A 173,825-nucleotide genomic window follows, 5' to 3' on the forward strand; every position below is an offset into this window, starting at 1 on the left:
GAAGCCGATGCTGTAGAGATGTTCTGCCGTGCCGATCGGGCGCTTGCCAAAGGCGAGGCGGCAGGGGCGGGCGAGCGGTGCACCCGTCCGGCCTTCCGCATCGCGGGCAAGCTCTTTCCATCGGTCCGCGCCATGCGCGACGCCGGCGCTCTCGCCCTTGGCGGCGACGATGCCGTTATCGAGGGTGTGGGCGACCAGCCGAAGTGCAATGGCTGAGTGTTTGACCGCATCCTCTGCCGTCATCGGCGGGCCGAGCACATAGATGACCGAGCGATGGTCGCCGACGGCCTCTTCGTCCGCTTCGGTCCAGGCGCCCTTCATGACGCGATCCCGGCAGACCTCGAAGGACATCGGCATGCGATCATCCGGCGCGTCCTCGGAAAACGTGTAGTCGATCTCGAAGCCCGGGGCGAAGCGGTCGATCGCCGACTGGATGATCTCGCAAAGCTCGGAGAAGGGCTTTTGCCCGCCGAGCAGGCAGAGCACGTGACGTGGTTTGACTTCGGAAAAGCTCATGGCCGCTGCCCCCGGTGGTTCGGAGCGAAGCTGTCGCAGACACCACCGCAAGATGCAAGTCGCCAGGGGCGGCTTTCCTAAGCGTGTGCCGGATTTTGGCCCTGGGCCGGCCGTGCCCGCGCGACGATGACGATGCCGACGAGCGAGACGAGGAGGCCCAAGGCCATGGCCCAGGAGAGGGGTTCGCCGAACATCACGAAGGCCCAGATCATCGTCACCGGCGGGCTGAGATAAAGGATGGCGGTGACGCGGGCGGGCGAGGATTTTTTCAGCGCCAGGTAGTAGAGACTCCAGGCGCCGAAGGTAGCGACGAAGACCAGCCAGAGGATGCCGCTGATAAAGCCCGGATCGAGGACGGGCAGCACGCCGCCTTCGTGCCAGGCGAAAAGCGCGAAGATCGCTGCCGCCGAAAGGCACTGGATTGCGAGGCCCTGATGCACCGGCATGGCGCCGGCCGCGCTGCGCTTCTGCAGCAGTGTCGCCAGCGCCAGCGACAGGGTGCCGAGAACAGGCAGGCCATAGGCCCAGAGCGGCACATTGCCGACGTCGATCGACCAGCCAGACGCGATCAAGACACCGGTCAGCCCGATGAAGGAGCCGAGCCATTGGCGGGCGGTCAAGGCCTGGCCGAGCACCGGCCAGGAGAGGATGGCGACGGCGAGCGGCAGCATGTCGGTGATCAACGCCACCAGGCCGGTCGGTACGCCATGGGAAATCGCAAGCGCAAAGCCCGCGAGATAGCCGGACATGGCAAGCGCGCCGAAGAGCATCTGCGGCACGGCATCCTTCCAGCGGATCTTCGGCCCGATCGTCAGCGCGAAGGGGAGCAGCAGCAAGCCGGAGACGAGGCTGCGCCAGAAGAGGATCAGGAAGAGCGGTGCGTGGTCGATGGCAAAGCGGATGCCGACGAAACCGGCGCTCCAGGAGATCACCAGTGCTGCCTCGAGCAGGATCAGGATGAAAATCCCCCACACCCGGCTTGGCTGGCGAGCGGGCAGCGCGGCGACGTCGCTCATATCAAGGGCTCCGGCTCTAGCGGGTTGGGAGAGCCGCATCGACGGCGGCGGATTGCCGGGGTTCGGCGCGGCGGCGCCGGCCCGGCATCGGCAGGGTGAGGATGAAGAGCGAGCCGACGATCAGCCCGATGCCCGCCCAGCCCTCGGCCGGCAGGCGCTCGCCGACGATAGCGACGGCAAGCACGGCGGCAATGACAGGTTCGAGCAGCGACAGCGTCGTCGCCATGGTGGCCGACACGCGGGCGAGGCCATAGGCAAAGAGCACGTAAGCCACGAGCACCGGCACCAGCGCCATATAGAGGCCGACGGCGACATTGGTCCACGACGCCAAAAGCGGTGCGCCGGTGAAGGCGAGGACCGGCAACAGCAAGGCGCCGCCGACGCCGAAGATCGAGCCCATGGCGGCGCGCGGCGGAATGCCGGCCTGCATCAGTCGCCGCGCCACCCAGGAATAGAGCGCGTAGAGCAGGCCGGAGACGAGGCCGAGCAGGATGCCGTAGAGGACGGCCGTCGCGTCGGCGGCACCGGCGCTGCCGTGGCTTTCCGAGAATGTGAGAAGCACGGCGCCGCCAAGGCCGGCGGCAGCACCCAGCAACCAGCGCGTGGTGAGCTTCTGACCGTCGAAGATGCGCTCGATCAGCGAAGCGGCGAGCGGCGCCGAGCCGATGGAGATGACGGTGCCGATGGCGACGCCGGCGAGATGCATGGAAGAGTAGAAGGCGAGCGGATAGATCGCGACAGAGAGCGAGCCGAGGATCAGCATCGGCCATTGCGCGGCGATCTTCGCCCGGCTCTTGACGATCGAACGCAGCGCCGTCAGCGCCAGCAGCAGGCCGCCAAGGCCCATGGCGACGGCGCCGATCCCGAGCGGGCTGACCCCTGACGCAAAGGTGGCGGTGGTGCCGGTCGTGCCCCAAAGGGCGGAGGCGGTGAGCACGCAGGCAAAGCCGACGAGAGAGGCGGAATTGCGGGAGGTCATAGCTGATCCATGATCGAGATGGCGATCCGGCGCGCGGTCTTCAGCCGTGCGTCATGCCCGTCGAGCCCGGCGCGCGACATCGCACCTTCGAGCAGGAAGGAGAGATGCTCCGCCGTCTCGTCGACGGCGGCACCCGCGTCGGGTTTCATCTCGGCGAGATATTGCTTGAAGAGCGTTTCCACCTCGTCTTTCTGCGAGGCGACGATGTCGCGGGCGGGATCGCCGACGGAAAGCTCGGCTGCGGCATTGAGCAGCCCGCAGCCGCGAAAGCCCCAGGAATAGGCCATCTCGGCATGATCGACATAGCTGTCGAAGATCGCCAGTACGCGGTCTCGCGGCGTTGCCGCATGGGCCAGGCGCTCGTGGTAAAGCGCCTGCCATTCCCGGTGGCGCGCCTCGATATAGGCGTTCACCAGATCGGTCTTGGACGAGAAGTTGTTGTAGAGGCTCATCTTGGCGACGCCCGCATGCGCGGTGATCGCATCGATGCCGGTGGCACCGACCCCGTCCCGATAGAACAGTTCGGCTGCCGCCTTCAGCAGGCGCTCGCGCGCCGGTGCTTTCTCGCTCATGGCTTTCTCCAGTTCATTAGGTAGACCGATCTACTTATTTTGGTTCGATGTCAAGTGACGCGGTGCTTTTCAAAAGGGATGAGGATGCGGTGATGCGCCGGCCGATCGCCGCGTCGCTGTTTGCGGCTGTAACCGTAACGTACTTCCGCGCGTCGCACGCAACGGGTCTACTGCTCGGCATGTATTCGCACTAAATTTCGCATTGGTGGCCCGCAATGGAGTTTGCGAGGCAGCGGCGGTCGAGAAATTTCAAGACCGCCAGCCGTGGCGTATGAGGGAGATTCGGCATGCTGCGATTTGTACTCACGGGTCTGGCGCTTCTGGTCGGCGCGACCAACGTCCCGGCGCAGGATACGTTGCCGGCTGAAATGCGGGACCGCACGATCGAGCGTCGGGCGACGGAGGCGGTGATCTGGGGCATGCCGGCGGTCAATGCCGACCTGATGCTGCAGGCGATGCTTTCGACCACCAAGGCCAAGGTCAACGAGATCGTTTACTGGTCGAAGCCGGTCAACTGGAAGAACCAGACGCTGACGCCGAACCCGGATTCGATCTATTTCATGTCGTTCTGGAACGTGAAGGATGGGCCCATCGTCATCGAGATCCCGCCGGCCGAAGGCGGATCGATCGCCGGCAACATCGTCAACGCCTGGCAGATGCCGCTCGAAGATGCCGGCCCGCATGGCGCCGACGAGGGCAAGGGCGGTAAATACCTGATCCTGCCGCCGGATTACATGGGCGAGGTGCCGGAGGGCTTCATTCCGCTTCGGTCGGACACCTTCACCGGATTTGCGCTGCTGCGCTCCAATTTGAAGAGCCATGCCGACGCCGAGGTCGAAAAGTCGGTCGCCTACGGCAAGCGAATCCAGATCTACCCGATGCCCGTGACCGAGAATACGCCGGCGACGGTCTTCACCGACGCCTATGACGTGCTGTTCGACAGCACCATCCACTTCGACGCCAGCTTCTTCGACAATCTCAACCGGGTCGTCCAGACGGAACCCTGGCTCGAGCGCGACCGGGTGATGATCGACCAGCTGAGGACGCTCGGCATCGAGAAGGGCAAGCCCTACCAGCCAAGCCCGGAAACCAGGGCGCTGCTCGACAAGGCGGCGGCCGAGGCGAAGGCAGAGCTTTCCGCACGCTACGATGCCGGATTCCCTGTCATCAACGAGGGTATTCGCTGGTTTCCGGCGGCTGTGGCCGAGATGGTGAAGGCCGCCTCGGAAGCCTATTCCGATCCCGATCTCTATCCGGTCGATGCCCGTGGCGTGACCTATACGCTCGGCTTCACCGGCATCAAGCGGCTGGGCACGGCGCAGTTCTACCTGATGGCCAACAAGGACAAGGATGGCAACGCCTTCGACGGCAGCGCCGATTATCGCCTCGTCGTGCCGAAGGATGCGCCGGTCGAGCAATACTGGTCGGTGACCGCTTACGACCGCGAGACCCATGCGCTGATCCGCAACATGGACAAGGCCAGCGTCGCCTCGATCGGCGAGGGGGTGAAGAAAAATGCCGACGGCTCGGTGGACGTCTATTTCGGCGCCAAGGCGCCTGAGGGCAAGGCGGCAAATTGGGTACCAGTCGATCCCGCGCGCAAGTTCGAGCTGCTCTTCCGCCTCTATGGGCCGGAAAAGCCGCTGTTCGAGAAGACATGGAAACTGCCTGACGTCGAGAAGATGCCTTAAATCCATATCGAGCCTGCAATGCGAGGAGGAAACCGTGACCCATCGATACGTCGGGATTGCATTTTTGACAGTCTCACTCGGCTTATCTGTCAGCGCCCCTGCCGTTGCTCAGGACAGTGGCAGCACGCCGGTGACGGTCGACAATTTCGTGCGCGCCGAGAGCGATCTCTACTTCAGCGCGGTGGCGAAGAAGGATGGTTTCGGCAAGTTCGAGCACAACAGGGTGATGCTGCCGATCGACAAGCAGACCGTCATCCGCACCAACCGTGACACGCTTTATTCCGGCGCAGTGTTCGATCTGGATGCTGGCCCGGTCACCGTCACGCTTCCGGATGCGGGCGGCCGGTTCATGTCGATGCAGATCATCGACGAAGACCAGTATACACCTGAGGTGATCTACGCGCCCGGCCAGCATGTTCTCTCCAAGCAGAACATCGGGACCCGCTATGTCTTTGCCGCACTGAGGATCCTCGTCGATCCGAACAAGACGGGCGATGCCGACGAGGTCCATCGGCTGCAGGATGCCGTCAAGGTGGAGCAGCCCGGCGGCCCCGGAAAATTCGAGACGCCAAACTTCGATGCAGCGAGCCAGAAGAAGGTGCGGGATGCGCTGCTCGTGCTCGCATCGACGCTGCCCGACACCAACGGCGCCTTCGGGGCGAGGGGCGCGGTCGATCCGGTCCGCCGTCTGATCGGCGCCGCCTCCGCCTGGGGCGGTAACCCCGAGAAGGATGCGATCTATCTCAACGTCGTGCCGAAGGAGAATGACGGCAAGACGATCTATCGCTTGACGGTCAAGGACGTGCCTGTCGACGGCTTCTGGTCGATCAGCCTCTACAATGCGAAGGGGTATTTTCAGGCAAACGCGTTCGACGCCTACACGCTGAACAACATGACGGCTGAAAAAGGCGATGGCGGCGACGTCGATATCCAGTTCGGCGGTTGCGACGGCAAGGTGCCAAACTGCCTGCCGATCATGGATGGCTGGAACTACATGGTTCGCCTCTACCGGCCACGCGGCGAGGTTCTCAACGGGAGCTGGTCGTTTCCCGAGGCCGTTCCTGTGAAGTGACGGCGTTGACGCGTTCGGACTGCGCCATACCTATGCCTGGCAGCCACGGGCCAAAGGAGCCACCATGTGCGGACGCGTCTATCTGAAGACCAATCTGGAGGGCCTGCTGCGCGCCTTCGGCTTTGCGACACGCGGCGGCGTCGAGACGATCGCCAACCAGTTTCCGCGCTATAACGGTGCGCCGACGCTCACCTATCCGATCATCATCCGCGACGTGATCCGTGATCCCGATCTCTTCGGTCCGGTCTTCGTCTCGGCGCGCTGGGGGCTGATCCCGAGTTGGACGAAGGATCCGAAGGCGGGGCGGCCGCTCGTCAACGTGCGTTCCGACACGATCGCGACCAAGTTCCGCTCGTCCTATCAGCGCCGGCGCTGCCTGGTGCCGATCGACGGCTTCTTCGAGTGGAAGGACATTCACGGCACCGGCAAGGACAAGCAGCCCTACGCCATCGCCATGAAGACGGGCGAGCCCTTCTGCCTTGCCGGCATCTGGGAGAGCTGGCGCAATCCTGCGACCGACGAGGACATTCGCACCTTCGCGATCGTCACCACCGACGCCAACGCCATGATGGCCGACATCCACGACCGCATGCCCGTGATCCTGCACCCTGACGATTACGAGCGCTGGCTTTCCCCGGAGCCCGAAGCCCCCGATCTGATGAAGCCGTTTCCGCCTGAGCTGATGACCATGTGGAAGATTGGAGCCAAGGTCGGCTCGCCGAAGAACGATACGCCGGATATTCTCGATCCGGTCGATTGACGGTGACAAGACATCGCGCGGAGGATTTGCACGGGTCGATCGGAAGGTTCGATCTCGTCTGATCTGGGGCCGGGCATTGACAACGGCACGTCCATCAGGGAGTGTCTTTTGCTGTTACCACAATCGAGCATTGTCCTGGACCGCGAGGAGGAAGCTCATGTCCTACGATTGGGGAGGCGCGCGCCGTCAACGCTACAGGCACGCGCGGCTCTGGCTTTTGATCGCCCTGGCAGCCTGGTTGATCGCGCTTGCGTCAACGTCATGACGGGAACGGGTGAGAAAAGAAGGACCGAAGCTTGAGAAGCATAACGTTGCGAAAGATTGCCGTCATCGCCTGTGTTCTGATTACCGGCCTGTCTCTGGCAAGCTGCGCGCGCAACTCCTGCCGCGATTGGCCGGGAACCTGCATCATCCAGTGACGATGGTACCGTCGCCGGAAGACCAAGGCCCTGACCTGATGAAGCCGTTACCGCATGAGCTGATGGCCGTGTGGAGGATCGGCTCGCTGAAGAATGACAGTCCTGATGGTCTCGATCCGGTGGAGTGAGGGAAGCAGCTTGCCGAAATCCGAAGGCGTCGATTACATGTTGTACGTCATCGTGGCAGCGCTCGCGGCCTTTTTGATCAGGGACATCTATTGGTTCACCAGGTCGTTGCTGTTCTACAGGGACAACGGCTGGGATTTCACCGTCGATTTCGGGCCCAAGATGTATGGTGGCGACTCGACTGATCCTGATTTTGAGATGTCACCTCGGGAGAAGATGCTCCGGGGATATCCCATCGGAATAGTCTGCTGCACCAGTTTGCTGGTCGGGTTCTCGATCGCATTGTTCCAAGGCTGATCCGGCTGTTTCACCGGCAGCATCGCACTCGGTTGTAATACCTTGCGCAACCCTCTAAAGCTGCCGCATACGACCTCTCTCCCGAAGGCTCCTTGAGACAGGATCGCGCCGATGAAGCTGGTGACCGGCAACGCCAACCGTGCCCTTGCAGAAGCCATTGCCGACTACCTGAAACTTCCCCTGGCGGACTGCACGGTCAAGCGTTTCGCCGACCAGGAAATCAACGTTCAGCTTCATGAGAATGTGCGCGGCGAGGACGTCTACGTGCTCCAGTCGACGAGCACGCCTGCCGACGGCAATCTGATGGAGCTCCTGATCCTGGCCGATACGCTGCGCCGTTCGTCGGCGCGCCGGATCACCGCCGTCATTCCCTATTTCGGCTATGCCCGCCAGGACCGCCGCGCCACCGGCCGCACACCGATCTCGGCCAAGCTGGTCGCCAACATGATCGCCGGGGCCGGCGTGCACCGCGTCATGACGCTCGACCTGCACACGGATCAGATCCAGGGCTTCTTCGATATCCCGACCGATAACCTCTATTCGGCGCCGGTGATGGCCCGCGACATCAAGGAGCGCTACGACATCGGCAATCTCATGGTCGTTTCACCCGATGTGGGTGGGGTCGCGCGGGCGCGTGCCATTGCCAAGCGCATCGGCACCGATCTTGCGATCGTCGACAAGCGCCGCCCGCGCCCGGGCGTGTCGGAAGTGATGAACGTCATCGGCAATGTGTCCGGGAAAAGCTGTCTGCTGATCGACGACATCGTCGATAGCGGCGGGACGCTGATCAACGCGGCGGACGCGCTGTTGAAGGCGGGCGCCACGGAGGTTTCGGCCTATATCACCCATGGCGTCCTTTCCGAAGGCGCCTGCGAACGCATCGGCGCCAGCAGGTTCAAGGAACTTGTCGTGACCGACTCGATCCACGAAACCGAAGCGCAACGCCAGACCCGCAACATCCGGCGCATCACCATCGCGCCGCTGATCGGCGAAGCGCTTGCCCGCACGGCAAGAGACCAGAGCGTTTCAAGTCTTTTTTACTGACGGGAAGCGCGCGCGCCGCCATCGGTCCCTGCAATGCGCCGCGCCCCGGGCGGCGATGCGTCGCCCCTTACAGGTCCCGCGCGAAGATCTGGCCGGTCAAGTCCTTGCCGAAGCTGTGGTGGAATTCTTCCTCGATCAGCGCGAAGCCGGCCTTTTCGTAGATGTGGCGGGCGGCGTCGAGGCCGGCATTGGTCCAGAGGATCATGCGGTTGTAGCCCAGAAGCCGGGCGTGGCGCATGCATTCCTCGACCAGCCGGCGGCCGATGCCGAGACCACGGGCGCTGGGTTCGACATAGAGCAGGCGCAGTTTTGCCGTCGTCTCGTCGTGGCGGACGAGAAACACCGAGCCGACGATCTTGCCGTCCTTTTCGGCAATCCAGCAGCGGTCGGACTTCGGATCGTAGTCGTGCATGTACTTGACGACGATCTCGGCGACCAGCGCCTCGAACGCGGTGCTCCAGCCATATTCCTCGGCGTAGAGCGCGCCCTGGCGGTGAATGACCCAGCCCATGTCGCCGGGCTGCGGATCGCGCAGGATAAAGCCCGGCACCCGCTCTTCCTGAAGCAGGCTCTCGATCTCGCCCATGGCGCCTACCAGTTGCTTCTGTTCCGGCACGGAGAGCTTGTCCAGCATGGCGACCACTTCGCGCTGGGATGCATTCTCCAGCGGCTCGAAGGTCGCGCGCCCGGTTTCCGTCAGTTCGAGTTGCGCAACCCGGCCGTCGGCGGGCGAGCGGGTCTTTTCGATCAGTCCCTTCTTCTCGAAGCCGGTGATGACCCGGCTCAGGTAACCGGCGTCGAGGCCGAGTTCGCGGCAGAGATCGGTCGCCGTCAGCGCCGGCCGGTGCGCCAGCTCATAGAGAATGCGCACCTCCGTCAGCGAAAACGCGCTGGCGAGCAGGTGCTCGTGCAAAAGGCCGATCAGGCGGGTGTAGAAACGGTTGAAGCGCCGCACCGTCAAGGCGCGGTCTTCGGTTTGCTGCGGAGACATGGAAGATGCCTTTGTAATATTGCCTTGGTCATATAATTAGTTGCCTAAGGCAAGTAATGTCAAGCGGCCGGCAGGACCTAGGCGCGCATTTTCACCGCGCTCACGCAGCGTGAAGTGGCCTGTTGACGCCGCACCGCGGTTCGATAGGTTGAACTGACGTTACGTGAGGTGCTGCAAGGCCGAGGGCGGCTGTCACCGCCGGCGACCGGCAGCGCCAATTTCTCCAAAAGGGCGTGCCTTGATCTATCTTCTCCGCCATGGCGAGACCGTGTGGAACACGCTCGGCCGCTTCCAGGGACAGAAGGATTCACCGCTGACCAGGCGGGGCATCGAGCAGGCGGATCTCGTTGCGGCACTCCTCGCGACGGAAATTGCCGGCGCGGCGCCAGCCTTCGAAATGCATGTCAGCCCGCTTGGCCGGACCCGCGAAACGGCCGACCGGGTTGAGCGGGTCCTGCCGCTTGCCCGCCGCGAGGATCCGCGCTTGATGGAGGTTTCGGTCGGAGCCTGGGACGGCATGACGATGTTCGAGATCGACAACGAGTTTCCGGGCAAGCTCGACGGTTCCGACGCCTTCGACTGGTATTTCCGCTCGCCGGACGGGGAGAGCTTCGATGCCGCCTGCGCCCGGGCGAAAGGCTTTATCGCCGATGTCCGCCAGCCGACCGTCGCGATTTCCCACGGGCTGTTCGGGCGGTTGCTGCGCGGCGTCTATGCCGGGCTCTCGCAGCGGGAAATGCTGGAACTGCCGGTTCCGCAGGATGGGTTCTACCGCCTCGTCGACGGTGAATTCCACCTTGTTGAGGGGGCGGCTGCGGGCGTTCCCGCCTGCTGCGTGTCTCCTTAGATCGCCCTCGATCCAAGGAAAAAGACATGCAGCAGATCAGAGTGTTACAGCGACCTTTGCGCGTCTGATGAGATGCGCGGCGCTGTCGTCGCGGTCGACGGCCGGGCGTGGCATCGTTTTTGCAGGTATTCCTAATTTAAGTGGCCGATCGTGCCCGCGTGCGATAGTATTTGCCCTGTAATCTCCTTGGTCCGGGCCTCCGGATGAGGCCGCTTTTCCCAAGAGTTGGCAAACCCATGGAGCAGAGATTAGCCGCAGTGCTGGCGGCCGACATGGCCGGCTACTCCAGGCTGATGGAGGCCGACGAAGCGGGCACGCTTGCGCGCCTTCGCACCCACCGCATTGAGCTGATCGACCCGGCGATCGCCAAGAACAAGGGCCGGCTGATCAAGACCACCGGCGACGGCCTGCTGGTCGAATTCCAGAGCGTGACCGATGCGGTCAAGTGTGCCGTCGAGATTCAACAGCGCATGAAGAGGCGCAATTCCGACGTGCCGGAGGACCGGCGGATCGAGTTCCGCATCGGCATCAATCTCGGCGACATCATCTTCGAGGACGACGACATCTTCGGCGATGGTGTCAACATCGCCGCGCGCGCCGAGCAACTGGCCGAGGTCGGCGGCATCTGCGTGACGGCGGCAGTGGCAACGCAGGTGACCGACCGGCTGGAGCTGCCGATCGACGACCTCGGCGAAAAGACGCTGAAGAACATCAGCCGCCCGGTGCGTCTCTACCGCATCGGGCTCGACAGCGTCGAGCTGCCGACTTCACCGGCCGCAGGTGCGGCGGCGACGGGCGTCTGCAAGCCGACGATCGTGGTTTTGCCCTTCGACAATATGAGCGGCGATCCGGACCAGGAGTTTTTCGCCGACGGGCTGACGGAGGACATCATCACCGAGCTTTCGCGACGGCACGAGCTCTTCGTCATCTCGCGCAATTCGAGCTTCGTCTACAAGAACCATTCGGTGAACGTGCGCGAGGTGGCGGCCAGCCTCGGGGCGCAATATCTGGTGGAAGGCAGCGTGCGCAAGATCGGCGGGCGGGTGCGTGTCACCGTCCAGCTCATCGATGCCGCCAACGACGCCCATATCTGGGCCGACAAATACGACCGGCAGCTCGACGACATCTTCGCCATCCAGGACGAGGTGACGGCGGCGATCGCCGCGACCGTGCCCGGGCGGCTGGAGGCGGCGCAGCGCGACCAGCTCTCACGCACCAAGCCCGCGAACATGGCGGCCTATGAATGTGCGCTTGCGGCCAAGGTGCTGCATCACCGCAGCAGCGTTGCCGACAACGCCGAGGCGCAGGCGCTGATCGACCGGGCGGTTTCGCTCGACCCCGGCTATGCCCACGCCCATGCCTGGCGGGCCTGTATCCTCGGGCAATCCTGGGTCAACGGCTGGTGCGCCGACCGCGAGGCGACCTGGGCCGAGGTCAATGCCGAGCTCGAACGGGCGCTTTCGCTCGACGACAACGACGCCGACGTGCACCGGATCCTGGCTGCCGTCAACGTCAACAACAATGCGCTGACGACGGCGCGCTATCACCAGGAGCGGGCGCTGTTCCTCAATCCCAACTACGACCTGGTGGTGGTGCAGCAGGGCGAACTCCTGACCTGGCTCGGCCGGCCGGAGGAGGGGGCGGAGTGGATCCTGAAGGCGATGCGGCTCAACCCGCACCACCCGGAACGCTTCTGGAGCCATCTCGGCAAGGCGCATTTCTGCGCCCGCCAATATGGCGAAGCGATCGAGGCCTTCATGCATCTTTCGGCCATGGACGAAACCCAGCACGCCTTCGTCGCCGCCTGCCACGGCTGGCTGGGCGACGGGGTCGCGGCGGGTGCCCATATGGAAAAGGTCAGGGCGCTCAACCCGGCCTTCGAGATCGGGACGTTTCTCGGCACGCTGCACTATGCACAGGAGAGCGATGCGCAGCATCTGCGCGAGGGGCTGGTGAAGGCGGGGGCCGGGTGAGGACCGGTCCGCATCCTTCGGGTCCGCATTTTGAATCAAGCATGGATTCAGGGGCACGAGGACGTGGTTTCGGCCCCTGACAGCGTAATTGCGGGGTCTTCTGCACCTTCGGGAGAGGTGGCTATGGAAGCAGGTCGCGCCGAACGGCGGCTGGTGGCCATTCTCGCCCTCGACATCGTCGGTTACTCGCGACTGATGGAGGCCGACGAGGCGCGGACGCTGGCTGCCATCAAGGCGTGGCGTTCCGACATCTTCGATCCCCTGCGACTGGACTATCACGGACGCATCGTGAAGCTCATGGGCGACGGCGCGATCGTGGAGTTCGGCTCCGTCGTCGATGCCGTCGCCTGTGCTGTCGCATCGCAGAAGGAGGCCGCCGCTCGCCAGTCGGACGTGCCGCCCGAGCAGCGGATGCTCCTGCGCATGGGCATCAATCTTGGCGATGTCGTGGTCGACGGGGACGACCTGCTCGGCGATGGGGTCAATGTCGCGGCCCGGCTCGAGCAGATATGCGAGCCGGGAGGGCTGTTCCTTTCCGGCACCGCCTTCGATCACCTGCAGGGCAAGTTCGAACTGCCGCTGGAATTCATCGGCGAGCAGCACGTGAAGAACATCCAGCGTCCGGTCCGCGTCTATCGGGTTCGGTTCGACGGGGAGGTCCCGCATCGGCGCCTGCACCTCAAGCATCGTCGCGGCTGGGGAATTGCGGCTGGCTTTGTCTTGCTGGTCCTGGCCGGCCTTGCTGCCACCTGGCTGGTGCAGAGGCGCGAGGGCGCCGACGCGGCGTCCGTTGCGCGGATGGCGTTGCCGCTGCCCCAGACGCCTTCGATCGCGGTCCTGCCCTTCGAAAATCTCAGCTCCGATGCGGCGCAGAACTATTTCGCCGACGGCATGACCGACGACCTGATCACCGAACTCTCGAAGCTCTCGGGCATCTTCGTGATCGCGCGCAACTCGACCTTTGCCTACAAGGGCAAGCCCACCAAGGCGCAGCAGGTGGCCGAGGAACTGGGTGTGCACTACATTCTCGAGGGCAGCGTGCGTCGCGAGGGGAACCATGTCCGGGTCAATGCGCAACTGATCGACGCCATCGACGGGCACCATCTCTGGGCCGAACGCTATGACGGTGAAATGAGCGGCGTGTTCGGCTTGCAGGACAGGGTGATCGGACAGATCGTCTCGACGCTCTCGGTGAAGCTGACGAGTGCCGAGAAGAGCGTGGCAGCGGTGCCGGAAACCACGAACCCGCAGGCCTACGACACCTTGCTGCGCGGCTGGGAACATCTTCGCCGCGACAGCGAGGCCGAAACGGTTGCGGCCTCCACATTCTTCCAGAAAGCGATCGTGCTCGATCCGGACTATAGTCGCGCCTACGCGTCGCTGGCGGCGGCAAACTGGCGGGCAAGCATCCTGTCCTTTGACTACTCCCGCAGAGAAGCCGCGTCCAGGAACCTTACCAGAAATCTTGCCAAGGCCATGGAGAGGCCGACACCGCTTGCCTATGCGATCTCGGCGCAGGTGCTGGCACAGCAGGGGCGCTACGACGAAGCGTTCGCTGCCATCGGCCGGGCGGTGAAGCTGGCGCCCAACGATCCCGACAACCATGTCGGCATGGCGCGGATCCTCAACGCGACGGGACGCGCGGCGGAGGCGGAACAGGAGGTCCGCCAGGCGATGCGGTTCGATCCCCATCCCGCGCGGGCGACGCTGCGCATGCTGGCGGTGTCGCTCTTCTGCCAAGGGAAGTACCAGCAGGCCGCCGACACCTATGAACCCGTGATCGAAACGAAGTCTGCCCTTCTGGCGGACTATGCCACCTTGATCGCGAGCTACGGCCATCTCGGACGCACGGGCGGCATTGCGGCGCTGGTCGACCAATACAACAAGCTGGCTGCGTCCAGCCTGGGCGACCCGCTCACCGTCCAGGAAAGCGCCTATGAATGGTATGGCAGCGTTTTCAGCTACCACAGGCCCTACATTGCGCGCCTGCAGGAAGGGTTGCGCAAGGCCGGATTGCCCGAGGGTGCCGGCACGGACCTGGCGCTTGCCGACTATGTAAGGCTCATGACGCTGACGAAGGGGGAGTTGAGCGTCGACAAAACGATAAAGGTCGATGTGGCGGAGGCAAGGGCGCTGCTGGCGCGCGGCGTGACCTTCATCGATGTGCGGGCTCCGCTCACCTATGACATCGGCCATCTCCCGAGGGCCATCAACCTGTCGCTGCTGACCGCGTTATCGAAGGAAAGCCTCGCCCAGGTGGCGGGAAAGAAGGACGAGGTCGCCTTCTATTGTCAGGGCAGGAACTGCACCCATGCCGCCTATGCATCGGCCAAGGCGATCGCCTGGGGCTACACCCACGTCTACTATTTCGCCGGCGGATTTCAGGACTGGGACGACGAGGGCTATCCGCTCGTGATCGAGGTCCGGAAGTAGTTCGGGCAGGGATGGCCGCGATCCATCGCGGCCGTTACCCGGCGCCCGCAGCAGCCGCTTGGGCTGGCGGAAAAGGTGGCGGTCTCGCGCTCGAACATTGAAGGAACTGGAGCGCGCCGGCCTGATCACCCAGCAGCGCGAATCCCGCTCGATCATCTATCGCGCGGCCTACGATGCGCTTGCCGGTCTCGTCCGCTTCCTGATGGAAGACTGCTGCGGCGGAAACCCGGAAATCTGCGCGCCGGCCACTGCCGCAGCCTTGTGCTGCGCTCCCGAACCGAAGCCGTAGCCGAGATCGCCAAAGTCAACATTCCGGTCGCGATCCTCATCTGGCTGACGATCATCCCGATGCTCATGAAGACCGACTTCCGGTCGCTGTCCGAGGTGGGGCGCCGCTGGCGCGGCATCAGCGTGACCGTCGGCGTGATGATCGGTAGCGCAGCCGGCGGAACCTTTTGGGGAAGCGTGACGTTGATGGTCGTCGTAGAAAGAAAAGCAGGGGGGCATTGAAATGACCAATCAGAAAACTCCCGAAATGACTCCGACGCGTGATCCAGCAGAGGACAATGCCTTTTTCCCTTCCCCCTACTCGCTGAGCCAGTTCACGTCGCCGAAATCCAACCTCGGCGGCGCTGACTACCCAAATCCTTACAAGGGCGGGAGAAAGGTGCTGATGATCGGTGCGGATGAGCGCTACCTCTTAACCGACAACGGTACGTTCTTCTCAACTGGCAACCATCCGCTGGAGACGTTGCTGCCAATGTACCATGTCGACAAGGCCGGCTTTGCCTTCGATGTGGCGACGCTGTCGGGCAATCCCGTGAAATTCGAATACTGGGCCATGCCGACCGAGGACGATGAGGTGAAGACCTTCTTCACTAGCTACAGTGCACAGTTCAAGCAGCCTCTGAAGTTGTCGACGGTGATCGAGCAGGGCCTCGATGACTACGTCGCCATTTTCGTTCCCGGCGGGCATGGCGCCTTGATTGGCCTGCCCGAAAGCGGGGATGTGAAGGCTGCCCTGGAATGGGCGGCAGCGAAAGACAGGTTCGTCATATCGCTCTGCCACGGTCCGGCGGCCTTCCTTGCTGTCGGCAACAGCGACATCTATCGCGGATACAAAATCTGCGCGTTTCCCGATGCGATGGATGCCGAGACACCCGAGATCGGCTATATGCCTGGCCGCCTGACCTGGAAATTCGGCGAGAAGCTCAAGAATCAGCTGGGTATGGACATCATCAACGACGGTATTTCCGGTGCCGTGCATCGGGACCGCAGGCTGTTGACCGGAGACAGCCCGCTGGCGGGAAATGCTCTGGGCAAACTGGCGGCGGAAGCACTGCTCAAGGAAATCGCCGGCGAATAACCGGATGAATCTCGGCTTAACCCGCCCGATGCCGATGCCCGATGACGACACCCGCCGCGGAGAGGCGAGCAGGGACCCGGTCGGGCCCCCGGCCTCAGGCCTCGTGGCAGACCGCCTCGATATTGTGGCCGTCCGGATCGAAAACGAAGGCTGCGTAGTAGTTGGCGTGGTAGCGCGGGCGCAGGCCGGGGGCGCCGTTGTCCTTGCCGCCGGCCGCAAGGGCTGCGTGGTAGAAGGCGTCGACCTGCTCGCGGGTCGCGGCCATGAAGGCCACATGAAGATGCGCCGGCTTTTCGTCGGTTTGGTAGAGGCACAGGGACGACTTGCCGTCCGTGCTCATCTCGACGCCGTGCGCGCCATGATCGACCACGGAGACGCCGAGCGGTTCGAGCGCCTTCAGGTAGAAGTCGAGGCTTGCCGCATAGTCGCGGACACCGAATTTGACGTGGTCGAACATGAACTCTCCTATGCGTCGCTCAAGGGCAGCCGTCCCATGGCTGCATCGCGGCCCCCGTCAGGCCAATACCCCGAGGGCCTTTCGGAGGCAACCGGGGCGGCCGCGCCGCGCAGGTCGTCGTCAAGGCGCATCGCCTGCCATTGGTAGCCGTCCGGGGCTGCCTTGGTCTTATGCGGTGCACACCTCCCGCACGCAGGCCCTTAGCCAGCGATGCGCCGGATCGGCGTCGAGACGCGGGTGCCAGAGCAGCGAGATGGTGATTTCGGGCAGGGCGACAGGCAGGGGGAAGGTGACGAGGTTTTCGCGCAGGCTCCCGGTATAGCGCTCGGGAACGCTGGCGACGAGGTCGGTGGCACGCGCGAGCGCCAGCGCCTCGGAGAAGCTGCCGACGGTGGCGGCGATCTCGCGGCTGAGTTCGAGGGCCGCAAGGGCCGCATCGATCGGACCGGCGTCGTTGCCGCGGCGCGAGACGTGGATGTGGCGGGCGCTGGCGTAGCGGGTGGTCGTGACTTCGCCGCTCGCCAGCGGATGGCCCGATCGGATGACGCCGACGAAACGGTCGTGGAAAAGCGCCTGCGCCCGCAGTTCCGGACCGGTCGTCTCGCTGACCACGGCGGTTTCGAGGTCGACGGTTCCGTCGCGAAGTTGGCTGCTTTCCCGGTCGAGCTTCTGCACGAAGCGCAGACGCACGCCGGGCGCTTGGCTTGCAACGCGGGCAATCAGCGCCGCGCCGAAATTTTCGACGAAACCCTCGCGGTTCCTGAGCGTGAAGGTACGGGAAAGCGTCTTCAGATCCAGGTTTTCGGCCGGACGCAGGCAGGCCTCGGCCGCCTCGACGAGCGGGCCGATGCGGCTGCGCAGTTCCAGCGCCCTCGGCGTCGGCACAAGCCCGCGGCCGGCGCGCACCAGCAGCGGATCGCCGGTCGCCTCGCGCAGCCTTGCCAGCGCCCGGCTCATGGCCGAGGGGCTGAGCCGCAGGCGCCTTGCGGCGCGGGCGACGCTGCCTTCCGCAAGCAGCACGTCGAGGGTCACGAGCAGGTTGAGATCCGGTCTGGTCATCGCCCTTCATAACACGAGTTCATCGATGATGTGGCGTCAAACGCACGAATGAAGTGCAAATGCTGCGCCTTCCGCCATATGAAGGCGAGGTCTAATTTTTTGGAGAACCGACCTTGGAGGGTTTTCCGATGATCCCATGCCCGCTTGTGCCCGCCCCGATTTCCCCGTCTGACCGGAAGTCGTTGCCGCATGTTTTGAATCATGAAGGCGCGCTAGCTTCTTGTTTCCCCTCGATTTCCCGCGCTGCCCATGATCGGCGTGAAACCCCGCGCGCGGGAAGTGGGCGATGAGCGCGACGAAAACTGCCAGCGCTCCCGCCACCGCCTCGGTTCGCTGGGTGCTCACCAGCCTCTCGCTTTCCATGCTGCTCTCTTCGCTTGGCACCAGCAGCGCCAATGTGGCGCTTCCGGCGCTGGCGGATGCTTTCGGTGTCTCGTTCCAGGCGGTGCAATGGGTGGTGCTTGCCTATCTGCTTGCCATCACCACGCTGATCGTCAGCGTCGGGCGGCTCGGCGATATCGTCGGCCGGCGGCGGCTTCTGCTTGCCGGCATCGCGCTCTTTACCGCAGCCTCGGTGCTTTGCGGCCTGACGCCCGCTTTCCCGCTGCTCGTCGCGGTGCGGGTGGTGCAGGGCATCGGGGCTGCGATCATGATGGCGCTGACCATGGCTTTTGTCGGCGAGGCGGTGGCGAAGGAGAAGACCGGCAGCGCCATGGGGCTCATCGGCACCATGTCGGCCATCGGCACCGCGCTCGGGCCGTCGCTCGGCGGTGCATTGCTGGCCGGCCCCGGCTGGCGGGCGATCTTCCTCGTCAACGTGCCGCTGGGGCTTCTGGCGCTCGTGCTTGCCCATCGGCATCTGCCGGCCGACAAGGGGAATGAGGGCAGGGAACGCGCACGCTTCGACGTCGTGGGCACGTTGCTGCTTGCGCTTTCGCTCGGCGCCTATGCATTGGCGATGACGGTGGGACGCGGCAGTTTCGGCGCGCTCAATGTCGCGCTGCTTTCGGTCGCCGCTGTGGGTCTCGCGCTGTTCCTGCGGGTCGAGACCAAGGTAGCCTCACCGCTGATCCGGCCGGCGATGTTGCGCGATCCGGTTTTCAGCCGCGGGCTTTCGACCAATGCGCTTGTCTCGACCGTGATGATGGCAACGCTGGTGGTCGGGCCGTTTTATCTGTCGCGCGGGCTGGGGCTAGATGCGGCGATGGTCGGGCTCGTCCTGTCGGTCGGTCCGGTCATCTCGGCCTTTGGTGGCGTGGTCGCCGGCCGTATCGTCGATCGCCTGGGCGCGGGCTTCGTAGTCACGGTCGGTCTTGCAGCGATGGTTGCGGGCTGTGCGGCGCTGGTGCTGCTGCCGGGGCTTTTGGGCGTTGCGGGCTATATCGCGGCGATCGCGCTTTTGACGCCCGGCTACCAACTGTTCCAGGCGGCCAACAATACGGCGGTCATGGCGGATGTGAGCGCGGACCGGCGCGGCGTCGTTTCCGGCCTCGTCAACCTCTCGCGCAATCTCGGCCTCGTGACCGGCGCATCCGTCCTGGGCGCGGTCTTCGCTTCGGCCGTGGGGGCGAGCGAGGTTTCCGAAGCGGCGCCTGAGGCGGTCGCCCGGGGCATGCAGGTGACCTTCGCCGTGGCCGGGCTTTTGACGGTGATCGCCCTTGCAATCGCGGTTGGGGGCAGGGCGCTTGGCAAGCGCATCATGCGGAGCGGAGAGGCGTCGGCGTAGTGGACGGGACCGTCTCGGGGCGTCGGTGACCGGGCGGACCCGAGCGAAATGGCCGGCTGGCCCTCAGCGGTCGGCGTCCGGCCGGTTTCGCCACGCATTGGCGGTGAGGCCGTAGCTTTGATGCAGGATCTCCTCGCCCCTTGAACGGGAGAGCTTGCGCATGGAAAGCAGCGGGCGAAAGCCGAGCTTGAGCAGCACCTTGCCGGATGCCGGATTGTCGGCCGCGTGCCCGGAGCGAAGCGCCAACAGCCCGACCTGGCGGAAAGCAAAATCCACGACCGCCTCTGCTGCCTCGAAGGCATAGCCCTTTCCCCAGCTCGGCCTTTCCAGCCAGTAGCCGAGTTCGCCTTCCTCGCCGTCGATCTCGTCGAGATCGACCACGCCGATCATGCGGCCGGCGCGCTCGATGGCGAATCGAAAGGCCGTACCCGCCAACCATTCGCGCGGATGCTCGCCGAACCAGCCGGTCATGTCGTCGAGATCAGGCGGGAATAGCGCCATGCGCAGCATGCGCGTCACATCCCAATCGGACTGGATTTCGAAGGCGCGGGGTGCATCCGCAGGCGTGGTCGGGCGCAGGAGGAGACGATCGGTGCGCAGGCGCACGGAAGGGGAGAGCCCGGATTTCATCGCTGGCGGTCTGGTCGTCATTGGGCCTGGTACCTGCTTGGCCGAAAACGCTGGCGGCGAGCTTAACCTGGCGGTGTCCGCCCACAACGGCAAAGGCGCGCCCCGCGACCCCCGGATGCCAGTGGCGTTCACGCGGCCGGGATGGCTTCCAGCTTTGTCCGCAGCGTCTCGAAGTCCGGCACGAACCAGATGGATGTGCCCTTGTTCGTCTCGCGCACGAAATCGGTCAGCGCCTTGCTCGCCTCGAGCCTGGCGCCGATATCGCCGACGATGGCGAGACGCATGTGGTAGTTGACGAATTTCTGGAAGACGTCGCCGGCGATGCGGGTCGAAAGATCGAGAAAATCGGGCCCGAGCCGTTCCACCGGGATCGCCACGACGGTCGCCTCATGCGCCCAAGCGTCGCCGAGAAAATCATTGGCGTCGCCCGGTGCCGCAAGGAGAGGGCCACTAGCCGCGCATTTCAGCACGCGCGCGGTTCCGATTTCGAGAAGCTGTGTCATGCGTCCGGGATAGGGGATAAAGCTCTGGGTTGCAAGGACGATCATTTCCTCAGCGCCGCGCCGGGGAGATGCAGCGTCCGTGGTCCGCGTGATTCGCCTGTGCCTTGCGATGTTTGGCCTATCCTGACGACTGAAGCGATTTTCGTTATATTTGTGTAAATATAACGAAAATCGGAAAATTCAGCGGTCGCCGCAAGTTGTTTCGGCAGGTGCGTCGAGAATTTCTGGCGATTCTTGTTTCGGTTTCCTGTCGATTTGACCCAGATCAATGACCCGGTCCGTTCGGTAATTACTCTCAGCGACGATTCAGGCGTGTCATCGGCAAGTCATGGGATTGATTTTTATTTCGGGTGGCGCATCTTACTTTAGATTGTGTTGGGGGACGCGGAAATGTCGGAACTCGTTCAGCAACAGCCGATCGAAAAGCCACCGCGATCGCGGCGCGCCGAACTCATCACCTTCTTCGTGCTCGCTTTCGGCATCTGGCCGATCGTCGCCGTCGGTATCGTCGGCGGCTATGGCTTCCTTGTCTGGATGCTGCAGATCATCTTCGGCCCGCCGGGCCCGCCCGGGCATTGAGGTCGAGCCATGAAGGTCGAACCTCTCTCACGCCGTGAACTCTTTACCGGCCGCGCTGCCGCAAGGCCCGCGCGCATCCGGCCGCCCGGTGTGTCGGAGCTGAGCCTTGCCGCCTGCACCGGCTGCGGCGCCTGTGTCGAGCGATGTCCCACCGACATCATCCGCCTTGAAGGCGGCCATCCCTTCGTCGACTTTTCGGGCGGCGAATGCACCTTTTGTGGCGCCTGCGCGGACGCCTGTCCCGAACCCGTATTCGAGACGAAGGACGTGTGGCGCTTCCCCCACGTCGCGGCCATCACCGATACGTGCCTGGCGCGCCGGAACGTTGCCTGCCAGTCCTGCGGCGAAAGCTGTCCGGAGCAGGCGATCCGCTTTCGCCCGCGCATCGGCGGCCCGTTCCTGCCTGAAATCAACGACGCGACGTGCACCGGTTGCGGCGCCTGCCTCAGTGGCTGCCCCGTCGGCGCGATTGCGGTGAAGGCGCTGGAAAAGGAGGTGGCGCATGTCTGAGGCCGCAAAGGCGGGCACGCCCTATCACATTTCGAGCGCCGTGGTCGCCACGATGCCGCAGGCCACCGAATCCGTGCTGGCTGTGCTTGAAGGAATGGAGAACGTCGAAATCCATGGCCATGGCGGCGGCAAGATCGTCGTCGTCATCGAAGGCAAAAGCACGGGCGCGCTCGGCGAACGCCTGACGCAGATCTCGCTGCTCGACGGGGTGATCTCGGCCAACATGGTTTTCGAGCATGTGGAAATGGAAGAGGAAAGGCAGGAGCCATGAGCGGAGAACTGACGCGGCGTGACATTCTGAAGGCCCATGCGGCCGGCATCGCCGCCGCCACGGCCGGCATTGCGCTACCTGCCGCAGCCCAGCCGGTGCCGGGTGGCGTCAACGCGCTGGAAATCAAATGGTCGAAGGCGCCCTGCCGCTTCTGCGGCACGGGCTGCGGCGTCATGGTGGGCGTCAAGGAAGGCCAGGTGGTCGCCACCCATGGCGACATGCAGGCGGAGGTCAACCGCGGCCTCAACTGCATCAAGGGCTATTTCCTTTCCAAGATCATGTACGGCAACGACCGGCTGACGACGCCGCTCCTAAGGAAGCGCGGCGGCGCCTACGCCAAGGACGGCGAGTTCGAACCGGTGAGCTGGGACGAAGCCTTCAACGTGATGGCCGAGCAGGCAAAAAAGGTCCTGAAGGAGAAGGGGCCGACGGCGGTCGGCATGTTCGGCTCCGGCCAATGGACGATCTTCGAGGGCTATGCGGCGACCAAGCTGATGCGCGCAGGCTTCCGCTCCAACAATCTCGACCCCAATGCCCGCCACTGCATGGCGTCGGCCGCCGTCGCCTTCATGCGCACCTTCGGCATGGACGAGCCGATGGGCTGCTATGACGATTTCGAGAATGCCGACGCCTTCGTGCTCTGGGGCTCGAACATGGCGGAGATGCACCCCATTCTCTGGACCCGCGTCGCCGACCGGCGTCTCGGCCAGCCGCATGTGCGCGTCGCGGTGCTTTCGACCTTTACCCATCGCAGCATGGATCTGGCCGATATCCCCATCGTCTTCAAGCCGGGCACCGACCTCGTCATCCTCAACTATATCGCCAACCACATCATTACGACCGGCAGGGTCAACGAGGATTTCGTCAACAAGCACACGAAGTTTGCTCGCGGCGTTACCGACATCGGCTATGGCTTGAGGCCCGACAACCCGGTCGAGGTTAATGCCGCCAACTCCAAGGATCCCGGCAAGACCGAGCCGATGGATTTCGCGGCGTTCAAGGAATTCGTTTCCGAATACACGCTGAAGAAGACAGCCGAGATGACCGGCGTCGACCCGGAATTCCTCGAACAGCTTGCCGAGCTCTATGCCGACCCGAGCCGCAAGGTGATGTCGCTCTGGACCATGGGCTTCAACCAGCATGTGCGCGGCGTCTGGGCCAACCAGATGGTCTATAACCTGCATCTCTTGACCGGCAAGATTTCCGAGCCGGGCAACAGCCCGTTCTCGCTGACCGGTCAGCCGTCGGCCTGTGGCACCGCGCGCGAGGTCGGCACCTTTGCCCACCGGCTGCCGGCCGACATGGTTGTGACCAATCCCGAGCATCGCAAGCATGCGGAGGAGATCTGGCGCATCCCGCACGGCATCATCCCGGAAAAGCCCGGCTATCACGCCGTGCAGCAGGACCGGATGCTGAAGGACGGCAAGCTCAATTTCTACTGGGTGCAGGTCAACAACAACGTCCAGGCGGGGCCGAACACCGCCAACGAGACCTGGCAGGGCTATCGCAACCCGGACAATTTCATCGTCGTCTCCGACGCCTATCCGACGATCACGGCGATGAGCGCCGATCTCATCCTGCCCGCCGCCATGTGGGTGGAGAAGGAAGGGGCCTACGGCAACGCCGAGCGGCGCACCCATGTCTGGCACCAGCTCGTGCAGGCGCCTGGCGAGGCGCGCTCGGACCTCTGGCAGATGGTGGAATTCTCCAAGCGCTTCATCACCGACGAAGTGTGGCCGAAGGAGATCCTCGACGCGAGCCCCGAATATCGCGGCAAGACGCTGTTCGACGTTCTCTTCAAGAACGGCGAGGTCGACCGTTATCCGCTGACGGACGTCAGCGCCGAGTACGACAACAACGAGGCCAAGGACTTCGGCTTCTACATCCAGAAGGGAATGTTCGAGGAATACGCCGAATTCGGCCGCGGCCACGGCCATGATCTGGCGCCCTACGACACCTATCACGAGGTGCGCGGCCTGCGCTGGCCCGTCGTCAACGGCCAGGAGACGCGCTGGCGCTACCGCGAGGGCTTCGACCCTTACGTGAAGGCGGGCGAGGGCGTGAAGTTCTACGGCAACAAGGACGGCAAGGCGATCATCCTTGCCGTGCCCTACGAGCCGCCGGCCGAATCCCCGGATGAGGAATACGATACCTGGCTGGTGACCGGCCGCGTGCTCGAACACTGGCACTCGGGTTCGATGACCATGCGGGTGCCGGAACTCTACAAGGCGTTTCCCGGCGCCCGCGTCTTCATGAATGCCGAGGATGCGCGCAAGCGCGGCATCAACCAGGGCATGGAAGTGCGCATCGTCTCGCGGCGCGGCGAAATCCGCTCGCGTGTCGACATCCGCGGCCGCAACCGCATGCCGCCCGGCGTTGTCTTTGTTCCCTGGTTCGATGCCAGCCAGCTGATCAACAAGGTTACCCTCGACGCCACCGATCCCATCTCCAAACAGACGGATTTCAAAAAATGCGCGGTCAAGATCGTTCCCGTCACCCTCTAGGGTGGTCACGGCTGACTGAGGCCGGTTCGAAACGGCCTTTCTGGATAGCCCTTGCTGCTGCCCTGATGGTCTTCGTCACCACGGCGGCCGTCGCGCAAGTGGCCGAAAAGCTGGTGCCGCAGCTCGAGGGCCCGACGCCGCAGATGGCGACGGAGGCGGCAGCACCGCTGCCGAAATGGGTGGTCGACGACAAGCGCAAGATGCGCGCCTATCCCGACCAGCCTCCGGTCATCCCGCATTCGATCGAGGGCTATGAGCTTTCGGTCAATGCCAACCGGTGCCTGTCCTGCCACAAGCGCGAGTTCACCCAGGATTCCGGCGCGCCGATGATCAGCGTCACCCATTACATGACGCGCGACGGGCAGATGATCGCCGACGTTTCGCCGCGGCGCTATTTCTGCACGGCGTGCCACGTGCCGCAGGCCGACACCAGCCCGCTGGTGCCGAGCAATTTCAAGGACATGAGCGAACTGGGTTTCAAGCCGGCCGGAAGCGAGTGACGACATGATCGCATGGATCAGGAAAATCATCCTTTGGGCCTGGGGCATCATGAAGACGCCGGCGGGCACGCTGGGCCTCGGCTTCCTCACGCTCGGTGGCTTCGTCGGCGGCGTCATGTTCTGGGGTGCGTTCAACACGGCGCTGGAACTTACCAACACCGAGAAGTTCTGCACCTCCTGTCACGAGATGCACGACAACGTCTACCAGGAGCTGACCCGCACCATCCACTTCTCCAACCGCTCCGGCGTGCGCGCCAGCTGCCCGGACTGCCACGTGCCGCATGAATGGACCGACAAGATCGCCCGCAAGATGCAGGCCTCGAAGGAAGTCTGGGGCAAGATCTTCGGCACCATCAGCACAAGGCCGAAATTCCTCGAAAAGCGGCTGGAGCTGGCGCAGCACGAATGGGCGCGGATGAAGGCCAACGACAGCCTGGAATGCCGCAACTGCCATTCGTCCGTCGCCATGGACCTGCAGAAGCAGACCCAACGCGCGGCGGAGATCCACACCCGCTACCTGCTTTCGGGCAAGGCCACCTGCATCGACTGCCACAAGGGCATCGCGCACGAGCTGCCCAACATGGAAGGCATCGACCCCGGCTGGAAGATGCCGCCGGAACTGGAAGGCAAGAAGATGGCGAACCAGACGCCGATCGACGATCTGCGGCAGGCGATGGCGGATCTGCACATGCAGGCGCAGTAGGCGAGCGGCGGCCCGCCAGAGCCGCATTGAATTCTCCAGGGCCATGCCGGTGCGGCGTGGCCCTTTTTGCGGTCCTTGGGCAAGGCCGAGCAAGTGATGGCCTCTGCTGGCGCCAACATTGCCTCCCTCATTCCTGTGCTTGTCACAGGAATCCAGCCGCGTCGCGTCCGCGGCGCGAGGGACTTTTCCCGCCAAGCCGGAAGGTAACGCGCCAAGACCGTACTCCCCGCCGTGCCGACGCACGGCCGCTGGTTCTCTGTGACGAGCACAGAGATGAGGGTGGAGGGTGCTGCGACCGCCGAGCCAAACGGGGCATACTCGCTTTGGCGGCGATGGACGGGCGGGGGCCGTCACTGTTCGTTTCCCCACGCCAAACTTTTTTCAGAAAAAAAATCGCCACCGCTGTCGGCACCGCCGTTTCCCGTTCGTCATTTAGCCAGGAAGGCCAATCCGGCTTTCTCCACCGGAGCGGGATAGGAAAAAAATCCGTGCGGGTCTTTCGCCTGCAATCCGCTCTACCTATTTGGGTTTCACCACGCCGGTACCCCCAGGGGTCACGAGGACCGGGGCTGGCGTGACAGAGGAGAATGGACAATGCGCGTAGTGGTTTTTGTAAAGGCGACCGAGGACAGCGAAGCCGGCAACATGCCGTCGACCGAGCTTCTGGAAGCCATGGGCAAGTACAACGAGGAGCTGGTCAATGCCGGCATCATGCAGGCAGGCGAGGGCCTGCATCCGTCCTCGCGCGGCGCCCGCGTCGCCTTCGACGGCGCCGATCGCATGGTGATCGACGGTCCGTTTGCCGAGACCAAGGAACTGGTCGCCGGCTTCTGGATCTGGACGGTCAAGGACATGGCCGAGGCGATCGCCTGGGTGAAGCGCTGCCCGAACCCGATGCCGGGTCCGAGCGAAATCGAAATCCGCCCGGTCTTCGAGATGGAGGATTTCGGCGACGCGGTGACACCGGAGATCGCTGCCCGGGACGAGCAGCTGCGCGAGAAGATCTCCAACCAGTAAGGGTTTTCCGTCGAGCTCAAGGGGAGGGCCTGCCTCTCTTCTCGGGCCTGAGGATCAATCCTGCTTGTCCCTCACCCCAACCCTCTCCCCGCCAAGCGGGGAGAGGGGACGAGCCAGGTTCGGGGCGTCCACGACAAACCGCCGAAGTGAAACTCTGGCGCTTGCCGTCGAGGCGAGCGGGTGCCTCGCGTGCCCTTCTCCCCGCCCGCGGGGAGAAGGTGGCCGGCAGGCCGGATGAGGGGCAAGCCCTTACGAGGCGGATGAGGGGCAAGTCCTCATCGCGGGAGGAGGGGCAGCCTCAAGTGCTTGCGCGGCGAGCGGGACGAAGGCCGTCCGCGGGATGAACGGCTGCCACAGTGTCCGGATCGTGTCGACGTTGGCAGGACGTCTGCCCTGCTTCCCGTAGAGATTGCATTAACCATGATTGTTTACATTTGCTCCGGGGCTTTAACCGGAGTGGGGCAATGGTCAGGACGAGCAGTTTCGTCATTTTTCTCTTTTCAAGCGTCGGGATGGCAGTCGCCGCGGACATCGACGGTCCGCTGGTGGGGACTGAGGACGCCTATGAAGTGCCGGTGGAGCAGGCGTCCGGCGGCATCACCGGCTATATCGAGGGCTCCTATGGCGCGGCCGTGGACTCGCCCGGCGACATCGATGCGGATGCATGGGATCTTCGCGGTGCGGTGAATTTCGACGCCGGCGCCGGCATGAACCTGCAGGTCGATCTCGGTTACACGCGCGCCTCCTACGAGGATCTCGATACCGACAGCTATGACGGCGCGCTGCATGGCTACTACCGCAACGATCTCTTTGCGGCCGGCGTCTTCGCGCAAGGGGCACGCCTCGATCCGGGCATCGGCGTCGACCTCAACGACTACATGGGCGGCGTCGAAGCGGCCTATTTCCTCGATACCTGGACGCTGCACGGCGCACTCGGTTATGGCCAGGCGGTCGTGGAAGACTTCGAAGACATCGACGCCAACCACTACATGGGTGCGCTCGGCGCCCGCGTCTACGCGACCGACAACCTGCGCTTCGACGTCGACGGCTCGCTCCATCGCATCAGCGAAGGCGACCTGGATTACGACCTGCGCAGCCTGAAGCTGACGGCCAACTACCGGCTGGAGACCGTGCCCGTCACGCTCTTTGCCGGCTACAAATACACCAACGAGGAGCTATCGGGCCTGAGCGCATCGGTCTCCGGCGATACGAGCACCATCTTCGGGGGCTTGCGCTTCTCTTACGGCTCCAACACTCTCAAGGAAGAAGAGCGCTTCGGCCCGGTCTGGTCCAGCAACCGCCTGTCGTTCTGATCGGCTTTCGTCGAGGTCCTGGGCTGCCCCGCATTGCGGGGCGGCCGACGGTCGGCTGAGAAATGCCGGCGGTTGCAATGGGGCGAGCGGTGTGACGTCGGCCATTGATCTCAACGCCAAGTTCAGAGAACACAATGTCTGGTGGTGTAATTTAGCATGTGCTAACCTCCTTCGCGTTGAGAGAACAGGGGGAGGCAATCATGGACATGACCCGTCGAGCCATCGCTTTGGGAAGCGCTGGCCTGCTGGCAACAGCTTCGTTTTCCTTTGCAAATGCGCTGGAATCTCCGCTTTTCGATCCGGTCGAGGCTGCGGACGAATTCTGGCTGGCGGTCGAGGCCTATATCTACGGTTATCCGCTGGTGACGACCGAAATCACCCGCCGCGTCATCACCAACGTGGAAAAGGCGGAAGGCAGCAAGGGGCCGATGGGCCACATCATCAAGCTGCGCCAGTATCCGAATGCGTCCTTCAAGGACGTGACCGCGCCGAACGCCGATACGCTCTATACGACCGCCTTCGTCGATGTCGGCAAGGAACCCTGGGTCTTGTCGATCCCCGACATGAAGGATCGGTTCTTCCTGTTTCCGATGCTCGACGGCTGGACGACGGTGTTTCAGGTGCCGGGCAAACGCACGACCGGCGGCGGCCCTCAGGCCTATGCGATTACCGGGCCAGGCTGGCAGGGCAGCCTTCCGGACGGCGTGACCGAATACAAATCGCCGACGAGCATCGTCTGGATCCTCGGGCGCATCTACTGCGACGGCACGCCGGAGGACTATGCGGCGGTGCACGCGCTGCAGGATGAATGCAAGCTTTGTCCGCTGAGCGCCTACGGCAAGGACTGGACGCCGCCGGCGGGCAAGGTCGATCCGGCGATCGACATGAAGACCGCGGTGCGCGAACAGGTTAACCGCATGGATGCGGTCGACTATTTCACCCTGCTTTGCGAGCTGATGAAGACCAATCCGCCGACGGCGGCGGATGGCGAAGCGGTCGCCAAGTTTGCCGAGATCGGTATCGTGCCGGGCCAGGATTTCGACAAGAGCAAGCTCGACGCCGCCTTCGTTTCGCGCATCCCCGCAATGGCGTTCCACCGCATCATGCTGCACTTCAAGTTCAGCGATGGCGACGTGCAGAATATCAACGGCTGGGGTTTTACCACCAAGACCGGTATCTACGGCACAAACTACCTGCAGCGCGCGCTGATCACGGCGATCGGGCTTGGTGCCAACCGTCCGCAGGATGCGATCTATCCGACGTCGCTGAAGTCCAGGGACGGCCTGGTTTCCCGCGCCTATCATGGCTCCAACAAATACGTCATCACCTTCCCAAAGGGCCAATTGCCGCCGGTGCGCGGCTTCTGGTCGATCACCATGTACGACGAGAACTATTTCTTCGTCGACAATCCGCTCAACCGCTATTCGATCAGCGCCCGGGTCGGCCCCAAGGCCAATGCCGACGGTTCGACGGAGATCTACATCCAGAATGAATCACCCGGCAAGGATAAGGAAAACAACTGGCTGCCGGCGCCCAAGGGCAAGTTCATCCTGATGATGCGGCTCTATTGGCCGGACGACAGCCCGCCGTCGATCCTCGATGGTTCCTGGGTGATCCCGGCGGCGAAGAAGGTGGGTTAGGACAGGCCGGAATGCAGCGCGTGCCTTTCGACTCTAGAGAAACTGGGGCACCTTTGCCTTCAGCAACTCGATCAAGTCGGGATCCATGAACGCGTAATCATCCGGAATGCCCAGGCATATCAGGCGTTTGTTCCTGAGGGCGGATCGATACCTTTTCTGGACTTTCGCGCGATGGGCCCGCTCCATCACGAAGATGATGTCTGCCCATTCGATCTGCTCCTGCGAAAGCGGGTTTTCGGCGTCGTTGTTCGTGCCGGCTGACGAAACCTCGATATCCGACCGTCCCGCGAACACCTGTTCGGCGGTGGGGCTGCGCAGCTTGTTCTGACTGCAGACGAAGAGAACGTTTTTCAACGGGTGCCTTACCTTGAGCGAAGGACGCCAGCGATACCACCTGGGCGGGAAGGCGTCCATGCGGGCTGAGCGGTCCCGCGCTTCGCCACTGCCGGCGGCGACCTCTTGATGCGCTAGGGTTCACGCTATTCCAGCCGTTGCTAAACCTTGCCAAATGGCAGAAGCTCCATGCTCTTCACTTCTTTGAAGACGGAGCAGATGCAGCCCATGACCGAAGCCTCTGCCATTCAGCAAAACCACCGCGGCGACGCCCGCATCTGCCGCGGCTGCTGGGACCAGATGCATATGCCGATCCCGATCCGCGGGCCCCTGGCGCTGCCGTTTCGCGCCTTCGGGATTACCCGCAGCAAGATGAATCCGAACATCTGCACGATCTGCGAGCGCTCCTTCCGTTACGTGAAGAAGCAAAGTCACGTTGCGGCAAGTGCCACGATCCTCTTTGCCGACATCCGCGGCTTCACCCATCTGTCGGAGCGGATCGAGCGGATGAGATTGAGTGAGATCGTCAGCCTGTTTCAGGATCGCTGCGCTCAGGCCATCTGGGCGCATGACGGCATCGTCAACAAGACCATGGGCGACGGGCTGATGGCGATCTTCAATTTTCCGATTATCCGGAAGGATCACGCGGACGCGGCGATCCGGGCAGCACTCGATATCCAGAAGCATTGCGCCGATGCCCTCGGCCGCCTCGACTTCGCTGGCCTTGGCGACGCGCCGCTCGGGGTGGGTGTCGGCATTCACTCGGGCGAGGTCGAGATCGGCGAGTTCTCGACATTCCGCAGCGATTTCACCGCGATCGGCGGCACGGTCAACCTGGCCTCGCGGCTCGAATCCCAGGCGGAGGCGGGGGAAATCCTGATCTCGGCGGAAACCGCCAGCGAGGCCGGGGATCTTGTGTCGAACGCCGCAACGCGGCTGCTGAGCCTGAAAGGCATCGATCTGCCGGTGGAGGCGCGGGTGCTAGCGACCCATTGACTGCCTTGAAACGTTTGCGCATTTCCCTCGTGTCGAGGTGAACCGCTTCAACTTGCTCAGTGGAAACTTGCCTGATAGCTGGTTGCGATGAGCGAGACATGAGCGTCAAGAGGCGGTCGCAGTTCAAAGGCCCGTGGGTGGCGTGAGAAATCATAGAGACGGAGGAGGCACCACTCCTCGCGTCGCATCTCAGCCACCTCAAGTTCGTTGCGCGAAATATGGAATGGCGTTCGTTCCCAACCGTTGGTGGTCTTAACCTCGATCAAACGCGCGCGCCCATCCGGCGTGAAGCTCGCTATATCATAGCCCGCGCCATCGCCATCTTCCTGCGCCACCCACCGAACCTGGCGGGCCAAATCCTGACGACCGCTCTGTTGTAGCTGTGCGCGTTCGTGATGGAATACGCGCTCTTCTCCAGCGCGGCCGAGTGCACGGTTGCGTTCGTCCCGCCCGGCCACATCGAAACGCCGAGCGACCGTCTGCATCTGTGTCAATTCGTCGGGTGGTGGGGCATTGTGGAGAGTGGGCGGGACACCGATGAACAGCGCCAGTGGCTCGGCCATGCCGGATGCCGGACGGGAACCAAGGACACTGTCCCATTGCGGATGCTGCGCTAACCAACGGGATATTGCCTCGGCCAACGACATCTGAAAATTGAACCGCGGCTGGTAACCGCTGAGAGTGGGAAGACCAAACCCTTTCGCAGCAGCCGAAATGTTGCAATGTTTGAATTCTATCGAGCCGCGACTTCTTCCGAGCGCGTCTTGCAGAACCCGGTTGTGCAAGGCCTTGTTGTAGGATTGACCAGAAAGTTCGTCGCGTAGCATAGAAAAATAGGCCGCGACGATCGCGTCATTTTCCGTATCTGTCCAATTCCCCAATCCCATGCTCTCCAGGCTACGCAGCACATCGGTATAAGTCATCCGGAAAAGCAGCGTCTCGCCATGCTCCTATACCCTCATCCCCGGATATTGCGTTTCAGTTCGCCTCAACCGATGCTTGTGCTCACTTATCACGCCCAAAGATCGCGCACGCAGCGGCCGTCCGATGGCAGGTCCTCGAAGGTGGCCAAGCCATCGAAATGATCGATCGGGAGATTGGCGACCTGTTCCAGTGCCGCGAGCCTGAGATTGACGGCGATGCGCCGGCGGCCTCGTTCGTCAAGATGAAGGCTGCGCCAGGCGACGACGCCGGCGCAGGTCGGGCAGAACAGGATCTCGAGCGTCGGGCTCCCTTCGTCGGCGCGGGTATAGGCGGTGAGCTCGCCGCTGACGGCGATGCGTTCGCCCTCGTAATCATAGGCCCAGAGCGTGCCGTAGCGGTGGCAGAGGGTGCAGTTGCAGGCGGTGATCGAACCGGGATGGCCTTTAAATGTCCACTTTCCGTTGCCGCAATGGCATGAGCCGTCGAGCATGTTCCGCTTCCCCTGTTGATGCGCAGGTAAGGATAGTGCGTCGATCGGCCGATGTCCGCAATCGGCGCCGGACGTCAATATTGCTCGGGCTTGGGCCCCACGACCGCGTCGATGAACGGGGCTTTCAAGGCCAGGTACTCGCCGATCCCGTGCTGGTTCGTGGCCTCAAGGTGCAACTTCAGTTCCTGATAGCGGGCACGCAGGGTCGGGTCCTCCCGCAGCAGGTCGCGAAAGCGCAGCATTCTTGCGATCTGCCAATGTCCCGACGAACAGACATGAACCTTGTGGGTTCGCACCCCGTTGATGTCGCGCCGATAGAAATGATGGTCCCTGGAGAGGTCCTTGCCGCGAACATATCCAAGCAATGCCATGCGATGATCCACGTCGGCCGTGCCTTCTTGCCTTTCCACCTCGACCAGAAGATCGATTTCCGGCTTGGCCGCCAGACCGGGTACGGCCGTGCTTCCGACATGATGGATGACGACCAGTGCATCCGAGAATACGGCCCGAATGCGCCGCTGCTCAAGGAGGAACAGGTCGGGCCATTGCGGATCATAGGCTGAAATCTGGCTGGTCAGCGGCAGGGTGGCCTCCTTCGGATCCTTGGACGGCGGTGCCATTGTAGCACCCGAGGCGAAGACATGGGCCTTCTCCCGCCCGGGCGGAAGAAGGCTGCTTGCCTTGGCCTTTTATCGTCTAGTTTCGATCGAGCCGCATCACCTTTTCCTCGCCCAGCACCATGCCGGTCTCGCGGAAGCCGAAGCGGTGGTAAAGCGCGTGGGCGCGGGTGTTTTCCGGATAGACGCCGAGATAGATGTCGCCGCATTCGGGGATTTTGGCCATCTGTTCGATGAGGGCTGCAAGCGCCTTGGCGCCATAACCCTTGCCCTGGTGGCGGGCATCGATCATCAGCCGGTAGATCCAGTGGTTGCCGTCATCCGGGTCGAGCGCATACATGGCAAAGCCGACCGGCTCGCCTTCCGCCATCACGGCAAAGCCGACGCATTCGGGGCGTTCGGCCAGTTCTTCGAGGGATTCCTCGTTGCTGGCGATGAAGTCCATCTGATCTTCGTGAACGTCGAGCTTTCGGATGACATCAGCATCGACGGTATCGACGGGCAAAAGTGTAATCGTCATTCGTTCCTCATGGTCGACGCTGTGCTGAACGGCAGTGCCTGCAGCATCCCGTCTGCGGTCGCCTTCTCCCCGCGGGGCGAGCGGGGAGAAGGGACCTTGCAGCGCTCTCGGCATCCGCATCCTGCGCTCTTGCGCGCGGTAGCCTCTGCGGGGCGGGCAGGGGAACCGAAGGGTAGGCGGAGCCGGGCCGCTGCCGTTCCCTCTCCCGATCAGCGGGCGAGGGAGTTGGGGGCAAACAATGGTGGCGCGGGGACGGCGCCCAGCCTGGCAAAACGTCAATAAGAATTTGATCTAGAAGTTGTTTCAGTTTCGGCCGCACCGGCTCGGCCACTCTACGCGCCGAAATCCGGAAAGCGAGCCCTTCTCTGACGGGCGCATTGCAGCAACATTGCGTCGGCAGCCGAACTGGGAAACAGACCCGCCGCTCAGGCCTCTTCCACGATCCGCGGCTCGGGCGCGCCCGACCATTCAAGGGTGATGGTGCGGCCCTGGCGGACGTTCTGGATGACCGAGGGGCGAAAGACGGCGAGGCATTCGCCCTCCGGGTCGCGGGCCGACGGATAGATCAGGCCGTTGCCGCCCTCAGCCAGAATGGTGGCGGCAAGCGCCTGACCGGCCGGGTAGGCGACGGCGGTGTCGGGGGAGAGATAGGCGGCTCCCTTCTCGCCGCGCACGTCATGAAAGCGGCAGGTGAAGCCGGCGATCAGTTCGCGGTAGCGGCCGATGTCGTGAAAGCTGCCGGCTTCGCTGAGCGCGCGGGTGCGGTGATAGACGATTTCCGCCTGGCAGGTCTGAAGTGCACGCGGGCCGAAGGCGCAGTACCAGGCGCCGCGCTCCTCGCCGTTGAAGCGGTTGCCAGGCGGGCGGGCATGGCAGAAGGCGGCGTTGATCAGCGACCAGCCATAACCGTAGGTCTCGTTCAGGAGTTCGGCCGGGTCGACGCCCGCGGGCAGCGCCAGCGGGCTCAGCCGCGCCGAGGTCATCGCCTCCAGCCGGTTGAGGATCTCGATCTCGTCGTCATCCTCGGCGAGAGGCCTGACGGCGGGTTCGTCGATATAGGCGGTCGAGATCAGCCGGACGGTGGCCGGCTCGTTGAAGTCGATTTCGGGCAGCGCGATCATAGGCCGCCGCGCAACCCGTCGAGATAGCGCCGGACCTTCAGCATCCCGGGAATGCCGCCCTCGATCATCAGGTCGACCGGCGAGCGGCCGGCAAACAGCGGACCGGTGTTGACCGCCTTCGGCCACTGATAGGTGAGCGGGCCATTGAAGAAGAGGCGCAGGCCCTTGAAGATGCCGACGATCAGGCTCGCGCGCATCTTCTTGTCCTGGTCGAGCCTGCCCTTGAAGTCCCCGGCCTTCATCCGGTTCCAGGTGGCGATCGGCACGTCGAAGAGCTGGGCCGCCTCCTTGTTGGTGAGGTTCCAGAGGTCACAGGCCTTCACCACGGCCCTGACGATGACCGCTTCCTCGTGCCGGGCCGCTTGCCGATCGGGGGCAAATGCCGGTTGGGCGCTGACCATGGTTGTCTCCTATGAAGTCTTCTGACGTATCATATGATATGAAATGGCGATGTTAGGCGGGAAGTCAAGGGGTAGCCGGCTGATGCCCGCGTTTGCGCCGCCGGGCGAATGCGCCCGGTTCTGCCCTTCATCCTAACCCTCTCCCCGCCAAGCGGGGAGAGGGGACGTGGACGACGGCGGTGCCACCAGTCGGCGGCTGATCTCACAAACCCAAGGGAGACGAGGTTGGACAGGGCGGGTGCCGCAAGCCTCCTTCTCCTCGTCGTGACGGGGAGAAGGTCCCGGCAGGGGGATGAGGGGCAGCGCGTATGCTACGCCGCCTGCATCGCCCTTCACCCGATGGGGTGCGCAGAGGTCGCCATGCGCCTTGCGTTGCCGTCGTGCGCGGTGGCGCGCTCTGCCATCACGGCAATTCGATTTTACTCCGTTGGCCGCGGCCGATAGGCTTTTCGGCACTTTTGATGGGAGAGAGAGCCATGAAGCGCGCAATTGCAGCAATCGCATTCGCCCTGGCCTGTTCCGGCGCGGCCACTGCGCAGGACACCAGCATGAGTTTCTTCGTCACCAGCGTGAACCCCGGCAAGGGTGGCGATCTCGGTGGCCTCAAGGGGGCGGACGCCTATTGCGATACGCTCGCCAAGGCGGCGGGATCGACCGGCAAGAGCTGGAAGGCCTATCTGTCCACGGACGCGGAGAACGCCAAGGACCGGATCGGCACCGGCCCCTGGTACAACGCCAAGGGCGAGAAGATCGCTGATGACGTGGCAATGCTCCACAGCGACAAGAACAACCTGACGAAGCAGACGGCGCTCAACGAAAAGGGCGAGGTGATCAACGGGCGCGGCGACACGCCCAACCGCCACGACATCCTGACGGGCTCGAAGGCCGATGGTACCGCGGCGACGGACACCTGCGGCAACTGGACGATGGGCGGCGCCGAGGGGGCCGCGATCGTCGGCCACAGCGACCGCACCGGACTGAACGATTCCGCCGAGGCCAAATCCTGGAACGCGTCGCATGCGACGCGCGGCGGCTGCACGGTCGAGGCCTTCAAGGGCACCGGCGGCGAGGGGCTGTTCTATTGCTTCGCTGCCAACTAGGTCCGTTGGCAAACTAGTTTTCAGCCCGTGGTCGCGCGGTTGGAGAGCCACGACTACTTTTCTGCGTCCCCCAGAAAAGGATCGATGCTGACCTGGCGGAGCCTTTCACGCGCTTCCACGGAGGCCCGCCTGACGTCGGGATTTTCTTCTACCGCTCTTCCATACCAATATTTTGCGGCATGCAGGTCGCCAACGTTCTCATAGCACTCCCCCAGTCGCTCTCCGAGATATCCGGCATCCAGCGACTGGTCGCCATCTGCCATGAAAAGATAAAGCTTGATGGCGTCCGCTGCATTCCCGCTTGCGATTAATTCTTTTGCTCGGCGCTCTAAATGATTGAAGTCATACACGACTTTGTCTCCAGCAACGCAACTTGGGTGCGGTTTTCCTAAAAAGCAGTGTTGAACGCCTTGACTTCATCCTGACGGCCCGGGTCGAAGGTCCGTTCCCGCATGCGTCAAACATGCGGGCCCAGCAGCGACAGGTCGGCCTCGCCGAGCCGGTCCTTGGCGGTCCAGAGCTGATGCCAGTAGGGGTAGAGGACCGGCGGCAGGCTGACGGCGTCGAGCAGTTCCTTCTCCTCGTCGGTAAGCTTCAGGTTTGCGGCAGCGAGATTGTCCGAGAACTGCGCCTCGGTGCGGCCGCCGATGATGACCGAGGTCACGGCCCTGCGGCCGATCAGCCAGGCAAGCGCAACCTGAGCCGGCGACACGCCGCGTTCGCCCGCAATCGCCACCAGCATGTCGACGATCTTCCAGAGCCGCTCCTCGTCGCGGATCGGCGGTTCCTTCCAGCCGGCGAGCTGGCGGGTGCCATCGGGCGTTTCGCCGCGCCGGTGCTTGCCGGAGAGAAGCCCGCCTGAAAGCGGGCTCCAGACGAGCACGCCGAGCCCCTGGTCGATGGCGATCGGCAGGAGCTCGTATTCGGCCTCGCGGGCTTCAAGCGTGTAGTGGATCTGCTGGCTGACGAAGCGCTGGCGTCCTTCGAGCGCGCTGACGCCGAGCGCCTTCATGACGTGCCAGCCGGAATAGTTGGAGCAGCCGATATAGCGCACCTTGCCGCTGCGAACGAGGCTGTCGAGCGCTTCCATGGTCTCTTCGAGCGGTGTCAGGCCATCCCATTGATGCACCTGGTAGAGGTCGATGACGTCGGTCTTCAGGCGCTTCAGGCTCGCCTCGCAGGCGGCGATCAGGTGGTGGCGCGAAAGCCCGCCGTCGTTCGGCCCCGGCCCCATGGAAAAGCGCGCCTTGGTGGCGACGAGCACGCCGTTCTTTCGCTTGCCGCCGAGCACGTCGCCGATGATCTCCTCGCAATGGCCGGTCGAATAGATGTCGGCGGTGTCGATCAGGTTGACGCCGGCATCGAGGCAGAGATCGACATAACGGCTCGCCTCCTTGAGACCGACATTGCCGACCTCGGCGAACTTGCCGCGGCCGCCGATCGTCATGGTGCCCATGGTGATCGTGGAAATCTTCAGGCCGGAACGGCCGATCAAGCGGTATTCCATGGTCAGGGTCCTTTGCTTCGCGCGTGGATCAGCCTTGCGGAACAGCTCCGTTGCCCGCCGGGCCTGCCGCCGCCCCAGACAAAGTAGCGGCGAGCGCCGCTGGCGCAAGGTTCGGCCGCTCGCTTCTGTCCGCGATCGAGTGAGGCAGACGCAACCCTGCGATTTGTTAGGGCTGGCTTGATGAGGGCGAAGTGATATCGTTCCGCTCGAGAGATGAGGGGAATCACTTTCATGAAGTTCGCGAAAAGCCTGGCTTCCGCGTCGGCTGTTGCCGCCGGCCTGTTCAGCATGATCGCGCCGTCGACCGTGGAGGCTGCCGAAAACGGCGCGGGCTTCTATTTGCTCGGCGCGCGCGGGCCGATGGCCGGCCTGCTGGCGCCGCCCGGGACCTATTTCCAGAACGACAACTACTTCTATGTCGGCGAGCTCAAGGGCAACAAGCAGCTTCCGCTCGGCGGCGAGATCGTCGGTGAAGTGGATGCGACGCTGGTCGGCGTCTTCGGCACCGGCCTCTGGGTCATGCCGGAGGAGGTGCTCGGCGGCAATCTCGGCTTCACGGCGATCGTGCCCTTCGGCGGCCCCGATGTCGACGCCACGCTGTCGGCACCGCGGGCCGGCCGTTCTGCAAACGCCAGCGATTCCATCTTCACCGTCGGCGACCCCGTACTCGGTGCCACGCTCGGCTGGCACGAGGGCAACTTCCACTGGACGGCGAATGCCTCGGTCAACGTGCCGATCGGCGACTACCAGAAGGGGCAGCTCGCCAATCTCTCGTTCAACCGCTGGGCGGGCGACTTCACGCTCGCCGGCACCTGGTTCAATCCGGAAACCGGCTTCGACATCTCGGGCGCCGCCGGCTTCACCTTCAACGGCGAGAACCCGGCGACGGACTATCGGACGGGTACGGAATTCCACGCGGAATGGGCGGTGACCAAGCATTTCGGCCAGGAGTTCTCCGCCGGCGTCGCGGGCTATTTCTACCAGCAGGTCACCGGCGACAGCGGCCCCGGCGCAGGGCTCGGCCCCTTCAAGGGCCGCATTGCGGCGATCGGCGGCACCATGGGCTACAACTTCAAGATGGCCGAGACGCCGGTGTCGCTGACGCTCAAGGTGTTCCAGGAATTCGGCGCCAAGAACCGGCCGGAAGGCACGGCCGGCTTCGTCACCATCGCCTTCCCGATCGGCACCCCGCCGGCACAGGTGAAATAGCAAGAAGGGGATGCCCTTCATCCCGGCTGGAGGCAACCTTCCGCAGGCGGGAAAGGATTGCGAGGTCTTTGCCCCGGGCGAAAAGCGATCACCCGCGGCCGGTTCGCGCGCGGCGACGTTGCTTTATGGCCGGATCGGCGCATAATCCCGCCATCGCTGGGCAGTATTACGGGCCCCGGCGGCTGGAAGATCATTCGCGCTTTCGCCCCAGTTCAGGAGGTCGCGCGATGTTTGACACGGTCAACGCCAAGGCGTTTCTCCCTCACGAAATGAACCAGATCGAGCAGATCTTCCGCGAGATCCTGCGCGAGCGCGGTCTGCCGCGCAACTGCGAGATGGCTGAAGCAATCGCAAGACGCATCTTCAGTTGCTACCAGCGCGGCATCCGCGAGAGGGGCGCCTTGAAATACACGATCGGCTTCGATCTGCGGGCGGCGGCGCAAGCAGATGCCGAGATGCCGGTCCATGGCAGCCAGGAGGTTTCAATGCAGGAGATTGCACGCGAACCGGACGGCCAGATCGGCCCCGACGATCTTGACATGTTGCAACGCACCTTCGACCGGGTCTGCATCTGGTGCGACATCCCGCGCTACGGGAAGCGCGCCGATCGGCTGGCCCGCCATATCACCGGCCAGTTTCGCCGGGGCATTTCCGACGAACGCGTGCTGTTCGAAAACGCCATGTGGCTGGAGCAGCAGGGTGGTACAACGTGGCGCCGCGCCAATAGCTGAGCCGGTGCTGACGCCGGCAAACGCGCGGCGCGCGCCCCGTGTCTTAAGGCGCGTCGCGATCCTTCAGATCCGCTCGGCGCCTTAAGTGATTGATTTGTCGCATGTCGTCGTCGCAAACCGCTGCACATTTTTGCGCGACAGCTCTAGGCCTCGACGAACCGCGCCGGCATAAGGTTCCTATAGGGGAACATGTGGAAATAGGGCCGCGCCTCGGCGAGCACGCGGCGGACGGAGGCGCGCGCGAGCAACCGCTCGAAATAGGCCGAGAGATGCGGATATTTCTCACCGAAGGGTTCGACGATGCCGGCATAGAAGAGAGCCGGCGTGGCGGCACAATCGGCGAGGCTGAAGCTGTCGCCGGCGGCAAAGGTGTTTTCGGCGAAGTGCTTGTCGGCCATGCCATAGGCGAGCCTGAGCGTCGCGCGGGCGTCCTTGACGCCACGATGGTCGTTTTCACCCTCGGCCCGCAGCGTATCGGTGACGATCTTCTGCATCGGCACGTGGACATAGAGATCGAAGAAGCGGTCCCAGAGCCGGGCTTTCAGCGCCTGATCCGCGTCGTCGGGAATGAGCCTGACCGCGCCGGGATAGTGGCGATCGAGATACTCGATGATGATGGAGGTCTCCGGCATCACCACGTCGCGGGCGCTGTCGGTCAGGACCGGCATCTTGCCGGCTGGCCAGAGGGCGGCGAAGCGGGCGGCCTCCGCCGGATCGAGCAGGTCGACGAGGCTGCTCGTGAACGGCGTGTCGTTCTCGTAGAGCGCGATCAGCACCTTGTGGCAGAAGGACGCGAGCGGGTGCTGGTAAAGGGTAAGCGACATCAAGGCGATCTCCGGTTCGGACGGTTCGACAAGGCTGATGTTTCGATAGATCTAGCGCTGAGCGCGCGGTTGTCCATCATGAGTGATATCTTTTTGATACTGGTTTAAATATGCAATCAGATTGTGGCTGAGTGGGGCCCATTTGTCAACGCAGGCCAACGCGAAGGCCAGCGAATTTGCCGGCAGCCATTGAAAGCGCAAAAGCTGCCCTAGAATTAATAGAACAAGGGCGTCGCAACGCTCGGCGCCCGTCGTCATCGCGACAGGGGAGGATTGCCGATGCGCTGCTTCACGGTACTTGGGCCCTCGCAGACCGGAAAGACCACGCTGGTAGACAAGCTGGCCGGTCTGGAGGGGGCCTCGAGAAAAGCTGCTTCACCCTATGGACTGAACCTCACGGAATTCGAATTTGGTGGCGAAGCCTGGTGTGCGCTCGACGCGCCCGGCGGCACCGAGGCGCTGGGCCACGCGCAGCACGCGCTGATCGCCAGCGACGCCTGCGTGCTCTGCGTCTCGCCGGTGCCCGAGGAAGCGGTGCTGGCCGCTCCCTACCTGAAGGCGATCGAGGCGTCGGGCACGCCCTGCATTCTCTTCATCAACCGCATGGACGAGCCGCAGGGGCGGTTGCGCGACGTCATTGCCGCGCTGCAGGACTATTCCGGCCACATGCTGCTCATGCGCCAGGTGCCGATCCGTGAGGGCGACAAGATTGTCGGCACCTGTGACCTCATCTCCGAGCGCGCCTGGCGCTACCGCGAGGGGCAGACCTCGGCGCTGATCGCAATTCCCGACACGACGATGGAGCGCGAAAAGGAGGCGCGCACCGAACTGCTCGAGCATTTCTCCGAATTCGACGACTGGCTGCTGGGTGAGCTGATCGAGGACCGGCTGCCGGCCAACGACACGATCTATGCGATCTCCACACGGCTCCTGAAAGAAAACCGCATCATCCCGGTGCTGGTGGGTGCTGCAAGCCACGCCAACGGCATTCTGAGGTTGATGAAGGCGCTGCGCCACGAGGCGCCTCAGGTCGATGCGCTTCGAGCGAGACTGGCAGCGACCGGCCCGATCGCCGAGGCATCCCTTTCGGCCGTCAGCTTCCATGCCTATCACAAGGCGAATGTCGGCAAGACCGTGCTGGTCAGGGCGCTGACGTCAGGCATCAAGCAGGGCACGACGCTTGGCGGCGGCGGTATCGGCTCGCTGCAGGATCCGGCGACCGGCAAGCCGGTGGCGAACGCGACGCCCGAGGCGGGCGCGATCTTTGCCGCTGTCAAGGCCGACCATCTGCCGGTGCCGGCGCTGCTTGCCGCCAACACCGCCGCCGATGCGCCGGACTGGGCGGTGCCGCCGACGCCGATGCTGGAGCGCATATTGGTGCCGGACAGCGAGCGCGACGAGACCAAGCTTTCCGGCACGCTCGCCAAGCTCGCCGAGACCGACCGCGCGCTTTCGGTCATGCAGGAGGAAGGCACCGGTGCCCAGCTCGTCTGCGTGCAGGGGCCGATGCATCTGCGCGACCTCTGCCGGACGCTTGCCGACGTCTTCCATGTCGGCGTCAGCGACAGGCCGCCGAGCCCGACCTACCGCGAGACGGTGCTGAAACCGTCCGATGTGCACTACCGCCACCGCAAGCAGACCGGTGGCGCCGGGCAGTTCGCCGACGTCAAGCTCAGCGTGCATCCGAACGAGCGCGGCGCCGGCTTCTCCTTTGCCGAGACGGTGAAGGGCGGGGCAGTGCCGCGCAACTTCATCCCGGCGATCGAGGCGGGCGCGCGCGAGGCGATGGAAAAGGGGCCGCTCGGCTTCCAGGTGATCGATGTCGGCGTGACCCTGACCGACGGCCAGCACCATTCGGTCGACAGCAACGACTTCGCCTTCCGCGCGGCCGCCAAGATGGGCGTGCGCCAGGCGCTGTCGCAGGCATCGGCGGTGCTGATGCAGCCGGTCATCCGCGTCGAGATCCACATCCCCTCGATCTATTCCGGCAGCCTGGTGCCGATCGTCTCCACCTACAAGGGCCAGGTGCTCGGCTTCGACCGCGACGAGACCGCCAAGGGCTGGGACATCTTTCGCGCGCTGGTGCCCGGATCGGCGCTCGACGATCTCGCCCGGGCGCTCCGGGCGGCGACGCAGGGCATCGGCTACTTCTCCAAGAGCTTCGACCATTTCGAGGAACTCTACGGCAAGGAGGCCGATGCGGTAATCCACGCCCATGGGGCGCAGCAGGCGGGGTAGCCAAGGCAGGGCACGAAAACGACGCGTGACGATCTCAGCGGCGCCTGGCAATTGCACAGCTGACGCGTGCATTTTTACCCATGTTCGATTTTTTGGAGTGGAGAAGACGGCGGGGCCAGCACCATGGTGCGGTAGATCAGGGCCACGCCCTGGCCCTCCTTCACCGCCTCCAGAATGATGTGCTGGTCGTTGAAGATCAGGTCCTGGCGGCTGCGCGGAAGGGTGAGGCCTGAGGAGGCGATCCGGCTTTCTAAGGGATCCAACGCGCTTGACAAAGGCGCCGATAGATTATTTATAACCATCCGGTCGGAAATAAATCGGATGGAGCCATGGGCCGGAAACGCGCAATTGATCAACAGCAGGTGCTGGATGCCGCCGAACGGGTCGTCGGTCGCGATGGTGCTGCCAACCTGACCGTCGATGCCGTCGCCAAGGAGGCCGGCGTCAGCAAGGCGAGCGTGCTTTATGACTACAAGTCCAAGCAGGCGCTGATCGAGGCCATCGTCGACCGGGCTTTTGAGCGCGACAACGAGCACCACGCCCGGATCGAAGCGACGATCGGTGATCTTCAGGATCGAGCGGTCAGGGGGCGCATCGTTGCTGCGGCCGAACCGCCGCCCGAGGAATTCCGGGCAGTGGCGCTGAACCTGAGCGCGGCGCTTACGCTCGATGCCGGTTTGCGCCGGAAGATGCAGGCAAGCCAGGATGCGACGATCGCGAGAATTCTCCAGAACTCGCAGTCGCCGCGCGGGGCGTTGCTTGCCTATCTCGCGCTCGAGGGTCTCAAGTTCCTCGAATATCTCGACTTTCATCATTTTTCGCGTGCGGACCGCGACGAGGTGCTGCGCGAAATCAACTGGCTCGTGACTACAACCCCGCAGGCAGCCGATCATCCGGACGCGCGCTAAGCGTCCAAACCTCATAGGTGCAGTGAAATGAACGAAGCTTGCGATGCCACATCCGCCGTGGCCACGGACGAACGCGCCCCGTTCCGGCGCATTTTCATCACCGGCGGCAGCGGCTATGTCGGCCGCAACCTCATCCGCCATTTTGTTGCGGGCGGCGTTTCCGTTGTCGCTCTGGCGCGCAGCCAAAGGTCGGCCGACCGCGTCCGCCAACTCGGTGCGACGGCCTTTATAGGCGACCTGCTGAGTGCAGACTTCGCCGCCGGGATGGCGGGCTGCGATGCGCTTGTCCATGCGGCGGCCGATACCGATCATGGACCAGGCACGCCGCAGCAGCGCCGGGTGAACGAGGAGGGCACGCGGATCGTCATGGAGGCGGCCCGCGCCGCCGGTCTCCGCAAAGCGATCCATATCAGCACCGAATCCGTGCTCGCCGATGGGCACCCGCTGGTGCAGGTGGACGAGACGGCGCCGTTTCCGCGCCGCCCGGCCGGCAGCTACTCGCGCAGCAAGGCGGCGGCCGAGCGTGTCGCACTTGCGGCCAGCAGTCCGGCGTTCTCGGTCGTTGCCCTTCGGCCGCGCTTCGTCTGGGGGCGTGACGATACCACGGCGCTGCCGGTACTGGTCGAGGCCGCCCGCTCCGGCAAGCTCGCCTGGATCGCGGGAGGCACCTACCTGACCTCGACCACCCATGTCGCCAACCTGTGCCAGGCCGTGGCGCTTGCGCTTGCAAGCGGGCGGGGCGGGGAGGTCTATTTCATCGCCGATGGCGATGCCGTGCCGTTCCGAACGTTCGTCTCGCAGCTTCTGGAAACGCAAGGGATCGTCCCGCCGGACAAATCCGTTCCGCGCGCCGTCGTCAGAGCCGTTGCCTGGGGCGGCGATGTTCTCGCAGCCCTCTCCAGGGGGAGGATCAGCGTTCCGCTGACATCACAGGCCTATGCCACGTCGGCCGTCGAGATCTCGCTCGATATCGGCAAGGCAAAGCGGGAGCTGGGCTATGTTCCCGTCATCTCGCGGGAGCAGGGGCTGGACGAGCTTCGGACCGTCAGCACTGGTGGTCCTCCAGTCGCGGCGCCGTGTCCGGCTTGCCTGCCTTGATCCAGTCCACCTCAATTTCCCGCGTTTCGCATCGCAGAACGAGCAGGCGAACAGGCAGGTGGTGGCAAAGGTCGAGGAAGCCGCGCGTGGCCTCGGCATTACCCCGGCCCAGCTGTCGCTGGCCTGGCTGCACATGCAGGCCCGCAAGTTGAATGCCAAGGTGGTGCCAATCCCCGGCACACGCAGGCGCAGCCGCCTTGAGGAGAACGTCGCGGCGGCGTCCATCATCCTCTCCGATGATGTAACGGCCCGCTCGATCCGCTCGCCGGGGCTGTGCAAGGAGCCGCCGTCTAAGGGGGCGACCGCCGTGCGCGACGGGCGTGCGGTGGCCGGTTCTTCCGTTGGGAAGGAGGGACGTTCGCGGCCGCCGACGGCTAGCTTGTGGCAGATGTCTGCACCGCCTCCGCGCTCTGCCGCTCGCGCTCCTCGATCTCGGCGATCAGCCAGTTGAGGAAGGCCTTTGTTACCGGCTTGGTGCGCAGGAGGTCTTCCTGGCAGACGAACTGGTAGGTTTCGGCCGGCTCGTAGAAATGCTCGTGGGCGAGGCGGATCTGACCGGATTTGAGTTCGTGTTCGACCATGGTGCGGTCGATCAGGGCCACGCCCTGGCCTTCTCTCACCGCTTCGAGAATGATGTGCTGGTCGTCGAAGATCAGGTCCTGGCGGCTGCGCGGAAGGGCGAGGCCGGAGGAGGCGATCCAGCTTTGCCACTCCTGAAGGCCGCGATAGTGCAGCCGGTTGCCGGAAAGCAGCGCCTGGCTGTCGTCCTGCCAGAGGTCGCGGCCGCAGACCGGCACCAGGCGTTCGCGCAGGAGCTTGCGGGTGAAGCGTCCGGCCGGCGGCTGCAGGCAATAGGCGATGGTGACATCGGCCGGGCCGGTGCCGGCGGTCATCGTTTCGAGATGGGAGAGGTGGATCTGCACGCCGGGATTGGCGGCGAGAAATTCGGAGATGCGCGGCGCGATCACCTTCATCGAGAAGAACGGCCCGACGCGCACCCGCAGGATCTTGCCGCTTGCGCGCGGGCGGATGTGCTGGACGACGCCTTCGAGATCGTCGAAGGCGCGCTGGCAGGAGGCATAGAGCAGCCCGCCTTCGGGCGTCAGCTCGACGCCGTGCTGTTTTCTGACGAAGACCCGAAGGCCAAGATTGAGCTCCAGGTTGCGGATCTGGTGGCTGATCGCCCCCTGGCCGATGCAGAGCTCGTCGGCGGCGGCCGTCAGGCTGCCGTTGCGCGCGGCCGCCTCGAAGGCGCGCAGGGATTTGAGGCTCGGCAGGTCACGCATCCGTTGCTCCGGGGTTCTGTGGCGCCGGTCAGCCTACATGAATTATTTCGATGGCTGGAATGATTTCTTTCACATTGCGAAGGTCCGGTTCGTCCCGCATTGTCGAAGCATAATAAAGCGAAAACGCAAACGGGATCGGCAGGAAATCCAGGAAATTCAGGCAAACCGGCGAATGAACGGATCGGGCAAGGACCCGGCGGAAGTCGCTTTGACCCAGTTTCCAGGATTGCCGAACGAAGCACGGAGGGAACGAGATGAAAAAGAAGTTCATGACTGCGACGGCATTCGCCGCCTTCGCACTGATGGCCGGCGGGAGCGTGCGGGCCGAGACGCTTTCGATCGGCACCGAGGGCGACTATGCGCCGTTCAACTATGTGACGGCGGCCGGCGAGATCAAAGGGTTCGACTACGATATCGGCCAGGCGGTCTGCGCCGAGATCAAGGTGGATTGCGTCTGGAGCACCAACGAGTGGGCGGGCATCATTCCCGCCCTGCAGGCCAAGAAGTTCGACGTGATGATCGCCTCGATGGCGATCAACCCGGACCGCAAGACGCAGGTGGACTTCACCAAGCCCTACTATTTCAACGCCATGCGCTTCGTCGCCCGCAAGGATCTGGGCCTCAAGGACATCTCGCCCGAGGCGCTGAAGGGCAAGGTAATCGGCACGCAATCGGGCTCGGTCGCGGTCGAGGCGCTGCAGCAGTTCTTTCCCGAAAGCGAAGTGAAGCTTTATCCGACGATGAGCGAGGTGTTTCTCGACATGGAAAATGGCCGCCTCGACCTGATCCTCGAAGGGCAGATGGCCTTTACCGAGTGGCTCGCCAAGGAAGAGAGCGGCTGCTGCGCCTTCGTCGGCGACAGCTTCGTGCTCGACACGGCCGAGGGCAACGCCATGGCCGTGCGCAAGGGCGACGAGGCGCTTTTGGCCAAACTCAATCAGGGCCTGAAGACGATCATGGAAAACGGCACCTACGAGAAGATCCGCAAGCAGTATTTCGACTTCGACATCATGGCGAAGCCGAAGACGACGAGTGAGTATTTTCGCTGAGGCGAGGCGCGGCTGGATGCCCGGTGCCTTCTGGCCTCTAGCATCGATGCGCGCTTGCCCCTCATCCGGCCAGCCGGCCACCTTCTCCCCGCGCGGGGAGAAGGGAGGGGGCGCCCGCTCGCCCGTAACCTCTGACACTTGTGGTTTCCTCCCGGAACGCTCGGGAGGGCACAGCCTCGCGGCTCATCCGCGTTCCCTCTCCCCGCCTGCGGGGAGAGGGTCAGGGTGAGGGGCAGCCTCCCTCCAAAGACGCGTGAGGGGCAGATCCCTCTAAAGACGCGTGAGGGGTAACCTCCCGTGGAGGCAGCCCCTCCAAAGGGGCGTGAGGCAACCTCAAATCCAAGGGCCGCCCAGCCACACAGAATTCGCTTGCCGCGTGCTGCGTTCGACGCATCGCACGGTGGGCGACAGACGGGCGCCGGGGTTTCGCGTTTCCCCGGCGCCCGTCTCCTTCCTTCCCAGTCAGCCAAACGAAAGTGCATGCGATGAGCTTCAGGGTCGCCGTTCTCGAATTCAACCAGGAAACCAATACGTTTTCCAAGCTCAAGACAGGGTTCAGGGACTTCGAGGCCTGCCACTATTTCGTCGGCGCCGAGATCGAGGCCCATTGCCGCGGCACCAATTCGGAGATCGGCGGCTTCATTGATTGTTGCGACAGGTACGGCTGGCAGCCGGTCTATACCGTGGCGGCGCGGGCCGAGCCCGGCGGGCGGATCGAGGAGGCGATGCGGCAGCGCTTCGTCGCGGATCTGACAAGCGCGCTTGATGGCGAAAAGCTCGACGGGGTCTTCGTCGTCTTTCATGGCGCCATGTGCACGGAAACGGCTGACGATGCGCAGATCCAGCTTCTGCAGGTGGTGCGCGGCCTGGTGGGGCCGGACTTGCCCATTGCCGCGACCTTCGACCTGCACGCCAATTCCGCGCCCGAGATGGCCCTGCTGCTCGATATCGCCGTCTCGTTCCGCACCTATCCGCACGTGGACATGGCCGAATGCGCCCACAAGGCCGGCGCGCTGCTGGAGCGCGCGATGCGCGGCGAGATCCGCCCGGCGCTCGCGATCCGTCAGCCGCCGATGCTGAACGGCTGCAACGACGGGCGCACGACGCATGCCTGCGCCATGACCGAGCTGCTCGAGATCGCCGACGGGATCGCGGCGCGCGACGGCATGCTCGCGACCTCGATCAATGCCGGCTTCTACGATGCCGATATCTTCAACACCGGCCCCTCGGCGGTCATCTGCTACGACCGTAACCGGTTGGCGCCCGAAGACGCGGAAGCCGAGGCCGAGCGGCTTTGCCGCGAGATCTGGGACCGGCGGGAGCATCAGGACGTGCAATTGCCGCTCGATGCGCTGCCCGGCATCGTTGCGGCGCATCTGGCCAAGGGGGAGGCCGGGCCACTTGTGGTGGCTGATTTTTCCGACAATCCCGGCTGTGGCGCCTACAGCGATTCCACCTGCGTGCTCGCCAGGCTGCTCGATATCGGCGTCGGAAACGCGGCTTTCGGTGCGCTCTGCGATCCGGAAGTCGTGGCCGAGCTGATCGCCGCCGGCATCGGTGCGAGACGCGAGGTGACGCTCGGCTGCAAGATCGACCCTGAGGTCGGCGGCGGGCCGATCAAGGTCAAGGGCAGGGTGGAGGCGATCTCGGACGGCAGGATCGTCTTCGAGGGGCCGATGTTCCAGGGCCTGCCGGCGACGATGGGGCCGAGCGTGCGCTTTCATGTTGAAGGCATCGACATCCTCATCTGCAGCGAGCGCCAGCAGATGCTCGACCGCAACCTCTTTCGCGCCGTCGGCATCGAGCCGTCCGACTATCAGATCGTCGTCGTCAAATCGCAGCAGCACTTCCGCGCCGCCTTCGGGCCGATCGCGTCCGATATCGTCGAGATCGACGGCACGGGCCTCAGCAGCGCCAATATCGGCGCGCGCAAGTTTCAGCGGGTGCGGCGGCCGGTCTATCCACTGGACCGGGGTGAATTCGGCTGAGGCCGTGTCTTTCGCTCAAGCCGCTTGGGCGCACGTGGTAACTGTTACGTACTTCCGCGCGCCCGAGGTCCGGGCCTAGCGTTCCGGTCAAGAACGGAGCGGAACTTTATGAGTTTTATCGATCTCTTTGCCTGGATCGTGCTGATCGTGCTCGTGGTGAGCACGGTCGCCGTGCTGATTTTTCTCGCCATGCTGCCGGGCTCGATCGCAAGAAGGCGCAACCATCCCTGGAGCGAGGCCGTCAATGTTGCGGGCTGGGTAACGCTGTTCCTCGGCTTCGCGCTCTGGCCGATTGCGCTCATCTGGGCCTATGTCGACGTGCCGCGCCCAAGCGGGGGGCATCCCGATGCTGCCCCGGCCGGCGAAGTTCATGCGAGCGAGGCGCGCCAGCCATGATCGTCGTCCTGCTCAACGTCTATCTGGCCATCCTGTTCCTGTTGGTGAAGTTCAGGATCGTGCCTTTCAACCTGTTCTGGAAGATCTCGCCGGTCATCGTGTTCCTGCTGCTGCTCGTCGGCCTGTTCATTCCGATGAACTGGGGCGCGCCGCAGGGCGAGGCGCTGGTGGTGCGCAATTCGGTGGCGATCGTGCCCGATGTCGCCGGCGAGGTCACGGAGGTGCCGGTCGCTGCCAACAGCCCGCTCAAGGCCGGGGACGTGCTCTTCCGCATCGACCCCGTGCCCTACCAGGCGAAGGTGGATGCGCTGCAGGCGCAGCTGTCGCTGCAGGAGCTGCGGCTTTCGCAGATGACGAAGCTGCAGTCGCGCGATGCGGCGACCGAATTCGACGTGCAGCAGCGCCAGACGGACGTCGACAATCTGAAGGCGCAGATTACCAATGCCGAGTGGGAGCTCGGCAAGACGACGGTGCGGGCGCCGGCCGATGGCTACGTGACCAATCTTGCGCTGCGCAAGGGCGCGCGGGTGACGACGCTGCCGCTGTCACCGGCCATGGCCTTTATCGACACGTCGGAGACGATCATCGGGGTCGAGATCAACCAGATCGATGCGCGTTATATTCAACCTGGCCAGAGGGTGGAGGCGACCTTCAAGTTTGCGCCCGGCGAAACCTATACCGGCAATGTCGAGGGCGTGCTGCAGGCGATCGCATCCGGGCAGGCGCGCGTCTCCGGCACGGCGGTGACGCCGGAGACGGTCGCTGCCGCGCCCTTCATCGTTCGGGTGAAGCTCGACGACCAGGCCTTTGCCGCGCGGCTGCCGGCCGGCGCCACGGGCGACGCGGCGATCTTCACCGACCGGGTGAAGGCCGCACATGTGATCCGCCGGGTGCTTTTGCGCCAGATCGCGATCACCAACTACGTCAATCCGTTCTGATCCTCGTCATCCGCAGGCGGGCCGATCGTGGCCGAGCAGGCGGGCGAGGTTCGCGGAAGGTCGGTTGGACCGGTCGAGGCGTTCCGGTCTTTCGCATCGGTGTTGCGCATCGGCCTGGCGGGCGGCACGGTGCGGCCGGTTGCCCCGCCCGCTGGGACGGGCGGGGAGGTGAGTGCTTACCCGGCAATCGGCAGCGGCGCTTCGGGGTTCACGAGACCGGCTAACTTCAAGTCCCGCCAGAAGTCGTCCGGCACGGTCTCGTTCAAAGCAGCGCGGTCTTCGGCGATGCGGCTCGGCTGGCTGGCGCCGGGGATGACGGCGGCGACCGCGGGATTGGCGAGCGCAAATTGCAGGCCGGCGGCCTTCATCGAGATGCTGTAGCAGTCGGCGATCGCCTTGATGCGCGCGACCTTGTCGAGGATTGCCGGCGTGGCCGGGGCATATTCGAAGTTCGGTCCGCCGACGAGCGCGCCGGAGCTATAGGGGCCGCCGACGACGATGCCGAGGCCGCGCTCGGCGACCGCGGGCATGACACGCTGGAGCGCGCGGTCATGGTCCAGCAGCGTATAGCGGCCGGCGAGCAGGAAGCCGTCGGGGCGCGGACCTTCGAGCGCCAAGAGCAATTCGATCGGCTCCACCCGGTTGACGCCGAGGCCCCAGGCCTTGATCACGCCTTCGTCGCGCAGCCGGTCCAGCGCCCTGAATGCGCCCTTGCGTGCGGTCTCGAAGACATCGAGCCATTCGTCGCCGTAGAAATCCTGGGCAACGTCGTGGACGAAGGCGATCTCGATCCGATCGGTCTTCAGGCGCTTGAGGCTGTCCTCGATCGAGCGCAGCGTCGCGTCATGGGAGTAGTCGTTGACGATCTTGTTGGGGCGGCCATAGCGGAAGACGTCGCCTTTCTCGCCGAGGTCGCGGGCGCTGACATCCTCGATCTCGTCGAGGATCACCCGGCCGACCTTGGTGCTGATGACGTATTCGTCGCGCGGGCGACCGCCAAGCGCCTCGCCCATGCGGATTTCGGCAAGCCCTGCGCCATAGAATGGGGCGTTGTCGAAATAGCGGATGCCGTCTTTCCAGGCGGCTTCGACGGTGCCAAGCGCTTCCTGTTCCGGAATTTCACGGAACATGTTGCCGAGCGGCGCGGCGCCGAAGCCAAGCTTTCCGGGGAGAATGTCCTTGAGTGTCATTGTCCTGTCCTTTGCTGATCGATGGGGCAGGCGATGCGGTGCATCGCCGTTGTCTGGAGAAATAGGTCAGCGAGCGGATGCCCGGTAGTCGGCTACGCTTCGCAGGATATGGGAAACGAATTCACAGATGCGACGTTTCAGAGCCGAATGCCTGGCGAAGTGATCCGGGCGTCCGTCGGCCGGACCGTCCGCGATCGATCGGACGGACAGCGCCGGTCGCAAATCCCTCGCGTGTCGGGTCTGGTTTGCGTATATTAGGCTACCCTAAATCGGAGGGGTTTCAACGATCTGCAATAGGGGTGTTCGCCATGACCATTGGCCAGAGCATGCTTGCGGGTGCAGCCTTCTTCGCGCTTGGTTTTACGTCCGCATGGGCACAGCAGGTTTCAGGGACGCTCGGCGCCCCGGGAGCGACCACGACAATTACAGGTAAGCAGCTTCCGTCACCAAGTCCGGGCTTTGGCGGCGTGATCAGGGAAAAGGCCTCGGAATCGACGCCCTGGTGGGCTCCGCGGGTCGTGCCGCCGAAAGGCGCGCCCAATGTGCTTCTCATCATGACGGACGATCAGGGCTTCGGCGCGCCCAGCACCTTCGGCGGTGTCATCCCGACGCCCGCGATGGACCGCATCGCGAAAGAGGGGCTTCGCTTCACGAACTTTCACTCGACGTCCCTGTGCTCGCCGTCTCGCGCAGCGCTGATCACCGGACGCAACCACCATTCGGTCGGCTATGGGGTCGTCGGGGAGATCGCGACCGGATACCCGGGCTACGATTCAATCATTCCGATCGAGAAAGGCACTGTTGGCACGATCCTCAAGGAAAATGGCTACGCCACCGCGTGGTTCGGCAAGAACCACAACACGCCGTCCTACCAATCGAGCCAGGCCGGCCCCTTCAACCAGTGGCCGACGGGCATGGGCTTCGACTACTTCTACGGCTTCGTCGGCGGCGATGCGAGCCAGTGGCAGCCGAACCTGTTCCGCAACACCACTGCCATCTATCCGTTTGAAGGCAATCCCAAATGGAACATGGAAACGGCCATGGCCGACGAGGCGATCCAGCACATCAGGCAACTGAGCGAGATCGCCCCCGGCAAGCCCTGGTTCGTCTATTACGTGCCCGGTGCCACCCACGCGCCGCACCACCCGACGCCCGAATGGATCAAGAAGATCAGCGACATGCACCTCTTCGACGAGGGCTGGAACAAGGTGCGCGAGACGATCTTCGCCAATCAGAAGCGGCTCGGCATCATGCCTGAAAACGCGAAGCTCACGCCATGGCCGGAGGGCTTGCCGCAATGGGATTCCCTCAGTTTGGAGGCGAAGAAACTGTTCATCCGGCAGGCCGATGTATACGGCGCCTACCTTGCCTATGCCGACAACGAGATCGGTCGCGTCATCCAGGCGGTTGATGACCTTGGACAGATCGACAATACCCTGATCATCTACATTGGCGGCGACAACGGGGCGAGCGCCGAGGGCATGCTCAACGGCACGCCGAATGAGTTCACCACGTTCAACGGCGTCGACGTTCCGGTGAAGGACCAGTTTCTCTGGTACCCGTTCTGGGGTTCGGAGCGGACATTCCCGCATTTCGCAGCCGGCTGGGCCTGGGCGATGGGGACACCGTTCAAGTGGGTCAAGCAGGTGCCATCGCACTTCGGCGGGACGGCGCAGGGCATGGTCATGTCCTGGCCCGGCCATATCAACGACGCGGGCGGTATCCGCGCGCAGTTCCACCACTTCATCGACATCGTGCCGACGATCCTGGAGGCGACGGGCATCCCGCAACCGGAGACGATCAACGGCATCAAGCAGGAGGCGATCGAAGGCGTCAGCATGGCCTACACATGGGACAAGGCGAATGCCGCAGCCCCGACGCAACACCAGACGCAGTACTTCGAGATGCTGGGAAACCGCGCGATCTACCACGACGGCTGGGTCGCCGCGACGACGCCCGCCACACTGCCGTGGGAACTCAGCACCAAGACGCCACCCGACGTGATCACCGGCTACAATTGGGAGCTTTACAACGTCGACGAAGACCCGACGCAGTTCAACGATCTTGCCGCCAAAATGCCTGACAAGCTGAAGGAATTGCAGGATCTCTTCTATGCCGAGGCGAAGAAGTACAACGTGCTGCCGCTCGACAATTCGACGCTCGCACGCTGGAACGCGCCGCGACCGAACCTGACGGCCGGCCGTACGGAGTTCACCTATCGCGGAGAGCTGAGCGGTGTGCCGGCCAGCGCAGCACCGAGCACCTTGAACAAATCCTATACGATCACTGCCGATGTCGTGATACCCGACGACGGTGCGCAAGGCATGATCGTCACCGAAGGCGGCCGCTTTGGCGGCTACGGCCTCTTCCTCAGCAAGGGAGACTTCGGTGTCGGCAGCGGGAAGGTCGTGTTCCTCTACAATCTCCTCGACCTCAAGCGCACCCTGTGGGAGGGACCGGAACTCGAACCCGGCAAACACAGGATCGTCTTCGACTTCAAGTCGGATGGAAAGGGACTTGGCGCCGGCGGCACGGGCGTTCTGTCGGTGGACGGCAAGGAGGTCGCCAGGAACAGCATCGATCATGGGATCCCGGTCACTTTCCCCGAGGATGAGACCTTCGACGTCGGTCTCGACACGCGCACCGGCGTCGCCCTTCTGGAGCACCGCTACGACACGCCCTTCCGCTTCACCGGCAAGATCGAGAAGCTGACTTTCGAATTGAAGCCAAACGCAACACCCTAGAGAGAGCGGGACGCTCTCGCGCCCATGCATCGCAAGGATTGGACGCAAAGGCTGGCAGAGGTGGTTCCCATGACACGCGTGCTTGATCTCGCCGCCTTCGGGGAGATGGCAACAGGGCTCGCGCTGGTGGTGGTGCCTTCGTTCGTGGGGGAGGTACTGCTCGGCGAAGGACTGACCGGGCCTGCGGTCCCGACGGCGCGGGTGGCCGGGATTGCCCTGATTGCGCTCGCCGTAGCCTGCTTCAAGAACTCAGGTTTCCTCGGCATGCTGATCTACAGTGCGGCAGCCACGCTCTATCTGGCCTGGCTGGGACTGACTGATGGTTCCACCGGCCTGCTTCTGTGGCCCGCGGTTGCGGTTCATGCCGTGCTGACGGCCTTGCTCTGGCGCGGTCGCAACAAGCCCGGCGCCACCTAGAGCGCGTCGCGATCGTTCAGGTTCGCTCCGTGCGTTTCAAGTTATTGATTTGGCGCATGTCGTTGTCGCGCGCTTTTGCGCGACATTCTCCAGAGCGGCGGTCGATTTTATCTCGCTCGCTGTCGGCAAAGGCAGCCTTCGTACGTCCTTAAGGACGTGCACAAGGAGGACCAAGCCGCATGAAGCTTTATTTCAGCCGCAACCCCAATCCGCGCCTGGCCGTCGCAACGGCGCGGTTTCTGAATGCCGAGGTCGACTTCGAATTTGCCGCGCCGTTCGCCGAGGGGCAGGCGGAGCGTTATCGGCTGCTCAACCCCAATCTGCTTTTGCCGATCCTCGAACGTCCCGGCAGGGCGCTCTGGGAGGCGGATGCGATCGCCTGCTTTCTCTCTCGCCAGGTCGGCTCCAACTTGTGGAGAAGCGATGACGATGAGCCGGAGATGATCCGCTGGATCAGCTGGGGCAAGGAGAACTTCGTGAAAGCCTGCGACATGGTGCATTGGGAGCGCGGCACCAAGCTGCGCTACCGCATCGGCCCTTGCGATGAAGCGATGGTGGAGGAGGGGCTGAAGGCGTTTCACAAGGCGGCAAAGGTGCTTGAGGCCGAGCTCTCCGGACGGGCTTGGCTGCTCGGCGACACCATTTCCTATGCGGATTTCCGCATGGCGACGTTCCTGCCCTACAACGACGCCGCACGGCTGCCGATCGGGGACTATCCGGCCCTTGCGCGCTGGGCGAGGCGGCTCGAGCAGATCGAGGCCTGGCGCGATCCCTTCCGCGGGCTTGATGCGCCCGAGCTGCCGCCGATATCAACTTGAAGGGCCGCCTTTGCCTGCCGTCGGGCCGAGGCGACGGCAGGCGGCCGTTGCTGTGCATTCGTGGGTTGCGTGATCGTTCTCGCCATCCATTTTCTCCTCTGCTAAAACAGTCGCGCTAGCATGCGAACAGGCTCTTCCTGCCCAGAAGGAATTCGTCCTATGCGTCTCAGCATCGCGATCACCGCTGCAGCCTTGCTTTCCCTTCCGACATCAACCCTTGCCAAATCGCCGGCCGATATCGCCGATCTCGTCGGCGCACGCGCGCCCGGTGCCGAGAGCGAGATGCAGTCCAGGGGCTATGTCGACGTCGGTGGCGCCAATACCTGGTGGAATGCCGGCACCAAGACTTGCGTCCGGGTGCATGTTTCCCAGGGGCGCTACTCGGCGATCTCGCAGATCAAACCTTCAGCCTGCGGCCAGGGCACCGGCAAGAGCACGCCATGCCCGCCGGATCTGTCGCAAGCCGATCTCTACAAACATCCGGGCTGCAGCCTCTAGGGGGCAGTCGCGTCCATATGGGTGCTGGCCAATGCCGCGACCATTGCGCAATGTGATGATCTCTGCTCTCCTTTGAACGGCCCGCCCGTGGGGAGATTGCCCCCTGGCAATCGGATTTTGCGGCTGAAAGCGCTGGAAACCGCTTAAAAAGGGCCGATTGCGGCAGATATTTCCGCTCCGCCCATTCCCGCCCAAAACCCGAAAGGTGTTTCGCCTTTTTTAGGAAAGCGAGATTTGCCTACCTTCAGTACCCTTTTGGTTGTCCCGCTGGAGACGGGACATATCGCGAAGGTATGGAGGAGATACCCTTGGCAAGCATTTCAGAGGACACTACGCATACCCAGAATCTGGCCCAGAATCCGGTCCAAAATCCGGAAGACGAAAGGCTGAGCATCGGCGCGAACCTCGCCTATGGCCTGCAGCACGTCTTGACCATGTATGGCGGCATCGTCGCCGTTCCGCTGATCCTCGGCCAGGCGGCCGGGTTGAACTCGTCCGATGTCGGCCTGCTCGTCACCGCCTCGCTGTTTGCCGGCGGCCTTGCGACCATCCTGCAGACGATCGGCGTGCCGTTCTTCGGAAGCCGCCTGCCGCTGGTGCAGGGCGTCTCGTTCTCAGGCGTCGCCACGATGATCGCCATTTCCGGCAATGGTGGCATTCCGGCGATCCTTGGTGCCGTCATCGCGGCCTCATTGATCGGCCTTCTGATCACGCCGGTGTTTTCGCGCATCACCCGCTTCTTCCCGCCGCTCGTCACCGGCATCGTCATCACCACCATCGGCCTGACGCTGATGCCGGTTGCGGCATTCTGGGCGATGGGCGGCAACAAGGCGGCGCCAGACTTCGGCAGCACGGCCAACATCCAGCTTGCGGCGGTCACGCTCATCATCGTGCTGGTCTTGAGCAAACTCGGCAACGCTTCGATCTCCAGGCTTTCGATCCTGCTGTCGATCGTGATCGGCACCGGCATCGCCTATGTCGCCGGCATGACCGATTTCTCGCAAGTTGCTGATGGCCCGGTCTTCGCATTGCCGAGGATCTTCCATTTCGGCTATCCGACCTTCGAGCTTGCTGCCATCATCTCGATGCTGATCGTCATCATGGTGACCTTGGTGGAAACGTCTGCCGACATTCTCGCCGTCGGCGAAATCGTCGAGACCAAGGTGGATTCGCGCCGGCTTGGCGACGGCCTTCGTGCCGACATGCTGTCGAGCATCCTGGCACCGATCGTCGGCTCCTTCACCCAGAGCGCATTCGCCCAGAATGTCGGTCTGGTGGCGGTGACCGGCGTGAAGAGCCGCTATGTGGTCGCAACGGGCGGCCTGTTCCTGGTGACGCTCGGCCTGCTTCCGATCATGGGACGCGTCGTCGCCTCGGTGCCGACCTCGGTGCTTGGCGGCGCCGGCATCGTGCTCTTCGGCACGGTCGCGGCCAGCGGCATCCGCACGCTGTCCAAGGTCGAGTACAACAACAACATGAACCTCGTCATCGTCGCGACCTCGATCGGCTTCGGCATGATCCCGATCGCAGCACCCGGCTTCTACGAGCATTTCCCGGCCTGGGTGGCGACGATCTTCCATTCGGGCATCTCGTCGGCGGCCGTCATGGCGATCCTGCTCAACCTGCTCTTCAACCACTTCACCGCAGGCAATTCCGACCAGCAGTCTGTGTTTGTGGCTGCAACCGAACGCACGATCCGCTACCAGGACATCGCAAGGCTGCACGACGGCGACTATTTCCTCAACGGCAAGCTTTACGATGCCAAGGGCACCGAGGTGCCGCTGATTGCGGCGGAGGCGCACTGAACCGGCAAGCTCTCTGAAATGACGCAATCCCAGACTGCATTTCCTGGGATTGCTTGATTGCCCCGCCATTCCGGGCAGGAAGCCGCTTCCTGTTTTTCCTGGCGTTGATTGAAAACCCAACAAAAGGACATTGGGAATGACGACACAGCAAACCGACAACTATGCACTGCTCGATGCTCTGCTTGGCACGATGGAGAAGGGCATCATTCCGGCGACGGAAGCGGGCGTTGCCGCCGGAAACAAGATCTTCGGCGCGGCGCTGATGCGCAAATCCGACCTTTCCACCGTGCTCGTCGAGACCAACAACGAGACGGAAAACCCGCTCTGGCACGGCGAAGTGCACACGCTGAAGCGGTTCTACGAGATCGAGGGCACCGAGCGCCCGGACAGCCGCGACCTCATCTTCCTGTCGACGCACGAGCCGTGCTCGATGTGCCTTTCGGCGATCACCTGGGCAGGCTTCGACAATTTCTTCTACTTCTTCAGCCACGAGGATTCCCGCGACAGTTTCTCCATTCCGCATGACCTCAAGATCCTGAAAGAGGTCTTCACGCTGGAGCCGGGTGGCTACAACCGGACGAACGCCTTCTGGAAGGGCCAGTCGATTCATGCGCTGATCGACGCTCTGCCCGAGCCGCAGCGCAAGGCGCTGAAGGCGCGCGCCGACGCCATCCGGGCGAAGTATGACGAACTCTCCTCCGCCTACCAGGACAGCAAGGACGGCAACGCCATTCCGCTGAACTGACGCTTCGTTCCTAGACCTGCCAAGAGCGGCCATTTCATTCTCCGACGGAGCGTGAAATGGCCTTTTCCTTGAAGGAATATGCATTCCTCCTCATGAAGGCAGGTGCTAGGCTCGCCTGCATACGGTCGCGGTTCGGGGGAATTGCGTGAACTGGTCCAGGCCTCTCAGAGTGCATCTCAGCGTGCTCGTCGTCGCCCTGCTGCTGCTGACGGCCACACCGATCATCTGGATGGCGTTCAGCCAGGGGCGACAGGCGGCGATCCTTGCCGGCGAGAAGCACATGCGTGAGATGAGCCTGCGCCTCATCGAGGGCTACAGGAACGCGCTCGAGGGCGGCCAGGAGGCCGTCGCGCTTGCTTCCACCGTGCCGCAGCTTGCCATTGCGCCGCCCGGCGACCTGGAGCCGAAGGTGCAGTTTTTCCTGGAAGCGCTCAGAAGCGTCTCCAACGCGGCCAGCATCTATGCCGGCTACCCCGATGGTTCCTACCTGCAGGTGATCAATACTGAGCGGGACTATGTCCGCCAGACGCTTGAAGCGCCAGTGGGCACCGCGTTCGCCGTCCGGCTGCTCGCGCCTGGACAAACCGCAGGCACGGTCTCGACGCTCCGCTTCCTTGACGGCGCGGCGCGCCAGATCGGGGAACGGCCGTTCGAAAAGACGAGCTTCGACCCGCGACAGAGCCCCTGGTATCAGGCGGCGGTCAGGAGCGGCGGCATGGTTTCCGTCGGGCCCTATATCACGGGCACGCTCAAGGTTCCGACGCTGGCGCTCGCTTCTCCGCTGAAGGGGCAGGAGGGGATCGTCGTCGGCACCAATATCCACCTGCAGACCGTCAGCCGCCTGCTCGACGCGCGGCAGATTTCGCCGCGCGCCCGGTCCTACATCGTCGGCAGCGACGACAACCTCGTGGCGCATTCCGATCAGGCGGTGATGAGCACGATCCTCGGCGCGTGGTCGGGAGCAGGCGCGGGCGACATGCGCCGCCTCGACCCGAGCCTAGACGTCGTCGCCCGGCTGCGAAAGGAGCCCGGTTATCAGCGTGGCGGTCTGGCCGAAACGGATTTCGCCGGCGAACGCTATCTGGTGCAGATTGCTCCAGTCAGCCCGGCCGGTCTGTTCAAGGGCAGTTCGGTCGCCATCGTCGTGCCGCTGCAGGACCTCGTGGCGCAGGCAAATCGGCTGTTGGTGCGCAACCTCATGATTGCCGCGGGCCTGCTGGTGGCGGGTGTCGTCGGCTCGCTCATGCTGTCCCGCGTGATCAGCCGCAAGCTCTATCATCTTGCCGACGAGGCGCGGCGGATCGGCGACCTGAATTTTGCCGGCAACGACGCCCCGCATTCCTGGATCACGGAGATCAACACGCTTGGCGGCGCGCTTTCCGCCAGCCGTCGTGCCATCGTGCAATTTGCCCTCTACGTGCCGCGCGAAGTGGTGCGGCGGATCATCGATCCCGAGGGCGGGGCGGCGGTGCGAGGCAAGCGGCAGGAGGTGACGGCGCTTTTTACCGACGTGCGCGACTTCACGACCATTTCCGAACAGCATTCACCGGAGGAGGTCGTCGATATCCTCTCGGCCTATTTCGAGATGCTGAACACGGTGGCCGAAGAGTATCGCGGCACGGTGATCCAGTATCTCGGCGACAGCATCTTCGTCATCTGGAACGCGCCCGTTGCCGATCCGCAGCACATCGAAAATGGCTGTCATTGCGCGCTTGCGATGAAGGCGGCGGTGGATCGTCTGAACGAGACCAACCGCAAAAGCGGCCGTCCGGAACTGTTCACGCGGTTTGGCGTCCATACGGGGCCGGCGGTCGTCGGCAGTTTCGGCGCGATCGCGCGCCAGCAGTACACGGCCATGGGCGACACGATCAACGTCGCCTCGCGGCTTGAAGGATTGAACAAGGAGTTCAACACCTCGATCCTGGTGAGCGGCGCGGTGCAGGCTGCCGTCGCCGACGGTTTCGCCTTCCGCTCCATGGGGATGGTGCACGTGAAGGGGCGGGCTGCGGGGATCGATCTCTGGGAGCTGGTCGGCGGGAAGTGGGCCTAGTTTTCCGTCGCTGCGGTCTCGTCAGCGATCGGCCAGCAGCCCCGAGGTCAGCGTCTTGAAGGCGTCGATCGCCTTCGGCAGCACGACCTTGGGATCGTCGCTGGCGGCGACCCAGAGGGCGGCATTGAGGGCAGCCCCACTTAGGAGGCGGGCCGCTGCTTCGGCATCGACCGGTTTCAGGACGCCTTCTGCCAGCAGTTGCTCCACCGAGCGTTTCGTTGCCTGAAGGCAGCTGTTCTGGCTTGGCCATTTCGAGGGGTCGCCAAGCACCGAGGGGCCATCGAGCAGCACGATGCGCTGAACCTCCGGGTCGAGCGCCATCTCGATATAGGCGGATCCTTCGGCAAGCATGCACTGCCAGGGATCCCCGGCGCTGGAAGCGATCTGCTTGGCGCGCGCCGCCATCTCGCCATCGATCTCGGTGACGACGGCGGCAAGCAGCCCGCGCTTGTCGCCGAAATTGTGGTAGAGCGCGCCGCGGGTCAGCCCGACATCGGCGGTCAGCTCATCCATCGAGGCCGCCGCATAGCCCTTTTCCGCGAATGCCTTGCGGCCGGCCGCGATCAGCTTCACGCGGTTTTCTTCCATCGTCTCCTGGCGGCTTCTGGCCATGATTGCCTCAACTTCATATACGCAACGTATATGAAGTTGACATACGTTCCGTATTTCATTATCTCAGATACGCGCCGTATATCAAATGAAACGGGTTTTGTGAAGTTCTGCCTGACCGGGCAGCGCTCGCCCGTTTCTGCGCCCTGAATTTAAGAGAAGGACCAGACCGATGACCAAACGCAACGCAATCTTTCCGGCAAACCGCCACGCGCTCTACGAGCAGCACCGTTATTCCGCCGCCATCCGCTCCGGCGATCTGCTGTTCGTTTCCGGCCAGGTCGGCAGCCGCGAGGATGGCACGCCCGAGCCGGATTTCGCCCGCCAGGTGGAGCGCGCCTTTGACAATCTCGAAGCGACGCTGAAGGCCGCCGGCGCCACCTTCGACGATATCGTCGACGTGACAAGCTTCCACACCGATCCGGAGAACCAATTCGAAACGATCCTGGCGGTCAAGGACCGCGTCTTTTCCGAAAAGCCCTATCCCAACTGGACCGCCATCGGCGTCAATTGGCTCGCCGGCTTCGATTTCGAGATCAAGGTGATCGCGCGGATTCCGGAGGCGGGTGGTGCCGAGCGGGGGCGGGCGGCTTAGCGCCTGGTAGGCATTTGGAGCGTTGGAGGATGTCGCGTGGGACGCGGTGCCCTCCCGCTCCGCACAGCACGCTAAATAGATTGGCAGCAAGCCGATCGCCCTATGGTCAGCGCTCTTGAAACCACAACCTTCGGTATGCCAAAGAAAGGATTGAACCTCTTTGGACGCGACGGTGTGGCTCTATGGGCGATGTGAACGGTGAGACGCCGCAGCAGAAACTGCCTGGTCCGGCGCGCTACCTGGCTACTCTCCTGATGCTACTCGGCTGGCTGCCACTTTGGGCGAAAATGCTCGGATATCCATTCCTGCCGTCGATTGAATGGATCGCCACATCAGAGCTTCCAGGGGGCGCGGTTGGCCTGATTGTCGCCGCCGGATTCCTGTGGCTCATTTACAAAAGCAAATACCGGATTCGAGGCAGCGAGACCAAGAGGCTGATCGTGATTTTCGCCGCTCCACTCTACGGCTTCTACGGTTACTATACGGGGAAAAACATCGTCGTGTTTGCCGTTCCGATGATCCTTGCCTTGATCGCGGGGAAACAGGTCGAGCTCCCTTTTACCGTGGCAGACGCGAAACGACACGGCACCAGTCGATGCCGCTCTCCCATCGAGTTGCAAGACATTTCGTTCCTCTTCAACAGTCTCTGTCGAGTATCGGACGAGTTCAGGCAGGAGCTTCATCCGGGCGGACACGTTTTTGTCAGCGGTAAGGGCACCAATCTCGGTGTCTATGTCGAGGGCCTGCGCTCCGAAAATTGAGGACGCGAAGCAGCAGGTTGCGACAGCTCACGCCTAATGCAGATGCGCCAGCTTGTCCGGGTTGCGCACCACGTAGATCGCCACGACCTTGCCGTCCTCGATTTCGAGCGCGGTCGTCTGCAGTTCGCCATCGGCTTCCCGCGTGATGAAGCCGGGGAGCCCATTGATGAAGCCGGCGCGCACGAGCGTCGAGCCGTTTTTGGCAAAGAGGGCGGCCAGTTGCGCGTGCACCTTCATCACGGCGTCGAAGCCGAGGATCGGTTGCAGGGCGGCCGGGCGCTTGCCGCCGCCGTCGGAATGCACGCTGACATCGGCTGCGAGCATGGCGCCGAGCGTCTTCATGTCGCCGCTTCTCGACGCCGCGAAGAACGCGTTGGCGAGTTCCAGCCCGCGCTGCTGCTCGACCTGGAAGCGAGGCCGTTCCTCGCGCACATGGGTGCGGGCGCGGGCGGCGAGCTGGCGGCAGGCGGCGGCGTCGCGCTCGATCGTTTTCGCCACCTCGTCGAAACTCTGGCCGAAGACGTCGTGCAGCAGGAAGGCGGCACGCTCCAGCGGCGACAGCCGTTCGAGCGCCAGCATCAGGGGCAGGGTGACGTCGTCCTCCGGCTCCTCCTCGACGACGGGATCGGGAAGCCAGGGGCCGACATAGGTCTCGCGCTTCAGCCGCGCGGATTTCAACTGGTCGAGGCAGAGCCTCGTCACCGTGCGGCGCAGGAACGCTTCGGGCTCGCGCACGGACGTGCGGTCGGCCCCCATCCAGCGGATGAAGGCCTCCTGCACCATGTCTTCCGCATCGGCGACCGAGCCGAGCATGCGGTAGGCGACACGGACGAGCTTCGGACGCAGCGGATCGAAAACCGCCGCGGCGTCCTCATGGGCGCTGCCCGTCATCAGGCAGCGGCCTGCGCGGCTTTGGCGGCGGCCGGATCGATCCAGAGGCCGAAGCCGACGGCGAGACGGTTCCAGCCGTTGATGACGTTGATCATCAGCGTGAGCTTCACCTGTTCCTCCTCGGTGAAATGGTCCTTCAGCGCCTGATAGGCCGCTTCGTGGGTGTGGCCTTCCGAAAGCCGCGTCAGCGCTTCGGTCCAGCCTAGCGCGGCGCGCTCGCGATCGGAATAGCAGGGCGCCTCGCGCCAGGCCGAAAGCAGGTAGATGCGCTGCTCGGTCTCGCCCTTTTCGCGGGCTTCCTGGGTGTGCATGTTGATGCAGTTGGCGCAGCCGTTGATCTGCGAGGCACGGATCTTGACGAGCTCGATGATGGTGGCGTCAAGGCTTGAGGCAACGGCGATGGAGGTGCCCATCCAGTTCTTCATCAGTGCGGGGGCAGCGGCGAAAAGGTCGATCTTGGCAGTCATGGTTCCGTTTCCTTTCGTTGGTTCCGAGACCATGACGAGACAGCAGGAGCCGGTGTGACATCGGGCCGAAATTTTTTTGGAAGATGCCGCCGTCGATCGGTTTGGCACATATCGGCTGCCAAGTGTGCCAAAAGTATTGCCTGGCCGTTCGTGTTCAAATCATCAATTGATCCGATTTGGTACGGCTCTAATCCGTTAAGATGACTATATGTTAGAAATATAATATGTGAATATGGGGGCTGTATTTCCACTACATTACGTCACGAACAGCATTCTTCAGGGAGGAAGCATTGCCGGAAGAGCTAAATGCTGCGCTGGACTTGCCGTATGTGTTTGACATAACGATAAATGATGTTTCCTCTCTTTGGAGGAAGCTTGAAGATCGTAGTTTTGTTCTGACCGCGCAGTCTCCGAGTTGGTATGGCAAGCTGCAGGGGGAGGTCGACGTATCGTTCGGCAAGCTCGACGGCTATCTCGGCCCGGTGGTGCCCAGGCACGGCATGGAGAAAACCGCTGTCGAGGCCGTCCTGGCCACGGTCCTCATGCGGCGCATCGGGATCGCCATCAGGGAGCTGGCCGTGGAGGCGCTTCACGTTGTTGCCGTCACCGACGGGAGCGACGAGGAGAGGGGGCGTCTCCGCTACGGCGAAAACAACCTGATAACCGGCGTGGACGAGGACTATCTCAGAAAGGTTCTTGATCCGTCCCAGGATTATGTGGGGGATGGTTGTCTCTTCGAGGTGCTGGAATACTCGCTCAGCAGTCCATTTCACATGAAGTCCAGGATAGCCTCGATGATGCTGTCCCTCAATCTGGCTCTCTTGCCCGTCGGCGGCAGGCCCATCGACTACAATCTCATCCTGAACGCGTTGAACACCTTCATCGCTGCAGCGAATTTGGGATATCAGCTAACCATCGTGAACAAGAAGAGCGATCACGGTCTGTCGCTTTACGTCGAGCAGGAATTTGACAGGTTGATGCTCGAATCTGCCGCTGGTGACGTCGACCTGCTGCAGAAGTATCTCGCCCATCTGGGCTTCTATCACGGCGAACTGGACAACAAGTTCGGACCGAAGTCTGAGCGGGCCGCGCGAAATTTCGCGAGGGTCTTCAGAATCTACGACTACAATGGCCATCGGGACCGCGAATTCCTCTCTGCCGTGGCGAGGGCCTATGTCCACTACCGCAACATTACGTCCTCACCCTCCCAGTGAGCCGCTTGCCTTCCTTCTTGGGGGGCTGGTCTGTCGAGCCAGCGATTGACCTGCGAAACTGTCATACCCCTGTAAAAGGCCGGCCCTATCCCTCGGCGCCAGTTTCAACACGAGGGTATTACTCATGAAATCGTTCGTTTCCGTCCTTGCCGGCGCGGTTGTCGCGGGCCTGCTTTCGACCGCGGCCTATGCCGAGAGCCTGGTTCTTTACACCAGCCAGCCGAACGAGGACGCGCAGGCGACGGTCGACGCGTTCCAGGCGGCCAATCCCGGCATCGAGGTCGAATGGGTGCGCGAGGGCACGACGAAGATCATGGCCAAGCTGATGGCCGAGATCGAGGCCGGCAATCCGGTTGCCGACGTGCTGCTGATTGCCGACACGGTGACGATGCAGCGGCTGAAGGAAGCGGGCCACCTCGAAGGCTACAAGTCGCCGGAAGCGGCGAACTACGACGCCGCACTCTATGACGCCGACGGAGCCTATTACTCCACCAAGATGATCACGACCGGCATCGTCTACAACACCTCGGCCGCCATGAAGCCTCAGGGCTGGCAGGATCTTGGCAAGGCGGAAGCCAAGGGCCTCGTCACCATGCCGAGCCCGCTGACGTCGGGCGCGGCGCTGATCCATGCGCAAACGCTGACCGGCATCGACGGCCTCGGCTGGGACTACTACAAGGCGCTCGCGGCCAACGGCGCGACGGCCGCCGGCGGCAATGGCGGCGTCTTGAAGGCGGTCGCAACCGGCGAGAAGGCCTATGGCATGCTCGTCGACTTCATGGCGATCCGCGAGAAGGCCAAGGGCGCGCCGGTGGAATTCGTCTTCCCGGCCGAGGGCGTGTCCGCCGTGACCGAGCCGGTCGGCATCCTGAAGACCGCCAAGAACGTCGAGGCTGCGAAGAAGTTCGTCGACTTCCTGCTTTCCGAGGAAGGGCAGAAGACGGCGGTGAAGATGGGTTATATCCCGGCCCGCAACGGCGTGGCGCTGCCTGCGGGCTATCCCGCCCGCGAGACGATCAAGGTGCTGCCGGTGAACGCTGCCGAGGCCGTGAAAAATTCCGACGCGGACCTGAAAACCTTCTCCGGCATCTTCGGCACGAACTGATCGCATAAATGCTTGAACGCAACGATCTGCGCAGCCGGCACCGCTGGCTGCGCTTTCCCATTCGAAGCCGGATGAAGAGCGCGCCGCGATCGCGGGCAGGGGTGCGGGCAGGGGCGAGCCCCGCTGCCGAGCCGCGCTGGCTGGTGCCCTTCGTTCTCGGCTGCCTGTTTCTCCTCTGCCTCCTTCCGCTCTTCAGCCTGGCCAAAGCCGGCTTTGCTGGCCTCGTCTCCGGCCGGTCGATCGGCGTGCTCACCGAACCCGCGACCTTCGCCGCCATCCGCAACACGCTGATCACGGCGACGGGCGGCATGGTCGTCTCCGTCGTCATCGGCGCGCTCTTTGCCTTCTCGGTGGCGCTGACGGATGTGCGCGGCAAGCTGGCGCTGAGCTTCGCCTTCATGCTGCCGATGATGATCCCGCCGCAGGTGACGGCCCTTGCCTGGGTGGAGATGACCGGGCCGGCAAGCCCGCTGCTAAAGACGCTCGGGCTTGCGCCGCCGCTCGGCAGCCCGCAGCCGCTCTATTCGCTCATGGGCATCTCGCTGCTTCTTGGCGTGCAGCATGCGCCGCTCGTTTTCCTGGCGCTGAAGGCAGGCCTATCGGCCTCGCCGCGTGATGGTGTCGAGGCGGCACGGCTCTCGGGCGCCACGCCGTTCCGCGTCTTTTGCGACATCGTCGCGCCGCTCTCGCTGCCGGGGTTGATTGCCGGGGCCGCGATCGCGTTTGTTTCCGGCGTTGGCAATTTCGGCATCCCGGCGATCCTCGGCATTCCCGCGGGGATCGAGGTGCTGCCGACGCTGATCTATACGCGGCTCGCGAGCTTCGGCGCCGGCACCTTCGGCGAGATCGCGCTTCTCTCCAGCCTCATTGCCGTGATCGCCGCCGCCGGCCTCTTGCTGCAGCAGCGGGCGCTTGCGGGGAGGGACTACCGCATCATCGGTCTCTCCGGGGGGAATGCCGCCTTTTCGCTCGGGCGCTTCCGACCGTTCGTCGAACTGGTGCTGGTCGCGATCCTCTTCCTCGTGCTGGTGGCGCCGCTCGCCGCCCTCGTCGCGAGTTCGCTGGTGCCGGCCTATGGCGTGCCGCTCAACTGGCAAACCGTGTCGCTGCGCGCTTACGAAGAAATTCTCATTCGCCAGGCAATGACGCTGAAGGCACTGGGCAATTCGGTGTTCCTTGCCACCAGTGCCGCATTCGGTCTGCTCGCGGTCGCGGTGCCGGCGGCCTATCTGATGACCCGGCGCAAGGGGTGGCTGGCGAACACCCTCGGCATCCTCGTCGAGATCCCCTATGCGCTGCCGGGCATCGTGCTTGCGGTCGCCTTCATCCTGACCTTCGCGGCACCTCTGCCCGTTCTCAACGTCTCGCTCTACGGCACGATCTGGATCATCCTGATTGCCTATTTCTCCTCGTTCCTCGCCGTCAGCCTGAAGCCGGTGATGAGCGCCTTCCTGCAGATGGACCCGTCGCTCGAAGAGGCAGCGCGGCTTGCGGGTGCCGGGTTCCTGCGCCGCATGCGGGACGTGATCCTGCCCCTGGTGGCACCGGCAGCCGGGGCTGCGATCATCCTCGTCTTCCTGATCGCGGCCAACGAGCTGACGGTCTCGGCGCTGCTCTGGTCGGCCGGTACCCAGACGCTCGGCGTTGCCATCTTCAATCTCGACGACAGCGGCTCGTCGGACCTTGCCGCAGCACTCTCGGTCCTCGTGGTCGTCATGGTCGTCCTCCTGATGGCCGCGCTCGAGGCTCTCGCAAACTATCTTCCGAAAGGCGTGCTGCCGTGGCGCAACTGATCCTCAATCACCTCTCCAAGGATTTCGGCGGCGGGCGGCCGGCGGTGTCGGACGTGTCGCTTAAGGTGCGTCCGGGCGGCTTTCTCGCGCTGCTCGGGCCGTCCGGCTGCGGCAAGACGACGGTGCTCAGGATGATCGCCGGCTTCGAGCGCCCGAGCGACGGCTCGATCGATTTCGGCGAGAGGCGGCTTTCCGATGCCTCGCTGGCGCTGCCGCCGGAGCGGCGCAACATGGCGATGGTGTTCCAGTCCTATGCGCTCTGGCCGCATATGACGGTCGCCGAAAATGTCGGTTATCCCTTGAAGGTGCGCGGCATTTCGGGGTCTGCGTGGCAAAGAAGCGTCGCCGACGCGCTGGCGCTGGTGAAGCTGACCGATTACGCCGATCGGCGTCCGGCAGCGCTTTCCGGCGGCCAGCGCCAGCGCGTGGCGCTCGCCCGCTGCCTGGTGACCTCGCCCGATGTCGTGCTGCTCGACGAGCCGCTCGCCAATCTCGACCAGCATCTGCGCAAGTCGATGGAGGAGACCTTCCGCATCTTCCACGAGCGCTCGGGCGCCACCATGATCTATGTGACCCACGACCAGGCCGAGGCGATGGCGCTTGCGACCGATGTCGCGGTCATGCACGAAGGGCGGCTGATGCAGATGGCGCCGCCCGCCGAAATCTACGCAAGGCCCGAAGGCGCCGTCGTCGGCGGCCTGATCGGCCGCGGCGCGGTGCTGAAACTGGCCGTGCCGGATGGCGCGCCGCGGGGGCTGGAATGGCCGGCGCTGCGCGAGGCTTTGAGCGGTGTTGGCGGGGCAGATACCCAGCCCTTGCGCGACGTTCTGGTGCGGCCGGAACATGTGCGCCGCGACGGCGAGGGCATGGCGCTTCGCGTCATGTCCTGCGTCTTCGAGGGTGAGCGCTTTGCCCTGACGCTGGCGCTGCCCGACGGCCAGGCGCTGAAGGCCTATGGCGATAGCGCGATAGGGCCGGGGGATACGGCGCGCTTCGTGGTGAGCCAGGGATGGCGGTTGTAGCGTCGCGTGATGGGCTCAATCACAATCGGGCTTGTCGAGTTCGACCTCGAACTGGCGCGGGCCGACGATCCCGGGTTTCGACGGCAGGCCGACGATCCTTGCAATGACGGTGCACGTGCCGGCGACGACCGCATAGCGGTCGCGGCCCTGGCTGATGACCTTGTCGATGGGGTGCTTGGGAACGGCGACGGCGACCGCGTTGATGACGGCGTTCAGTTCGCGGGCGCGCTGAAAGTTCGGCGCAAGCGCTGCAGCGGCCTGGCCGGCGGCAAGGAGGAGGGCGAGGCAGCAGACGGCGGATCGGACGAACATGGCAAGGCTCCTTTTCCGAGAGGCAAGCATGATCGCCCGGCGGATTCAAGACGGATCAGCCGCGCCGCCGATGCGACGGCTTCGTTGACAGGGGGCGGTCTGCAGCCGATGTTCAGCCTGAATTCGCCTCCAGCCTCGAACGGTTTGATGATTTCCGAAACGCCGACACAGGAAACGCCGCTTGCGGGCGGGAACGTCAACGTGGACGTCGTGCGCGTGGGCGATACGGTGCGACGCGCCACGAGCCCGCACAGCGCAAGCGTTCACCGGCTGCTCCTTCATCTCGAGGCAAAGGGGTTTGCGGGCTCGCCGCGCTTCCTTGGCCTTGACGGGCAAGGCCGCGAGGTCCTGAGTTTCGTCGAAGGCGATGCCGGGGTGTCTTCGGGGACCTGGCTTTCCGAGGATGCGCTGGTGGCCGCCGCGGCGCTGCTGAAGGCCTATCATGACGCGGTCGCCGAATTCGAGTTCGGCGCTGAGGATCGCTGGGCCTTCCGATATCCGGATCGCCGCCGCTGGGAGGTCGTCTGCCACAATGATTTTGCGCCGTACAATCTGATTTTCCGCGCCGGCGCGCCGGCGGGGATCATCGACTTCGATCTCGCCGGTCCCGGGCCGCGGCTGCGCGACCTTGCCTATCTTGCCTATTGGACGGTGCCGCTTTCCTTCCATTCCGAAGAGCTGAAGGCAGCGGCGCTGACGGATCTCGGCGATGGCAGCCGGCGGCTGAAACGACTGTGCGCGACCTATGGTCTTGCCTGCGACGAAGCGCTGCTTGCGATGGTTGCCGATGTGCTTCGGCATATGGGCGACGAGGCGGCGATGCTGGCAATGATCGGCCTGCCTGCGACCGAGCGACTGAAGCAGGACGGGCATCTCGACCATTGGATGCGAGAGCGGGACGCCTTCGAGCGCCACAGGGCATTGCTGTCGCGGAACATTTCCTAGCGGCCACGGCGGGTGCACGCGCCATGGTACTCAGCGAAAAGATTTGCCACGTCTCGAAATAAACCATTGAGTTAAATGAAACTGGTTGCTATAAACAATCAGTATCCCGCTTAAGACGCGGTTGAGGAGGAACGAGGCGAGGGCGCCTCATCGACAGGAGGACAAGATGAAGCTTTATCAGGGCATGGGCCCGAATTCCTATCGCGTGCGTATCTTCATGGCGGAGAAGGGGATTTCGCTGCCGATGGTGGATGTCGATTTCGCCAAGGGCGAGCACAAGGCTCGCGCGTTCCTGGCGGTCAATTCGCTCGGCCAGATTCCGGTGCTGGAACTCGACGACGGCACGATCATTACCGAGAGCGTCGCGATCTGCCGCTATCTCGAGGAGACCAAGCGCGAGCCGCAGCTCTTCGGCCATGATGCCGTCAGCCGCGCCAAGGTGGAGATGTGGAACCGGCGCGCCGAACTGGTGATCCTCGGCACCGTCGGCAATGTGGCGCTGCATTCGGACGCCTTCTTTGCCGAGCGGCTGACGCAGTTTCCGGCCTTTGCCGAGACCGAGCGCGTGGCGGTGCCGAAGAAGTGGGGCTGGCTCGACGACGAGCTTTCGGATGGTCGGCTATTCCTCGCCGGCGACCAATTCTCGATCGCCGACATCACGGCCGGCGTCACCGCCTGGCTCTGCGACGTCTTCGGCATGGAAATCCCGACGTCGGCGAAGAACGTCCAGCGCTGGCTGGAGCGAGTGCGCTCGCGGCCGAGCTTCGAGGTTTGAGGATTGGTCAGGTGAGGGGCATTCCTGGCCCGTATTCGGGTGGCAGGATTAGCCCCTCATCCGGCCTGCCGGCCACCTTCTCCCCGTTTTGACGGGGAGAAGGTGACTCGCGGTGGCCGCTCGCCACAATGTCCGCCCGTGGTCGCTGCGGCTTGCGCTAATGGCGGAACGTCGTGACGCGGCCGTGGTCCTCGTCCCCTCTCCCCGCCTGCGGGGAGAGGGTTAGGGTGAGGGGCTGATACTTCCTATGGCCTTGATTTTCAGACATATTTCTCCGTTCGGTCGCGGAACTCCGATGGCGCGTTTCCTGCCTTTGCGGACCCGCTAAAATTCATATGTGGATAGGCATCCCGTCCTTTTTCCTTGCCTTCTCCATGGCTTTTTTCAATTCCTAAAATACAAGCTGCCCGATTCGCCCGCCGCTGACGCCCTCCGGCGTTGGCTCTAGGAGACAAAGCCATGACCGATTTCAAGAAGCCCACGATCACCGAAATGCGCCCGAAGATCACCGTCATCGGGGTCGGCGGTGGTGGCGGCAACGCCATCAACAACATGATCAACGAAGGGCTTCAGGGCGTCGATTTCGTGGTCGCCAACACCGACGCGCAGGCACTCGCCATGTCGAAGTCGTCGCGCATCATCCAGCTCGGCGCTGCCGTCACCGAAGGCCTCGGCGCCGGCTCGCTGCCGGATGTCGGCCGGGCGGCGGCGGAAGAATCGATCGACGAGATCATGGATCACCTCGGCGGCACCCATATGTGCTTCGTCACCGCCGGCATGGGCGGCGGCACGGGCACGGGTGCGGCACCGGTTATCGCGGCAGCGGCGCGCAAGGCCGGCATCCTGACGGTCGGCGTCGTTACCAAGCCCTTCAGCTTCGAGGGCAAGCGCCGCATGGAGACGGCCGAGCAGGGCATCGAGCGGCTGCGCGAGGCGGCTGATACCGTCATCGTCATCCCCAACCAGAACCTCTTCCGCATCGCCGATGCCAAGACCACCTTTGCCGATGCCTTCGTGATCGCCGACCGGGTGCTCTATTCCGGCGTCGGCTGCATCACCGACCTGATCGTCAAGGAAGGCCTGATCAACCTGGACTTCGCCGACGTGAAGTCGGTCATGAAGGGCATGGGGCGCGCCATGATGGGCACCGGCGAGGCGACCGGCGAGGGCCGGGCGCTGAAGGCCGCGGAAGCGGCGATCGCCAATCCGCTGCTCGACGAAGTGTCGATGCGCGGCGCCCGCGGCGTGCTGATCTCGATTTCCGGCGGCATGGACATGACGCTGTTCGAGGTCGACGAAGCCGCGACCCGCATCCGCGAGGAGGTCTATGACGAGGCCGACATCGTCGTCGGCTCGATCTTCGACCGCACACTCGATGGCACGTTCCGCGTCTCCGTCGTCGCGACCGGCCTCGACGGCGCGCGTTCGGCGGCCAACAACCCGGCCGGTGCCGCGGTCGCCCAGCCGGCGCCGGCACCGACCCGCACGCTGCAATAGCGCTCGCATCCATCGCCTGCTTCAAGGACCCGCCCGATGTGATGACGCCATATCGGGAGGGTCCTCGCGTATGGAGGCTTGAATGAGCGAGGAGACCGGAAACACCGGCGTGACGGCAGAGCGTGCCGCCGACGACCGTGCAGCGAGGGCGGTGACGGCGGCTGAAGCGGTGCTTGCCGAACGCTTTCCGCAGGCGATCTTTGCAATCGTTGCGGGCTCGATCCTGCGCGGCGAGGGCACGGAGACCTCGGATATCGACCTGGTGGTGCTCTACGAGGCCCTGCCGGCCGCCTGGCGGGAAAGCTTCCATTTCGACGGATTTCCGATCGAGGCCTTCGTGCACGACTTCGAGACGCTCAACTGGTTTGCCGACCAGGATATGGCAGGCGGTTGCCCGGTGCTCCCGCACATGCTTGCAGGCGGGGTGGCGATCGGCCCTGAGCCCGTGCGCGCCGAAGCGCTTCAGGCCGAGGCGCAGCGGCGCCTGGAACAGGGGCCGGCGCCGCTGACGCCGGAGATCCGCGACGGACTTCGCTACCAGATCACCGATCTGGTCGACGATCTGCGCGATCCGCGCCCGGCCGCCGAGGTCCGCGCCATTGCCGCCGAACTGATGCGGCCGCTCGCCGACCTGATGCTCAGGGGCCGCGGGCATTGGTCGGGCCGTGGTAAGTGGCTGCCGCGGCTGATCCGACGGATGGACACGGTCCTTGCCGAGCGCTTCGACACGGCGTTGCGCCACGCCGGCGCGGGAGAGGCGGCAGATCTGATCCGGCTGGCCGAGGATGAACTGGCGCCCCATGGTGGACCGTTGTTTGCCGGCGACCGACGGACGGCGCCGCCGGGCGCCCGGCGCTCCGGCAACCTCGCGGGATGAATGCATCGCCTTGCGGGAGGCGGCCGCCGTCGAGATACGTTGAGGGGTCGAGCTGCCACGACATCACGGCGAGGAAGGCCGGAACTTCTTTGCGGTGGCGGCGGCAGGGTTTGCGGCTGCGAAATGCCGGATGAGGCAAAGCGTATGGCGGGCGCCGAGGGGGAGCCTCAGTCCCGCGGCGTGCGTGGCTCCCGGCGCTCAGCTTCCTCGACCACCGAGAATGGAAGATCCTCGTAGATCGAGCGGTTGAACTCGGCGAAGGTCAGCCTGCCATCGATGAACACTTTGAAGTAGCGCCGGCAGACGTCCTCCGCCATTTCCTTCCGGCTGGAATAGGGCGTTCCCTCAAGCGCATCGTCCTTTAGGTCGGGCAGGTACTCCGACACGCATGCCTCTACATATTGCCGCTGCGCGCCCGGGCGCTTGCGCAGCGCGGACAGCGCCCACTCGTACTTGGAATAACTCATGGATTGCTCCGTTCGCGGCGCGAACATGACGATGGCGACTGCGCACAAGAGGGCGGCAAACATACCGCCGGCGACGAGACGAAGGTTCATTTATTCAATCGTATAAATTGTTATCCTTGCCTATGTAGTGCAACTTTAAGGACTAGCAAGATGTGCGTCCTCGCTTCGATCGGATTCATGGAATGTTCCTCCCCCATTTGGGGGAGGAGGTTAGACAAAAACCGCTTTCGTGCTCGGACCGTTCTCCGATCGTTCGCCGTCTATTAGAGGTTGCGAAATTGGTCGTTACCAATTCTGCTCCGGCCGGACGGGTAGACTGGGACCGGAAGCGGAAGGCGCCGGTCCCGTTCGTGACAAGTTTTGTCCGGTTGCGGGCATCCGGTGTACAGTGGGATCGCTCAACGCCGAAAGATGCCGTAGAAACATGGTTTTAGAACCCGCTTCGCATCTCCGTCCGGAGGCACGGCGTTCCAAAGGCTTGTGATCAAAAGCGGACTGATGGAGACCACGACGAATGCGGTGACCACCAGCAGGAAACGGAGCATGCCGGAGTCGGTCTCCTTCGGGCGGGCAGGATAGTATCAGAGGTTGTCGTGTTCGTGCCGTCCTCGTCCGTTTGCGTGTCTCTTTCAGGGCGGGGGCGACGGGCGGGCAAACTGCTGATGTCGACTGCGCGCCGACGGGCGGAATGCGTATCGATCGCACCCGATTTGGCCTGCAATCTCTGCCCGTCCAGACGGATCGACGAAGAGCGAAACGGGGGCGTCGCAGGTGAACAGGGCAGCGGCGGGAAAGGCACTTTCGCCCCATCGGCCCAGTCTCGCAACCGTGGTGGAGTTCGCCGGTTGGGACATGGCGCAGATTGGTGCAGGCGGTGGAGGTTCTGCCGAGATTGCAGGACTGGCCGTGGCGCTCGTCCTAGAGCGCGGCGAGCTGTTCGGCGGTCGCGACGATTTGCGTATTGCCGAGCGAATGGTCGGCATATTTGAACACCAGGATGCTCATGACCGAGGCGACGAGGGCTACGAGGATGATACGCATGGGCGTTGCTCCGACTTCCTTGTTGCCCGGCTTGACCCTTCGTTGCGCCAGGCGGTTTTCGATCCGGAAATCAGATGCTTCCCGGTGAAAGGCCTTTGGCCTTTCGTTGACCCGTTCTAGCAAATGGATGAGGGCGGTTCTTGTTCCCGCGGGGACAGCGGGAAGACGGCGGCCAATGCAGCTTTGAGCTGCGCGCCCACCGGTACGTCAGGGGGTGGCACCGGCGTGAAGCCAAGGAAACCCTGCCGCTGTCGCCCTGCCGCCCGACATTTTCAGCCGGTCGGCAAGGCTGACGTCATGCACCGCGACGCAGGCACGATCTTGACGGTGGTGGGCGGCTGATGCCACCCGGACCAAAGCTTATTTGCCGGTGAACACCGATCTTCCGTCCTTGGTGGAGCCCTTGTTGCGCTCGCGGCTCTTGCTGTCGTTTCGGCTCGTGCTGGTGGCGGCGTTCCGGTTTGGCCCCTTGGCCAATTCGATCAGAATCCCGGCCTTCTGAACGGTCTTGCTTTCGACTGGTGCCGATGGCGCGGCGGCGAAGACGGAGGTCGCGAAGGCGAACGCAGCCGCTGCGGCAAGAATGGTTTTCATGGATCGTCTCCTCGGTTTGAACCACGCGACACGCGCGGCACGCTCAGGCCTAGCCGCATCGGCGCGGAGGCGACATACGGCACTTGCCGTATTTCGGCGGGGTTACGGGCCGCGAAATCCAGGGATGGTTACGAATGGCTTGGGAGGGACGTGCGATGGCCGGCCGGGCCATCGGCCCGGGGGCTAGCGGCCGAGGATCCAGAAGAGGCTGCCGAACAGCACGATGAACGCGCCGACGGCGAGCAGGAAGCGAAGCATGCCGGTGTTGGTGTCCTTCGTGCCGGTGAGACAGTACCAAAGGTGATTGTTATCCATCGCTCAGCGCTCCTTCTGCGTGGCTCGCTTCTTAGCAGAAACCGGCCGGGTGGAACACGCTGGCCGTGCTGAGAGGTCCGAGGGGCATGATGCTCCGCGTTTCGTGCTTCTGGCTGAGCCCCACTTCAGCCTTCCGCGTCGGCCGCTTCTGCCACCACCGGCTTTTTCGCCAGCGCCAGGTTGGCGGCCGCCGCTTCCGCCTCTGCGGCGCCGCCGGGACCGGAGCGCACGGTGACGGCGTTGGAGGCGAGGTCGAGGCCGGCTTCGCGCAGCGCCGGCAACAGCCGCTTCATCGCCTCGCGCTGCAGGATGCTGGGATTGCCGGGGCGTGAGGTGAATTTCAGGCGCACGACGAGCGAGTTTTCCGTCACGTCCTGGATGCCCTGCATCTTCAGGGGCACCAGGAATTCGCCGCCGATCTCCGGGTCTTCGAGCATGGCGAGGCCGACCTTCTTGATCGTCTTGCGGATCTTTTCGGGGTCGGCGTCGCGCTCGAACTTCAGCTCGAACTTCACGGTGCTCCAGTCGCGGCTGTAATTGGTCACGGCCTGAAGCTGGCCATAGGGGACCGTGTGGATCTGACCGTTCTGGTGGCGCAGCCTCAGCGAACGCAGCGAGATGCGCTCGACCGTTCCCTTGAGCTTGCCGGTGTCGACATATTCGCCGACGCGGAAGGCGTCGTCGGCGATGAAGAAGATGCCGGAGACGACGTCCTTCACCAGCGTTTGCGAGCCGAAGGACAGCGCGAGACCCAGCACGCCGAAGCCGGCCAAGAGTGGCGCGATGTTGATGCCGAGCGCCGACAGGACGACGAGGCTGGTGACGGCGAAGATGCCGCCGAAGATCAGGTTGCGCACGAGCGGCAGGATGGTCGAGAGCCGGCTCTGCTGCTGGATCACCGTGTCGTCTTCGCTTTCGCCGGGAAGCGCCACGCGGGCGGTTGGCGCAAAGGCCTCGAAGCTGCGCCAGAGGAAGCTGCAGATGACCCAGGCGGCGACGACCGCAAGGCTGATGCGCTCGAGGATGACGATCCAGCCGACGGCGGCGGCGGTATCGTCCTGGACCATGATCGGCCGCCAGAGCGCGATGATGATGTGCAGGCCGGCGAGCCAGGTGGCGCCGGCAAGCGCCGTCTGGATGCTGCCGGAGATCGCCGCATGCAGGCGGGAGGAGCCGGGCGTGCGTCGCCGCTCGGCGGCCGCACCGGCAAGCGAGTGGATGCCGAAGGCGACGATCGGCAGCGCGAGCAGGATGATCTGCGTCGTGCCGCCGGCAAAGCTCCAGGCCGCGCTGTTGGGGCTGCCGGCGACGATGACGCTCATCAGCCAGAGCACGATGGCGCTCAAGGCATAGAACTCCGGCACGCCGAAGGCGATGGCGCGGCGCACGGGTCCGGGGTTTTCGCCGGCAAAGAGCGCCCGGATATCGGCGGCACCGGCGATGAACCAGTAGAGCTTGACGAGGGTCAGCAGTGTCACGCCGATCAAGAGCCAGCCGTCGGTGGCGGAAAGATCGAGCGCCCGCTGATGCGCGAAGCGCAGGCTCGCGCCGACCACGGCGCCGATCGCGCCATAGGTGGCAAGCATGTTGGCATGGAAGCGTGGGCGGGCGATGTCCAGCAGCCGGATTTCTGGGCGCGTCGGCGCAAACAGGAAGCGCGCGCCGACGGCATAGGCGGCAGAGACGACGGCGATTGTGATCAGCGCCCACGCGAGCTCGGAGGGTGCTGTGCCGCGCGTCAGGAACAGATGCGCAAAGCCATGGGCGACGGCGGCAAATATCACGAGATAGGCGATGTCGAAGCCGAGACGGATGATCGATGCGCGCATGCGGTGCAACAGGTCGACCACCTCGAACGACGAGCGGAAAAGGCGATGGGCGAGGAGGCGGAAGGCAAAGCCGGCGGCGAGCCCGACGGCAATGGCGAGCGCGGCCACGCCCACGACCGAGACCACCGACCAGCCCTCGGCGCGGATGCCTGACGCAACGTCAGCCATCACCGCGGCGATACCTGACATGCCGGCAAGGCCCATCTGCAAGCCGTTGAGAAAACGGGCGGAAAGCGTGTCGAGGGTATCGGGCGTCTCTGCTGCCGACGCGGGTTCGGACGGCGCGGTTTCCGCCGTCTGTGCCGCCCTGTCCGCTTCTGCCGTGGAAGCGGCCGCCGGTGCTTGAGCGTCGCGCCACTCGACGGTGACAGGGCCACCGGCCCTTGTTGCGGCGCGCAAGGCCTCCTCGATCTCGGCAGCGCTCTGGTCGGGTGTGAGGATGACGGTGATCGGCGGTGGTGTCGTCTGGGCGATGGCGGGCAGGGCGAGCGTGAGAAGCAGCGCAAGGCTTGCCAGAAGGCGATGGCAGAAAGAGGGAACACCAGCCATGAAATTCATCCACCAAGTTCGGTTGTGCGCCGCGAGGCCAAACACATCACATTACATAACGTTCTAAAATTCCAATCGAATTTTGAGTGAGGGCCGGCCCAGTCGACGATTGCCCCTCACTGTCCTGCCGGAGAGAGCCGCTGGGAGCGCCTTTGGCTGCCAAGCCCAACGTCTCATTGTCCTCGCTCGAATTTCGCGAGGCCGGCGCCGCTTGTCCCTTCTCCCCGTCAGAGCGGGGAGAAGGTGCCGGCAGGCGGATGAGGGGCTTGGTATCCTGCCCACCCCCTCAAGGGCGTGTTGTCGCGAACCATGTCGAACTCCTGTAAGCTTATCCGAGCGCGTCATGTCACCTGCGATCTGAGAAACGGGGGGCAAAATGTCCACGCAAGCTCTGCTCATCGTGCACGCCGAGGTTCCCAATGAAGCGGACCGAGCCTCCTTCGACCAATGGTATGACCGACATATGCCAGACGCACTCAGCGCCTTTGGGGCGGTCGGGGGCTGGCGTGCTTGGAGCCGAACCGATCCTTCGAAGCACACTGCCTTCTACGAATTCTACAGTCTGGCGGCTGCGAACGCCGCCAATCAATCGCCGGGCACGGAATTCGATGCCACATGGCGCGGGCGGGCGACACGCACGCGGGACGTGGTCGAGGTTGTTCAGCGGCTACCGAAGCGGGACTGAGGCGCAATCGAAAATTGGCTCGCTTGCGCCTGTCTGAGCCGCAGGTGGCATGGGCCGGCGACTTCATAGCCTCTCGCCTGCGTTGATCGCGGAGCGGGAACATCCCTGCCTGTCGGCATGGGGCTTGCCCGCGGTGTCAGTTTGCCCCCACTGTCCCGTGGACCTCTCTCCCTTTGGACGGGGAGCGAGGCGCACGGTGCGCGCTCGGATGCGCTCCTCGCCGTTTCAAGACCAGCCTCAGGTTTGGCAACCCGGTGCCGCTTGTCCCTTCTCCCCATCAGAACGGGGAGAAGGTGCCGGCAGGCGGATGAGGGGCAGCGTCGCCCGCGTTGCAAGTTTGCCCCTTACTGTCCCGAAGGCGGATGTGGCGACAGGCGTCTACTTCGTCGTGTAGCCGCCGTTGACCAGGATCGTCTGGCCGGTCATCCACCAGCCGTCGGAGACGAGGAAGCGGATATAGGGGACGATGTCCTCGATGTCGGTGAGGCCGGTCCTGGAGAAGCCGGAGAGCGCCGAAGCGGTCTTGTGGTAGGCGACGGCATCAGCACCTTCGGCCGGATAGAAGAAGGGCGTGTCCATCGGGCCGGGGCCGATGGCGGTCACCGAGATACCGCGTTCGCCGAACTCCTTGGCGGCCGCGCGGGTGAAATGCTCGACTGGCGCCTTGGTGCCGGCGTAAGCCGCATAGAAGGGCGTGAAGGCGCCCAGCAGCGAGGTGACGAGCGTGCAGACCTTGCCGTTGTCGCTGACGTTTCTGCCGGCTTCGCGCAGGAAGAAGAAGGCGGACTTGGAATTGACGGCGCTCATCTCGTCATATTCCGCCTCGGTGATCTCGACGAAGGGCTTCTTCAAGACCTTGCCGACGGTGTTGACGGCGATGTCGATGCTGCCGAGCGCCGCCTTGGCGTCGGCAAAAAGCTTCTCGACATTGGCAGCGCTCGTCAGGTCGCCCGCAAAGGCATGCGCCGCAGCGCCCGCTGCCTTGATCGCCGCGACCGTCTCTTCGGCTGCCGCCCTTGTGGCGGCGCTGTTGTAATGGATCGCCACGCCGCGCGCGCCGTGTTCGGCGAGATCGCGCGCGAGCAGGCCGCCGAGGTTCTTCGCGCCGCCGGCGATGAGAACGGTTTTGCCTTTGATGCTGTGGTCTGCCATGAAATTCTCCTTCTGCGGCCGGCGAGTGCGGCCGGTTTCTGCGACCGGACGGCCGGCGGAAAGCTCGCCGGCGTCCCAATCTCACCCTGGCGCGACCGGCGTTTCGGCCGAACGGCCGCCCCCGCGAAGCGCTTGCGTTTCAAGTAGCGCACGCCTTGCCGCAGCCCATGGGAAGGAGGGGAGCCGGCAGGCATTGCAGGGTTGAGAATATCGTCGCAATCCCTGGTATAAAGCGCCCGCACGTGACATGACTTGTCAGAATTGGCGAACAATAGAATTTGGGAAGGCGGAGCGGGCATGGACAGGATCGAGCTTTTCCGGATCTTTGCCCGCGTCGTCGAAAGCGCGAGCTTTACCCGCGCGGCCGACACGCTTGGCCTGCCGCGCTCTTCGGTCTCGGCGGCGGTGCAGACGCTCGAAAGCAGGCTCGGCACGCGGCTCCTGCACCGCACGACCCGAAAGGTGGCGCCGACACAGGATGGTGCCGCCTTCTACGAGCGGTGCCTGAGGCTGATCCAGGACATGGACGAGGCGGAGAACCTGTTTCGCCGCGATACGAGCGGCCCGACCGGGCGGTTGCGCGTCGACCTGCCGAGCCGCATCGGCCGGCTGATCGTCGCCCCGGCGCTGCCGGAGTTTTTCGCGCGCTTTCCCGGCATCGACATCGATCTCGGCATGACCGACCGGGCGGTGCATCTGATCGAGGAGAGCGTCGACTGTGCGCTGCGCGTCGGCCCGCTTGCCGATTCCGGCCTGATCGCCCGGCCGTTCGGCATGCTCCGGCTGATCAATGTCGCAAGCCCGGATTATCTTAAGCGCAACGGCATGCCGCAAACGCCGGCCGATCTCGCCAGCCATTTCGCCGTCAACTATGCCTCGCCCTCGAGCGGCCGGGTGGAGGACTGGGAATGGATCGAAGGCGGCGAGGCGCGCACTGTTTCCGTCCCCGGCCGGGTCAGCGTCAACAGCGCGGAAGGCAGCATCGCCTGCTGCCTTGCCGGCCTCGGCCTCATCCAGATCCCGGCCTTCGACGTGATCGACCACATTCGCGAGGGCCGACTTGTGGAGGTGATGCCGGATCACGTGGCCGCGCCGATGCCGATGGCGCTGCTCTACCCGCACCGCCAGCATCTTTCGCGCCGGCTGAAGGTGTTCGCCGAGTGGCTGGAAGGGCTGATGCGCGGGGTGATGGCGGCGTGAGAATGACGGAAAGGGAAACATGAGAGACGAGATACTCCTGGCGGCCATCGCTGACGTCCTGGTGCAGATGGATCAGGCGGGCGATGTCGTCTGCGCCACGCATGTCGGACACATTGCCCGACGCATCCACGACGCCGTTCTGGAGGTGGTGCCTTCGACCGGGCTTACGGATACAGAACTCGCCGGCGTTCGCAGCTTGATGCTTCATGCCGTCGCCGATCAGCGCTTCTTCGATTGGGAGATGCCGACACTGACGGGATTTTCGGCCGACGGCTTCCGGCAGATCGCGGAAAAGCTGCCGGGGCCGTGACGGAAAGCGCCGGGTCGCCCGCCTTCAACCGGCGCTTGTCCGGTAGGCCTGAATGGTTTCAAGCAGGGCCTTTTCCTTGACTTGTGCCATCGCGCGCCGACCGAACATCAAACCGGCGGCGATAAAGTACCAGCGAAAGAACCACGTTGCCACCACAGCCAAGAGGGCGACAAGGGCGGGGATGCCCAGGACGGCGAGGATCAGCCGGCCGGTGCGGCCGAGAACTTCGAGCAGCAACATCGTCGGGAGAATGACGAACAGGGCAATGAGGCCCCACCAAAAACCCACTGTGGTCAGGATTGGAAAGATCGCCAGCACAGGCTCCTTCATCGCCAGGCCGAGCGCCCATAGCTCGCTGCGATGGCGATGATACGTGATCCAGCGCCAGAGCTTGCCCAGAAGTTTAGCCATCCCATCCCACCCATACGGCGTCGTGCTGATGCATGTTCCGGCACGCTGGTCGTGGCGAAACGCCATGTCGCGGAGCCGTCCCTTGCGGCATCACCTCGCAAGGCCGGATGCCATGTGCACCGCGCAACCTGTGGATGTTAATCGGGCGGACGGTAAGCGCGCATTGGCAGACCCAGTCGCCGGGTTCCACGCCTCAGCTGATCGATTGATGACACCGCCGGCCGTTCCAAGGCAGGAACTCCGAGCCGCCGGCGTTCCACTTGCCGTCGAACTCTGAGAAGTCGGAGGTGAAGGTGACGATCAGCTGGCCGTAGCCGTATTTGTCGCGCCACATGAAGCTTCGCGTGAGATCACTGCCGTCGCCATCGTCGCCGGTTTCGGCGAGTTCACCGTCGACGGACTGACCCTGATCGGAGAACACATATTTGCCGATGACCGTGCCGCCGGCAACGACCTCGAAGCGGGTCTGCGCATCCGACAGGACGCCGGCGGAGGAGAGTTGGCCGCAATAGGTTCCCGAAGGTGCGCGGCCGGTCTCGTCCGCTTTTGCCGTGGTGGCGAACGAGGCCGCGATCAGGAGTGCGGCGGTCCATGATCTGCTTTCTGTCAAGGCGGCCCCTCTTGCCGTGTCGGTGCAGCTTTTCGCGATCGCCCAGGTCGAGCGAGTCGCGATGGCTGCTGCCATGGGCTGGCATTCGGTGCGCAAAATCAAGGCCGTTGAGGCGCGCCTAGTTTTCCTGAACCGAAACGCCGTCCTTCCCGATCTTGATCTCGACGCCCGGCTTCGTCTCCTCCTGGTAGACGTAAACGCCGAGGCCGACGACGGCGACGGCGAGCAGGGCGATGACGAGATAGAGGCCGTTTCGGTTCATGCGGGAACTCCTGGGTTCGGTTTCGACGGGAAATAGGAGCTTCTGCAAGAAAGACAACAGGATAGCGAGATTTTCGCACCGCGCCCCCGAAGACGCGGTTTGCCGGTGCGGGTCGGAGCGGGATGTGTTTCCACGTCCCGCTCCAGTGCCGCTTTGCCGATCAGCTGGCGTCAAAGCCTGCGTGGTAGCTGACACGCCCTGATGGTACCCGGCCTTCGAACGCCTGCGCCATGAAGTACTCGGCCGGTACGCCTTCGAAGCGCAGGGCGGCGTGGTTGTCGAAGCCGAAGCGCTTGTAGTAGCCGGGTTCGCCGAGGACGACGCAGCCCCTGGCGCCGGTCTTGGCAAGGCGCGTCAGGCCCTCGCGGATCAGCCTGCCGCCCGTGCCGCTCTTCTGGCGGTCGGGTCTGACGGAGACCGGGCCGAGCCCGAACCAGCCCTTGTCCTCGCCGTCGATCGTGACAGGTGAGAAGGCGACGTGGCCGACAATTTCGCCCTGGTCGAGGGCGATAAGCGAGATCGTCAGGGCGCCGGCGTCGCGCAGCGCGTCGATGATTTCGGCTTCCGTCTGGCTGCTATAGGCCATCGGTGCGAAGGCGGCCTTGGTGACCGCACGGATGGTGGCGATGTCATTTGCTTGTTCGGAACGTATGTCGATGGTGGTCATTGTAAAAACCTGTTCTTGAAACCCATGGTCGCGCGCCATCGACTGCGAACGACCGATATCGTTCGCCGGTGACGGCGCGGTTCGGCGTCTTGGTCAAGACGCTCAGTGGGTGAGAACAAGCTCCAGCATCGACAATTCCTCTGCGCAATTCAGGCGCGCGAGCCCGGTATAGGGTCAAGTCCTCGCCGCGGTCAACCGGCCGGCCGGGCAGCACCAGCAGGGAACCCATGGGTCGGTGTTCAGTTTCAGGCTGACGCGCGCCCTGTGCGGCGCGCGTCAGGGGTGAAAGATGCGGCTTCGCTCAGACGTGGCGCGTCAGACCGCCGTCCACCTTCAGGTTCTGGCCGGTGATGTAGGCGGCGCCCTCCGAGGCGAGGAAGGCGACGGTGGCGGCGATTTCGGCGCTGGTGCCGTAGCGCTTCATCGGCACGGCGTCGCGGCGTTCTTCGGTGGCCGGCAGGCTGTCGATCCAGCCGGGCAGAACGTTGTTCATGCGCACGTTGTCGCCGGCATAGGTGTCGGCGAAGATCTTGGTGTAGGAGGCAAGGCCGGCGCGGAAGACGGCCGAGGTCGGGAACATCGGCGAGGGCTCGAAGGCCCAGGCGGTGGAGATGTTGATGATCGCGCCCGATTTCTGCTTCTGCATGATCGGCGTGACGAGCCGGACCGGGCGGATGACGTTCATCAGGTAGACGTCGAGGCCGGTGTGCCACTGCTCGTCGGTGATTTCCAGGATCTGGGCGCGCGGGCCGTGGCCGGCGCTGTTGACCAGAACGTCGATCCGGCCCCATTTTTCCATGGTCGCCTCGACCAGGCGCCTCAGGTCGTCGTTCGACTGGTTGGAGCCGGTGACGCCGATGCCGCCGAGTTCGGCGGCCAGCGCCTCGCCCTTGCCGGAGGAAGACAGGATCGCGACCTTGTAGCCATCGGCGGCTAGGCGCCTGGCGCTTTCGGCGCCCATGCCAGAGCCACCGGCGGTGATGATTGCAACTTTTTCTACTGCCATGGTTCGGTCCTCTCTCGTGCGTGGCCGGTGTCGATTGTGCTGCCGTTGCGATTGAAATACCATCTCCGCGCCGCAACGGCGAAGCAGTTTCGCTTTCATATGCCAGTAGAAAAACTATTCGATGAGTGACGCACCCGGAAAGCTGCCTTCGCTGAATGGCGTGAGAGTGTTCGAGGTGGCCGCGCGCCATCTGAACTTCCGCCTCGCGGCCGAAGAACTCGGCGTGACGCAAGGGGCGGTCGCCCAGCAGATCCGCGGGCTCGAAGCCGAGCTCGGGGTCAAGCTCTTCGAGCGGCTGCCGCGCATGCTGGCGCTGACCGGCGAGGGGCGGGCCTATATCGCCGATGTCAGACGGGCGCTTGAGATCATCGCGCGGGCGACCGACGGGTTGAAGCCGCAGCCGGTCCGGCTGACGATCAGCACCACGCCGTCCTTCGCCTCGAAGTGGCTGATCCCGCGGCTGCCGGATTTCACCAGCCGTCATCGCGATCTCGACCTGCACATCCTTGCGACCGACCGCATGTCGAACTTCCAGGCCGATGGTGTCGACCTTGCCGTGCGCTACGGCCGGCCGCCCTTCGGGGCGGGGCTGGCGGTGGAACTTCTGTTCGAGCAGGAGACGATCGCCGTCTGCAGCCCGCGGCTGATCGGCGACAAGGTGCCGGATACGGCCGCCGAGCTTGCCGACTACACGCTGCTGCACGACGCGCATAATTTCTGGCCCGAGTTCATCGAGCGGCATTTCGGCGAAAGCCCGCAGGCCGCGTTCAAGGGCATCAGCTTCAACCAGACCTCGCACGCGATCGAGGCGGCGATCGCCGGCCAGGGCATCGTTCTCGCTAACCGCAATTTCGTGGCGCAGGACATCGCCGAAGGCCGGCTCGTGCGCATCTTTGCAGCCGCGATGCCGGGGCCTTCGGATTTCTATCTCGTCTGGCCGCGCTACCGCAAATCGCTCGGCCTTCAGACCGTGATCGCCTGGCTCAGCGACGAGGCGAAGAAGGAGCGCGAGCGGGCCTTGTCATGATCTCGGCACGGCCCCTGGCGGTTGTCAGCGTCGCAACGCGACGTCGAGCCGGTAGAGCAGGGCGTGGAAGTCGCCCTTGCTCGGCTTTCGCCCCGGCATCGTCCGAACGATCTGTCGAAGCTCGGGCGAGGCGGCGGCGATTGCCAGGCTCACCTCTTTTTCCATGACCGCAGCCTCGTCATCGGCGCCAGAGGCGAGCGCCTGGATGGCATAGGCGGCGGGCGCGAGCACGTGATTGATCTGGTGCGGCGTCTCGATCGGATGGGTATAGGCGGCACCCGCAGCGGCCGAGGCCGCCCGAGCGGCTGCCCTGGCTGCAGGATCGCCGATCTCGCGGGCGGCGGCCTGGGCGCCCCAGCCGACCTTTCGCAAGGCGGTGCTGCGCGGTGCCCCTTCGGCAAAGGCGCGGGCAGCCGCGATCGCCTGGCGCGGGCGAGGATCGGCGGCGACGGCCTCAAAGACCGGCAGGGCCCGCCCGGCTGAGAGGGCGGCCCAGCGGGTGATGTGGCGCAGGTCGTCTTCGGTGAGGAGCGGGCGGGTGGCTTCTTGGGGCATTGCCGAGGTTCTCGCATGGAAGGCCGGCGCGCCGCAATCGGCGACAGGCAGCGACCCGGGTTCAGGGCTTTGCCCGCGGGCAGGATGGTGGCGCTTGCAGCGCTGCGGAACAGACCTATTGTGCGCCTGCCACGCCGGAAGATGAGATGAAGTGAATGATGATGCCTGCCAAAACTGACGTTCCCAAATATGCGCAGATCGAGCACGAGCGGCGTTTTCTCGTCGAACGGTGCCCGGATCTGTCGCGGCACGACTATCGGACGATCGAGGACCTCTACGTCTCCGGCAGCCGGCTGCGGGCGCGCGCGATCACCTTCAGCGATGGGCGTCCGCCCGCGTTCAAGTTCTGCAAGAAATACCCGTCGGATAGCACCACGTCTCAGCCGATCGTCAACATCTATCTGACCGCCGGCGAATACGAACTGCTGTCGCATCTGCCCGGAAACAGGGTCCGCAAGCGGCGCTATCGCCTCGATATCGAGGGAACGCCCTGCAGCATCGATGTCTTTGAGGGCGTACTGTCCGGGCTGATCCTGTCCGAGGTCGAGGCAAATTCGGCCGAAGCGCTGGCCGCCCTTAAGCCACCGCCCTGGAGCAGGCTGGAGGTCACCAGAGACGCCTTCTTCAGTGGGGCAAACCTTGCGGCTGTCGGCGCAGCCGAGCTTCAGGCAAAGCTCTCCTCGCCGCGGCGCTGACCGGCCAGACCTCGACCGATGCCCTGCAGGGCCAGGCCCTCAACGCTCCCAGCCGTCCGTAAACGGGAAGCGCTCCGCCCACAGGGTCGCAAGGCGAGGGTCGGCGTCGACGCGGCGGACCGTTTCGGCAAGCCCGGGAGCGGCGGTGTAGAAGCGGCGCCGGCCGGGCGACCAGCGGGAGGCGGTCGCCACATAGAGGTCGAGGACCGTAAGCTCGTCGCCGAGCAGGTACTGTTGAGGACGCAACTGTGTTCCCATCTGCTCCCAGCAACTGGCGATACGGTCAAACAGGCGTGCCTTGACGCCGGCGTGGTCCTCCGCCCTGTCGATCACGCGGGCAGGATTGTCGGCGATCCAGTAGAGCGCGTAGATGGCCGAGGAGACGAAGGTCATCCATCTGAGGAAGGCCGGCCGCCGGACGTCGGCCGGAGCGGGCGCGAGGCGGGCGCCGGGATAGGCATCGGCCAGCCAGATCAGGATCGCGGCACTTTCGGTCAACACTTCGCCGGTCGGCAGCGCCAGCGCCGGGACCTGGCGCAAGGGATTGATGCGGGCGAGCCTGTCCGCCTGCCGGTCACCCTCCCAGGGGGCGTGCTCCTCGAGGCGATAGGGCACGCCGATGAGGCCCAAGGCGGCCTCGATCGGAACGGATCCGGAGCCTGAGGCTCCGTAGACGACAAAGGGCTCGCCCAACGATGTTCTCCCGCATGATGCTGCCGGGGCCTAGGCCCGCAGGCTTTTATCCATACTGGGGGTTGTTGCACGGATCGCGGCTTTCGCGCCATAGGCGATGATGGAGATTAACGAGAGATCAGTTGCCGGTTCGGCGGGCGGTAGACGCGCGCTATGCCGCAGCAGGGCAGGCGTCGCCGCCAGCTCTCGACAGGGCCGTGTCCGATCCAGTCGCGGCTTGCAACAGGAGCTCAAGAGAGGCAGAACGATGCTATGCCCGACAACGATAGCGACGCACGTTCATTCACGATCGACCGCTCGAACATGTTTGAGCCGCTCTTGCAGGCCGACCCGTCCTTTGCCGAAACATGGGCGGCGTTCCAGGAAGAGTGGCGAGACGACGACGAACCGCCGCCGCTTTACCTGGCCTTGGCGGAGCTTGCACGTCACCTGATCAGAAAGCTGGAGGCGGGCGACACGCCTGGTTTCCGGGCGGTCTTCGACGTGGTCGAACGCTGGCACATCCATGGCGACGCCTACGTCAAGGAAGCTGCGACGGTGGGGTTGCTCGAGGACTTGCAAAATGGGAATTTTCATCGCGTAACCAGCCCCGACGATTTTCTCCCATGGCTCGCCCCGGAGACTCTCGGTTGGTGGATCCAGATCCGCCAATTCTGGGCCGGCGAGCCCCGGATCGGGTAAGATGCTTCCCAAGGGTGGGGGAACCGGCAAGTGCCATTCTTCTCACCCCGGCCGGGCGGAAATGCGGTAGGGTTGATCGGCCGGCGAGGGGGCGCTATTGCAGCCGCCGCGCCCATCCTGCCCTCAAGCCATACGGAGTTTTGAAGATTGAGCGTTGCCTTCACCAAGGAAGAAAGTGCCGAAACCGCCGCCGAGACGTTGCTGCCGGACCGGCCGGTTTCGCCGCATCCGAACCTGGTGACGGAGGCCGGGCTGAAGGCGCTGGAGGTGCTGCTTCAGGAGGCGCGCACGGCCTATGAGGCGGCGGCCGCGGTCGACGACGTGAACGAAAAGCGGCGCCAGCAGGCGGGACCGCTGCGCGACCTGCGCTATCTCAACGAGCGGCTGCGCACCGCGCAGCTGATGCCCGAGCCCACTTCCACCGAGACCGTCGCCTTCGGCAGCATCGTCACCTTCAGCCGCGACGACGGGCGGGTGCAAAAGTACCGGATCGTCGGCGAGGACGAGGCGGACCCCAAGGCGGGGTCGATCTCCTATGTCTCGCCGGTGGCGCGCCTCCTCATGGGCAAGGCGGTGGGCGACCTGGTCCAGGTCGGCGACCAGGAGCTCGAGGTTGTGGCGATTTCCTGACCGGTTGGGCGCCGGCGTGATGATGTCGGTTATTGTCGTATCCGATTTAATAGTGTCAACTTGACATTCTGCTCTTCTCGGTATTTATGTCGCATCCGATCTAATTTGGCGGCGCCGCGCTCATGGGAAAGATCCGCCAGGGGCGGGTGCATGGAGTTCGGTCGGATCCGTCGGCACGGAGGATGGAAATGCACAACAATGGCGACGCCGCGCCGGTTCGCGCCTATCGCGAGTTTTCCCGCGTGCTCGATCCCGACGTCTACGAGCCGCTGCCGGACGACTGGCTGATCGGCATTACCGACGTGGTGAATTCGACCGGCGCGATCCGGGCCGGGCGCTACGAGGACGTCAACTATGTCGGCGCCTCGGCGATTGCCGCGATCGGCAACGGGCGCGGCAATTTCGATTTTCCCTTCGTGTTTCGCGGCGATGGCGCGGCCTTTGCGCTGGCGCCGGGCGCAGAAGCGATGGCCGGTTCGGCGCTGCGGCAGCTCGCCGCCTTCGCAAAGGGCCGGTTCGATCTCGATTTACGCGTCGGCCTGCTGACGGTCCGCGACATCAGGGACCATGGCCAGGACGTGCGGATCGCCCGCTATGCCGCATCGGAGAATGCGACCTATGCGATGTTTGCCGGCGGCGGGCTCAAATGGGCGGAGCGGCAGCTGAAAGAGGGGCGCTACCAGCTTCAGCCGGAAAGCCAGGGTACCGAACCGGATCTCACCGGCCTTGCCTGCGAATGGCGGCCGTTTCCAAGCCGCCAGGGGCAGATCCTGTCGCTTTTGGCCGAACCCGCCGACGACGTGACGCCTGAACGCTTTGCCGCCCTGGCGCGCGAGGTGATCGCCGTTTTCGACCAGGCACCGAGGCACGCGCATCCGCTGCCCGAAGCGGTGGGCGTGCCGAAGGACGAGCGACTGCGGGTATCGCGGGAGCGCTGGGCCGGCGTCGCCGCCAGTTCCGATTTTCGCAAGTATGACGATGGCCTGCGATTGACGGTGGATTGCACCGTCGAGCAGATCGACCGGATCCAGGCGATCCTTTCGGCCGCCAAACGGCGCGGCGAGGTGAATTTCGGGCTGCACCGCCAATCGCATGCGCTGATGACCTGCCTTGTGCCGTCGGCCCGACCGGACGCGCACCTGCATTTTCTCGACGGCATGGACGGCGGCTACGCCAGGGCGGCGGAAATGATGGCGCCGCAAAAGCGTCTCAGCGCCTGATCCGCCGAAACGCCGAGGGCAGCGGCGATGCGGCTGCTCGGGCGTGATGCCGGCAGCCCCAATCCCGCGTAGGGCCGCTGTGCGATCGATATCGCGCAAGGGTCGGGCAAGCGTGGCGCTTGCCCGATTTCCCGCTATTCCTTCTCTGTTCCAGGCTGGCCGGCACCGAGCAGGTTGTCGCGCAGCTTTGCCACCGACCGCTGCACCGTGCCGAACTCGTCGCCGAGGCCAATGGTGTCGGTCAGTGCTGCACCCGGATCCGCATCCACCACCGCCTGACCGGCTGATGTCAGCGTCAGGCGCACCTGCCGTTCGTCGGCGGGATCGCGCCGGCGCTTAAGGTAGCCGTCGGCTTCGAGCTTCTTCAGGATCGGCGTCAGCGTGTTCGATTCCAGGAAGAGCTTTTCGCCGAGCATGCCGACCGTCTGGTCGTCTTCCTCCGACAGCGCCACCAGGGTGACGTACTGGGTATAGGTGAGGCCGAGCCTGTCGAGCAGGGGCTTATAGGCGCGGCCGAAGGCGAGATTGGCCGAATAGATCGCAAAGCAGAGGAAGCCGGAGAGCTTCCTGCCGCCCTTGGCCTTGGCGGCACCCGGCTCCTTGGCAGTCTTGGATGTGGACATGGGAATCTTTTTTCCTTTTCGCTATCGGCACTTAATATAAATCGTATCCGATTAAATCGCAATGGTGTTGACGCTCTCTCAGGATCTGCGTATACACATCGCATCCGATTGAAGCGGATCCGATTAGAAATCAAACAGAGAGGAAAATGCACATGACCGAGAAGCTCGTTTTCACCGGCAAGACCCACAACACCAGCGGCCGCAATGGCGGCACCGTCAGCAGCGACGGCACGCTTGACCTGAAGCTGCCGCAGCCGCATCCGGCCGCCGAAAACCTGTTCGGCGCCGCCTGGTCGGCCTGTTACATGGGCGCGATCGAGCTTGCCGCCCAACAGCGCAAGGTGAAGCTTCCGGCCGGCCCCGAGGTCGATACCGAGATCGACCTCAACGTCAACGACGGTTCCTACTTCCTGCGTGCCCGGCTGAATGTCCGCCTGGAAGGCCTCGACCGTGACGTGGCCCACGAGATCATCCATGCCGCCCACGAGATCTGCCCTTACTCCAAGGCGGTGCGCGGCAACATCGACGTCGAGACCAATCTCGTCTAAGGCCGCCAACCAGAGGTCAGCGCCAAAACCATCGGCGCCATCAGACGTCACGTTCAGCGTTTTCGGGGATGCGCCGGCCCATGCCGCGCATCCCCTTACGTTTTTTTGGGGCGCGCAGCGACGGCAGTCGTTCTTCGGTGCTGCGGGTGAGTGTTATTCGACGACGTCTCACCAAGGCATCGCGCCTTGACAGCCACAACGTGTGGGCGGACACTCCCTTCGCCTGGTTCGCTTCTGAAAAGGAATGCGGCGATGTTCGGCGGATTTATGGAACTGCATGGACACGTCTGGTCCGCTCGTGGCCAGTCTTCGTCTTGGACGCTGCTGCGATCGTTCAAGGTCATGCCCGGCCCAGCGAAGATGCGACCCGTCGCCAGAAAATGGCTGGCTGCGGCCTTTCTGCTCGCCTCCGGTGAGATCGCCGCGGCCGATGACGTCCTGTTCGAGGGTGTCAGGATCTTCGACGGGAAGGGGGCCGAACTTTCCGCATCCTCCAACGTGCTGGTCAAGGACAACCGGATCGCGCGGATTTCGACAGACCCCATCGACGCCGAAGGCGCGCTGAGGATTGCCGGCAACGGCCGAACGCTGATGCCGGGGCTGATCGATGCGCATTGGCACGCCATGCTCATTCGCGTTACGCCCGCCGAGGCGTTTGGCGATATCGGCTATACCACGCTTCTGGCAGGGGCCGAAGCTACGGACACCCTGATGCGTGGCTTCACGACGGTGCGGGACGTCGGAGGCCCTGCCTTCAGCCTGAAACGCGCCATCGATGAAGGCATCATTGCCGGTCCGCGCATCTATCCCTCCGGCGCCATGATCACCGTAACCAGCGGGCATGGTGATTTCCGGTCGTTCACTGACCTGCCGCGTGCGAGCGACGGCCCGCTCACCCGCATGGAAGTGGTTGGCGGCAGCATCGTCGTGGACAGCCCCGATGAAGTTCGCATGCGCGTTCGCGAGCAGTTCATGCAAGGCGCGACGCAGGTCAAGCTCACCGCCGGCGGCGGCGTCTCCTCGCCGCACAGCCCGCTCGACGTGACGACCTTCACCGAGGCCGAATTGCGCGCCGCCGTCGAAATCGCCGACAACTGGCACACCTATGTCGTGGCCCACGCCTTCACTTCGGAGGCTGTCAGGCTGGCGGCCCTGTCGGGCGTGAAATGCATCGAGCACGGTTTCCTCATGGACGAGGACACCGCCCGGCTTTTGGCCGAGCGTGGTGTGTGGCTGAGCCTGCAGCCGCTGCCGGAGATGTTGCGGCAGGGCTTCCCCAAGGGCACCGTGCAGCGCGCAAAGGCCGATGCGGTCTGGCCCGGCATCGAACGGGCCTACCGGCTTGCGAAGAAATACAAGATCAAGACTGCCTGGGGCACAGACGTTTTGTTTTCCGCTGCGCTGGCCAAGCAACAGGGCGCCATTCTCGCGTCGCTGACCCGCTGGTACACACCCGCCGAGGCGCTTGTCATGGCGACCGGAACCAATGCCGAACTCTTGGCGCTCTCCGGTCCGCGCAACCCCTATCCGGGCAAACTCGGCGTCGTCGAGGAGGGGGCCTTTGCGGACCTCCTGCTGGTCGAGGGCAACCCGCTCGAGAACATAGAGCTCGTTGCCGATCCCGAGACCAACTTCAAGATCATCATGAAGGACGGAGTGATCCACAAGAACACCCTTCGCTGAGGCTGAGCGCCAGGACGTGGATCGCGCAGCATGCTCGCCGGGCGCGCTCGGCCGCGGCCAGCGTCCGGCCGGGCTGCCGCGGCTGTTCTTTGCCGAGCCTAGCCCGGGACCGGTCAAGCACTGGTTCTGGCGTCAGGGATTGATCGACAGCCCGGAGATGCGGCTGCCGATGGTGCCGGTCAGCGACGAGCTGGCGGCGCGGATCGACCGGGCGGTGGCTGAGGACATCGAGGCCGACGCCGCTCGCTTTTTCGCGCGCGGCGGTGCGCCAAAAAGCGCGACCTCACGGGAATGTAATTTGGCCGATCGCCGCGCCTGTTGGTATTTTCGCGCCTTCGCATGTACAGGGGAGCGGCCCTGAGGGGCCGATGGTCGCATGCCTTACAACCTCACGGTCAATGGAAAGAGCTATGCCGTCGACGTGGACGGCGATATCCCGCTGCTATGGGTCCTGCGCGACACGATCGGGCTGACGGGAACGAAGTTCGGCTGCGGCATTGCCATGTGCGGCGCCTGCACGGTGCATGTCGACGGAATGCCCGTGCGCTCCTGCATCCTGCCGGTCTCGGAAGCGGCGGAAAAGCCGGTCACCACGATCGAGGCGATCGGCGACACGCCCGAGGGCCGGAAGATACAGCAGGCCTGGCTCGATATCGACGTCGTGCAGTGCGGCTACTGTCAATCCGGGCAGATCATGTCGGCAACCGCGCTTCTGGCCGCCAATCCGAAGCCGAGCGACGGCGACATCGATGCGGTCATGGCCGGAAACATCTGTCGATGCGGCACCTATCCGCGCATCCGCGCCGCCATCAAGCTTGCAGCGCAGGGGTGATGCCATGTCCATTTTCGACAGAGCCAATCTTGCCGTATCGCGCCGCCAGCTGCTGATCGGCGCGTCGCTGACGGGTGCCGGACTGGTGATCGGCTTCAAGCCCCATCCGGCGGCGGCCGCGAGCGAACCCTTTGCGCCGAACGCCTTCATCCGCATTCCGCAGGACGGCAAGATCACCTTCGTCATGCCCTCGGTGGAAATGGGGCAGGGCATCTATACGGCGGTCGCGATGATGCTCGCCGAGGAGCTGGAGGTCGGCCTCGACCAGGTGACGCTCGAGCATGCGCCGGCCGATCCCAAGCAATATGCCAATCCGCTGCTCGGCGACCAGATCACCGGCGGCTCGCTCGCCATCCGCGGCGTCTACGAGCAGATGCGCAAGGCGGGTGCTGCGGCCCGTATCATGCTCATCGGTGCTGCGGCGCGCGAGTGGGGTGTTTCGCCGGACGCCTGCAAGGCGGAGGCGGGCCATGTGGTCGAGACCGGCGGCAGCCGTCGTGCGGCCTATGGCAGCCTGATCGCGGCTGCGGCTTCTGAAGCCGTGCCGCAGGATGTGCCGCTGAAGCCCGCCTCCAGCTACAAGGTGATCGGCAAGCCCGCGCATCGCCTCGACAGTCCGGAGAAGGTGAACGGCACGGCGAAATTCGGTATCGACGCCCGCCCGGACGGTGTCTCCTATGCGGCGATCGCCATCTGTCCGCACTTCAACGGCAAGCTGCGCGCGGTCGATGAGGCGCCGGCGATGGCGGTCAAGGGCGTGACCCAGGTGGTTCGCATCGAAGAGGCCGTCGCGGTCGTCGCCAACAACACAGGGGCTGCGCGAAAGGGGCTTGCGGCGCTTGCGATCGAGTGGGATCCGGGACCGAGCGCCTCGGTTTCGCAAGCCGAACTCGAGCGCCAGATGGACGCGGCGATCGACGGCAAGGCCCTGCCGCACCTCAACGAGGGCGATGTCGCCAAGGCCGAAGCGGAGCACGGGCCGGTGCACGAATTCGTCTATCGCATGCCGATCCTGACGCATTCGGCCATGGAGCCGATGAACTGCACGGTGCATGTGCGCCCCGACGGCTGCGAGGTCTGGGTGGGAACGCAGATCATGAGCCGCACACGGCAGGCGGCGGCCGACGTCACCGGCCTGCCGGTCGAAAAGGTGGTGGTGCACAATCATCTGCTCGGCGGCGGCTTCGGCCGGCGGCTCGATGTCGACGGGGTTATTCTCGCGACCAAGATCGCCAAGCAGGTCAGCGGCCCGGTCAAGGTAACCTGGAGCCGGGAGGAGGACATCCGCCACGACTGCTATCGCTACCTGAACTACAGCAAGGTCTCAGCGGTGCTCGGGCCCGACGGCCTGCCCTTGTCCTGGCGGCACCGGGTCATCGGCCCCTCGGTCATGGCGCGCTGGTTCCCCGGCTTCACCAAGGACGGCGTCGATCTCGACCAGATGGGCGGGGCGGAATCGCCTTATGCCATTCCCAACCGGCAGACCGACTTCGCCCGCCACGAGGCGCCCGACGGCATGCTGACCGGCAACTGGCGGGGCGTCGGCGCCACGCGCAACGTGCCGCCGGTCGAATGCGGCATCGACGAACTGGCCGAACTGGCGGGCATTGATCCGCTCGACTACCGGCGGCGGCTGCTGCAACACAAGCCGCGGCTGCTGGCCGCGCTCGATCTGGCGGCCGAGAAGGCGGGCTGGTCGACCCCGCTCGAAAAAGGCAAGGGACGGGGCATCGCGGTTGCCGCGGATTTCGGCAGCTACGCGGCGATGATCGCCGAAGTGAGCATCGGCGGGGACGGCACGTTCAAGACGGAACGGATCGTCTGCGCGGTCGATTGCGGCCAGGTAATCAACCCGGACACGGTGGAGGCGCAGATCCAGAGCGGCGTCGTCTATGGCCTGAGCGCCGCACTCTACGGGCGCATCACGGTCGAAAACGGCGCGGTGGTCGAAGGCAATTTCGACGACGCTCCGGTGCTGCGCATCAACGAGACGCCGCCGATCGAGGTGCATATCGTGCCGAGCGCCGAGGCGCCCGGTGGTATCGGCGAGGTGGGCACGCCGGGCGTTGCGCCGGCGCTCCTGAACGCCATCTTCATGGCGACGGGCAAGCGGCTCAGAACCCTGCCGATCGACCAGAGCGACTTGAGGAGGGTGTGACCGTGGCCAAGCGCATACTCGCTCTGACCCTCGGCTCTGCTCTCGCCGTCGTCGGTCTCGTCGCCGCATTCGAGCCGATCCGCGGCCATGCCGAAACCTCCGGCGGCGGTGCGTTGAAAGGTGCCGCCGACTTCGCCTCGATCGCCGATACCAAGGAGCGCTCGAAGGCGATCTTCGCCGAGGCTAGCCGGGTGCTGACCCATCCGCGCTGCATCAACTGTCACCCGGCGACGCGCAGCCCGACGCAAGGCGAGGACATGCACCCGCATGTGCCGCTGATGATCGCGGCCGACAGCTCGATGGGGCCGGCCGGCCTTGCCTGCAGCACCTGCCACGGTCCTGAAAACCGGGGGATCGTCGGCAGCCGGCTGAAATCCATACCCGGCAATGCCCATTGGCAGCTGGCGCCCGAAAGCATGGCCTGGCAGGGCCTCACGGTCAGCCAGATCTGTCAGCAGGTGAAGGACACGGAGCGCAACGGCAACCGCTCCCATGCCGATCTCATCAAGCACATGGGCGAGGATCACCTCGTCGGCTGGGCCTGGCATCCGGGCGAGGGGCGCAGCGCACCGCCCGGCTCGCAAGCCGAACTCGCCGCGCTGATTGCCGCCTGGGTGGACACCGGCGCGGAATGTCCGGACTGAGCATGGCCGCATGAAGGACGAGCCGGCCGCCGCGGGCTCGTCCATGGTCCGGCGGAGGCGTGGGCAGGAACCTGCCATCTTGACAACGCAACGGGACTGTTCGACTTTCGCGCCATGACCTGCCGTTTCGCCAAACTGACGACCGTGAAAAAAGCCCCGTGCCCGGGGCTTTCGGTCGTTGCGCGCAGAGCATCATAGCAAGCACAAGGATCAGATCGACCCCGCCGGTTCGGACGGGGTTTTCGCTTGCGCTCCGTCTCCGGTTCCTTGAAGGAGATGGAATTTCATGGAAAGCACACAATCAACGCCGAGCGGTCTCTGGCTGCCGCTGATCACGCCCTTTCGCAACGGCGAACTCGACGAGCGCTCGCTGCGCCGGCTCGTGGCGCACTATGCCGCCGAGCCGATCGACGGCTTCATTCTCGGCGCCACCACCGGGGAGGGCATGGCGCTCGACGAGGCGGAGTGCGAGCGGCTGGTCGCAATCACCCGGGAGGCGCTGGCTGCGGCGGGCCGGTCGATCCCTGTCTATTTCGGGCTTTCCGGCAGCGATACGCGCAAGACCGTGAAGGCGCTGGAGCGGACGGCCGCCTGGGGCCTCGACGGCTATCTAATTGCCTGCCCCTATTACACGCGGCCGTCGCAACGGGGGCTTTTCGCGCATTTCTCGGCCCTTGCCGACGCAACCGCGCGGCCGATCCTGATCTACAACATTCCCTACCGGACCGGCGTGAACCTTGGCAACGAGACGATGCTGCAACTGGCGGAGCGGGCAAACATTGTCGGGGTGAAGGATTGTTCGGCGGATGCGACGCAATCCTTCGATTTGCTACGCCACAAGCCCAGAGATTTCGCCGTGCTGACCGGCGAGGACCCGCTGTTCTACACGGCGCTGACCCAAGGCGCCGAGGGTGGGATCACGGCGTCCGCCCATGTTGAGACGGCGGCCTTCGCCGAAATCCGCAACCGGCTCCTTGCCGGGGATCAACCCGGCGCGCTTGCCGCGTGGCAGCGCCTTGCCGATCTGCCGCGGCTGCTCTTTGCCGAGCCAAGCCCCGGACCGATCAAGCACTGGCTCTGGCGTCAAGGGCTGATCGACAGCCCCGAGATGCGCCTGCCGATGGTTCCGGTCAGCGACGAGCTGGAGCAAAGGATCGAAAGGGCGATGGCAGCGCCGGGCGGCCGCAACTGAGCATGCGCCGTCTTTCGAGGCGGGGCGGTCGGCACAGGCAAGATCGCCCTGTCTTGCATGCCGATTGCATCGTATTTTAACAGTTACGTACTTTCGCCAAACGGCGTGTTTCGGCAGGATGGCGGTTGCTGCGCGCGGGATCTCGAAGCCCGCGCGCAGCGCGCTGCCGGGCATTGAAGTACCGCTGTCGAGGACAAGCGGAGAGCTCCCTTGAGACGCGTTCCGTGCCTGAACCGTCACGGGAGAGGGCGAAATGCCGGTTTCCCGGTGAAGGACGACCTCGGGCGAGGTGGGACGCATGCCGACAGGGGGACTATCCGCAGGCCGTTGCCAAGGCTGATTATCGTGACGCCAGGAGACGATGATGAAGACGACATCCGGCAATAAACTGGAAATCACCCGACGGGACATGATGAAAGGCGGGATCGGCGCGGCCTCGCTTGCGGCGATCGGTGCCGGTGCGGCGGGGACGGCGGCGGTCACGGCCGCCTCGCTTGCGGCCTCGACCGGCCCGGCGCTGGCGCAGCAGGCGCTCGGGCCGGGTGCGCCGACCTTGCCCGTGACCGGCGTCGCCATGCATCCGGGCTATGCCCGCACGATCGCGCAGATGGCCTATGTCTGGGGCTGGCCGATCGTCAACATGCTGAACCGCAAGGCCAGGATCACCCAAGCGCCGAGCCCCGGCCTGCTCGGCGGCATTCTGCCGGTTGCCCCGCGCGGTCAGGTGGGCATGCTGCACGACTATATCGAGCCGTCGGAAACCTTCGTCACATGCCCCAACCAGGATGTGGTCTACGGCCTCGGCTTCTTCGAGCTCGACGATGAGCCCGTCGTCGCGCAGGTGCCCGACTTCGGCGACCGCTTCTGGGTCTATGCGCTTTACGACGCGCGCACCGACCAGTTCGGCCATCTCGGAAAGCCCTATGGCACCAAGCCCGGCTTCTACCTGCTGGTTGGCCCCGACTGGGACGGGCTGAAGCCCGCGGGCATCACCGATATCATCCGTTCGCCGACCTCGCTTGCCAACGCCATTCCGCGCATCTTTCAGGCCGACACGCGCGAGGACAACAAGGATCTACAACCGTTCATCAACCAGGTCGTCTTCTATCCGCTCAAGGATTTTACCGGCCAGATGAAGACGATCGAATGGGCGAAGCTCGCCGATATTCGCGCCCCGCCAGCCGACGACGCGGCGAGCGAAGGCGAAACGAAGTGGGTGGTGCCGGAAAAATTCTTCGAACAGTTCCCCGATGCGATCGCCGCAGTCGACCCGCTGCCCGGGGAAGAGGCGCTCTTTGCGCAGTTCCGCCTGCTGATCGACGCCACCGAAAGGGACGAGGAGCTCAAGCGGATGCTCGTCGATACGGCGATCGAGACCGAGGAAAAGGTGATTGCCCCCTTCTTCGATTGGCAGCGCAACGGGCTTCCGGCCGGCAACGGCTGGAACCGCTCGGTCAACAACGCGCAATGGGGCATGGATTATTTCAACCGGACGGGAACGGCCAAGTCGAACATGTTCGACAACAGGCCTTCGGAAACGCAGTATTTCTATACTGATTTCGACCGTGCGGGCGATCAATTGACCGGCGTCAAGCTCTACGAGATCACCTTTGCGCCGGGTCAGGACCCGCCGGTCAACGGTTTCTGGTCGCTGACCCTCTACAACGACAAGCATCTGTTTCACCCCAACGAGCACGAGCGCTATTCGCTCGGCACCAAGTCCCGGCAGATGAAGCGCAACAAGGACGGCTCGCTGACGATCTATGTGAGCGCCGAACGGCCGGGCGGCGACAAGGACAGCAACTGGCTGCCGGCACCGCCCGGCATCTTTTCGCTCTATATCCGCGCCTACTGGGGCAAGGAGGGCATCCTCGACGGCACCTGGCAACCGCCGCAAATCACGGTTGCTGCGTGACGGTGGCAAAGTGGCCGGGATAGGCTGCGGCGGTTTTCTGCAGCGGGTGGAGGTGGCATGCATCGGCGCCCGCCGTCCTCGGCGTCGGCCCGCCGCAGCGTAGGCGGCACGCCCTTTGATGCCTTGTTGCAAGTCGGCAGGACGATGTGCCTGCTGCCTCCTATGCGCCTTGTGGCGATGCAATTCCCGACGGAAAACCGCTTCGCACTTTTCCTGGAATTGCTTTAAGCTCCCGGCATTTCATGCCACGGAATTGATAAATGTCGCTTCGCCTCGCCACCTTCAATATCGAGAACCTCTTGAGCCGGTTCGATTTTTCCGGCTTTCGCAATCAACTGAAACAGGACCGGGTGCTGCGGCTCTTCGACGTCAAGAGCGAGGCGGAATACCAGCGGCTGGAGGAGGCGCGCACCATCGCGCATACGGACGACACGCGGCAGATGTCGGCCTTGGCGATCGCCGATTGCGACGCGGATATCCTCTGCCTGCAGGAAGCCGACAACATGGCCTCGCTGCAGGCCTTCGAATACAACTATCTCTTTCGCATGGTCGGCAACGGCTATCGCCAGAAGTACCTGATCGAGGGCAACGATTCGCGCGGGATCGATGTCGCCGTGCTGATGCGCGAGGAGACGCGCGACGGCCAGCCGATCGAGTGCCTCGAGGTGAAAAGCCATGCGGGCCTGACCTATGAGGACCTCGATCTCTTCAACGACAAAATAGCGCTCACCAACCGGCCGGCCGACCGGATCTTCAAGCGCGACTGCCTGGAACTGGACCTTCGGATCGGCGGGCGGCCGCTGACGCTTTACGTCGTGCACTTCAAGTCGATGGGGCCGGCGCGCGAAGGGCTCGATGGCCGGCAGGCGACGATGCCGCTGCGCGTGGCCGAGGCCTCGGCCGTGCGCCACATCATCGAGAGCCGCTTCGGCCGCGGGAAGACGGCCGACAAGATGTTTGCGATCTGCGGCGACATGAACGACTACCAGGAGAAGGTGAACATCCTCGGCGACCGGCGCACCGGCTACCAGTTCGTGCCGTATGACGAGGAGACGAGTGCGCTCGATATCTTCACGCATGACGGCTTTGCCGAAAACCCGATGCTGCGCCGGCCAGTGATGGACCGCTGGACGCTGTTTCACAGCCGCGGGCCGCAGGAGCGGCATCTCTGCCAGCTCGACTATATCTGGCTGTCGCCGGCGCTGTCCAAGCGCAACGCGCACCAGGTGCCCGAGGTCATCCGCGGCGGCCAACCGTTCCGCACGATCTTTCCGCCAGGCCTGGAGGCGGAACGCTATCCGCGCACCGGCTGGGATCGGCCGAAGGCATCCGACCATTGCCCCGTGGCCATCACCCTGGATGTGTGAGCATGAGCGCGCTTGAAAGCAATACGGCTGAATGGCCGGATGAAGGCGTCATCATCCCGATCGATGCGGTGGATGTCCGCGTTGTCGGCGCGGCGCATCCGTTTCACCTTGAGGAGTTGGAGCGCGCGCAGGAAAACTGGCAACGGGAGATCGCCGCCAACCCGCATCTCTTCGATGGGCGGATGGTGCTGCTGCGGGCGCTTCGCATCGCGGACGGCCGGCTGCGGGGCGAGGGGCATGTGGTGCCCTATTCGACCTTTCTCTGGTGGCGCAAGACGCGGGCAAAGAGTGCCTTTCATCTCTTTGCCATGCCGGCGATCCTTTCTTCCGACGGTGCGCTGATCCTCGTGCGCATGGGCGGGCATACCGCCAATCCGGGCCGGGTCTACAGCCCCTCCGGTTCGCTCGAGCCCGAGGATATCGTCGATGGCGGCTGCGACATCGACGGCAATATCCGCCGCGAGGCGATGGAAGAAACCGGCATCGACCTTTCGCTCGCGACGGTGGAGCCCGGCTATCACCTGCTGCATATGGGCCGCGCCGTGACGCTCATGCGCGTCTATCGCTATCCGGAGAAGGCCGAAGTGCTGGTTGCGCGCATCGCCGCGCATATCGCCAGCGATCCCGAACCGGAGATCGACGAGGCGATCGCGGTTTTCGGTCCGGATCCCCACGCGCACAACTACCCGCCCTTCATTCCGCCCGTTCTGGAGTGGCTGTTTCGGTAACATCCGCCCGCCACGACCATGAATCAATAAATCGCGCTATCTTTTTGTATTTGTAGCGCTTATGCCGCGCGCGTCTGCTTGCGCCTTGGGCCCCGTTGATGCGCAGGAAGAACTGCCACGCCTTCACACATGCCCGCGCCCCTCGGTCGTTGCATCCCAACAATCAGGAAGGACCGCGCAGGGTGGAAAACGGACTTCCGCCGGACCAGCCACCGACACTGCAGTCTCACCACGTGAAAGCAATATCGTCGGCAGATAGGTCCGCAAGCGAAACGCCTTCGATGAGGATACCTTCGGTTTCACCATGAAAGGCTACATAGAGACCCTCCTCTGTGTCATGCGAGGCAGCCACAAAGGAATCGAAATTATAGATGTTGGTGTCGCCAGGATAAAAGCCCCCCAACTCGATCACGTCGCCACTTTGGGTGTCAAAATCGACGATATGGTCGATGCTGCTATGGCGAACCTCAAATCCACTCCAGTGGAATGTGTCAGCGCCCTCACCGCCGATCAGACGATCTGCTCCCTGCTGGCCGAAGATGTGGTCATTGCCGCCTCGCCCCTCGAGAAGGTCATCGCCGCTTCCTCCTTGGATAATATCGTTACCGGCGGCGCCGCGTAGCGTGTCATCATGGTCACCGAAAACGCGTATCTCGAAATCTTCGACATTGACAAAAGTCAAACCCGTTGAGCTTGTTCCACTGGCGGCGTCAACATTGATCGCAGCCGATAGATCGGGGACGGTGATCTCAAGCGTATCGTGGCCATCGCCGCCATCAATGTCGGTTAGTCGAGCGGCAAAGATCGTGTCTTCACCGGCGCCGGCCCTGACAGTGGTTATCTCGGTCGTATTGGAATTAACGACCGCGAAATGGTCATCACCATTGCCGCCGTCGAGCATATCGGCGCCACCGTAGCGGTTATCGAGCCAATCATTGCCTTCGCCGCCGAATAACGTGTCATTGCCTTCATCACCATCGAGGAAGTCAATACCGTCGCCTCCAGAGAGGTAGTCATCGCCTTCGCCCCCACTAAGTGAGTCGACCCCGGCACCGCCTTCAAGGCGGTCATCATCGCCTTCGCCATAGAGATAGTCGTTGTTTTCGCCGCCAAACAGGCGGTCGGCCCCACTGCCGCCGAAGAGGTTGTCGCGACTGAGGCCACCGAGCAAGGTATCATTGCCGCTGCCGGTATGTGCGTAAACCCGCTCAAAATTGTGAAAGGCGGTACCGGTCGATGTAACGCCATTGACCACATCGACCGTGACATCATCGGTCCGATCCGCATCCTCGAGCCGTAACGTGTCGTCACCGTCGCCGCCGTCGAGTTCGGCAGATGAAAGTGTCGTTGTGATGCTGTCGTCGCCACTGCCACCAGAAAGATGATTGGCCCCGAACCGATCGATTATCGTGTCGTTGCCCGCACCGGCGTCGATAACATCAGCACCCAGGGAACTCATTTGATTATAGGTGTTCGGCAACGACTGGCCGCCGATGATGTCCGCGCCGTCTCCGGTCGAGATCACGTCGTCACCCGTGCCACCCTCAACAATGTCCTTGCCGCTACCGGTCGTCAGTTCCAGCCGCTCGATGCCGCGGTAGAAGATGTGATTGTCGGTCTCAGCCGGGTCACCGAAGGTTGCGTGGCGGTTCATGCCGTTAAACGTGACTCGGTTGCCCGTCCCTGAAAGATCGATGACCAGCGTATCGATGCCGGCACCTCCCCGCGCCACGCCGCCCGTTCCGTTGAGTTCCAGCCGGTCATCGCCATCGCCGCCATCGAGCTCGTCATAGCCGCTGAAACTCATCAGACCGTCGTTACCGGCCCCGCCATAGAGAAAGTCGTTCCCAAGCCCGCCGTCCAGCGTGTCATTGGCGCCGAGACCCCAGATATTGTCGTTTTCGTCTGTCCCGAACAGGGTGTTGTTCGCATCAGTGCCGACTATCTTTGCCATTGTTTTCATCCTCCTGAAAGCAACCTATAATCAAGCAACAATTGCAAACAAGTATTATGTTTTTTAATTGCAGTAATTTATTGTACTTCAATTATAATTCAAAAATGAAATCAATATCCATCACCGTCATGCAAATAACTGAAAGCCGGCGAGATCCTGGAACAACTGGCATTGAGATCGATGACGCTAGCCGGAAGCGCCCGAGCCAGACGCGATACGGCTGGCAAGATTTGGATTTACGATTGTTAGTAGTTTCTGATGTTTCCTTCGGCTTTCGCTACTGACGTCGAGATGACGGAAGGTGGCGCGGTAACTGTGTGCCGCGGGCTGTTGAGCAAGATGGGAGGTGCTCATGCGACGGGGACAGATGTCACGCCCGGGGAATGGGGGCAGGTGCACGGCGTCCAAAACGTCGGTTGGTACCGTTTCCGACTGGGGGTATTCGAGGGGCTGCTATTTCCCCTTGCCGGGAATTGGGGCGTCGTGCCATTGGGCGACGGCACGTATCAGTTTCATCCGGAGGCTGCTGTACCGCGCCATTAAGAGCCAAGTTCATCTGCGGCGGGGCATGCAGGCGGCGCCGAGGTTAAAGAAATCGTGATCCGCGCCGAGCTGTGCACGGGTGCTTTTAAGCCTTGCCGCCCGCGTCCCGACGCTGCAAAGTTTGCGGCATATTCGCAAGGGGACATGAATGGCGCTCAGCTACGCGATCTACGACGTCTTCACCGACAGGCAACTCGAGGGCAATCCGCTGGCCGTGGTCTTCGGCGCCGACTGGCTGGACGACGGGGCGATGCAGGCGATCGCGCAGGAATTCAACCTGTCGGAGACGGTGTTCATCCGCAGGCCAGGCGGTGCTGCGCATACGGCAAAGCTCAGGATTTTCACGCCCGCCCAGGAGCTGCCGTTTGCCGGGCATCCGACCGTCGGCGCGGCAGTCGCGATCGCCGAGGCCCAGCAAGGCACGACGGAGGAAGGCATCGACCTCGTTCAGGTGCTGGAGGAGAAGGTGGGGCCGGTGCGCTGTGCCGTGCGGCTCAAGCCCGGGCAGGCAAGCTTTGCCGAATTCGACCTGCCGCGAAAATCGGTCAGGCTCGACGCACGCTTCGACCGGCAGGCGATCGCCGATGCGCTGAGCCTGAAGCTCTCGCAGATCGGTTTCGAGAATCACGTGCCCTCGTTCTGGAGTGCGGGCGCGCCCTTCGTCATGGTGCCGGTGCACGACGTGGCTGCCGCCGCTGCGATCGAGTTCGATTCGCTGCGCTGGGAGCAACTGACGCCGATGGCGGAAGGGCGGCTTGCCGCGGCCTATGTCTATTGTCGCGGCGGCGTGAACCACACGGCGCGCTTCCACGCCCGCAAGTTCGGCCCCGGTGCCGGCAATCTCGAGGATGCCGCGACCGGCTCGGCGGTGGCCGCCCTTTCCGGCGCAATCCACCACTTCGACCAGTTCGTCGACGGTCACCACCCGGTGCTCGTCGAGCAGGGCGTGGAAATGGGACGGCCGTCCTTCATCCACCTGCATCTCGACATCTCGGGCGGCGAAATCAGCAACGCCCGCATCGGCGGCCATGCGGTCAAGATCGCAGCCGGCGAACTCTATGTGTGAGGCGCGCGGACCGCTTGCAAGCTTCCGTTCGAACGGTGCTTTAGCGCGTGATTACGGGCTTGAGCCAGCGATTGAACTCATAGTGCAGGCCTCCCCCGACATGGCTGCGCGCTGAACGCAATCGCAAGCCGTCTCCCATTGCGCCAAGAACCTGTATGGGCTCTCGCCCGCACCGAGCGTATCGAAGCATTCGGGCTGCTCGGCTGGGCCGAAGAAACGCAGGCTGCGCGTCCCATAGTCACGATCGACGGCGCCCAGATAGCGCCACGTGGACGAGTCGGTGCGCTTTGACTCCATACTGTCTACTTCAGATGGCTCTCTGCCTTCAGGAACGGTGACCAACGTTGCAACGCCACCTGCACCCAATGCAGCGATCCAGCCTTCGGATGTCAAATACAGGCCCGTCCGTTGAGCAGGCCCCCAATCTTCCCACATCCATTTGTCGAAGACGCCAAACGGAGTTCTGACGCTGATGTAATAGTCGTCACCGTTCCGACCGACGCGCACCGTAGTCTGGTTGTTCGGGAGTGATATTTCCACTGCGTCGCGATTGGGGAGAAAGAGCAGGCCAACCCCCAACAGGATCGCGGTGGTTATCTTGTTCCGGCGGACGAGTCCGACGATGCGGTTCCTAAGAATACCAGCGTTCATGAATTGTCCCCACTGCCTGCGCGCTGCTTTCCGCCGATAAGACCGAACGGGATTTGGAAACAGTTCCAGTTATTGGAAACCGGCAAGCCGAAGATTCTTTAGGAAAAGGGAAAGATAATCATTGTTTTAGGAGAAGTATTGGTGGGTGATCACGGGCTCGAACCGTGGACCCGCTGATTAAGAGTCAGCTGCTCTACCAACTGAGCTAATCACCCATCCGTGGCGTGGCTTTAGCGCACGAGGCTGTCGCACTCAAGAGGAAATCGTATCGCGTCACCGTTAAATCACAGCCGAGTTTCAACCTCGCCGCAGCGTGAAAATGATCGCCCATTCATTGCGCGCGTGTGCTGGCTGAAGGTGGGTTTCGTTGCCCGTTGTCTCCCAACTGCGGCAGGGTAGGCTGTGCCGGGGCACGAGGAGTGCGCCCGTCTTTGTCGGACAACCTGTTCTCCACAGGGCTGCGCCTGGTCATGCAAGGTTTTTCAAAAAAATTTCACAAAGCCGCTGGACAACCCAACCGAACGCCTTTATACGCCCCCTCACGACAGCAGCGGGACACGCCGCAGCGGTCGCGGATGGGTGATTAGCTCAGTTGGTAGAGCAGCTGACTCTTAATCAGCGGGTCCACGGTTCGAGCCCGTGATCACCCACCAAATCTTCTCCTAAAGCGCTGATTAGACTAAATTATCGTTTCTGCGGCCTTGTTCCAAGTGGCGCTGCTTCGCGGTAGTTGCGGTCTCCATCCCAGTTCAAAATCGACATCTCGGGTTATCCGGCCCTTTCATGCGAGCTTTGCAGGCAACAGCGCGTCAGCAAGCGGCGGAGAACACGTAGCAACCGGAATTGCGCTGAGCCGTTAACCCCGGTCATCACAACTATCGGGGAGTGTTCGCTGGCCCCGCTCGTGGGTGACAGCGAACACGTAGAGACTCACTGTTGCGCGCGCCTTTCCTCGAGCAGCGCTCGGCTTGGATGTAGGTGCGGATTTTCGGGTAGGAGTAGTGGCTTTCCATGGAACGCGAGACTTAAAGCCTCGTCGGCAACCGAGTAGGGGCCATCTGTGCCTTCGGGATCATAGTACGCGATCCGATACTCAGGCGAAATATCAATTGATCCATCATCAAAGAGCTTGTGGTGATTAGCGCAGAGGGCGATCCCATTGCGCGGATCGACGCGCAACTCGTGACGAGGGTCTCCAAACGGCACAATATGGGCAGCCTGCAAGGTGGACGGAAAACTCATCTCGCAAATTGCGCACTGATGCCCGTAGGCGCGAAGTACCGCTTTGCTAAACACTCTTTGCTGATTGCCGCGCGACAAGACGGATACGTATTTATCCGCATGGTGTGGATTGATGGTGAGGTCGTCAGCAATCCTGTTCAACTCACTTTGTTGAAGATTGGAGAATGGATTCGGAATTGCCTGCCAATTCTGGGAGTAGAGCTCTTCCAAATCACGTTCATTACCAGGCTCACCCAGAAAGCCTCGGCCTTGCACACCAGTGCTCGCGGAAACCAGAAGGGCGGTTAGGCGCGGCAGTCCGTCTTCCAAGCAATGGTCCTGTATCAATCCCAGCGGATACGCTATTGGGCGGTGGTGAATGCCTATAGCTGTGGCTGCCTCCTTGTAGGTCAACGGAGGGCGCCGGTTCTGCGCCGCACGAGTAAGCACATCCCAAAGCAGCCCGGCTCTATGTTCGTGGTCAACGGGTTCTGAAGCCATTTTCTCTCTCGTCTTTTTGCGGAACCCAGCGTGTGCCGGGTTGCTAGTATCGGTGATTAGCGGCAGCACAGGCGCTGCCTCTATTTAAGTACATTATCCCTCTATTGTCTGGCGAGAGAGCAGTCGACACGAGTCGCAATCAGGAGTCGAGTCGAACCAATCGGGCGCCTGCTTGGTCCGTCCTCGTGAGCGGACGCAATGAACGCATGCGTATGCCGTGGCTTGGTGGCAGGAGCGCCAACATCTACCTTGGACCTCCGCTCCGGACAGTTGCGAAATCGATTCATTCGTCGCCCATCAGTCAGGCTTGCGGCAGACACGCTTGTGGCGGCAAAAATCAGCTCTGGGGTGTCCGCCAAGGGGGGGGGGCGCCGATCCTATGGAGTAGGTCCAGCCCACAACTTCCGCCTGTTGCTTGTCTGCAACATGCCTCTTTTCAATCCCGCTGCCGCAGATTGTCCTCTTGCGAACAAAGTAATCCTGTGTAATTTTCAGCAAATCGGAGCTCAAACTAGAGGAGGCATACGATGAATTTCAATTTTGTTCAGATGCTCGCCTCTGGTGGAATGGCTCGCTCGTCACGACGAGTGTGCCATAATCCAGTGTTTTACTTCGGCGCGTAATCGCGTCCTGAGTTCCGGCTTTTCTTAACTTCCATTTTGACTTGATGTGACCGGTTCCCGGAACGTAGATCCGTGCCCGCGCGCATCCATAATCTAGAGGACCCGACCGCGTCTTGCGGCGGGGAATAATCATGCGCGAATTGCAACTCACTACCGCTGGCGCCTTGCCGGCGATCATGGACGACCTGTTTCGAACCTTCGGTTTCCGCCGCACGGTCGGCGCTTTCCTCGTTGCTGCCTGGAGGCGTCAGCGGACGCTCAACCAGCTCGGCCACCTCTCCGATCGCATGCTTCGCGATATCGGCGTGGAGGAGGGCGTGAAGAAGCCCGAGATAGCCGACGTTTCTCTCTGGCAGATGCCGGTCGGTTATCCCGTGACAAGGCACAACTGAGGCCCGCGTCAACGGGCCTCAGGCTGCGCCGCAACCGGTGGCCGATGACCTCGGCTAACCGGGCGGCGAGCTTGGCGGCGCAGTCATGCCGGATCATCGCAGCGGCGAGGTTCTCCCGCTCCTTGCCCGTCGCCTTGAATTTTGCCTCTGCCATCTCCCGGCACCAGCCGGCGTCAAGAACGTCTTCCGGGATGTGCGGAATGCAGGAAGAAAGAAAGAGCAGAGAAGAGAAGAGAGGAAGACAACGCGCATTCGGAACTCCTGGCCGGGGCCCGTATTGATAGCGCCGGTTTTAGTGAAGGTCGGGTATAGAAAGCCCCGTGTCCGGATCGTAGAAACCAACGGCTTCAACGCGTGAGGATGACCTCGCACAACCGGATTGCCGGTTTTCCCTGATTATATCGACCTGCGCGCTTGCCCGCCTTGCTCAATTAGCTATGACGGTAATGAAGCCGGAGCGGGGCAAGGCCCATCTTCTATCCGGCACTTGGAACGGCGGGTGGAAGTGCAGCACCGATGACGGATACCAGGAACATTATTGACGCGCGCGCTTGCAGCGACGAGGTCCTGCAGGCGATCGGCTCCGATGTGCTGATCGTCGGATCCGGGGCTGCTGCCTGCGCCATGGCGACGCGGCTTTTGACCGAGGGGTTGAAGGTCACGCTGCTTGAAACCGGAGACAATCTCGTCAACTCCGACAGCTCGCCCTTCTTCGAGATCGACAACCAGGAGCCGTTCGGGCTTTCCTTCCAGATCGGCGGGGCGACGAACCTGTGGTCCGGTCGGGTTGCGCCTCTGGAAGACGTCGACCTGACGTCCGGCAACGACTGGCCGCTGGAGCGCGCCGAACTCGATGGCTACTACCGGCAGGCACTCGAACTGCTGCAGCTGAAGCCGATCGGCGATATCGACCGGGTGCCGGCCTATGACGGCGCGTCTGCGCCATGGCGGGATTTCGTCTCCGACCCGGCCGTCTCCGTCAAGCGCTTTCAGTGGAGCCGCCCGGCCTTCAACGGCCAGGAGTACCTGAAGGCGCTTGCGGGCAGGAACCCCGATCTTACCATCGTCTACAATTGCCGCGTGCTGCAGCTGATCCCGAACGCCGCCGGCGACCGGGTCGGCGCGGTCAGGGCGGCTGTCGGCGAGGCGCGGGTCGTGGAGCTTTCCGCCCCGGAATTCGTGCTTTGCGCCGGCGGGCTCGAAAATCCGCGCATCATGCTGAACAGCCGAAAGGGCACGTTTCTCGCAAACGACAATATCGGCCGCTTCTTTTCCACCCATCCCAAGGCCAATGTCGGGCGCATCCATCTGTTCAAGACCGTGAAGACGGCGGGCCCGCTGTTCAGCGACCACAAGAACGGCGACAGCTCGCTGCGTTTTGGCGTCGGCGTGCGCAAGAATGGCAAGCACGACCAGCTGAATCACTACGTTCAGTTTTCGCCGCGCTTCGAATCGATCGGGCTCAAGCTTCTCGAACATGCCCAGCATGTGGTTGCGGCCGGCGAGGGGGGCGATCGCCCGCAATCGACCTTGCGCCGCCGCCTGACCTCGGCTCTGGCGGTCGCCGGCCAGGTCGCTTTCAACGTCATCGGCAAGATGGGTTTGCTCGGGCCGGGCGGCTCGATCCTGGTGGTGCGCGGCTTCTTCGATCAGCATCCGAATGCCGAGCACAGGGTGGAGCTCGGCGAGGCGCGCGATCCGCATGGGCTGCCGAAGGGCGTCGTGCACTGGTCGCTGACCGAGGAGGACCAGGCGTCGATCCGAGATTTTCTCGACGACCTTTCCGGGCTCCTTCAGCGCCACAATATCGGCAAGCTGATCCCGACGCTGCCGCCCGTGGGCAAGCCCTGGGACATTACCGGCATCCATTCCCATTTCATGGGAACGACACGCATGGGCCGCTCGGCCGATATGTCGGTCGTCGATCGCGACGGCCGGGTGCACGGGGTCGACAACCTCTATGCGGCGGGCGCTTCGGTCTTTACCTCCTACGGCTATGCCAACCCCGTACTGACAGTCATGGCGCTTGCAATGCTGACGGCCGATAAGATATGCCAGCGCCACAAAACAAAGGCGGGTACTCCATGACGGAAACGACTTCCCCGGAACTGAGCGGAAAAGAACAGCGCGCGAAACGCACGCGCTGGCAGAAGCTCTCGCGGAAAAACTACTTTGGGGGCAAGCTTTCGACGAAGAACCTCGTCCGGCTGTGCCAGGAAAATGCTTCGAACAAGCGCACGATCATCGTGCACACCGAAGACGTTGACTATACTGAGTTTTTCCCGAACTCGTTCCTGGTGTCGAAGTCCGATCGCAAGAATGCCGACCTCGTCGTCGACACGCACTATCACCTCGATGCCATCGAGAGCGAAAGCTACGACATCGTGCTCTGCACCGGGCTCTTGGAGCACGTTCCCGATCCGCAGCGGCTGATCGACGACATGCGCCGGATCCTGAAGCCGAACGGCAAGCTGATCATTTCCGCCTCCGCGGTGTTCTCCTTCCATGAGGGCCCCGAGAACTATTTCCACTTCACGCCCTTCTCCTTCAAGTTGCTGTTCAAGGATTGGAGCGAGATCGAGGACCTGCGCGGCTCGAGCATGCCGTTCGAGACGATCGGCATCCTGATGCAGCGCATCCTGCTGCAGTGCGACGTGTTTCCGCTGGCGCGCCCGTTCATCGAGCTGATGGCGCGCTCGGCCCGGTTCTTCGACGTCTTCATTACCCAGCAATACGACACGACGTGGAAGTACACCGACGATCACAAGATCGATTCGATGATGCCGTCCAATATCCAGGCCGTGGTGAGGAAATAACGCGGGCTCGGCCCCGCGGCGACGAGGCATGCCCCGTCGCCGGCTCGCATTTGCAATCCTTGAGAAAAGGATCACCCACGGACGTTGTCCGTGGGTGATTGCGTTTTCGGCGCTGGGCGCTGTCGCTCGGCTACTGGCTCGTCGCAGGCTGCGTCGTTGCCGGCTGTGTGGTCGCTGGTTGCGTCGTCGACTGGTCAGTCGTTGCCGGTTGCTGGGTCGTCGCTGGCTGCTCGGTCGTTGCCGGCTGTGTCGTCGTTGTTGCCGGCGCCGTCTCAGCTGCCTGCTGGTTGGCTGCCGGTTTGAGGTAGACGACGGCAAGAATAATGAGCACGACCACAACCAGAATGCCGATGAGTGTGTTTCGATTCATGCAGGCTTCTCCTCAGGTTAAGTGCCTTAGACCTGTAAATGGAGCAGCTGGTCGAATTATCAACGGCCGGGTTCGCGGGTCGGTTGAAAAAGGCCTTCAGCGGCCGCAGCCGGCGGAATTTGCCTGAGGAATGGCGCGCAACAGGTCATCTCACCGCTCCCCGGAAGCGACAAGACGACCCAAGTTTTCGCCAGGGGCAGCGTCAAACGTTCGCCGGCTATCAACCGCCTTCGTTGCGGGCTTTTGGCACAGGGGTGATGAAGCCGAGCCGCAGCAATTGCTTCGACCCGCCGTACTTCATCGAGGATTCGGAGAAGAGCTGCAGCGCGCCGGTGCTGGCCAATGCGTCCGTCATCTTGGCATAGGCGGCCGAGCCATCGAAGTATTGCCCATCGGCAACCGCGTCGTTGATGACCTTCTGGTAGTCGGCAAAGAACTTAAAGTGCAGCAATGTGCCGAGAATAGACGAGAAGTTGCGCTGATAGGGGAGCGGCTGGTGAATGCTGGGGCCGAAGCGACAGTCCTCGTCCCAATAGATCAGCGGATACTTGATCAGTTCCAGGTCCGATTCGAATTCGCGGTGGCGGGCGCCGCCCTTGATGGTGATCGCGCGCTTTGTCGTTGTCAGCGTATAGCCGCGGCTGTCGAAGTGATCGGCGACTTCCCAGGGCGCGCTGGTCGTCAGCTGGTCGATGTCGGCGGCACCGAGATCGACCGGGTACATGTCCAGCATCGGCGCCGGCAGGCGCGAAATCTTCACGTCCTCGAGCGCATGGATGACCGACCAGAGCGTGCGGTTTTCGCAATCGTCATAGATCAGGAACTCGTCGGAATCGACGTTTACGTACCAGCGTTCGCCACCGTAGAGGGCAAACAGCGATTCTCTCCAGGCCCGCCCGCGCCGGGCATCCTTGTAGCGCACCGAGGATGCCCACAGGTCGACGTCCGGCTGACAGAGCAGATAGTCGCGCGTGCCGTCGGTCGAGGCATCGTCGACGCAGATGAAGCGGGTGACCCCCAGCGACCGGTAATGGGCGAGGAAGCCGGGCATGAGCTTGGCGTCGTTGCGGGTCAGGAAGATCAGCGGCAGATCATCGGGATAGAGCGACGTCTGCCCCTGGGGGCTGACACAGTGCAGATCGACCGCATAGTTCATCCTGCGCTCGCGCCTCTCGACCTTGGTCGTCTCGTACCAGGTCGCGATGCGGTCAAAGAAGCTTCGGTCGGCGATCGACTCGGCATCGGATCGATTCTCGAAGGGATAAACGATATCGGTCATGCTCATTCCGACATTTGTCATAAATAATATAAACCCGGACTAAATGAAAAGCACAGGCGTGGCAATCCATTCGATCGCAGGCATATGGGGAACGAAACCTCCTGTTTCCAGCAACTCGAGGACGTGGATTGCGTCCGGGCGCCACAGTTTCTGCGGGTATCCGTCAACCGGTGACGACGGAATGGGAACGGGCCGACGGCGGCGCGCTTCCAGACGCCCTGGCGTTTTTCCGAAACTTTTCGCCCGTTGCGCGGTTTCTCCTTCATCCATGTTCGCGCGGATGCGCAAGAAGTGGAGGAGGCAGACATGACGCATACGATAAGCAAGCTTTTGTTGGCGGCCCTGGTGGCCGCGGGAACGGTCAGCGCAATGCCCGTCATTGCGCCGGCGCAGGGTCTCGACCTCTATATCGGGCCGGACCGCGACTATGACGGCGGCGATTTCCGCCGAGAGCGGCGCTATGACGATGAAGACTATGTTCGTCCGCGCGGCTGCAGTACCGGCCAGGCCCTGCGGCGCGCCTATCGCGCCGGCCTGCGCGATCCGGAAATTGCCGCAATGAGCCGCAACCGGATCGTCGTCGAAGGCGAAACCCGACGCGGTCAGTATGCTCGGATCTATCTGGCCAACCGCAGCGGTTGCCCGCGCATCGGATAGGTGTTGTGGCGTCTGATGAAAGCATGACGGGCTTGGCCGGCGGGAGACCCGTCTTCCGGCGGCCGGCCACAGGGGCTTTCGCAATCGCCGTTTCCCAGTCGGGCGCTATGATGATAGGTCAGGCGCATGACCGCCTTGCCCGTAATCGCCATGCCGATGGCCGCCTTTGCCGACCGCGACGTCGTTCCGCTTGCCGAGCGGGGGTGTGGCACCTGCACGCTCTGCTGTCGCCTGCCGGATATCGACGCGCTGGAAAAGCCGGCCAACGCCTGGTGCCGGCATTGTACGGGTACGGGATGCCGGATTTATGAGGACCGGCCGCAGCTCTGTCGCGATTTTCTCTGTCTCTGGCGCACGGACGAGACGCTGGGGAAGGCCTGGGATCCCGCACGCTCGCACATGATGATCTATCGTCAGGGGCCGCAGGTGACGGTTCTCGTGGATCCGGATCACCCCGACGCCTGGAAGCAGGCACCCTATGCGGCGACGCTGCAGCATTGGGCGCGCGACGATGAGAACGGGCACTATGTCATCGTCTTCGTCGGCGACGAGGTGTTCAAGGTCGATTGAGACCCGGCGGAAAAGACGAAGAAAGAAAGAGCCCCGCACGAGGGCGGGGCAAGCAGGCACCCAAAATGGCTCGGGGTGCGGGGAAGCGCAGTCCACAAAGAACGTACTGCGCGGTACGGAAGCTAACGCGCATCCGGAGGCCGGGGAAAGGCCGGATTCGGCGATTCTGGTACGGTTGCCAAAATAAAGTGGCGCAGCCGCATGCGGGCGTGCCGGGCAGGTGCGTCCGGCTTTCGCCTCGCCGGATCCATTTCGAGGCCACGATTGACTTTGACTGCCGGCGCGTCATTTCCGATCGGAGGAAAGACGGAGGCGATCATGTCAAAGGCGATGCTCACGTTGCTGTGTCTGGCGGTCCTTGTGCTCACGGCCTGCGCCAACACGGCGCGCGGCTTTCGGCAGGACAGTGCCGAGACCGGCCACGCGCTGGATGATGCGACCCACCGCGTGTTGACGTCGACATCGAAGTAGGCGACCGGTGCGAGGCCCCGGTCGCCGCGGCCGGCCTATCGCAATGGGGCGGTGCTGGCGCGCGCGGGGGCTTCGGCGCTCATGAAGATTACCACGGCAAACAACAACACCCCGAGGAAGGCGACGATCGACGCAGCAGCGACGATAGGCTCTATCTCGGGACGGCCTGTCGTCATCAGATAGAGCGACGGGGCGAGCACGGCGACGCCCGACGTGTAGACATAATATTGGATGAGCGCGAGCCGACGCTCGGCCTTGGCGGGATTGAGCGCATAATAGATGCCGAAGATCGCCATTGTCACCCAGCCGAGCAGGTTGGTGTGGGCGTGGGCTGGCGTTGCCGCATGATCCTGGCTGATCGCCATGTGCAGGCCGATACAGAGGCCGATGATCAGGAAAATGATTGCCGTCTTGAAATAGAGATGCGCAAGCCTTGGCATGGATCGTCTCCTCCGCGATGCCCTTCTGATTCATTAGCATGTTCGCAAATAAAAGCGGACGGCCAAAATTGGGCATGTGGCGAGCGGATCGGTCAGACGGAGGTCACGCCGGTCGGGCGGTGGCGGCGGCGAGTGCGGCGCGCCTGCGCGTCGCCATGCCATCGAAGGCGGTGAGCCCCTGGCGCTGCAGATAGGCCGATATCGCCGCCTCGACGCCGCGGTCGTTGCCGCCCTCTGTTTCCCAGAAGGCTTCGATGGCCGCAAAGAGGGCAGACTTGTCGAGCGCGGCGGTCATCGCAGGCAGGTTCCGAACTGCTGGCGGTGGTTGAGGGTGCCGTGGACGGCCTGGCTCAAGGATCTACGCTGCCTGCCGAAATCGGCGCACCAACGTTCCCAGGCCTGCGACGTGCGCACGAAGGCCGGAAGCCTGTGTTCCTCCTCAGGGCCCTGATCGAAACCGTCGAGCCAGGCATCGGCGACGGTCTCGGTGACGTCTTCGCCGTGAAGCGCGTCGAGATCGAAGCGGATCAGGCGTTCCACATGCTCGCCGTCGTGGACATTGAGCCAGTCAGCCGCGGTTCTGTAGGTGGTGCCGGCGGTGTCGCTCTCGTCGCAGAAGGTACCAGTGCCGAGCGCCATCATGGCGAGAATGATCTCGCGGCGCTGGAGGAAGGGGGCGGCGGTCATCGCCGTCGCGGCGCCGGCGGAGATCGCATCGGGCATCGTTCACCTCGTCTGTTCGAGGTGCCCGCCGGAACACCCTTCTCGGGTTTCCTGTCGGCCCCTCCGTTGTGTTGCTGCTTAATATAGGAAAAATCCTATTTCACAGTCAATAGGAAAAACACTGCCGGCAGGAAGCGTCCTGTTCAAATTGTCGACGGAGCGTTATTTGTTCTTGTTTTGTTCGGATGATTGCGGCACGGTGAGGGCGCCATTCCAGGTGGCGGAAAGGAGCATGGAATGATCACCTACTTCGTCGTTCAGAGCTTCACACTGGGGAGCCGCGGCGCGTTTCTCGCCGACGATCCGGTGCAGGCGACCGGACCCGAGCATGCCCAGCGGCTGGCCGAGAGGCTGGCTGTGACCAAGGTGGGGGTGATCGCCTTCAGCCGTTCGGGCGACCTGGCGACCGGCGATTTCGAGGATGCGAAAGTGCTCTTTGCGATCGGCGACCTGCCGACGGAGATCGAGGAGGCGATGGCGGCGTGACGGCCGTCGGAAGGCCGGGGCGGGCTGGTCGGTAGCGGTCGGATCCGTGGATGACCGCAAAAAAGCGCTCGCCGCATGGGAGCCACTCAAAGTTTATTGGTCACGCCCTGGGGGCTCCGTGATAATGTCGTTGCTCAACGTCGGGAGGGAGACGTGAAATGATGTCCGTCGACAGTCGTCCAACCGGCGAGCCGTCAACCGGTCAATTCTGGTCTCCGCCCATTCCGGTTGACGACGTCGAGTTGAGCCCCACGCTCCTGCGACAGATCAGTTTTTGCGACGACAGGCGCGGATATCGGGCCTATGTCGTGCAGGTGTTTGCCGATCCTGCCGGGCCTCCAGAGGCCGTGTTCGAGCTTGCGTTCAATCACAGGAGCAAACGCGCCTGCGCCATTTTCGAGGCGGTTCGGGCGCCTGGCCTTTGTGGTCCCAGCGACAGGGTCGTCGCTGCAACCGATCCGATCTGGGTGGTCGCAAACAGCCCGCGGACAGCGATCGATGCTGCGTTTCAGGCCCTGGTCGATCGGTGTTCCGACTAACGCAACTCACGCAACGGCTGTCGTTGTCTTGTGGTGGCGGTGGGCGATAAATCAAACACTTGGAGCATGTCGCGCAAAAGTGCACAGCGGTTTTGCGGTTGCGACATGCGTTAAATCAATAACTTAAAACGCCCCGAGCTAAAAGATCGCGACGCGCCTGAGAGCGCGACCGGCGGGCAGGGAAGATTGCAGCGCGCCTTAGAGCCGACTGCCCGGGCGATCCCGACCGGATTGCGCCCCAATCCCGCTGAAGCCCTGTGATTGTTTGTCGTGCGCGCCCGCTTACCGAGCGCTGTATTTGCCGACGACCCGGTGGCAGAAGGACCATTCGACCCGGCTCTCGGTGAACTCCAGGTAGGGGTTGTACTGCCTGAGGGTCCATTCGCGGTCGTTGAACGAGACCAGCCGCTTGATGATCGCTTCGGCATCATTGGCGGGGGGCACGTGGTAGAGCACCACGTCCTTGTCGCGCGCCGGCGGCAGGTGCGGGTGCACGAGCGCCATGTCGCCGGGCTCGTAGGCCGGGATCATCGAGCTGCCGGTAAGGTAGATGCCGTAAGCGCCCTTGACGCCCTCGAGCACCGAAGGGCGCTTGACATATTCGACCGCATCGAAGGTGACGATCACGTGGCCATCGCCGCCCTGGGCGGCGGCAAAGATCGGCAGGTCGCGATGGCCGACGAGCTGCTCGCCGGGCACGATCTGCGGCGCGAAGGCAGGCGCACGCTTTGGGGCGGCTTCGCCGGCGGCGGCTCCCGCTATCAGCTCGACGATCGCGCGGGCGTCGCGCTCGCGCAGTTCCCGCGGCGTCTCCCGCTCCACGAACTGCTGGATATAGGCATGGTTCTTCCCGATCGCGATCGACAGATCCTTGTAGGTCGTCTTCTTCGCGTCGACTGCTTCCCGGATGAGGTGGCGCAATTCGTCCATGACACTGGCATCCCAGATTCCGTTTCCGTCGTCCAATAGGATTTTTCCTCTTGATGGCAATAAGAAATCCTACTATGAATAGGAAGTCAACGGAAATGAGCGGCGGAAACCGCTGCAAACATCCGTTGCGGCGCCAGCCGGCCGGCAAGCGAACCGGATGCGGGTGACCGATCCGCTTCAGTGGGTGCCGGTCGGGGGTGCAATCGAGAATCGATCGCCGCATTCCGTGCGGTGATCCAGGCGAGAGGCCGTCGTTTCCTCCCCGGCGACCTCTCGCTTTTCCAATCGATACCGGCGAGCCGGCGCATGATTTGCCACGCGGGGCCAATGACGGTCCGCGGACGGCGACGTGCGCGCAGTCGGTGTCGTGGCAGCCGGCGCGCCGACGGTGCGTGCCGGCTGCTGCAAGGCAGCGGGCTGCGGCCGTCGCGGCGCTTCCCTTCGTCGGGCAGGCGTCGTGCGCGGCGAGGTCAGACGGGAAGACGACCGGCCCTCCACCTGACGGTGGGCGGCCGGGTGACCTGCCCGGCAACCGAGGGCCTGAAACGGAAGGCAGGCGACCTTGCCGGGGACGGGGAGAACAAGCGGAAGCGGGCGCGCGACAGCGCGACGGAATGGTCGTGCCAACGGGGACGGCCAAACGGGAAGGCATGGGAAACGGCATGGCTGACAACGATCTGACTGGGAAGGCGCCGGGAAGGCGCGGGTTCCTGACCGCATGCGCCGCTGCAAGACGGTTCGTGACCGGGCTGGTTTGCTGCAAGGCTGCGTTTCGACGTGGCCGTGGGGCGGAGCGCCGTGTTTTCCAGCGGCTGGCGAGGGCTTGAGCGCATGCGCATTACCGCGATCGTCGAAGCCCTGGTTCAATCGGGCGCCTCGCCCGAGATGATCCTTTCCGCCGTGCGCGCCGCCGAGGCGGGCCACGTGTCCGAGATCGAGCGGCGCCGGGCGGGCGACCGCGAGAGGCAGCAGCGCCACCGCGCCCGCGTGACGTCACGCGATGTCACGGTGACGGCCGACGGTGCCCTCTCTGATAAAGAAAGCTCCCCCGCACCCCCTAAAGAAACTAACTCTCCCGACCCGAATCCGGGCGGGGACGCAGACCAGTTCGTCCGCCCTGCAGCCGTTCCGGATGCGACGGGCTCGCGGCGGAACGGAAGCGGCCGGGCGATGCGCCTGCCCGAAGATTTTGAGCCCGACTGGACCTTTGCCGCCGGCCTCGGCTTCGCCCGAGCGGAGGCGGGCGTCGAGTTCGACAAGTTCCGCGACTACTGGCGCGCCAAGTCCGGACGCGATGCGACCAAGCTCGACTGGGCCGCGACCTGGCGAAACTGGATGCGCAACGCCGGCGACCGGAGGCCGCGCGGCGCCGGGCGGACCCGTCGCGGCCACCACCCGCAGGCACCGCCGCAGGAGACCGCCTTTGCCCGCCATCAGCGGGAATGCCGGCAGACGATTGAAAATGAACTCAATGGAAACGAACGCAGCGGAAACGAGAACAATGACCCATTCATCGATGATGATTTCGCCGGCGCAGGCCCGGCTTTCGACCTTGGGCCGGGAGATTACCGCGCTCACTGAGCGGCTGGCCTCAGTCAGCGAGGCGGCGGTTCTGCGCAGCCTCGACGCGATGCAGACGGCCGGCATGACCATGCCGCCGACGATCGAGCCGAGGAAGATCGTGGCGGTCTACCACTATGCGCTGTCGGGCGTGCCGGCCTTCGGACTTTCGGCAGCGACGCAGAAACTGATCCGCGGCGACTATGCTGCCAATCCGAACGTGCTTCTCGGCACGATCCCCAAGCCGCCGGTGCTGGCAGCACTCGCCAGGGCGGAGGCGCAGAGCCTCAGGGCGGATCTTGCCCGCAAGCGCGAAATGGTTGCAGCACTGACGCAGCGCCCGGCCGACGACCGCCGATCGGCCGCAAGCCGAAGCCGGGTGCGGGCACTGCTTCAGAGCTTCCGCCAGGCGCATGCGGCGGTAAAGGCCGGGTGGGAGGGAGCGTTCCCACGAGGGTGTGCAGAAGACGCAAGCGTCCCGATCGAATGGGGTGCTGTCGACATCGGCCCCGGTGACACGGCACCGCAAAATCCGGCCGCGCGCGGTGCGTTTCGCGACGGCCCTGCGGCGGGCGCCGAACTTGCAGATCTCAACCCATCCGTTTCGAGGGAGACTTTCCATGCGGCCTGAAGGCAATGATTTCACTGGAAGACAGGGGCCGGACGGCGCGGCGGACCGGCTTGCGGCAACGGTGCCGCCCCTGGCCGACGATGCGGGCGGTGCGCCGGCAAAACCGGCGACGCTCGACGACCTCGTCGGCATTGTCGCCATTCAGGTGCGGGCGCAGGCAAGCCGGATCCTCGAGCTGGAACTGGCGCTCGCCGATGCCGAAGCGCGCGTCCTTTCGCAGGCGCGGCTGATCTGCGGCGCGACGGCTGTGGCAAACGGCGATCTGTTTGACCGGCGCCCGGTGCGCGCGATCATCGAGGAGGTGCTTGGCGCCTATCCCGGCATCAGCTTCGAGGAGATCATCGGAGTTGGCCGCGAGCGTCGGCTCGTCGAGCCGCGCCACCGCTGCATGACCGCCGTCTATGACGAGCGCCCGGATCTTTCGCTGCCGGCGCTCGGGCGGATCTTTCAGCGCGACCATACCTCGGTGCTGCATGCCGTCAACAAGCGCGCGCCCGGTGACAACAGGCGGCGGGGGCGGGCGCACCGGCCGGGCCGGCCGCTTGTCGATGGCTGCACCGACGGGATCGGCGCGCCGGCACTTTGACTTCCCGACGATTTTTCGACCCCGGCCGGCGCTGCAGACAGGCGCAGCGGGCAGGGCATCTGGCGATTGCAAAAGGAGAAGAGACCATGACATCCAAGGCAGAGCGCATCCGCATCAAGCGCGCCAGCCGGGCGGGCCGGCCGCGCAAGGCCAATGTGGCGCGCTACCCCGGCGGGCAGATCAAGCACGGCGAAAGCGAGCGGGAGGTCTGCTCCGTGGCGCTGGAGGCGCGCCGGCGCATGCATTTTGCAGGCAAGCGCGACCCCGATGTCGCCAGCCCCTTTGCCGGCTATACGCTCGGCCGCATGTTCCTCGACGGCAAGCTGACCGCGCATGAGCGCGAGGCCGGCGACGAATACAGCCGGCAGATGGCGCGCTACTACAGCCTGACCGGCATTCCTTTCCCGAGCGTGCGGGCGCAGTCGCTCTTCAGCATCAAAGGCTTTGCCGGCGAGACCAGCGCCGAGCGCGCCCGCAGCGCCCGCCAGGCGGCAAACCGGATGATGGAGCTCGAAGGGGTGCTTCTGAAGCTCAAGGACGGGCCGCAGGTGAAGACGACGGTCTTCAATGTCTGCATCATGGACTACGAGATGCTGCGCACCATGCCGGAACCGCAACTTATCTGGCTGAAGCGCGGGCTGACCGAACTGCACTGGTACCTGGGGCTGTCGCGCGAGAAGGAGGCGGGGTGAACCGCTTGCGGTCCGGTCGACCGCGCCGCCATCGACCGGAATTCCTCGGGGTAGATGGAGACGTTGTCGTTGACCATTCAGGCATCGGACCCGCCGACGGGTTCTGATGCGCGCCGGTTGAGTGAAAGAGCGGCGGTCGCGCTGCGAGCGGCGGCAGTCGCCTTTCTCAGCCGCTCGCCGGCCAGGCGGCGAGCAGGGTGATGCCGAATTTGGGCGCTGCCGCGCGCAGGCGGTCAAGCTCTTGCGGCGTCGGCGGCCTGGCCGCTTCGCCGGGCCGGAGTTCCCGGCCGGCTTCCTCCAGGAACCGGTCGAATATCGCGGGCGTGCCGATGAGGAGATAGCGTGCCGGCCGGCGGCTGGCATTCAACAGCTGATGGGGCACGCCGCGGGCGAGAAAGATGCTCTGGCCCGCCGTCAACCGGCGCGGGTTGCCGTCGACGACGGCGGTCATTTCTCCCTCCAGCATGTGGATGGTCTCATCGTCGCTCGCATGCACATGGACGGGCGTTTGCGTGTCGCCGCCGCTCACATTTTCAAACAAGCAGAATTGACCTTTGGTGTCACGGCCCGAAAGCAGGCGCTTCATGGCGGTGCCGGCAAGGACGAAGGTCTTCGGTTCGCTGGTGCGCATGGCAAAAACATCCTCTCGAATCCTGCTGCAGCGGTTTCCCGCCCGCGCTTTTCACGCTGCGGATCTTCGCATGCATCGGCGGCGACATGAGGACGATCCAGAGAGGACGCCGGCGCCAGCGTGGGCAGCACGGTCGATCGAGGGGCGGGATGATCGCGTGTCCGTGCTGTCTCTGCGGTCAGCGGATGCATCGGCGCGACGCGGAATTCGACGGGTCCTGCCGGGAAGGTGTGGCAGCGGCCTTTTGCCAAGGAGGGTTGTATGGCAGCTTGGCGCTGTTTTTGCAGTTCCAACAGTCGTTTTCGTGAGAGAGGCCATGTCACTGGATATAAGGCAAAGGATGCGGAAGGTGCTCGAGGCGGAAGCCGCGGCCATTCTTGCCGTAGACGTCGATGAGCACTTCGAAGAGGCGGTGCGCGTCATCCTGGAATGCCAGGGAAAAATTCTGACGACCGGCATCGGCAAGGCCGGGCACATAGCCAAGAAGTTTGCGGCGACGCTGTGCTCCACCGGTACGCCTGCCGTCTATCTGCATCCGGCAGAGGCGGCCCATGGCGACCTCGGTGTCGTTGGCCGCAACGACGTGATGATCGCCTTCTCGACCAGCGGAAAATCACGCGAAGTGCTGGAGATTATCGAACTTTCCAGCCATCTCGGCGTGACGCGGCACATCGGCGTGACATCGCATCCGGATTCATCCCTTCGCGATTGCTGCGACATCATCGTCAACATGGGAGACGTCGAGGAGGCGGGGTGCCCGATCGGCATGACGCCCACCTCCAGCATTGCCGTGATGCTGGCCGTCAGCGACGCCATCGCGATGGCCGTGATGGAAAGCAGGGGATTCAGCAGACGCGAATACGGCGCGCGCCACCACGGCGGCTACCTCGGCCGCCTGGCACGCCTCGACAACGTCTAGCGCGGTAAGGCCGCCAGCGTCTCCTTGCGGGCGCCGCGTTCCCTCAGGCGGTGCCTGATGGCCGGACCGCCCGGATGCAGGGTGAGGCGTTTTCGAGCCTGTCATGCGCGGACAGGCGGTCGCCTTCGCCGATGTGCCGGTTGGCGACCGCTGTCGTGGCCCCGGTGAGGCAGAGGGCGGCTCAAGTGCCTTTGCGGCAAGCTGCTACTCTGCGGCCACGGGTTGGTCCGCCGGCCGGTCGGCATCGGCCTTCTCGATGGCGCAGGCCTTCAGGTTGCCGGTGAAGAGCACGCCGGCGACCGGCAGTGCCGGTTCGTCCGGGAACGTATCGTGGCGGATGCTGTCCCTCGGCACATGCAGCTTGTGTTCGGCCGCCTCCGCGCCACTGGACAGAACCAGCGAACGGGTCTGCTGCATGTCGAGAAGCGTCGGTCCATAGAGGAACTCGAAGCTCAGCATCGAGACCAGGAACTTGTAGACGCCGTCGCGAACGCCGCCCTTGAGCAGGGCTGCCCGGTGCATGTCGTCGCCCATGCGGATGTCGAGCGCCGGGGTGCGGGGCTCGCAGACATAGTTCAGGGCGAGCAGCATTCCCTTCTCGACCTCGAAGCGCAGCCTCTCCCGCCCGAGATCGACCGCCGCGACCGAAAAGCGGCGGTTGCTGTACTCGACGACCGGCCGGCCGATCCGCTTGGCGAGCCAGACGCCGTCAAGCGCGCGGGCGCCGGCGAAATGTTCGGGATCGATGGCCGGCGGCAGCGCCGCCGGGCGATGCGCGGCCGCAAGGGCCGGCTCCAGTTCGTCCGCGATCAGATTGGCGACGATGGTCGTTGCCACCGGCCGGGCGTAATGGCCCTGATCGGAGTAAAAGCTCGCATGGCCAACCACGTCGCGCCCGAAGCGCTGCATCAAGAGCCGGGAGACGTCGACGCAGATCGTTCCGTACCATTGCGAGATGTAATTGATGCCGGCATCGATCGAGGGAACGGCCGTCAGGAACGAACCGTTACGGGCGCCGAAAACGAGGGTCGCGATCTTAAGGTTCGGGTTGCGCTCGCGGGCAAAGCGGATGATGCCCTCGTAGAACCGCGCCCAATGCCGGAAAGGGCGGCGCTCGTCGCCATAGACGAAAGCGTCGTTCAGCGCATATTCGATGACAAGCAGGTCGCACTCGGCAAGCTCCTGCTCGCGTATCTTGAGCTGGTAGAGGCCGAAGGCGCTGGTCGTACCGCCGACCGCGAGATCCGCGACGATATCGAGCTCGATGCCGCGCCGCGCCATGGTCGAAAGCAGCGAGGGCAAGTAGCCGGGCTGCATGACAGTGTTGGAACCGCCGATGATCAGGGTCTTCAGTTTCATGGTTTCACCGCTGCGCGACCGGCCGGGGAAGGCTCGCTACGGCGCCGGGCTCCAGAGGCCGCCGCATCGCCCGGACGCAACAGGTTGGACGCGGCGAACGGGTACAGGTCCAGCCGGTGAATGGGTGTTGGCAAAGGCTTGTTCAAAGGAGGCATCCGTGGGTGGCGAGTAGTTTCACAAGATATTTTTGCGCTTTGCGCCATTTAGAAAATATCTGATCGGCAGTGTCAACGTTATGGCGAAATTGTGGTAGTAGAATTTTCAGAAGTATTGTAATTCAAATGGATTTATTTCAAAATTCGAACTATCGAATTGATCTTCGTATTATTGGAGATCGCTGGAAATATTCGCGATAATACGAAGGAGTAGGGCGAAAAGAGCGGCCGCTGCAGTAAGGCTGGCGATGCGTGCGGGAGATGCGGCAGCCAATTTGCGGATGGGGGTCCGAGTGATCGTTGCCGATCGCATCGCGCTGTGCCGCAGGCCGGATCAAACGCTGCCGACCCACGCGAGCTGGCGTCCGAACAGCGAGCATGGGAACGGCATGGATCGTGGCTTCCGGCTCCGGACCTGCCGTTGCCGGTCCGACCGACAAGGCCGAGCGCCATCAAGGCAATATTGCTGTCGCCCGGGGCTCACGGCCCAATCCGCCTGTGCGGACCACGGGCGTGCCGATTGTGACGGCGAACAGCCCGCGGATGGCGCTTGCCGCCCGGCGATGGCTCAGACGCGGTCGAGGAAGGCGAGTACCCGTTTGGTCAGGAGCGCCGTTGCCGCGGCATCATAGGACGGCAGCGAGCTGTCGGCGAAGTAGTGCTGGTCGCCGGGGTAGAGGAACAGCTCGGCATCGTCGGCCTTCTCCACCAGTTCCCGAGCGGCGTCGATATCGCCTTCGCCGACGAAGACCGGATCGTTGTCCATGCCGTGGACCTGCACCGGCACGCCTTGCGGCCAGGGGCCGAAGGCCCATTGGCCGCTGATCGGGATGCAGGAATAAAAGAGCAGGGCGCCGCGGGCGCCGGGGCGGGTCTGGGCGAGCTTTTGTGCCGGCAGCACGCCGAAGGAGAAGCCGGCATAGACGATGTTTTCCGGAAGGCCGTCGGCGAGGCGCACGCCGCGCTCGCGCATGGCTTCGAAGCCGGTCGCCTCGATAAAGGCAAGGCCTTCCTCGATGCTCGCGAAGGTGCGCCCCTCGAAGAGATCGGGCAGGTGGACGACATGCCCCGCAGCGCGCAGGTCATCGGCGAAGGCGTGCATGCCGGGGGTCATCCCCTGGGCATGGTGGAACACGAGGATTTCGGCCATGGGCAGCTTTTCCTTCAAACGAGCGTTCGCGCATCAATTGTATGCCGTCTCTGTAATTTCAAGCGGCGGCGTGACGGCCGGCGAGGAGATTCCCGTTCTGGTGCATTTTGCGCAAAACTGCGCGGCGGTCCTGCGGCAACGACCTGCATAAAGACAAGAGCTCAAAGCCCTGCGTGCAGATCCTTTTTCACGCGACAGGCTTTAGCGTCGGCGGCCTTCGACCTCTTCTTGCCATCTTCGACCGCTTGGTTGCGGATCCTGCATCATGATTCTGGAGGGAAAACGATCATGACGAGAAAGTTGCGCATTGCCGTGCTGTTCGGTGGCCGGTCGGCGGAGCACGAGGTTTCGCTGATGTCGGCGCGCAACGTCGTCGGGGCGCTCGACCGCGCCCGCTACGAGATCGTGCCGATCGGGATTGCCAAGGACGGCCGCTGGCTGCTCGTCGATCTGGAAGACGGCGCGCTGCCGCAGGCGATCCCCGCTTCGGGAACGCAGGTGGCGCTGATCCCCGGCGGCAAGGGACAGGCTGTTACCATCGCCGCCGATGGCCGCCAGGGGCTGCTGCCGGCAATCGACCTCATCTTTCCGGTCTTGCATGGGCCCTTCGGCGAGGACGGGACCGTGCAGGGCTATGCCGAGACGGCCGATGTCGCCTATGTCGGCTGCGGCGTCGCGGCCTCGGCGGCGGCGATGGACAAGGCGCTCGCCAAGCGCCTGCTGGTGGCCGAGGGAATCCCGGTCGCGCGGGCGATCGCCGTTCATGAAGGCGATGCGCAACCGGGCGAAGCCCTGCTCGAAGCGCTGGGGCTGCCGCTTTTCGTCAAGCCGGCGCGGCAGGGATCGTCGGTCGGCGTCAGCCGCGTCGACAGCCTGGAGGCGCTTCAGCCCGCGCTCGACGAGGCGTTCCGGCACGACGACAAGGTGCTGATCGAGGAGTTCGTCCGGGCGCGCGAGATCGAATGCTCGGTGCTGGAGGACGCCGAAGGCCGGCTCACCGTGTCGCGGCCAGGTGAGATCATTCCGGCCGAAAGCCATGGCTTCTACAGCTACGACGCCAAATATGTCGATGCCGGCGGCGCGATCGTCAAGGCGCCGGCCGATCTCTCCGACGAGGTGATCGCCGAAGCCAGGGAGATGGCCGCGCGGGCCTTCCGGGCGCTTGCCTGCGCCGGGATGGCGCGGGTGGATTTCTTCCTGCGCGCCGACGGAAGCCTCATCATCAACGAGATCAACACCATTCCCGGCTTCACCAATATCAGCATGTACGCCAAGGCGCTCGCCGCCGACGGCATCGCCTATGAGCAAGTGGTGGAGACGCTGATCGCCCATGCGCTGAAGTTGCGCGGCTAGGGGGCGGAAACAAAGGATCCGGACACCGCCTTCCGATTGCATTTCATGTTAGGAATATCGCATTCATTGTGGGTTCACGTCGTTCCGCGAAACTGGCGCCTGTTTCCAAACGGACAGGTGATGAGATGAAGAAGATTGCCATCGTCGTAATGGCGGCGGTTACGGCTCTTTCGGGCATCACGCCGGCGAACGCCGTGCCGGCGGTTGCCATCGAGCGGGTGCAAAAGAGCGACGTTCAACTGGTGCAGCACCGGGAATGGAACGGCGGCCACTATCGCCGGCGTCCGCCGGGCTGGCACGGCGGCTATCGCCCGCGGCCGGGCTGGGACGGCGGCTACCGCCCGCGGCCGGGCTGGCATGGCGGCTATCGTCCGCGCCCGGCTTGGGACGGCGGCTACCGCTATGGCCGCTATAACGGCTACCGCGGCTATCGCTACGAGCGCTACGGCTATCGACGCCACAACGACGGCTGGTGGTACCCGCTGGCGGCCTTCGGCACCGGCGTCATCATCGGCGGCGCGATCGCCGCACCGCCAGCGCGTCGCTACGAAACGGGCGTCAACCCGCGCCACGCCGACTGGTGCTATGCGCGCTATCGCTCCTACCGCGCCTGGGACAACAGCTTCCAGCCCTATGGTGGCCCGCGCCAGCAGTGCTATTCGCCCTACTTCTGAGCAAGCGCTTTCCCTGAAAAAGCCCGCCGGTCGCCCTGATCGGCGGGCTTTTCGTCTGGCACCTGGCAGAGGATCACACTGGCTGTGGTTTTGAGGGGCGTTGTCACAAGGCCGTTGCGCAGTTTGCGCGCCATGCTTTGGCGGCTTCTCTTTGGGAGCTCCTTGTCGAAGCGGGCCTTTTCGTGGTCCGGGTCGTCATCGAGGATTTTTCCTCACTGCCCTCGGGCAGGGCATCGCCCGGGTTCACATTCGCCTCATCGCGGCTCGGAGCCGGCGGCACGCAGCCTTGGCCGCCCGGCGGCAGGTCATCGCCTCTCGGTAGCCGGCCCATCGGCAAGCGCGGGATCTTGCCGATGGGCGCGACGGTCGGTTGTGACAAGTGATCCGATGTCTGCCTGATTTGCGTGCGCCTTGCCCATCCTCGCATGGTCATGGCCAAGGGGTAAGGCGAGGGGGATGGAAAGGCTCCGGCGGCGCGCCAGAAAAGGGAAATGGCCGCTGGGGTTTCGTGGAAGGGCTTCGAGGGCGACGCATGGCAGCGCCTGAACATCTCTGCCAAAGGTCGCCAGGAATATGCTCACGCTTCGGGGAATGCGATCCGGTGACCGGCCCATGAAGCGCGCCCAGCGGCCGCCTGCCCGAGGCCGTGCCGAGAAACCTCGCGCGCTAGAACTTCAGCCGGGCGTCGTCATGTTCGGGAGGACGGTGTGCATCCTTGCGGCGGAAGCCGTAGGCGAGCGCGAGCCCCAGGATTGCGGAGCCGACGACGATGGCGGCAAGTGCGAAGAAATTCTCCATGGCATTTTCCTCCCAAGGGAAGCTTAACACAGAATGCGCGCAAACAAATGGCGCGGCAGCGAGAATGCGCGTCATGGTTACTCAACGCATTTCGGCGCCGGAGGTTCAATCGACAAGCGCCGGTGCGTGGCGAAAGTCGTCGCGCAGCTGGGGGCTCTGTCGCGCTCGGTCTGGACGAGTGGTCTGCCGTCGCTGCTGCGCGTCGCGGGCGTCGTTTCGGCAGCGCTCGAGCATCCCGCCTTCACGTGGCATCAATGGCGGGCAGAAGGACGCTCTCGCATCTCAATGTTAGAGCGTCCTTTGTGCGCTCGTATGAACTGACGGCGCTCTAAAGCGCGTCGCGATCTTTCAGATTCGTTCGTTGCGCTTTGAATGATTGATTTGTCGCGCGTCGTAATCGCAAAGCCGCTGTGCACTTTTGCGCCACATGCTCTAGTAGCCGGAGCTTCCACCGCCCTGGCTCATGCCCTGGCCGCCCTGCATGCCCTGATTTCCCTGGCTTCCCTGGCTCGGAGCAGGGGCGGTGCTGCGGCTGGCCTGGTCGGTGGTGCAGCCGGCAAGGGCGACAAGCGCCGCGATAGCGGCGGCAATCAGATATCGTGGGGTCATGGAATCCTCCCGTCGTCGTGGGCGGTTTCGGTCGCCGCGACAGTGTGCCGGAAAACGGCCCTGGCGGCGGTCCGTCGCCGCCATGGCCGCGGTGCAAGGGCTGCGCGCCGGAATGAGTATATCACCAAACGATGGATGCGGACGGGAGGTGGGAGTGCCGCGAGCGATAGCGGCCGTTGGGGGAGATCGAACAAAACGGAAACAAATTTAGGCAAAGGGCTTGCCAAGCGGCCGGAAGCGGGCTAAGGATATTACAGGCTGGCCGTTTCGTCATCGAAGCGGCCTTTTTGATTCCAGCATCTGGCAGACGTGGAAGGGGGCGGACGCGGACGCCTGATGCGCCCTTCTGATCATCTGCGCTCGGCGATTGCCATCATGCCCTGACGGCGTGAAGACGAGGGACGATTTCCCTCTATGCCTCTTGCTTGGCGATCTTGCCGGTGACGGAGGATCCGGTCTCATGCCTGGGGCGGGGGTGGCCGATATTGCGCAGCCAGCGCGAGGCTTCCTTTGGGTCACGTTCGACGCCGAGGCCACGTTGATAGATCGTGACGAGGCGCGCCTGAGCGGCGGGATGACCCTGGCGGGCCGCCTGCCGGTTCCAGTGGAGCGAGGCGGCGTAATGTTCCTCGCCGCCGTCGTTGAAATAGATTTCGGCAAGCTTCGCCTGGGCGTCGACGTTCCCTGACGTGGCCAGTTCAAGCAACCTTGGCGAGATATTTGTGGCGGAGGGCCGCGGGGTGAAAATGGTCTTCAACTTGACGAACGTGTTGCGGATCATCTGACACCTGTTGCATTCATTGCATGGTTCCCGCGGCGAGGCTGCTAGACCGGAAAATTACTCAAAATCTTGAACTAATTTGGTTTTTCCCTGGCAACTGCCTGTGAGGCAGGGGCCGTTGCGACGCGTTCCGCCAGGAGGACCCGAAGCAGGGCAACCCGGTGAGCCGTATTGATGACCGGATACAACCTGAAGTCAAGGTTGCAAGCGTGACATCGGGCGTGACACCCGCAATTTTGTGTGATCGGCGGTCACGCTTTTTGACCGCGGCGCGGTCTCTCCGTCACGGATGCCGATGTGCAGTCCGGCGGTCGAGGGCGCCCGCCGCCCGTCACTCCTGCGCGCTGGAGCAAATCTGATGACAAGCAAACCTGCCAAGGACCCGAAGACGGGGCGCTTTCTGCCGCGTGCCGGGGGAGCCGGGGCAATCCCCCGGCCGCGGGCGCGCAAGGCAGTGCGCAGCAAGCTCGGCGAGCTCTTTCTCGAAGACATGCTTTCGGCCTGGGAGAGCCGGGGTGCGGCGGCGATCCATGCGCTGATCGAGAAGAACCCGCATGATTTCCTCAAGGCCGTGGCGGCGCTGATGCCGAAGGACGTGACGATCAATCCAAACCAGATGGGCGAGATGACGGATGAACAACTCCTCGAGCGGATCCGCAAGCTCGACCAGACCATCAGGCCTTTCCTTCATGCTTCGGGAGCGGATGGAACTGGCGATGGAGATCGGGCGGCGGCAGAAAACGAATAGGCTTGCCTACTACCGGCCCTATGCGAAACAGACCGAGTTTCATGCGGCAGGCGCATGCTTTCGCGAGCGGCTGTTCATGGCCGGCAACCAGCTCGGCAAGACGCTGGCGGGGGCTGCGGAAGCGGCGATGCACCTGACCGGAGACTATCCTCATTGGTGGGCGGGCCGACGGTTCGACCGGCCGATCACGATGATCGGCGGCTCGGAATCGCACGAGCTGACACGCGATGGCGTGCAGCGGCTGCTCGTCGGCCCGCCAATGAGCGAGGAGGACTGGGGCACCGGCTATCTGCCGAAGACCGCTCTATCAGGCTGGACCCGGCGTTCAAGCGCGTCCGGCGCGCTCGACAGCGTGACGGTGCGTCACGCTTCGGGCGGCACCTCGACGCTGCTTTTGAAAGCCTACGAGCAGGGACGGGCGAAGTGGCAGGCCAATACCGTGGACTATGTCTGGTTCGACGAGGAGCCGCCGGAGGACGTCTATTTCGAGGGCATCACCCGCACCAATGCGACGGGCGGTTCGGTCGCCGTGACCTTCACGCCGCTGAAAGGCATGAGCTCGGTCGTCAGCCGCTATCTCTTGGAACCTTCCGAGGACCGGACCGTGGTGACGATGACGATCGACGATGCCGAACATTATACGCCGGAGGAGCGCGCGAAGATCGTCGCGAGCTATCCGGCGCACGAGAAGGAAGCGCGTACCAAGGGCGTGCCGACGCTGGGGTCCGGCCGGATCTTCCCGGTGACGGAGGAACAGATCCGCGTCGAGCCGTTCGAGATACCGCGCCACTGGGTGCAGATCGGCGGGCTCGATTTCGGCTGGGACCACCCCTTTGCCGCAGCGCTCTGCGCCTGGGACCGGGACGCCGACGTGTTTTACGTGACCCGCTGCTACCGCGAGCGCGAGGCGACGCCGATCATCCACGCGGCGGCACTCAAACCCTGGGGGGTCTGGCTGCCCTGGGCCTGGCCGCATGACGGGCTGCAACACGACAAGGGCTCGGGCGAGCAGCTCGCCGCCCAATATCGCGCGCAGGGGCTCGCCATGCTGGCTGAACGCGCAACCTTCGACGACGGCACCAACGGTGTCGAGGCGGGCATATCCGACATGCTGCAACGTATGCAGACCGGGCGCTTCAAGGTGTTTGCGACCGCTGGCGACTGGTTCGAGGAATTCAGGCTCTACCACCGCAAGGACGGCCGCATCGTCAAGGAACGCGACGACGTGATTTCGGCCAGCCGCTACGCGCTGATGATGAAACGCTTTGCCCGGGTGAAGGCGGACAACGCCGCCTGGGCTTTTATCGATCGGAAGGTTCTCTAGATGGCAGCGATGACGAAACCGGAACTGACTGAGATGGTGAGCCAGCTCGTCAGGGATTGCGAGGACTATCGCGACCAGCTCTCGGCACAGCGCGTGCGTGCGATGGAATATTACGACGGCGTGATGGCCGACGTGCCGGCCGAAGCGAACCGCTCCAAGGTGGTTTCGCGCGATGTGCGGGCTGCGGTGAAGAAGGTGCTGCCTTCGCTCATTCGCACCGTGCTCGGCAATGACAGGGTGGTGGAATACCAGCCGGTCAACCAGGGCGACGAGGCAGGTGCCGAGCAGGCGAGCGACTACATCAACTACATCGTCTTTCCCGAAAGCCACGGCTATGACGCGGTGCAGGATGCCGCCCATGACGCGCTGAAGCTTGGCAACGGCGTGATCCGCTGGTGGTACGAGAAGAGAAAGAGTGTCGAGGTTTCGACCCATAGCGGGCTCGACGAGGCGGCCCTGGTGCAGCTGATCGCCGACGACACGGTGGAGGTGCTGGAACAGGCGCAATCGGTCGAGCGGATCGAGCTGCCGACCGGGCCCGTCGAGCAGCCGGTCTTTGCCGTGAAGATCCGCCGCACGGCGGAACGCGGCGCGACAAGGCTTGCCGCCGTGCCGCTCGAGGAATTCCTCGTGCATCCGGATGCGATCTCGATCGACGACAGCCCTATTGCCGGGATCAAGCGGCGGATGCGCCGCTCGGACCTGATCGCCATGGGCTATGACCGCGATCTCGTCGAAGGCTTTGCCATTGCCGGCAATGCGGATGGCGAGGACGAGGAATTCGCCCGCAGGCGCGGCATCTTCGGCGATGGCGAGGAGACGGCAACGGCGCTGCAGGAGGTGGACTATTACGAGCTCTACGTGAAGGTGGATGCCGATGATGACGGCATTGCGGAACTGCGCCGCCTGGTCTTTGCCGGCGGTACCGGGGCCGACAATCTGCTTGAGGATGCGGAATGGGACGAGGTGCCCTTTGCCGATCTCATCACCGAGCGGCGGCCGCACCAGCGCGAGGGCAATGCGATCACCGACGATATGGCGGAGATCCAGCGGGTCAAGACCGTGCTTCTGCGCCAGACGCTCGACAATCTCTACTGGCAGAACAACCAGCAGCCGATCGTGCAGGAAGGGGTGATCCAGAACCCGGAATCGGTGCTGAACCCCAAATTCGGCCAGCCGATCCGCGTCGGCCAGGGCGTCGATGTGCGCGGCGCCGTCGGCTATACGGCGGTGCCGTTCGTTGCGCGCGAATCCTTCTCCATGCTCGGTTATCTCGACCAGGAGGCGACCGACCGCACCGGTATTTCCGATGCCTCGAGCGGCATGGCGCCGGATGCGCTGCAGAACATGACGGCGAAGGCGACGGCGCTGGTCGAACAGGCCGGCATCGGCCAGACGGAGCTGATGGTGCGCACCTTTGCGCAAGGGCTGAGGCGGGTGTTTAGGGGTCTGCTCGGGCTCACCATCAAGCACCAGGACCGGCCGCGGGCAGTAAGGCTTCGCGGCAAGTGGGTGACCTTCGACCCGCGCCACTGGAACGCCGGCATGGATGCGACCGTCAACACCGGGCTTGGTGCCGGAACGCGCGAGCGCGACATGCTGATGATCCAGATGATCCAGCAATTGCAGGAAAAACTGCTGACGACGCTCGGGCCGGACAATCCTTACGTTTCGCCCGACAACCTCTACAACGGCATCGCCAAGACCGTGGAGGCGGCGGGGCTGAAATCGCCGGACCTCTATTTCACCAAGCCGACGCCGGAGGAGATCCAGCGGCGGATGCAGGCGGCGCAGACGCAGCAACAACCCGATGCAGCCATGCAGCAATTGCAGATGCAGATGCAGCTGGCGAACGAGAAGGCGCGTATGGACGGCGAAAACGCCAGGCGCAAGCTGGAGATGGAGCGCGAGCTGAAGCTTGCGGAGATCCAGCAGAACGGCGCGCTGAAGCGCTACCAGATCGACGCAGAACTCAACCTCAAACGTGAGCAGAACCTGGCCGAAATGGCCGGCGGAACGGCGCTGACGACAGCGCATATCGGAGGGTTGCCGGGATGACGGACAGAACCAACAGGCTGGCTTACGACCCCGGTGGGCTTCTGACTGGCCGTTCGCTGGCCGGAGCGGCGACGCCTCTTGAACTCAGGGATTTTCGCGACGAGACGGGTCCGCGTCGAACACCTGTCGAACGGCATGCCGAAGATGCGAGCCCTGAGAACTGGCGGCGGGGTCTTATTCTTCCTTATGAGAAGAACACATCAACCGGCGAAACCAAGTGGGCTGTCCCCGGACTCCTCGAGGGCGTTTTCGACAGCGGAATCCGGGCAGTCACGCTTCCCGGTCGAGCGATGCGCGGCGAAGTGCAGTTAACCGATGCAAACGGAAACGTCTCGCCAGATGCTATTGCGGAAAGCTTGAACTTTTCCGGCTGGACGCTCCCAACGTTTTCCGCCTCACGGGTGGGGGCCTCGGTCCCGAAAGGAACTGCTTCCGACCGCATGCCTGTTCAGCAATTCGGCAACACCTCTCAAACGGCAAGGCGTGGACTTTCCGAGTGGACGCCCCAGGAAGATTTTTCGATGCATGCGGGCGTCAGCCCGACAGTTCGGTCAGCTGCAGAAGCCAAGAGTCTTGTTCTTTTTGACGAGGATTTTGCCCAGCGTCAAAGTGACTATGTGGTTCGTCGCCTTCTCGGAACGCCAACAACCCCCAATGGTCGGCAAATTACGATTCACGCAGCTGATCGAATGGTCAACCCGCCCCCTGGGCGAGCGATCATGTCACCGGACGAGGTTGATAGTGTCTTGGACGGAGCAACCCGTATCGTAGGTCGAGCTGATCATCCACTAGGGTCGACCCTAAAAGTTGAAAACAGCAACATGCTTGGAAGACCACAGGTTGTCGTTGACGAAAAAACGGGTAAACGTGCAGTTACGGTAATAAATCCGAGAAGGCGATAGTCCGATGAAGAAGTCTATTGAGGCCATGCTGGACGAGTTCATCGCCGCAGAGAGCCCCAGCATTCTCCTGGCAAACGAGATCGAGGTCGCGTTGGATGAGGCCTATCCGGATAACGATTATGTTCAAGACTTGGTAGGCATGCTTGCCATGTATCGCCCGGAAGGCGGCGAATTTCTTTACAATGCTGAGGCAATGCGCGCCAAGCTGCTACGCGCAAGGGACTATTTGTCCGGCTTGGCAGATTGAAAACTGGGCACGATGGGCGACCTCCATGTCGCCGTCGCCTCGGATTTCGGCTCGCAATCAGTAATTGCATGGCAATAGAAGTACATTTCTTGCGAGCGCAATTGCGTCGTAATCTATCGCGAGATCAGACGGGCAGCCGTCTGGCGGCGCTGCTGCTTGGCTGACGAGTGGATCTTGCGAGGCTTCTATGCACTATACGCTTCTCAATACCGTGCGTATGGTTCTCAGCTGATGATCGTGCCGCTTGGATATTTCGTCGTTGTCGACGGCATGCACAGCGCCAATCTTCTTCGTGAAACAATTGAAATTGTCGTTATCTTTGGTCTTCTTGGACCCCAAACCTTCGTGTTTCTGCTGACCTACATCGTGCTCGATCTTCCCGTCAGAAAATTTTCCAAGGCACAGACAGCGGTGCCTGCGCGCGAGAGCACGATCTAGCAGTCGCCAACTCCGTAGCGCGCTCACCTGCATTGCCAAGACCGTGGAGGCGGCGGGGCTGAAATCGCCCGATCTCTACTTCACCAAGCCGACGCCCGAGGACATTGAGCGGCGGATGCAGGCGGCCCAGCCGCAGCAACAGCCTGATACAGGCATGCAGCAACTGCAGATGCAGATGCAACTGGCGAACGAGAAGGCGCGCATGGACGGCGACACCGCCAGGCGCAAGCTGGAGATGGAGCGCGAGCTGAAACTTGCGGAGATCCAGCAGGACGGGGCGCTCAAACGCTACCAGATCGACGCCGAGCTCAACCTGAAACGCGAGCAGAACCTGGCCGAAATGGCCGGCGGAACGGCGCTGACGACAGCGCATATCGGAGGGATTCCGGGATGAGACGGATCAGCAATTTCGACGATTTTTATGAAGCGCCGATCGGGCTTGGGGGCGCGCTCGAGCTTCGCGATTTTGGCGAGGAGGCGAACAGTTGGGCGTCAAATCGGGGCCAGCGCGTCGGAGCGGAGGGCCGGGGCGGAGCAGAGTACGCCCAGGCACGGCCGCCGACGCGGCGCGGGCTCCCGGCGAGAAGCCCCGCTCAAGAGGTGATCGCGGACCAGATTGTGCGGGTGGAGCAGGCGATACGTCGCTTCAATCCCAATGAGGCGTTTCTGAACCCTCCAGGGGGCTCTCATTCGCCGCAGACGCTGCAATCTCTGCAGCGCAGGCTCGAAGAGCTTCAGAGAGCTTCCGTTTATGACCGCAACACCGGCTGGCCCGTCCAGCGCTTCATCGGCGACGGACTGGGCAACAACATGATTGAGCCGTTGGGAGGCAGCACAGTGCCCGGAAACAATCCGGTTGACACGCACACGCGCTACCCCAATGGTTCAAACTATCAGAGGCTGAATCCGGAGGGGCACAGGGACGACCCAACTTCGCACGGGCATGGGCACCTTGAGGGGGTTGGCACCGGAAGAAAGGGACAGGGGCCCTCCATCGGCACCGACGGAAACATCGTACCTTGGAATAGTCCAGGCGCACATTGGCCGGTAAGGAAGTGAAATGAAGCCCGACGAATTCCTGGAGACACTTTACTTGGGCGACCGCGGTTGCAAGGCTGTGCTGCTCGATGGCTGGAACGACGAGGTCAAAATCCAGATCGATCTGATATCGCGAAAGCGATCTGAGACGTGGGACTTCTATTCGGCAGAAGACGTGGAGGACGGGTTTCTGGTATTCGAAGGTGTCGATTACGTTTCCTTCGATCCGCCTGGCTATGTGCCGAATGACGAGATCGGCGACAGGCAATTCCTCGGCTATGACGGCGATCGCTTCACACTGATGATCGAACTCGGGCATTGTGACTCGACTGGGAAATACACCAACGTGAAGACGACGATCCGTGCCAAGTCGGTTGCGATCGAAAGGCCAGGCGAGGAAAGCGCGCGGATCAGGGACTAGGCTGAGGCCGGGCGCGCCAGACGCTCGACAATCTCTACTGGCAGAACAACCAGCAGCCGATCGTGCAGGATGGGGTGATCCAGAACCCGGAATCGGTGCTGAACCCGAAATTCGGCCAGCCGATCCGCGTCGGCCAGGGCGTCGATGTGCGCGGCGCCGTCGGCTATACGGCGGTGCCGTTCGTGGCGCGGTAATCCTTCTCCATGCTCGGCTATCCGCTCCGAACACGATGAAGACGATGGCGCCCGAAACGGCCGCGCGCATTCGGTCCTATGTCAATGAGCATCCCAAGCTTCGCGACATTATCCAGTTCAATGGCAAGATTCTTCCCTACGCTGCCCCTGTCGGGCTGTCCTATCAGCAATTGTTGAAACCGGAGGATGAAAAGCCTGTTCCTGCCGGCCGAACGTATGGCAGGCTCTATGAGGCAGGGCGTTGACATGCCGGCGCTTGACATTCCCTGAAAAGCTAGGAGTATTTTCCTTGTTGGTCGGGCCGGTGGGAGGACGCGTGGAATGAAGCAGGCTAAGCCGGCGCCGCCGGCGCAGGATGAGATTTGGACCGCTGACCGCCCTCGGCGCAGGGACACTGTCGTGATCGAGGACGACGGCCCTTACAATCGCTGGCCAAGGTGGGCTTGGAAACCGGAGAAAAGCGAGGAGATCCAGTCCTTCATGCGCCAATGCGCGGCGCTTCAGGAGGTTGACCCTAAGGCCGATAAACGTTGGCACGCCGAGTCTGAGCATTTTGCACCGTGGCGTGAGGCACGTGAGCTCGAGGACCAATGGTGGGACGGGGACTGGCGACTTCGCGAAACTATGGCCGCGCGAAGGCCCGCTCGCAGACAGGACAGTTGGCTACGTGCCGGCATGAAGCTGGACGAAGCAAGGCGTGGTCAGTATTGGCTCTGTCGTACAAGGGCGGAGTTGGCGCGGGCGGAATTGCGCAACAAGGATCCTGACGCGGACGACCCGGCGGCGGCTCGCAACTGGTTCGAGCAATGCCAATGGTTCGAAAAATTCCTCGCCGAATGCTGGAGCGCAGAATGCGAACGGGTCGAGCTTGACCAAGGGGATAGCCGCAGGCAGCCGGATAGCGCCGATCTTCGTCGATGGAGAGCAGAACGGCAGTTTGAAAGAATGATGGAGCTGCGGTGGTCTCATCAGAGAGAATTAAGCAAGAATAAAGCATAGAGGGGACTGACCCAGGGTGCTCGACAATCTCTACTGGCAGAACAACCAGTAGCCGATCGTGCAGGAAGGGGTGATCCAGAACCCGGAATCGGTGCTGAACCCGACGTTCGGCCAGCCGATCCGCGTCGGCCAGGGCGTCGATGTGCGCGGCGCCGTCGGCTATACGGCAGTGCCGTTCGTTGCGCGCGAATCCTTTTCCATGCTCGGCTATCCGCTTCTTGAGATGCGCAATTTCGAACGGAAAGCCGCTTCACACTTTTCCTGAAATTGCAGCAGGAGGCGACCGACCGCACCGGCATTTCCGACGCCTCGAGCGGCATGGCGCCGGACGCGCTGCAGAACATGACGGCGAAGGCGACGGCGCTTGTCGAGCAGGCCGGCATCGGCCAGACGGAGCTGATGGTGCGCACCTTTGCGCAAGGGCTTCGTCGGGTGTTCAGGGGTCTGCTCGGGCTGACCATCAAGCACCAGGACCGGCCGCGGGCGGTACGGCTGCGCGGCAAATGGGTGACCTTCGACCCGCGCCACTGGAACGCCGGCATGGATGCGACCGTCAACATCGGGCTTGGTGCGGGCACCCGCGAGCGCGACATGCTGATGATCCAGATGATCCAGCAATTGCAGGAGAAACTGCTCCTGCATGTTTCCATAAATCCTCGCGGATTTAAGGGAAAAAACATGCAGCACTTCAAAGTGTTACAGCGACCTTTGCGCGTCTTTTTAAGACGCGCGGCGCTGTGGCGACGCTCGGGCCGCACAATCCATACGTCTCGCCCGACAATCTCTACAACGGCATTGCCAAGACGGTGGAGGCGGCGGGGCTGAAATCGCCCGACCTCTATTTCACCAAGCCGACGCCCGAGGACATCCAGAAGCGGATGCAGGCGGCTGAGCCGCAGCAACAGGCTGACGTGGGCATGCAGCAACTGCAGATGCAGCTGGCGAACGAGAAGGCGCGCATGGACGGCGAAAACGCCAGGCGGAAGCTCGAGATGGAGCGTGAACTGAAGCTTGCGGAGATCCAGCAGGACGGCGCGCTCAAACGCTACCAGATCGACGCCGAACTCAACCTGAAACGCGAACAGAACCTGGCCGAAATGGCCGGTGGAGCGGCGCTGACGACGGCGCATATCGGAGGGATGCCGGGATGAGGCGGATCAGCAATTTTGACGATTTTTATGAAGCGCCGATCGGGCTTGGCGGCGCGCTGGAGCTTCGCGACTTTGGCGAGGAGGCGAACAGTTGGGCGCCTAATCGCGGGCGAAGTGCCGGCAGCGATCGCCGGGGCGGACAAGAGTTTGCCCAGGCTAGACCGCCGGCGCGGCGCGGAGCCCAGCCGAGAGACCCCGTTCAGGAAGTGATGGGGCTGCAGATCGGCCGCCTCATGCGCGAGATTAAGCGCCTCAACCCGCAAGAGACATTCCTTGAACCGGCCGGCGGCTCCTATTCCGTCCAGGCGAGGGACAGCCTGCAGCGTCGGCTGGAAGAGCTTCAACGAGCCCCCGTTGCAGACCGCAACACAGGCTGGCCCATCCAACGCTACATCGGCGACGGTCTAGGCAACAACATGATCGAGCCGCTGGGAGGACGTACCGCTCCTGGTCGAAATCCGGTTGACACACATACGCTTTATCCGAATGGATCGAACTATCAAAGACTGAACCCGCAAGGGCATCGAAACGACCCGATTCCGCATGGACATGGTCATCTTCCGGGAACGGGCCCGGACACGAAAGGCCAGGGTCCATCAATTGATGTCCGTGGGAACATCGTGCCTTGGGCCAGCTCTGATGCGCATTGGCCAATGAGGAAGTGAAATGAAGCCGGACGAATTCTTGAGCAGCGTCTACCTCGGCGATCGCGCCTGCAAGGCGATCGTACTCGACGGCTGGAAAGACGAGGTCAAGATCCAGATTGACCTGATTTCTCGATGTCGGTCCGAGACTTGGAACTTTTACTCCGCTGAGGATGTGGAAGACGGTTTCCTCGTGTTTGAAGGAGTCGATCATGTATCCTTTGACCCTCAAGGCCCGATTCCGAACGGAGAAATTGGCGATATTGAGTTCGTTGCCGAGGGCGATGAGCGGTTCCTTGTGAAGATAGACATCGGCTATGCCGAACAGAAGGATGGCAACGTCATCTTTCGCAATGCCAAGCTGACCATCCGGGCGAAAGCCGCAGCCATCGAGAAGCCGGGAGAAGAAGGCGCGCGAATCAGGGATTAGGCGGCAGCGAGCGCATCCGTCGCTCGCCAACTTTTTCTGACAGGCAACCAGCGGCCGATCGTACGGGAAGGGGTGATCCAGAACCCGGAATCGGTGCTGAACCCGACGTTCGGCCAGCCGATCCGCGTCGGCCAGGGCGTCGATGTGCGCGGCGCCGTCGGCTATACGGCGGTGCCGTTCGTGGCGCGCAAATCCTTCTCCATGCTCGGTTATCCGCTTGTTGGGATGCGCAATTTCGAACGGAAAGCCGCTTCACACTTTTCCTGAAATTGCAGCAGGAGGCGACCGACCGCACCGGCATTTCCGACGCCTCGAGCGGCATGGCGCCGGACGCGCTGCAGAACATGACGGCGAAGGCGACGGCCCTCGTCGAACCCGCCGCAGCCCTTGCGCAAAGGTGCGCACCATCAGCTCCGTCTGGCCGATGCCCGCCTGTTCACACGCTCTATCCGAATGGATCAAACTTTCATAGAATCAACCCTCGCGGGCATGGCTCTAGAAAAACACCCCACGCCCATGGTCATCTCGAAGGGACCGGACCAAATAGGAAGGGTCAAGGCCCCTCGATTGATGTCCATGGGAACATCGTGCCTTCGAACAGCGACGACGCGCATTGGCCAATGAGATGAGAATGATGGAGCCGAACGAATTCTTGACGAGCATTTATCTGGGTGATCGCGCCTGCAAGGCTATCGTGCTTGATGGCTGGAAGGATGAGGTGAAAATTCAGATCGACTCCATTTCGCGGGTCCGGGGAGAACACTGGGATTACTACACGGATGAGGACGTTGACGACGGCTTCCTCGTGTTCGAAGGCGTCGATCACGTCTCTTTTGATCCACCCGGTTTGATCCCGAACGACGCCATCGGTGAAATCGAATTCCTTGGTTACAAGGACGACCGCTTCATTGTGGTGATCGAGCTTACTCACGGTGATGAGGACTCTAAATACACGACCGTTCGCACGACGATTCGAGCGAAAGCTGTGGCGATCGAGAAGCCGGGCGAAGAAGACGCGCGGATCAGGGACTAGGTCAGCAGAGTTCGGCGGACAGGCCGATTCAACGCTACATCGGCGACTCCCGCGGCAACAATATGATTGAACCGTTGGGAGGGCGCACCGTGCCCGGGAAAAATCCGGTTGACGCACACGCTCTATCCGAACGGATCGAACTACCATAGGCTGAATCCGCAGGGGCACAAGGACGACCCAACTCCGCACGGACATGGTCACCTTATGGGTACGGGTCGGAACAAGAAGGGCCAGGGTCCTTCAATCGATATCGACGGGAATGTCGTACCTTGGAGGAGCCCAGACGCCCACTGGCCCATAAGGAAATGAAATGAAACCGGACGAATTTCTCAAAACCATTTACCTCGGCGACCGCGCCTGCAAAGGGCTTGTGCTCGACGGTTGGAACGAAGAAGTCAAAATCCATATCGATGCTATATCCCGCGTCCGTGGCGACGTTTGGAATTTTCATACGGCCGAGGACGTGGATGATGGCTTCCTTGTTTTCGAAGGCGTCGATCACATTTCCTTCGACCCACCTGGCCGGATGCCAAACGATGAGATCGGCAACATCGAGTTTCTCGGCTATGAGGGCGATCGCTTCACTATCATGATCGAACTCGGGGCTGCCGACGAGACTGCTACCTATGGCTTCATCAAGACCACTATCCGGGCGAAGGCGGTAGCAATCGAGAAGCCGGGTGAAGAAGGCGCGCGAATCAGGGACTAGGCTGAGGCGTGGCGCGCCAGACGCTCGACAATCTCTACTGGCAGAACAACCAGCAGCCGATCGTCCAGGAAGGGGTGATCCAGAACCCGGAATCGTAGACCCAGAAGACTACCTGCGGTACCAGTTACGCGACGGACCTAACGTAACCGTGCGAAGGTATGCAACTACGCCGCAAGAGGAGGAAATCATCAAGGAGCGAGTCTTCAATCTCGGTGGAGCGCCGGCCGCCAATTTTATCGATACCGGTTGCACCACGGGCGTCACTGAGGCGATCAGAGGCATCGGTCCGTTCGGCGAGGTGGAACAAACCATGTGGCCGACGAAGCTTGATAAGCAGCTCCGTCGCATGGACAAGCACGTGGGCGACGCCCACGATGCGGAGAGCCTCCGTCGATTGCTAGCAAGGTAGATGGGCGACCTCCACGTCGACGTCGCCTCGGACTGCCGTTCGCAAGCAGTAATTGCATGGCAATTGAAATACATTGCGTGCGAACGCAATTGCGTCGTAGTTTACCGCGAGATTAGCCGTCCAACCGTCTGGCGGCGCTGCTGCTTTGGCTGACGAGTGGATCTTGCGAGGCTTCTATGCACTATACGCTTCTCAATACCGTGCGTGTGGTTCTCAGCTATATCATCATGCTGGCCTTCGCGGCCTGGGCATACCAACGCTTCTTGACGTTCTCGGCGGCAGCGTCCGTTTCGCTCCTCTATATTTTTGCTTTCATTCCCCTTCCGGCGGTGCGTCTCTGGAAGCGTCTTGCGTACATCACGTTGGCGGCACTGCCTTTGATGATGGTTCCGATTGGCTACTCCGTCCTTTTCCTCCGATCCGGCAACCTCAACGCCTTCTGGGAGACGGTGCAGATCACATTTCTGCTAGGTCTGCTCGGGCCGCAATATCTTGTTTTTCTGATCGCTTACAGTTCGCTTGAACCGGTGGTTGGGAAGTTGGCTGCCCAAAGGCTGGTGCCGGCGGGCGAAGCCTAGCTTCTGGCCGGTCATATTGGGTTGGGATCCAAGACTGTTGAGGCGGCGAGGCTGAAATCGCCCGACTTCTGGAGGCGGCGGGGCTGAAATCGCCCGATCTCTCCTTCACCAAGCCGACGCCCGAGGAGATCCAGCGGCGGATGCAGGCGGCTGAGCCGCAGCAACAGCCTGACGTGGGCATGCAGCAGCTGCAGATGCAGATGCAGCTGGCGAACGAGAAGGCGCGCATGGACGGGGAAAACGCCAGGCGCAAGCTGGAGATGGAGCGCGAGCTGAAGCTTGCGGAGATCCAGCAGAACGGCGCGCTCAAACGCTACCAGATCGACGCCGAACTCAACCTGAAACGCGAGCAGAACCTGGCTGAATGGCCGGTGGCACGGCGCTGACTGCGGCGCATATCGGAGGGATACCGGGATGATCAGAAACACCAGACGGGGCCGTTCCACCTTTCGGGGCAGGACGGACGACGATCTGTACGAAACCGGCGCGCGATCGACGACGGCGCTGGAACTGCGTGATTTCGGCGAAGAGGCCAACAGCCGATTGCCGAACCGGGGGGTCGGACACGAGCGCGACAAGGGCGTGGAGGTGGCTGCGACCTATATCATGTCCAATACGAATCCGACGGGTTGGCCTATTCAAGCTCTGCTTGGCAACAACATGCACAGTGGGCTTTTTATCATTCCCGACAATGGCGATCCTGAAGGGCGTTTCCTCTACGATCCGTCAGGTTCTTACATGAGCAGAGAAATAGGCAGCGGGCGGGCTCTATATGGACCGGAAGTGTCTCCTGAGGACTATCTGCAGTATCAGCTTCGTGACGGCCCCAATGTGACCGTGCGCAAATTTGCAACGACGCCCGAAGAGGAGGCTGAGATCATCCGGCGCGCGGACGAGATTGGCAGCGGGGGATGGGCGGGTTGCACGACTTCTGTGAGCGAGGCAGTCAGCGGCGTTGGTCCTTTTCTCGGGGTGGAGAAGACCGACTGGCCGGTTGTCCTGGATCGGCAGTTGCGCGGTCTGAACAGGCATATGGACGAGGCCGCCGACTTGGAAAGCTTGCGCCGTGTACTGAGGAAGCCCTAAACCCGCTTCTTAAACTCAGGGTGGCGCAAATTCGCCGCAATCTCTAGAGTAGAAATCGCTGGCCTCAACGTTCACCTACGCAACAGCAGATCCGAGAACCAATGCAATACACGCTATGGAATACCGTCCGCGTTCTCGTTTGCTATGCGGTTATGCTGCTTGCTGCGAAACTACTCTATGGGCGTTTCTTCCAGTGGTATATGGCGCCCTATGCCACAACCTATTTTCTTGTGGCATTTGTCCCGCTCCACACAGTCTCGCTTCGTAACCGCGTCTTACTCATCACCGTCTTCATGCTTTTGACGACCGCTGCGCGCGCGTTTCATTGGGCATTCGTGGCTGATGGCACTTTTGATAGCGAGTCGTTTGTGCGGGGCCTGTTCCTGTATTCCCTGCATAGCTGGATCAGCCCCAACTACCCGGTCTTCGTACTCACCTATGTGTTCCTGGAAAGCCGTCTTGTGCGACGGTTTTGTCCGGCGGTCGCGTAACCATCGACGACGGCATCGCCAAGACCGTGGAGGCGGCGGAGCTGAAATCGCCCGACCTCTATTTCACCAAGCCGACGCCCGAGGACATCCAGAAGCGCATGCAGGCGGCGCAGCCGCAGCAACAGCCTGACGTGGGCATGCAGCAACCTGCAGATGCAGCTGGCAAACGAGAAGGCGCGCATGGACGGTGAAAGCGCCAGGCGCAAGCTGGAGATGGAGCGCGAGCTGAAACTTGCAGAGATCCAGCAGATCGGCGCGCTCAAACGCTACCAGATCGACGCCGAACTCCACATGAAACGCGAGCAGAACCTGGCCGAAATGGCCGGCGGTGCGGCGCTCACCACAGATCTGCCCGGCACCGGCAGAGGTAGAAACGGGCAAGGTCCTTCACTAGATATCTTCGGCAACATCGTGCCCTGGAGCAGCCCCGATGCGCATTGGCCAACAAGGAAGTGAAATGAAGCCGGACGAATTTTTAGGGACACTTTATCTGGGCGATCGCGGTTGCAAGGCTGTCTTGCTGGACGGATTAAAAAATGAGGTCAAGATCCAGATAGATTTGATCTCCCGAAAACGTTCGGAGCACTGGAATTTCTATTCAGCGGAAGACGTGGAGGATGGCTATCTCGTGTTTGAGGGGGTCGATCACTTTTCGTTCGATCCGCCTGGTCGAATTCCGAACGAGGATATTGGTGAGATCAAATTTCTTGGCTACGAGGGCGATCGTTTTACCATCGTGATCGAACTCGGGGCCGGCGACGACACCGCCGATTACGGCTTCATCCAGACGACCATCCGCGCGAAGTCGGTGGCAATCGAGAAGCCGGGTGAGGAAGACGCACGGATCAGGGACTAAACAGAATGAAGCCCGACGAATTCCTGAACTCGATCTATCTCGGCGACCGTGCCTGCAAGGCCATCCTTCTCGATGGATGGAATGAAGAGGTGAAGATCCAGATTGATGCCATATCGCGGATCCGGGGAGAGGCTTGGGATTTCTACTCTGCTGAAGACGTGGTGGATGGCTTCCTGGTGTTCGAGGGTGTCGATCACATTTCCTTCGACCCGCCCGGCAACATGCCAAATGATGATTTCGGAGATATCGAATTTCTGGGAATCGAGGGCGGTCGCTTCACCGTGGTGCTCGATATGGGCTTCTGCAACGAGGCCGGAACGTATGGTTCGGTGAAAACCACTATCCGGGCGAAGGCTGTGGCGATTGAGAAGCCGGGTGAAGAAGGCACGCGGATCAGGGATTAGGCTCTTGGTGCAGCCTCCCAGGCGGACGGCTGCGACGGGCCATACACTGACAATGATGCAGGACCAATGTGTGAGATGAACAGATCTATTGAAGCCATGCTGGACGCGTTCATTGCCGCAGATCGTCCGAGCATTCTCCTGGCGAACGAGATCGAGGTTGCGCTGGATGATGCCTACCCGGATAACGACTATGTTTAGGACCTGGTAAGCATGCTTGCCATGTACCGTCCGCAAGGCGGTGAATTTCTTTACGACGCCGAGGCCATGCGCGCCAAATTGGTGCGTGCAAGGGACTATCTGTCCGGGCTGGCCGATTGATCCAGAACGCATGATGGCGCGATTGGCGACACCCTTCGAGACCTGCTAAGAGCAGGGAAACTGGAATGCGGAGGGGCATGAATGTTTCTGATCGACCGTGAACTCGAGATACTGACAGCATTTCGGCGCGACCTGCATCGGCGACCGGAGGTTTCGGGCGAGGAGCGGGAGACGGCGGAAACGATCGTTACCGCACTTGCCGAGACGAAGCCGGATGCGGTGATCACTGGCCTTGGCGGGCATGGGGTGGCGGCGGTCTACGAGGGACGTGAGCCGGGGCCGACTTTGATGGTGCGGGCCGAGCTCGACGGGTTGCCGATCGAGGAAATTTCCGAGATTGCGCACCGCTCTCAGGTTACGGGCAAGGGGCATCTTTGCGGCCATGACGGTCACATGACGATCCTGATGGCGCTTGCCAAGGGATTGGCACAGAAGCGGCCGGCGAGGGGGCGGGCGATCCTGATGTTCCAGCCGGCGGAGGAAAACGGCGCCGGTGCGGCTGCTGTGCTTGCCGATCCGAAATTTGTCGAGATCAGGCCGGATCTGGTCTTCTCGCTGCATAATTTTCCAGGATTAAGCTTTGGCCATGCCGCACTTCGCAGCGGACCGGTCAACTGCGCCTCGCGCGGCATGCGGATTTCGCTTTCCGGCAAGACGGCGCATGCCTCGACGCCGGAGGACGGGGTCGCGCCGACCTTTGCAATGGCCACGTTGCTTCCCGGACTGACGGCGCTCGGCAACAACGGGCCGCTTGATGACGACTACACGCTGGTCACGGTGACGCATGCGCGGCTCGGCGAGGCGGCCTTCGGCATCAGCCCGGGCTACGCCGAGATCTGGGCGACGCTCAGGACGCTGACCGACGAGCGTATGGCCGATCTCGTGGCCCGTGCCGAGGCGCTGGTTGCCGGGGAGGCGGCAGGGCTGAAGGTTCAGATCGGCTATGAGGACGTGTTCCACCAGTGCAGCAATGCGGAACGTGCCGTGACGGCGCTTGAGCGGGCCATGGACGAGGAGGGCGTCAGCCACGATCGCGGCGAAGGCGTGCTGCCGATGAAGGGTTCGGAGGATTTCGGGCTTTTCGGGCGCGTCGCGCCCTCGGCGATGTTCTTTCTCGGCGCCGGCGAGAACCACGCGCGGCTGCACAATCCAGACTATGATTTTCCCGATGGCCTGATCGGCATCGGCGCCAAGGTCTTCATGCGGGCGATCCGCAACGAACTGGGGTGAGGGCGGCGGCCGAAGGTCGCTTGCGCGGAGGTCGTTGTGACTGCACTCTCTGAAACTGTGCAGTTCCGGACCGAAAGCCGTTTCGCGGCAACGCCAGGACATGCGCGGAGGAGGAGCAGGGGATGAGGCAGTCCAGCTTTCGTGTCGCACTTTGCCTGGCGCTTGCTCTTGCCGGGACGGCTATCTCTCGCGCGGCGGATACGCCAGCTGCGGAGGCCGTTCCGGAGCCGCGGCAGACCGAGAATGCCAGCCTGCAAGACTTCATCAAGGCCAATCCGGATTGCCTGGAGTTCACCGACCAGTGCTCGCACTGCGCAGTCGTCAATGGCATTGCCGAATGCTCGACGGCGGAGATTGCCTGTGTCAAGCGGGATAACCAATGCACCAAAAGAGCAGGTAAATAGAGCGGCGCTGGAGCCCGGGCTGCAGACAGGAGCGCCAGCTACTTCCGTTGCCATGCTCTTCGCGCAAACTTCAATACAGCGTGCACCGCCAAGCCGATCGGCATGCCGATGAGGAGAATGAGCGCCAACCGGACCAGGAACGATTGTTCCGGGAAGGTGTGTTCGACAAACCGTATGACCAGAAAGCCGATTGCCAAGTCGGCCACCAGTTCGACGAAATCAAATTTCTTGGATTTTATAGGCACGTGAACACCTGTTGCGGCAGATCGTTGTTTTGACACTTGCACGTTGAAGGCGAGTTGTCGATGCGGGTGGGCGATGGCCCGCAGTGCCTTGTCTCTTGCCACAGGGGCGAGATCGACTTGCCGAGGTTGGCCGGCCCTTCAGGGGTGATGTTCTGCCCTATCGCCCCGACACGGGACATTCTTTCAAGCAGCAATGGACTTCTGCTCTACGGGCCGAAGGCCTGCCACGGACGGAAGTCGATATCAGAGGAGCATCGGATGAATAGATTAAACAAACGGCCTTACGACACTTTTGCGAACGGCCCGAAGACGCAGACGGTTCGGGAGTTGCAAGAATTTGGCGACGAAGCAAGCCGCCGTCTGCCGAACTTGGGCAGGGACCGCTCAAACGCGCGTGATGGCGGCGGCGGTGTAGAGATCGCGCACAGCGATCCTGGAGAGTGGGCCGGAGGGGTTGTTGGCGGTTGGCTGGGTCGCCGTCTGACCAAACGATTCGGAGCGGGAGGCCAGCTCGGGGGCGCTTTGGTAGGGCAATACCTCGGTGAGAAAGTTGGAGCCGGACTGGGGGCCATGCTTGGCGGACCGGTTCCCGAATCCGTGGCGCGGCGTCATGACGCCAGCGGAGCGAGACTACCCGGGCTATTGGGGTTACTCGGGAGATGATGCGGTTGGCGGCTGGCGGCAGGGGCCAAGACAAGAGAAAGCCGTGGCCGCTGAAGCCAGAGGCCTGCCCAACGCTTACGCGGACAGGATTGCGCAGGACTTCGGCAACGAATGGGGCGACGCCTATGAGATTTACGGTCAGAACCCGGACTTCTGGAATGACGCGTATCAGGGCGATCCACGTGCTTCGAAGGGCGGCCCGAAGTCGGCATTGGTGCCACGGACCTCGCGCCTGCCACTGGCACCTGGCAACGGTCGGTCGCCCGATGGTGGTGGCTTCTGGGATGACCGATTTCCGGGCCGTTCCTCGCTACGAGAGGCGCAAGGCCGGTGGCGCGAGTAGCGCTCTTCGCTAAAACCCGCGGGTGACGGCGAGGTAAGCGATCAGGCACAGGACCCAGAATAGCGCGGCAAGGAGCGTGCCCATACCCGAGCTGAGCTGATAGCTGCCGTTTTCCTGGCGCTTCAGGCCCAACCAGTTGAATCCGGTGCCGGCGGCATAGAGGTCTTCGACCTTTATCCTGCCGAAGCTGAGGAGCGGTACGAGGACGCGCGCCACACGATGCAGGAGAAAGCCGACGACGATGATATCGAGAATGTCGAGGACGATCCCAGCGATGGCGTCCAGGGCAACTCCGACTTTCTTCATGCTGCAAATCCCCTAGATCTCAAACCGATGCCACCGCGATGAGGGCGGCGGCAAACAAAACTCAGGCACGCGGTAAAGTGGCGCTCGCCATCGTGCTTTCGCTCATTGGTAACGCGGAACAAAAGCAGAATCAAGCCGCATAGATCTGCACCCTCCATGAGCCGCCAGCCCATGCCGGTTGGCAGAAGCCAGAAAACCATCAACTCAAATTCGTGCGGGCCGCCACCTAGCGCCCCTTGATGGGGCGTCGGAACGAGCGGTCGCGCGTGCAACAAGGATAGTGACATGAATTTCCTGATCAATCAGGGCCTGAAGCAGGTCGGCAAGAAGCTTGGCAAGTCAATGTTTAACGACACGCTCAACGTGCCCGAAGCCTACGCTGACAGGATTGCCCGGGACTTCGGCAATGAATGGCACGATGCCTATGAAATCTACCGCCAGAATCCTGGTTTCTGGGAGGACGCATACGGCAAGGAGGCGCAGGAACTCAAAGGAGGCCCGAAGATTGCTCCGGTCTCTCGCTCCGCTCGACTGCCGGAGGCGCCTGCCCCTGAAACATCTGCCCCAGAAACACCCGGCAATGAAGCACAGCCCAATGGTCGTGGCTTCTGGGACGGTCTGTTTCCCCGTCGCTCTTCCCTGCGAGAGGCGCAGGGCCGATGGCGCGAATAGTCTCAGTTCGTCCGGCGTTTGCAGCTAAAACCCGCGTGTGGCGGCGAAGTAAGCGACCAAGCAAAGGACCCAGATGAGTGCGGCAGCGACCATGCTCATGTCGGAGTTCAGGGGTCGACAAGCGCAATCTGCCAAGCCGCGGCGCGGGATATCTAAGCCCCGAGGATGCGAGGGCCTATGCCGACGACCTTTTGCGCAGCGCTCTTGAGGGCCCGTCGGCATACACGGCAGAAGGGCTGCGGAAATCTCTGGGTAAACTGTCTGAGCGTGGTGACGGTACCTACAGCGCCAGGCCACGGAAGGGCCTGAGTGGCATGCAGGGAAATCTTGAGGGCGTAAAGACCGAACTTAACACCCTGCAGTCCGAGGTCAAGAACGACGACGGGATGGCGGCACTGAAGGATATCGTTTCGTCGATCCAATCGATGCAGGAGCTGCTGGCCGACAAGGAACAACAGGGCTTCTATGAGGATCCTTATAGAAATCAGCCGAAGTTGCCGGACAATTGCGAAGAGCTCCCCTGGAACAACTCATCGCAGGCGCGGCCCATTTCCCTCGGGGCCTCGAATGGCAACAAGGGTGCACCACAGCCCTTCGGCTGCGTAACGCCTCCTACGCCCTGGAACAACCCGAAGCGGCAGCCCATTTCACTGAGGAAAGCGCTCGACACATGGAGGGAGTGAGGGGGCGTTCTGGCTACTTGAGGCTTTCGAGCGCGATGTAGAGTGTGCCGAGTTTCAGGCGGCCGGCGTCTGTCTTGTAGTAGAGCACTTCGGCATGAGGGCGGACGCTTGCGACGGAGGTCTCGTAAGTTCCATCCGCGAAGAAGCAGCAGGGATTGTCGCCATCCCAGGACGACGCAACACGCAGGCGGTAGCTGTCGTAGCCCATGAAGAAGCGTAAGCCGATCTCATAATCGCCGACCGTGAGAGTGCAGACGCTGTCATCGCCGCACCAGTTCGTCGCGTGATCGAAGGTCTTGTCGTCCTTGAGCAGAAAGGCCTTGACGAGGTAGTGCGGCTCTCCCGATTGGCCGCTCGCCGAGGTGGGGGAGGTCGCGGCGGCCAGAAGCAGGGCTGACAATCCCAGGCTCGATAATCTTCTCATGGGTTCCTCGTTCGATAGACGCGCGCGCATGTAACCTAGAGTGGCAGATTGCTCTGGTTCGCACATCGGTAGCGTAGAACAAAAGCAGAATCAAGGCGGCACTCGAAACGACTTTTCGGTCGAAAACGATGCCTTCAACCAAGGTCAGCAGCATGAAACCAGAGGAACGGGCAGCGGCAGCGCGCGCCATTCTCGACGTGCCCTTCTTCGACGCTCTGATGAACGAGCTGGAATGGGCGGCGATCAATGGCTGCATTCATGCCGGCCTCACCGACGATGCCGGCCGGGCGGCCCATGCGGCCGAAGCCCGCGCCATCCGAAACTTCCGGGCCAAGCTCAAGTTCCTGACGGAACAAGCCAAGGCTGACGGCAAGGGCGCACCCGCCTGACGGGCAAGCGCTTTCACTGAGGCATTCTTGGGCGGAAGCAACCGCGTGCGAATGCCTTTCTTACCTAAGAAGGTCACGCCATGACGAACGATAGTGCCAACCTGCCTTTCGGCGGGAGCAAAACCGTTGACCCCGCGACCGGGCTTGACGACGCCGATCTCGATTTCTGGGAGCACGAAGACGAGGCCAACCCGGAGCTGGGAGGGGCGAGCGACCACGGCGCAGAAACAGCCGATGACCGAGGCTATGACGACCGTCCACATCCCGACGACGAGCCGACTGAACCTGACGAGGACGCAGCGGCCAACGAAGGCGAGGATTTTCTGGTCGTGCTCAAGGGCGGCGACGAAGTGCCGTTTTCCGAGCTGAAGCTCGGCTATATGCGCGACCGCGACTACCGCCACAAGACGCAGGACATCGCCAATCGCGGGCGGGCACTGGAAGGCATGGCAAGCCGCGTGGCGCAATCGGCCAACGCCTTTGCCAATCTTCTCGCCAGCCAGATCCCGCCGGAGCCGCCCGAACACATGGCGGCTCTCGACCCGGACGGCTACCGCCGGCAATGGGCGCTGCACCAGGCGGGGCTTCAGAGGATCGACGAAATTCTCTCGATCGCCGAGGCGCCGGCGCGTGTGGTCGAGGCGTTTTCCGAGGCGGCAAGCGACGAACAGCTGGACGTGGAAAACGCCAGGCTGATCGAGGCCTTTCCCGAAACGGCCGACGCGGAAGGGCGTCTCTCCTTCTTTGCCGGCGCCTTCGATGTGGCGGAAGCCCTCGGCTTTTCGCAAGACGAGGTGCGTGAAGTTACCGACCATCGGCTGTTCAAGCTCGCGCATTATGCCCGTCTCGGCCTTGCTGCCGAGCAGGCGAAAAAGCGAGCGATGAGCAAGCTGCAGAGGGCGCCGGCGCCAGTGGCGCGGCCAAGGCCGGCAGGCAAGGCCGAGCAGGCGCCGGGCCGGAGCCGGGAGGCGATGAAGCGGCTGACGAAAAGCGGCTCCATCCGCGATGCGATGGGCGTCGACTTCGACTGAGCGGTGGCGGCTGCCGCCCGATGCTCATCACAAACAGAGTCCGGAAATCCGTCTATCCAGTTGTTTCAATTGGAATCTGTTCCGCATCCGCACCCCACAACCAGGACTGATCTTTTGGCGCTTGTACCCTTGGGTGTGGGCGCTCATGACCTATCTCAATCAATCAAGGACACTATCATGGCTGTCGTAGCAAACACCTTCACGACCTCGCAGGCCGTGGGCAACCGCGAGGATCTCTCCGACGTCGTTTCCCGCATCACGCCCGAGGATACGCCGATCTATTCGCTGATCGAAAAGGGCAAGTGCAACACGCACCACCCGGAATGGGAGACGGACGAACTCGCGGCTCCCGGCGAAAACATCCGCCAGGAAGGCGACGAATACACCTTCGGCACGATCATCGCGCCGACGAGGCTCGGCAACTACACCCAGATCCTGCGCAAGGACTGGATCATCTCCGCCACCCAGGAAGTGGTGGCCGAGGCCGGCAACGTGCAGAAGCGCAAGTACCAGAAGCTGAAGAAGGGCGTGGAGATCCGCAAGGATCTCGAATATGCGATCGCCGACACCAACGCTTCCGTCTCCGGCGCCACCCGCGAGCTCGGCTCGCTGCCGACCTGGCTGGCGACCAACGTTTCGCGCGGGGCAGGTGGCGCCAATGGCGGCTTCAACCCGACGACAGGCCTGACCGTGGCACCGACCGACGGCACGCAGCGCCCCTTCACCAAGGCGATCCTCGACCAGGTGATGCAGACGGGCTACCAGAACGGCGCCAACTTCCGCCACGTCTCGGTTTCGCCTTACGTGAAATCGGTCTTCGTCACCTTCATGTCCGACGCCAATGTCGCGCCGTTCCGCTACGCCGTCTCGCAAGGCGGCGAGCGCAACACGATCGTGGCGACCGCCGACTATTACGAGGGCCCGTTCGGCACGGTGATGATCCATCCGAACCGGGTGCAGGCGGGCAGCGCGAAACTCGCGCGCAACGCCTTCTTCCTCGACACCGACATGCTCTCCTTCCTCTGGCTGCGCAACATCCAGGAGGACAAGGCGGTGGCCAAGACCGGCGACGCCGACAAGGGCGTGATCATCGGTGAGGGTACGTTGAAGGTGCACAACGAAAAGGGCCTCGGCGTTGCTGCCGATCTGTTCGGGCTGAGCGCGGCGAGCTGAGCCGGGCTGGAACCTGACCGCAGCGCGGCTTGAGCGGCTCCAAGGAGCCGCTCTCGTTCGCTGGTGCACCGTGATTGGTCACGCATGCTCAGGTCGGGACGAGGCAGGCAGAACAACCCGAAGCACGTGAGGTGTGAAATGAACCTGGAAGACAAATTTCTGAACTCAATGGGCCTTCCCGTCAGAATTCAATCCGTTCGGGAAGCGATCAGGTATTTTGATGAGAACCCGACGTTGGCGAGCGGCAAGCCCGTCGCCGAAGTGGCGCCGACGCGCGGTGAGAGCGCGCGCTTCCGGCATCCACCGGCGAGTGAACTCATGAGCGGTGATTTTCGCAAGGCGCCGATGCACTATCGGGGTACGCTGACCGATACGACGAGGTTCAGCAAGAACCATCAGGTGTTGCCAGCCGAACGCCTGAAACCGACTACGGCGCATGATAAGCTCTCGGACAGCATCGCCGCACGGATGAAACGGGATCTGCAGCGGCGTCTCTTAGAGGGCGCGCCCGGCTTTGAGGACGGCTTGATGCCCGAACACGTCGCGGCAGGATTTGTTGGGAATGCTGACCATGAAAGTGGTGGGTTTGGGGCGTTGCGTGGCAATCTGTGGCAACAGGGTCATGATACTGGTCGGAATGAAGGCAATGCCCTCGGCAGTCTTCAGTGGGACGGAGTACGGCGTGACGCGCTCCAAAACTGGGCCAATGCGAATGGTTACGACGAACGATCGATCGAACAGGGCTATGAACCGAGCTTCGGCTTCCTGGAGCACGAGCTTCTAAACACGCCGGAAAAGAAAGTCCTGGAGAGGCTAAAGCAGGCGGACAACGCTGACGAGGCAGCGCGCATCATCGAGCGAGGATACCTAAGGTCAGGCGAGCCGAAGCTTGCCGAGCGTCAAAAGCAGGCGCGCCGTGCCATGAGCCTTCCGGACTATGAGCCACCCATGCCAACACCGCGCCCGTCGACAGTTGGCCCTGGTACCCGCCGCACAGCAAGGTAACCTGCTAGATGGGCTCCGTGGCAGGCACGGAAGAGCTAGGGCCATCCGCCTGACGGGGGCAGTCAAGCAGCATTCACGACACGTCCCTGAACAGTCCTTCTGCCAAATTTCTGTTGCATCTGTTCTTGTATTGTTCTACAAACATGGCGGGTCATCAGTGGGCGTGGATCCGGCCTGGTTGCATCGGCGTAAAGGCAGGAAATGGTGGTTCTCTGACCTTCTCATGACAGTTTCCAGGCGATTGTCGGACGCGTTCGAGCAACAATATTCGGGTTACGAGGCGAGTTCGGCAGATGGGGTCCAACATTCTTAAGCGTCTTTGCGCGGTCTTTTGGCTGCTCGTTCTTGCGTCGCATGCAGCGGCGGTCGAGCGGAGCGACGCGGAAGGAGTGCTTGACAGTTTCCTGGCGTGCAAGGCGGACATTTTTTCTCTCCTAACGAGTGACAAGGCAGATTTCCGCGCAATTGCGATCGCCCCTTATGACCACTACCCAGACGGCATAGACGGGCACTACATCGCTTTCGCAGCGCCTGTCGTTGCTCATGGACTGCCGCTTGGCCGGTATGTTCAGTTCGAGGCCGTCGGCATTGCGGTTCCGCACTTCGCATGGGGCTTCGAGGTGGTGCGGAATCTGCCCGAGGTTGCAAATGCGATCGAGGCGCTGCTACCGGGCGCCAAGTTCGTTGCCAAAGATGGTCATCTGCTTGAGTTGAAGCTCAGTACCGAGCTGGAGGCACAGCGCAGCGACACCTCGGTCGCACCGGAGGACAGCTACAGGAAAATCGTCATTCGCCAGGCGAATGACCCTACGCGCACGCTTTTGATGTGCGACGCTTCCAAGGATCGGATGTCGGGTCTGGCGACTGACGAAGAGACGGGAAGGAAGCGCTTTCCTTCACCGGAGGACCTGTTTCCGTCGGTGAAAGGACCGGTTAAAGCCGATAAAATTCTCGACGCTTTCGTCGGCTGCAAGCCCTCGTTCTTCAAAGTGCTGTTGGACGAGAGAAGGACCTTCCCGCGGGTCCGCGTCGAAGCCTTTGAAAGCCCAGGCAATCTGCCTCATGTTCCCGAAGCCGCGAATACCTACAACGAAAGCGTGACCTTCGAGCGTCGCGTCGAGATTGGCGATCTGTCGGTCGTGCGCTTCTTTCAGCGCCGGACGATAGAGGAGGGCAAGCCGACACGCTTTGCCTGGGCATTTCAGGTGAACGCGCCGCCCCGTGAGGTCGCGCGTGCCATTGCTGAGCGGTTCCGGGTGAGATTTTGGGGAGACTATTCTTCGCTGAGCTCAAGGGACGCCGCCAACGGCCCGGTCTCGAGATACCTGGATTTCCGTTCCTATTTTGATCCTGACGAGCAGGCAACCGTAACCTGCGAACCTGATGAAGGCGAAACAAGGGACTTCCGTTTGCCAGCGGCGGAGGAGACTTTCGGATTGGCCGAGCTTGGGCCGCCTCCGATGATCCGTGGCAACAGGCTGGTGAACGCGCTGCTGCAATGCCGGAAGGACTTTTTCACGGCCCTTGGTGAGGAGAAGGACGCCTTCGGCAACGTGACGTTCAAGGATGCGATGGGGCCGTATCGGGAGCATGGAGATGTTGCTCGGGCGGCGCTGCGCGTGGCGTTCGAAAAACCTGTCTATGTCTCGGGCTTTATGCTGACCGGGTACATTCAGCAGCGTGTTGATGTCGCCGGACAGCCAAAGCTGATCTGGGGGTTCCAAACGCCGGGTCGTGAATACGAACTTATCCGTGTCGCGGAGAACCGAACGGGAAGCAGCTATGCCGGGACCGATGATTGGACGCTCGACCTGGATGCTGATGCGACTGGCTATACGCCCTCGGAGGCACTCGGCTTCGCTGACGGCTTCATCGGGTGTGCGACATCGCTCGCTGCCGGCAAGACGCCAGCGGAGCCGGCTGCCCTCTTTTGGAACGAACATAGGAAGTGATCAGGAAGTCCTCGAACTGGTCGATTATGCCCGACGCACGGTGGCGATTGATTCGCGTGAGCGATACTATTTCCGCGAAGCGATCCTTGCGTATGTTCTCTGAATGTTCTACAAGTTCTGCGAGTGAAAAAAAGGGATAAGCGTGCCGGTCGCATTCGTCGGTGCGCTGACGATCAGCCCCGCATTCATTCTCAAATTTCTATTCACAAAGAGCGTTCGGCGTCGGCCGAGGAGGGATCGTGTTCAGGTGGTGCGTGTCGGCCCTGGCGGCTTTGTTTGTCTTGAGTTCTGCGATCCCGGCCGCGTCTTCGCAAGCGTCATCCGCCAGCGCAGAACGGGTGTTCGACGCTTTGCGCGCGTGCAAGCCTGACTTCTTTACGCTGCTGAAGACTGAGCGTCAGGCGTTCGGGCCGGTCCAGATCCAGGTGTTCGATGATCCCAAGAACGCGCTGCACGGACGAGACGCACGAAGCTATTACTGGTCGGCAGTGACGTTCGGGCAACCGGTCGACGCCGATGGCTTCCGCCTTCTGCGCTTCTTTCAGCGACGAGAGATTGTTGCAGGCAAGCCGGACAACTATCGCTGGGCCTTCCAGGTGGATGCTTCACTGAGCGACGTGAGGCAGCGTGTGGAGGAGCGGTACAGCGTGGAACTGTCCAGGCCATGGATCTTGGGGGCCTGGGGCGTGGATCCGGAAGTGGCGTGGGAAGAGCGAGGCGGGATATCTACCCTGCTGCAAATCGCCGGCTATGATGGCGGGACGACGACGATCACCTGCGAACTTGAGGCAAAAGATATCGGCGATTTCCGGATGCCTGAGGCCGTAGAGGTTTTTGGGAGGCCTGAGATCGGGCTGCCGCCTCTCAAGGACACCGACGGTCTGATGAAGGCGCTTCTTTCCTGCAAGCCGGAGTTCTTCACCAGGCTCAAGGAGGAAAGGGCGTCGTTCGGAGAATCGGAAGTCTTCGAGCGGCGGTCCACGGCCGTACCGGCAGCGAGCCAATCAAAACGCAAACCCCCGTTAAATGCCGCCACGATCGTTGTGTTTCCCGCTCCGATCGAAGTCTGGGGTATCGCCGTTACCGGCTATACCCAGCGCACCAACCTGGTGGATGGCAAGCGGCAGTCGATCTTCGGCTTTCAGACGAGGAGTGGGCAAGATCAGCTTGCCAAGGTCCTGCGGTTGCGCACTGGCGCCCAGCCGGTCGAAGGTGGTCGCTGGGAACTCGATCTGACGACCGAGGATACGGGGTATGCGCCATCGTCGTCCTTCAAGATCGCCGATGGGCTCCTCACCTGTGCCGCGCCGGCCGATGAAGCAGAGCCCGACCCTTCCACGCTGTTTACGGTGGCAAGGCACTAATGTCCTACAAATTATGCGGGTTCCCGATCGTGCCCATAAGCGTCAAGCGTCTTTGCACGGTCTTTTATCTGCTCGTACTTGCGACGCCAGCTGCAGCGGTTGAGCGGGTTGATCCGGGAAGGGTGTTTGGCGCGTTCCTCGCCTGCAAAGCGGACATCTTTTCGCTTCTCGGCAGTAACAGGGCGGATTTTGGCGCGGCAGTGATCAGACCCTATGATTGGAGCAGTTCGGACGGAGTGACTGGGCAAACCATCGAGTTCGCAGAGCATGTCGATGCAGGTGGCCTGCCGCTGAGCGGCTATGTCCAGTTTGAGGCCGTCGGCATTGCTGTTCCGCACTTCGCATGGGGTTTTGAGGTCGAACGGCGCGTATCTGACGTGGCCAAGGCGATCGAGGGAATGCTTCCCGGTGCCAGGTTCGTGGCCCAGGATGGCGGTGCGCTCGAGCTGAAACTCGACGCGCAATCGGTTCCACAGGGCGACGCATCGGTTGCGCCGGAGGACAGTTACAGAAAAATCGTCGTTCGGGAGGCGAACAGCCCTTCACGATCCCTCGTAATGTGTGACGCGTCAAAGGATCGAATGGCGGAATTGACGACCGATGAGGAGACTGGCAGGAAGCGCCTCCCGGCTGCAGAGGATCTGTTTCCGTCGGTGAGGCGGCCAGCCGTCAAGACCAACCACGTTCTTGACGCGTTCGTCGCCTGCAAACCCTCTTTCTTCGAGGTGTTGAAGGCTGAAAGACGCATCTTTCCGCGGGTTCGGATCGAGCCTTGGGAGAGCCCGGACAACGCGCCTCACATTCCCGAAGCGGAGAACACCTACAACGAAACCGTGACATTCGAACACCCGGTCGAGATTGGTGGCCTGCGCATCGCCCGGTTCTTTCAACGAAAGACGGTTCAGTCTGGTGAACCGACGCGCTTTGCCTGGGCCTTTCAGGTCGCTCAGACGCCCGATGGAGCCGCTCGTGCTATCGCGGCCCAGTACGGTGTGCGGTTTACGCATTACTGGAGTTTGGTTGAGAAGGATGTCGATGCCACACCGGTTTCGCAGCACCTCACGCTCGGTTCCTACTTTGACCCCGATGAGCAGGCGATGGTGACCTGCGCACCCGACGAAGCCGAGACCAGGGACTTTCGCCTGCCGGAAGGGGCCGAGACTTTCGGCTGGGCTGAACTCGGGCCGCCGCCGGTGAGCCGTGGCAACAGGCTGGTCAATGCGTTGCTGCAGTGCCGGCCGGATTTCTTCGAGGCACTGGGCGAGGAAAGAAATGCCTTCGGGAAGGTGGCGTTCAAGGAAGCTGCCGGCCCATACCGCAAGAATGCGGACGCTGCGCGTGCGCCAATGCGCGTCGCCTTCGAAAAGCCTGTCTACGCCTCGGGTTATATGTTGACCGGGTACATTCAGCGGCGTGTCAATATTGCAGGCGAGACGAAACTGAGATGGGGATTTCAAACTCCCGAAGGCATGGGCAGGATCGAACGCACTACCGAGAGACGCACAGGAAGCGTTCGTGTGTCCGGCAAGGGGTGGTTACTCGACTTGGAGACCGACGAAACCGGCTACACACCATCTCCGGATCTCGAGTTTGATGAGGGATTCTTGGGCTGCACGACGCTGCTCGCATCAGGCGTGGAACCGCCGAAATCCGGCGACCTCTTTTTGAGATAAGACACGGGGGCCGAAGAACGGCAATAGGCTCTTCGGCCAACGCCATTGCGCGTCTCGCGCGGGTCAGGTGGCGCCAATGGCGGCGACAATCCGACGACGGGCCTGACCGTGGCGCCGACCGACGGCACACAGCGCCCCTTCACCAAGGCGATCCTCGACCAGGTGATGCAGACCGGCTACCAGAACGGCGCCAATTTCCGCCATGTCTCGGTCTCGCCTTACGTCAAATCGGTCTTCGTCACCTTCATGTCCGACGCCAATGTGGCGCCGTTCCGCTACGCCGTCTCGCAAGGCGGCGAGCGCAACACGATCGTGGCGACCGCCGACTATTACGAGGGCCCGTTCGGCACGGTGATGATCCATCCGAACCGGGTGCAGGCGGGCAGCGCGAAACTCGCGCGCAACGCCTTCTTCCTCGACACCGACATGCTCTCCTTCCTCTGGTTGCGCAACATCCAGGAGGACAAGGCGGTGGCCAAGACCGGCGACGCCGACAAGGGCGTGATCATCGGCGAAGGCACGCTGAAGGTGCACAACGAAAAGGGCTTGGGCGTTGCGGCCGACTTGTTTGGGCTGAGCGCTGCGAGCTGATTGGCCGCGGGCGTTTTTGCCCGCCTATTTGCCGTTTCGGTACCGCGCCTCAGGGTGCCACCTACCGGAACGCCCCCAAATACCCATTCACCAAGGAGAAAGCACTTGGCCAATCCAATTGCCAAATACGTGAACTATGACAGGCACAACAAGGCTGTCGAGGCTTTCAACAGCCAAAATTATCTGGAGCTCAATCACCTATCGCCTGAAAGGCTACGAGAACTGAGCGGTATTAGAAACGCGAATGCGCATGCCTATGTGAGCGCTATGATAGAGCGCGAAAACTTTCCGGGATTGGCCAAGTCTCTCGGATCCGCACGAGAGTGGCAATCCTGGCTTACCGACAATTGGAACGGGAATGACAACACCAAGGACCACCTGCGTGATGAGTGGAACAATGACGTCGGACGGCAGATAGGACGCTACGCCAAGGAGCGCGATCTTGGCGAAGCGGATGTTATGGGGCTGGTGGATTATGCCCGGCGGAACGGGGACCTGATCCGTTCGATCAGCGACAAAGTGCCTGACCCACGTCTCCAGAGCTATTCGGAGTCGTCCGAGCGTCCATCCTGGTCCGGACCACCCCCGCGCGACTTGCCAGCTTTGGAGGCACTGCACGAAAAGCGGGACCTGCAAAGAATGCAGGCCAACGCAGACAACTGGCAGTCGAAGCCCCCGATACAGGAAGAAGGGTTCTGGAGCGGGCTATTTCCCGGTCGCGGCACGCTCAAGCAGATGATGAAGTCGTGGGGTGAATAACCTTCCGCATAAGCTGTAAAATGAGTGCTACCTCAACCTTGTATTCGTTCATGAAATGTTCTAACTGGGCTGACGTCGAAGTAATCTCTGCAAGTGAGGAGGCGGTATGAAGAAGTGGCTAAAGGTAATGGTCTACACTGTTGTCACTCTCTTCGGGCTGTTCGTCGTGCTGGTCGGGCTGGTGTTGGCGACAATCGATCCATATTCGTTTGAAGACATGAGCCGCGGCGGAATCTGCGAGAGGAGCGGTGATGTAGCGAAGGAATGCGCTATGCCGCCGGAGAGCGCCGAGAAGGTGCTGGCTGCGTTGCTCACGTGCGACACCCAATTCTTCAAGACCCTTGATGAGGAGAAGGCTGTCTTCAAGAGGGCGAATATCGTGGCTCACCCATACAACCTCCTCGACGCGGGCGAGCCGCGGATTTCCGTTGTGCCGTTCTCTCAGCCCGTCGAGGCGTACGGACTTCACATCACCGGTTACGCGCAACAGGCCTTGCCGGGAGAGAGCGACTACACGTGGGGATTTTATGCGTCGGAACAGCCTGACGAGGTCGAGCGCGCACTGGAAACGGCCCGCAGCGACACGTTGGCAGCAAACCCACGTGCCGTCGCGTTCGCGATAGCGGCTTCCGACACCCCCGATTTTCCTGGAACACGGCTTGGTTGTCGCGTTGCCGGGAATGGGGCCTCCGGGATTGCGGACTTGCCTTCAGTTTACGACCTGTTCCTGTCTCGAGACATCACTACAGCACTCTTCGATAAGTTCGATCTCTTCGTTGCGTCGGCGACGAAGACTATTTCGGATTTTGGGCGATAGCGTTTCAAGAGCCCAATGGGTCAGGGGAAATGGAGGGGCTTGGAGCGATCTTGGGGCAATTTGAGAGCGCTTCTGAACCCAAAATCGCTCGTCAACTACAGGAAAATCGTCATTCGCCAGGCGAACGACCCCAGGCGCACGCTTTTGATGTGCGAGGCTTCCAAGGATCGGATGTCGGGTCTGGGCTCTTCTTGGAAGTGGCGCAACGTCGGTCGCGGGGACGGTTGGAGGATACTATGCGGGAGGCTGCGGGCCTGGACTACTGAGGGAAACCGGAAGGGCTGTCGGGCGAGGCGGCTTCAATGGTGACCTGAGGGGCCTGCGTTGAAAGCGATCCGGGTCTATCCGACGTAACGTTGGCCAGATTCTCTCTCTTGGGCCTGAGATATGTACCATCTGAAAGAAGCACTGATATTTGCAGCAATTGCCTACTTGTTCATCTCCCTCCTCGATATTGCCTTCAAGCTGACACCAAGACTGACGGCCATTCCAAGGACAGTCGGACGATTTGTCGCCGCCTTGCTGGCGGTACTGTTTGTCAGATACCTGCTGTTGCCGCTTTAGGTTGGTACATAGGAGCCGCTGCATCGGGAAGCGTTGGCCGACGACGGCTCGACGATCTCAGTTCGGCGTGTGCTGTCTTGTCCGTCTGGATTTGAACCGCATTTTGACTTTGTGGATGCCTGCGGGAGGCGTCCGTCTCGGCGAGGCGCGCTACCACTTCGATCGCAACCGGCGCGGCGTCGACCGTTCGACGCGGCTTTTATTGGTGCCGTTGTCGTGCGTTGCCCCACGGAGGCCTGACGACCTTGCCGACGCAAGCGGGGCTTCCTGGATGAGCCAATGAAATCCGTTGCCGCCCGTGCACCCGAGCGACCTTGGGACCTGGCGCGGGCGCCACCAATATCGATTCATGACACCAGACACCAGATGCGGGCTGATGGTCCGCGCCCGATCGCCTTCAGAAGAACAACTCTCGCCAAGGCGGCTCTCCGGAGCCGCCTTTTTTCATGGAGACATCAATGTCCGATACAAAAATGCCCGTACCCGTTCGTCTTGTCTACGACGTCTGGTTCCGGGACGATGAACGCACACCCGCGGGTGCTGTCGTATCCGTCACCCTTGAAGCGGCGAAGGCACTGATCGCGGCCGGCAAAGCCGAGCGCGCCGATCCCTTGCCGGGAGAATGAGCCATGGTGATCCGCGATGGAGCCTGGACGCTCTACGATCATGACAGGATAACCGGCCGCTCGGTCTGGCACCTCTTCGACGGGGAGAAGGACGTCTACCGCGTCGATTACCCCGTCGACAATCTCTTGAGCGAAAACCAGGAGGTGCGCAACGGCGCCGAGAAGGCCTGGCGCGGCGACTGGCACCGCGTCGCCTCGGTTCCGCTCAACGTTGCGCATGCCTCGGGCTTGGTGAAGGCCCATTCCGAAGGCGATGACCGTTTCGTCAAACGCTTCCTCAACGACGGCGACAACCGTGCCTGGCGCACCAAGGAGGGCAGGCTATGAGCATCATTGCTGATTACGCCGCCTTGCTTGTCGATGCGGGCGAATATAGCGGGCGCAACGATATCGCCCATCTGTTCCCCCGTTTTGTCGGCCTTGCGGAACTCAAACTCAACCGGATGCTGCGTGTCAGCGACATGGAGGCGACGGCGGCGATCGCCGTCGTCGAGGGCGATGCGCCACTGCCAACCGATTATGTCGAGGCGCGGCAGGTGTCGAGCGCGAGTGGTCGGCCGATCCGCGCCATGGCGTTGCAGCAGCTTGCCGAAAACCGATCTGCCGGCTCTGGCGCGCCGCTCGGTTATGCGGTCGTCGGCAACCGGATCAAGGCTTTTCCGGCCGGCAGCTATGGCCTGACCATGACCTACTACGGCCGGATCCCACCGCTTTCGGCCGCAGACCCGACGAACTGGCTGCTCCAGAAAGCGCCGGATGTCTACCTCTATGGCCTGGTCGAGGAGATTGCCATCTGGGAGCGCGACGCCGGCAAGGCCGCGGCGGCGCAACAACTGAAGATGGCGGCGCTTGCAGGGCTCGGCGTCGCCGATGAACGCGCCCGCTGGGGCGATGCCCAGATGACCGTTGGAGGCGTGACCCCATGACCTTGCTTTCCGCAATCAATGAGGTCTGCGATATCGTTTCGCTCGACCGTTTCGACAGCATTTATGGATCGAACGACCCGAATGCACAGACCATGGTGGCGCTGGCACAGGAGAGTGGCGAGGAGATTTCCCGTCGCGGTGACTGGCGGCGCCTGCTGAAGCAGCACGTGGTCGTGATTTCGCCAACGGCCTTGCCGGCAGACTATCAGCGGCTGACGCCGGGCGGCGCCGTCCGGACCGCATCCGGCGGAAGCTTCCGGCCGATCACCAACAGTTCGCAATGGGCCGCAGTCACGGGGATCGGGTCGGCGCAACCGTTTTTCTTCCTCCGTGACAACCAGTTGCTGTTCTCACCGGCGCCGGCAGGCGTGGGTGCCGTCATCGACTATGTTTCCAGGAACTGGGTGCTCGGCGATCCGCACGAGGAACGCGATACGCTGAACGCGGATGATGACCGGACACTGTTTCCGGAGCGTCTGCTCGGCAAGGGCATTCTCTGGCGATGGAAACGGCAGAAGGGGCTGCCCTTCGACGATAGCCTTGCCGAATTCGAAGCCGATCTTCTGCAGGAGATCAACGCCGACCGGGGGGCCTCATGAAAATGGAGCTTAAGCCCGGAAGGATCGGGCAGAGCAACCGCGGCGCCGTCAGCATCGGCAGGCCGCAGACTTCGCACCCCATTACCTTTCCTGCCCCCAGGAACGGGCTCGTAACGACGGCCGACATGGCCTCGCAACAGCCGGGGTCCGCCACTGTCCTTCGCAATTTCCTCCCGACGCTCGTCGGTTGCCGCATTCGCGGCGGCTCGCAGAAACGCGGGCGCGCGGCCGACGGCGGCACGATCCGTAGTGCCTTCAAGTACAAGTACGGTTCGTTCGAGAAGCTGTTCATGGCGACGGATACGGCAATCTACGACATGACATCGCCAGCCGCACCGCCGGCAATGACTGCGGCCACCGTCGAGGGACTTTCCGGTGGCGACTGGTGCACCTTCCAGCACACCAATGCGGGGACCTCGTTTCTGATCTGCCTCAACGGCGCAGATCCGCGCCGGGTGTACAACGGCAGCGCCTGGCTGACGACGCCGACGATCACCTTTGCCGACACGACGACGATGGCGCAGCTGAATTACGGCTGGCTGTTCAAGAACCGACAGTTCCTTCTGAAGAACGCAACGCTCGATGCCTATTATCTGCCGGTCAATTCGATCGGCGGCGCCGCCCAACTGTTTCCCCTGGGCGGAGTGATGAAGAAGGGCGGCTCGTTGCTGACGGGTTTTTCCTGGTCGCTCGAAAGCGGAGACGGGCTTTCCGATCTCTGCGTATTCGTCTCGACGGAGGGCGAGGTGGCCGTCTATGCCGGATCGGACCCCGGCGACGCCAACAGCTTTGCCTTGAAAGGCGTTTACCAGATTGGTCGCCCGCTCGGCAAGAATGCCTGGATCCGCGCGGGCGGCGATATCCTGATCGCCACCAGCGATGGGCTGACGCCGATCTCACAGGTGTTCCAGCGCGATCGCCAGGCGCTGAGCCAGGTGTCGATTTCGAGACCGATCGAGGACGATTGGCGCCGGGCGGCGAATGCGACCGGGGCAGGCTGGGTGGTGAAACAGTGGCCGGAACAGAACCTCGTCTTCATTGCCTTTCCTGCCAACAGCGTCGTTATCGACACGACCTTCGTGCTCAACGTGCTGAGTGGCCGCTGGTCGACGATCAGCAACTGGGAGGCAAGCTGCTATGAGACCTTGCAAGGTGGGCTGTTCTTCGGTTCGACCGCCGGGTTTTGCTGGCAAGGCGACACGACTGGTACCGATGACGGGCTTGCCTTTACCGCCGCCTATCTCTCCCAGTTTACGCCGGCGACGCAATTTGGGCAGCGCGCACGGGCGACGCTCGCTCACATGTTTTTCCGGGCGAAAAGCAAGCCGAAGGTGCGGCTCTTTGCCCGCGCCGACTTCGACAGGACGATCCCGCCTTCCGACCAGGTCACGGTCGGCAATGCGGCTGCGTCGGAATGGGATGTCGGCCTGTGGGACAAGGCGGTGTGGGATGCTCTGACACAGCAGCTTCGCTACAGCTTTCGCCAGAATGTGCGGGCGGCAGGCGACATGCTGGCCGTCGGTTGCGCCATCACCTCGGGGGGCGAGATGAAGCTTGACCTTGAGGTGGACCTTTCGACATTGCAGGTGGAAGCCGGGGAGGCGAGCGCATGAGGATCACCTGGGGCGGCGCCGCTGACCCCACGGCGAACCGGGCGATCGCCGAATTCGTGGCCAGCCGGATTGCCGGCTGCGAACGCGGCTTTGCCGATTTCACCACCATGGGCGTGCTCCAAGACGACGTGCTTGTCGCTGGCGTTGTGTTTCACAACTATGCGCCGGAAGCGGGCGTCATCGAGCTTTCGGCGGCTTCGACCAGCAAACGCTGGCTGGCGCGGCCGGTGCTCCGGGCGATGTTCGGCTATCCTTTCGATGAGATCGGCTGCCAGATGGTGGTTCTAAGGGTTTCCGAGCGCAATAGCGGCATGATCGCGATCGCCGGACGCTTCGGTTTTTCGCCGCACCGAATTCCCCGCCTTCGCGGGCGGGCCGAGGCAGAAATCATCTTCACACTCACAGACAACGACTGGCGGAACCATCCCGCCAACCAGAGGTAGGCACCATGGGAAAACCCAAAGCTCCGAAGCCGCCGGATCCGCGCGAAACCGCGTCGGCGCAGACCGCGACCAACATCGGAACCGCAATTGCCAATGGGACGCTCGGCAACATCAACCAGGTAACGCCCGACGGGAGCCTGACTTACTCCCAGACGGGTTCGACGAAGTGGACCGATCCGCTGAACGGCAAGGCCTACGACTTGCCGACCTGGACGGCGACGCAGAAACTCTCGCCTGCGCAGCAGGCCATCAAGGACCAGACCGACGCTGCCGAGAAGAATATGGCGACGCTCGCCAACAACCAGTCGGCGCGGTTGAACGATCTTCTCGGGCGGCCGATCGACCTTTCCGGCGCGCCGGCCGCCGGCAACCCCGGCGCCATCAACCTGCCGCAGTATCAGCAATATGGCCCAGGCCCGACGTTGCAGACGACGCTGTCGAACACCGGGAGTGTTCAAGGGGCCGTTGCGAACGCCGGTGCGATACAGGCGTCGCTCGGCAATGCTGGCGAGGTCAAGCGAAACTACGAGACCAACTTCGACACCAAGCGCTACGAAGATGCGTTGATGGCGCGCATGAACCCGCAACTCGACCGGGACCGCGCAGCCCTGGAGACGCAGCTTTCCAACCAGGGATTGCAGCCGGGCTCGGAAGCCTATAACCGGGCGATCGACCAGGCGAACCGACAGGCGAACGACGCCCGCTTCGGGGCGATCCTCAATGCGGGGCAGGAGCAATCCCGAGTTGTCGGTCTGGCGCAGCAGGCCGCCTCCTTCGAGAATGCGGCACAACAGCAGGCCTACGGCCAGATGCTGCAGAGCGGCCAGTTCGCCAACCAGGCGCAGAACCAGCAGTACACCCAGAACGCCAACAACATGCAACTGGCGAATGCCGCGCAGCAGCAGAACTTCAACCAGGCGCTCGCCGCTGCCGGATTCAGCAACGACGCCCTGCAGCAGATGCACCAGAACAACCAATCGGCGGCGGCCGCCAACAATACGTTGAAGGACCAGACCTTCAACGCCCAGCAGGCACAGCTTGCGGCACAGAATGCGGCGCGGACGCAATATCTCAACGAGATGTATGCCCAGCGCAACCAGCCGATAAACGAGATCTCGAGCCTGCTTTCCGGCGCCCAGGTGAGCAGTCCGAACTTCGTACCGACGCAAGGGCAGAGGATTGAGGCACCGGATTACATGGGAATGGTGCAAAACAATTATCGGGGGCAACTCGAAGCGCATCAAGCGCGGCAGCAGGCCGCAAGCGGTGCGCTGAGCAAGATGTTGGGAATGCTGCCTTTCGGAAAGACGGATTCGGACCGCCGCCTGAAGAAGGACATTGCAAAAGTGGGTAAGCTCGATGGGCATTCGCTCTACGAATACCGCTACAAGAGCGAGCCCGGGCACGGCCCGAAACATATCGGCGTCATGGCGCAGGAAGTGGAAAAGACCCGCCCCGACGTCGTCAGCCGCGACCCCGACGGCATGCGTCGCGTCGACTACGGCCGGCTCTTTGCCGCAGGGCGCAAGACGCGGTAGCCGCCGACTGAACGCCCTCGAGACGAAACAACCTCAATAGCTGAAGCGCCCCGGCGTCTGGTTCAGTCCAACGCCGAGCGCTCGCTGGACGCTTTCATGGAGAAATCCCATGCCCAGAACTGGCGGCGTTTATTCGCCTCCCGCCGGCACCAAAGGCGTGCCGAACACGACCATTCAGAGCGTGCCCTACAACACGCTGATCGAAGATCTCACCGCCGACGCCAACGCGCCGCGCCCCGTGACCGCTGGCGGGACGGGCGCAACCTCGGCAAGCGCTGCGCGCACCGCGCTCGGCGTGGAGATTGGGACGAACGTGCAGGCCTATGATGCAGGCTTGCAGTCTATCGCAGGCCAAACAACCGTTGCCAACCAGATCCTCTACACGACCGCGACCGACGTCTATGCGACGACGGCGCTAACACCGTTCGCCAGGACTATCCTCGACGATGCGGACGCGGCGACGATGAGGGCGACGCTTGGACTTGCGAGCATCGCAGCGTCGGGGTCTGCGAACGACCTGGTAACCGGGACGATCGCGGACGCTCGTCTGCCGACCTCGCTATCAGGAAAAACTTTTACATCAGCGGTAACCGCAGCCAGCCTGCTTACCACCGCCGCCAACCAGGGCATCGAGCTTGGGCCAGCGGGGATAGCAAATACACCGTTCATCGACTTCCATTCGTCTGGCGCAAACACTGACTACGACGCTCGTATTTTGGCATCTGGAGGTTCGGGCGCCACTGGAAACGGAGCCCTAACATACACCTCCCATGGAGGTCACAATTTCCAAGGGCTTGCTGTTTTCAACAGCACCGGAACATTTGGCGGTACGCTCGCCGGAAACCAAGTGATCACTACCAATGGCGAGTTTATCGCCAAGGCGAGCGGTGATCGTCTTCTGTGGTTCCGCACGCCCACTGACGTGAACCGAGGTCTGGTTTACCATCAGAATTCTACCGGCTCCCTTCGCCTGTCGCTGTTCAATACATCGGGCGTGTTTTCTCAGGAGCTTGGTGTTTATGAGGATGGCCGGAGTATTTGGTCCGGTCACGTCATGCGTGTCGGTGGCGCCGCCGCTTCTGGTGAGTTCCAGATATTTACCAATGACACCACTGACAGCTACCGCATGATTGGTGATAATGGAGGCGGTCTCTTCATCCAGAAATCCAACGACCGCTTTGGCACGAATGCCACCACACTCATGTCGTGGAATGCGGCAGGTGAAACCGATTTCTTCAGCACGATCTACTGCAATGCCGTTGTCACCAAGAACAATGGCAACGGCCTCAACGTCAAGATCGGCGACGACGCTTGGGTCGGCGATTTGAATGCCTCAAACTCGATTCGGGTTTGGGGGCAACAGGCTGGTAATGCGGGTTGGATTAGGTTCGGTGGCGCACTGAATGGTTTCGGCGTCGATGCGGGATCTCCCGATGTCATCCGCTATGCCGGGTGGTTGCTGCAAACTGACGGTAACCAGTACATGCCGTGGGCGGGGCTCTTCCTTCATCAGCTTTTTGAGCAAAAGGCGGGCATTTATACCGGTTCCAACCGCGACGAAACAAACTTCCCAATCGGGCATGTCATCCTGGTCGAAACGGGCAACGCTGACGTCAAAGAGCGGAACTCTGCCCATGCGATTTATCTCAATTCCAGTTACGGCTACGGCTTTGGCGGGGCTGGGGCGCAACTTGCTGGTACTTGGCGTGCTCGAGGCGGCTACGATTCGCCTGGGTCGGGTGCATGGACCTATAGCTTCGTGAGGACGGCATGATGTCATCGATGTCTTTGAATACGGTTTACGCCGTTCGAGCCACTCAAGAAGCCGACGTCTACAACATCCGTTGTAACATCACGGACTATCTGGGCGTGTCTTGTGACACCGAATACTGCAGTCGTCCCGATGATACTGTCGGCATCAACCCCGTGATCCGTCAGTGGTTGCGTGACAATCCCGACGTTCAGATCGAGGCGTATACGCCCCCCGAGCCGCTGACAGAAGATGCGTTGCGGCAACGCATGCCAAGTCTGACTGCCCGCCAGCTCCGCCTAGGGCTGGTGAATGCCAACGTCTCACCTTCGACCGTGACCGCGACGATCGCCGTGATGCCGACTGGTCCGGATCGGGACAAGGCGCAGATCGAGTGGGAATATGCGACCACGTTCAAACGCACGCATCCGCTGATCGCGACCGTTGGGACCGCTCTTGGTCTTTCTGATGCCGAGATCGACGCCCTGTGGGCGGCCGCGGCCGCGCTGTAAGCGACTAATCTCCAAAAGGTGAATCATGAACAGAGCAGCGTTTCACGCGGCCCTGCGCGATACCGCGTCGGGTATTTTCAGGGCCTATTCTACGACGCAATTCGACAGCCTGGAGGCAATCGTTCTGGAGGCACGCCGGCGTTCGGTGAGCCTCTGCCATCTGGCCGCAGTCCTCGCGGAGGTCCATCATGAAACCGGTGGCACGATGCGGCCGCTCGAGGAGAACCTGAACTACTCGGCAAGGCGGCTCACGCAGGTCTGGCCAGCCCGGTTTCCGACACTTGCGAGCGCCGAGCCCTATGCGGGCAATCCGCGCAAGCTTGCGAACCGGGTTTATGGTGGCCGGCTCGGCAATGTCGAAGGCGACGACGGCTGGGCCTTTCGCGGCCGAGGGCTGGCGCAAATCACCGGTCGCGCGAACTATGGCAAATTTGGCCTCGTGGAGACGCCGGATCGAGCCTGTGATCCGGCAACGGCCATTCGCATCCTGTTCGACGGAATGATGCAGGGGCTCTTTACCGGCAAGCGGCTGACCGACTTCGACGCGGTCGATAGCCGTTCGGCGTCGCCGTCCGACTATCGTTACGCCGCATCGCGCGCGATCATCAATGGTGACGTTAGGCAGAACGGCCCCACGATCGAGGCCTATGGCCGCGCCTTCGAGACGGCGTTGCGCAAGGCCGGATATGGCCGTGACCGTGTGGCGGAGGCGGCCGATCCTGCCGTCGTTGTGGTCCTGCGGCCCGAGGCGGCCGAAAGGACGCGCGACGCGGAAGGTGCGAAGGCTTCTCAGACGGCCAAAATCAATTGTATCCGCCGCCTTGTCGAGGCTGTTGCCGCGTTTCTTGCGCGGTGGACGAAATGAGCGCTGTCGTCATCCGTATCCTGCTGCGCTATGGCGCGGGGCTGCTTGTGGCCAAAGGGCTGCTGGCGCCGGAAGCCGGGCTGGTACTTGCCGAAGATCCGGATGTGCAGGTGCTGATGCAGGTGGGTTTTGGTCTTTGCGCGGGCCTTGTCTCCGAGTGCTGGTACGTGCTGGCACGGCGCCTTGGCTGGGCGAAATGATGATTGCCTGGCCCAAGTTGCTCATCGGCGGTCTTCTCCTCGCCGCTCTTGTCTGGCTCATCCATGAAATCCGCGAGGACGGCGCCCGATCCTACGCCAATGCCATCGAAAGGCAGAACAATGACGCTCAGAGCCGCGCTCGCGAGAGGCGCCTTGATTACGATTCCTGCCTTGATGCTGGCAGGTTGTGGGACTTCGCGTCCGGCCAGTGTTCCGGGCCTGCGGGGCGTGGTCGGAACTGACCTTGTCGGCGCCCGAGGGGCCTCGCCGGCCGATCAGCGTCGGATCGACCGGACGGTCGTCGGCCTTTGTGCCGCAGATATCTGGACGAAGGCCGAATGTGCGAAGCACGGGGAAAACGATCATGTCGCCGGCTGAAATCGACATCGTCGTCCATCGCCAGTTGGGGGAACTGGTCGCAGGCATGCGCGGCCTGCAGGAATCCATTCATCGGATCGAGGATGGCGCCAGGCGAGCGGAAGACAAGTCGGCCGCCAGCCAAGCCAACGTTCACCGGCGCATGGATCAACTCGCCGAGCGGGTCAACGAACTCGAGGCGTCGGCCTCCGCGATCGGCGCCGAAATCTCCGACATGAAGCCGGTGACCGATGACGTCAGGCGATGGAAGCTTATGGGCATCGGTGCGCTTGGGGTGACCGGCATCGCCGCGATGGCCCTTGGCGTCAGCTTCGCCGAAGCGATCCGGCGGATCGTGTTCGTAATCGCCGGCAGGGCCTAGAAGGCCGGAGTAACTGATCCTGGCCGATCGATCAAAGCGCCGCGCACCCGAAAGGGTGCGCGGTGCTTTTTGCGTTTGGTGCTCCGGGGCGGCCCTGCCGGACGATGATCACACGGCGGGTATTGGATTTGCCGACGCGCCCAATGCGCGTCCACTCTCCGAAACCGAGAAGCGAAGGCGGTACTCCTTCGGTGACAGACCCAGGATCTTGCGGAAGATCTTTCGGTAGGCGTTGGTGTCGTCATAGCCGCTCTGCCAGGCGACCTGCTCGATCGAGAGATGCGAGCGCTCCAGCAGATCGCGCGACTTGGCGATCCGCAGCCGCTGGCAGTATTCCGTCGGGTTGAAGCCGGTCGCCTTCTGGAAACGGCGCAGGAAGGTGCGATCGCCCAGCCCGGCGCGCTCTGCCATCATCTGCAGCGTCACGCCCTTGGTGTTGGTGCCGTGCAGCCAGTGCTGGATTTTCAGGATGACCGTGTCGCCATGGTCGAGCTTGGGCGCAAAGACGCTGTAGTAGCTCTGCTCCCGCGCGCCGGGGTCGATGATCATGTAGCGCGCCGTTGCCAGCATGACGTCTGTCCCCAAAAACCGGTCGACGAGTTTCAGCCCGAGATCGATCCAGGCCATCATGCCGCCGGCGGTGATGATGTCGCCCTCATCGATCAGCAGCCTGTCGGTGTCGACGCGGATGTCGCCATAGCGCCCGGCGATCAGGTCCTGGTGCGACCAATGGGTGGTGATGGTGCGGCCAGCGGCGAGGCCGGATTCGGCCAGCAGATAGGCTCCGCCGCAGACGGAGCAGATGGTGGTGCCGCGTTGATGCTGCTCGCGCACGAAGGCGGGCAGGGCGCCGATGCGGTCGCCGACGGGCAGGTCGGAGAGTGTGGGCGGCAGGATCAGCGCCACGAGGCCTGAGGAGGCACGTTCGTGGGAGTCGCGCGACTTGGCCACCGAGCCATCTTCCTGAAGCTTCCAATGGCTGATGCGGATCTGCGGCGCATCCCTCCCGCTTTGCTCAATCGACTGCATGCTCGCGACCTGGAACATGTCGGTCAGTCCGTGGATCGCCGACATCAAGGCACGGGGGTAGACGACGATACCGATTTCCGCCGGTTCGCTTGTCGTTCGTTTTGTCACTTCTGCCCCCATCGTTGTCAGCTTTGCCGGTCGAGAGGTTAGGCGCGCCGATTTATCAATTCAACCATCGCTTCCACGGAACGGAAGCAGGGCAACAGAGATCAAAAAGGTGAGGACCATGACGCAGGCAAAAGCAGTTTCCGCAAGCGTTTCCAATGGCATTTCGCGTCGCAACGTTCTGTCGGCAGCCTTCGGCGCCGCCGCCACCGCGGCCGCGGTCAATGCCGTGAACACGCCGGCCAAGGCCGCATCCACCACCGCATCAGCCGCCGGCGCGTCCGGCACTGAGGGAACAAGCAGCATGGGCAGCCGCATCATCACCCGCGATGGCGTCGAGATCTATTACAAGGACTGGGGGCGCAAGGACGGTCCGG

At 62.9% G+C, this 173,825-nt stretch carries 197 protein-coding genes, 2 tRNA genes and 8 pseudogenes (1 of these 207 only partly in view); 146 read left to right on the plus strand and 61 right to left on the minus strand.

Annotated elements, in window-relative coordinates:
- From C1A35_RS05110 to C1A35_RS05125, 4 genes are all read right to left on the minus strand, one after another.
- Positions 1-516 carry the 5' portion of a hypothetical protein gene (locus tag C1A35_RS05110; RefSeq protein ID WP_104663248.1) on the minus strand. The gene continues 216 nt to the left of window position 1, outside the view, so only the first 516 of its 732 coding nucleotides appear in the window; it begins with the start codon at positions 514-516; its stop codon lies beyond the left edge, outside the window.
- 77 nt (positions 517-593) lie between these two features.
- Positions 594-1,532, minus strand: a complete 939-nt coding sequence (locus C1A35_RS05115) for a DMT family transporter (protein ID WP_104663249.1) — start codon at positions 1,530-1,532, stop codon at positions 594-596.
- Positions 1,533-1,548: 16 nt separating this feature from the next.
- On the minus strand, positions 1,549-2,511 hold the full coding sequence (locus tag C1A35_RS05120) for a DMT family transporter (RefSeq protein WP_104663250.1): 963 nt from the start codon (positions 2,509-2,511) through the stop codon (positions 1,549-1,551).
- On the minus strand, positions 2,508-3,083 hold the full coding sequence (locus C1A35_RS05125; RefSeq protein WP_104663251.1) for a TetR/AcrR family transcriptional regulator: 576 nt from the start codon (positions 3,081-3,083) through the stop codon (positions 2,508-2,510). The genes C1A35_RS05120 and C1A35_RS05125 overlap by 4 nt, the downstream gene beginning before the upstream one ends.
- A 287-nt stretch (positions 3,084-3,370) precedes the next feature.
- Here C1A35_RS05125 and C1A35_RS05130 point away from each other — a divergent pair, with 287 nt between their 5' ends.
- The 6 genes from C1A35_RS05130 (at position 3,371) to C1A35_RS05150 (ending at position 8,492) form a co-directional block, all read left to right on the plus strand.
- The gene (locus tag C1A35_RS05130) at positions 3,371-4,774 is read left to right on the plus strand and encodes a DUF1254 domain-containing protein (protein WP_104663252.1); all 1,404 of its coding nucleotides are present in this window, start codon (positions 3,371-3,373) and stop codon (positions 4,772-4,774) included.
- Positions 4,775-4,808: 34 nt separating this feature from the next.
- Entirely contained in the window at positions 4,809-5,846 is a 1,038-nt protein-coding gene (locus tag C1A35_RS05135) for a DUF1254 domain-containing protein (RefSeq protein ID WP_234822745.1), read from the plus strand.
- A 64-nt stretch (positions 5,847-5,910) separates the two neighbouring features.
- Positions 5,911-6,606, plus strand: a complete 696-nt coding sequence (locus C1A35_RS05140; protein WP_104663253.1) for an SOS response-associated peptidase — start codon at positions 5,911-5,913, stop codon at positions 6,604-6,606.
- A gap of 274 nt (positions 6,607-6,880) precedes the next feature.
- A complete protein-coding gene (locus C1A35_RS35745; protein ID WP_158664969.1) occupies positions 6,881-7,153 on the plus strand; it encodes a hypothetical protein in 273 nt (90 codons plus the stop codon).
- A 10-nt stretch (positions 7,154-7,163) separates the two neighbouring features.
- Positions 7,164-7,448, plus strand: a complete 285-nt coding sequence (locus tag C1A35_RS05145; protein ID WP_158664970.1) for a hypothetical protein — start codon at positions 7,164-7,166, stop codon at positions 7,446-7,448.
- Positions 7,449-7,559: 111 nt separating this feature from the next.
- Complete coding sequence (locus C1A35_RS05150) at positions 7,560-8,492, plus strand: ribose-phosphate pyrophosphokinase (protein WP_104663255.1); 933 nt, start codon at positions 7,560-7,562, stop codon at positions 8,490-8,492.
- A 67-nt stretch (positions 8,493-8,559) separates the two neighbouring features.
- On the opposite strand, the gene C1A35_RS05155 is transcribed toward C1A35_RS05150, so the two are convergent.
- On the minus strand, positions 8,560-9,483 hold the full coding sequence (locus tag C1A35_RS05155; protein ID WP_104663256.1) for a bifunctional helix-turn-helix transcriptional regulator/GNAT family N-acetyltransferase: 924 nt from the start codon (positions 9,481-9,483) through the stop codon (positions 8,560-8,562).
- A 238-nt stretch (positions 9,484-9,721) separates the two neighbouring features.
- On the opposite strand from C1A35_RS05155, the gene C1A35_RS05160 reads away from it, so the two are divergent.
- The 6 genes and pseudogenes from C1A35_RS05160 (at position 9,722) to hchA (ending at position 16,102) form a co-directional block, all read left to right on the plus strand.
- Complete coding sequence (locus tag C1A35_RS05160) at positions 9,722-10,330, plus strand: histidine phosphatase family protein (RefSeq protein ID WP_104663257.1); 609 nt, start codon at positions 9,722-9,724, stop codon at positions 10,328-10,330.
- 236 nt (positions 10,331-10,566) lie between these two features.
- A complete protein-coding gene (locus C1A35_RS05165) occupies positions 10,567-12,303 on the plus strand; it encodes an adenylate/guanylate cyclase domain-containing protein (protein ID WP_104663258.1) in 1,737 nt (578 codons plus the stop codon).
- Positions 12,304-12,426: 123 nt separating this feature from the next.
- Complete coding sequence (locus C1A35_RS05170; RefSeq protein ID WP_104663259.1) at positions 12,427-14,736, plus strand: rhodanese-like domain-containing protein; 2,310 nt, start codon at positions 12,427-12,429, stop codon at positions 14,734-14,736.
- A gap of 97 nt (positions 14,737-14,833) precedes the next feature.
- Positions 14,834-15,025 (plus strand): annotated as a pseudogene (locus C1A35_RS05175) (ArsR/SmtB family transcription factor); the annotation flags it as partial.
- Positions 15,025-15,156: pseudogene (locus C1A35_RS05180) on the plus strand (arsenical-resistance protein); the annotation flags it as partial. The pseudogenes C1A35_RS05175 and C1A35_RS05180, both read left to right, overlap by 1 nt.
- A gap of 91 nt (positions 15,157-15,247) precedes the next feature.
- The gene (hchA, locus tag C1A35_RS05185) at positions 15,248-16,102 is read left to right on the plus strand and encodes a glyoxalase III HchA (protein ID WP_104663260.1); all 855 of its coding nucleotides are present in this window, start codon (positions 15,248-15,250) and stop codon (positions 16,100-16,102) included.
- A 94-nt stretch (positions 16,103-16,196) separates the two neighbouring features.
- Here the strand turns inward: hchA and C1A35_RS05190 are convergent, their stop codons facing one another.
- Complete coding sequence (locus C1A35_RS05190; protein ID WP_104663261.1) at positions 16,197-16,559, minus strand: VOC family protein; 363 nt, start codon at positions 16,557-16,559, stop codon at positions 16,197-16,199.
- A 168-nt stretch (positions 16,560-16,727) separates the two neighbouring features.
- Positions 16,728-17,618 (minus strand): LysR family transcriptional regulator, encoded by an 891-nt coding sequence (locus tag C1A35_RS05195; RefSeq protein WP_104663262.1) that lies wholly within the window; start codon positions 17,616-17,618, stop codon positions 16,728-16,730.
- 286 nt (positions 17,619-17,904) lie between these two features.
- On the opposite strand from C1A35_RS05195, the gene C1A35_RS05200 reads away from it, so the two are divergent.
- Complete coding sequence (locus C1A35_RS05200; RefSeq protein ID WP_104663263.1) at positions 17,905-19,344, plus strand: MFS transporter; 1,440 nt, start codon at positions 17,905-17,907, stop codon at positions 19,342-19,344.
- 63 nt (positions 19,345-19,407) lie between these two features.
- Here the strand turns inward: C1A35_RS05200 and C1A35_RS05205 are convergent, their stop codons facing one another.
- Entirely contained in the window at positions 19,408-19,995 is a 588-nt protein-coding gene (locus C1A35_RS05205; RefSeq protein WP_234822747.1) for a GNAT family N-acetyltransferase, read from the minus strand.
- 107 nt (positions 19,996-20,102) lie between these two features.
- Positions 20,103-20,522 (minus strand): DUF4180 domain-containing protein, encoded by a 420-nt coding sequence (locus C1A35_RS05210; RefSeq protein WP_234822750.1) that lies wholly within the window; start codon positions 20,520-20,522, stop codon positions 20,103-20,105.
- Positions 20,523-20,867: 345 nt separating this feature from the next.
- Here C1A35_RS05210 and napE point away from each other — a divergent pair, with 345 nt between their 5' ends.
- From napE to C1A35_RS05255, 9 genes and pseudogenes are all read left to right on the plus strand, one after another.
- Positions 20,868-21,056 (plus strand): periplasmic nitrate reductase, NapE protein, encoded by a 189-nt coding sequence (gene napE / locus C1A35_RS05215; RefSeq protein WP_104663265.1) that lies wholly within the window; start codon positions 20,868-20,870, stop codon positions 21,054-21,056.
- Positions 21,057-21,065: 9 nt separating this feature from the next.
- Positions 21,066-21,566: a ferredoxin-type protein NapF gene (gene napF, locus C1A35_RS05220; protein ID WP_104663266.1), complete on the plus strand. Its 501-nt coding sequence runs from the start codon at positions 21,066-21,068 to the stop codon at positions 21,564-21,566.
- A pseudogene (locus tag C1A35_RS05225) lies at positions 21,559-21,859 on the plus strand (chaperone NapD). The gene napF and the pseudogene C1A35_RS05225 overlap by 8 nt, the downstream one beginning before the upstream one ends.
- A complete protein-coding gene (gene napA, locus C1A35_RS05230; protein WP_104663268.1) occupies positions 21,834-24,341 on the plus strand; it encodes a periplasmic nitrate reductase subunit alpha in 2,508 nt (835 codons plus the stop codon). Before C1A35_RS05225 ends, napA begins: the two are co-directional and overlap by 26 nt.
- On the plus strand, positions 24,308-24,841 hold the full coding sequence (locus C1A35_RS05235) for a nitrate reductase cytochrome c-type subunit (protein ID WP_104663269.1): 534 nt from the start codon (positions 24,308-24,310) through the stop codon (positions 24,839-24,841). The genes napA and C1A35_RS05235 overlap by 34 nt, the downstream gene beginning before the upstream one ends.
- Positions 24,842-24,845: 4 nt before the next feature.
- On the plus strand, positions 24,846-25,544 hold the full coding sequence (locus C1A35_RS05240; RefSeq protein WP_104663270.1) for a NapC/NirT family cytochrome c: 699 nt from the start codon (positions 24,846-24,848) through the stop codon (positions 25,542-25,544).
- Positions 25,545-26,138: 594 nt separating this feature from the next.
- A complete protein-coding gene (locus C1A35_RS05245; protein ID WP_104663271.1) occupies positions 26,139-26,561 on the plus strand; it encodes a YciI family protein in 423 nt (140 codons plus the stop codon).
- A 464-nt stretch (positions 26,562-27,025) separates the two neighbouring features.
- A complete protein-coding gene (locus tag C1A35_RS05250) occupies positions 27,026-27,874 on the plus strand; it encodes a hypothetical protein (protein ID WP_104663272.1) in 849 nt (282 codons plus the stop codon).
- 200 nt (positions 27,875-28,074) lie between these two features.
- Positions 28,075-29,514: a DUF1254 domain-containing protein gene (locus C1A35_RS05255; RefSeq protein ID WP_104663273.1), complete on the plus strand. Its 1,440-nt coding sequence runs from the start codon at positions 28,075-28,077 to the stop codon at positions 29,512-29,514.
- Positions 29,515-29,547: 33 nt separating this feature from the next.
- Here the strand turns inward: C1A35_RS05255 and C1A35_RS05260 are convergent, their stop codons facing one another.
- Positions 29,548-29,868: a low molecular weight protein tyrosine phosphatase family protein gene (locus C1A35_RS05260; protein ID WP_104663457.1), complete on the minus strand. Its 321-nt coding sequence runs from the start codon at positions 29,866-29,868 to the stop codon at positions 29,548-29,550.
- A 207-nt stretch (positions 29,869-30,075) separates the two neighbouring features.
- On the opposite strand from C1A35_RS05260, the gene C1A35_RS05265 reads away from it, so the two are divergent.
- Positions 30,076-30,843, plus strand: a complete 768-nt coding sequence (locus C1A35_RS05265) for an adenylate/guanylate cyclase domain-containing protein (protein WP_104663458.1) — start codon at positions 30,076-30,078, stop codon at positions 30,841-30,843.
- Positions 30,844-30,899: 56 nt separating this feature from the next.
- On the opposite strand, the gene C1A35_RS05270 is transcribed toward C1A35_RS05265, so the two are convergent.
- From C1A35_RS05270 to C1A35_RS36620, 6 genes are all read right to left on the minus strand, one after another.
- Positions 30,900-31,766, minus strand: a complete 867-nt coding sequence (locus tag C1A35_RS05270) for a DUF3883 domain-containing protein (protein WP_234822752.1) — start codon at positions 31,764-31,766, stop codon at positions 30,900-30,902.
- An 89-nt stretch (positions 31,767-31,855) separates the two neighbouring features.
- Complete coding sequence (locus C1A35_RS05275; protein ID WP_104663274.1) at positions 31,856-32,257, minus strand: GFA family protein; 402 nt, start codon at positions 32,255-32,257, stop codon at positions 31,856-31,858.
- A 74-nt stretch (positions 32,258-32,331) separates the two neighbouring features.
- A complete protein-coding gene (locus C1A35_RS05280; protein WP_234822754.1) occupies positions 32,332-32,877 on the minus strand; it encodes a GrpB family protein in 546 nt (181 codons plus the stop codon).
- A 76-nt stretch (positions 32,878-32,953) separates the two neighbouring features.
- Positions 32,954-33,394 (minus strand): GNAT family N-acetyltransferase, encoded by a 441-nt coding sequence (locus tag C1A35_RS05285; RefSeq protein WP_158664971.1) that lies wholly within the window; start codon positions 33,392-33,394, stop codon positions 32,954-32,956.
- Between the two features lie 425 nt (positions 33,395-33,819).
- A complete protein-coding gene (locus C1A35_RS05290; protein WP_104663276.1) occupies positions 33,820-34,515 on the minus strand; it encodes an RES family NAD+ phosphorylase in 696 nt (231 codons plus the stop codon).
- Entirely contained in the window at positions 34,512-34,916 is a 405-nt protein-coding gene (locus C1A35_RS36620) for an antitoxin Xre-like helix-turn-helix domain-containing protein (RefSeq protein WP_104663277.1), read from the minus strand. The genes C1A35_RS05290 and C1A35_RS36620 overlap by 4 nt, the downstream gene beginning before the upstream one ends.
- A gap of 476 nt (positions 34,917-35,392) precedes the next feature.
- Between C1A35_RS36620 and C1A35_RS05305 the strand changes: the two genes are divergently transcribed.
- Entirely contained in the window at positions 35,393-36,016 is a 624-nt protein-coding gene (locus tag C1A35_RS05305) for a hypothetical protein (RefSeq protein ID WP_104663279.1), read from the plus strand.
- 53 nt (positions 36,017-36,069) lie between these two features.
- Here C1A35_RS05305 and C1A35_RS05310 read toward each other — a convergent pair whose 3' ends face one another.
- A complete protein-coding gene (locus C1A35_RS05310; protein ID WP_104663280.1) occupies positions 36,070-36,366 on the minus strand; it encodes a hypothetical protein in 297 nt (98 codons plus the stop codon).
- A 107-nt stretch (positions 36,367-36,473) separates the two neighbouring features.
- Positions 36,474-37,523: an aldo/keto reductase gene (locus C1A35_RS05315; RefSeq protein ID WP_104663281.1), complete on the minus strand. Its 1,050-nt coding sequence runs from the start codon at positions 37,521-37,523 to the stop codon at positions 36,474-36,476.
- A gap of 231 nt (positions 37,524-37,754) precedes the next feature.
- On the opposite strand from C1A35_RS05315, the gene C1A35_RS05320 reads away from it, so the two are divergent.
- Together C1A35_RS05320 and C1A35_RS05325 are read left to right on the plus strand one after the other, a co-directional pair.
- Positions 37,755-38,732 (plus strand): SphA family protein, encoded by a 978-nt coding sequence (locus C1A35_RS05320; RefSeq protein ID WP_104663282.1) that lies wholly within the window; start codon positions 37,755-37,757, stop codon positions 38,730-38,732.
- A 125-nt stretch (positions 38,733-38,857) separates the two neighbouring features.
- Positions 38,858-39,463: a hypothetical protein gene (locus C1A35_RS05325; RefSeq protein ID WP_158664972.1), complete on the plus strand. Its 606-nt coding sequence runs from the start codon at positions 38,858-38,860 to the stop codon at positions 39,461-39,463.
- Positions 39,464-39,606: 143 nt separating this feature from the next.
- Here C1A35_RS05325 and C1A35_RS05330 read toward each other — a convergent pair whose 3' ends face one another.
- Positions 39,607-40,287: a glutathione S-transferase family protein gene (locus tag C1A35_RS05330; RefSeq protein ID WP_104663284.1), complete on the minus strand. Its 681-nt coding sequence runs from the start codon at positions 40,285-40,287 to the stop codon at positions 39,607-39,609.
- A gap of 279 nt (positions 40,288-40,566) precedes the next feature.
- Here C1A35_RS05330 and C1A35_RS05335 point away from each other — a divergent pair, with 279 nt between their 5' ends.
- Positions 40,567-42,525, plus strand: coding sequence for an elongation factor G (locus C1A35_RS05335; protein WP_104663285.1), 1,959 nt, complete (start codon positions 40,567-40,569; stop codon positions 42,523-42,525).
- Positions 42,526-42,599: 74 nt separating this feature from the next.
- On the opposite strand, the gene C1A35_RS05340 is transcribed toward C1A35_RS05335, so the two are convergent.
- Positions 42,600-42,788 carry a hypothetical protein gene (locus C1A35_RS05340; protein WP_158664973.1) on the minus strand — a complete coding sequence of 63 codons (189 nt, stop codon included), beginning with the start codon at positions 42,786-42,788 and terminating at the stop codon, positions 42,600-42,602.
- 66 nt (positions 42,789-42,854) lie between these two features.
- Between C1A35_RS05340 and C1A35_RS05345 the strand changes: the two genes are divergently transcribed.
- From C1A35_RS05345 to C1A35_RS37245, 3 genes are read left to right on the plus strand one after another with little or no spacing between them, the layout of a single operon-like run.
- A complete protein-coding gene (locus C1A35_RS05345; RefSeq protein ID WP_104663287.1) occupies positions 42,855-43,433 on the plus strand; it encodes a TetR/AcrR family transcriptional regulator in 579 nt (192 codons plus the stop codon).
- A gap of 27 nt (positions 43,434-43,460) precedes the next feature.
- Positions 43,461-44,531, plus strand: coding sequence for an NAD-dependent epimerase/dehydratase family protein (locus C1A35_RS05350; RefSeq protein ID WP_104663288.1), 1,071 nt, complete (start codon positions 43,461-43,463; stop codon positions 44,529-44,531).
- Positions 44,431-44,982, plus strand: coding sequence for an aldo/keto reductase (locus tag C1A35_RS37245; RefSeq protein WP_369126475.1), 552 nt, complete (start codon positions 44,431-44,433; stop codon positions 44,980-44,982). Before C1A35_RS05350 ends, C1A35_RS37245 begins: the two co-directional genes overlap by 101 nt.
- Here C1A35_RS37245 and C1A35_RS05360 read toward each other — a convergent pair.
- Positions 44,906-45,817, minus strand: a complete 912-nt coding sequence (locus C1A35_RS05360; protein WP_104663290.1) for a LysR family transcriptional regulator — start codon at positions 45,815-45,817, stop codon at positions 44,906-44,908. The two genes, C1A35_RS37245 and C1A35_RS05360, sit on opposite strands and share 77 nt — an antisense overlap.
- Before the next feature lie 254 nt (positions 45,818-46,071).
- On the opposite strand from C1A35_RS05360, the gene C1A35_RS05370 reads away from it, so the two are divergent.
- The 4 genes from C1A35_RS05370 (at position 46,072) to C1A35_RS05385 (ending at position 50,188) form a co-directional block, all read left to right on the plus strand.
- Positions 46,072-46,866 (plus strand): transporter substrate-binding domain-containing protein, encoded by a 795-nt coding sequence (locus tag C1A35_RS05370; protein ID WP_234822763.1) that lies wholly within the window; start codon positions 46,072-46,074, stop codon positions 46,864-46,866.
- 485 nt (positions 46,867-47,351) lie between these two features.
- Complete coding sequence (locus C1A35_RS05375; protein ID WP_104663292.1) at positions 47,352-48,854, plus strand: M81 family metallopeptidase; 1,503 nt, start codon at positions 47,352-47,354, stop codon at positions 48,852-48,854.
- A 108-nt stretch (positions 48,855-48,962) separates the two neighbouring features.
- Positions 48,963-49,250, plus strand: coding sequence for a DUF3302 domain-containing protein (locus C1A35_RS05380; protein WP_104663293.1), 288 nt, complete (start codon positions 48,963-48,965; stop codon positions 49,248-49,250).
- On the plus strand, positions 49,247-50,188 hold the full coding sequence (locus C1A35_RS05385; RefSeq protein WP_104663294.1) for an HlyD family secretion protein: 942 nt from the start codon (positions 49,247-49,249) through the stop codon (positions 50,186-50,188). The genes C1A35_RS05380 and C1A35_RS05385 overlap by 4 nt, the downstream gene beginning before the upstream one ends.
- Before the next feature lie 176 nt (positions 50,189-50,364).
- Here C1A35_RS05385 and C1A35_RS05390 read toward each other — a convergent pair whose 3' ends face one another.
- Positions 50,365-51,378 (minus strand): aldo/keto reductase, encoded by a 1,014-nt coding sequence (locus tag C1A35_RS05390; protein ID WP_104663295.1) that lies wholly within the window; start codon positions 51,376-51,378, stop codon positions 50,365-50,367.
- Positions 51,379-51,686: 308 nt separating this feature from the next.
- Between C1A35_RS05390 and C1A35_RS05395 the strand changes: the two genes are divergently transcribed.
- The 7 genes from C1A35_RS05395 (at position 51,687) to C1A35_RS05425 (ending at position 60,455) form a co-directional block, all read left to right on the plus strand.
- Positions 51,687-54,122, plus strand: a complete 2,436-nt coding sequence (locus tag C1A35_RS05395) for an arylsulfatase (protein ID WP_104663296.1) — start codon at positions 51,687-51,689, stop codon at positions 54,120-54,122.
- A gap of 69 nt (positions 54,123-54,191) precedes the next feature.
- A complete protein-coding gene (locus C1A35_RS05400; protein ID WP_104663297.1) occupies positions 54,192-54,539 on the plus strand; it encodes a hypothetical protein in 348 nt (115 codons plus the stop codon).
- Between the two features lie 179 nt (positions 54,540-54,718).
- The gene (locus C1A35_RS05405; protein ID WP_104663298.1) at positions 54,719-55,357 is read left to right on the plus strand and encodes a glutathione S-transferase family protein; all 639 of its coding nucleotides are present in this window, start codon (positions 54,719-54,721) and stop codon (positions 55,355-55,357) included.
- 159 nt (positions 55,358-55,516) lie between these two features.
- Positions 55,517-55,855, plus strand: coding sequence for a hypothetical protein (locus C1A35_RS05410; RefSeq protein ID WP_104663299.1), 339 nt, complete (start codon positions 55,517-55,519; stop codon positions 55,853-55,855).
- Positions 55,856-56,148: 293 nt separating this feature from the next.
- Complete coding sequence (locus C1A35_RS05415; RefSeq protein WP_104663300.1) at positions 56,149-57,660, plus strand: nucleobase:cation symporter-2 family protein; 1,512 nt, start codon at positions 56,149-56,151, stop codon at positions 57,658-57,660.
- Positions 57,661-57,796: 136 nt separating this feature from the next.
- Positions 57,797-58,405, plus strand: a complete 609-nt coding sequence (locus C1A35_RS05420; RefSeq protein ID WP_104663301.1) for a deaminase — start codon at positions 57,797-57,799, stop codon at positions 58,403-58,405.
- Between the two features lie 145 nt (positions 58,406-58,550).
- A complete protein-coding gene (locus tag C1A35_RS05425) occupies positions 58,551-60,455 on the plus strand; it encodes an adenylate/guanylate cyclase domain-containing protein (protein WP_104663302.1) in 1,905 nt (634 codons plus the stop codon).
- A gap of 21 nt (positions 60,456-60,476) precedes the next feature.
- Here C1A35_RS05425 and C1A35_RS05430 read toward each other — a convergent pair whose 3' ends face one another.
- Complete coding sequence (locus C1A35_RS05430) at positions 60,477-61,067, minus strand: TetR/AcrR family transcriptional regulator (protein ID WP_104663303.1); 591 nt, start codon at positions 61,065-61,067, stop codon at positions 60,477-60,479.
- A gap of 169 nt (positions 61,068-61,236) precedes the next feature.
- Between C1A35_RS05430 and C1A35_RS05435 the strand changes: the two genes are divergently transcribed.
- The gene (locus C1A35_RS05435; protein WP_104663304.1) at positions 61,237-61,659 is read left to right on the plus strand and encodes a RidA family protein; all 423 of its coding nucleotides are present in this window, start codon (positions 61,237-61,239) and stop codon (positions 61,657-61,659) included.
- A gap of 182 nt (positions 61,660-61,841) precedes the next feature.
- Entirely contained in the window at positions 61,842-62,420 is a 579-nt protein-coding gene (locus C1A35_RS05440) for a hypothetical protein (protein ID WP_104663305.1), read from the plus strand.
- Between the two features lie 33 nt (positions 62,421-62,453).
- Here the strand turns inward: C1A35_RS05440 and C1A35_RS05445 are convergent, their stop codons facing one another.
- Together C1A35_RS05445 and C1A35_RS05450 are read right to left on the minus strand one after the other, a co-directional pair.
- The gene (locus tag C1A35_RS05445) at positions 62,454-63,311 is read right to left on the minus strand and encodes a sigma-70 family RNA polymerase sigma factor (protein WP_104663306.1); all 858 of its coding nucleotides are present in this window, start codon (positions 63,309-63,311) and stop codon (positions 62,454-62,456) included.
- Positions 63,311-63,778: a carboxymuconolactone decarboxylase family protein gene (locus C1A35_RS05450; RefSeq protein WP_104663307.1), complete on the minus strand. Its 468-nt coding sequence runs from the start codon at positions 63,776-63,778 to the stop codon at positions 63,311-63,313. The genes C1A35_RS05445 and C1A35_RS05450 overlap by 1 nt, the downstream gene beginning before the upstream one ends.
- A gap of 290 nt (positions 63,779-64,068) precedes the next feature.
- On the opposite strand from C1A35_RS05450, the gene C1A35_RS05455 reads away from it, so the two are divergent.
- From C1A35_RS05455 to C1A35_RS05470, 4 genes are all read left to right on the plus strand, one after another.
- On the plus strand, positions 64,069-64,992 hold the full coding sequence (locus tag C1A35_RS05455; RefSeq protein WP_104663308.1) for a peptidoglycan-binding domain-containing protein: 924 nt from the start codon (positions 64,069-64,071) through the stop codon (positions 64,990-64,992).
- 124 nt (positions 64,993-65,116) lie between these two features.
- Entirely contained in the window at positions 65,117-66,097 is a 981-nt protein-coding gene (locus tag C1A35_RS05460; protein WP_104663309.1) for an ABC transporter substrate-binding protein, read from the plus strand.
- 71 nt (positions 66,098-66,168) lie between these two features.
- Positions 66,169-67,890, plus strand: a complete 1,722-nt coding sequence (locus tag C1A35_RS05465; RefSeq protein WP_104663462.1) for an ABC transporter permease — start codon at positions 66,169-66,171, stop codon at positions 67,888-67,890.
- Positions 67,878-68,912: an ABC transporter ATP-binding protein gene (locus tag C1A35_RS05470; protein ID WP_104663310.1), complete on the plus strand. Its 1,035-nt coding sequence runs from the start codon at positions 67,878-67,880 to the stop codon at positions 68,910-68,912. The genes C1A35_RS05465 and C1A35_RS05470 overlap by 13 nt, the downstream gene beginning before the upstream one ends.
- 15 nt (positions 68,913-68,927) lie before the next feature.
- Here the strand turns inward: C1A35_RS05470 and C1A35_RS05475 are convergent, their stop codons facing one another.
- Positions 68,928-69,224 carry a hypothetical protein gene (locus tag C1A35_RS05475; protein WP_104663311.1) on the minus strand — a complete coding sequence of 99 codons (297 nt, stop codon included), beginning with the start codon at positions 69,222-69,224 and terminating at the stop codon, positions 68,928-68,930.
- A gap of 147 nt (positions 69,225-69,371) precedes the next feature.
- Between C1A35_RS05475 and C1A35_RS05480 the strand changes: the two genes are divergently transcribed.
- From C1A35_RS05480 to C1A35_RS05495, 4 genes are all read left to right on the plus strand, one after another.
- Positions 69,372-70,169, plus strand: a complete 798-nt coding sequence (locus C1A35_RS05480) for a phosphotransferase (protein WP_158664975.1) — start codon at positions 69,372-69,374, stop codon at positions 70,167-70,169.
- A gap of 166 nt (positions 70,170-70,335) precedes the next feature.
- Positions 70,336-70,944: a glutathione S-transferase family protein gene (locus C1A35_RS05485; protein ID WP_104663313.1), complete on the plus strand. Its 609-nt coding sequence runs from the start codon at positions 70,336-70,338 to the stop codon at positions 70,942-70,944.
- 459 nt (positions 70,945-71,403) lie between these two features.
- Complete coding sequence (gene ftsZ / locus C1A35_RS05490; RefSeq protein WP_440271494.1) at positions 71,404-72,441, plus strand: cell division protein FtsZ; 1,038 nt, start codon at positions 71,404-71,406, stop codon at positions 72,439-72,441.
- An 82-nt stretch (positions 72,442-72,523) separates the two neighbouring features.
- On the plus strand, positions 72,524-73,318 hold the full coding sequence (locus C1A35_RS05495; RefSeq protein WP_104663314.1) for a nucleotidyltransferase domain-containing protein: 795 nt from the start codon (positions 72,524-72,526) through the stop codon (positions 73,316-73,318).
- Between the two features lie 167 nt (positions 73,319-73,485).
- On the opposite strand, the gene C1A35_RS05500 is transcribed toward C1A35_RS05495, so the two are convergent.
- From C1A35_RS05500 to C1A35_RS05515, 5 genes are all read right to left on the minus strand, one after another.
- Positions 73,486-73,785, minus strand: a complete 300-nt coding sequence (locus C1A35_RS05500) for a hypothetical protein (protein ID WP_158664976.1) — start codon at positions 73,783-73,785, stop codon at positions 73,486-73,488.
- Between the two features lie 918 nt (positions 73,786-74,703).
- Entirely contained in the window at positions 74,704-74,826 is a 123-nt protein-coding gene (locus tag C1A35_RS37030) for a hypothetical protein (protein ID WP_255380501.1), read from the minus strand.
- 360 nt (positions 74,827-75,186) lie between these two features.
- Complete coding sequence (locus C1A35_RS05510) at positions 75,187-75,420, minus strand: hypothetical protein (RefSeq protein WP_104663317.1); 234 nt, start codon at positions 75,418-75,420, stop codon at positions 75,187-75,189.
- 183 nt (positions 75,421-75,603) lie between these two features.
- The gene (locus tag C1A35_RS37035) at positions 75,604-75,735 is read right to left on the minus strand and encodes a hypothetical protein (protein WP_272939249.1); all 132 of its coding nucleotides are present in this window, start codon (positions 75,733-75,735) and stop codon (positions 75,604-75,606) included.
- 125 nt (positions 75,736-75,860) lie between these two features.
- The gene (locus C1A35_RS05515) at positions 75,861-78,113 is read right to left on the minus strand and encodes a mechanosensitive ion channel family protein (RefSeq protein ID WP_104663318.1); all 2,253 of its coding nucleotides are present in this window, start codon (positions 78,111-78,113) and stop codon (positions 75,861-75,863) included.
- 376 nt (positions 78,114-78,489) lie between these two features.
- Between C1A35_RS05515 and C1A35_RS05520 the strand changes: the two genes are divergently transcribed.
- The gene (locus C1A35_RS05520; protein WP_104663319.1) at positions 78,490-78,798 is read left to right on the plus strand and encodes a hypothetical protein; all 309 of its coding nucleotides are present in this window, start codon (positions 78,490-78,492) and stop codon (positions 78,796-78,798) included.
- A 378-nt stretch (positions 78,799-79,176) separates the two neighbouring features.
- On the opposite strand, the gene C1A35_RS05525 is transcribed toward C1A35_RS05520, so the two are convergent.
- The gene (locus C1A35_RS05525; protein WP_104663320.1) at positions 79,177-79,950 is read right to left on the minus strand and encodes an SDR family oxidoreductase; all 774 of its coding nucleotides are present in this window, start codon (positions 79,948-79,950) and stop codon (positions 79,177-79,179) included.
- Positions 79,951-80,247: 297 nt separating this feature from the next.
- Between C1A35_RS05525 and C1A35_RS05530 the strand changes: the two genes are divergently transcribed.
- Positions 80,248-81,150: a LysR family transcriptional regulator gene (locus tag C1A35_RS05530; RefSeq protein ID WP_104663321.1), complete on the plus strand. Its 903-nt coding sequence runs from the start codon at positions 80,248-80,250 to the stop codon at positions 81,148-81,150.
- Between the two features lie 19 nt (positions 81,151-81,169).
- Complete coding sequence (locus C1A35_RS05535) at positions 81,170-81,460, plus strand: hypothetical protein (protein WP_104663322.1); 291 nt, start codon at positions 81,170-81,172, stop codon at positions 81,458-81,460.
- Between the two features lie 24 nt (positions 81,461-81,484).
- On the opposite strand, the gene C1A35_RS05540 is transcribed toward C1A35_RS05535, so the two are convergent.
- From C1A35_RS05540 to C1A35_RS05555, 5 genes are all read right to left on the minus strand, one after another.
- On the minus strand, positions 81,485-81,871 hold the full coding sequence (locus C1A35_RS05540; RefSeq protein ID WP_104663323.1) for a hypothetical protein: 387 nt from the start codon (positions 81,869-81,871) through the stop codon (positions 81,485-81,487).
- Between the two features lie 193 nt (positions 81,872-82,064).
- Entirely contained in the window at positions 82,065-82,481 is a 417-nt protein-coding gene (locus C1A35_RS05545) for a hypothetical protein (RefSeq protein WP_104663463.1), read from the minus strand.
- A gap of 118 nt (positions 82,482-82,599) precedes the next feature.
- The gene (locus C1A35_RS36325) at positions 82,600-82,743 is read right to left on the minus strand and encodes a hypothetical protein (RefSeq protein ID WP_199772863.1); all 144 of its coding nucleotides are present in this window, start codon (positions 82,741-82,743) and stop codon (positions 82,600-82,602) included.
- A gap of 160 nt (positions 82,744-82,903) precedes the next feature.
- Positions 82,904-83,401, minus strand: a complete 498-nt coding sequence (locus C1A35_RS05550; RefSeq protein ID WP_104663464.1) for a GNAT family N-acetyltransferase — start codon at positions 83,399-83,401, stop codon at positions 82,904-82,906.
- 310 nt (positions 83,402-83,711) lie between these two features.
- On the minus strand, positions 83,712-84,416 hold the full coding sequence (locus tag C1A35_RS05555; RefSeq protein WP_104663324.1) for an SDR family oxidoreductase: 705 nt from the start codon (positions 84,414-84,416) through the stop codon (positions 83,712-83,714).
- A gap of 121 nt (positions 84,417-84,537) precedes the next feature.
- Here C1A35_RS05555 and gcvA point away from each other — a divergent pair, with 121 nt between their 5' ends.
- Positions 84,538-85,443, plus strand: coding sequence for a transcriptional regulator GcvA (gene gcvA / locus C1A35_RS05560; protein ID WP_104663325.1), 906 nt, complete (start codon positions 84,538-84,540; stop codon positions 85,441-85,443).
- Between the two features lie 24 nt (positions 85,444-85,467).
- Here gcvA and C1A35_RS05565 read toward each other — a convergent pair whose 3' ends face one another.
- Positions 85,468-85,998 (minus strand): putative immunity protein, encoded by a 531-nt coding sequence (locus C1A35_RS05565; protein WP_104663326.1) that lies wholly within the window; start codon positions 85,996-85,998, stop codon positions 85,468-85,470.
- A 155-nt stretch (positions 85,999-86,153) separates the two neighbouring features.
- Between C1A35_RS05565 and C1A35_RS05570 the strand changes: the two genes are divergently transcribed.
- Positions 86,154-86,693, plus strand: coding sequence for a hypothetical protein (locus C1A35_RS05570; RefSeq protein WP_104663327.1), 540 nt, complete (start codon positions 86,154-86,156; stop codon positions 86,691-86,693).
- 39 nt (positions 86,694-86,732) lie between these two features.
- Here C1A35_RS05570 and C1A35_RS05575 read toward each other — a convergent pair whose 3' ends face one another.
- A complete protein-coding gene (locus C1A35_RS05575) occupies positions 86,733-87,386 on the minus strand; it encodes a glutathione S-transferase family protein (protein ID WP_104663328.1) in 654 nt (217 codons plus the stop codon).
- 252 nt (positions 87,387-87,638) lie between these two features.
- Here C1A35_RS05575 and C1A35_RS05580 point away from each other — a divergent pair, with 252 nt between their 5' ends.
- From C1A35_RS05580 to C1A35_RS05590, 3 genes are all read left to right on the plus strand, one after another.
- Positions 87,639-88,067: a DUF7674 family protein gene (locus C1A35_RS05580; RefSeq protein ID WP_104663329.1), complete on the plus strand. Its 429-nt coding sequence runs from the start codon at positions 87,639-87,641 to the stop codon at positions 88,065-88,067.
- A gap of 147 nt (positions 88,068-88,214) precedes the next feature.
- Positions 88,215-88,697, plus strand: a complete 483-nt coding sequence (gene greA, locus C1A35_RS05585) for a transcription elongation factor GreA (RefSeq protein WP_104663330.1) — start codon at positions 88,215-88,217, stop codon at positions 88,695-88,697.
- Positions 88,698-88,885: 188 nt separating this feature from the next.
- On the plus strand, positions 88,886-89,917 hold the full coding sequence (locus C1A35_RS05590; RefSeq protein ID WP_104663331.1) for a DUF3095 family protein: 1,032 nt from the start codon (positions 88,886-88,888) through the stop codon (positions 89,915-89,917).
- 134 nt (positions 89,918-90,051) lie between these two features.
- Here the strand turns inward: C1A35_RS05590 and C1A35_RS05595 are convergent, their stop codons facing one another.
- Positions 90,052-90,540, minus strand: a complete 489-nt coding sequence (locus C1A35_RS05595; RefSeq protein WP_104663332.1) for a MarR family winged helix-turn-helix transcriptional regulator — start codon at positions 90,538-90,540, stop codon at positions 90,052-90,054.
- Between the two features lie 152 nt (positions 90,541-90,692).
- Here C1A35_RS05595 and C1A35_RS05600 point away from each other — a divergent pair, with 152 nt between their 5' ends.
- The 10 genes from C1A35_RS05600 to C1A35_RS05645 all read left to right on the plus strand — a co-directional run bounded on the left by C1A35_RS05600 (position 90,693) and on the right by C1A35_RS05645 (position 101,607).
- On the plus strand, positions 90,693-91,088 hold the full coding sequence (locus tag C1A35_RS05600; RefSeq protein WP_104663333.1) for an Ohr family peroxiredoxin: 396 nt from the start codon (positions 90,693-90,695) through the stop codon (positions 91,086-91,088).
- Between the two features lie 360 nt (positions 91,089-91,448).
- Positions 91,449-92,771, plus strand: coding sequence for a metal-dependent hydrolase family protein (locus tag C1A35_RS05605; RefSeq protein WP_104663465.1), 1,323 nt, complete (start codon positions 91,449-91,451; stop codon positions 92,769-92,771).
- Positions 92,772-92,787: 16 nt separating this feature from the next.
- Entirely contained in the window at positions 92,788-93,132 is a 345-nt protein-coding gene (locus C1A35_RS37315) for a hypothetical protein (protein WP_440271495.1), read from the plus strand.
- 15 nt (positions 93,133-93,147) lie between these two features.
- Positions 93,148-93,603: a (2Fe-2S)-binding protein gene (locus tag C1A35_RS05615; RefSeq protein ID WP_104663334.1), complete on the plus strand. Its 456-nt coding sequence runs from the start codon at positions 93,148-93,150 to the stop codon at positions 93,601-93,603.
- Between the two features lie 4 nt (positions 93,604-93,607).
- The gene (locus C1A35_RS05620) at positions 93,608-95,761 is read left to right on the plus strand and encodes a xanthine dehydrogenase family protein molybdopterin-binding subunit (protein WP_104663335.1); all 2,154 of its coding nucleotides are present in this window, start codon (positions 93,608-93,610) and stop codon (positions 95,759-95,761) included.
- A 2-nt stretch (positions 95,762-95,763) separates the two neighbouring features.
- Complete coding sequence (locus tag C1A35_RS05625; protein ID WP_104663466.1) at positions 95,764-96,405, plus strand: Isoquinoline 1-oxidoreductase subunit; 642 nt, start codon at positions 95,764-95,766, stop codon at positions 96,403-96,405.
- A 286-nt stretch (positions 96,406-96,691) separates the two neighbouring features.
- On the plus strand, positions 96,692-97,597 hold the full coding sequence (dapA, locus tag C1A35_RS05630; RefSeq protein WP_104663336.1) for a 4-hydroxy-tetrahydrodipicolinate synthase: 906 nt from the start codon (positions 96,692-96,694) through the stop codon (positions 97,595-97,597).
- Between the two features lie 364 nt (positions 97,598-97,961).
- The gene (locus C1A35_RS05635; RefSeq protein ID WP_104663337.1) at positions 97,962-99,512 is read left to right on the plus strand and encodes a DUF1254 domain-containing protein; all 1,551 of its coding nucleotides are present in this window, start codon (positions 97,962-97,964) and stop codon (positions 99,510-99,512) included.
- A 260-nt stretch (positions 99,513-99,772) separates the two neighbouring features.
- Positions 99,773-100,879 (plus strand): endonuclease/exonuclease/phosphatase family protein, encoded by a 1,107-nt coding sequence (locus tag C1A35_RS05640; protein WP_104663338.1) that lies wholly within the window; start codon positions 99,773-99,775, stop codon positions 100,877-100,879.
- A 2-nt stretch (positions 100,880-100,881) separates the two neighbouring features.
- Complete coding sequence (locus C1A35_RS05645) at positions 100,882-101,607, plus strand: NUDIX hydrolase (RefSeq protein WP_104663339.1); 726 nt, start codon at positions 100,882-100,884, stop codon at positions 101,605-101,607.
- A 226-nt stretch (positions 101,608-101,833) separates the two neighbouring features.
- Here the strand turns inward: C1A35_RS05645 and C1A35_RS05650 are convergent, their stop codons facing one another.
- Positions 101,834-103,561, minus strand: a complete 1,728-nt coding sequence (locus C1A35_RS05650; protein WP_158664977.1) for a calcium-binding protein — start codon at positions 103,559-103,561, stop codon at positions 101,834-101,836.
- Between the two features lie 691 nt (positions 103,562-104,252).
- Here C1A35_RS05650 and C1A35_RS05660 point away from each other — a divergent pair.
- The gene (locus C1A35_RS05660) at positions 104,253-105,170 is read left to right on the plus strand and encodes a PhzF family phenazine biosynthesis protein (protein WP_104663342.1); all 918 of its coding nucleotides are present in this window, start codon (positions 104,253-104,255) and stop codon (positions 105,168-105,170) included.
- A gap of 51 nt (positions 105,171-105,221) precedes the next feature.
- Here the strand turns inward: C1A35_RS05660 and C1A35_RS05665 are convergent, their stop codons facing one another.
- Both C1A35_RS05665 and C1A35_RS05670 read right to left on the minus strand, forming a co-directional pair.
- Positions 105,222-105,821, minus strand: coding sequence for a hypothetical protein (locus C1A35_RS05665; protein WP_104663343.1), 600 nt, complete (start codon positions 105,819-105,821; stop codon positions 105,222-105,224).
- 139 nt (positions 105,822-105,960) lie between these two features.
- A tRNA-Lys gene (locus C1A35_RS05670) sits at positions 105,961-106,036 on the minus strand.
- A 362-nt stretch (positions 106,037-106,398) separates the two neighbouring features.
- On the opposite strand from C1A35_RS05670, the gene C1A35_RS05675 reads away from it, so the two are divergent.
- A tRNA-Lys gene (locus C1A35_RS05675) sits at positions 106,399-106,474 on the plus strand.
- Positions 106,475-106,751: 277 nt separating this feature from the next.
- Here C1A35_RS05675 and C1A35_RS05680 read toward each other — a convergent pair.
- On the minus strand, positions 106,752-107,543 hold the full coding sequence (locus tag C1A35_RS05680) for an HNH endonuclease (RefSeq protein WP_104663344.1): 792 nt from the start codon (positions 107,541-107,543) through the stop codon (positions 106,752-106,754).
- Positions 107,544-108,297: 754 nt separating this feature from the next.
- On the opposite strand from C1A35_RS05680, the gene C1A35_RS05685 reads away from it, so the two are divergent.
- The 3 genes from C1A35_RS05685 to C1A35_RS05695 all read left to right on the plus strand — a co-directional run bounded on the left by C1A35_RS05685 (position 108,298) and on the right by C1A35_RS05695 (position 111,374).
- The gene (locus C1A35_RS05685; protein WP_104663345.1) at positions 108,298-108,558 is read left to right on the plus strand and encodes a DUF1127 domain-containing protein; all 261 of its coding nucleotides are present in this window, start codon (positions 108,298-108,300) and stop codon (positions 108,556-108,558) included.
- 516 nt (positions 108,559-109,074) lie between these two features.
- On the plus strand, positions 109,075-110,646 hold the full coding sequence (locus tag C1A35_RS05690) for a GMC oxidoreductase (protein ID WP_104663346.1): 1,572 nt from the start codon (positions 109,075-109,077) through the stop codon (positions 110,644-110,646).
- Positions 110,643-111,374, plus strand: a complete 732-nt coding sequence (locus tag C1A35_RS05695; protein ID WP_158664978.1) for a class I SAM-dependent methyltransferase — start codon at positions 110,643-110,645, stop codon at positions 111,372-111,374. Before C1A35_RS05690 ends, C1A35_RS05695 begins: the two co-directional genes overlap by 4 nt.
- Positions 111,375-111,504: 130 nt before the next feature.
- Here the strand turns inward: C1A35_RS05695 and C1A35_RS05700 are convergent, their stop codons facing one another.
- Both C1A35_RS05700 and C1A35_RS05705 read right to left on the minus strand, forming a co-directional pair.
- Positions 111,505-111,744, minus strand: coding sequence for a hypothetical protein (locus C1A35_RS05700; protein ID WP_104663348.1), 240 nt, complete (start codon positions 111,742-111,744; stop codon positions 111,505-111,507).
- A gap of 220 nt (positions 111,745-111,964) precedes the next feature.
- Positions 111,965-112,948, minus strand: coding sequence for a glycosyltransferase family 2 protein (locus C1A35_RS05705; protein WP_199772872.1), 984 nt, complete (start codon positions 112,946-112,948; stop codon positions 111,965-111,967).
- 381 nt (positions 112,949-113,329) lie between these two features.
- Between C1A35_RS05705 and C1A35_RS05710 the strand changes: the two genes are divergently transcribed.
- The 3 genes from C1A35_RS05710 (at position 113,330) to C1A35_RS05720 (ending at position 114,721) form a co-directional block, all read left to right on the plus strand.
- Positions 113,330-113,680 (plus strand): hypothetical protein, encoded by a 351-nt coding sequence (locus tag C1A35_RS05710; RefSeq protein WP_104663468.1) that lies wholly within the window; start codon positions 113,330-113,332, stop codon positions 113,678-113,680.
- A gap of 126 nt (positions 113,681-113,806) precedes the next feature.
- On the plus strand, positions 113,807-114,250 hold the full coding sequence (locus C1A35_RS05715) for a YkgJ family cysteine cluster protein (protein ID WP_234822768.1): 444 nt from the start codon (positions 113,807-113,809) through the stop codon (positions 114,248-114,250).
- A 318-nt stretch (positions 114,251-114,568) separates the two neighbouring features.
- A complete protein-coding gene (locus tag C1A35_RS05720) occupies positions 114,569-114,721 on the plus strand; it encodes an entericidin (RefSeq protein WP_104663349.1) in 153 nt (50 codons plus the stop codon).
- A 35-nt stretch (positions 114,722-114,756) separates the two neighbouring features.
- On the opposite strand, the gene C1A35_RS05725 is transcribed toward C1A35_RS05720, so the two are convergent.
- From C1A35_RS05725 to C1A35_RS05735, 3 genes are all read right to left on the minus strand, one after another.
- Positions 114,757-115,161 carry a hypothetical protein gene (locus C1A35_RS05725; RefSeq protein WP_104663350.1) on the minus strand — a complete coding sequence of 135 codons (405 nt, stop codon included), beginning with the start codon at positions 115,159-115,161 and terminating at the stop codon, positions 114,757-114,759.
- Between the two features lie 103 nt (positions 115,162-115,264).
- Entirely contained in the window at positions 115,265-115,456 is a 192-nt protein-coding gene (locus C1A35_RS05730; protein WP_104663351.1) for a hypothetical protein, read from the minus strand.
- Positions 115,453-115,884, minus strand: a complete 432-nt coding sequence (locus tag C1A35_RS05735; RefSeq protein ID WP_104663352.1) for a hypothetical protein — start codon at positions 115,882-115,884, stop codon at positions 115,453-115,455. Before C1A35_RS05735 ends, C1A35_RS05730 begins: the two co-directional genes overlap by 4 nt.
- A gap of 237 nt (positions 115,885-116,121) precedes the next feature.
- Here C1A35_RS05735 and C1A35_RS05740 point away from each other — a divergent pair, with 237 nt between their 5' ends.
- Both C1A35_RS05740 and C1A35_RS05745 read left to right on the plus strand, forming a co-directional pair.
- Positions 116,122-116,370 carry a hypothetical protein gene (locus C1A35_RS05740; RefSeq protein WP_104663353.1) on the plus strand — a complete coding sequence of 83 codons (249 nt, stop codon included), beginning with the start codon at positions 116,122-116,124 and terminating at the stop codon, positions 116,368-116,370.
- Positions 116,371-116,528: 158 nt separating this feature from the next.
- On the plus strand, positions 116,529-116,909 hold the full coding sequence (locus C1A35_RS05745) for a hypothetical protein (RefSeq protein WP_104663354.1): 381 nt from the start codon (positions 116,529-116,531) through the stop codon (positions 116,907-116,909).
- Positions 116,910-117,191: 282 nt separating this feature from the next.
- Here C1A35_RS05745 and C1A35_RS05750 read toward each other — a convergent pair whose 3' ends face one another.
- Positions 117,192-117,839, minus strand: a complete 648-nt coding sequence (locus C1A35_RS05750) for a S24 family peptidase (RefSeq protein WP_104663470.1) — start codon at positions 117,837-117,839, stop codon at positions 117,192-117,194.
- Between the two features lie 349 nt (positions 117,840-118,188).
- Here C1A35_RS05750 and C1A35_RS35755 point away from each other — a divergent pair, with 349 nt between their 5' ends.
- The 5 genes from C1A35_RS35755 to C1A35_RS05770 all read left to right on the plus strand — a co-directional run bounded on the left by C1A35_RS35755 (position 118,189) and on the right by C1A35_RS05770 (position 121,308).
- Complete coding sequence (locus tag C1A35_RS35755; protein WP_158664979.1) at positions 118,189-118,341, plus strand: hypothetical protein; 153 nt, start codon at positions 118,189-118,191, stop codon at positions 118,339-118,341.
- 329 nt (positions 118,342-118,670) lie between these two features.
- Entirely contained in the window at positions 118,671-119,420 is a 750-nt protein-coding gene (locus C1A35_RS05755; protein WP_104663355.1) for a hypothetical protein, read from the plus strand.
- On the plus strand, positions 119,341-120,030 hold the full coding sequence (locus C1A35_RS05760; protein ID WP_158664980.1) for a hypothetical protein: 690 nt from the start codon (positions 119,341-119,343) through the stop codon (positions 120,028-120,030). The genes C1A35_RS05755 and C1A35_RS05760 overlap by 80 nt, the downstream gene beginning before the upstream one ends.
- Complete coding sequence (locus tag C1A35_RS05765) at positions 120,020-120,616, plus strand: helix-turn-helix domain-containing protein (RefSeq protein WP_104663357.1); 597 nt, start codon at positions 120,020-120,022, stop codon at positions 120,614-120,616. The genes C1A35_RS05760 and C1A35_RS05765 overlap by 11 nt, the downstream gene beginning before the upstream one ends.
- Before the next feature lie 86 nt (positions 120,617-120,702).
- Complete coding sequence (locus C1A35_RS05770; RefSeq protein WP_104663358.1) at positions 120,703-121,308, plus strand: hypothetical protein; 606 nt, start codon at positions 120,703-120,705, stop codon at positions 121,306-121,308.
- A gap of 166 nt (positions 121,309-121,474) precedes the next feature.
- Here the strand turns inward: C1A35_RS05770 and C1A35_RS05775 are convergent, their stop codons facing one another.
- Positions 121,475-121,939, minus strand: a complete 465-nt coding sequence (locus C1A35_RS05775; RefSeq protein ID WP_104663359.1) for a cupin domain-containing protein — start codon at positions 121,937-121,939, stop codon at positions 121,475-121,477.
- Between the two features lie 340 nt (positions 121,940-122,279).
- On the opposite strand from C1A35_RS05775, the gene C1A35_RS05780 reads away from it, so the two are divergent.
- Entirely contained in the window at positions 122,280-122,858 is a 579-nt protein-coding gene (locus C1A35_RS05780) for an SIS domain-containing protein (protein ID WP_104663360.1), read from the plus strand.
- A 204-nt stretch (positions 122,859-123,062) separates the two neighbouring features.
- On the opposite strand, the gene C1A35_RS05785 is transcribed toward C1A35_RS05780, so the two are convergent.
- Together C1A35_RS05785 and C1A35_RS05790 are read right to left on the minus strand one after the other, a co-directional pair.
- A complete protein-coding gene (locus tag C1A35_RS05785; RefSeq protein ID WP_104663361.1) occupies positions 123,063-124,217 on the minus strand; it encodes an SGNH/GDSL hydrolase family protein in 1,155 nt (384 codons plus the stop codon).
- A gap of 723 nt (positions 124,218-124,940) precedes the next feature.
- A complete protein-coding gene (locus C1A35_RS05790; protein WP_104663362.1) occupies positions 124,941-125,522 on the minus strand; it encodes a dienelactone hydrolase family protein in 582 nt (193 codons plus the stop codon).
- Between C1A35_RS05790 and C1A35_RS35760 the strand changes: the two genes are divergently transcribed.
- The 3 genes from C1A35_RS35760 (at position 125,521) to C1A35_RS05800 (ending at position 127,549) form a co-directional block, all read left to right on the plus strand.
- Positions 125,521-125,673 carry a hypothetical protein gene (locus C1A35_RS35760; RefSeq protein WP_158664981.1) on the plus strand — a complete coding sequence of 51 codons (153 nt, stop codon included), beginning with the start codon at positions 125,521-125,523 and terminating at the stop codon, positions 125,671-125,673. The genes C1A35_RS05790 and C1A35_RS35760 overlap by 2 nt on opposite strands.
- 137 nt (positions 125,674-125,810) lie before the next feature.
- Positions 125,811-126,875, plus strand: coding sequence for a D-alanine--D-alanine ligase family protein (locus C1A35_RS05795; protein WP_104663363.1), 1,065 nt, complete (start codon positions 125,811-125,813; stop codon positions 126,873-126,875).
- Between the two features lie 125 nt (positions 126,876-127,000).
- Entirely contained in the window at positions 127,001-127,549 is a 549-nt protein-coding gene (locus C1A35_RS05800; RefSeq protein ID WP_104663364.1) for a BA14K family protein, read from the plus strand.
- Here the strand turns inward: C1A35_RS05800 and C1A35_RS35765 are convergent.
- The 4 genes from C1A35_RS35765 to C1A35_RS05805 form a co-directional block, all read right to left on the minus strand.
- Entirely contained in the window at positions 127,540-127,683 is a 144-nt protein-coding gene (locus C1A35_RS35765; RefSeq protein ID WP_158664982.1) for a hypothetical protein, read from the minus strand. The two genes, C1A35_RS05800 and C1A35_RS35765, sit on opposite strands and share 10 nt — an antisense overlap.
- A gap of 532 nt (positions 127,684-128,215) precedes the next feature.
- Positions 128,216-128,347, minus strand: a complete 132-nt coding sequence (locus tag C1A35_RS37040) for a hypothetical protein (protein WP_255380915.1) — start codon at positions 128,345-128,347, stop codon at positions 128,216-128,218.
- A 432-nt stretch (positions 128,348-128,779) separates the two neighbouring features.
- Positions 128,780-128,956: a hypothetical protein gene (locus C1A35_RS35770; RefSeq protein WP_158664983.1), complete on the minus strand. Its 177-nt coding sequence runs from the start codon at positions 128,954-128,956 to the stop codon at positions 128,780-128,782.
- Between the two features lie 412 nt (positions 128,957-129,368).
- Complete coding sequence (locus tag C1A35_RS05805) at positions 129,369-129,737, minus strand: tetratricopeptide repeat protein (protein WP_104663365.1); 369 nt, start codon at positions 129,735-129,737, stop codon at positions 129,369-129,371.
- A gap of 358 nt (positions 129,738-130,095) precedes the next feature.
- On the opposite strand from C1A35_RS05805, the gene C1A35_RS05810 reads away from it, so the two are divergent.
- The 30 genes and pseudogenes from C1A35_RS05810 to C1A35_RS05955 all read left to right on the plus strand — a co-directional run bounded on the left by C1A35_RS05810 (position 130,096) and on the right by C1A35_RS05955 (position 147,849).
- Positions 130,096-130,485 (plus strand): hypothetical protein, encoded by a 390-nt coding sequence (locus tag C1A35_RS05810; protein WP_158664984.1) that lies wholly within the window; start codon positions 130,096-130,098, stop codon positions 130,483-130,485.
- On the plus strand, positions 130,442-131,809 hold the full coding sequence (locus tag C1A35_RS05815; protein WP_234822769.1) for a terminase large subunit domain-containing protein: 1,368 nt from the start codon (positions 130,442-130,444) through the stop codon (positions 131,807-131,809). Before C1A35_RS05810 ends, C1A35_RS05815 begins: the two co-directional genes overlap by 44 nt.
- Positions 131,810-133,867 carry a portal protein gene (locus C1A35_RS05820; RefSeq protein ID WP_104663367.1) on the plus strand — a complete coding sequence of 686 codons (2,058 nt, stop codon included), beginning with the start codon at positions 131,810-131,812 and terminating at the stop codon, positions 133,865-133,867.
- A complete protein-coding gene (locus tag C1A35_RS35775) occupies positions 133,864-134,769 on the plus strand; it encodes a hypothetical protein (protein WP_158664985.1) in 906 nt (301 codons plus the stop codon). The genes C1A35_RS05820 and C1A35_RS35775 overlap by 4 nt, the downstream gene beginning before the upstream one ends.
- Before the next feature lie 4 nt (positions 134,770-134,773).
- Positions 134,774-135,016: a hypothetical protein gene (locus C1A35_RS05830; protein ID WP_104663369.1), complete on the plus strand. Its 243-nt coding sequence runs from the start codon at positions 134,774-134,776 to the stop codon at positions 135,014-135,016.
- A gap of 156 nt (positions 135,017-135,172) precedes the next feature.
- On the plus strand, positions 135,173-135,454 hold the full coding sequence (locus C1A35_RS05835) for a hypothetical protein (protein ID WP_158664986.1): 282 nt from the start codon (positions 135,173-135,175) through the stop codon (positions 135,452-135,454).
- A 43-nt stretch (positions 135,455-135,497) separates the two neighbouring features.
- A complete protein-coding gene (locus C1A35_RS05840; protein WP_199772864.1) occupies positions 135,498-135,848 on the plus strand; it encodes a hypothetical protein in 351 nt (116 codons plus the stop codon).
- Positions 135,845-136,513 carry a hypothetical protein gene (locus C1A35_RS05845; protein ID WP_104663371.1) on the plus strand — a complete coding sequence of 223 codons (669 nt, stop codon included), beginning with the start codon at positions 135,845-135,847 and terminating at the stop codon, positions 136,511-136,513. Before C1A35_RS05840 ends, C1A35_RS05845 begins: the two co-directional genes overlap by 4 nt.
- Before the next feature lies 1 nt (position 136,514).
- Positions 136,515-136,913, plus strand: a complete 399-nt coding sequence (locus C1A35_RS05850; protein WP_104663372.1) for a DUF6258 family protein — start codon at positions 136,515-136,517, stop codon at positions 136,911-136,913.
- A 14-nt stretch (positions 136,914-136,927) separates the two neighbouring features.
- Positions 136,928-137,104: pseudogene (locus C1A35_RS37045) on the plus strand (portal protein); the annotation flags it as partial.
- Between the two features lie 47 nt (positions 137,105-137,151).
- Positions 137,152-137,352, plus strand: a complete 201-nt coding sequence (locus tag C1A35_RS05855) for a hypothetical protein (protein WP_158664987.1) — start codon at positions 137,152-137,154, stop codon at positions 137,350-137,352.
- 76 nt (positions 137,353-137,428) lie between these two features.
- Positions 137,429-138,106 (plus strand): hypothetical protein, encoded by a 678-nt coding sequence (locus C1A35_RS05860; protein ID WP_104663374.1) that lies wholly within the window; start codon positions 137,429-137,431, stop codon positions 138,104-138,106.
- Positions 138,107-138,119: 13 nt separating this feature from the next.
- A pseudogene (locus C1A35_RS05865) lies at positions 138,120-138,745 on the plus strand (portal protein); the annotation flags it as partial.
- Positions 138,746-138,843: 98 nt separating this feature from the next.
- Positions 138,844-139,257: a portal protein gene (locus C1A35_RS05870; protein ID WP_199772865.1), complete on the plus strand. Its 414-nt coding sequence runs from the start codon at positions 138,844-138,846 to the stop codon at positions 139,255-139,257.
- Entirely contained in the window at positions 139,254-139,922 is a 669-nt protein-coding gene (locus C1A35_RS05875; RefSeq protein ID WP_104663375.1) for a hypothetical protein, read from the plus strand. The genes C1A35_RS05870 and C1A35_RS05875 overlap by 4 nt, the downstream gene beginning before the upstream one ends.
- 1 nt (position 139,923) lies before the next feature.
- Entirely contained in the window at positions 139,924-140,331 is a 408-nt protein-coding gene (locus tag C1A35_RS05880; protein ID WP_060516151.1) for a DUF6258 family protein, read from the plus strand.
- Positions 140,332-140,361: 30 nt separating this feature from the next.
- Positions 140,362-140,711, plus strand: a pseudogene (locus C1A35_RS05885) (portal protein); the annotation flags it as partial.
- 251 nt (positions 140,712-140,962) lie between these two features.
- On the plus strand, positions 140,963-141,364 hold the full coding sequence (locus C1A35_RS05890) for a DUF6258 family protein (RefSeq protein WP_234822770.1): 402 nt from the start codon (positions 140,963-140,965) through the stop codon (positions 141,362-141,364).
- 310 nt (positions 141,365-141,674) lie between these two features.
- Positions 141,675-142,073, plus strand: coding sequence for a DUF6258 family protein (locus C1A35_RS05900; protein WP_104663376.1), 399 nt, complete (start codon positions 141,675-141,677; stop codon positions 142,071-142,073).
- Between the two features lie 585 nt (positions 142,074-142,658).
- Positions 142,659-143,060 carry a hypothetical protein gene (locus tag C1A35_RS05910; RefSeq protein WP_104663378.1) on the plus strand — a complete coding sequence of 134 codons (402 nt, stop codon included), beginning with the start codon at positions 142,659-142,661 and terminating at the stop codon, positions 143,058-143,060.
- 140 nt (positions 143,061-143,200) lie between these two features.
- Positions 143,201-143,446 (plus strand): hypothetical protein, encoded by a 246-nt coding sequence (locus C1A35_RS05915; protein ID WP_234822773.1) that lies wholly within the window; start codon positions 143,201-143,203, stop codon positions 143,444-143,446.
- A 28-nt stretch (positions 143,447-143,474) separates the two neighbouring features.
- On the plus strand, positions 143,475-144,146 hold the full coding sequence (locus C1A35_RS05920) for a hypothetical protein (protein ID WP_234822774.1): 672 nt from the start codon (positions 143,475-143,477) through the stop codon (positions 144,144-144,146).
- Positions 144,147-144,247: 101 nt separating this feature from the next.
- Positions 144,248-144,637: a hypothetical protein gene (locus tag C1A35_RS05925; RefSeq protein WP_104663379.1), complete on the plus strand. Its 390-nt coding sequence runs from the start codon at positions 144,248-144,250 to the stop codon at positions 144,635-144,637.
- On the plus strand, positions 144,619-144,828 hold the full coding sequence (locus C1A35_RS05930; protein ID WP_104663380.1) for a hypothetical protein: 210 nt from the start codon (positions 144,619-144,621) through the stop codon (positions 144,826-144,828). The genes C1A35_RS05925 and C1A35_RS05930 overlap by 19 nt, the downstream gene beginning before the upstream one ends.
- On the plus strand, positions 144,818-145,093 hold the full coding sequence (locus C1A35_RS36330) for a hypothetical protein (RefSeq protein ID WP_104663381.1): 276 nt from the start codon (positions 144,818-144,820) through the stop codon (positions 145,091-145,093). Before C1A35_RS05930 ends, C1A35_RS36330 begins: the two co-directional genes overlap by 11 nt.
- Before the next feature lies 1 nt (position 145,094).
- Positions 145,095-145,493, plus strand: a complete 399-nt coding sequence (locus C1A35_RS05940) for a DUF6258 family protein (RefSeq protein ID WP_104663382.1) — start codon at positions 145,095-145,097, stop codon at positions 145,491-145,493.
- 5 nt (positions 145,494-145,498) lie between these two features.
- A complete protein-coding gene (locus C1A35_RS05945) occupies positions 145,499-145,897 on the plus strand; it encodes a DUF6258 family protein (protein WP_104663383.1) in 399 nt (132 codons plus the stop codon).
- A 75-nt stretch (positions 145,898-145,972) separates the two neighbouring features.
- Entirely contained in the window at positions 145,973-146,095 is a 123-nt protein-coding gene (locus tag C1A35_RS37050; RefSeq protein WP_272939251.1) for a hypothetical protein, read from the plus strand.
- 201 nt (positions 146,096-146,296) lie between these two features.
- Complete coding sequence (locus C1A35_RS05950; RefSeq protein WP_104663384.1) at positions 146,297-147,445, plus strand: amidohydrolase; 1,149 nt, start codon at positions 146,297-146,299, stop codon at positions 147,443-147,445.
- A gap of 122 nt (positions 147,446-147,567) precedes the next feature.
- Positions 147,568-147,849, plus strand: coding sequence for a hypothetical protein (locus C1A35_RS05955; RefSeq protein ID WP_104663385.1), 282 nt, complete (start codon positions 147,568-147,570; stop codon positions 147,847-147,849).
- A 38-nt stretch (positions 147,850-147,887) separates the two neighbouring features.
- Here the strand turns inward: C1A35_RS05955 and C1A35_RS05960 are convergent, their stop codons facing one another.
- Positions 147,888-148,196, minus strand: coding sequence for a hypothetical protein (locus C1A35_RS05960; RefSeq protein ID WP_158664988.1), 309 nt, complete (start codon positions 148,194-148,196; stop codon positions 147,888-147,890).
- Positions 148,197-148,800: 604 nt separating this feature from the next.
- On the opposite strand from C1A35_RS05960, the gene C1A35_RS35790 reads away from it, so the two are divergent.
- Positions 148,801-149,100 (plus strand): hypothetical protein, encoded by a 300-nt coding sequence (locus tag C1A35_RS35790; RefSeq protein WP_158664989.1) that lies wholly within the window; start codon positions 148,801-148,803, stop codon positions 149,098-149,100.
- Positions 149,101-149,109: 9 nt separating this feature from the next.
- On the opposite strand, the gene C1A35_RS05965 is transcribed toward C1A35_RS35790, so the two are convergent.
- On the minus strand, positions 149,110-149,406 hold the full coding sequence (locus tag C1A35_RS05965) for a hypothetical protein (RefSeq protein WP_104663387.1): 297 nt from the start codon (positions 149,404-149,406) through the stop codon (positions 149,110-149,112).
- A gap of 285 nt (positions 149,407-149,691) precedes the next feature.
- Here C1A35_RS05965 and C1A35_RS05970 point away from each other — a divergent pair, with 285 nt between their 5' ends.
- Together C1A35_RS05970 and C1A35_RS05975 are read left to right on the plus strand one after the other, a co-directional pair.
- On the plus strand, positions 149,692-150,078 hold the full coding sequence (locus C1A35_RS05970; RefSeq protein ID WP_104663388.1) for a hypothetical protein: 387 nt from the start codon (positions 149,692-149,694) through the stop codon (positions 150,076-150,078).
- Between the two features lie 314 nt (positions 150,079-150,392).
- Complete coding sequence (locus tag C1A35_RS05975; protein WP_104663389.1) at positions 150,393-150,761, plus strand: hypothetical protein; 369 nt, start codon at positions 150,393-150,395, stop codon at positions 150,759-150,761.
- Between the two features lie 13 nt (positions 150,762-150,774).
- Here C1A35_RS05975 and C1A35_RS05980 read toward each other — a convergent pair whose 3' ends face one another.
- Complete coding sequence (locus tag C1A35_RS05980) at positions 150,775-151,185, minus strand: hypothetical protein (protein WP_158664990.1); 411 nt, start codon at positions 151,183-151,185, stop codon at positions 150,775-150,777.
- A 152-nt stretch (positions 151,186-151,337) separates the two neighbouring features.
- Here C1A35_RS05980 and C1A35_RS05985 point away from each other — a divergent pair, with 152 nt between their 5' ends.
- The 24 genes and pseudogenes from C1A35_RS05985 (at position 151,338) to C1A35_RS06095 (ending at position 172,314) form a co-directional block, all read left to right on the plus strand.
- Positions 151,338-151,574, plus strand: coding sequence for a hypothetical protein (locus C1A35_RS05985; RefSeq protein ID WP_104663473.1), 237 nt, complete (start codon positions 151,338-151,340; stop codon positions 151,572-151,574).
- Positions 151,575-151,654: 80 nt separating this feature from the next.
- The gene (locus tag C1A35_RS05990; protein ID WP_104663391.1) at positions 151,655-152,605 is read left to right on the plus strand and encodes a hypothetical protein; all 951 of its coding nucleotides are present in this window, start codon (positions 151,655-151,657) and stop codon (positions 152,603-152,605) included.
- Positions 152,606-152,782: 177 nt separating this feature from the next.
- Positions 152,783-153,778, plus strand: a complete 996-nt coding sequence (locus tag C1A35_RS05995; RefSeq protein WP_104663392.1) for a DUF5309 domain-containing protein — start codon at positions 152,783-152,785, stop codon at positions 153,776-153,778.
- A 138-nt stretch (positions 153,779-153,916) separates the two neighbouring features.
- A complete protein-coding gene (locus C1A35_RS06000) occupies positions 153,917-154,783 on the plus strand; it encodes a phage tail tip lysozyme (protein ID WP_104663393.1) in 867 nt (288 codons plus the stop codon).
- A 293-nt stretch (positions 154,784-155,076) separates the two neighbouring features.
- A complete protein-coding gene (locus C1A35_RS06005) occupies positions 155,077-156,735 on the plus strand; it encodes a hypothetical protein (protein ID WP_104663394.1) in 1,659 nt (552 codons plus the stop codon).
- A gap of 239 nt (positions 156,736-156,974) precedes the next feature.
- Positions 156,975-158,099, plus strand: a complete 1,125-nt coding sequence (locus tag C1A35_RS06010; protein ID WP_104663395.1) for a hypothetical protein — start codon at positions 156,975-156,977, stop codon at positions 158,097-158,099.
- Entirely contained in the window at positions 158,099-159,772 is a 1,674-nt protein-coding gene (locus tag C1A35_RS06015; RefSeq protein WP_104663396.1) for a hypothetical protein, read from the plus strand. Before C1A35_RS06010 ends, C1A35_RS06015 begins: the two co-directional genes overlap by 1 nt.
- 51 nt (positions 159,773-159,823) lie before the next feature.
- Positions 159,824-160,363, plus strand: a pseudogene (locus C1A35_RS06020) (SU10 major capsid protein); the annotation flags it as partial.
- Between the two features lie 105 nt (positions 160,364-160,468).
- Entirely contained in the window at positions 160,469-161,122 is a 654-nt protein-coding gene (locus C1A35_RS06025; protein ID WP_104663397.1) for a hypothetical protein, read from the plus strand.
- 106 nt (positions 161,123-161,228) lie between these two features.
- Positions 161,229-161,939, plus strand: a complete 711-nt coding sequence (locus C1A35_RS06030) for a hypothetical protein (protein ID WP_104663398.1) — start codon at positions 161,229-161,231, stop codon at positions 161,937-161,939.
- A 387-nt stretch (positions 161,940-162,326) separates the two neighbouring features.
- A complete protein-coding gene (locus tag C1A35_RS35795; RefSeq protein ID WP_158664991.1) occupies positions 162,327-162,503 on the plus strand; it encodes a hypothetical protein in 177 nt (58 codons plus the stop codon).
- Between the two features lie 458 nt (positions 162,504-162,961).
- Positions 162,962-163,129, plus strand: a complete 168-nt coding sequence (locus C1A35_RS36335; RefSeq protein ID WP_199772866.1) for a hypothetical protein — start codon at positions 162,962-162,964, stop codon at positions 163,127-163,129.
- 3 nt (positions 163,130-163,132) lie between these two features.
- Complete coding sequence (locus tag C1A35_RS06035) at positions 163,133-163,456, plus strand: hypothetical protein (RefSeq protein ID WP_104663399.1); 324 nt, start codon at positions 163,133-163,135, stop codon at positions 163,454-163,456.
- Positions 163,453-164,055 (plus strand): phage adaptor protein, encoded by a 603-nt coding sequence (locus tag C1A35_RS06040; RefSeq protein ID WP_104663400.1) that lies wholly within the window; start codon positions 163,453-163,455, stop codon positions 164,053-164,055. Before C1A35_RS06035 ends, C1A35_RS06040 begins: the two co-directional genes overlap by 4 nt.
- Positions 164,052-164,654: a phage adaptor protein gene (locus C1A35_RS06045; protein WP_104663401.1), complete on the plus strand. Its 603-nt coding sequence runs from the start codon at positions 164,052-164,054 to the stop codon at positions 164,652-164,654. The genes C1A35_RS06040 and C1A35_RS06045 overlap by 4 nt, the downstream gene beginning before the upstream one ends.
- 2 nt (positions 164,655-164,656) lie before the next feature.
- Complete coding sequence (locus tag C1A35_RS06050) at positions 164,657-166,267, plus strand: hypothetical protein (RefSeq protein WP_440271500.1); 1,611 nt, start codon at positions 164,657-164,659, stop codon at positions 166,265-166,267.
- On the plus strand, positions 166,264-166,710 hold the full coding sequence (locus tag C1A35_RS06055; RefSeq protein WP_104663403.1) for a GNAT family N-acetyltransferase: 447 nt from the start codon (positions 166,264-166,266) through the stop codon (positions 166,708-166,710). The genes C1A35_RS06050 and C1A35_RS06055 overlap by 4 nt, the downstream gene beginning before the upstream one ends.
- Positions 166,711-166,715: 5 nt before the next feature.
- Positions 166,716-168,248, plus strand: coding sequence for a tail fiber domain-containing protein (locus tag C1A35_RS06060; RefSeq protein ID WP_104663404.1), 1,533 nt, complete (start codon positions 166,716-166,718; stop codon positions 168,246-168,248).
- 109 nt (positions 168,249-168,357) lie between these two features.
- On the plus strand, positions 168,358-170,022 hold the full coding sequence (locus C1A35_RS36625) for a hypothetical protein (protein WP_234822776.1): 1,665 nt from the start codon (positions 168,358-168,360) through the stop codon (positions 170,020-170,022).
- Entirely contained in the window at positions 170,019-170,510 is a 492-nt protein-coding gene (locus C1A35_RS06070) for a hypothetical protein (RefSeq protein ID WP_104663405.1), read from the plus strand. Before C1A35_RS36625 ends, C1A35_RS06070 begins: the two co-directional genes overlap by 4 nt.
- Before the next feature lie 25 nt (positions 170,511-170,535).
- Positions 170,536-171,375 carry a hypothetical protein gene (locus C1A35_RS06075; protein ID WP_104663406.1) on the plus strand — a complete coding sequence of 280 codons (840 nt, stop codon included), beginning with the start codon at positions 170,536-170,538 and terminating at the stop codon, positions 171,373-171,375.
- Complete coding sequence (locus tag C1A35_RS06080) at positions 171,372-171,575, plus strand: hypothetical protein (protein ID WP_104663407.1); 204 nt, start codon at positions 171,372-171,374, stop codon at positions 171,573-171,575. Before C1A35_RS06075 ends, C1A35_RS06080 begins: the two co-directional genes overlap by 4 nt.
- A 120-nt stretch (positions 171,576-171,695) precedes the next feature.
- Complete coding sequence (locus C1A35_RS36630; protein WP_104663408.1) at positions 171,696-171,953, plus strand: hypothetical protein; 258 nt, start codon at positions 171,696-171,698, stop codon at positions 171,951-171,953.
- Complete coding sequence (locus C1A35_RS06095; RefSeq protein ID WP_104663409.1) at positions 171,940-172,314, plus strand: DUF1515 family protein; 375 nt, start codon at positions 171,940-171,942, stop codon at positions 172,312-172,314. The genes C1A35_RS36630 and C1A35_RS06095 overlap by 14 nt, the downstream gene beginning before the upstream one ends.
- A gap of 108 nt (positions 172,315-172,422) precedes the next feature.
- Here the strand turns inward: C1A35_RS06095 and C1A35_RS06100 are convergent, their stop codons facing one another.
- Positions 172,423-173,451: a GlxA family transcriptional regulator gene (locus C1A35_RS06100; protein WP_234822778.1), complete on the minus strand. Its 1,029-nt coding sequence runs from the start codon at positions 173,449-173,451 to the stop codon at positions 172,423-172,425.
- A gap of 118 nt (positions 173,452-173,569) precedes the next feature.
- Between C1A35_RS06100 and C1A35_RS06105 the strand changes: the two are divergent.
- Positions 173,570-173,825: pseudogene (locus C1A35_RS06105) on the plus strand (alpha/beta fold hydrolase); the annotation flags it as partial.

This window comes from Ensifer adhaerens (assembly GCF_002940685.1).
GTDB classification, from domain to species: Bacteria; Pseudomonadota; Alphaproteobacteria; order Rhizobiales; family Rhizobiaceae; genus Ensifer; species Ensifer adhaerens_E.

Excerpts from the sequence above, each read along its gene's own strand:
- C1A35_RS05640 (WP_104663338.1), top strand. The coding sequence starts at position 99,773 with ATGTCGCTTCGCCTCGCCACCTTCAATATCGAGAACCTCTTGAGCCGG.
- C1A35_RS05915 (WP_234822773.1), top strand. The coding sequence starts at position 143,201 with ATGCAGGCGGCTGAGCCGCAGCAACAGCCTGACGTGGGCATGCAGCAG.
- C1A35_RS05875 (WP_104663375.1), top strand. The coding sequence starts at position 139,254 with ATGAGGCGGATCAGCAATTTTGACGATTTTTATGAAGCGCCGATCGGG.
- C1A35_RS05690 (WP_104663346.1), top strand. The coding sequence starts at position 109,075 with ATGACGGATACCAGGAACATTATTGACGCGCGCGCTTGCAGCGACGAG.
- napA (WP_104663268.1), top strand. The coding sequence starts at position 21,834 with ATGAGCGGAGAACTGACGCGGCGTGACATTCTGAAGGCCCATGCGGCC.
- C1A35_RS05315 (WP_104663281.1), bottom strand. The coding sequence starts at position 37,523 with ATGGAATACCGCTTGATCGGCCGTTCCGGCCTGAAGATTTCCACGATC.
- C1A35_RS06015 (WP_104663396.1), top strand. The coding sequence starts at position 158,099 with ATGTCCTACAAATTATGCGGGTTCCCGATCGTGCCCATAAGCGTCAAG.
- C1A35_RS05965 (WP_104663387.1), bottom strand. The coding sequence starts at position 149,406 with ATGAAGAAAGTCGGAGTTGCCCTGGACGCCATCGCTGGGATCGTCCTC.
- C1A35_RS05530 (WP_104663321.1), top strand. The coding sequence starts at position 80,248 with ATGGACAGGATCGAGCTTTTCCGGATCTTTGCCCGCGTCGTCGAAAGC.
- C1A35_RS06070 (WP_104663405.1), top strand. The coding sequence starts at position 170,019 with ATGATGTCATCGATGTCTTTGAATACGGTTTACGCCGTTCGAGCCACT.
- C1A35_RS06035 (WP_104663399.1), top strand. The coding sequence starts at position 163,133 with ATGGTGATCCGCGATGGAGCCTGGACGCTCTACGATCATGACAGGATA.
- C1A35_RS05200 (WP_104663263.1), top strand. The coding sequence starts at position 17,905 with ATGAGCGCGACGAAAACTGCCAGCGCTCCCGCCACCGCCTCGGTTCGC.
- C1A35_RS05330 (WP_104663284.1), bottom strand. The coding sequence starts at position 40,287 with ATGTCGCTTACCCTTTACCAGCACCCGCTCGCGTCCTTCTGCCACAAG.
- C1A35_RS05920 (WP_234822774.1), top strand. The coding sequence starts at position 143,475 with ATGATCAGAAACACCAGACGGGGCCGTTCCACCTTTCGGGGCAGGACG.
- C1A35_RS05525 (WP_104663320.1), bottom strand. The coding sequence starts at position 79,950 with ATGGCAGACCACAGCATCAAAGGCAAAACCGTTCTCATCGCCGGCGGC.
- C1A35_RS05580 (WP_104663329.1), top strand. The coding sequence starts at position 87,639 with ATGCCCGACAACGATAGCGACGCACGTTCATTCACGATCGACCGCTCG.
- C1A35_RS05375 (WP_104663292.1), top strand. The coding sequence starts at position 47,352 with ATGAGCTTCAGGGTCGCCGTTCTCGAATTCAACCAGGAAACCAATACG.
- C1A35_RS36325 (WP_199772863.1), bottom strand. The coding sequence starts at position 82,743 with ATGAACCGAAACGGCCTCTATCTCGTCATCGCCCTGCTCGCCGTCGCC.
- C1A35_RS05480 (WP_158664975.1), top strand. The coding sequence starts at position 69,372 with ATGATTTCCGAAACGCCGACACAGGAAACGCCGCTTGCGGGCGGGAAC.
- C1A35_RS05925 (WP_104663379.1), top strand. The coding sequence starts at position 144,248 with ATGCAATACACGCTATGGAATACCGTCCGCGTTCTCGTTTGCTATGCG.
- C1A35_RS06080 (WP_104663407.1), top strand. The coding sequence starts at position 171,372 with ATGAGCGCTGTCGTCATCCGTATCCTGCTGCGCTATGGCGCGGGGCTG.
- C1A35_RS05460 (WP_104663309.1), top strand. The coding sequence starts at position 65,117 with ATGAAATCGTTCGTTTCCGTCCTTGCCGGCGCGGTTGTCGCGGGCCTG.
- C1A35_RS37040 (WP_255380915.1), bottom strand. The coding sequence starts at position 128,347 with ATGGAGAATTTCTTCGCACTTGCCGCCATCGTCGTCGGCTCCGCAATC.
- C1A35_RS05140 (WP_104663253.1), top strand. The coding sequence starts at position 5,911 with ATGTGCGGACGCGTCTATCTGAAGACCAATCTGGAGGGCCTGCTGCGC.
- C1A35_RS37245 (WP_369126475.1), top strand. The coding sequence starts at position 44,431 with ATGTTCCCGTCATCTCGCGGGAGCAGGGGCTGGACGAGCTTCGGACCG.
- C1A35_RS36620 (WP_104663277.1), bottom strand. The coding sequence starts at position 34,916 with ATGGTCAGCGCCCAACCGGCATTTGCCCCCGATCGGCAAGCGGCCCGG.
- C1A35_RS05270 (WP_234822752.1), bottom strand. The coding sequence starts at position 31,766 with ATGACTTATACCGATGTGCTGCGTAGCCTGGAGAGCATGGGATTGGGG.
- C1A35_RS05515 (WP_104663318.1), bottom strand. The coding sequence starts at position 78,113 with ATGGCTGGTGTTCCCTCTTTCTGCCATCGCCTTCTGGCAAGCCTTGCG.
- C1A35_RS05395 (WP_104663296.1), top strand. The coding sequence starts at position 51,687 with ATGACCATTGGCCAGAGCATGCTTGCGGGTGCAGCCTTCTTCGCGCTT.
- C1A35_RS05540 (WP_104663323.1), bottom strand. The coding sequence starts at position 81,871 with ATGGCTAAACTTCTGGGCAAGCTCTGGCGCTGGATCACGTATCATCGC.
- C1A35_RS05980 (WP_158664990.1), bottom strand. The coding sequence starts at position 151,185 with ATGAGAAGATTATCGAGCCTGGGATTGTCAGCCCTGCTTCTGGCCGCC.
- C1A35_RS05945 (WP_104663383.1), top strand. The coding sequence starts at position 145,499 with ATGAAGCCCGACGAATTCCTGAACTCGATCTATCTCGGCGACCGTGCC.
- C1A35_RS06055 (WP_104663403.1), top strand. The coding sequence starts at position 166,264 with ATGAGGATCACCTGGGGCGGCGCCGCTGACCCCACGGCGAACCGGGCG.
- C1A35_RS05715 (WP_234822768.1), top strand. The coding sequence starts at position 113,807 with ATGACCGCCTTGCCCGTAATCGCCATGCCGATGGCCGCCTTTGCCGAC.
- C1A35_RS05720 (WP_104663349.1), top strand. The coding sequence starts at position 114,569 with ATGTCAAAGGCGATGCTCACGTTGCTGTGTCTGGCGGTCCTTGTGCTC.
- C1A35_RS05495 (WP_104663314.1), top strand. The coding sequence starts at position 72,524 with ATGAGCGAGGAGACCGGAAACACCGGCGTGACGGCAGAGCGTGCCGCC.
- C1A35_RS05995 (WP_104663392.1), top strand. The coding sequence starts at position 152,783 with ATGGCTGTCGTAGCAAACACCTTCACGACCTCGCAGGCCGTGGGCAAC.
- C1A35_RS05950 (WP_104663384.1), top strand. The coding sequence starts at position 146,297 with ATGTTTCTGATCGACCGTGAACTCGAGATACTGACAGCATTTCGGCGC.
- C1A35_RS05775 (WP_104663359.1), bottom strand. The coding sequence starts at position 121,939 with ATGCGCACCAGCGAACCGAAGACCTTCGTCCTTGCCGGCACCGCCATG.
- C1A35_RS05740 (WP_104663353.1), top strand. The coding sequence starts at position 116,122 with ATGATCACCTACTTCGTCGTTCAGAGCTTCACACTGGGGAGCCGCGGC.
- C1A35_RS05800 (WP_104663364.1), top strand. The coding sequence starts at position 127,001 with ATGAAGAAGATTGCCATCGTCGTAATGGCGGCGGTTACGGCTCTTTCG.
- napF (WP_104663266.1), top strand. The coding sequence starts at position 21,066 with ATGAAGGTCGAACCTCTCTCACGCCGTGAACTCTTTACCGGCCGCGCT.
- C1A35_RS05320 (WP_104663282.1), top strand. The coding sequence starts at position 37,755 with ATGAAGTTCGCGAAAAGCCTGGCTTCCGCGTCGGCTGTTGCCGCCGGC.
- C1A35_RS05130 (WP_104663252.1), top strand. The coding sequence starts at position 3,371 with ATGCTGCGATTTGTACTCACGGGTCTGGCGCTTCTGGTCGGCGCGACC.
- C1A35_RS05570 (WP_104663327.1), top strand. The coding sequence starts at position 86,154 with ATGATGATGCCTGCCAAAACTGACGTTCCCAAATATGCGCAGATCGAG.
- C1A35_RS05405 (WP_104663298.1), top strand. The coding sequence starts at position 54,719 with ATGAAGCTTTATTTCAGCCGCAACCCCAATCCGCGCCTGGCCGTCGCA.
- ftsZ (WP_440271494.1), top strand. The coding sequence starts at position 71,404 with ATGACCGATTTCAAGAAGCCCACGATCACCGAAATGCGCCCGAAGATC.
- C1A35_RS05170 (WP_104663259.1), top strand. The coding sequence starts at position 12,427 with ATGGAAGCAGGTCGCGCCGAACGGCGGCTGGTGGCCATTCTCGCCCTC.
- C1A35_RS05415 (WP_104663300.1), top strand. The coding sequence starts at position 56,149 with ATGGAGGAGATACCCTTGGCAAGCATTTCAGAGGACACTACGCATACC.
- C1A35_RS05910 (WP_104663378.1), top strand. The coding sequence starts at position 142,659 with ATGCACTATACGCTTCTCAATACCGTGCGTGTGGTTCTCAGCTATATC.
- C1A35_RS05845 (WP_104663371.1), top strand. The coding sequence starts at position 135,845 with ATGAGACGGATCAGCAATTTCGACGATTTTTATGAAGCGCCGATCGGG.
- C1A35_RS05450 (WP_104663307.1), bottom strand. The coding sequence starts at position 63,778 with ATGACTGCCAAGATCGACCTTTTCGCCGCTGCCCCCGCACTGATGAAG.
- C1A35_RS05390 (WP_104663295.1), bottom strand. The coding sequence starts at position 51,378 with ATGACACTCAAGGACATTCTCCCCGGAAAGCTTGGCTTCGGCGCCGCG.
- C1A35_RS35765 (WP_158664982.1), bottom strand. The coding sequence starts at position 127,683 with ATGGCGCGCAAACTGCGCAACGGCCTTGTGACAACGCCCCTCAAAACC.
- C1A35_RS05695 (WP_158664978.1), top strand. The coding sequence starts at position 110,643 with ATGACGGAAACGACTTCCCCGGAACTGAGCGGAAAAGAACAGCGCGCG.
- C1A35_RS05760 (WP_158664980.1), top strand. The coding sequence starts at position 119,341 with ATGACCCATTCATCGATGATGATTTCGCCGGCGCAGGCCCGGCTTTCG.
- C1A35_RS05520 (WP_104663319.1), top strand. The coding sequence starts at position 78,490 with ATGTCCACGCAAGCTCTGCTCATCGTGCACGCCGAGGTTCCCAATGAA.
- C1A35_RS05635 (WP_104663337.1), top strand. The coding sequence starts at position 97,962 with ATGAAGACGACATCCGGCAATAAACTGGAAATCACCCGACGGGACATG.
- C1A35_RS05235 (WP_104663269.1), top strand. The coding sequence starts at position 24,308 with ATGCGCGGTCAAGATCGTTCCCGTCACCCTCTAGGGTGGTCACGGCTG.
- C1A35_RS05265 (WP_104663458.1), top strand. The coding sequence starts at position 30,076 with ATGACCGAAGCCTCTGCCATTCAGCAAAACCACCGCGGCGACGCCCGC.
- C1A35_RS06045 (WP_104663401.1), top strand. The coding sequence starts at position 164,052 with ATGACCTTGCTTTCCGCAATCAATGAGGTCTGCGATATCGTTTCGCTC.
- C1A35_RS05125 (WP_104663251.1), bottom strand. The coding sequence starts at position 3,083 with ATGAGCGAGAAAGCACCGGCGCGCGAGCGCCTGCTGAAGGCGGCAGCC.
- C1A35_RS05290 (WP_104663276.1), bottom strand. The coding sequence starts at position 34,515 with ATGATCGCGCTGCCCGAAATCGACTTCAACGAGCCGGCCACCGTCCGG.
- C1A35_RS35770 (WP_158664983.1), bottom strand. The coding sequence starts at position 128,956 with ATGACCCCACGATATCTGATTGCCGCCGCTATCGCGGCGCTTGTCGCC.
- C1A35_RS05325 (WP_158664972.1), top strand. The coding sequence starts at position 38,858 with ATGGCCGGATCGGCGCATAATCCCGCCATCGCTGGGCAGTATTACGGG.
- C1A35_RS05360 (WP_104663290.1), bottom strand. The coding sequence starts at position 45,817 with ATGCGTGACCTGCCGAGCCTCAAATCCCTGCGCGCCTTCGAGGCGGCC.
- C1A35_RS05620 (WP_104663335.1), top strand. The coding sequence starts at position 93,608 with ATGTCCATTTTCGACAGAGCCAATCTTGCCGTATCGCGCCGCCAGCTG.
- C1A35_RS05795 (WP_104663363.1), top strand. The coding sequence starts at position 125,811 with ATGACGAGAAAGTTGCGCATTGCCGTGCTGTTCGGTGGCCGGTCGGCG.
- C1A35_RS05665 (WP_104663343.1), bottom strand. The coding sequence starts at position 105,821 with ATGAACGCTGGTATTCTTAGGAACCGCATCGTCGGACTCGTCCGCCGG.
- C1A35_RS06040 (WP_104663400.1), top strand. The coding sequence starts at position 163,453 with ATGAGCATCATTGCTGATTACGCCGCCTTGCTTGTCGATGCGGGCGAA.
- C1A35_RS05970 (WP_104663388.1), top strand. The coding sequence starts at position 149,692 with ATGAATTTCCTGATCAATCAGGGCCTGAAGCAGGTCGGCAAGAAGCTT.
- C1A35_RS05285 (WP_158664971.1), bottom strand. The coding sequence starts at position 33,394 with ATGACGATTACACTTTTGCCCGTCGATACCGTCGATGCTGATGTCATC.
- C1A35_RS06000 (WP_104663393.1), top strand. The coding sequence starts at position 153,917 with ATGAACCTGGAAGACAAATTTCTGAACTCAATGGGCCTTCCCGTCAGA.
- dapA (WP_104663336.1), top strand. The coding sequence starts at position 96,692 with ATGGAAAGCACACAATCAACGCCGAGCGGTCTCTGGCTGCCGCTGATC.
- C1A35_RS05350 (WP_104663288.1), top strand. The coding sequence starts at position 43,461 with ATGAACGAAGCTTGCGATGCCACATCCGCCGTGGCCACGGACGAACGC.
- C1A35_RS06005 (WP_104663394.1), top strand. The coding sequence starts at position 155,077 with ATGGGGTCCAACATTCTTAAGCGTCTTTGCGCGGTCTTTTGGCTGCTC.
- gcvA (WP_104663325.1), top strand. The coding sequence starts at position 84,538 with ATGAGTGACGCACCCGGAAAGCTGCCTTCGCTGAATGGCGTGAGAGTG.
- C1A35_RS05595 (WP_104663332.1), bottom strand. The coding sequence starts at position 90,540 with ATGTCCACATCCAAGACTGCCAAGGAGCCGGGTGCCGCCAAGGCCAAG.
- C1A35_RS06050 (WP_440271500.1), top strand. The coding sequence starts at position 164,657 with ATGGAGCTTAAGCCCGGAAGGATCGGGCAGAGCAACCGCGGCGCCGTC.
- C1A35_RS06030 (WP_104663398.1), top strand. The coding sequence starts at position 161,229 with ATGAAGAAGTGGCTAAAGGTAATGGTCTACACTGTTGTCACTCTCTTC.
- C1A35_RS05755 (WP_104663355.1), top strand. The coding sequence starts at position 118,671 with ATGCGCATTACCGCGATCGTCGAAGCCCTGGTTCAATCGGGCGCCTCG.
- C1A35_RS05420 (WP_104663301.1), top strand. The coding sequence starts at position 57,797 with ATGACGACACAGCAAACCGACAACTATGCACTGCTCGATGCTCTGCTT.
- C1A35_RS35760 (WP_158664981.1), top strand. The coding sequence starts at position 125,521 with ATGGGCAGCTTTTCCTTCAAACGAGCGTTCGCGCATCAATTGTATGCC.
- C1A35_RS05205 (WP_234822747.1), bottom strand. The coding sequence starts at position 19,995 with ATGACGACCAGACCGCCAGCGATGAAATCCGGGCTCTCCCCTTCCGTG.
- C1A35_RS05830 (WP_104663369.1), top strand. The coding sequence starts at position 134,774 with ATGAAGAAGTCTATTGAGGCCATGCTGGACGAGTTCATCGCCGCAGAG.
- C1A35_RS05890 (WP_234822770.1), top strand. The coding sequence starts at position 140,963 with ATGATGGAGCCGAACGAATTCTTGACGAGCATTTATCTGGGTGATCGC.
- C1A35_RS05975 (WP_104663389.1), top strand. The coding sequence starts at position 150,393 with ATGCAGGGAAATCTTGAGGGCGTAAAGACCGAACTTAACACCCTGCAG.
- C1A35_RS05275 (WP_104663274.1), bottom strand. The coding sequence starts at position 32,257 with ATGCTCGACGGCTCATGCCATTGCGGCAACGGAAAGTGGACATTTAAA.
- C1A35_RS05465 (WP_104663462.1), top strand. The coding sequence starts at position 66,169 with ATGAAGAGCGCGCCGCGATCGCGGGCAGGGGTGCGGGCAGGGGCGAGC.
- C1A35_RS05880 (WP_060516151.1), top strand. The coding sequence starts at position 139,924 with ATGAAGCCGGACGAATTCTTGAGCAGCGTCTACCTCGGCGATCGCGCC.
- C1A35_RS05155 (WP_104663256.1), bottom strand. The coding sequence starts at position 9,483 with ATGTCTCCGCAGCAAACCGAAGACCGCGCCTTGACGGTGCGGCGCTTC.
- C1A35_RS06060 (WP_104663404.1), top strand. The coding sequence starts at position 166,716 with ATGGGAAAACCCAAAGCTCCGAAGCCGCCGGATCCGCGCGAAACCGCG.
- C1A35_RS05600 (WP_104663333.1), top strand. The coding sequence starts at position 90,693 with ATGACCGAGAAGCTCGTTTTCACCGGCAAGACCCACAACACCAGCGGC.
- C1A35_RS05555 (WP_104663324.1), bottom strand. The coding sequence starts at position 84,416 with ATGGCAGTAGAAAAAGTTGCAATCATCACCGCCGGTGGCTCTGGCATG.
- C1A35_RS05735 (WP_104663352.1), bottom strand. The coding sequence starts at position 115,884 with ATGCCCGATGCGATCTCCGCCGGCGCCGCGACGGCGATGACCGCCGCC.
- C1A35_RS05305 (WP_104663279.1), top strand. The coding sequence starts at position 35,393 with ATGAAGCGCGCAATTGCAGCAATCGCATTCGCCCTGGCCTGTTCCGGC.
- C1A35_RS37035 (WP_272939249.1), bottom strand. The coding sequence starts at position 75,735 with ATGGATAACAATCACCTTTGGTACTGTCTCACCGGCACGAAGGACACC.
- C1A35_RS05255 (WP_104663273.1), top strand. The coding sequence starts at position 28,075 with ATGGACATGACCCGTCGAGCCATCGCTTTGGGAAGCGCTGGCCTGCTG.
- C1A35_RS05150 (WP_104663255.1), top strand. The coding sequence starts at position 7,560 with ATGAAGCTGGTGACCGGCAACGCCAACCGTGCCCTTGCAGAAGCCATT.
- napE (WP_104663265.1), top strand. The coding sequence starts at position 20,868 with ATGTCGGAACTCGTTCAGCAACAGCCGATCGAAAAGCCACCGCGATCG.
- C1A35_RS05240 (WP_104663270.1), top strand. The coding sequence starts at position 24,846 with ATGATCGCATGGATCAGGAAAATCATCCTTTGGGCCTGGGGCATCATG.
- C1A35_RS05750 (WP_104663470.1), bottom strand. The coding sequence starts at position 117,839 with ATGGACGAATTGCGCCACCTCATCCGGGAAGCAGTCGACGCGAAGAAG.
- C1A35_RS05430 (WP_104663303.1), bottom strand. The coding sequence starts at position 61,067 with ATGGCCAGAAGCCGCCAGGAGACGATGGAAGAAAACCGCGTGAAGCTG.
- C1A35_RS05400 (WP_104663297.1), top strand. The coding sequence starts at position 54,192 with ATGACACGCGTGCTTGATCTCGCCGCCTTCGGGGAGATGGCAACAGGG.
- C1A35_RS05435 (WP_104663304.1), top strand. The coding sequence starts at position 61,237 with ATGACCAAACGCAACGCAATCTTTCCGGCAAACCGCCACGCGCTCTAC.
- C1A35_RS05900 (WP_104663376.1), top strand. The coding sequence starts at position 141,675 with ATGAAACCGGACGAATTTCTCAAAACCATTTACCTCGGCGACCGCGCC.
- C1A35_RS05770 (WP_104663358.1), top strand. The coding sequence starts at position 120,703 with ATGACATCCAAGGCAGAGCGCATCCGCATCAAGCGCGCCAGCCGGGCG.
- C1A35_RS05745 (WP_104663354.1), top strand. The coding sequence starts at position 116,529 with ATGATGTCCGTCGACAGTCGTCCAACCGGCGAGCCGTCAACCGGTCAA.
- C1A35_RS05370 (WP_234822763.1), top strand. The coding sequence starts at position 46,072 with ATGAAAAAGAAGTTCATGACTGCGACGGCATTCGCCGCCTTCGCACTG.
- C1A35_RS05250 (WP_104663272.1), top strand. The coding sequence starts at position 27,026 with ATGGTCAGGACGAGCAGTTTCGTCATTTTTCTCTTTTCAAGCGTCGGG.
- C1A35_RS35775 (WP_158664985.1), top strand. The coding sequence starts at position 133,864 with ATGACGGACAGAACCAACAGGCTGGCTTACGACCCCGGTGGGCTTCTG.
- C1A35_RS05510 (WP_104663317.1), bottom strand. The coding sequence starts at position 75,420 with ATGAAAACCATTCTTGCCGCAGCGGCTGCGTTCGCCTTCGCGACCTCC.
- C1A35_RS05710 (WP_104663468.1), top strand. The coding sequence starts at position 113,330 with ATGACGCATACGATAAGCAAGCTTTTGTTGGCGGCCCTGGTGGCCGCG.
- C1A35_RS05820 (WP_104663367.1), top strand. The coding sequence starts at position 131,810 with ATGGCAGCGATGACGAAACCGGAACTGACTGAGATGGTGAGCCAGCTC.
- C1A35_RS06075 (WP_104663406.1), top strand. The coding sequence starts at position 170,536 with ATGAACAGAGCAGCGTTTCACGCGGCCCTGCGCGATACCGCGTCGGGT.
- C1A35_RS05790 (WP_104663362.1), bottom strand. The coding sequence starts at position 125,522 with ATGGCCGAAATCCTCGTGTTCCACCATGCCCAGGGGATGACCCCCGGC.
- C1A35_RS05700 (WP_104663348.1), bottom strand. The coding sequence starts at position 111,744 with ATGAATCGAAACACACTCATCGGCATTCTGGTTGTGGTCGTGCTCATT.
- C1A35_RS05650 (WP_158664977.1), bottom strand. The coding sequence starts at position 103,561 with ATGGCAAAGATAGTCGGCACTGATGCGAACAACACCCTGTTCGGGACA.
- C1A35_RS05810 (WP_158664984.1), top strand. The coding sequence starts at position 130,096 with ATGACAAGCAAACCTGCCAAGGACCCGAAGACGGGGCGCTTTCTGCCG.
- C1A35_RS05380 (WP_104663293.1), top strand. The coding sequence starts at position 48,963 with ATGAGTTTTATCGATCTCTTTGCCTGGATCGTGCTGATCGTGCTCGTG.
- C1A35_RS05565 (WP_104663326.1), bottom strand. The coding sequence starts at position 85,998 with ATGCCCCAAGAAGCCACCCGCCCGCTCCTCACCGAAGACGACCTGCGC.
- C1A35_RS05985 (WP_104663473.1), top strand. The coding sequence starts at position 151,338 with ATGAAACCAGAGGAACGGGCAGCGGCAGCGCGCGCCATTCTCGACGTG.
- C1A35_RS05615 (WP_104663334.1), top strand. The coding sequence starts at position 93,148 with ATGCCTTACAACCTCACGGTCAATGGAAAGAGCTATGCCGTCGACGTG.
- C1A35_RS05485 (WP_104663313.1), top strand. The coding sequence starts at position 70,336 with ATGAAGCTTTATCAGGGCATGGGCCCGAATTCCTATCGCGTGCGTATC.
- C1A35_RS05410 (WP_104663299.1), top strand. The coding sequence starts at position 55,517 with ATGCGTCTCAGCATCGCGATCACCGCTGCAGCCTTGCTTTCCCTTCCG.
- C1A35_RS05500 (WP_158664976.1), bottom strand. The coding sequence starts at position 73,785 with ATGAGTTATTCCAAGTACGAGTGGGCGCTGTCCGCGCTGCGCAAGCGC.
- C1A35_RS06095 (WP_104663409.1), top strand. The coding sequence starts at position 171,940 with ATGTCGCCGGCTGAAATCGACATCGTCGTCCATCGCCAGTTGGGGGAA.
- C1A35_RS05680 (WP_104663344.1), bottom strand. The coding sequence starts at position 107,543 with ATGGCTTCAGAACCCGTTGACCACGAACATAGAGCCGGGCTGCTTTGG.
- C1A35_RS05940 (WP_104663382.1), top strand. The coding sequence starts at position 145,095 with ATGAAGCCGGACGAATTTTTAGGGACACTTTATCTGGGCGATCGCGGT.
- C1A35_RS05990 (WP_104663391.1), top strand. The coding sequence starts at position 151,655 with ATGACGAACGATAGTGCCAACCTGCCTTTCGGCGGGAGCAAAACCGTT.
- C1A35_RS05195 (WP_104663262.1), bottom strand. The coding sequence starts at position 17,618 with ATGACCAGACCGGATCTCAACCTGCTCGTGACCCTCGACGTGCTGCTT.
- C1A35_RS05440 (WP_104663305.1), top strand. The coding sequence starts at position 61,842 with ATGGGCGATGTGAACGGTGAGACGCCGCAGCAGAAACTGCCTGGTCCG.
- C1A35_RS36330 (WP_104663381.1), top strand. The coding sequence starts at position 144,818 with ATGGACGGTGAAAGCGCCAGGCGCAAGCTGGAGATGGAGCGCGAGCTG.
- C1A35_RS05445 (WP_104663306.1), bottom strand. The coding sequence starts at position 63,311 with ATGACGGGCAGCGCCCATGAGGACGCCGCGGCGGTTTTCGATCCGCTG.
- C1A35_RS05850 (WP_104663372.1), top strand. The coding sequence starts at position 136,515 with ATGAAGCCCGACGAATTCCTGGAGACACTTTACTTGGGCGACCGCGGT.
- C1A35_RS05780 (WP_104663360.1), top strand. The coding sequence starts at position 122,280 with ATGCGGAAGGTGCTCGAGGCGGAAGCCGCGGCCATTCTTGCCGTAGAC.
- C1A35_RS05855 (WP_158664987.1), top strand. The coding sequence starts at position 137,152 with ATGGCGCCCGAAACGGCCGCGCGCATTCGGTCCTATGTCAATGAGCAT.
- C1A35_RS05280 (WP_234822754.1), bottom strand. The coding sequence starts at position 32,877 with ATGGCACCGCCGTCCAAGGATCCGAAGGAGGCCACCCTGCCGCTGACC.
- C1A35_RS05860 (WP_104663374.1), top strand. The coding sequence starts at position 137,429 with ATGAAGCAGGCTAAGCCGGCGCCGCCGGCGCAGGATGAGATTTGGACC.
- hchA (WP_104663260.1), top strand. The coding sequence starts at position 15,248 with ATGACCAATCAGAAAACTCCCGAAATGACTCCGACGCGTGATCCAGCA.
- C1A35_RS05605 (WP_104663465.1), top strand. The coding sequence starts at position 91,449 with ATGCGACCCGTCGCCAGAAAATGGCTGGCTGCGGCCTTTCTGCTCGCC.
- C1A35_RS36630 (WP_104663408.1), top strand. The coding sequence starts at position 171,696 with ATGACGCTCAGAGCCGCGCTCGCGAGAGGCGCCTTGATTACGATTCCT.
- C1A35_RS05725 (WP_104663350.1), bottom strand. The coding sequence starts at position 115,161 with ATGCCAAGGCTTGCGCATCTCTATTTCAAGACGGCAATCATTTTCCTG.
- C1A35_RS05190 (WP_104663261.1), bottom strand. The coding sequence starts at position 16,559 with ATGTTCGACCACGTCAAATTCGGTGTCCGCGACTATGCGGCAAGCCTC.
- C1A35_RS05535 (WP_104663322.1), top strand. The coding sequence starts at position 81,170 with ATGAGAGACGAGATACTCCTGGCGGCCATCGCTGACGTCCTGGTGCAG.
- C1A35_RS05590 (WP_104663331.1), top strand. The coding sequence starts at position 88,886 with ATGCACAACAATGGCGACGCCGCGCCGGTTCGCGCCTATCGCGAGTTT.
- C1A35_RS35795 (WP_158664991.1), top strand. The coding sequence starts at position 162,327 with ATGTACCATCTGAAAGAAGCACTGATATTTGCAGCAATTGCCTACTTG.
- C1A35_RS05475 (WP_104663311.1), bottom strand. The coding sequence starts at position 69,224 with ATGTTCGTCCGATCCGCCGTCTGCTGCCTCGCCCTCCTCCTTGCCGCC.
- C1A35_RS37050 (WP_272939251.1), top strand. The coding sequence starts at position 145,973 with ATGAACAGATCTATTGAAGCCATGCTGGACGCGTTCATTGCCGCAGAT.
- C1A35_RS36625 (WP_234822776.1), top strand. The coding sequence starts at position 168,358 with ATGCCCAGAACTGGCGGCGTTTATTCGCCTCCCGCCGGCACCAAAGGC.
- C1A35_RS05685 (WP_104663345.1), top strand. The coding sequence starts at position 108,298 with ATGCGCGAATTGCAACTCACTACCGCTGGCGCCTTGCCGGCGATCATG.
- C1A35_RS05165 (WP_104663258.1), top strand. The coding sequence starts at position 10,567 with ATGGAGCAGAGATTAGCCGCAGTGCTGGCGGCCGACATGGCCGGCTAC.
- C1A35_RS05730 (WP_104663351.1), bottom strand. The coding sequence starts at position 115,456 with ATGACCGCCGCGCTCGACAAGTCTGCCCTCTTTGCGGCCATCGAAGCC.
- C1A35_RS05345 (WP_104663287.1), top strand. The coding sequence starts at position 42,855 with ATGGGCCGGAAACGCGCAATTGATCAACAGCAGGTGCTGGATGCCGCC.
- C1A35_RS05785 (WP_104663361.1), bottom strand. The coding sequence starts at position 124,217 with ATGAAACTGAAGACCCTGATCATCGGCGGTTCCAACACTGTCATGCAG.
- C1A35_RS05115 (WP_104663249.1), bottom strand. The coding sequence starts at position 1,532 with ATGAGCGACGTCGCCGCGCTGCCCGCTCGCCAGCCAAGCCGGGTGTGG.
- C1A35_RS05765 (WP_104663357.1), top strand. The coding sequence starts at position 120,020 with ATGCGGCCTGAAGGCAATGATTTCACTGGAAGACAGGGGCCGGACGGC.
- C1A35_RS05245 (WP_104663271.1), top strand. The coding sequence starts at position 26,139 with ATGCGCGTAGTGGTTTTTGTAAAGGCGACCGAGGACAGCGAAGCCGGC.
- C1A35_RS05335 (WP_104663285.1), top strand. The coding sequence starts at position 40,567 with ATGCGCTGCTTCACGGTACTTGGGCCCTCGCAGACCGGAAAGACCACG.
- C1A35_RS05815 (WP_234822769.1), top strand. The coding sequence starts at position 130,442 with ATGGAACTGGCGATGGAGATCGGGCGGCGGCAGAAAACGAATAGGCTT.
- C1A35_RS05955 (WP_104663385.1), top strand. The coding sequence starts at position 147,568 with ATGAGGCAGTCCAGCTTTCGTGTCGCACTTTGCCTGGCGCTTGCTCTT.
- C1A35_RS37030 (WP_255380501.1), bottom strand. The coding sequence starts at position 74,826 with ATGCGTATCATCCTCGTAGCCCTCGTCGCCTCGGTCATGAGCATCCTG.
- C1A35_RS05660 (WP_104663342.1), top strand. The coding sequence starts at position 104,253 with ATGGCGCTCAGCTACGCGATCTACGACGTCTTCACCGACAGGCAACTC.
- C1A35_RS05210 (WP_234822750.1), bottom strand. The coding sequence starts at position 20,522 with ATGATCGTCCTTGCAACCCAGAGCTTTATCCCCTATCCCGGACGCATG.
- C1A35_RS05805 (WP_104663365.1), bottom strand. The coding sequence starts at position 129,737 with ATGATCCGCAACACGTTCGTCAAGTTGAAGACCATTTTCACCCCGCGG.
- C1A35_RS05385 (WP_104663294.1), top strand. The coding sequence starts at position 49,247 with ATGATCGTCGTCCTGCTCAACGTCTATCTGGCCATCCTGTTCCTGTTG.
- C1A35_RS05120 (WP_104663250.1), bottom strand. The coding sequence starts at position 2,511 with ATGACCTCCCGCAATTCCGCCTCTCTCGTCGGCTTTGCCTGCGTGCTC.
- C1A35_RS05645 (WP_104663339.1), top strand. The coding sequence starts at position 100,882 with ATGAGCGCGCTTGAAAGCAATACGGCTGAATGGCCGGATGAAGGCGTC.
- C1A35_RS36335 (WP_199772866.1), top strand. The coding sequence starts at position 162,962 with ATGTCCGATACAAAAATGCCCGTACCCGTTCGTCTTGTCTACGACGTC.